The following is a 230,686-nucleotide window of genomic DNA, read 5'->3' as shown; positions in this document are numbered from 1 at the left end:
GCTTGAATAATGCAAAAGCTTGTGATCATTCAGGTCATCTATTTTTTCAGGGCGTCCGTATTTTTCAAAATACGCGGGGGACCCTACCATACGTTTAGAGGTGTCGGTTAATTTGCGTGCCATCAATGTACTATCTTCGAGCTCACCAATACGAACGGCCACATCGAACCCTTCGGATATCAACTCAACATACCGGTTGTTCAGCACCATATTGACGGTAATATCTGGAAATTCTTGTAAAAAATCCCCCAACACCGGACTTAAGTGATTCACTCCGAAATCAGTTGCGACAGAAATGCGAAGCAATCCCGAAGGTGCCGATTGCATAGATGAAACAAGTGCGTCTGCCTCACCCGCATCATTCAACACACGCCGCGCACGATCATAGTAAGCGAGGCCAATTTCCGTTGGGCTCACCCGTCGGGTTGTTCGATTAAGCAAACGCGCGCCCAAACGCGCCTCAAGGGACGAAACATGTTTGGAAACCGCAGATTTTGAGATACCCATTTTCTTTGCAGCATCAGTAAACCCGCCCTGATCCACCACGGTGGCAAATGCTTCCATTTCGGTTAATCGGTCCATGTGTTTAGCCCTACAAGTGTTCCATCAATGCTGAAACATTCGCAGTCAAATCAGGCGACAATGGGTCATCCAACGGACAATTCAGGGGTAATTCAACGGATCGTTCTTAACTCGGAAACAAGCAATTTTATAAATAAGTGTTCTTTTTCAACAAGAAGGCTATTTCTCGATGCCTTTATGCTTACCATTTGGTTAAAGAGAGGCGCCCAAACGCACCCCTTGATCGATGGCTCGCTTCGCATCCAACTCTGCCGCAACATCTGCCCCGCCAATAACATGCGCAGTGATTCCAATTGCAGCCAACTCCTCAGCTAAACTGCGATCAGGAACTTGCCCAGCGCACAGCACGACGGTTTCCGCGGGCAATAGTCGAATATTTTCCCGAGCTTCTCCGGTTGAAACATGCAAACCTTGGGCATCAATGCGCTCATAGTTGACCCCCCCCATCATTTGAACGTTTTTCATCTTCAATGCTGCGCGATGAATCCAACCAGTGGTTTTTCCCAGCCGTTTCCCCACTTTTTCAGCTTTGCGCTGTAACAGGATGACCTCACGCGCAGGAGCCTCCGGCTGACTTCCTTGGTCGGCAAGGCCCCCACGGGTAACTTCCGGATCACCTACGCCCCATTCTTCCTTCCAATGGGCGACATTTTCCGCAGTACTTGGACCCTGCTGAACTAAAAACTCAGAGACGTCAAAACCAATGCCCCCCGCCCCAATCACAACGACGGATTTTCCTACATCTGCTTTGTCCCGCAAAACATCTATATAAGAGAGAACATTTTCTCCGTCTTGTCCGGGAATTTCTGGGTCACGTGGAATCACACCAGTTGCAATAATGACATCGTCGAACCCACGTAGATCGTCCGGTGTGGCAGGTGTGCCAAGCCGCTGTTCAACCCCGGATCGATCAGCCATCGTTTTGAACCACGCCACAAAGCCGTGAAACTCCTCCTTGCCAGGGACCATCTTAGCCATATTCAACTGACCGCCAACTTCGTTGGATCGATCGAACAACACGACAGAATGTCCGCGCTCTGCTGCCGTGATCGCAGCGGACAACCCTGCGGGCCCAGCGCCTACTACTGCAATTCGTTTAGGTGTAGAAACGACATCAACCTGTAATTCTGTTTCGTAACACGCGCGGGGATTCACCAAGCAGGTGGAAATCTTGCCGCTAAATGTATGATCTAAACACGCTTGATTACACGCGATACAAGGAGCGATTTCATCTGCGCGATCTTGTTTTGCCTTGTTTACAAAATTTGGGTCCGCCAAAAATGGGCGCGCCATAGAAACCATGTCTGACGCTCCGTTTTTCAGTAATCCTTCCGCGACGTCTGGAGTATTGATCCGATTGGACGCAATGATGGGGATACCGACTTTACCCATCAGCTTTTTCGTGACCCAAGCAAATCCGGCACGTGGAACCGAAGTGGCAATCGTCGGTATGCGTGCTTCGTGCCATCCTATACCAGTGTTGAACAATGTCGCACCTGCGGCTTCAATCGCTTGCGCCAGCTGCACAACCTCTTCATGCGTTGACCCATTGGGAATGAGATCAATCATCGACAAGCGGTAGATGATTATAAAATCCGGGCCGACAGCCTTGCGGATACGCCGCACCACTTCGATCGGCAGACGCATACGGTTCTCATAACTCCCACCCCAGCGATCTGTGCGTTTATTGGTGTGCACTACGAGGAACTGATTGAGAAAATACCCTTCAGAGCCCATGATTTCGACACCATCATATCCCGCCATCTGGGCGCGCTGTGCCGCCGTCACCATGTCACCGATTTGTTTTTCGATACCCTCTTCATCTAATTCATTAGGAGGAAATGGGGAAATCGGGGATTTTATCGCACTTGGAGCAACACAATCCGGCCCATAAGCATAACGGCCTGCGTGCAGTATTTGCATCGCTATTTTACCGTCTGCTGCATGCACCCGATCTGTAACGATCTTATGATTTTCAATATCTTCGTCACTAAACAAACCCGCAGCACCTGGAAAAACTCCGCCTTCACTGTTAGGCGCCATTCCTCCCGTTACCATAAGCCCCACACCGCCACGTGCACGCGTCGCATAAAACTCTGCAACGCGGTTCCAGTCCTTCGTTTCTTCGAGCCCGGTGTGCATTGATCCCATCAACACACGATTTTTTAGCGTGGTAAATCCGAGATCTAACGGAGAGAGCATATGTGGGTAGCGAGTCATTTGGCGTCCTTTTGCGTTGCCAAAAGGATGCGCCGAACCCCATAATCTGTCACGTCAAACGCGGCGTCAATCAGATCAATTATTTACTGTCATCACGCAACAACAAACCTAGCGCTATGATAGTAAGCCCAACCCCACCGAGAACAAGCACGTGCGGAATGGGCTGCCCCAACACCACCTCCCAAACAATTACCCAACTTGGAACAAGGTAAGTATATGCCATCACTTTTGCGGCCGGTAAGCGCTGCACTGAATACTGCACCAAAACAAAAGATGCCGCTGTCGCGAACACCGTAATATATGCCAACGTTATCCAGACAATTACCGGCAGATTAGCCCAATCGGTACGCGCGATATCGCCCCCACCGTAGATCAATAGCAATCCACCGCCACCGACTAAGGTTCCAAACGCAAATACAATAGCATTTTCCCCCCGGTTCAGCTTTTTCACCAGAGGTGTGTAAACAGCGTGACTCGCACACCCTATAAAATAAACTATTTCACCCCATCCGATCTGGAACCGAAGCAAAGCAGATAAATCTGCTCGAAAGATCACCCAAAGTGCACCAACACCACCGATCAAAAGTGCTACAAACGTACGGCCAGATAAAATTTGACGTAATAAAATCCAACCGAACCCAGCAGCCATAATTGGGGTCATTGTAAACACAGCGGCCGCAGAAACAGGAGGTGCGGTTTTCAAGCCTTCAAACATCAGAACAAAATATATCGCAAAGAAACCGCCCAACACCAAATACCGCCAAGGCGAGCGAAAAGCTGAGCGATCTATTCCTGTTGTCGCAAGTGCCGCCAAACCCAACACGATAGCAGCCAATATAAACCGGACGGCGTTAAACGCACTGGGCTCAATATGGTTCGCTGTCAAGGACCCAAGACTAAAGGATCCTGCAACCAAGGTTGAGAACACTAGCATCGCAAGATGCCCACGTAACTGAGGTGTCATTCATCACCCTCACAGGAGTTACACTGACCACCCCATCCATCGGCAGCCGTTTTGAGAAACTTCAAAAAAGTTTGCACCTTCAACGTTCTGTGTAAATCCACATGTGTCACAAGCCACAGCTTGCCTTTCCATTCTCTACGAGGAGGAAACACCTGAACCATTTCTGGATGACGTTCAGCGGTCCATTCCGACAAAAATCCTAATCCGGCACCTGCAACCACCGCGTTTTCGACGCTGTGGAAATCACCGCCTCGGAAAACAATAGCATCCTGCGGAACCGTATCATCCAACCACCGATAAAAAGGTGCGCGCTTTGCACCTTCTTGTCCCGCAACAAAGCGGTGATTTTTCAAATCTTCTTCTGACTTTGGTTTACCATATTTATCGAAGTATTCTTGGCTGCCATACAAGCCTATGCACTGAGTGTGCAATTCCTGTACCACATTGTCTGGTTGATCAGGGATATTCCCAGCGCGTATGGCGACGTGAGCCTCGCCATACTCAAGACGAAAAACCCTATCGCTGGTAAGAAAGTGCACACGTACATCAGGATAAAGTTTCTGAAAATCAACCAAGATAGGCGACAAAAGGTCAGACAAGGACGCGAGGGAGGTAACGATCAAATCGCCTTGTACTGTTTCGCCCTGTCCACGGATACGGCCAGACAACTGCGTAAACTGGTCATCAGTTGCCTGCGCAACCTGCATCAGATCATCGCCTGCTTCGGTCGGTGTGTAACCCCGCGCATGTCGCTGAAACAATTTGGTTCCGAGTTTCTTTTCCAACGCATCGATGTGACGGATCACAGTCGCATGGTGCACACCTAATATGTCCGCAGCACCACTTACTGTACCAACGCGCGCCACCTGATACGCTGTGCGTATTTCGTCCCAATTGTCCATGTTGCCCCATATGTGCAAATTTTCACATTCGACTAAACCTTAGACCGCTGCTGTTCAAACTTGCAAGGGCCTCCACATTACCCAACTATTCTTGACTCTCCCCTGCGGTCAGCGTATGGGAACAACAATTCCCGGGAGTCTCTATTCGCTTCCGGTCCCATTGCTATTGCAGGGATCGACCTCCGTCAGCGCGTTGCGCCCACGGGGGCCCTTGGGATATTGAGCGTTCGACATTATGTCGGGCATTGGAAATGAGACAGTGTAGGAGCCGTCGCGATGTTTGAAAATCTATCCGAACGCCTCTCTGGTGTCTTTGATCGCCTTACCAAACAAGGCGCTCTGTCCGATGAAGATGTCAAAACAGCCCTACGCGAAGTCCGTATTGCCCTGCTTGAGGCCGATGTTTCGCTCCCAGTTGCGCGTGAATTTGTAAAAGCGGTTCAAGACAAAGCAACCGGCCAAGCCGTTACCAAGTCCATCACGCCCGGCCAGCAAGTTGTCAAAATTGTCCATGACGAATTGATCCATGTCTTGGCAGGTGATTCTGACGAGATTGGCGCACTTAAAATCGACAACGCCCCTGCGCCAATCCTGATGGTTGGTTTGCAAGGTGGCGGTAAAACAACCACGACAGCCAAACTCGCTAAACGCCTCAAAGATAAATCAGGCAAGCGCGTGTTGATGGCCTCGCTCGATATTTATCGCCCAGCTGCGCAAGAACAGCTTGCCGTGCTTGGTACCCAAATCGGTGTTGATACGCTTCCGATTGTCAAAGGTCAGTCTGCCGTCGATATCGCCAAGCGCGCAAAGCAACAGGCGACCTTAGGCGGTTATGACGTCTATATGCTCGACACGGCTGGTCGCTTGCACATCGACGAAACCCTCATGCAAGAGGTCGAAGATGTACGTAATGTTGTCACACCGCGCGAAACTCTTTTGGTGGTGGATGGCTTAACAGGTCAAGACGCGGTGAACGTGGCAGAACAATTTGATGGCCAGATTGGCATATCAGGTGTTGTACTGACCAGAATGGACGGCGACGGACGCGGTGGTGCCGCACTATCCATGCGGGCAGTCACTGGCAAACCGATCAAATTTGTGGGCCTTGGTGAAAAGCTAGACGCGATCGAAGAATTCCATCCGGAACGTGTCGCTGGTCGCATCCTTGGCATGGGCGACATTGTTGCCTTGGTTGAAAAAGCCCAAGAAACCATCGAAGCCGAACAAGCTGAGCGCATGATGAAGCGCTTTCAAAAGGGTCAGTTCAATATGAACGACCTGAAAATGCAGCTTGAGCAAATGATCAAAATGGGCGGCATGGAAGGGCTCATGGGGATGATGCCCGGTATGGGCAAAATGGCCAAGCAAGTGCAAGACGCCGGCATGGACGACAAGGTTCTAAAACGTCAAATTGCGCTTATTCAGTCTATGACAAAGAAAGAGCGCGCCAATCCTGCTTTGCTGCAGGCTTCGCGCAAAAAGCGGATCGCTGCAGGATCGGGAATGGAAGTTTCTGATTTGAACAAATTGCTCAAGATGCACCGTCAAATGTCAGATATGATGAAAAAGATGGGTAAAATGGGCAAAGGCGGAATGCTAAAGCAAGCCATGAAAGGTATGTTTGGCAAAGGTGGCGGAATGCCTGATATGGCAGGCATGGGCGGTATGGATCCCAGCCAAATGGACCCCAAAGCGCTTGAAGCAGCGGCTAAACAAATGGGTATGGGCGGTAAACTTCCTGGCTTGGGCGGCGGCATGGGATTGCCGGGTGGCTTGTCTGGCTTTGGGAAGAAAAAATAATGATCACCTGCACCCTTAGGTACGAAATCGACCCAGATCAAACCGACGCGTTTGAGGCATACGGTCGCGTTTGGATCACACTGGTCAATCGATTGGGCGGCATGCACCACGGCTATTGGTTACCGCATGAAGGCGCAAATGATATTGCACATGCGATGTTTACGTTTCCGTCTTTGGCTGCTTACGAAACCTACCGCGAAGCCGCCGCAGAAGACGCAGATTGTCAGCGCGCATTCGCATTCGCGAAAAACACAGGCTGCATCCGTCGTTACGACCGTAGCTTTACGCGCCCGGTCATCGATGGTGCCGAAATCGATATTTTGGAGGGTTTTGAATGACCGATCCAGTAACTATTGCCGCCGAACTATTGAAAGAACACCGTGAAAGCATTGATCGCCTTGATGCGGTTCTTGTTTATACTCTGGCAGAGCGGTTCAAACACACCCAATCCGTTGGTGAGTTAAAGGCCACACACACGCTACCGCCATCAGATCCGATGCGCGAAGCCAGCCAAATCGAGCGCCTACAACGTATGGCACTTGACGCTAACCTCGACCCTGAATTCGCCAAAAAGTTTTTGAACTTTATCATCAGCGAAGTCATCCAACACCACAAAAAACACCAAGAATAACAGAGGCCCGCCTCTGTCACTTAGCTATCTTTAGGAGAATACACCATGGCTATGAAAATTCGTCTCGCTCGCGGCGGTTCTAAAAAACGCCCTTTTTATCGCATCGTTGCATCTGACTCACGTATGCCACGTGACGGCCGTTTCATCGAGAAACTCGGCACATACAACCCACTCTTGGCTAAAGACAGCGAAGAGCGCGTAAAAATGGACCTTGAGCGCATCCAGTACTGGCTTGATCAAGGTGCGCAACCAACCGACCGCGTATCTCGCTTCCTCGAAGCTGCTGGTGTTGTTGCTAAGAAAGAGCGCAACAACCCTAAGAAAGCTGTTCCAGGCAAAAAAGCAACTGAACGTGCTGAAGAAAAAGCTGCGAAAGCTGCTGACGCGGCCGAAGCTGCTGCTGAATAAGCAAATATAAGGGCTGGTCATGACCTCATTTTCGGAAACCTTCCGGCAAGAGCTTGACCAGCTTATGCGATGGCGCCGCGATGTGCGCCATTTTCGCACTGACCCGATTGAAGATGACCTGATTGATCGTTGCCTTGCAACTTTCAACCTCGCGCCTTCGGTCGGTTTGTCAGAGCCGTGGCGCGTCGTGCGACTAAACAGCGAAACAGCACGCGCCAGCGCTCTGGCAAACTACGAACACGCCAATACCCAAGCCTTGAACGGATATTCAGGCGATAAGGCCAAAATCTACGCCAATTTAAAACTATCAGGCATGCGTGACGCTCCGGTTCAATTCGCCGTTTTTTGCGATGACGAAACGGAAAAGGGCGCAGGGCTTGGTGCGGGTACAATGCCAGAAATGCGACGGTATTCTGTTGTCGCCGCCATTACGCAATTTTGGCTAAGCGCACGTGCCGAAGGATTAGGCGTAGGATGGGTTTCCATTTTGGACCCAGATCGACTTTGTCAGGATTTAAACGTTCCGGATCAATGGTCCCTTGTTGGGTATCTTTGCGTTGGTTGGCCCGAAAGTGATGAACAAACACCAGAACTCGAACGCGCCGGATGGGAAAATCGCAACTTATCCCTTCCTGTCGTTGAACGATAAATTGAATTGAGGGTGCAATGGTTGAACGTATTTGTGTTGGGAGCATAGCGGGCTCTTACGGCGTGCAAGGCGAAGTGCGGCTGAAAAGTTTCTGCGCTGAACCAACGGCAATCGCAGACTATGATCCACTAACGAACGAAGACGGTACGCGCGAGTTTCAGATTACCTTAACCCGCCCGGTGAAAAACGGATTTGGCGCGCGCATAGTAGACGTCAAGACCAAAGAAGACGCCGACGCCCTAAAGGGTGTTCAACTGTTCGTAACGCGCGAACAATTTCCCGAATTGCCCGACGATGAATTTTACTATGCAGATCTGGAAGGTTTGACAGTCGTAGACACTGGCGGGGCCGTTTTAGGCACCGTAAAATCAGTGCAAAACCACGGCGCGGCAGACCTGCTGGAAATTCAACTCCCGAACTCCAGTGAAACGGCTTTGCTCCCCTTCACCAAGGACGCTGTTCCAACCGTTGACCTCACTGCAAAACGCATTGTAGCGGACCCGCCTGTAGGTATTTTCTAATGGCTGCCCCCACTAAATCACACGGTAGGTTATCAATTTCGGCCACTTTACAACCTCGCGAATTGATGACGGATAAGCCAAAATTAAAACACGCTTGGACAGCGAAGATCGTAACTCTTTTCCCAGAGGCATTTCCAGGTGTATTGGGGGCCTCACTAACAGGGAAAGCACTGCAAGAAGGCCAGTGGCAACTCGAAACAATTGATCTTCGCACATTTGGTGAAGGAAAGCACAAGAACGTCGATGACACGCCGTCTGGCGGAGGTGCCGGAATGGTTATGCGCCCCGATGTTGTTGGAAATGCAATTACGCAGGCGTCCCGTGGAACGCCACAAGATCGTAAAAAATGGCCGATTGTCTATATGTCACCGCGCGGCAAACCAATGACACAAGCAATGGCACAGCGGTTCGCTACCGCCGAAGGCGTCACGATCTTATGTGGCCGCTTTGAAGGCGTCGATGAGAGGGTAATTGAGCATTTCGACATCGAAGAAGTATCCTTGGGCGATTTTGTTTTGACTGGCGGTGAAATCCCCGCGCAGGCCCTGATTGATGCAACTGTTCGTTTGCTGCCCAATGTACTTGGGAACTTTGCAAGCACCGAAGAAGAGAGCTTTTCTGATGGATTGCTAGAGCATCCCCAATACACGCGCCCCACGGAATGGCAGGGTTTGCGCATTCCCGAGGTTTTAATGTCTGGCCATCATGGCAAGATCGCTGAATGGCGGCGCGAAAAATCGCAAAACCTTACCAAATCAAGACGCCCCGACCTTTGGGCTGAATTCGAAAGAAACCAGCCCCACAAGCCAACAAAATAACGCCTTAATGCTTGCCTTACTGCCTATTCAGGCCTATACGGCCCCTGCATAGGTTCCCGGCTTGGCTGTAGGGGATTCGTTTCCAATCGCCCAACGTACTTATGCAGCGCCTATAAGCGGATGATTTAACATCGGGGTTCTTTCCCCCGGTAAATGGAAAATCAACGTGGGCACAAAGGAACGTCGTTCTAACCTCTGGCGGGCTTATCATAGATAGGGACCCGGTGAAGACCAAGAGCTCTGAGATCGCGCAAACCTTCGTGGAAAAACCACGAGCAAATTAGGAGAGAAGCGATGGATATTATCGCTCAACTGGAAGCTGAGCAGGTTGCTGCGCTTAGCAAAGACATTCCAGATTTCAAAGCGGGTGACACCATCCGCGTTGGCTACAAAGTGACTGAGGGCACGCGTTCGCGTGTTCAGATGTATGAAGGTGTTTGCATTAGCCGTAAAAACGGTCACGGCATTGCTGGTTCATTCACAGTCCGTAAAATTTCATTCGGTGAAGGCGTAGAACGTGTGTTCCCACTACACTCCACGAATATCGACAGCATCACTGTTGTTCGTCGTGGCCGTGTACGTCGTGCGAAACTGTACTACCTGCGTGAGCGTCGTGGTAAATCCGCACGTATCGCCGAAGTCACCAACTACAAGCCAAAGTCGGCTAAGGCATAAGGACGGACATCATGAAAAAAGACATCCATCCCGATTACCACTTCATCGACGTCAAAATGACCAATGGCGACATCGTGACAATGCGTTCCACTTACGGAAAAGAAGGCGATACGCTTGCCCTGGATATCGATCCATCGGCACACCCAGCTTGGACAGGCGGCGGCACACGTCTACTGGACACTGGCGGCCGCGTTTCCAAATTCAAAAAGAAATACGAAGGCTTGGGTTTCTAATTCACCCCAACTTCGATCAAAAGAAAATGCCGCCTTCCAAGGCGGCATTTTTTATTTTAGACTGGCTAATTTAGAAAAATGAAAATCTAGAGACGCTATTTTGTAGAAGCGTTAATGCCGTTTGGCCGCTTTGCACATTTGCCGACTGCAAGTTCAATTCTGACCGGAACAGAAATTGCCTAACGAGTTCTTCCTGCGCGCCTTCATCTGAGAATTGAGAAATAGAACCGTCGCCTAGAATGCTGTCAGCGCGCTCCTTAAACACCTCCAGCTGCTTATCGATATCAAGTGTTCCAAAGGACTGAGGGAGCCCCAGCGCTGTTTCAAAGACCTGGCGCAAGGGTGGGTTTCCCATAACCGTAAACCATTTCGCATCTTCGGACATCGAATTTGAACTTAGTTCAGCCAGCTCCCGCTTAGATCCGACTGCCAATCGCATATTGTTGTCTTGTTCACCAAGAGCCACTTCAAATTGACGGATATGGTAAGCATCGGTAATCTCTTCTCCGAACGTGCTGAGTTGCGTTCGCGGGATCGCAAAATCGCCGAATCCGAAGGCTTTGGTGAATTCTAGGTACCTTTTATCGGAAAGGCGGTTCGCCAAAGCATCATCAGTTAGCGATCCGTCCTCCAAAATTTTCTGAATAAAGAATTTGTTTCCAATATCCTCATCCAGCCCAAAAGCCCCCAATGCCACAGACAACAAGCGATGGTCTTTCACCAAATCAGCGGCTGTTTGAATATTCGAAATATTTTCTTCGAAATATTCGGTATCTCGCTGGATTTGCGGTGATTCTTGAAAAGCTGTTTCTTGTGTTTCACGCGTACGTTGCAAAAACAGCCATCCTGAATAACCTGACGTTGGCAAAATCGGCTGATAGGTCATGAATTTTGTACGGCCAAAAGCCGTTCCTCACGCGGTAGCAATACGCGTAGCGCCTTTAACGCCTGATAGTATTGCTCTGACAATACAGCCTGAGTCGCTTCGTTTAGTTTTTCACGGCTGTCTATATCCGTCAAAACCTGACTGAGTTGTTCTATACCCGTCAGCAACTGCTTGTGGGCGTCTTGGATATCCGCATCCCCAGACAAAATTAGTTGGGCAACGTAACACACACGACGCACGGGTGTATTGACCTCTTCTGGGTGGATCGCATCCCTCAGGCGCAAAATATTTGCGTTTGGCGTTATGATTAATAGCCGAGAACGACGGTCGCCATTTTCAATGACCGCCCCGTTGATCAGTACACGTTCTTTTGGGCTTAGTTTTAGAACAAGTCCGCTCATGATATGCCCTTTCGTATTGGCGACAAAGGCAATGCAATACGGCACGCTTTGCGCATCTTCTGGAGAAAACCGAGGCCCTGAATGAGCCAAGGTTCAAAATCAGTTACCCAATCGTTGGATCATCTCTGAGGCCGCGCATTATGGCGGTATTGATTTCAATCAACGCATCAAAGCCAGCTTCGTTTTTTAGAACCTTGCGACTGTGTTCGTTGGTAAATTCAGCGAGATAGAAAAGCCTGGCCCGCAATTGCCGAGGCAGTTCGTTGTCGTCGTCTGCCACTTGCGACGCAATCAATGTCCAAAGCTGTCGATTGTCGTAAATTGCCTCGGCGCGTTTCGTGAAATCCGATGCTGGGGCGTCAGCTGCCGCCTTGAGTTTTTGGGTAATTTTGGCGAATGCTTCGAACTCTGTTCTACGTGGGGTCCGAATAGCCTGTGTTGAAGCAGTGTAGGCCGTTTTAGCCATATTAAATGCGTTCACGTCATTTCCTTCCAATGACATCTTCATCGACTCACGCGTTCAGCGTGAGGGAGGATGGAGGCGCGATAAAGCGCCCCCAAAAGCTTTTCCTTAACGGAAGAGAGACATGATGGATTGCGGTGCTTGGTTCGCAATCGACAGCGCCTGAATACCAAGCTGCTGCTGTGTTTGCAGCGCTTGAAGGCGCGCGGATGCTTCTTCCATGTTCGCATCAACCATTGCGCCAATTCCAGACTTCAGTGAATCAGTCAGATTGGAGACAAAGGTAGATTGCGTTTCAATGCGACCTTGAACAGAACCAAAGGATGCCGCAGCATCAATGGACGTTTGGATCATATTTTCAATTGATCCTAGCGCAGTCGCCGCATTCGAGCCATTGGAAACGTCAAGAGATGATAGCCCACCTAATCCTCCAGTGCCTCGTGTAGCAGTAAATGACATTGAAACAGCCGCATTTGTTTCGTTCGTAACGGCCAATTGACCAGCTGTGCTGAGATCCAGAGTGAAATCTGTATCACTTAGGCCATTGCCTTGAAACGCGTTTTTCAACCCAGACACCAAAGATTCTTCGGTGTCACCCTCTTTTACAGTGTATTGGGCTTCCACAGAACCGATGGTAAATGACAGGGTATCGCCTGCCAAAAGGCCAGTTGTCGTAGCAGCAACCGCTGCCGCATCATCCGACGCAAGAGCAGCCCCGCCACCTTGAAACGAGAAGGTGTCGAGCGTTACAGTTTCAGTACCACTACCATTCTCGTCAATAGTGGCAGGTGCTGCCCCCCCTCCGATGGATGCAGCTGCAGTAGTCAGTGCAGCTCCGGCGGTGAGAGAGAGATTCTGTGCATCAACGCCAATTGAGCTCGAGGACACAGAACCATCTGCAGCTCGGTCGAGTGAAGACAAAACATTGATACCCGTTTGGCCGTTTGTATTGGTACCTGAGGCAGAACCATCGACAAGGTTGAGGCCATTAAATTGGGCCGCGCCAACAACAGACCCAATTTGCCCAACCAACGCGTCAATGTCAGATTGGATTTTCGTCCGATCCACATTGTCCTCTTGTGCGGCGACGATTTTACCTTTGATGTCAGTCAAAAGGTCCGTCACAGTTTCAGAAGCTTGACGTGCGACAGAAACCGTTGATTCACCAAGTGCAAGACTGTCGGAAATCCCTTTAAAACCTTTCACGTCAGACTCCATCACTTTCGAGATCGCCCAAACCGCTGAGTTGTCTTTTGCAGACGCCACAGATTTACCGGTTGAGATTTCTTTCTGTGTGTCGAGAAGACCAGAGTTGATCGACTTCAGAGTTTGCAGCGCAACCATCGCGCCATTGTTTGTCAGAATACTAGACATTGTTTTTCCTTACTATGTCAGCGCTTTTGCGCCGCGTTACCTGTCCCGCATCAAGGCGGGGTTGTTGGCATTCTAACCAATACGCGTTGCGATTATCCGGTTCGCGTATAACCCCGTTTTGAGGTCTGACTTCATGTTTGGGGGCAAAAAACTAAGAGATCCCTAAGCTGCAAAATTCCAATAATTAGAATTTGAAATAAAAGCGGCGGACCCTAAGCCCGCCGTTCAAATGTTCTGCCTGTGGCGTTTCCTAAAGAAGAGGATTGGCCGCTTTTATCATAGGTTTTTAGCTGACTCGGACCCTGTCGCAGGATTTCGATTCGCTTTAGGACCTGTTGAATTGCCCCTGATGCGATCTGCAATAATTCAGCATTGCGGGCTGCATTTTCTCTGAGTCGCTCCATCGATTGGCCACTGATCGGGGAATCGCGCAGACGTGCTGCTATCTTTTCTTTTTCTTCGGCCAAATGCACCAGATTCGAAAAATCGCCCATCGTGATGGCCGCTCGTTCTTCGCTCAACAACGACTCGAGCTTCTGCTCGACCGGTTTTTTACTCTCAAACATCATTTGCGCGCTCCTTTAGGGATTGAAAAATACTCTCGGCTAATCCGATGCCCCCGGATGCAACCATTGATCGGGCTTGTTCTAGACGCATGAATGAGCCGAACTGCTCTTCTCCGACGCCGCCACCGAAACTTTCAGATGGCTTGCCGACTCCAGCGGATTTCAACATCTCCGCTAAAAAGTTTGTTTCCAATTCATCGGCAGCCCGTCGCAAAAGTACATCTTGCGACTCACGTGCGGGAATCGGCTGACCGTTGGGAATCAAAGGGGAAACTGACATTTAGATTTCCTTCTAATTGAAGATACTTTCCTCTGTGATGCCGTAGTTTGGTAAATATCCAGTAACCAATTTCCTGCCATAACAAGCTCGAACGGAAGAAATCCGGTGAGACATGGAAAACATATTCGACACAAAAACCGCCTCTCTATCTAGCGTGGTTCCCCTTACAAAGAATGCGCCTGACGCACATGCACACGATCAATCGGGAAAGTTTGCCTTCCTGTTTTTTCAGAATGACTCCCAAAAGAATCATCCCGAAGAAGATTCGGCTGAATTGGGCCCTGACGCTTCAATCGCTTTACAACAGAATGCCGATACCCCTGCCAGACATACTGACAGAGCAGCGCAGTCTGACGACACAAAAAAGTCAAACGAAACAGGGACACAGGTCCCAATGGATGATACGCGCGCCGATCTTGATTTGGCTGAGCCTCGTGTATCGGAAGAGCACGCACCAGACACCGAACAACAGAAAAGCAACGCGATTGCCCCGGCCCAAGCCCGTTTTGAGGCAGCGATATCTCAATCCAATTCAACTGGTGATTCTACCGACAACAGACATCATACCCAGCCTTCGGAACATACGGAGCCGAATCCATCCCAATTGACAGAGCAACGGCCACAACATAAATCGCCCGACCAAGTCAATTTTGAACAATCGACTACCGCAAGCGGAACCGTAAACTCTGTTACGGCAAAGGGATCACATCATGTCACCGCTGAGCCTACTCAAGCGGATCGTTCACTCAACAGTGTCACCTACATACCCCCACAGAACAACAAAGCCTATAATCCCGTTTCGACATCACGTGATGGGCAGCCTATCGACTCCGCATCTACACCAGAAATCGACAACGCGAATCAACCTGGCAACAAAACAGCTACAACAATTTCCGCAGCAGCGGCTGGCACTGCAGATTCCTCACACCAACCGATCCCTCCCCGATATTTTCAATCTGCTCTGTCCAGTTCGGCAAAAATTGCAAACACTACGAATACGGCAGCGCAGGATACTGCACCTAAGTTCAATTTCAAAAACTCAACACCCGAAATCGTACGCGCCACAGTAACAGCTAGCCCGACCGATACGCCGAACCAACTACAGACAATTCCGATGCCTGAACCGCGGGGCGTAGAGCAGACGAAAGCAGCAATAAATGTTAAGTCCACACGCGTAGCCTCAGCATCTCAACCTGAAAACACCACACCAAGCATTCCTGTAGAGCCCCGCCCAACAACGGCCCTAACAGGATCTCCTCAACATGACCGAAAATTCATCGACTCTCCCGATCCTTCGACACCTCAATCGCCAGCAAAAGATATGACTGCAACAACATCAACGGTCGATCATGAGCCAACATTCTCCGCTCTAAACACCAACAGCGTGGCTTCTCCAACGTCCCCGTCACAAAATGGGCAAATGCCTCACGAACAACAATCTGTGAGCAAAACGCCGGGGCTTCTTTCAGTTGGAGACATTGAAAAATCTGACTCTCACTACGTGGAGCGTTCAGAAGGTCTCCTATCTTCAGATCCCGGAAATGTGTCACAAGCACGTAGCGCTACATCAAATGCTTTTACTGCGCCGGAAACACCAAAACACATAGCGCAACAGTTGTCGGGATTGGCACCTCTGGTCCAAGGGCGCCCAGTTGAACTTGCATTATCGCCGGACGAGCTTGGTAAAGTGCAGTTGACTCTCAATATTCACGAAGGAAACGTCAGCGTTAGTATTGTTGCGGAACGTACCGAAACAATCGATCTCATGCGTCGTCATGCAGATTTGCTGGAAAAAGAATTTCGTGAGCTTGGGTATGACAATATTGATTTTCATTTTGGACAACAAACCGATCAGAATGAAGGGTCAGACAAGCACTCCACAAATGACGGCTCCGCTCAGGATATCGAATCGACAAATAATCAAGACAACGAGCCGACACGTATTCTTTTGGATGCGCAAGGTGGCGTTGATCTAAGATTTTAAGAGGAACACACCATGGAAGTAAACTCATCCCAATCTGCGCAACAAACACAATCTGCGTCGACATCGGCATCCGCCGCTATTACCTCTGATTTTGATACTTTCCTAAAAATGATGACAGCCCAGATTCAGAATCAGGACCCTCTCAGCCCAATGAGTTCGGAAGAATTTGCGGTCCAACTCGCGACATTTTCAGGTGTCGAACAACAAGTACGCACAAACGACTTACTTGTCGGTCTTGGCGCACAAATGGGTATTCAAAATATGGCTCAAATGGCAAGTTGGGTTGGCATGGAAGCCCGAGTCGCAGCGCCAGCGCACTTTGATGGGCAACCCATTACAATTTCCCCAAACCCAGCCGCGCAGTCCAATAGCGCTGTTCTGGTGGTGACTGATAGTGATGGTGAGGAAGTGCAGCGTATTGATATTCCTGCGACAGCCGAGCCTGTCGAATGGGCCGGTGTGCATGAAGATGGAACACCCTTTGAAACAGGCACTTACAGCTTTGCAGTCGAAAGTTACCAAGATGGCACGATAATGACGACAACAACCGCAGAAATTTATGCGGAAATAACCGAAGTCAGCGGTGGCGGTGTTGGAGGGGCTACTCTTATCCTCGACAGTGGCGTTCGAATTTCAACTGACAACGTGACTGCACTACGGCAAGGAAACTCTTCCTAAGAGATCACATCTTGCTATCTGCTGTTCCTCAACTTAGCGTGCCTCGCATCAAATGAGGCACGGATAGGCAAATTGGAACAGCTGCAAATGGCGGACAAAATCCCTTCCAAAGTGTTGCGTGACCTCATCGACAACGCCGGCCTCGATTTGGCGAACGCCGTATGGTCACCAATGACCGGCGGTCGTACGAATAGCCTTTGGAAACTGGAAACGCAGCGCAAATGTGTTGTTGCCAAACTGTTTAATGATCAAGCTGTGACACCACTTTTTCCAAACGATGGGTTTGCGGAAATTACTGCTTTAAAAGCATTGAAACAGTTAGGCATCGCACCAGATTTGATCGCTCATTTTCAAACGTCTCATGGTATTTGCATCCTCTACCGTCATATCGAAGGCCCGACATGGTCTGACGATGTGGTTGGTGTTGCAAATCTTCTTGCGCGACTGCACAGCCTAGATATTCACGCACCGATGCGAGTCGTTGAATCCGGCTCGGAAGCATTGAGAAAACAGACGGAGGCAGTCCTAAACGACTGCCAAACAAAAGAGGCAGAAAAGCTTAGGGCTTTGATGCCAACATCCTGTGTTTCCCCTATGTCCCGTCTGCACCTCATACACGGTGATGTCGTTTCAACCAACCTGATCAGCGCTCCATCTGGATTGCGACTTATTGATTGGCAATGTCCCGGAGTTGGTGATCCTTGCGAAGATATTGCCGTCTTTTTGTCACCAGCGATGCAAACGCTGTACGGAAATATCCCTCTTAACCAGACACAGATCACAGAATTTTTAGCGGCCTATGACCAACCTGAGATAACTGACCGCTACGAAAAGCTCCGGCCTTGGTTTCATTGGCGCATGGCGGCCTATTGTCTCTGGAAAGCTGCGCGAGGTGCCACAGATTACGCCAATGCCACCGCACTTGAAGTCGAACAATTAAGCCGCAATTAACCAAAAAGCTACAGCACCCAGAGATGCGCCAATCCCAAGCCATACCGCTGCAAACAAAATGGGTTTGCGAGACTCTACAGTCTCCGACTGAGTTTGGCGGACCAGTGCCGTCTCTGCCAGCTGGGGCAATTGCGGGCCAAAACGCGACAAGACACGTGCGGTCCGCAGCAAATCAAGGGCGAAAGCCTTTGGGCCGATGCTTTTAGCAATATAATCTTCGACAATCGGCCGGGCAACTTCCCAAATATTAATGTCAGAGTTGAGCGACCGCGCCACGCCTTCCACAACGACCATGGTCCGCTGCAATAGAATAAGCTCGGTGCGGGTTTCCATTCCAAAACGCTCGGTCACTTCGAACAGATAGCTTAGCAAATTCCCCATGGAAATATTGCTCGCATTTTGGCCAAAAATGGGTTCGCCAACCGCCCGCAACGCACGCGCAAATTCATCAACATCTTGGTCAGCAGGCACATAGCCCGCCTCAAAATGCACTTCGGCAACGCGGCGATAATCCCGTTTAATGAAGCCAAACAAAATCTCTGCATATACACGCCGCGTGTATTCGTCGATTTGGCCCATAATTCCAAAATCATATGCAATCAAATCGCCATTCGCTGCGACTTTCAGATTCCCTTGATGCATATCAGCGTGAAAAAAGCCGTCACGCAACGCATGGCTTAAAAACAGCTGTAAGACCCGATCGCCCAAAGCGCGGCGATTGTGCCCTGCTTTGTCAATCGCGTCATTGTCACCAAGAGGTACACCTTCGACCCAATCCATCGTCATAACCCGTCGGTCGGACAGGTTCCATAAAATGGCAGGTAAGGAAAACCCAGAATCTCCGCCGGTATTGGCTGCAAACTCTGACGCCGATGCACTTTCTAGTCGCAGATCGAGCTCCCCCAACACGACCCCTTCGAAGTGTTCGATGACCTCGCGTGGACGCAAGCGACGCGCCGAAGGCAGAAATTCAATCATTGATGCCGCAAAGTAGAAAGCATCAATATCTTTCCTAAACGCTTTCTCAATTCCAGGCCGTAAAATCTTTACCGCAACTTCCTGACCGGTTTCAGCGACCCGCGCACGGTGAACTTGTGCAATTGACGCCGCAGCGATGGAATCGCTGAATTCACTAAACAACTCTTCGACGGGAGCGCCTAAAGAATCTTCAACGCTAGCCTTAGCAATACGCAAAGGTGATGCTGGTAGTTTGTCTTGTAACACGGTTAAAGCCCGCGCCATTTCATCCCCAACGACATCCGGCCGCGTTGATAATATCTGCCCAAACTTAATATATGCAGGCCCAAGTGCAGTCAGTGCGCGTGTCGCCGGGGGCATCGCAGGATCGCCCTTTAACCCCAGCCATTTAAACGGCCACCCCAAAACACGTGCCAAAACCCGGAGGGCCGGCGGTGCATCCATTGCTTCAAGAATAATTGGCATGGCGCCCGTGCGTTCAAACGTGGCACCCGTACGAATAAGCCGCCATATATTATGAGGCCCCCGCATTTATACTTTCCACCCAGAATGTAATGCTGCAATTCCCATAGATAAGTTGCGGTATTTAACGTTCGCAAACCCCGCCTCACCGATCATGTTCACAAATGTATCTTGGTCCGGAAACTTCCGAATAGATTCAACGAGGTACTGGTAACTCTCTGCATCGTCAGCGATGAGTTTTCCTAACTTCGGGATGACATTGAAAGAATATAGGTCATACGCTTTTTGCATCATGTCATTGGGAATTTGGCTAAACTCAAGAACCATCAGCCGACCACCCGGGCGCAACACGCGGTGCGCTTCTTTTAGTGCATCAGGAATACGAGTCACATTCCTAATACCAAAAGAAATTGTGTAAACGTCGAATGTGTTATCTTTAAACGGAAGCGCCATCGCATCCCCGACGACCCAATTCAAACTGTCAGCCTGCTGAACCGCCTCAGACCGTTGGCTACCTTCCACCAACATCGATTCAGTCATATCGCAAACTGTCGCGTGTGCCTGCCCTGCCCGTTTCAGAAACCGAAAAGAAATATCCCCGGTACCACCAGCAACATCCAACAGTTTTTGGCCAGCACGCGGTGCAAGCCAATCCATCATTGCGTCTTTCCAAATACGGTGAATGCCCAGCGACATGGCGTCATTCATTACGTCGTATTTTGAGGCCACATTCGTAAAAACCCCGTGGACCATGCCAGCCTTTTCAGCTTCGTTCACGGTTTGAAAGCCAAAATGGGTTGTTTTATCGTTCATGGGTCTTGCCGTCCTTAACTGTGGCCTCTTTTATAAAGCGCTCATATGCCGATACAATGTGCGCTAAGTGAAAGGAAGGGGTCCCGTGCCCGAATTACCAGAAGTAGAGACGGTTCGCCGCGGTTTGTTGCCAGCAATGGACGGCAAGTTCATTAAATCCGCTGATGTTCGCCGGCCTGATCTAAGGTGGCCATTTCCCGAAAACATGGCAAATCGATTGTCTGGGAAAAAAGTTGAGGGACTGCGTCGTCGGTCGAAATACATTCTTGTTGATCTTTCGTCTGGCGAAACACTGATTATTCATTTGGGGATGTCAGGGAGAATGCTAATTTCCGGACAACACTCTACTCATATGTACCATGAGCACCCCGCCCCCCAAAAGCATGACCACGTCATACTCGATATGGAAGACGGAACCCGCGTCACATTCAACGATGCCCGCCGATTTGGCGCAATGGATCTACATGTTACGAATACCTTAGAAAACCATAAACTCATTTCAGTTTTAGGCCCCGAACCTTTGGGAAACGCCTTTCATGCTGAATACCTTTCCGAGCGGCTGAAAAATAAGAAAAGCCCGATAAAAACCGCCTTACTAGATCAGGGAATCGTTTCTGGGTTGGGCAATATTTATGTTTGTGAGGTTCTACATCGTGTCGGAATTTCACCTCTGACCTCTGCAAACGCACTTTCGACGCAACGTATTGCATCCCTCGTACCCGCCATTCGAGATGTGCTTTCTGAAGCGATTGATGCTGGCGGATCTTCGCTAAAAGATTTCCGCCAAGCAGACGGTGATCTAGGTTATTTTCAACACAATTTTCGCGTTTACGGGCGAGAAGGCTTACCCTGCGTCACGCAAGAGTGTGAGGGTAAAATTCAACGAATCGTTCAGTCTGGACGGTCATCATTTTACTGTTTGCAATGTCAAAGATAACTTGATCCTCTTGGCAAGAGTGCTAATGACTCATCCCTGAACCGAAATAACAGATGGCAGACACATGGCCTATGAGACGCTGATTGTCGAAGTTGAAGACCACGTCAAACTAATTAAGCTCAATCGCCCAGACGCATTGAACGCCTTAAACACCCAACTTTTGGGTGAACTGGCAGATGCACTCAAGGCGGCTGAGGAAAACGACAAAGTTCGATGCGTCGTGATCACGGGCTCTGAAAAGGCGTTCGCCGCAGGCGCTGATATCAAAGAGATGTCCGAAAAAACATTTGTAGATGTTTTCACAGGCGATCTGTTTGGTGGGGAAACTGAACAAATTCTCAAGTCACGCAAGCCTATCATTGCCGCCGTTTCGGGCTATGCTCTGGGTGGCGGTTGTGAATTGGCAATGATGTGTGATTTTATCATTGCTGCAGATAATGCCAAATTTGGCCAACCCGAAATCAATCTCGGTGTTGTTGCCGGAATAGGCGGCACTCAACGTTTAACGCGCGCAGTCGGAAAATCCAAAGCAATGGATATGAACCTGACTGGTCGCTTCATGGATGCTGAAGAAGCAGAACGTTCCGGCTTAGTGAGTCGCGTTGTTCCAGCAAAAAAATTGCTCGAAGAAGCGCTTCAAGCAGCAAATAAGATCGCTGAAAAGTCAATGTTAGCGACTATGGTCGTAAAAGAAGCGGTAAATCGCAGTTTTGAGATGACACTGCGCGAAGGTCTGCTATATGAGCGCAGAGCTTTTCATTCGCTTTTTGCGACGGAAGATCAGAAAGAGGGTATGGCCGCGTTCCTTGAGAAGCGTGAAGCCCAATTTCGCGATAAATAAACGGGAATTCTTCGAATATCCGTTGACATGAACCCGAGTCGGTCTTATTAGCCCGACTTCAGATTTACAAGAACCCTAAGCAGCGGGACGTCCGAACATGGCAAATTCGCCTCAGGCAAAAAAACGCGCGCGTCAGAACGAACGCCGCTATGCAGTTAACAAAGCGCGTCGTTCGCGCATTCGTACTTTCCTTCGGAAAGTAGAAGAAGCTATCGAAACTGGCGATCAGTCAGTTGCGTCAGCAGCGCTTCGCGAAGCACAACCAGAGTTGATGCGCGGCGTAACTAAAGGTGTTCTTCACAAGAACACTGTTGCACGCAAAATGTCTCGCCTTTCTGCTCGCGTTAACGCGATCGGCTAAGCGTCGTTTCGACATTACAAAAATTCTTACGGCGTGACCTCTTGGTCACGCCGTTTTTCGTTCTGATGTGTCATATTTTGATTCAATTGGGAAAAATCCAGCTTCTCGGGATTCTTTTTGCGAAAGCCTGAGTCAACAGAGAAGTTCTGTTGCGCGACAGCCAATCCAATTGCTAGCTTGTGGATGCGATTCACGTCTACTTGGGGGAAATAAGATGAGCACGGACAATCATGTCCGGCGCGTTACTGAGGTGTCACCAGATGATACCTGGACCGCGCTGGAAACGGATGTTACAGCCGTTCTTATCGATGTCAGGACCAAAGCCGAATGGAGCTTTGTTGGAATTCCTGACTTGAGCGACCTAGGCCGTTCCACACTCTTTATTGAGTGGGCCGAATTTCCAACGATGACGCCTAACGCACAGTTTGTTGACACAGTTTTGGATGCCGTGGGCGACACGCCCCCAGCGAAGATTTTCTTTTTGTGTCGATCTGGTGTGCGCTCTCTTTATGCGGCTGATGCCGTCTCAGATGCCTTTGCCGCTCGCGGGGAATCTGTTGAATGCATCAATGTTGCTGAGGGATTTGAAGGTGACCTGAATGCAGAAAAACACCGGGGCCAGCAAAACGGCTGGAAATCCCGGGGGTTGGCATGGCGCCAATCTTAATAATGAAAAAATGTGACGGGTCAAAAACATGACAGAAGACACCTGGCAGCGCGTACGGAACGAGTTGCAACAGACAGTTGGAAAACACAACTTTACGAATTGGATTGCGCCGCTTGAATTCGTAGAACTCGCGGATGGTGTGGCATCTTTTCAAGTTCCAACGAGCTTCATCGGGAATTGGGTTTCGCGGAATTTTGGTGAACAAATTCAACAAATGTTGCGCCACTCTGGATCTGATGTGCATCGTGTTGAATTCTCTGTTCAAAAGAAACGCCCGACTGCAAAAAGCACTGAAGCTTCGGTAGACGATACTGCGCAGCCAAATGTAGCCCCGTCGCCATCAACCAAGCCTGTGACGGACCTTCCTGGCGCGCCGCTCGATTCTCGTTTCACATTCGAAAATTTCGTTGTCGGCAAGCCAAACGAACTCGCTCATGCAGCTGCGCGCCGCGTTGCTGAAGGCGGCCCAGTGTCCTTTAACCCGCTTTTTTTGTACGGTGGAGTTGGCTTAGGTAAAACCCACCTCATGCACGCAATCGCACATGAGTTACAAACCAACCGCCCAGACTTAAACGTGGTTTATCTGTCCGCTGAACAATTCATGTACCGTTTTGTTCAAGCATTGCGTGACAAAAAAATGATGGATTTCAAAGAACTGTTCAGATCTGTCGATATCCTGATGGTTGATGATGTCCAGTTCATCGCTGGGAAAGGATCTACTCAAGAAGAGTTTTTCCATACCTTCAATGCCCTTGTTGACCAAAACAAACAGATCATCATCTCTGCAGATCGTGCACCTGGCGAAATTAAAGATCTGGAAGAACGGATCAAATCGCGCCTGCAATGCGGTTTAGTCGTAGATCTCCACCCTACCGATTACGAACTCCGGTTGGGAATTCTGCAACAAAAGGTCGAGCAGTACAAAAAACAGGACAGCAGTCTGTCTTTGGTACCGGGTGTTCTCGAGTTTCTAGCTCATCGCATTTCAACAAACGTTCGCGTGCTAGAAGGCGCACTGACACGGCTGTTTGCTTTTGCTTCACTTGTTGGTCGTGAAATTACGCTTGAGCTGGCACAAGATTGCCTCGCGGATATTCTTCGTTCCTCAGATCGCAAAATCACGATTGAAGAAATTCAGCGTAAGGTCTCTGAGCATTACAACATCCGTCTTTCAGAAATGATTGGCCCGCGCCGGGTTCGCACCATTGCACGCCCGCGGCAGGTTGCCATGTATCTAGCCAAACAACTGACATCGCGCAGCCTACCTGAGATCGGCCGGCGTTTTGGCGGACGCGACCATACAACCGTCATGCACGGCGTAAAAAAAATTGAAGAACTCCGTAGTACAAACAACCAGATGGATGAAGATCTGGAACTGTTGCGCCGCAGCCTAGAAGCCTAAGCAATTACAATATTGGGACGTCAGCCCTTGACGCCCCGACTAAAGCATCAGACATTCTAAAAAAGACTTGTGACGGGTGGTGAATGGGGTACATTTACTGCCCGGAATACCTTCAGGAGCGTGGGAATGAAAATTAGCATCGAGCGCAGCGCGCTTCTCAAAGCAGTGTCGCAGGCACAATCTGTTGTCGAACGCCGCAACACCATTCCGATCCTTGCAAATGTATTGATCGAGGCCGAGGGTGAAACCGTTAGCTTTCGCGCGACAGATCTTGATATTGAGGTCGTAGACAAAGCAGTTGCTCAGGTAGAGCGCGCAGGCGCGACAACCGTGTCAGCCGTTACACTGCACGAAATTGTGCGCAAACTGCCTGATGGCGCGCTGGTCACATTGACTGATGACAGCGCAACTGGCCGTTTGACCGTAGCCGCGGGGCGTTCAAACTTCTCTTTGGCTACGTTGCCACGGGAAGATTTCCCAATCATGGCAAATGCCGAATATACGTCAAACTTCAGCGCGAAAGCTGCCGAATTGCGTCGTTTGTTCGACAAATCAAAATTCGCGATCTCGACGGAAGAGACACGTTATTACCTCAACGGTGTTTATATGCACATCGCTGACAGCGAAGAAGGCCGCGTGTTGCGCTGTGTTGCGACAGACGGTCACCGCTTGGCGCGTATTGATTCTGAAATGCCCGCAGATGCTGCTGATATGCCGGGCGTTATTGTTCCCCGTAAAACGGTAGGCGAATTACGCAAACTGTTGGACGATGACGATATGCAAATTGCCGTTTCCGTCTCTGAAACCAAAGTGCGCTTTGCGACGCCGGCAATCACCCTGACCTCTAAGGTCATTGACGGCACATTCCCAGATTACACACGCGTCATCCCGCAGGGTAACACCCGCAAGCTAGAGGTCGATGCTGCGGAATTTGCGAAAGCAGTCGATCGCGTTGCGACTGTTTCATCGGAGCGTTCGCGCGCGGTTAAATTGGCATTGGATGAGGATCGCCTTATTCTTTCTGTCAATGCCCCGGACAGTGGCGCAGCTGAGGAAGAGTTGGCAGTTGCTTATGGCGATGAGCGTTTAGAAATTGGCTTTAACGCGAAATACTTGCTTGAAATCGCGAACCAAGTTGATCGCGAAAACGCGGTATTTATGTTCAATTCCTCGGGTGATCCGACTTTGATGCGCGAAGGTGACGATACCTCAGCCGTCTATGTTGTCATGCCAATGCGCGTGTGACGCACAGAACGTTGCCAGACGTGGCGTGGTATGCACGGTACAGAAAATCAGTGTAATGCCAGATTTGTCCGTCCAATCCCTGACATTGTCCCATTTTCGGTCGCATAAAGTTTTGCGGCTGAAAGTGGATGCGCGTCCCGTCGCCATTTTTGGTGAAAACGGTGCCGGCAAAACAAATATCCTAGAAGCACTATCTTTACTTTCACCAGGGCGTGGGTTGCGGCGTGCCACAGCCGAGGAGATCATGCGGCGACCTGAACAGCTTGGCTGGAAGGTCCACGCGAACCTCAACAGCCTAGGGCAATCTGAAACCATCGATACATGGGCAGAACCGGGCCACACGCGGCAAGTCCGCATTAACGAAAAAAGCGCAACTCAGGTAACCTTGGGCAGGATTGTACGCGTTCTGTGGCTCGTGCCATCGATGGATCGCCTTTGGATAGAAGGTGCCGAGGGGCGCAGAAGATTCCTAGACCGCATGACACTGTCATTTGAACCCGGTCATGCTGACGCCACCCTGACCTATGAAAAGGCGATGCGCGAGCGTAACCGACTTCTGAAAGACCAAGTACGTGATCCGCATTGGTATCGGGCTTTGGAACAAAAAATGGCCGAGACCGGTGCTATCATCCAGCAAAACAGACAGGCTGCCATTGACGCATTAGGCCAAGCGCAAGAGCAATCTGAAACACTGTTCCCAGCCGCTACCCTTAGCCTGCAGCACGCAAACGATTTGCCAATACTAACCGATTCTGCGGAACTCCTTGCTGCACTCTCGGATAACCGCCCCCGGGATTTAGCAGCAGGCCGAACCCTTGTTGGACCACACCGTGTCGATCTGAATGCAATTTATGCCACCAAAAACATTGCCGCAAAAGAATGCTCAACCGGAGAACAAAAAGCGTTGCTTGTTTCCCTCATTCTCGCCAATGGGCGCGCATTAATCCAAAGTTTTGGCGCTGCCCCGCTTTTGTTACTTGATGAAGTGGCTGCCCATTTAGACGATAATCGCCGTGCCGCACTTTATAATGAAATCTGTGCACTTGGCGGGCAAGCTTGGATGACCGGAACTGAAAAGCGGCTTTTCGAAACGCTGGATGACCGCGCACAGTATATAAAAATTAGCGATCAAGGCGGTGAAAGCACAATGGAGATGCTACAATGACTCTCAGTTTTTATGATCTTCTATTGTATGCTGGGGCTGTTGCAGTACTTTTTTTAACCCCGGGTCCTGTCTGGGTCGCTATCGTAGCACGCGGCTTGTCTGGTGGATTTCAGGCGGCGTGGCCATTGGCACTTGGCGTTGTTGTGGGCGATGCTTTATGGCCGTTGCTGGCCATCTTAGGGGTAACATGGGTCGTTTCAGTTTTCGAAGGCTTTATGCTCGTGATGCGCTTTATCGCTGTCGGTGTATTTTTATGGATGGGGTACGTTCTCATCAAAAACGCAGACAAAGAAATCGCACAAAATTCAGCTCTGACAAAACCCGGAACTTGGGCTGGCTTTATAGCAGGCCTCACCGTTATCCTCGGAAATCCCAAAGCGATACTATTTTACATGGGCATGCTACCGGGCTTCTTTGATCTGACCAGCATTACGGCACCCGACATTGCCGCAATTGTGGCCGTTTCAATTCTTGTTCCGTTTATTGGCAACCTTGGTTTGGCGCTCTCACTCGATAAAATCCGGGATCTACTCCGCTCCCCCAGCGCGCTGCGACGCATGAATATAAGCGCTGGAATCCTCCTCATTTTTGTCGGGCTGATAATCCCATTCGTATAAGCAGAAAAATGCCGCCTATCGCGTGACATTGATACGGGATTCCGATATAAATTTCCGATAAATATCAGGAAGGCGAGCATGTCCGACACAGCGCAGCAACCAGAAGAATACGGTGCCGATTCTATCAAAGTTCTTAAAGGGTTAGAAGCCGTTCGCAAACGCCCTGGAATGTACATTGGCGATACCGATGACGGGTCAGGCCTTCACCATATGGTCTACGAAGTTGTGGACAACGGGATCGACGAAGCGCTGGCCGGTCATGCGGATCACGTTACAGTCACAATTCACGCGGATTCAAGCGTATCAGTGAGTGATAACGGGCGCGGTATCCCTGTTGGTATGCACGAAGAAGAAGGCGTTTCAGCTGCTGAGGTGATTATGACCCAGCTACACGCAGGTGGGAAATTCGACAGCAATTCTTATAAAGTATCTGGCGGTCTACATGGCGTCGGTGTCTCTGTTGTAAATGCGCTGTCTGATTGGCTCGAATTGCGTGTTTGGCGCGATGACAAAGAACACTATGCCAAGTTTAGCCATGGTGACACTGTTGAACATCTGCGCGTAGTTGGGGATGCAAACGGACGAAAAGGCACCGAGGTCAGGTTTCTTGCTTCAACAGATACGTTTTCCAATCTGGAATACTCATTTGAGACACTAGAAAAACGCCTTCGTGAGTTAGCGTTTTTGAACTCAGGTGTGCGCATTATTCTGCGTGACGAACGCCCTGTCGAACATCTGCATGCTGAATTATTTTACGAAGGTGGCGTAAAGGAATTCGTAAAATATCTGGACCGTTCAAAATCCTCAGTGATGCCTGAACCCATCTCTATCGCTGGTGAGCGTGACGATATCGGTGTTGAAATCGCGATGTGGTGGAACGACAGCTATCACGAGAATGTCCTACCCTTTACCAATAACATCCCACAACGCGATGGCGGGGCGCACTTGGCGGGCTTTCGCGGCGCGCTCACACGCACGATCAATAACTATGCTCAGACGTCTGGCATCGCGAAGCGCGAAAAGGTAAACTTCACCGGGGATGATGCACGCGAAGGCCTAACCTGTGTGTTATCTGTGAAAGTCCCCGATCCGAAATTCAGCTCACAAACCAAAGATAAGCTCGTTTCATCCGAAGTCCGCCCTGCCGTCGAAGGCCTCGTGAACGAAAAGCTGGCTGAATGGTTTGAAGAAAACCCAAACGAAGCTAAAATCATCGTTTCCAAAATCGTCGAAGCTGCAGTTGCCCGCGAAGCCGCCCGTAAGGCACGTGAACTCACACGACGGAAAACAGCGATGGATGTAAATTTCCTCGCCGGGAAACTTAAGGATTGTTCTGAAAAAGATCCTTCCAAAACTGAAGTCTTCCTCGTCGAGGGTGACTCTGCTGGTGGTTCCGCGCAGACAGGGCGCGATCGAAAAACACAAGCCGTTCTCCCGCTTAAGGGTAAAATTCTAAACGTTGAACGTGCGCGTTTTGACCGTATGCTTGCCAGTCAAGAAATCGGCAATTTGGTCATGGCTCTTGGCACCGGTATCGGGCGCGACGAATTCAACATCGAAAAACTGCGCTATCATAAGATCGTCATTATGACTGATGCGGACGTCGACGGCGCGCACATTCGTACGCTTCTATTGACATTCTTCTTCCGCCAAATGCCCGAGCTTATTGAAGGTGGCTACCTCTACATCGCGCAACCCCCTCTTTACAAAGTTTCGCGAGGCAAATCAGAGGTTTACCTGAAAGACCAAGCGGCTCTTGATGATTACCTTATCGAACAAGGGTCCGAAGGAACAGTTCTGCGCCTTCCAACCGGCGAGGAAATCGTCGGGCAAGACTTAATGCGTGTGGTTGACGAAGCCCGCCAAGTTCGCCGCATTCTACAAGCGTTCCCAACGCATTATCCGCAACACATCCTTGAGCAATCAGCAATTGCAGCGGCCTTTGTTCCTGGCGCGGTGGATCAAAACCTTCAAGGTGTTGCAGACGCTATTGCGGCGCGACTTGATACCATTTCCGTCGAATATGAAAAGGGATGGCAAGGCCGGCCAACACAAGACAAAGGTATTCGCCTTGCCCGTATGTTGCGCGGCGTCGAAGAAGTTAGAACGCTTGATGGCAATGTCATTCGCTCTGGCGAAGCACGCAAACTGGGCACATATACAGACACACTAAAAGACGTATATGGCCAACCTGCGAAACTGGTACGCAAAGATAAAGAAATCATCATCCACGGGCCCAGCGACCTGCTGCGCGCTATTTTGGCCGAAGGCGAAAAAGGATTGTCACTTCAGCGCTATAAAGGATTGGGGGAAATGAACCCGGATCAGCTATGGGAAACCACGCTAGACCCAGACGCCCGCACATTGCTTCAAGTTAAAGTTGATGATGTAGCTGAAGCCGATGATATTTTCACCAAGCTTATGGGAGATGTCGTCGAACCACGCCGAGACTTTATCCAAAAAAATGCACTCAGCGTTGAAAACTTAGACTTTTAAGGTTTTAGTGGGATTCACCATAATCGTTTGCGAGACACTCAAAACTGTTCGTTTTGATGAATTCAAGCGAATTTCGAGACAAACAAAATGCGCCTTGAAATTCGCTGTATTCTGAAGAGTCTGTGAATGCGACCATCACATCTGCTGAGCGCGCAATTCGGGTTCTGCAGAAGTGCCTCGACACGACGCCGGCGCTCTAATGTAGACTTGCTCAAACCCATTGCTTCCCATATGCGATAACACAACATATAGTGGGCGTACCCGAAAGGGCACGCTTTTTTGTTCAAGGAAGGATCTGGCGTGGCGCATATTATCGTCGTCGGCAATGAAAAGGGTGGATCAGGTAAATCCACGACCTCTATGCATGTTGCTACCGCACTCGTGCGGATGGGGCATAAAGTTGGGGCACTCGACCTTGACCTGAGGCAACGCACATTCGGCCGTTACGTCGAAAATCGCAAAGCATTTTGCGAAGCAAACGATCTGACTCTGCCTATTCCAGACTACCATGGGCTGCCCGAAATCGATCATTCTGACCTACAGCCGGGCGAAAACATCTATGATCATAGGCTGTCTGCTGCGGTAGCCACGCTTGAACCTGATAGCGATTTTATCCTTATTGACTGCCCGGGTTCGCACACGCGCCTTAGCCAAGTCGCGCATTCGCTCGCAGATACATTGATTACGCCTCTCAACGATTCATTTGTTGATTTCGATCTATTGGCGCGGATCAACCCAGAGACCAACGAAATCCTAGGCCCTTCGGTTTATTCCGAAATGGTCTGGCACGCACGCCAATTGCGCGCACAGGCCGGGCTAAAGCCGATAGACTGGATCGTTGTGCGCAACCGTTTGGCAGCACAGCAAATGCACAACAAAAAGAAAATGAGTGAAGCGCTCGACTCTCTATCCAAACGTATCGGCTTTCGAGTTGCACCAGGGTTTGGTGAGCGGGTTATCTTTAGGGAGCTGTTCCCAAAGGGTCTGACCCTGCTAGACCTGCTGGATGTTGGGGTAACGCAGTTGAATATTTCAAATGTCGCCGCACGCCAAGAAGTACGCGAATTGATTAAGTCACTTGAACTGCCGGGCGTGACTGTTGATTTCTAACCAAAAAATAATCGATTACACGATACTTTGGATTATCGGGCCCATTTGCGTGCGCCCGATAAACTGCGGCGCCCCCGTTTCTCTATTCAGTAACCAGAAAATTTTGCACCCTCTCAGGAAACCTGCGAAGCCGCACAGCGCATGTTGGTGCACCCAACTCCTCTCTGTCATAAGGGAGGTGAATAGTTATAGTTTGAACCCCTTGGACGCTTCCGTAACTCGTGCCGCAATAGTTTGGAGGACGGCGATTATCCGAAAAGGGGTCAGAAGCAATAGCTCGTGATAGGGCTCTTCCCCAAAATTGCAGCTCTTCCCTAGCACCCTGCGGCAATGCTTGGTTTAGGCAGTTGAACAGACGCCCATCCGGACCTGCAAAGAGAACCGCTTTTTCGTCAGGGGGGGGGGGCAAATTAACGACCTCTGCGACGCTTGATACCATCCCGCTCCACAGGTTTTCGCAATAATTATTTCCCCCAATCTCTGGTCCAGACAGAGATATCGCTTTGAGTGGAATCAAAAGAAACAAACACAGAAATAGAACACGCATTAGATCATCCAAAAAGACAAGAAATTGCCAAAATTTCCTTCGTTATAGGTGGTTTCAATTCGCCCGATATCAAAAACGCCGCGTCTAATTCAGAAAATGAATATAAATTGAAAACGGCCGCGAAATTCGCGGCCGTTTTTTTTGGGCAAGTTATTGACGGCGAGGAGGGCGAACATAGCGTTGCAATGACATCTGCATCGCTTCACGACCTTCGGTATAAGCACTACGCACAACCGCGACTGCGTAAATACCTGAACCCACACGTTCAACCAAACGAGTCCGGCTGCCGTTAACATCTGGCCAACCTTCGGCAACCATCTGACCACTGCCTTCAAAGTCGAACAATGCGATCCGTTCAACACCGCCAACGGATGTTGTATCCATGACAACAAGGCTTTCCTCGTCGACTTCGAACAAGAACCATTCAGCCCCACTGCCTGCGACGGTTTCGCTACGCAAGCTCCGCTCAAGCAGGCCAAGGTCGTTCATCTCAACACCACTAGAAACCGACGGCAACAATTCACCGCGGTTATACGCCTCGGCAAGAAGGGCCTCTTCTGTCAGCTCTAGAACCGAAAGATCAAATAATCCACCGCCGCTGCCTGAGAAGGAGCCAACAACAGCGCAATACTGCCCAGCCGGCACTACGCCACCTGTTTGCAGCCGGCTGTTTGTACCTTGGCCTTCGGCATCATCATTTCTGGCGATTTCGGTTCCATCCATTGAGTACAATCCAAGAACCGTATCAAAGTTATTGCTGGATGCACTCAATCGCAGTTCCATCTCTTGCGATGTGGAAAAGCTAAAGTGTGAATATGTACCTGTCAAAGCTTGCCCTGCAGACAGAGGCGCGAAACCACTGGCAAGCCCATCACCAAGCGCAACGGTAGTAGCAGGGTCTTGGCATACGTTGAACGGAGCAAAGCCACCCGTTTGCTGTGCCACGACTTGCGGAGACCATTCCTGAAGTGTCACGTCGAATGGACCACCTGAGGCACCGTCATAGCTGTTTACGGTCAAACAGTAATCACCAGGCTGAAGTGCTTGCTCTAGACCCAATAGGCTGTTTACGCCATCGCCACCGTCATCATCGGTTCCATACGGAACACCTGCTACGTCTTCGAGCGAAATGATTGTGTCGAATGTATCGCTGCGCACACCGAGCGCAACGCCCATAGGCTCAGACAATGTAAAGCCGACGCTCGCGCTACCGCCTCCCATCAATTGCCCTGAGAGTTGCTGAACACCACCGCCCAGAGAAAGCGGATCGATTGCGACCAACATATTTGGGTTAGAAGCACATGAACCCGATGCAATCTGGCCACCGTCGGTAGGATAAGTCACCGGAGGTGTCACCCCAGTTGTAACACGCAAAGGAATGGTTGCATCAAAACCTGACGGCAACGGACCGGTTGGCGCGGGAATATCCGTAAGCGTACGCACCTGAAGACAATAAGCCCCTGCAGGAAGGTCAACACCGAGGCGCGAATTCAGCGTACCAGTCCCGTCATCGTCGGTTTGAACAACTGCGCCCGAGCTATCAAACAAGATCAAAACTGGATCGGCATCAAAACTGTTAGTTTCAAGCGTCAATCCCGTTGGGTTTTGCAGCATCAACTCTAGATACCGTGGCTCCCCTCTTGCGATGTTTACAAATGTATCGATCGGGGCAGCTGTTGAACCCGAAATGGTGAAATTACCTTCGGTCAATCCATTTGGTTGACCACATAGTCCGACGTCTTGTGCAAATGCTGCACTGCTTAACGATGTAGCCGTTAACAACGCTCCAAGACCAATGCTGGCCCGCATTGCAGGCATAATATTGATTTTATTCATGAATAAGCTCTCTTTCCAAAGAACGGATATCACACATCTTCCAATGTGCAACTGTCTGTCCCTTAAGAGAAACCATTCACTATAGCTTTGTCAAATACTAGCCCGAACAAAGAGCAGCTACCCGCCAATAGAAGACGTGCCCGATGTTTCTGTTTTGTGGCGCAGCCAGATCAAACGCGTAAAACAAATTACAAAGATGGCTGTGAGGATCAATATAATCGTCGGCGCAGGGGCGCTATCGAGAAATACACTGAGATAGATGCCGGTAAAGGACGAAAAAACAGTAACTGCGACTGAAATCATCATCATATGCTCAAACCGTTTTGTCACAAGAAATGCAATCGCTCCCGGCGCGATCAGTAAGCCAATGGCTAGAATAATGCCCACGGCTTTCAATGTCGCAACAATTGTCAAAGACAAAACAGCCAGCAAGCCATAGTGCAGCAGACCCGTATTCAGCCCAGATGCTTTGGCCTGCGCAGGATCAAATGAAAACAGTAGCAAGTCTTTCCACTTGAACACGATCGCAGCAGTAACCAAAATCCCGATGCCAGCAGTGAGGTAAATATCATTCCAATTCACCCCCAGCATATTACCAAACAAAATATGGTCTAAATGCACATCCGACTGAATTTTCGTATAAAGCACGAGACCAAATCCAAACATGCCAGAGAACACAACGCCCATTACTGTGTCTTGTTTAACCCGGCTATTTTCTTTCAAAAACCCGGTTAACAATGAGCACGTCATTCCCGCCGCAAACGCCCCGATAACCAGCGGAATACCAGCAATATATGCAAGGACAATACCCGGCAGAACAGCGTGGCTAACGGCGTCACCCATCAATGACCAGCCTTTGAGAACCAAAAAGCAGGACAATAGAGAGGTTGGGACAGCAATAATCATCGTAATAATAAAAGCGTTGATCAGAAAGCTGAACTGAAATGGTAGCAAAAGTTCTTCGATCATTTTGAAACCTCTAGCGCTTTGATCGCTTTACGTCGGGATGCCAAATACCCGTGCTTTGGTGCCAAGAAAAACGCTGTAAGGAAAATCAACGTCTGCAGGCAAATAATAACGCCGCCTGTTGCCCCATCTAGGAAATAACTTAGGTACGCCCCAACAAAGCTCGTCGAGGCTCCTATAGCGACACTCAGTATCAGCAACCGAGGGAATCTATCGGTCAGAAGATATGCGGTTGCACCCGGTGTCACCACCATTGCAATAACCAAAAATGCGCCCACAGTTTGCAACGCGGCAACGCAGGATGCCGATAACAAAACGAAAAAGATAAACTTCAACCGATCTGGGTTCAGGCCGATTGACCGAGCATGGCTTTCATCAAAGAAAACCACCATCAAATCTTTCCACTTCAACAGCAACACGCCCAAAGACACAAAACCAATCAACGCCAGTTGCAGCGTATCTTCAGGCGTGATTGCAAGAATATTGCCAAGCGTGATCGTTTGAATATTCACGGAGGTCGGGGATACCGACACCATGAAAAGCCCGAGGCCAAAAAAGCTGGTAAAGATAAGACCGATGATAGCGTCTTCCTTCAACCCGGAACGTTGATTGAGAAACAACATCGCACCAGCAGCCAATCCACCAGCGGCAAAAGCACCCAGCGCAAACGGAAGCCCAAGCATGTAAGCTCCGGCAACACCCGGGACGATCGAATGGCTCAGCGCATCCCCAATCAACGACCAGCCCTTGAGCATAAGATAAGCTGACAAAAACGCGCACACACCACCTACAAGCGCACTCACCCACATGGCGTTGGTCATGTAGCCATACGTAAACGGTTCAAGAAGGGTTTCCATTAGCTGCCCTTCTCTGTCTTCTCATCATAGACAACAAAAGGTCTTTCATCATCGGTAATCACGGTGACTTGGCGCGCATCATCATCGTCATGCAGGTCTTTTCCGCCCAAAACAAAATGACGCAATACACCACCGAAAGCTTGTTCGAGATTTTTCTGGGTAAAGGTATCTTCGGTTAAGCCATACCCAAGCACAGTTCCCTTGACCAAAACAGTTCGATCACAAAATTCAGGGACAGACCCCAGGTTGTGGGTAGAGACAAGCATAACACGACCTTCGCTTCGTAAATCTCGAAGCAATCCGATGATCGCATCCTCGGTTTGAACGTCGACGCCCGTAAAAGGTTCATCAAGCAATATGACTTGGCCGTCCTGCGCCAAAGCACGTGCGAGAAACACACGTTTACGCTGTCCGCCGGACAACTCCCCTATCTGCCGATGGCGAAATTCAACCATGCCAACGCGTGTCAACGCATCTGTAACGGCCAATTTATCCTCTGCTCTCGGAGTGCGCATAAAGTTCATATGCCCATACCGCCCCATCATGACCACGTCTTCGACCAGTACGGGAAAAGACCAATCGACCTCTTCAGCCTGAGGAACATAGGCAACGATATTTTTCTTAAGCGCCTCTTTGACTGGCATTCCCAAAATACGGATTTCACCTTTGGCTGCGGGAACAAACCCCATAATCGCCTTGAATAGGGTCGATTTTCCCGCGCCGTTCACCCCAACCAAGGCTGTAATTGTTCCGGTCGGGATTTCAAAACTCGCGTTGGTTAGTGCGGTGTGACCATTGCGATAAGTCACGGTTACATCCGAGGCAGAAATACCTAACTGTGCAGAAGTCATTTTAATTCCCTTGCGCAGCAGTAAGACCATCCAGAACAGTCTGAGAGGTCACACGCAGAAGATCCAAATACGTTGGAACCGGCCCATCTGCCGCCGATAGTGAATCCACATAGAGATCTCCGCCGTACTGCGCACCTGTTTCACGCGCCACTTGACGAGCCGGATCAGTGTTTACAGTGCTTTCGCAAAAAACAACTGGAATATCGTTTTCTCGTACACCATCAATAACTTTACGAACTTGCTGCGGCGTACCAGTTTGATCGGCATTGATCGGCCACAGGTAAAGTTCACGCATCCCAAAATCGCGGGCCAAATAACTAAAGGCCCCTTCGCAGCTGACCAACCAACGATCATCTGCGGGGATCTCACGGATTGCTTCGCGCAACGGAGCAATCGCCGCTGTAATTTCTGCTTTGTATTCCTCGGCATTCGCACGATAAACTTCTGCGTTGTCCGGATCATGTTCAACAAAAGCATCGCGAATATTATCTACATAGATCAGGGCAGTATCTAACGCCATCCAAGCATGTGGATTAGGTTTGCCATCGTAAGCCCCCTCTGTGATCCCCATAGGCGTGATCCCATCGGTCAGAACTGCACTTGGCACATCACTTAGGTTTGAGAAAAACTGTTCGAACCAAAGTTCAAGGTTCAGACCGTTCCACAAAATCAGATCGGCATCCTGCGCACGCAAAATGTCACGAGGGGTTGGTTGGTAGCCGTGGATCTCAGCGCCTGGGCGCGTGATCGACTGAACCACTGCAGCGTCTCCGGCGACGTTTTGGGCCATGTCAGCAATGACTGTAAAAGTAGTGACTGCTCTAAATGGTTCATCTGCCAGAGATTGCGTTGCTGCGCCCCCAACAATCAAAACAGCAGCCATAACATTGGGAAATCGCATATTATTCTCCTCGAGCCTTCGTTGAGCCCGGAATATGCGAGTAATTCGCAACTGTCAATGCTATTGAGAATTATTTGCAACAAAGGATATTCCATACAAATCAACCGGAGATTCGCCATTACACAGACAACCTCAACGTCATGTTGGTTGCCTGCTGCTAAAACTCCTAACAATTTGAAAGGTTAAACCGCTGTTTATTTTCTCCTGCTAGTTCTGGACTTGGGTGAAATAAGAGGTGGTGAAATGGCTGCGGGAACAAACGCGCCAATCATCATAAAGAAGAAGAAGATCGTTGGTGGCGACGGACATCACGGGGGCGCTTGGAAAGTGGCCTACGCAGATTTCGTTACAGCGATGATGGCATTCTTTATGTTGATGTGGCTATTAAACGCGACGACAGAACAACAACGTCAAGGTCTGGCTGATTACTTCAGTCCATCTATTCCAATCAGTCGTATTTCTGGCGGTGGTGACGGGGCCTTGGGTGGTGATAGTGTTTTCGTCGAAGAAACCTTACCGCAAAGCGGCACTGGAACTGCGGTTCCGACTGATACGGCTTCGAATCGTACCGACGCCGAAGGTGGGGCAGACGGCGATGGAATGTCTGAAGAAGAGGCCATCACTATGGTTGAGGAGGTTCTAAACGGTAGCGGCGGCGAAAGCTATGTTATGGAAAATGCGCTCCGCCACATCATGACTCGACAAACTGATGAGGGATTAATCGTCGAAATCTTCGACCTCCCCGGAGAACCCTTGTTCCATGTCGGATCAAATGAACCAACAAATGTCATGATTGAAGTCACAAGAATCATCGCCGAAGTATTCGATTTGGTCACCAACGAAGTTGCAATTGCAGGCCATACACGTTCGCAACCAATCGTCCTTCAAGATAATCCAGTCTGGAATTTATCGTCGGATCGCGCAGACCGAACACGTCGTCTGCTTGTAACGAGTGGAATGGAAAGCGAGCGAATGCAACGTGTTACAGGGTATGCCGATCGCAAACCAGCAGCGCAGAACCCGTTATCCATTCGCAACAATCGACTCGAGGTGATCTTGTTACGTTCAGACCAATAGCGCCTACGCGAAGAGGAAATAGATCTCATTTTATCTATTAGGGGCATGTTAAGCTGCGACCGCTAAGCCTGTTGTTGATCCTAGGATTGATGCAGCAGAAAGGCGCACAATGACAATTTCCTCTTCGCTTAACGCTGGTGTGGCGGGCCTCAATGCCAACGCAACCAAGCTAGCAACCATTTCAGACAATATCGCAAATTCTGGCACCTATGGTTACAAACGTGCCGTTACCGATTTTGAATCATTCGTAATTACAAAAAGTGCGGGGTCGGGAACTTATTCCGCTGGTGGCGTAAAAGCCAACACAAGCCGCCTTATTGAACAACGCGGTGCTCTTGTATCCACAAGCAACGCAATGGATATTGCGGTTACGGGGCGCGGGTTCCTGCCGGTAACGCCTGTCGTTAGTTTAGGTGGAGCAGCAGCAGGCGATCAACCCTTGCTGATGACCACAACCGGCGCATTCCATACCAACTCAGACGGACTTCTCGTTACTGATTCTGGATTGGCGCTTATGGGCTGGCCGGCAGAAGCTGATGGCTCAATCAGTACTTATCCACGCGACACTGTCGCAGATCTGGAGCCTGTCCGCATCAATGCTAACCAATCTGCTGGCGATCCAACAACACAAATGAGCCTTGGCGTAAACCTTCCTGCGACCCAAGCAGTTGTTGACGGGAATGGTGAAACACTCCCTCTATCAGTCGAATACTTCGGTAACCTTGGCACATCTGAAACGATGGATATCACGTTCACTCCAACTCAACCTGCGTCAGGCAATGATAACGAATGGACTATGGTGATCAGCGATTCTGCGCAGGGCGGCGCAACAATCGGTGAATACACGTTAACCTTTGACGACACACGCGGCAACGGCGGTACGCTGGCCTCAGTCACAACGGTTTCTGGTGGTGCCTATGATCCTGCGACAGGTTCTTTGGCACTAACCGTTGGCGGTGGTTCAATGGATGTAACCATCGGGCGTCTCGGTGATAATAAAGGTTTAACGCAGCTTTCCGATAGCTTTGCCCCGACCTCCATCACCAAAGATGGCTCCCCTGTTGGCAATCTCACCGGCGTTGAAATCAACGATGGCGGCATGATCACCGCGACCTATGATACAGGCTTCACGCGAATTCTCTATCAGGTGCCTCTCGCCGATGTTCCCAGCCCAAATGGATTAATTTCTTTGAACAATCAGACATTCCAGGTGTCTCAAGATAGCGGTTCCTTCTTCCTGTGGGATGCTGGGGATGGTCCAACCGGCGCGGTTTCAGGGTACGCTCGTGAAGGGTCCACCACGGATGTCGCAGGCGAATTAACCGCTCTCATTCAAACCCAACGCGCCTATTCGTCAAATGCTAAGGTTATCCAGACCGTAGACGAGATGTTGCAAGAGACAACGAACATTAAGCGTTAATTTTCAATCGGGTGAAACCGAAAGGATAAATCATGAGTATGGCATCCGCTTTTAGCAATGCGCTGTCTGGGCTATCCGTCACGACACGCCGTGCGGAAATCGCATCATCCAATATCGCAAACGCATTGACTCCGGGCTACGCCCGACGGGAACTCGATGTAAATTCTGTGGTATTGGGAGGCAACGGCGCAGGCGTACAAGCCTCTGGTGTAAATCGTATTGTGGATTTGGGTGTCATTACCGACCGAAGGGCCGCCGATGGCCAGCTTGCTTATATCAATCAGGTCTCTTCCTTTTATTCCACAATGGAAGCTGCGATTGGCGTACCAGGTGAAACAGGCGCACTTGCCGACAGCCTAGCCAACTTTGAATCCACACTGATAGAAGCATCTAGCCGCCCAGATTCGGATCACAGATTGGACAATGTGGTTCAGGCCGCAGCCCAAGTCGCATCAAAATTAAATTCCGTATCTGACACTATCCAAAAACAACGCCAAGGTGCTGATGCCTCTATTGAGTTTGCGGTGGACAGCTTAAACACCTCGTTGGCACAAATTAAAGACCTGAACACCCTGATTGTTAAAAACAATGCTTCGGGTTTTGATACCGCAAGCCTATTAGATCAGAGACAGTCCCTCATTGATCAGGTTTCCGAAATTGTGCCCGTTAAACAAATCGCTCGTGAAAATGGTCGGGTTGAACTCATTTCAACAGGCGGAATGATGTTGCTAGATAGTAAAGCAGCACAATTTGAGTTTTCCAGCACAGCCGTCATTACACCAGACATGACTTTAACTTCGGGAGCGCTATCGGGATTAACAATAGACGGGCAAAGTGTTCAAACGAGCAGTTCAAGTAGTTTACTGTCGGGCGGAAGCCTGATCGGGCATTTTTCCGTACGCGATGAACTATCAGTTGCGGCCCAAGCACAAACTGACGGATTAGCGCGAGATATGATCGAACGTTATCAGTCGACAACAACGGATCCTACCCTTGCCGTAGGTGACGCCGGGCTCTTCACCGACGCAGGTGCTGCTTTTGTTGCAACCGATGAAATGGGCCTATCCGCACGGATCGAAATTAATGTTCGCGTTGATCCAGCCGCTGGAGGAGAGAGCTGGCGAATACGAGATGGGATCGGTGCAAATGTTCAAGGTGATGTTGGCAACTCACAACTGATTAGCAATCTCGTAGGTGCGTTAACTGGCCCTCAGGTTACGTCATCAACCGCCTTTACAACTCAATCCAGAAGCGCCGCTCAAGTCGGTTCTGCGTTGCTATCCACTATCAGCGGAGGGCGGCAATCGAGTGAATCACAGCGGGCCTTCGCTCAGGCGCAGTCTTCGACCTTAAAATCACTCGAACTCGAAAATGGTGTCGACACTGATTACGAACTTCAACAGCTGCTCCTGATTGAACAAGCATACTCAGCTAATGCGCGCGTCATTCAAACAGTAGACGAACTCCTAGATACATTGATGAGGCTCTAATGGTAAACTTTTCTTCCATCGGCGACATGGCTCATTCGTTTATGACGACACGTCAAAACGCAACGCTAAAAACGTCGCTGCAAACATTGTCAAAAGAGCTATCAACAGGCCAAGTATCGGACGTTGGTTCGCATCTAAAGGGTGATTTTTCACCTCTCGCCAGTATTGAACATTCACTCAAATCTCTGACTTCATATAGTTATGCAAACAAAGAAGCATCCACATTCGCAGCCAGCATGCAAAGTGCGCTTGAAGTCGTACAGGGATTTGCCAGTGAGACTGCGTCGACCCTGATAACATCCGGAAATGCAGGCCAAGCTGCTACAATTGAAGTTGCCGCGAACGACGCACGTCAAAAATTTGACTCTATTGTATCCACTTTAAACACAAGTGTTGCTGGCCGCAGTCTGTTCGCAGGAACATCAACAAATACTAAACCCCTCGCATCCGGCGATACGATGATTGCAGAGCTTACGGCCCACGTTGCTGGCGAAACGACAGCTGCAGGTGTCGCATCAGCTGTAAATGATTGGTTTAACTCAGCAGGTGGTGGGTTCGAAACTTCAGGTTATCTTGGATCTACAAACAATCTCGCGCCACTTCAGATTGGCCCGAACGAAAGTGCTGAGTTGCAATTGCGGGCAGATAATCAAACACTACGCGACACACTGGAAGGTTTTGCCCTCGCTGCGCTTATAGATGAGGGCGTACTCGGCGGAAACAATGTGGAACAAGCCGCACTTGCGCAAACCTCGGGTCAGAAAGTTTTGGCTGCCGATGGTAAAATCACAACCCTTAGGGCGGACGTTGGCGCAGTCGAAGCGCGCATAGAAAACGCATCCACTCGGAACGAAGCAGAAAAATCGGGCCTCGAATTAGCAAAATCTGATCTCATCGGCGTCGATCAATACGATACAGCGGTACAGCTTCAAGATGCGGAATCTCAACTAGAAATCCTGTATAATATTACCGCGAGACTGTCGCGCCTAACCCTAGCGGATTATCTGAGATGATTAAAAAAGCCCTGCTGTTCTTCGTTGTGTTTTGTCTATTCCCGCTGACCATTTCGGCTAGTCCAATTCGGATCAAAGATCTGGTCGAATTTGACGGTGTTCGCGGAAATGATTTGGTTGGATATGGATTGGTCGTGGGATTAAACGGCACGGGTGACGGTATCCGGAATGCTCCATTTACCGAAGAAATAATGTCAAACATTCTTGAAAGGCTTGGGGTTAACATTACAGGCGAACAATTTCGCCCAAAAAATGTAGCAGCCGTCTTTGTAACGGCGACACTACCTGCATTCTCCCGCGCGGGTGGACAGGTTGATGTAACTGTTTCTGCCATCGGTGATGCTGATAGTTTACTCGGTGGAACACTTATCATGACTCCTCTCAATGCCGCAGATGGCCAGATCTATGCGGTGGCACAGGGGACAATAATAGCCGGGGGTGCTTCTGTCGCCGGCGACGGAGCTGAGGTCATAAGTGGCGTACCAACCTCAGGTGTTATTCCGTCAGGCGCGCGCGTAGAGCGTGAAGTAGAGTTTGAGTTAAATTCACTCTCAGAATTACGTCTGGCATTACGCAACGCCGATTTCACAACCGCCGCTCGTATTGAAAACGTCATCAATGAATCTTTTGGCCGTCGCGTGGCTGTGATGCTTGATGGGGGTACCGTTGAGGTGGATTTCGCGGCAACACGCTTACAATCCCCCGCACATGCAATTGGTTATATTGAAAATATGCTGGTTGAACCCGAACTTCGTGCACGCGTCGTTGTAGACCAACGGTCTGGAACGATTGTTATGGGCGAAGATGTCAGAATTTCCCGCGTCGCGGTTTCCCAAGGGAATCTTACGCTCCGCATTCAAGAAGTCCCGGTTGTTGTTCAACCAAACCCATTTTCAGAAGGCGAAACCGTTGTGGTACCTCGAACCATTGCAACACTGGAGGAAGAGCCGGGAACTGGATTGGCCGAAATCAATGAAGGCACCTCCCTTTCAGAGGTTGTTGCAGGGTTAAATGCCCTAGGTGTTTCGCCAAGAGATATGATCGACATCCTCAAAAGCATCAAAGCAGCAGGTGCATTACATGCCGAGTTTGTCGTTCGTTAACACAGCAGCGGGCAAAGTAGCCCGCCGCTCTGCGAAAATCGTCGGTTCAGGGACATTCTACAACCTATCAGTCCAGAGCAGTTCTCATTGCTTCCGCTAATACTTCTCTGTCACCGATATGGTTTGCCAATACAAGGATAAGCCGAGCATTGAGCGCCTTGCTTTCATTCTCTGACAGGCCGTCATGCATGTCCAGAAGTTCCGAATAAAACCCATCCGCATCGTGAATATTAGGTGTCGTAATAAGCATCGATTATTCCTGACCTATAGCGCGTAATATAGCATTGCGAATTTCGGTTTCATCATATGATGTCCAACGTGCCGCTATGTGTTGATCTGGCCGAATGAGATATATTGCTGTGTCTTCGTCACCCAAATACCGATCTTCAAAAACCGGGTTTTGTCCCGGTTGCACTTCGATAACATCCAGGTGAATCCCAGCAACAGATGGCGACTCTCCGTTAATCCCGACAAAGAGCAGCTTAAAATCCCCATTGAGTTGATCGAGTAACCAACCTTCGTTTACTGGCGCGTCAACAGCCGGAGCCCCCGGTCGGGTGGATGTTGGGAGTTTCGTGCTGTCAGGCGTGTTAAGGCGCGATTCACTATAAATGCATGGAACCGAAAGGCGACCCGAATTTACCATAGGGCGGGCAAATTCATGCTTCTCAGCCAAATGTAATACAGCATCGCGAAACTGTCGTGAAACAGCCGATTTAGGCGTGATAAAGTCAGTAGATCGCGAAGAATTTAAAATGTTCTCGTCAGCACCATAGATACGTTCATCATCATAAGTGTCGAGCAGAGTTTCTGGTGCAATGCCATCCAGTACTAACTTTAACTTCCAACAAAGGTTATCGGAATCCTGGATACCTGAATTGGCTCCTCGTGCACCGAATGGCGATACCTGATGTGCTGCATCCCCGGCGAACAAAACACGGTTATGGCGGAATTTTTCCATACGACGGCACTGGAATGTATAAATCGACACCCATTCCAAATCGAAAGAAATTTCATCACCAAGCATCTGCTTTAAGCGCCTGATCACATTCTCTGGCTTTTTCTCTTCGGCTTTGTCGATATCCCATCCGAGCTGCAGGTCGATCCGCCATACCCCGTCTGGTTGCTTGTGCAACAACGCTGACTGATCACGATTAAACGGCGGATTAAACCAGAACCAACGTTCTGTCGGAAAATCAGCGTCCATCACAACATCGGCAATAAGGAAATTATCTTCAAAGACACGCCCAACAAAGTCCAAACCAAGCATCTGGCGAACAGGCGATCCGGCACCATCACACGAAATCAACCACTCGGCTTCGACCTGATATACTCCATCTGGTGTATCGATTTGCAAACTTACGTGGTCGTCGTTGTTTTCGATCGAAACCACTTTATTCTTGCCACGAATTTCAATCGGCTTGCCTTCGGCCTCAAGCACGCGGACCCGGTCCATCAAATAGGCCTCAAAATAATATTGCTGCAAATTGATAAATGCCGGACGTTTATGGCCATCTTCCGCCAACAGATTAAATTCGTAGGTTTGGCGGTCATCAAAGAATACCTTTCCGATATTCCATGTGACACCTTTTTCAACCATTGGCTCGCCACAACCCAGACGGTCAAGAATTTCCAAAGGCCGTTTAGCAAAGCAAATCGCGCGTGATCCAAAACTCACCCGATCATTGTCGTCAACAACAACAACCGGGATATCCTGTTGGGCCAAATCTATTGCGGCAGCCAAACCTACGGGCCCTGCACCTACAATGATAACAGGATGCCGGTTGGTTTTCGGCGAATCCTGATCAGGATTTCGGGTATATGGATAAAGCGGGATCTCAAAAATTTTTGCCATCACAGCCCCTTACATATTTCGGCAAAGGGCTTGAAAAGCGTCATTCCCTTGCGCAGGAAAAATTTGCGGCCCACGTTTTTCAGCAGGCCGCACTGATTTAGTTTTGCAAAGCGGCCCACATATCCAGGTCACGCTGTGCTGTCCAAACCCGAGGCGTATCAATTCCACGCGCTTCATCGTAGGCACGTGCAACATTGAACGGCAGGCAGTGTTCATAGATTGCATAATCTTTGAATTTTGGGTCGCACTCTGCGCGCACCGCGTCCCACGCATCTTTCAATGAACCACCTCTCGCGGCAACGCGTGCTGCCGGGCGGTAGGTGCTTTCGACAAAGTCACGAGTATTTTCAATGGCAGCGTGTACCATATCTTTGCCGATCAACGCGTCGCCACGGCCGGGTGCGATCGCATCAACATCAAATGCGGCGATATTATCTAGCGTATTTCCCCAATCCCCGAAATGCCCGTCACCACAATAGCAAGCAGAATGATATTCAACGATGTCTCCGGTGAACATGACGTTCTGATCCGGGACATGGATGACGATATCGCCAGCCGTATGCGCACGCCCCAAATGCATCAGGTCAACTCGGCGATTTCCAAGGTAAACCGTCATATCTTCGGAAAATGTCGTTGTTGGATAGGTCAGCCCAGGAATGCTTTCGTGACCCTCAAACAGACGAGGAAAACGCTGGAACTCACTGTCCCAATCATCCTGCCCACGCTCAACGACCATCGCGCGCGCCGCATCGCCCATGATAATTTGCTCAACACCAAATGCTGACGCGCCCAAAACTCGGACTGCGTGATAATGCGTCAGCACCACGTGGCTGATTGGTTTATCTGTAACTTCACGCACCTTTTCGATGACTTTCTGCGCCAAGCGTGGCGTGGCTTGGGCCTCAACGATCATCACGCTATCATCACCAATGATCACACCAGAATTTGGGTCGCCTTCTGCCGTGAAGGCATAAAGACCATCGCCCACTTCGGTAAAACTGATGTTTTTCTCACTCATGTCGCCCTGAGATGCAAAAGCTTTGGCCATAGTTGATTTCCTTTTCCAAACAGCGCCTGCGCCGTATAAATGTCTATGCAGATTTCTGATCGAACAATCGATCCAGATGATTATTTGGTTTCAAACGGTGTAGAAATCGCCGGCAGAATTGTCCCGACGCAATCGCCAAAACCAATTTGGTATCCGTCACCCTTTGCGGTTCCGCGCAGTGTCAGGGTGTCGCCGTCTTCGATAAACCCACGTTTTTCACCCGTTTCGAGCATAAAGGGTTCGCGTCCGGCCCAGCTGAGCTCCATCAACGACCCGTATTCGCTACGCGACGGCCCCGAAATGGTACCCGATCCCAACAGATCCCCGACATTCATCGCGCAACCGCCAATCGAGTGATGGCATAACTGCTCCGCTGCCGAATAATACATCCGATTATAGTTCGTATTCGCGAGCGAAGTTGCAGTCAGGGCACCTTCAGGCTGCATCAAAACTTCAAGGTCGATATCATACAAGCCATCTTTGCTACCCGCTAAATAGGGCAGCAATTCTTTTTCACGCTCTGGTGTCGGCGCGCGGAAAGGCTCAAGAGCTGCTGCGGTTACGATCCAAGGGCTAATAGTTGTTCCGAACCCTTTACCCTGAAATGGTCCAAGCGGCTGATATTCCCATCCCTGAATGTCACGCGCGGACCAATCATTTAAAAGCACATATCCAAAGATAGCAGCATCTGCCTGATCAACAGAAATTGGCTGGCCCATCGCGGAGTTTGCCCCGACGATTGCCCCCATTTCTAATTCGATATCCAAACGCTTTGTTGGCCCAAAACTTGGCATATCGGCATCTGGTGCTTTTGTTTGCCCCAATGGGCGCCGAATATCAGTGCCTGACACCACGACAGTAGATGCCCGCCCGTTGTACCCGATCGGAATATGTAGCCAATTCGCAGGAAGGTCAGGGGAGCCTCGTAAAATAGCGCCCATATTCTGCGCATGCTGCTTACCCGCGTAAAAATCGGTGTATTCAGACACAACAATTGGAAGATGAAGTTGGGCCTCATCCATAGCAACAAAGGCGCGGCTGCGCATCTCAATGTCATCAAGCAAGACAGGATCCCCATCTTCAGACAGTAGATCAATCAACCGCGCCCTCAGATCAGCCCATGTAGCCTGTCCCAATTCCATCACTTCGTTCCAGAACGGAAGGTCAAGGACCGGTTCATCATCCAGAACGATCACGCCTTCTTCTTCAAGGTAGGCGACATCCAAAATCAAATTCCCGATCGCAACGCCGCATCGCGGATCTTCTTCACCCATTGAAAAAACGCCATAAGGCAAGTTATTCAGAGGAAAAGGCGATTTGTCAGAGTTCGCGCTCTCGACCCACGATTTCATCAGTTTAGACATCTTAGTTTCCTTAATTCGTCGCGTCAGGCTGGGCCTCGGGCCGCGCATCAGCAAATGGTTTTAGCGCCAAACACGCCTGTTCTATTTCGGCTAAACGCCCATAAGCCTGTAGATCCAAGCCCCATCGCCGAGCGTTATAAAACTGCGCAACAAGGCAAATATCTGCAAGTCCTGGAGCTGCGCCCATTGCAAACGCTGTGTCCTGCTTCACCAAAGCGTTCAGTACATCAAATCCGGTAGCCATCCAATGACGCATCCATTCAGCTTTGGCCTCAGCATCTGCATCAAAGGTCGCCCCGAGATGCTGCACCACCCTGAGGTTATTAATCGGATGGATATCCATTGCGATAACGTGCGCCACAGCGAGCGCCTCTGCCCGGGCTTCAGGATGGGTAGGTAAAAGCGGCGGCGCAGGCACCAAAGTGTCTAAGTAATCGATGATCGCTAGCGATTGCGTCAGAACTTTACCACTTTCAAGCTCTAGCGCGGGCACCAAATGGGATGGGTTTTTATGCCCATATGCATTTGTATGTTGCTGACCGCCGCCCGCGACCAAATCCACCCCAACGTGTTCATATGCGATTTTCTTAAGATTTAGCGCAATTCGAACACGGTACGCAGCTGTTGATCGCCAATACCCAAAGAGTTTCATCATTTTTTTCCCGGCTTACCATCAAATTTCTTTTCAATGTCAGTCCAGCAATCAATGTAGTCGTCTTGGATTGGCGCTTCGTTCGCCGCAAATGGAGTCAAATGCTGTGGAAAGCGTGTCTCAAACATGAATGACATGGTGTGATCTAGCTTTTCCGCTCCGAGGTTCGCGTTTGACGCGCCTTCAAATGCGTTTTTATCCGGCCCATGCGGCAACATCATATTGTGCAGCGACATACCGCCCGGAACAAACCCCTGAGGTTTGGCGTCGTATTGCCCATAGATGTTACCCATAAGCTCCGACATGATATTTTTGTGATACCATGGCGGTCTGAACGTATCTTCTGCCACCATCCAACGTTCGCGAAACAGCACAAAATCGATATTCGCTGTGCCGGGCTGGCCCGAAGGTGCCGTTAATACTGTGAAAATCGATGGATCGGGATGATCAAATAAGATTGCGCCAACCGGACAGTAAGTACGCAAATCATACTTCATTGGGGCATAATTTCCATGCCACGCCACAACGTCTAATGGACTGTGACCGATGTGCGTTTTGTGAAACTGCCCGCACCATTTTATTGTAACTGTCGATGGTACTTCGCGGTCTTCAAAAGCCGCGACAGGGGCTTTAAAGTCACGCGGATTGGCCATACAATTTGCACCAATTGGGCCACGTCCCGGTAGTTCAAACTTTTGCCCGTAGTTTTCACAAACGAAACCGCGCGCAGGTCCTTCTGCCACTTCGACTCTGTACAATAGGCCCCGCGGAAGTATCGCAATTTCTTTGGGTTCCAACTCAATGGTGCCAAGTTCAGTATGGAAAATCAGCCGACCTTCTTGGGGTACAACCAATAACTCAGAATCCGCTGAGAAGAAGTAATCATCCTCCATCGTTTCAGTCACCAAATACACATGAGATGCCATGCCAACCTGCGTATTTACGTCCCCAGCAGTTGTCATGGTCCGCATACCCGTCACCCATGTCAAAGGCGCACCCGATGCTTCGATTGGATCCCAACGATATTGACCCAAACTGATAACATCGGGATCAATACACGGGGCAGATTTCCATTGCGGCATGTCAATCTTTTCGTACCGATGGCTGTGCTTAACTGACGGGCGAATGCGGTAGCACCACGTGCGTTCATTTTGATGGCTTGGCGCTGTGAATGCTGTCCCTGATAGCTGCTCGCCATAGAGGCCATAATTGCATTTCTGCGGCGAGTTCATCCCCTGAGGCAAAGCATCTGGCAAGGCCTCGGTTTCAAAGTCATTGCCAAATCCCGGCATATACCTTGTGGCTGTTCCAACGGAGGTTTCCGCGCGAATTATTTCACGTGCTTTTTCAGCTGTCATGATACGTCTCCTGAATACTGCTAGATCAAATCTAACGGTGTATCGGTTTCAGGACTTATATCGTTGCATTTGAAACGAAGTCAACCGCCACCGGAATTCACCGATGCAGCCAACCCCCTAACGTATGTCACATTGGGGCGACTAACCGGGACCTCACGACCACCTTTCAACAGCACAAAACAACGGGAATCACGACGTTCGAATCCTACGATTGCATCAATTGCCACCCAATGAGAACGATGCACTCGAATACCGTTATACGCTGCCAATTCGGCCACTGCATCGGCCATACGCAATAATATTACTTCACTTCCCTTATCAGTAACGACCTCAAGATAGTGATCTTGCTTACTCAATGAGACAAGTGAACGCCCCAACTCTGGAGACACTCGACTAAAGAAGGCGTTGCAATCCAGTGAAGACGTTTGCGACGGGTTATTCTTTGGCAGATTTCGATTGAATTCATATATCTTAAACTCGCTCAACCCTATGACCACGCTAATCGTTGAGACTAGGATCATCATCTTACCAAACGACAACCAGCCAAACTCAAATTCGTTCATCTGAAAGTAGAATAAGGCCAAGATAAGCGCACCAGGAATAGACCCAAGAAACGCACCACTCAGAATGGAAACAACTGCGGGCCGGTCCAACCCCCACCCTGAAACCCCGATCAAATATATGCAACAATTGACAGGGATACCAACGGCTGACACTGCGCCCAACCAGAATAGGAGGCGAGGCAAAAAGGACAAAGTGTTGTAGGTTCCAAATGGTCCTAGAATTGCCAACACCATCGAAGCAACAACAACTGTTGCCGCCTTGTTTTTCCATTCAAAATATCTGTTCATTTCACGAACCGCCAAATACACACCGTGTAATACACGAAACAAACATGTTTGTTAACGCATCAATAATTGCAAAGTACAGCCCTTAGTGAGAACCTGCTTAACGAGGGAGACGCGTCCGTGAGTGGGCGACTTAATTTTATAACCAAGTTTTTTCTGCGCTCCCTCGCCTATACCCTTTGTAAGATGAACGAAGGTTAAAGCTACATACCTTTAAGGCCAATTCAGTACAATTTTCCCAGATTGGCCGCTTTTCATGGCGAAAAACGCTTCTTCATACGCATCCACAGAATATCGATGCGTTATGACATTGCGCACATCTAATCCGTTTTGCAGCATCGCAATCATTTTGTACCAGGTTTCAAATATCTCCCTTCCGTAAACGCCCTTTATCGTAATCGCTTTGAAAACGATACGAGACCAATCAACTGGGGATTTTCCTGGGGGAATTCCAAGCAATGCAATACGCCCGCCCATGACCAACGCTTCAACCATTTGATCAAGCGCGCGCTGATTTCCAGACATCTCCAAGCCAACGTCAAAACCTTCTGTCATGCCCAGTTGAGCCACTACATCTGAAAGCTCTTCTTGCGCGATATTAACAGGCCGTACATCCGTGACGCGTCCAGCCAAATCTAATCGCTCCTGATTGACATCCGTGATCACCACGTGACGCGCGCCCACATGCCGAGCGACCGCAGCAGCCATAATTCCAATCGGCCCGGCCCCGGTTATCAATACATCCTCACCTATGAGATCAAAAGAAAGCGCTGTATGAACCGCGTTTCCTAATGGATCCAGAATTGCGCCTATTTCATCATCAATTTCATCAGGCAATGGCACGACATTAAAAGCGGGCAATCTAAGGTATTGGGCAAAGGCACCTTGCTCATTTACCCCAATACCGCGGGTTTCAGGGTCTAAATGAAATTTTCCAGCTCTAGATTGACGGGAATGCTTCCCAATCAGGTGCCCTTCTCCAGAACATCTTTGACCAATTTGCAGCCCTTCGACGTTACGCCCCATATCAACAATTTCACCAGCGAACTCGTGGCCTGTGATTAACGGTACGGGAACCGTTTTTTGCGCCCATTCATCCCAATTCCATATGTGGATATCTGTCCCACAAATACCTGTTTTTCGCACACGTATTAAAACGTCATCCGGCCCAATTGCAGGCACAGGATGATGTTCCATCCACAAACCTTCTTCTGGCTTTGCTTTGACCAGTGCTTTCATCAAATTTGACATCAAATCGCCCCCACATTGCGCCCGGCTTTACCAAAAGCCTCTAGAGCGAAATCCAAATCATCCCGCGTGAGAGAGGCGTTCATCTGTGTGCGAATACGCGCCCGCCCTTTGGGAACAACGGGGAAGAAAAAGCCGGCGACATAGACACCGCGCGCAAACAAATCAGCGGCCATCAATTGGCTCAGCTTCGCATCGCCTAGCATGACGGGCACGATAGGATGCTCGCCTTCTAGTAAATCGAACCCCAAACTGGCCAATCCAGAGCGCCAATAGGCCGTATTTTCAAAAAGCTGATCACGAAGCGCATCTTCTTTTTCAATGATGTCTAATGCCGTAATGCCTGCCGCAACCACCGCAGGTGGAAGAGAATTCGAAAACAGATAGGGGCGGGCGCGCTGCCGTAACAGATCAACGACACCTTGTGTTCCTGCGATGTAACCACCAATTGCGCCGCCGAGCGCTTTGCCGAGGGTACCTGTTAAGATGTCGACTCCGGCCTCAACGCCAAAATGGGCGTGCATGCCACGACCTTGCGGCCCCATAAACCCAGTTGCATGGCAATCATCGACCATCACCAATGCATTATATTTTTTGGCCAGCTGCGTAATTTCTGGTAATTTCGCTAAATACCCATCCATCGAAAAAACGCCATCGGTCGCGATCATTATAAAACGCGCACCGTCCAGTTTTGCTTGTTTCAACTGTTCTTCAAGTTCCGTCATATCGGAATTTGTGTAGCGATACCGCTTAGCTTTACACAAACGTATCCCATCAATGATCGATGCGTGATTAAGAGCATCCGAAATGATCGCATCTTCGGCACCGAGCAAAGGTTCAAAAACAGCACCATTCGCATCGAAACATGCCGCAAACAAAATGGCATCGTCCTTGCCTAAAAACCTAGCTATTTTTTGCTCTAACGCGCGATGTAAGTCTTGCGTACCACATATGAACCGCACGGAAGCCATACCATACCCTTGAGCATCAAACGAACCCTTGGCCGCTGCAATCAAGTCTGGGTGATTGGCCAAACCAAGGTAATTGTTGGCGCAAAGGTTGACCATCTCGACGCGCTGCCCATCCCCCTTCTGCACCAAGACACGCCCTGCCTGCGCAGACACAATAGTGCGCTCACGCTTAAAAAGCCCCTCATCTTCGATTTCTTGCAGTGTATCTTGGATGTGCGAATAGAATCGATGCGTCATGATATGCTCCCTTTAAGAAACTCTATCATAACAGAATATAAATCCACAATAACGGATTTATCCAATATTACGGATCATTATCCGTTTTTCACAATAAGCAACGCTTGAGCAATACCACCGACTGCCTCAATCTTATGCGGACAATCAGCTGCATATCGGGCGGTATCCCCTTTGTGTAGCACTTCGCTTAGCGCACCGGACGTCACCCGCACCGTGCCCACAACAACCGACAATGTTTCCATCGCACCTTGGCTATGAGGCTGACTGTTCAGCTCACCAGCATCATCGAACTGCAAATCATATAACTCGCTTTTCCCCGCATCTTCGGGAGGCGACAAAATACGAATATGGCACCCCTTGCCATGCTGCGCGATTGTTGGAACATCCCCCGCCCGCAGAACTTCGATGCGTTCGGTGGGACCCGTTTCCAGCAGGCCTGCAAAATCAACTTGAAGTGCGCGCGTCAAATTCCACAATGTTGCAACCGTTGGCGAAGATTCTCCTCGCTCAATTTGGCTCACCATTGAGCGTGACACACCAGATAGTTTTGATACAGCTTCAAGCGACAGACCAAGCGCCTGCCGCGCCTCTTTAAGACGGAGCGCTAATCGGTCGTTTATTTCAGTACGTTCAGACATGTCGCGAAACTGCGCTGTTGAAATTGTCATGTCAACGGCTTGCGAACAGGGTCAAAAAAATGGTTTTATCTGCAACAACAAAAAAGGGGCCTGTTTTGACTGACTTCGTACTTGAGGATTTCTTACCGTACCAACTTGCAGCGGCATCTTCACGAGTCAGCGCTGGATTTGCGGAAATCTACAAACAAAAGTTTGGTATCTCTCTGGCCGAATGGCGTCTTGTTGCCCACCTAAGCCAAACCAGCGCAGTGAGTGTTCGAGAAATCCACAACAGGATTGACATGGATAAGTCCAAGATCAGTCGTGCTGCAACAAGACTCGAAGCATCGGGTCATGTCACCAAACGCGAAAACTCCAAAGATCGGCGCCTCATTGAACTCGCCCTTACCCAAAAAGGCCGCGATATGATGGAGGAACTCACTCCCTTGGCTCGGCAATACGAACAAGAGGTCTTGCAGCAGCTCGGGCAAAATAGTCAGAGCCTTCAACCTCTTCTAAAGCACCTCCTCAACCAACCTACTTAAGCGACATCTAAGAAAAACCGCGATTTTAATTGCAATCACGTGGTTTTGATTAATCGACTGTTTAGTCCAATCAGGCAATCTGGTGCGGAATCACTCGTGCCTTGGGGACCTAGTATGGATTTGTCAGATAAGCTCGCGCAAGAACGCCGTGGGCGACTAGCGGCTGAGCGTCTATTAGAATTGAAGCAAGCTGAATTATTTTCGGCAAACCAAAAACTGGGAAAGCACGCTCGCGCGCTTTCGGATGAGATTGTGGAAAAACGCCAAGAGGTGGAAGAAGTCCGCAATGTAGCCGAAGCCCTAAAAGGGGAAAACACCCAAGTTCGTTCTGATTTAGAAGTGGCTGAACGCCGTTTGTGGGACTCCGTACAAACAATCCAAGACGGCTTTGCCGTATTTGATCCAGACAGTAGGCTGATCACCGCAAACGATTCCTATATTGCGATTTTTGATGGGTTAGAAGAGGTTCAAATTGGAGTCACATATGGGCGTATTCTAGAGCTTCTCACCGAAGAGGGAATCGTTGATATCGACAATCAACCCCCTGCGGAATGGCAGGCTGAGATGCTGGAACGCTGGCAGTGGGAAAATCTTGAACCTCGCACAATAAAACTATGGAATGACGAATATATCCGCCTCATCGACAAGCGCGGAGCAAGCGGAGACACCGTAACACTTGCTTTAAACATCACAGAAACAATTCGTTATGAGGCCGAGCTAAAGGATGCACGCCAGCGCGCCGAATCTGCGAACAGAGCCAAATCAGCGTTTCTTGCAAATATGAGCCATGAAATCCGAACGCCAATGAACGGCGTCGTCGGGATGGCGGACCTACTGCGTGATACAGAATTGGATGAGGAGCAGTCTCTCTACGTTCAAACCATCAAAAATTCGAGCGAGGCCTTACTCGTAATCATTAATGACGTTCTTGATTATTCAAAAATTGAAGCTGAAAAGCTATCTCTTCATCCGGAAGTCTTTGATCTAGAGAGAAGTATTCACGAAATCGCAATTCTTCTTATGCCATCTGCCAAAGATAAAAACATCGATCTATTGGTCGATTTTGACATGTTTATGCGCACCGGATTTATAGGCGATCCTGGTCGTATTCGACAAATCCTGACCAACCTAATTGGCAACGCCGTTAAATTTACGGAACAGGGTCATGTCATCATCCGTGTCGTTGGTATCGAAATGGAAGAAACCAACGAAATGCAAATTCACGTATCGATTGAAGACACCGGCATCGGCATCTCGGAGGACATGATTGACCATGTCTTCGGCAAATTCAGCCAAGTTGAAGATGAAAAGAACCGCAAATTCGAAGGTACAGGTCTTGGACTTGCTATTTCCAAACAACTGGTCGAGTTGATGGGTGGTAATATCTGGGTCGACTCCGTCAAAAACGAAGGGTCATGTTTCGGGTTTAAAATTACGCTTCCCATCGAAGCCGAAAGTGTAGCACCCCCTATAACAATTCCAGAGCAAGTCAAAAAAGCCGCAATAATTGCACCACATCATATGACGGGTGCGATACTGGAACGCCAACTGGCGGCCTTCGGAATTTCCGCCACAGTATATGCAACCGCAAGCGAAGCATTGGATAATGTTGACCACCACTGTGACGTCATTTTGGCCGAAGCAGAAATTAGCGATATGTCACCACTGTCCTTTATGAAAGCGATCAGTATACGCCCAATGGCCCCGCCAGTAATTTTCCTATCTACGGGAACGATGCCCAATCACAGCGACGTAATGGCGCTCGGATGTAAACGTATTATCCAAAAACCTACCCCGCGAAATTCGCTTTATGCCGCTCTAAACGAAATCACATCAAAAGAAACGCCTCGAGTAAAAGAGGTGCCCCATCCAACGGCCATTCCGAGCACACCTGAATCCACTCAAACCCCTTCGGAAACACAGCCACGACGCATGCGCATTCTCGCAGCTGAAGACAACAAAACAAACCGACTTGTTTTTGAAAAAATGGTCAGGACCTTGGATATTGATCTTCGATTTGCTGAAAATGGGCAATTAGCCGTTGAAATGTTTGACGAATTCCAGCCAGACCTTATTTTTACCGATATCTCCATGCCGATCATGGATGGCAAAGAAGCCGCAAAAAACATCAGGCAACTGGAAACGGATCAATCAAAAAACCGCACCCCCATCGTTGCGATGACAGCACATGCCATGGCTGGAGATGATGCAGATATACTGGCATCGGGCATTGACCATTACCTTACCAAACCACTGAGGAAAGCCGAGATTCACGACAAAATCATCGCCTTATGCCCAGTGGAATGTGTTCCGCCAAATACCGAAGACGCCACTCAAAGAGCAACTGGATAGTTATGTGGTGGGGTAATCGCGTAAAAAGACCCAGCGATCGCCTTCTGACATTTTCGGATTGAATTTGTATCCACCTGTATCAAACTCTTTCAGTGCGTTTGGATCAGTCAGCCGTCGTTCAATCATAAAACGCGCCATCGCGCCTCGTGCTTTTTTTGCAAAAAAGCTCACGATCTTTGCTTGGCCTGCTTTTTCTTCCATGAACACTGGCGTGATTACTCGAAGTTTTAGATTCTTCGGGGACACCGCCCCAAAGTATTCAACCGAAGCGCAATTTACCAACGCGTCAGTTCCAAGGGCTTCACCTTGTTTGTTTAGCGCCTCTGAAATCTTGCCTCCCCAGTATTCATAGAGATTCTTACCATTTGGGTTGTGCATTTTACTGCCCATTTCCAGGCGATAAGGTTGGATCAAATCCAAAGGTTTTAATAGCCCGTAAAGCCCCGACAATATCCGCAGATGATCCTGCGCCCATAAAAATTCTTCATCGTCTAGGCTTGCAGCCTCTAGACCCGCGTATGTATCCCCAGCAAACATCAATGCGGCCGGGACTGCTGCATCCGTTTCGGGATTTACATCAAATTTTGCAAAGCGCTCTACATTCAATTTTCCCAAATTTTCACTGATCCCCATCAGCTTTTGCAAATCAGCTGAAGTTAGCTTCTGCGCCGTCTCTGCCAACACCACTGCATCGCTTTGAAATCCCGGTAAGGTGGTTGGCAAAACCGTTTTCGCATTTTCATTTAGTTTTTTTGCTGGTGATACAACGGTCAACATCAGGAAACATCCTCGGCTAGTATTTCTAAAAACGCATGACCAAAGCGGTCTGTTTTTTGTTCAGTCATACCCGGAATATATGCCATCGCCCGCAAATCAGACGGCTGTCGTTCCGCAATATGACGTAAGGTTGCGCTGCTACATGTAAGGTATTTTCCAGAACCATCAACACCACGGCACAGCGCGCCTTGTGCATCCTGAAGCCGGTCAAACAACTGCGCTGCATTTCGACCCGCTAGTTTGCGACGGGCTGGATGCATTTCATCCGGCGTATCTCCGGTAATAATCTCAAGAAATGCCGCGCCATAACTTTCTAATTTTTTGGCACCAACCCCATTGACTTGGGCCATCGCATCCAAAGAAATAGGACGTTTTTCCGCCATTTCGATCAAAGTGCGGTCGTTAAAAATAATGTACGCGGGAACATTAGCTGCTTCGGCCAATGCGCGGCGCTTAGCCTTTAGGGCTGACAATAACGGTGCATCTTCTTCGCTAACTAACGTTTTTACAGCCGGCCGGCGCGGCGCGTGACGAATGGTGTCTCGGCGTAGCTCAATCGTTTCTTCGTCACGTAAAATTGGACGCGCGCGTTCGGTCATGCGCAGTGCCCCATGGCGTTCTGGGTCTGGCCGAACAAGATCATAACCCATCATTTGCCGAAATACAGCTTGCCACTGCCTCTTATCGTATTCCTTGCCGACACCGAATGTTGGCAAACCATCATGCCCACGTTCGCGTACTTTGTCAGTTTCGTTGCCCAATAAAATATCGATCAAATGCCCGGCGCCGAAATATTCACCTGTCCTCAATATCGCTGACAGCGCCTTGCGAACAGCAACCGTTCCGTCAAAGAGGTCCGCAGGCGTATCGCATAGATCACATTTGCCACAAGGCTCCGCACTTTCACCAAAATAGGCCAGAAGAACCTGCCGACGGCAATGGCGCGCTTCTGCCAAGCCCAGCAACGTATTCAGTCGCCCATGATCCGCCATTCGCCGTTCTGGCGGGGCAAGGCCCTCATCAATTTGGGTGCGGCGAAAACGAATGTCATCCGGTCCGAATAATGTCAACGTTTCAGCAGGGGCACCATCGCGCCCTGCCCGACCGATTTCTTGATAATAGCCTTCGATGGATTTCGGTAAATCAGCGTGCGCCACCCAACGAATATCGGGTTTATCAATCCCCATGCCAAAGGCGATTGTCGCAACAACAATCAGGCCATCTTCGCGTTGAAACCGTGCTTCGACACCACGACGATCTTGGGCGTCCATACCGCCATGGTAGTGACAGGCAGAATGATCTGCCTGACGTAACGCCTGTGCGATGCCTTCTGTTTTTGCTCGTGTCCCGCAATAGACAATCCCTGATTGCCCTTTGCGCGCTGCCGCAAATGATAAAATCTGTTGGCGCGGTCCATTCTTCACCTGAAAAGCCAGATGAATATTCGGGCGGTCAAAACCTTGAAGGAAGACTTCGGGCCTCTGCCCGGCAAAGAGGCGCTCTATGATTTCTGTACGGGTTTCTTCGTCGGCGGTGGCGGTGAATGCTGCCAAGGGAACATCCAAATCACTGCGCAGCTCACCAATACGAAGATAATCGGGGCGGAAATCATGCCCCCATTGGCTAACGCAATGCGCTTCATCAACCGCAATCATAGAGACCCCAATGCGGCGCAGTAAATTTACCGTACCACCAGAGGCTAAACGCTCAGGCGCCATATAAAGAAGCTTCATCCGCCCACTATCAAGCGCTTCGAATACTTCAGCAGTTTCTTCTTCGGTGTTGCCCGAGGTCAGTGCTCCCGCTTCAACACCGGCTTGGCGCAGCGCCCGAACCTGATCTCGCATCAGTGCAATCAGTGGGGAAATCACCACTGTCACCCCATCACGACACAGTGCAGGCAACTGAAAGCAAAGAGATTTACCGCCACCTGTAGGCATAATTGCCAGCGTATTTTGACCAGATGTCACAGCTTCTACGATCTCCGCCTGACCGGGGCGAAATTCATCAAATCCAAATACGGACGACAGCAATTCTATCGGCGGGGACATTGAGGCCTTTGTTTTAACACTGCTCAGCTGACGCAACTATCACACAGAGATGTCTTTAGTAGAAGGCCATCGCATTATTTTGCAAAATGATGCGGATTGCAATCAAAGCGATAAACGCAACCAAAGGCGCGAGGTCCAGCCCAGGCGTAGACGGAAGGAATTCGCGAATGCGTCCATAAATTGGCTCCAGCATTCGATTTAGACCATACCAAATCTGCGCAACGATTGGCTGATGCAGGTTCAAAACCTGAAAATTGATCAGCCAGCTCATGATGATATGGGCAATCATAACAAACCATACGATATCGAGGATCAACATAATGATCTGAAAAAGCGATTGCATGACGGACAGTCCTTTCGAATTTGGGTCGCAAAAGACCTAAGCATTGCGCGGCCAAGACGCAAGCCATCTTCCGTTACGTCTGCCTTGACCCTCTTTAAATAGAAGGGCACCTGAAAGACTTATTCAGGAGACACCGATGTATCCAATTTTCCGGATGGCCAAAGAAGTCATTAAGAACCGTAATGCTGAACCCCTCCCGCTTTTGGGAGTGCATGTTTCTCATCACCGGTGTTGGCCGTGGGATCTCGATTTTTGGATGGAACTCAATAATGGGCGGACACTGACAATCTATGATCTTGGCCGCATTCCTCTGTCTATGCGTATGGGGCTGGCCTCTGCATTGCAGAAAAACAAATGGGGCATGACGATCGCGGGATCATCCGTTCGGTATCGTAAACGCGTTCGCATGTTTGATCGCGTTGAAATTCGCAGCCGCGCGGTGGGCTGGGATGACCGGTTTATCTACTTGGTCCAATCCATGTGGCGCGATGGCGATTGCACGAGCCAAGCGCTCTATCGCTCGGCCGTCACCGATAAGAACGGGATTGTTGCACCAACACGCGTATTAGCCGCCCTCAACGCTGAAATGCAAAGCCCCGAACTGCCGGATTGGGTAAAAAACTGGATCGCAGCCGAAGACAGCCGTATTTGGCCCCCGGAAATGTAAGGCCTCTTGCCATATTGACTGGATGCCTGTCATACCAAGGATAATAACGAGGGGCAGGTCATGGCAGAAGTTTCACTGAAAAAGCGTGTTTGGGGCTGGTTCTTTTTTGACTGGGCCAGTCAACCATACAGCACCCTGTTATTGACCTTTATCTTTGGACCCTACATTGGCGCGACCATAGCAGATGCACTTATGGCTGGCGGGCTAAGTGAAGACGCCGCCGAAGCACAGGCCCAAAGCACTTGGGCTCTTGCCCAAACGCTCAGCGGACTTGCAATTGCATTTTGCGCTCCGGTCTTGGGGGCGATTGCTGATTCATCTGGCTACCGTATGAGATGGATAAAATTCTTTTCTGCAATGTATGTGTTTGGTGCAGGAGCCTTGTGGTTCACTTATTCAGATGGCTCGACCACCACTTGGATGCTGTTCGCCTTTGCAATCGGATTTATAGGTTATGAGCTCGCAACCATTTTTACAAATTCGATACTGCCCGACCTCGGGAACCGAGATGAAATAGGCGAAATTTCCGGTTCTGGTTTCGCGTTTGGGTACCTAGGTGGCGTACTCGCGCTTGTACTCATGCTATTGTTGTTTGCAGATGAGGGTGGGAAAACCTTGCTCGGCATAACGCCATTGTTGGGTTTGGATTCTGACCTACGCGAAGGCACACGATTTGTCGGGCCTTTTACGGCGATTTGGTATGCTTTCTTTATGATTTTCTTTTTTCGGTGGGTCAAGGAGCCGCCGCAAGCGCACTCAGATGTGTCTGTTCCTCAGGCATTGGCTCAACTGTGGCAAACCATCAAAACTCTAAAACAATCTGTGGCGGCCTATCTCGTGTCTTCAATGGTATACCGAGATGCATTAAATGGGCTATATGGTTTCGGCGGAATATACGCAAAGCTCGTGCTGGACTGGCCTATTATTTACATTGGCGTTTTCGGCATTGTTGGCGCAATTACAGCGGCCATATTTTCGTGGATCGGAGGAAAGGCAGACAGTAAATATGGGCCTAAGCCCGTAATCGTCATTAGCATCCTAACGCTTATGGTGGTCTGTGCCGTGATCGTGGGTATGACAAGAGAGGGATTGTTTGGCATTGCATTCGCTGCTGAATCCTCGATGCCCGACATTATTTTCTTTATCTGCGGAGCAGTTATCGGAGCCGCCGGCGGCACCATTCAGGCTTCATCAAGATCAATGATGGTGCGCCACACCCATCCGGATCGCCCGACCGAGGCTTTCGGCCTCTACGCCCTATCAGGCAAAGCAACAGCATTTCTAGCACCAGCTCTGATTGGCATTGTAACAACCATAACCCAAAGCCCGCGCCTCGGCGTATCGCCGCTTATCGGGCTTTTCGCTATTGGGCTTGTCCTGTTAATATGGGTCAAACCAGAGGGAGAGAGGCCCCAATTATGATTATCAGATTTTTAAGTGTTTTATTTCTTCTCGCATTTAGCCACGCCTGCATTGCCCAAGAAGCCAGACAGCTGTTCGGCGAACACGATACCGCATCGCAACAGCGTTCACGCCCTTTTGGCAGCTATGCCGGTGGATGCCTTGCCGGAGCAGAACAATTGCCCGAAACCGGCCCCACATGGCAAGCTATGCGGTTGTCACGCAATCGGAATTGGGGGCATCCCAGAACCATTGATTTCATTGAACGTTTGTCTCGGCAGGCGGACCGTATCGGTTGGAATGGGCTTTATATAGGCGACATTTCCCAGCCGCGTGGTGGCCCTATGTTGTCAGGGCACCGTTCACACCAAATCGGGCTTGATATCGACATTTGGATGCGCCCAGCCATGGATCTAAATTTATCACGTCGCGCCCGCGAAAACCTATCATCTATCTCCATGCGTCGCGCAGGGGGCGCATATGTGAACGACAATTGGACGCCAGAACACCACGCTATTTTACGTGCTGCTGCCCAAGACTCTGACGTGGCGCGCATTTTCGTGTTCCCCGGCGCAAAAGTTCAGATGTGTAATGATGAAACTGGTGATCGCAGCTGGTTACGAAAAATTCGACCTTGGTGGGGGCACCACTACCATTTTCACGTTCGGATGGCCTGCCCACGCGGCGCTCGCCACTGCGAAGATCAAGCCCCTCCACCGCCAGGCGATGGGTGTGACGCTGCACGCCAATGGGTCGCAGATATCCTTAACCCGCCTGCACCAGACCCCAATGCCCCAGTAGCACCATCACGTCCACGTCGACAGCTCACTTTGGAAGATTTGCCACGCCAATGCGAACGCGTTTTGTCCTCTCAATAGCTGCGATTGCGGCAATGATGCTAGGTGGTGCTATGGCTGGAAACAGCCCGAGCACTTATACCCCGCCTGAATTTTTAGGCCGGCTACCCTTGAAAGCCGCGCTGGACAGCTTTGGCGGGTTTTCTGGCGTGGAAATAGATGATGGGGGTACGCGGTTTACAGCAATCACCGATCGCGGTCATTTGTTTCGCGGCAATATCGAACGGGAAGACGGCCGCGCGGTTCGGATTACGGTCTCAGGCGATCAAAACCTCCCCTTCCCCGAACACAATGACAGTGATTGGAATTATGTCGACTCAGAAGGCATTGCCAAACTGCCTAATGGCCGCTGGGCGGTTTCTATTGAGCGTCTGCACCGTGTTCTTATACTTTCCCCTTCTGGCGATATCGAATATCTTCCATTGTCTGACATCTTTTCAGAGCTGCCCGAAAATGGATCTCTGGAGGCACTCGCGGCGGACGCAAATGGCCGCCTCTTTGCCATTCCAGAACGACCAGAAATTAGGAACCATAGTTTTCCGGTGTATCAATACCAAACAGGTGGTTGGCAAAGCGTTTTTGACATCCCTGCACAGGGGCATTTCCTGCCAGTAGGGGCCGATTTTGGCCCGGATGGTTGGTTCTATGTCTTAGAGCGTGACATCTCAGGACTTATTGGATTTCGGTCGCGCGTGCGCCGCTTTCAATTTGAAAATCAAATACTTACTCAGGAAACCGTATTGCACACCACCGTAGGGCAATTCGGCAATCTCGAAGGCATAAGTGTTTGGCAGGATGAAACAGGTTCAATCCGACTGTCGATGGTGTCAGACGACGACTTTTCCAATATCAGGCGCGGTGCGTTGGTAGAATACCGTCTACCTTGATTTTGGTTTCATCATTGTGCTAGAGGGGCGCGTCCCAGTGACCACGCTGGGCCAAGTCTCCGCGACCTTGTTAAAACGGATCAAAAAAATGACACGTATTCTTCCTGGCGTAATTGCCATGGCTGCTATTGTGGTGGCCTCAAATATTCTTGTGCAGTTTTTACTGCTTGATGGGCTTCTGACTTGGGGCGCATTCACTTACCCTTTCGCATTCCTTGTAACAGACGTGATGAACCGCGTTTATGGCGTGCAATCTGCGCGCAAAGTTGTCTTTGTTGGCTTTGTCGTTGGTATCATTTGTTCCCTGATTGGTACACAAATCATGGGTGAATTTGGGCCGCTGGTTCCGCTTCGCATTGCCGTTGGGTCAGCCATTGCATTCCTGACAGCGCAACTTCTTGATGTTGCAGTCTTTAACCGTCTTCGCGACGGTGTTTGGTGGCGTGCGCCTTTGGCCTCGACTTTGATCGGTTCGTCCATTGATACAGCGCTATTTTTCACCATCGCGTTTTCCGCATCTGTTACCGTTTTTGGTGCAAATGCAGATGGTGCAATTGGCTGGGCGTGGGACGCTGTACCATTCCTAAATGTTGGCCCTGAAGCACCTCTTTGGGTGACTTTAGCAGTGGCTGATTGGTTGGTAAAACTCACGATTGCGCTTATCGCTCTTATCCCTTTTCGCATGATTGTTACAAAAATTTCGCCACATAGTGCGTAATTTCTTTTGACAAACACAAAATCTATGGCACCATCCTAAGTGTACAAATAACCAGAAAGGAGGTGCCAATGATTATTGGGAAACAGGAGCAGCTGGTAAAGGTTTCGAGTGAGGTATTGAGTTAGGGGGCAGCCCCCTTAGTAAAATATCTGGCTTCGGGTGCCCTAGGGTTCCCTGCTTGCCACCTCCAATTCTCGAGGGGAGCCTCCGCTGATCTGGCGGAGGCTCTTTCCATTTTTCAGCCAGATTTACGATATGGTTTTTATGCATACGATTGTCTGCTTTCACCGAATTCAAATCCCGCGTATCTTAGCCAGATGTTGTATGTAACGGATCAAATCACAATCGCAGACTGGGAGCTTTCCGAAAGCTTTACCAGATCATCTGGCCCCGGTGGTCAGCACGTGAACAAAGTATCCACAGCGGTTGAATTACGATTTGAAGCCGAGCGATCTCCAAATCTGTCCGATCCCGTCAAGCGGCGCTTAAAAAGGCTAGCTGGACGACGCTGGACATTGGATGGTGCATTGCTGCTGCGGGTTGAAGACACACGCAGTCAACAGCGCAACCGTGACATTGCGCGGGAACGTTTGGTTGAATTAATCCAAAAGGCAACTGTCGTCCCAAAACGACGCATAGCAACACGGCCAACTTTGGGTTCCAAAAACCGTCGGATCAAGGCAAAAAAGGTACGCGGCGAAGTCAAAGCTATGCGTGGAAAAATAGACGGAGATGACTAACATCGTTTTTTCATCATACGAGCACGCAAAAACGACATCACGTCGCTATTAAGAGATCAATAAAAGGTCAAACCTGCGAAGTCGGGCGAAGATTTGCGACTGGATGTACCACCTCTCATAGCATCTCTATCGATGTAGGCAGACGTTTACCCCTAAATAACGCGGTTTAGAGTTACATAAGACAACAATTTTCGCTATACCACATTGGGACGCACCCTTTTTTCATATCCTAAATAGGCGGCGTGAATGTTTTTGGTTTGCACCTAAACCGCACTAAACTTATGGCTCAGGCATGATCGAAACCACTCCAGATCAAAAACCCAAGCGTTTCGTATTTGCGCTATTACCTCAATATTCTGCGATTTCCTTCACCAGTGCGCTCGAAACCTTGAGGATCGCGAACCGACTTAGTGGCACGACACTCTTTGAAACGGTTGTTTGCTCAGAAAGCGGAGAATCTGTTTATGATTCTCTTGGTGGTTCATTTCCTGTAGATAGCGCACTAGAAGATTGCCATAGAGACGATACAATTGTTGTTTGCACGGGTGCTGATGTTCAAAAGATTGTCACACCCGCTGTCTTAAATTGGTTGCGCAAATGCGGACGCAGTGGCGTGGCTATGGGTGGATTATGCACGGGCGCTTATGCGCTCGCAAAGGCGGGCCTGATCGCGCCAGATGTACCAGTTGCCATTCATTGGGAAAATCAATCAAGTTTTGCCGAGGAATTTCCCGACCTTCAAATATCCGAATACACCTATACCCTGCAGGGACGACGCTATTCGACCGCCGGGGGCACTGCATCCATTGATCTAATGTTGCATTTTGTGTCTGAAACACAAGGCGATGCTTTGGCCAATTTGGTGGCTGATCAATTAATGTATACCAACATTCGCGTTTTGCAGCATTCCGCAAAGGTACAGGTTGCTGACCGAGTTGGGTTCCGCCATCCAAAGTTGTCAGAAATTCTGGCGCTTATGGAAACCAACCTAGAAGAACCTCTGCGTCCGGGTGATTTGGCGCAGACGGTAAATATTTCGACACGGCAGTTGGAACGGCTCTTTCGCCGGTATCTGCAATCAACGCCAAAGAAGTACTACACGGATTTGCGTCTTCAACGCGCGCAACATTTGTTGCTGCAGACCAATATGTCCGTGATGAATGTCGGGCTGGCCTGTGGGTTTAATTCGGCGTCGCATTTTTCACGACTTTTCCGCCAGCGTTACGGCATGTCCCCGCATAAATTGCGCGGGGAACCTGATAAGCCATAATTAGACGACCACCTCAAAGCTGTCCTGTTTTCCAACGCCAAACACCCGTTTGTAGCGTTCAATTTCTGACGCTGGGCCCATCGCTTTTTCTGGGTTGTCTGACAGTTTAACGGTGGGGCGACCATTTGCTGACACGGCTTTGCACACCACAGAAAACGGCGCGAGGCGATCATCGGGCACAAGGCCGCGGAAATCATTGGTCATCAAAGTACCCCAACCAAAGGACACTTTGACCCGGCCAGTGAACTGAAGACTAAGTTCGCGGATTTTATCAACGTCCAAGCCATCCGAAAAAATGATCAGTTTATCGCGCGGGTCTTCGCCGCGCGCCTTCCACCAGTTGATCGCGTTTTCGGCACCCGTTGCCGGGTCACCAGAGTCGATCCGAATACCCGTCCATCCCGCCAGCCAATCTGGCGCATTTTGCAAAAAGCCTTCGGTTCCATAGGTGTCAGGTAGAATTATGCGCAGATTGCCGTCGTGTTCGTCGTGCCAATCCGACAAAACATCATAAGGGGCTTGTGCAAGCAGCGTATCATTTTCCGCAAGTGCAGCGTAGACCATCGGCAGCTCATGTGCGTTTGTGCCGATCGCTTCGAGTTCTCGGCGCATGGCGATCAGGCAATTTGACGTGCCAACAAAACCGTCACCCAGACCTTCGTTCATGGCCTGAACACACCAATCCTGCCACATGAAAGAATGACGGCGACGTGTCCCAAAATCAGCCAGTTTCAAATCGGGAATTTCGCGCAGTGTTTCGACCTTTTGCCATAGCTTGGTCATGGCGCGCGCATAAAGTACCTGCAATTCAAACCGCCCCATATCTTTGAGAACAGCGCGGGATCGCAGTTCCATTAACACGGAAAGTGCGGGAATTTCCCAGAGCATCACCTCAGGCCAGCTACCCTCGAACGTCAGTTCATATTGACCATCACGTTTTTCGAGGTGGTAAGGTGGCAGGCGCAGGTTTTCGAACCACTCCATGAAATCATGGCGAAACATCTGGCGTTTGCCGTAAAACAAATTACCCCTGAGCCATGTGCTTTCGCCCCGTGACAATGACAGGCCGCGAATGTGGTCTAGTTGTTCGCGCAACTCACCTTCGTCAATCAGGTCAGCCATACGAATGGTTTTGCTGCGATTGATCAGCGAAAACGTCACCTGCGTGTCGGGTTTATTGCGAAACACCGACTGACACATCAAGAGCTTGTAAAAATCCGTATCAATCAACGACCGCACGATGGGGTCGATTTTCCATTTATGATTGTAAACGCGGGTGGCAATGTCGACCATCTTTGGCCTCCGGATAAGAATACAAATTGGTTAAAGCAAAGCCAGAGGTGCGTGGCAAGCTGATCGTTACGCCAACTGCACGCCTGCACCCGTCATGCCTGACAGTGCAGCATCCAACGATCCGTTCAAATCAATCGCGCGACACAGATCAAGGCGTACAGCCACGTTAAACCCCAACACAGCCGCGTTAACAGCCGAGAAGTTGACGCAATAATCCGTAGCAAGGCCCACCATGGTCAATGTATCTATGTCCCGATTTTGCAAATACCCCACCAGACCGGTTGGGGTTTTTTGATCATTTTCAAAGAACGCGGAATAGCTGTCGATCTGCGGATTATACCCTTTGCGGATGATCAGATCAGCGCGAGTGGTGTTCAGCCCGTCATGAAATGCGCCGCCTTCGGTGCCTTGAATGCAATGGTCGGGCCACAACACCTGCGGTCCATAGGGCATTTCGATCATGTCATAAGGCGCTTTGTCTGTGTGGCTGCTGGCGAAAGAAGAATGGCCCGCCGGATGCCAATCCTGCGTTAGAATCACGGCGCCAAATTCATCCATTAGCGCGTTGATGCCGGGTACAATCACGTCGCCTTCGGGTACGGCAAGGGCACCGCCGGGGCAGAAATCATTTTGCACATCAATCACGATCAAGGCTTCGTTTTCGGGGCGCATTTTTTGATCCTTTCGCAGGGTTTTCTATGCGTATGAAATGCCGCAGTCTGCGTCAATGGTTGGGCTTGAACTGCCCGCCCGGCAGGAGTAGTTTTGCGCCCATGATTACCGTAGCCGCATTATATCACTTCACCCGCTTTGACGACACCAAGGCGATCCAAGTTCCCCTTCAGGCGCTTTGTGACGCCGAGGGAATTCGCGGATCGCTTTTGCTGGCCAAAGAAGGGGTCAACGGCACCGTCGCAGGAACCCGCGCCGGTCTTGACCGTTTGCTTGCACATCTTCGCGCTTTGCCGGGATGTGCAGATCTGGAACACAAAGAAAGCACCGCGTCGATGATGCCCTTTAACCGAATGAAAGTTCGGTTGAAGAAAGAGATCGTCACGATGGGTCAGCCTGACGTTGATCCAACCGCTAAGGTTGGCAACTATATCGCGCCTGAAGATTGGAACGATCTGATCACCCAAGACGACGTCGTCCTGATCGACACCCGTAATGATTACGAGGTGGCCATCGGCACGTTTGAAGGCGCGATTGATCCCAAAACCACATCCTTTGGTGAATTTCCGCAGTGGTGGGACGACAACAAAGATCGGTTTCACAACAAACGCGTCGCGATGTTTTGTACCGGTGGCATTCGCTGCGAAAAGTCCACCAACTTCTTGCTTGGTCAAGGGGTTGAGGATGTGTTCCACCTAAAGGGTGGCATTCTGAAGTATCTCGAAGAGGTCCCTCAGGAAGACAGCACATGGGACGGTGAATGTTTCGTCTTTGATCAGCGTGTTTCCGTTGGGCATGGGTTGGTCGAAGGGCCGCATCTGCTGTGCCACGCCTGCCGTCGCCCGATGTTACCCGAAGATAAAAACCATCCGGGTTACGAAGAAGGCGTCAGCTGTCATCAATGCGTGGACGAGACGGACGAAGATCACAAAAACCGTTTCCGTGAACGCCAAAAACAAATCGCGCTATCCAAGGCACGCGGCGAACACCACATCAAACAATAATAGATCAAACAACCGGCATCTTCTGCCGGTTGTTTTTTATGTCGGTTACGGGTTTGAGACCGCCAGGTAATCTTCCTCTGGAATACGCACCAGCCCTTTCAGGCTCAGGGTTTCGCGGTCGGCGTCGCTTAGCGCGTCCAATGCTTTGGCCACAGCGGCGTGTACCGTTTCGCTGTCGTTGTTAAGCGAAGTGATCAATGGCAGGCACGGCGTTGCGGGATCTGTCCATTCCAACACACGCAAATTGGCGGCAAAGCTGTCGTAGCGTTGAACAAATTTCCATGTCAGCCCATCAATCGCGGCAACATCTGCGTCGCCCTCTGCCACCATCTTAGCCGAAATAGCGTGGCCCCCTGATTGCACCAGATTGGAAAACGCAAAACCCTGCGCCTTTGCATGGTTAAATGGCGCGGCAAATCCTGATTGAGAATTTTCCTCATTGTAAGCAAAGCGTTCGTCCTTGAACTCAGCCAAGCTGGTTCTGGGATCATCTTTGCGCACGACAAAGCTGCTGCGGTAGTACCCCGGCGGGCAATTTTCCAGCCCCGGATCGGGGGTCACGACCATGTTCACCTTGCCGTGCAGGAACTTACGGAATGGCATGCCGCAGGTCTGGCTTAGGACCAAATCAGGGTCTGTCCAGACCGTCATATAATCCTCGTCTTGGGCAAGCGTTTCAGGGGCATCTATGCCTGTTGCAATTAGGTTTGCACGGATTAGGGCCCAAAACCGATTGATCGCGTCACTGGTTTCCGGACGGGCGTACATTGAAAGGCTGGCAATCATGTTTGAGTTCCTATGCTGGGGCCATGTCGCTGGCGATTTTGGTGCGGCAACAACAGGATGATGTGATCGGCACATCTGTTTTAGCTTGAGCAGCGATCAGCCGCTGTTGCAGTTCTGGCAGTTCAACCGTTTCACCGCGGTGGCGTAGACATTCGACGATACCGTGAAGCGCCCAAACATTGTCTTTGTGCTGGGCACAGCGCTGCACCTCATCGTTCAATCCCAAATCAGCCCGGTAAACCGCTTCGGCCTCTTCGTAGTGGTCTTGCTCCATCAACAGAGCACCAAGTGCGTGGCGCGGTGGGTGCATCCACCCCCAAGGCTCTGAATATTCCATATCGTCGCAGCGTCGTACGCTTTCGCGCAGGTGATCATAGGCCTCTTCATAGTGGCCTTTGTGATAGGCCACCTCGCCCAGCATCATTTTTTCGCCAACCGCTAAGGTCTGTAATGCGGTGTTGTTAAAGAACTTACGCTTTGGACCGATGCGATTCAGCGATGCGTAGAACGCTTTCACCTCTTGATCTGCCTCTTCAAAATTCTTCAAAGCGGCGTGCGCGACGCCCTTGGCGTAGTGGTGCATGGCGGTGGAAACACAATAAAGCTCCAGGTCTTCGGGCATCGGTGTATCAACGATCATCTGCCATTTGCCGAACCGGATCAGCACGTGCATTTTAACGGAAAAATACCCCTCCATCGTGCCTGCGATATAGGGTTTACCCGGAAGGTCGATCACATCGGGCGTCAAAGTTGCGCACATTTCTTCAGCGGCCGCCCATGCGGGGTCAAACTGCCCCAAGAACATGCAGGCATACATCATCAAGTGCAAATCGTGGCATCGCGCTGTGGTGTAATAATTGTGCGGCCCGGCATACGCGAGATACTTACGGTCGACCTCTATCGCCTTTTCGCTGGCAATTTTTGCTTTTTCATATTCGCCGCACAAAACATAGATATGCCCGGGCATGTGGTGAATATGCCCTGCATCGGGGCACAGACCACCCAAGCGATCCGCAGAGTCCATCGCGCGTTCTGGCGTCAACGACATTTCGAGCAAGTGAATATGCAAATGCAAAATCGCCGGGTGCTGCGCAATGCCCCAATCATCCGCCAAACGGATAGCTCGTTCACAGACTTCGATTGCTTCATAGGTATCTGTGTTTGCAGGGGGTTCATTGGTTTTGACATCCCACATTTTCCATGGGGTGCGCGTCATCATCGCTTCGATAAACAGCGCCATGATGTCGAGGTTATCAGGATAGTCCGTATTGATGGATCGCATCGCATCCGCATAGGCGTCGTCCCATGCTTTGAACTCTTCGGCGGTGACCACATGTGGTTTCTGGATACGCTGGGCAAGGGCTGTGACCAGTCGCGCCTCTAGCGTATTTTCTTCGACCAGTTCCTGTGCTTTGTCGATATGGCCTCGGCAAAATGCAGTACAGCCTTCGGCCTCCGCCTCTGTAAAATCCGGCCACGGCATGTTGTAAAATGGCCCAGCAGCATAAGCCGCCCCCCAATGAGCCATTGCACAGGTCGGGTCGATTTTAATCGCTTGTTCAAAACACGCGAGGCCCTCTTCCTGATTAAAGCCAAAACACCAGTTTAATCCTTGATCAAAGTAAACCTGAGCCTCAGGATTCTGTGTCTTGATGGAAAAACTGTAGTCGCCCAAATCAAAGCGGAGCATGGGGTACCTTTCAAAATTGAGTTTGAATTGGGCACCTAATTAGGCGCCCAATTTTTTAGCCGCGCATACGTGCGCCATCGACATCAAAGAGCGGTGTGTTAATTTGCGTAGCTTTGCGCATATCACCTAGAATTTCGATTTCGACCTCTAGCCCATCCTTGGCCAGTGCCGTCGGAATCAGTGCCATCGCGATGGATTTCTGAGTGTAGTGGCTATAGCCGCCAGATGTGCAGAACCCTTGAACTTCGCCGTTGATCCAAACCGGTTCGTAGGCAACGACATCAGCGTCTGCGGCATCCACCTCGAACGCGACAAGTGTGCGTTCAGACCCGGCTGCGCGTTCTGCCTCGGCTGCGGCGCGACCGATATAATCGGCATTCTTTTTCCACGAAATAAAGCGATCCATGCCTGTTTCGCCCGCCGTGTAATCCGGGGAGAATTCGCTGAGCCAGGAGCCAAAGAATTTATCCAACCGCAAGGACATCATGGCACGCATGCCAAAGGGGCGCATGCCGTGATTTTGACCCTCTGCCCACAGCGTGTGCCAAAGGGCGCGTTGGCTCATGGCGTCGGTGTAGATTTCATAACCAAGATCACCGGTGTAGCTGACCCGCTGCACGATGCAGTCGACCATACCAATCACCATGTGGCGCACGTCGAGGAACTTCATGTCAGACACGTCGGAACGTGTGACCGCGGATAGAACCTCTCGGGCTTTGGGGCCTGCGATTTGGAACCCGGTGCGACGGTCAGAAATGTTTTCAATGTCCACACCAGCAACGGCGTGCTGACGGAACCAACGTTCGTGAAACGCCTGTGATCCATAAGACGCGGTCAGCTGGAATTCATCCTCAGTGAGACAAGAAACGGTAAAGTCACCGATCAAGCGGCCCTTTGGCGACAGCATCGGCGTCAGGCTTAGGCGGCCTTGTTTCGGCATGCGCCCTGCCATAATGGTATCAAGCCAAGCGCGCGCGCCTTCGCCTTTGATAAGGTATTTGCCGAAATTCTGAACCTCATTGATACCGACAGCTTCGCGCACTGCTTTGACTTCACGCGCGGTGGCGTCAAACGCATTTGAACGGCGGAACGACGGGGTTTCATATCGAGGCTCATCGCCCTCAGCGAAATAGTTTGGCACCTCTAGCCCAAATTGCTGACCAAAGACCGCACCCATGCTGTCCCAGATGTCATACATCGGTGTGGTTTGGTGCGGACGCGCGGCTGGCAATTCTTCGTTTGGATAGCTAACAGAGAACCGTTTCTGATAGTTCTCGATCACTTTAGGCAGGGTGTATCCGGGCGAGATCCATTTGCCAAAACGTGCGACATCCATCGCAAATACATCGCGTTCTGGTTCGCCTTCGATCATCCATTGCGCAAGGGTCAGGCCAACACCGCCACCTTGGCTAAAGCCTGCCATAACGCCACAGGCAGACCAGTAATTGCGCAAACCGGGAACCGGACCAACCAACGGGTTACCATCCGGCGCAAAGGTGAAGGGGCCGTGGATCACATTTTTCACGCCAGCCTCAGCCAAAGCAGGGAAGCGTTTATAGGCAAATTCGACGGAATCAGTGATTTTATCCAGATCATCGGGCAGCAGTTCATGGCCAAAGTCCCAAGGCGTGCCATCTACCGCCCACGGCTCACACGGTTGTTCATAGAACCCGATACACAGGCCGCGTCCCTCTTGGCGCAGATAGCTTTCGCCAGCGGGGTCCATCACGTGCGGATGCTCTGAATCGGCCTCGTAAATCATCGGAATATCATCGGTGACGATATATTGGTGCTCCATTGGATGCAGCGGTAGGTAAACCCCCGCCATTGCTGCAACTTCGCGCGCCCACAGGCCACCAGCGTTGACCAGATGTTCGGCAATCACTGTGCCTTTGTTCGTGACGATTTCCCATGTGCCATCAGGCAGCTGATTGGTTTCCTCAACCTTGGTGTGCAATTCAATCGTTGCGCCCGCCATACGTGCCGCTTTGGCGTAGGCGTGGGTTGTGCCGGACGGGTCTAGGTGGCCATCAAGCGGATCGTAAAGGCCACCTAGAATACCTTCGATGTTGGTAACGGGGGCGACTTTTTTGATTTCTTCGGGCGATAGGATTTCGGTGTGCAAACCCATATAGCGATGCTTTGCCCGTTCTGCCTTAAGCATATCCATGCGTTCTGGTGTATCAGCCAGCGTCACGCCACCGACATGGTGCAAACCGCAGGACATGCCTGTGATTTCTTCCAGTTCTTTATATAGCTTAATCGTGTAACCCTGAAGCGCCGCCATATTGGTGTCGCCGTTCAGCGTATGAAACCCACCCGCAGCATGCCAAGTGGAGCCTGATGTCAACTCAGAGCGTTCAAGCAACATCACGTCTGACCAGCCAAGCTTGGTCAGGTGATACAACACAGAACACCCAACAACTCCGCCGCCAATTACACAAACCCGAGTATGCGTTTTCATATTCTACCTCATGGGAACAGGTTTTTGACCCAACAAATCAGGCCATTTTTCTACCGCAATGAAATGCATACATTGCCTACATTGCAACTAGAAAAATTATCAGGAATAATAAGAAAAACTATAGGCAAATTGTATGGCACAGCCCCCTTTAAATGCTTTGCGAACCTTCGAGGTAGCAGCCCGTTGCGGCAGCTTTGTTCAGGCTGGTCAAGAATTGGGTGTGAGTTCGGCTGCGATCAGTTTGCAGATCAAAAACCTAGAAGGATTTTTGGGAAAAGAACTGTTCTTACGCCAAGGTAACCGGATTTTTCTAACAGATGCGGGCGAAGCCATTTATCCAAACGTTGCCCAAGCGCTTCAGCAGCTCACTCAAACGACGCAATCCTTGCAGTTTACCAAAGCACGAGCACAACTGGTAATTAGCGCTCTGCCGTCGCTCGCCGATTTACTCTTATTGCCTAACATCACAGAGCATCCCGAATTGGATGGTGTCACTCTGGACATCCGCGTAGAGGATGATCCGGTCAACTTTGCAAATTCAGACATTGACCTGCGCCTGACCTATGGCACAAAATTTTATCAGGATTTTCATCAGACCAACCTGTTTTATGATACCGTTATTCCTGTTTGCATCCCGCAGTTTTGGGCCCAATTCGGAAACAAAATAGGGGATCTTTCCAAAATTCCGGATCGCTACTTCATTCACAATCGTTGGGGGCGACAGTATGGAACGGAACCAACATGGGCAGAGTGGTTTGACCAGCACGGCAAACCACCCCCTTCATCATCAAAAGCACGACTGATTATCAGCAGCACATCACTGGCCGTACGCGCCGCGCGATTAGGCCAAGGGATTGCGCTCGCGCCTAAACAGTTGGTTCAGGCTGATCTGGATGCAGGCACCTTGATGACACCGGCAGTTGGTCATTTACAAATGAAACGTGCCTACGTCGCCGTAAGCCTGCACGCAAAGAGTACCTATAAACCGCTTGCTGGTATCGTATCGCGCCTAAAGAGGCTTTGAAGCCCCCACCGACAACGGCGGCATTTTTAGAACCAATGCTTGCAACAACAGGCCAACCATCAACCCATTCAACAAATGCCATGCAAAATGCGTACCGATAGGCAAGGCCGCACAAGTATCTAAATCGATTGTACGAAACACGAGAGACACAAAAAACGTCACAAACGCAGCCGCTATGTAATTACGCGCCGGATGGCGTTTTATTTGGGTGAGTATCGTAAAGATAGCCAAGGCGATTACCGCAGGCGCATATTGAAGCGACCCATTGAAACGGCTTGGGGCGGCATCAGCGTCTGTTGCAATGTCATTCCCGGTGAACCAAAGAACACAGACCATAATCACAGCGGCAATCGCGGCAATCAGCAGGGTTTTGGCCTTATTCTCATTAGTCGCCCGGTATATCGTTGCTGAAATATAGACCGCAACGAAGCTCCAGATTGGGATAACATCTGCAAGCTCTGTCCAGCTGTTGGCAAAGGTGTGAAACAAAAACGAACCAATGCCGATCATGCCTGCCAAAAAAATGCACAGTTTTTCAAAAAGATCAGGAAACCCGCGCAATTGAACCGCGCGCCATGCGAGAAATGCCGCGAGGACGAAGGAAAGATTGCTGATCGCGTTTAGGGGTTCGTTCCAAAGCCCTGCCCCGGTGCGTTCACAATACAGATCAATAATCCCCGACATTTCCATGACTCAAACCCTAATTCACATTGCGAACACGTGCATGTAACGCCCCATACCATAAATCAACGTCAAAATTGCCCGCGAACATCGCATTTCCCGCGCATCTTTGGCATAGGATGCTAAAAGGGCGTATAACCAATATGCCACCCCATTCAGCGAGCCGCAGATATGACCGGAAACGAAACAGACCATCAGACCTCAGAGAGTGATCAGGTCCAACTGAATGATCTGGGCTGGCAGGACTTTTTCGAAGACCAAATGTCCAAAAAAGAATTGGAACAAACCCAACCCGTCCGCGTGATGGAAGTTCACCGCAATGGGATGCGTGTTTTGGGCAAATCCCTATCGGGAAGTTATCGCAACCTTCATAGCCAAGACGGTGATTCGCATAAATTGGCCGTGGTCGGTGACTGGGTCTTAATGGGGGGGGACGACATGCTGCCCCTTCGTGTTCTCAAACGCAAAAGCCTGTTCAAACGCCGTGCGCCCGGCAAAGGACATGCACAACAGTTGATTGCGTCAAACGTTGAAACGGCATTTATCGTTTCGTCCTGCAATCAGGATTTCAACGTTGCCCGCCTAGAGCGGTATCTGGCTATGGTGCATGAAGCGGGTTCAACCCCAGTCATCATCCTGACCAAAGCGGATTTAACAGACGACATAGAAACCTTTCAGGCCCAAGCGCAGTCAATGGCACCTAAGCTGTCTGTTTTAGTTTTAAACGCCAAGGGCAGCGATGTGCGCGAATTGCTATCGCCTTGGTGCCAAGCGGGTCAGACGATCGCCTTTCTCGGGTCATCTGGCGTTGGAAAATCAACACTGGTCAATGCTGTATCCGGCACCCAAAAGGCCGAAACCCAAGACATTCGCGAAGACGACGCAAAGGGCCGCCACACCACCACCCGGCGGGAAATATATCAGATCGACAGCGGCTGTTTGGTGTTAGACACCCCCGGCATGCGCGAACTACAACTGACCGAAGCCGCCTTTGGTGTCAGTGAAGTTTTTGCTGATATTTCCATCCTAGCCGCAGATTGCAAATTCAACGATTGCAAGCATGACAAAGAGCCCGGATGTGCGATCCAATCCGCGCTTGAGGCCGGTGAGATTGATCCCGTACGCTTTGAGCGCTGGAAAAAACTGTTAGCAGAAGAGCATCATAACACGGCTCTTTTGACCCTAAGTCCGGGTCAAATCCGTGCGCAAAATAAAGCGATCCGTAAAATTCAAAAGGCAAATCGCAAGTAACTGCCTTTTGAAAATCCGTCTCAATGCCGGTCAAACATCCGCTGCGTGCAACCGTTGATAGTTTTCATCGGTAAACTTCAACGTCTCATTCGCCTGCACGTCAAACAAAGAGCGGTCTATTTCGGTCAGCGCCCCCAAATACACATGGATACCGCAACACGGCGCTTCGCTTACGCAAGCGACAGAATGAATTGCGCTTGGGCCTATGGATAGAACATCACCAGATGCCAAAAATGCTTCGCCACTTTTGCGGATCAACCCATTGGGATCATTTTCAAAAAAGTCGTTTCTTTCCTGACCTGTGTACACCCCAATAACCGCTGACATGCGATGATCGTGTGGGGGAACAGCTGCACCGGGCAAGAACCGGCAATGCCAGATTGAAACGGCGTCATCTTCAAACAAAAGCACCTCATCTTCTTCAAAATGCGGAATTCCGTCTATAACCCCTTGCGCGTTTGCCACCGCCGTTTCGATTAGGTGGCGTATCTTTTTTGCGGGTTCCTCACCACGCGAGGCGTGCTTGAGCTGCACAATTAACGCATCTAAATCAAATGAGGACGTTTGCTGTTCTGACATGTACTGCCTTTCTTTGGCTTTACGTATGTCTGGAACAAATAAAGGCGCGCGGCAATATAATTGTCCGCGCGCCTTTGAATTCTAACCAAGGCCAATCAATGACCCTGTGAAAACAGTATTATTCTTCGTCTAACTGACGAACCGCACCCAAAGACGCGTTAGAAACGTGGGCGGCGTAAGCCTTAAGCGCTGTGGAAACTGCGCGTGGGCGACCTTCGGCTTTCCATGCTTTTTTATCTGCCTGATGGTGGTTGGCGCGGCGCTCAGCGATCACCTCTTCTGACACTTCAAGCTGGATGGAACGGTTCGGGATTGATATCGAAATGCGATCCCCATCTTCGACCAAACCAATCAGGCCCTTTTCCGCGGCTTCGGGTGACACGTGACCAATAGACAGGCCAGCAGATCCACCAGAGAAACGACCATCAGTGACCAAGGCACAAGACGTGTCGAGGCCCTTTGATTTGAGATAGGCGGTTGGGTACAGCATTTCTTGCATACCAGGGCCGCCTTTGGGGCCTTCATAACGCACAATAACCACTGAACCCGGTTTAACGTCGCCGCGCAGGATGCCTGTTACGGCGTCATCTTGGGATTCAAAGACTTTGGCGATGCCTTCGAATTGGTGCATCTGCGCGATCACGCCTGCGGTTTTGACGATACAGCCCTGTTCAGCAAGGTTGCCAAACAGCACGCACAAACCGCCGTCTTTGTTATAGGCGTTTTCAATGTCGCGCACACAGCCATCCACAATATCAAGATCGAGTTCGGTATAGCTGCGGCTCTGGCTAAATGGATGAACAGTGCGCACACCACCCGGCGCAGCGATATACAAATCATGCGCGGCGTTGCGGTCGGTTTGACGGACATCCCAATTGTCGATGAAATCACCGATGGTAGGTTCATGCACGGTTGCCTGATCACGGTGGATCAGACCTGCGCGGTCAAGTTCGCCCAAGATACGGGCGATCCCACCAGCGCGGTGCACATCTTCCATGTGATATTTCGGGGTCGAGGGCGCAACCTTACACAGATGCGGAACAACGCGTGACATGCGGTCAATGTCTGCCATGGTGAAGGGTACGTTACCTTCGTGTGCGATAGCCAGAAGGTGCAGAACGGTGTTGGTAGAACCGCCCATCGCAATGTCGAGCGCCATCGCGTTTTCAAAAGCTTCAAACGTTGCAATACCGCGTGGCAAAGCAGATTCGTCGTCGTGTTTGTACCAACGTGTCGCAAGATCAACGATCCGGTGACCAGCTTCTTCAAACAGCGCCTGACGTTTTGAGTGAGTCGCCAAAAGCGAACCATTCCCCGGAAGCGCAAGACCCAAGGCTTCGGCCAGACAGTTCATAGAGTTCGCAGTGAACATACCAGAACACGATCCACAGGTCGGACAGGCTGAGCGCTCAAGCGATGCAACTTCTTCTTCGGTGCGCTTTTCGTCGGTTGCCCCAACGATCGCAGATACGAGGTCTGTTTTATGCTCGCCATCCTTTAGGATGGTTTTACCGGCTTCCATTGGGCCACCAGACACAAAGATCGCGGGAATGTTCAGGCGCATCGCAGCCATCAACATACCCGGCGTGATTTTATCGCAGTTGGAAATACAAACCAGCGCGTCAACACAATGCGCATTGGCCATATACTCAACCGAATCCGCGATCACTTCGCGTGACGGCAACGAATAAAGCATGCCATCGTGACCCATTGCGATACCATCATCGACAGCAATGGTGTTCATTTCTTTGGCAACGCCGCCCGCTTTTTCAATCTGAGCAGCAACAAGATCACCCATGTCTTTCAGGTGAACATGGCCCGGCACGAATTGTGTGTATGAATTGACCACGGCGATAATCGGCTTACCAAAATCGCCATCTTTCATGCCTGTTGCACGCCATAGCGAACGGGCGGCGGCCATGCGGCGGCCAAAAGTCGAAGTTTTTGAACGAAGATCGGGCATTCCGGTATCCTACGGTTGGTCTACGTGGGCAGTAATAGTCATATAGTGCGTTATTGGAAACCACGCATAAATGCAAAGCGGATTCGAAAAATTGCTTCGTTTCCGAAACAAAATTACGTTTTGATCATAATTTGGGACATCGTTTCACACGAAGAGAGCTGATAAGCTGTTGCCTATCTGACCCGTGTAAGGCGCAAACGCCCCAAAGCGGAGAGATCAATTTGGGCGCCCGGGCCATTTTGACCCAACCGAATGGTGCGTATAAATCGCCCAGTTGTGCTGAATTGTCCCTCTTCGCGACGCAGAGACAGCCCCTCTTCCACCTCATCAAGAACATCCTCTGTTTTTTGACACCTCCGCCCCTTTTCAATAGAGCGCGCAATTGCGTAAGTCGTCAAAGCAACAGCGCCATATCGCAAAGCAAAGCCAGCAATTGGGGCAAGAGGAAGGGGCATTTGATGTCTCCTATATCGGTGTTGCTATCTAACGTAGTATTTCCGCAAGGTATTATCAAATCTCACGAGCTGGATTCCGCCCCCAGCATCAAGGCGGCAAGCAAGCGTGGCTCCTGCCCTATGCCATATGCAGCCGCTTGTTTTGCGGCATTGGGTCGGGCATCACCGGGTTTATTTTGACCTAATTTCCAAGTGCCTTCGATCTGGCCGATCTCAAATCGGAATGGCACAAGCTGCCGCATCATTTTATCCATCACACCCTCGGACATTTTGTCAGACGTCCAAGGTGACTTATGGCTAATGCGCGTTTCAAATTCTTGCGAAAGGTCATCTAATAGTGATTTTAATTCTTCAGGCGGACGCTGATGCAATGTGCCACGCAGATGGACAGCAACATAGTTCCATGTTGGGACCTGATCTTGCACTTCATACCAATCGGGCGAAATGTAGCTGTCAGGTCCACTGATTGCTATGACGGCTTTGACAGGATCTGAACCTAAACGCGCTATCGGATTTGACCGCACGAGATGCAAACGCGCTGATTTAGCGTCGTCAGACATCAAAAACGGAACATGCGACAGCAAAGGCCCGTTATCATCATTTACCGATAGGATTCCAAAAGCCCGTTCCCGTGCAAAGGCGATATTGTCTTCAACAGGGGTCTGGCGAAAGGCTGGATTGGGGTGCATGTCGGTTCTCCTCCTTTAAATGTCTTAAGGGGGACTTGCGCCCATTCCAAGCATGTTTCAAAGTGGTGCTGTTCTCAGGGCGGGGTGAAATTCCCCACCGGTGGTATGCGGGCCAGTCCCGCCAGCCCACGAGCGGCCTCAATCGGGGTGTCAGCAGATCTGGTGAGAGGCCAGAGCCGACGGTTAAAGTCCGGATGCAAGAGGACGTTAGGGTGATGCGTGGCATGGGCTGCGTGCGTCCTTTCGTTACGACGCTCTGGGTGACGTGTTGTTTATGAAAGGACAAAAAATGACACACACCCGCTACGCCTTTATCAAGGCAAACTGGCATTCCGATATTGTTGATCAGGCCTTGGCCGGTTTTTGTGAATTAATCCCAACAGAGTTGGTTGACGTTTTTGACGTCCCCGGTGCGTTTGAAATGCCGCTTGTCGCGCGCGATTTGGCGGCATCTGGCCGTTACGGCGCTGTGGCTGCTGCGGCCTTTGTGGTCGACGGCGGTATTTATCGGCACGATTTCGTGGCCCAGGCCGTGGTTGACGGTTTGATGCGCGCCAGCATGGATACAGGTGTGCCTGTATTGTCAGTATCGCTGACACCCCACCACTACCAAGAGACAGATCACCACAACGAAATCTACCGCGCGCATTTCGTCGAAAAAGGCCGCGAAGCAGCTAAGGCTGCGTTGATGATCAGCAAAACACGTGCGTCACTGGCAGCCTAGCCGCCAAAAAAAGGGGCGGCAACTGTGCCGCCTCACCCCTGCGCCGGGAACATCGTAATATCATCGCCGCTTTCCCATTTTGGATATTTTTGCATCGTTGCCTTAAAACGATCTGACGCCTTAAACGCCTCTAGCCATGCAATGAGATACGGCCATGGTTGCGCGTTAAACCACTCCAGATCAACATGCGCGAACTGGCGAACAAACGTCACCGTCGCCATATCAGCAAAGCTGGGATCGCCCCCAAACAAATATGGTTTCCCGTCCAATTGCGTATTGAGTTTTTGCAAAAACGTACTGGCCTTTGCGCGCTCATCACTCGCGTCGATATCATCGTAGCGACTGGCGTATTTGTAGCGATCCAAGGCAGATTTAAACGGGCCGTCGCATTCCGCAATAAGATCAGGCGCAGTATGCATCAGCCACCCTTCGGGGTCATTCTGTGCCAACGCCCAGTGCATCACGTCAAAGCTTTCTTCGATCACCTGATCGCCGTCGATGATAACCGGAACAGTCCCCTTGGGGGATGCTGACAATAGCTCTGGCGCCTTATCCCGCAAAACGATTTCGCGCAGCTCACATTCTACACCCGCGCTTTGAATCGCAAGTCGCGCCCGCATCGCATAAGGGCAGCGGCGAAAACTATAAAGAATGGGCCGGGGCATATGGCTCCTTTCAGGCAATAAGCTGGGTCGCGGTTGCGCCTATGATGTTGGCGGTGATGATCTGACCTTCAGCTTGTGGTGCCTCAAATTTCACCTCTGTAAATTGCGCGGTGCGCCCCATGTGTGGGTTTTCCATGAGAATATGATGGGTCTTACCAATCTGCGCCTCAAGGTGTGTTTTGACTTGCGCATCGCCGGCCGCGCGCAACCGTGCTGCGCGAGATTTAATGGCGCGCCCATCTACGGCGGGTATTTTTGCGGCTGGCGTGCCTTCGCGTGCAGAATAGGGAAATACATGCAGCCATGTCAGGTCGCAATCCTCAACAAGTTTAAGCGAGTTTTCAAACATCGCTTCTGTTTCAGTCGGGAAACCCGCAATAATATCCGCGCCATAGGTCATATCAGGGCGCAGTTTACGCGCATCTTCGCAGAACTTGATCGCGTCATCGCGCAAATGGCGGCGCTTCATCCGTTTTAGGATCATGTCATCCCCGGCCTGCAACGACAGGTGGAGGTGCGGCATCAGGCGCTGTTCAGTTGCAATCGCCATCATTAGGTTTTCATCAACTTCAATAGAGTCGATCGAACTGATCCGAAGGCGCTGCAAATCCGGTATCAGTTTCAAAATACGCATGACCAAATCGCCAAGCTTAGGCGTTGCTGGCAAATCGGCACCCCAAGAGGTGAGGTCAACACCGGTCAGAACGACTTCGTTATAGCCTTTGTCCACCAAACGTTTGATTTGATCGACAACAACGCCAGCAGGCACAGACCGCGAATTACCGCGGCCATAGGGAATGATGCAAAACGTACAGCGATGATCACAGCCATTTTGCACCTGCACATAGGCGCGCGACCGTGTGCCAAACCCATCGATCAAATGCCCAGCTGTTTCAGTGACCGACATAATGTCATCGACCTGAACACGTTCCGTTTCACCGATAAAGTTCGGCCCCATTGCCTGCCACGTTTGCGGCTGCATTTTTTCGGTATTGCCGACGACAACGTCGACCTCTTCCATATTGGAAAAGGTTTCAGGTTCTGTCTGCGCAGCACAGCCCGTGACAATCAGCTTTGCCTCGGGGTTGTCGCGGCGTAACTTGCGAATTTCCTGACGGGCCTTGCGTACGGCCTCAGCCGTGACAGCACAAGTGTTCACCACAACCGCGCCTTTGATCCCCGCCTGATCAGCGAGTTCTTTCATCGCCTCAGTTTCATAGGCATTCAAACGACAACCAAGGGTCGCAAAGATTGGCGCATTTTCAGACATTATACGCCATCCAAAAATGCAGCGGAAATCACGCCGTCAAACACATGCGCGGTTGGGCCGGTCATCCAAACCCCATCATCGCGCCAATCAAGAACCAGTGGACCACCATCTAAATGCACGGTGACTTTGCGCTCTGTCAGTCCTTTGAGGTGCGCTATAACAGCCACCGCACAGGCACCCGACCCACACGCAAGCGTAATTTCCCCGCCGCGTTCCCAGACACGCATACGAATGGTTTCGCGATCCAGAATTTGAATGAATTCAACATTGGTGCGCTCAGGATATAGCGGATGGCGTTCTAGTCCGGGGCCAATTGCACGCAGATCAACAGATTCAACATCATCAACAACATGGACCAGATGCGGGTTTCCCATTCCAACGGCACCAGGTGCACCATCTAACGGGAGGTTCGTCAGATCTTCGACCGCGTGCGCCAACGGCACTGATTCCCAATCAAGCTGTGGCAAACCCATGTTGACACTGACCAAGCCATCTCCGGCATCTGACGCCGTAAGAATCGCATGGCCCGTGCGGAATGTCACATCAGATTTTCCGGTTTCATCCATGATAATCTGACCGATACAGCGGCTGGCGTTTCCGCAAGCGTTGGCACGTGACCCGTCAGAATTCCAAAATTCCACATCAAGATCAGCGACTTCTGATTCGCGCAAAACCACCAATTGATCAAATCCCACACCAAAATAACGATTCCCAATCGCTTTGGCGGTTTTTTCATTTATCAGGTCCGGCCCATGGCGCGTATCGACCACAACAAAGTCATTGCCAAGGCCGTGCATTTTGCGAAACGGCAGGTCGCCACTGTGTTTGGTCATATTATTCATCAGATTCACTATGTCATTTGTACGTTTCATATAGTTGATGCAGAAAAATCTATCCAGAGGCAGGATTCTTTGATTTTCGCACTTGACCCCCCCGCTCAGTAGCCCTAGTAACCGCGACAAGTGAGGGCCCTTAGCTCAGTTGGTAGAGCGGCTGACTTTTAATCAGTAGGTCGCAGGTTCGAACCCTGCAGGGCTCACCACATTTTCAAATTGTTGTGAGTAATTACGACTAAGTTCCTTTTCAGTCAGGTTACTTGCCTTTTGCGTCAGAACTAAGTTCTTTTTTGCTGGTTTTCTACTCCTGATGCCTTTTATCAGCTCGCAACAAGATACGAAAAAAGAGGCGCATCCTGAACCAGAATCAAAAGCCCGGGGTTTAATCGGGGGGCCTTCACACCCTCACGTAGCCCGCGTTCGATAGAAGAGCTGGGAAAGACTACTGTGGCTTCTTTCGTACTTCTGACTAAGCGAAGCGATTCTAGGCCAAACAGCCGCCGAATACGGTGACAGGAGGCCACGCGGCCTGCCCGCCGTCCGCGCCCACTTGATCGGGATAAGTTGGCAAAGGTAGATCGCGTCCCGCGATCAAGTAGCTCGGCAATAGCCGTATTTAGAAGTTCTACGGTGCGCCAACAGCAGCGGCAGCTGCCTTTGGCACGACAGTAGGTGGCGCTGAACGGATAGCATAATCTGCGACACAGGCAGCAAGGCGCTCAAGCAACGTATCAAACCCACTGAAATCGATACTACTGGCTTTTGGCCGCACAACTTTGTCAGCGAAAGCCACCTTTCCGTAGGCTGTGTGGTCGCCGTGTTCCTTCTTTTTGTTGAAAGGCTTGCCGTCGAACAGTTCACTCAGCACTGCTGAAAGAAACAGATCCTCGATGTCTTTCATTGCTGGAGGTGCACCTTCAGGCACTTTCATCAGATACAGATTATGCCCAAGATGGTAGAACGGGTCGGTCGTCGTCTTATCTACAGGTTTTCCGTTTTTCTTAGCTGCAGTTTTGAACACCTCTTTCGGACCGTCATCGTTGTCGCAAAGGACTATGACCGGGTTATCAAGGGGTAAATTCCGGTAACGTTTCAAACGGTTTTCATATTCGTTGATCAACTTGTTTTGACCAGAAGCACCATTACCAAGATCAAGGATTGAGCGAGATGTCCCGGATGGGTTCAGGAAACCAACGTTTGGTTCATCCTTTCCATCGCGCGGTGTAATAAGCGAAGGAAAATGCGCTGCGCGGGACCGGATCGCACATTTCAGGTAGGTGATATCCGATATACCTTCGGTCACGATCAAAGGCTGCTTGTTTGCAACAAAGTGTTTGTAAAACAGAAAACGCTTGTAAAGCCCGATAGGCGCCGACGGCGGTGCAAAACCTATATTCTTATTCTCTTTGTGGGTGCGATCTCGCCTCGCTTTAACAAAGTAGATATGTGAAAGCATACACCAAACACGAACTGAAGCGGATTTTGAGGGTCAATGACTCGACTGTCGGCCACCTGACCCGAGAAAAGTACATCATTGGAGAGACTTATTTGTGTGCGCGGACAGGAGTGAAAGGGGAAATCATTTCGCAGTTCAACCTTGACCGTTTCTTACGCAAGTATGTCACCCTTGGTATCCTTGCTCATCGTATTGGCACACAAACAAAACATGTCAGTGCCAAACTCGATAAGCTGGGGATCAACCCACTCCAATTTCCACAGCAATACAGTAAAATCTATCTGTGGTCGGACGTGGACGGCCAAATCTAGTTACACACCAGCTCCCTCGACTGAAGGCCGTCCAAGTTGGGCGGCTTTTCTGTTGACCCAGTTAGGAAGCAGAAAGTGAATCTAGAGGAACCTTGAGTGATTCATACGACATGCCATTTGTTATGTTTCAATGTGTTAGAAGTGCTTGTGATCCCTTCATTCCTGACTCCTCACAATTGTGAGATGACACGTAGTTTATCTCTTTAGACAATAGTTTGTCGTTTTTCAAAAAATTCGACTGCCGTTGTCGAAGTGTTGGGTCAATGCCAAAAGAGAGAGTGTTGATGCTTGTTGAAGCATGCACCGTCGTTGTGTTCGCCCGTGAAAATGTACGCTGGTAATTTTAGCCAGTTAGCTGGGTCTGTTTGACGCGAAGCGAGGATGAATTTCCCGAGCGGACAGAGAACCCGCATCTGCCATTATGGACAGAATTTTTCGAATTTGTGCTCGAATAGTGTCTGGTCGACCTTCCAACGTTGCCAATAATCCCGCAGCTTTGTCAGAGAAACCAGCATACATCCAGAAACTGGCATTAGATTTATGTTCTTGTGAATACGCTATAAGCCAGGGAACAAACCACGCTTCTAGCTGAGCGGGCGACATACGTTCGCATATTGCAAGAACTGCGTAAGCAGCAGAGGCATGCTGCTTTGTTGCATCTACCCAACTATCGATCCTGGGCAGCAGCATTTCCAAATGGGGCCAATTCGGCGGCATGGGAGTCATATAGGGACCAACAAACCCTGCCGCCCGCAATGCGTTATCAAGATTTTGCCACTCGTCATTTTGAACTCTAGGAACCAGATTGCTCATCACCCAATCTGCTGCTGGTTGCCAAGCTTTCCAAAATCGATCGTCTGGCGGCCGGTTACTGACAACCAGCTCATGAGTAACCGCATCAAGGTAAGATCCAACCAAGTCACCCTTGTATTGCCGTTGTTCGAGATCGGTCAAAGTTTTCCAAGCTTGACCATCAGTCGAAATAGCGGCAAGCCTCCCGGTTTCTTTTGCAAGCGTGTTTACTAGTTCGTAAGGAAAGTCACTCCCGTAGCTACCCGGCCGTTCGTCTTCATTTCGAATAGAACGGGCCCGTAACTTTACAGGTACGACAGGAGGATAGAGTTTTTTTGATCTAACCCAACGTGTACGGTAGGGCTTTGGGGGCAGAATGGGTCCACGACTTCGGCCGCGTCCTGTGGCAAATCTCACTGCATTCCTAAGTCGCTTGATATTAGTCTTTTCTGGGTGTCTTTTTTTGCGATCCGCTTCCCAGTCATACCCTGTGTCAAACACGTAAGTATCTAAGGCGGCGACCAAACACCTCCAAGCAAGTTCAGGCCTTTGCGCCCAGTCGAAACCTTTCAGTGTAGCTGAACCGACTGCGTGCAGTTGATGAGTCACGAGCTCTGCAACGGTCTCATCTAAATCTGTAAGGAAACCACGTGTTACAATGGCAGCAATTCCACCCGCCGCTATCGTTTGTGGATCAAAAGACATCAGGGATTCTGGGACGAGAAACTGTGACTCTTCGGGAGTGCGCTCGCGGGAAATAGCACCAAGTAAACGCACTTGAGCCCAATTCAGATGAGTCTCAACCAGTTCTGGTGGGCCAAATCTAGCTAAAACCGCAGCAACGCCAGCGGACGCAGCTTGTATCATCCGCCCGGAAAAATCTGCTGCGACCAAGTCTTGATCCGTCGCTTTTTCGTTCAATAGTTTGATAGCATCTGAGAGTTCAACTACGACTTCGCCAGCCTCCAAAGAGCGCTTAGCCCAAGTCGCAAGCTCACTCAACGAATTGGTCCGAGCTTGTTCCAGACTTTGCGCTTCAAGTTCGGCAGCATTCTCTTCGGGTGGGTCTAAACTGACTAATATTTTGTTTTCGTCATCACTTTCTTCAAAGTTAACCGATTGTGGGTCAGCGTCACTGAGATACCGATTTAGTTTGTCTTGGGTTTCATCGCGCCACACCTCGCGCTTGAGTTCGTGGTCAAAGTCGGCAATGCTTGTTTACCGGCAACTTTTTGGCTCGACGCTCAACATCTTCAAACCGCACCGGTTTGAAATCCCAAACGTCGACACCGACGTTGACGCTATTGCGGGAGCCTTTCCAGTTTTCGTGTACGTGTCCAAACATCTGAATCGCATTCCTGCGGGCATGATTCCAAGTGATCATGGGGTAGTGGCATAGCGTATGTAGTTGGTTTTGAGGGCCATCTCGAAGTTCATTGAGGTGCTGCACGGAATCCCACGGAAGTGCCTGAGTGGCCTCCAAATCATGGTTGCCAATGACGAGATGCCTACGCTGACCAGGCAGTTGACCAAAGATGTTCTGCAGCCATTCGGTATCGTCAGACCTTTTACCCCACGCAAAATCACCAAGAATCCAAAGATGGCCTTCTGGCCCAATGCACTCCCAAAGATTGGCAATGATCTTTGCATCCATCTCCGCTGCAGTTGAGAAAGGTCGCTTGCAAAACGAATGATGTTATCGTGGCCGAAATGTAGATCGGCCGTTTAACAATGTGTCATTTTACTCTCCAACAATCTAATTAATGCAAACGACGTTTGGCGAATGTTGGAAGAGGACCGAAGGTTTCTTGCAAACAGCTGCGACGCCGCTCGCAATAGCGAGCATTATGCCTTGGGTTGTATTGAATAATTAGCTCGCACCAACCCATTGTACGGTTCGGGCACTGCATTTGGCAGATTGCGATGAATAGTGGGTTCTATGAGACTTTAGGTTATTGGCGTGCGTCGTTGGCGGATGGTGCATTGGGGCGGGGTCGCTTCAGGCAGCGGGATCGGAAGGATTTCATCGAACTGTCCAAAGACACGCTGCGCGATGGAACGCTGCCCAAGAACCAGGTCCGCAAAGTTTTTGAAGGACAGAAGCCGGATACCAAGGTGGTAGCCGTACAAATCTGGCCGATGGTCATGGCTCGGAGAACTTCCCACGGTGCGACTATATCCAATGGTTTTCCAGAAATCGTCGCACCAGTAGTTACAGAGGCGGCCGTCGATGAAGACGGCAGTATAGACCTTCCCGAAACGTCATTGTGAGAGACGTTCTGAAGCCACTCCCCAACGATGTTTTTTCGCTCGGCAAGGTTGAAGATTTCGACACCTTTCTTTCAGCATCGCCCTTCTCGCCTGACGAAAAATCCCCAGTTTGGGACCAATATCTAAAACACTGTCGCGCGATGCTCGATGCCGTTTCGCCCGGGTGGCCATCTGACGATGATAATTATGTCCCCGCCGGTGTTGGGTTTATGGAGGTTTCTGGCGAGGCTACCGCAGCTGTAGCGCAGGTTATCAGCCTTTATGACACGCTACTTTGCAAAAAACACAAAGCTCCGCTCTTAGAAAATCTAGCCGGATTGCCTTCACCCAAAAAGGAACTGTCCCCTCAAACGGAAGCAACCTTCATAAATCGACTGGGACATGCCAGCGATAAATTTCCGCTCGCGGATCAACAACGTCAGGTTCTTTCGTGTCTCGTAACCGGAAAGCCCGGCGATGTTTTTGCTGTCAACGGGCCTCCTGGAACAGGCAAGACGACTATGCTCTTGTCGGTCATTGCAGATGCCTAGGTTCGCGCAGCTCTTGAGAAAAATACGCCACCCGTTATCGTCGCGGCGTCTACCAACAATCAGGCTGTAACAAACATCATCGACGCGTTCGGCAAGGGCTCCTCCGAAGGCGACGCCAACCGACTTTGCATCGGTTCCTACAATTGGCTAAGCGCTGATCGAAAAGGCCGATATGCACGCCATGAAACATCGATCGTGTACAATGGCTCGCACCTTCAAAGCGAGATTGATGTCATCAAGCAAAGCCTAGGTGCCCGCGAAAAATGCTAACAGTACGACGGAATCAGTCTTTTCACCCAGCCTGCCGAGCGCTGACAAGATGGTTTCATGTGTCTACGGTTTTGTTGCCCGATCAGAAAGCGCGACAAAATTTCTACCGAAAAACTCCATTCTTCTGTCGGCACGATGAATCTAAGACAGTATGAAAACGCTTTTTGGGCGTGACCCTTGAATATCCCCCATTTCCGAAACAGCACTGGTTCAGAAACAGGGGAAATTCTAAAACATTGTTTAACTCGGCACCTTTTGCGTTACTTCGCCGCCCCGCCAAAGACCACCGATTTGCTTATCTGCAATTTTGGTCGCAACAAGCAAAGAAACGAGCCATCCTGTTATCACAGCGCATGCAACACCAAACCACACCCCAATCTCGGTGAAATTCAGCAATCCAACAAAGATCCAGACAAAGAACATGACGCCGAACCCTTGCCTATAGATACCAATCCAAAGGGTCCAAATCGGTTTTTTCATTGCCTGCAAGAAAGAATTGATCGCAAACAACATCATATAAACTGGCAAGATCACACTATCGACCCGAAGGTAAATTGCACCGACGCGAATAACTTCGGGATCGTCCGTAAACAGAGCCATCGCATAACGTCCACCGAACCATAGAATAGGCAAAGAGAGCCCGGTCAGAATGAAACCAATTTTCCAACAGTAAAACAAAGACTCTCGGACGCGATCAAAGTTTTGTGCCCCATAATTTTGCGATGCAATTGGCAACAGCGCCCCCGTGATACCAAGCACAGGCAAAAGAAGGATTTGTTCAATCCGAATCCCAATTCCAAACCCCGCAATCGCATGTTCCCCAAACCCCTTGAGGGCGAACTGCACCACAAAGCCAGACATGAACATAACCAACATCGCAAAACTGGTCGGTAAGGATTGCACGGTAATTTCCCGCACACTGAACCATCGCGGGATAAAGTTTCTGGCCCGCAGACCAACCAACACATCAGACCCGAGCACACGCAGCAATAGATACAACATCACGCCAGTTTGACTGATTACCGTCGATGCCGCGATCCCGTTAAACCCCATACCGCTCCACACGCCGGGGACGCCATAAATCAACAATGGGTTCAAACCAATGTTAGCAACGAATGCCACCATCAACGCACGCTGCATCGAAAGGCTATCACCCTGAGCCTGTAAAATCCCATTGCAAGCATAACCCAGTAAAAACCCCGGTAATGCCAGCAAAAGCCACATGTAATATTGCTGGCCCGCTTCGCGATATGCACCCGGCTCGGATACCCATGCGATCACAATTGGACCGAACCAAGCCCCAAACCCCATCAACACAACAGAAGCAATTGCACCGTAACTGATACCCTGCACAGCCAACCGCCGCGTTGCGCGCGCATCTTTTTGCCCTAAGGCATTCCCAATCAAGGCACCCATCGCGGCCCCCAAACCGAACCCAACAGCCATCACAATGTAAAAGGCTTGAAACCCCAGTGCGAGACCCGCTTGGGCATCCGTGGATAGCAAACCAGCAAAGAAGATATCGACGACATTATAAAGCGTATTAAACAGCATCCCAATCGCCGCAGGGATCGCTAACGTTTTAAAATGGCTAGAGATTGGACCTGTGGTCAGATCCGTTGTGCGTTTTTTCGCCATAAGCTTCTTTCATCGAGTTTCAGCCTGTACTGTTAAAAAGACAAACTCGGGGGTTAGGACTTCGACGAAGCCATGGTTTAGTTCTGAATCGACACTAATGCTGTCACCAGATCGCATCGTGAAGGTTTGTTGCCCATAACGGTACACGGCTTCACCTTCCAAAGCTTGGATAAACACGACACCATTTCCGACATATGTCGGAGGATGCCCGCCTTCGCGTTGGAGTGTAACGCGACGCGCTTGGAACTGCATATCGCCGCGCATATGGATGGCCAAATTCACATATTCATGAACATGGTCATCCGATATGCGTGTTGATTTCAGACCCTCGCCTGCACGCACAAAGGTAAAATCTGTATGCAAAGTGCGCGCATCCCGAAATAGGTTTGCGAGCGGGACTGCAAGCGCCTTTGCCAAAGCACACAGCGTACTTATAGAAGGAGAAACCAGTCCGTTTTCAATCCGACTGATCATTGCAGCTGAAATATCGGATTGCGCTGAAAGATGCCGCGCCGAAAGACCTCGCTCAATGCGCAGTTCTTTTAATGCTGCTCCAATCGCTTGGTCTATTCCTTCGCCTGCGGCATCATCTGACATTGTGTTTAAGCGTCCTCTTCCGACTTAGCATAATAGCCAACAACATCACCGTCTGTGGTGACACCCAACCCATTTAGCAAGCGATTTGCGTAGTTGAAGTAACCGATGATTTGGTTTGCTTCCAAAATTTCACCATCGGGCACGCCTGCATCCTTCAGTGCCTGAATATCGGACTGTACAATCGCACCGGGTTTAATCGTTAGCTTTTCAGTATATTGAAGGAGCGCAAGTTCGCCGCCTTCAAAAACATCCTCAGGCTTACGCGCTTTAAGAGCTGCTTCAACCTTGTCTGCCTTTTCATCATCTCCGATCAAATGGCGCGCATTTGACCAGTGATTTGCATAAGAATACGGGCAAGCATTCAATGTCGAGACATACGAACTGATCACCTCCTGAAACCACATTGGGATCGTGTTACCCTCGTCGTGAAGACACGCCCGATATAGTGTGACGTGGCCATTCATTGTGCTGGGACGCAAAGAATGCACCCGCATTACGTTATCGACCGTTCCGTGTGGTGTGCGTGCAAAATCCAGCGCCATTTTCAGCGTTTCGTCTGCATCCTCATCGGAAATCATTTTAATCCATGCTGACATAATAGGTCCCCTTAGCGTTCGTCTGTTTTCAATTTGCGTTCCAGCCAGCGCACCGCTGCCGAAACAATTAGGATAATCACGAGATATTCCAAAATCAGGATCGTGTAGATTTCGAGTGTTCTGTATTCCGTTACGACCAACTCTTTGGCATTGCGCGTCAGTTCCTGGAGCCCAATCACAGAAACCAGCGAAGACATTTTGATCATGTAGACCAACTGGTTCCCAAGTGCCGGAAGAATGCGACGGATGGCTTGTGGCAGGATCACAAACCGCATCGTGTCGCGGTAATTCAGCGAAATGGATTGCGACGCTTCGTACTGACCTTTGTTGATTGATTGAATCCCGGCACGGAAAATTTCCGCTTGGAATGCGCTATCAGACAATGCAAGCGCAACAACGCCAGCCCAGAACACATTCAGACGGATGCCTGTTAATTCTGGCAGGCCATAGAACACCCACAATATCAAAACGAGGATCGGTACAGAACGCACCACTTCGACGTAGAAAACATTCATTCGGCGCAATGTTGGATTCGAGGATAACCCCGGCAGTGCAACAATCAATCCGATGATAACGGAAAAGAAAATTGCGACGAAAGAAACCAACAGGGTATTTTTGGCACCTGAAATCATAAAGGATAGATTGGTCCAACCTGAATTGGTTGTAGGATCGACCACATACCAACCCCAGTTTCCAGAACAACCCGACAAGGTCAGAAGCAAGGCGGTAAACAGAAATAGACGTTTCATAGCGTGCTCCTAATGGTTCAAAATTTGTTCGAGGAAGGTTTGGCAGCGTTCACTTTTTGGTTTGGTAAAGAACGATTCCGGTTCAGAAATTTCGACGATTTCGCCTTGATCCATGAACACCATTTTATCTGCCACACGACGGGCAAACCCCATTTCGTGCGTGACGCAAATCATCGTCATACCCGAACCCGCAAGCTCGACCATCACGTCCAACACTTCGTTGATCATTTCAGGATCAAGCGCTGACGTCGGTTCATCAAACAATAGAATACGCGGCTCCATACAAAGCGACCGCGCAATCGCGACCCGCTGCTGCTGCCCACCTGAGAGTTGACGTGGATACTTCCCTGCTTGATCGGGAATGCGTACACGCTCAAGGTATCCCATGGCGCGCTCAGCAGCTTCCTTGTCTGACAACCCAAACACTCGTTTAGGACCCAACGTCAGATTTTCAAGCACTGTCAAATGCGGAAACAAATTGAACTGTTGAAACACCATTCCAACGTTGGCTCTTATCTTATTCAGGCTATCCCGATGATCCGTGAGTGTCGTTCCATCAACAATTATGTCACCTGATTCGTGCTTTTCCAGCCGGTTTATGCAACGAATCAGTGTCGACTTCCCAGAACCAGAAGGACCACACACAACAACGCGTTCTCCCAAAGCGACGTCGAGTGATACATCTTTTAGTGCCTGAAATTCCCCAAAAAATTTCGATACATTGTCAATTTGAATTATCGGTTTTGAGCCATCCGGGTTCATTATTTCCTCCCCATTTCTTGTGGAGAGATAAGCAGGATATTTACTGGTGCGCAATTTAATTTATTTTCTTGCAATAAAACTCATACCGCGCAAAGATAAACAATCAAGCGATCAGGGAGGATCAAATGAAGCTACTGAAATCACTGGCGACAGTGGCCGCTATCGCGGTCTGCTCAGTCCAAGCACACGCACAGTCAACACTCCAAACCATTTTATCCGACGGCGTGTTAAAGGTTGGAACAACCGGCGACTGGAACCCAATGTCCATGCGCAACCCTGCGACCAACTCCTACGAAGGTTATGACATCGACGTTATGACGCAACTCGCGGCCGATATGGGCGTTGAGGTGGAATTTGTTGCGACCGATTGGGGCACATTGGTCAGCGGTGTAACTGCAGGACAATATAATATTACAGGATCTGCTTCTGTTTCACCCTCACGTGCACGTGCCGCAGGATACTCCAACAGCTATTTCTCGCTAGCGACAGTTCCACTGGTTTTGGGCGAAAATGCAGAGCGCTTTCAGACTTGGGATGATTTGAACGCAAGTGACGTCATAGTTGCCGCAACACTTGGAACCACGCAAGAAACCCAAGTAAAGGAATTCTTCCCAGATGCCGAGCACCGCATCGTGGAATCTCCGGCACGTGACTACCAAGAGGTCCTATCAGGCCGCGCGGATGCTCACATCACTTCAAATGTAGAGGCAAACACTTTGGTTGCCCAATTTGATCAATTGATGATCGTACCGGTTGAACGCCCCCGCGCACCAACACCGATTGCAATGTTGCTACCGCAGGCTGATCAGGTGTGGATCAATTATGTGAACACCTGGATCACACTCAAGCAAGAGCAAGGTTTCTTTGAAGAGCTTGGTCGCAAATGGGGCCTACTTCCCCCGGCATAAATTACAACAATAAAGGGGGGATTTCCCCCTTTATTTCAACTCCGGCAAATCTCTTCAATATGTGAAAGCCCCAAACATGCGCCTTGAGCATATGACATGGCATGAAGTTGACGCAAAGTTGGGTGAAAACCCTTCGATATTTTTGCCTACTGGATCTACCGAACAACATGGACCCATTGGCTTGATCGGTACCGACACAATATGTGCCGATACCATTGCTCAGCGGGCTGCAGATATTGCGGATGCCATTGTTGCCCCTGCAATTGGGTATACGCCAGCACCTTTCAATATGGGTTTTCCTGGCACAATGTCGCTTTCCCCTACCCTTTTTCAGGCCGTTGTTTCCGAGCTTTTGTCAGGGTTAGCGACACAAGGCTTTCGCAACGTGTATATACTGAATGGCCACGGGGGAAACCTAGCGCCATTACGCAAATCAATCGAAGAGAATCCGCAAATTAACGTGCGTATTCGCAGTTGGTGGGATTTCGATCCGGTTAATCAATTACGCAAAAAATGGTATGGAGATTGGGAAGGCATGCATGCGACCCCTTCTGAAGTCGCAATTACCCAAGCGCTTGTACGCATTGTTACACATCATGAAGCAGATACCCCGCCAGAAAAGCTTTCTATGGAATACATCAAGGCCCACGCTGGCGACCGCCACGGTCCCCCAGATGAACATAGAAGAGATTTTCCAGATGGCCGCGTCGGTTCTCACTCTGCACTGGCCTGTCCGGACCATGGTGCTGAACTCATATCAGTCGCTGCAAAAGCCATCGCGGAAGATTACAAAGAATTCTGCTCCTAAAGTGCTTTTCGCTCCGACTTAAGAGAATATAAATCCCCCGGGTGCATGAGCCGCGCACACGACACCGATTGATTATTCCATGTAGACCGGCGAGTTACTTCAAGAATAGGCGATCCCTTTTCCACCTTCATAACGTTCGCTATTTGGGTTTTTGCAGAGATCGCGGATATTTCGTGCTCTAAATCCGACAAAGGCACATTATCCAACAACCACAGACTTGGACTCATTTTTTCAAAGGACAAGCTTTGCGCTTTTGGCACTGTGATCAGATTAACCCAACGATCCTCAAATTGAAAAACACGGTTATTCGCCCAATGTAAACATTTGATATGTAAGTGCTCTTGTTCCGGGTCTCCGCCCAATAATCGATGAATATGAAGAGGAGGCGTTTTGACAACCGACTTGATCAATTCATAACGATAGGCAAATCCCCTTCGGCTGATTTCTTCGGTCACCCGAGACAAGCGGATGCGTAAACCTGTATTTCCCCGCATGGCGACGCGCGTTCCCGCACGTCGCCGTCTTTCCACGACACCTTCGTCTGCCAATTCACGAAGTGACCGATGCACCGTCAATCGAGAACAGCTATATCGCTCCGCTAACTCCGTTTCACTCGGAAGCAATGCACCTTGTGACAATTCACCAGAAACAACCTGCGCTTTTAGCCGCGCTTTGATCTGTTTATAGAGCGGTTGTGCCGCTTTCTTTCCCACTGGGAACTCTCCTATCAAGGCGTAAAAGGAACAGTCACGTTAGTATCTGAACCATTCCTTCGTGTACGCGTGTTTCAAATGTTTTCATTTGGCGGGTTGTCGGTGCGCAAATTGGTTTCCCACTTCGCACATCGAACGCCCCTTGGTGAAGTGGGCACTCGATGACATGGCCATCAAAATACCCGTCGCATAGATCCGCGCCGCCGTGATTACACAAGGCGAGCGACGTATAAAGACCGGACGGGGTGTCATAAACAGCCAGTTTTCGCACCCCGAAATCAACCCGTGTGACCCACTTTTTCTCGAGCGCATCAGCCCGAATAACATCTTTCCAAACTTTTTCGCGGGCCATTTTACTTACCCTCGCTCTTGGAAAATAGCTGAGTCAAAATATCCTTATGCGCGCCAATGTATCCGCCTTTTTCAACGTAAATATGGCCCTTAAGTTTCTCGTGAAGGCGTGGCAACGCATGGAACGGTACCGATGACGCATAGTGATGTTCGGCGTGATAATTCATATTCCAACACAGAAACCGCCATGGCAGCGACACAATATTCGTGCGCGTATTCTCATGCATTTGCGCGACTGTAGGCCGGCCAACATGTTCCGTCATCCGAACGAATCGCATGACCGGTTCGCCTAACAAAAGCGGAATAAACCAGTACCAAATCAGGTCATACCAACCTGTCGCAAACATATATCCAAAGACCAAAACGTAAAATGCAGCCATCAAACGTGCTTCTAAGTATATAGTTTTTTGTTCCACTTCGGGCACAAAGCGTTTTTCTTCATCTGTAAGGCGCCCAAAGACATGCCGAACCAGTTCGGTCAGCTTCGTACGCCAGTAAGGAACAGCCGAGATATAGTACAGATATTGCCCTAGGTTTTGGGGCATCGGAACTAGCTCCGGATCCTCACCTTCTAGTTGAGTGTATGTATGGTGATCGCAATGTTCGTACCGGAAATGTTTAAACGGAAGAACAAGGATCAAACCACAAATGTAACCCGCGATATCGTTAAGACGTCTGGTCCTAAAAACGGTGTAATGAACACATTCATGTTCCAGAGAAAAATGATGAACAATTACAATACCATGTATGAACATTGCAGGCCAAATAAGCCAACTGTCCCAAGACATATATATAAGACTAGAGGTCATGCATAAAACAACAATCCAGACCACTAATAGACGCAGCGCCGGCCAATCAGAGCGGCGCATAAACGATTTCAATTCTTCGCGTGTAAGTTTACCTTCTGACAAGGCTTGTGTCAGTGGAGTTACGATTTCTTTAGCCATAGTATTTCTCACATTTTCAGGCGCGTATTTAGTCCTCATATTGCGCGCCTGCGCCGGAGACGGGAGTGCTCCGCACCTTGAATTCCAGAAAACAACAAAAAAGCTAATTTAACTGTTGTCAGAATCCAATAAGCATATACATAATGCTCAAAAGTCTCCGCTGTCCAGCACTTTAGGTAAGATCGCCATGACCACTGAAACACCGATTATTTCCGTAGAGCACCTAGATAAGTTCTATGGAACATTTCACGCCCTCAAAGACATCAACATTTCGGTGAACCAAGGGGAGCGCGTTGTCATTTGCGGTCCATCTGGTTCTGGGAAATCTACGCTCATTCGTTGCTTCAACGGACTAGAGAACCATAACTCTGGAAAATTGGTGATTGATGGTATCGAAGTATTCGAAGGTTCAAAAGAAATGAGAAACCTTCGCCAAGAGCTTGGCATGGTTTTTCAACAATTCAATCTTTTTCCGCACCTGACTGTTCTGGAAAATCTAACCATCGGCCCTATGAAGGTTCGTAAGATTTCCAAAAGCGCGGCTGAAGAAACTGCGCGCATGTACCTAGAGCGTGTCCATATTCCAGAACAAGCTGACAAATACCCGGCTCAGCTTTCCGGGGGGCAACAACAGCGCGTGGCTATTGCACGGTCTCTGTGCATGGAAAGCAAGATCATGTTGTTTGACGAACCCACCTCAGCGCTTGACCCCGAAATGATTAACGAAGTTTTGGACGTGATGGTCGAACTGGCTGACACTGGCATGACCATGGTTTGCGTGACACACGAAATGGGGTTTGCACGCAAAGTTGCTGATACGATGGTGTTTATGGAAGCGGGCAGCATTGTCGAAGTTTCGCCACCTGAAACCTTCTTCACTAACCCCAAAAGCGAACGCTGCCGTATGTTCCTTGATCAAATTTTGGAGCACTAAAGATGAGCTCTGCGCAAACCAACGAAATTAAGGGGGCGCCACTACGCAAGCCGCCCGCGATCACACAGATATTCGCGTCCAAGCTGGTCTCGATCGTATTATATTTTGTTATAGTTTCGGGGATCGCCTATGGCTCATTCGTCGGTGCCCAATCCATGGGGTATAACTGGCAATGGTATCGCGTTCCGCAATTCCTTTACACCTACACCGAAGAAGGTTTTGAGCTGGGTGTAATTTTCTATGGGCTTCAACAAACACTACTGTTGTCACTAACCGCATTTATTCTTGCGACTGTGCTTGGACTTATCGTTGCTTTGTTACGGCTCTCAGGTCTGGTTGTTGGGACAGCAGTTGCGATTGGGTTTTTGGAACTTATTCGCAACATCCCTCTCTTGGTACTGCTTTATCTTTTCTACTACGTGCTCGGGCCAATATTCGGATTTGACCGCTACACAGCCAGTGTATTGTGTCTCGCGGTATTTCACTCGGCTCTTATTTCCGAGATTTTGCGCGCTGGCATCAATGCCGTTCCGCAGGGCCAATGGGAAGGCGCAACCTCGATTGGCATGACCAAAGCGCAAACCTATCGCTATATCATTCTACCACAGTCCATCAAATTTATGCTGCCACCGATGACTGGTGAGGTTGTCCATCTGGTGAAATCTTCGGCTATTGTCAGCGTCATCGCCGTTGCGGAACTGACAACAATCGGACGAAACATCATCTCTGACACATACATGAGCTTCGAGATCTGGTTCACAATCGCAATCGTTTACATGGTTGTAACGCTGATCCTGTCCGTAGGCGTTTCGTATCTCGAAAAGAAATACGAAGTCGATAACTAAACAATAATAATACCAACCAACAAGGAGAGAAAAATGAATATATCTCGTAGATTTTTGGGAGCCGCACTGGCCGCAGTTGCAGCAACCAGTTTAGCTCTGCCAGCGGCAGCGCAAACATCAACACAGGCGCTTTCAAGCGAAAGTGTTATTGAATCCATCAAAGAAGAAGGCGTTATCCGTATTGGCCTTTCTCTGTTCACACCATGGTCCATGCGCGACCTGAATGGTGATCTCGTTGGATTTGAACTTGATGTAGGTCGCAAACTGGCCGAAGACATGGGTGTCGAAGTAGAATTCGTTCCAACGTCTTGGGATGGTATTATTCCTGCGCTCGTTTCTGGCAACTTTGATGTGATCATTTCTGGTATGTCCATCACTCCGCAGCGCAACCTGACGATCAACTTCTCTAATCCATATGCGTACTCAGGTATGACAATTCTTTCAAACCAGAGCTTAACAGATGGGATGTCTTTAGAAGAATATAACAGCCCTGATGTTACGTTTGCTGCACGTCGTGGCGCAACTCCGGCAGCTGTAATTGCAACGATTTTCCCAGAAGCAAACATTCTCTTGTTTGATGAGGATGGCGCGGCAACCCAAGAAGTTCTGAACGGTAATGCTCACGCAACAATGGCGTCAGAACCAACTCCATCGACAGAGGCACGCCGCTACCCTGACACCTTGCATGTTCCGTTCACCGAAACATTCCAAGCAAACGGCGAAGCTTTTGCGATGCGTAAGGGTGACCCAGATGCGTTGAACTATTTCAACAACTGGATTGCACGTCAGTGGCGCACAGGTTGGTTGCAAGAACGTAACGACTTCTGGTTCCGTGGAAATGATTGGGAAGATCAAGTCGCTCAATAACGGCTAAGGATCTCTGTCGGAGGGCGAAAAGCGCCCTCCGCACGCGAATAGAAAGGTACGAGCAGTGCTCAGCTTCTACAAAAAACTTCGTTGGTTAGACTATGTAATCCTTGTAGTTTTGGCTACATTTGTTGGCTACATCTGGTTCACAATCGAAGGAACGCTCAACTATGCTTGGCGTTGGGAACTTATCCCAAACTACATTTTGCGCTGGCACACTGGTCGTGAAGAGTGGTTTGCAAATCTTCTCCTTCAAGGGTTAGCTGCAACCGTCCGCATCAGCATTTACGCAAGTATACTTGCGCTGATTTTAGGGACTATACTGGGCGTTGCCCGATGTTCCGCCAATCTGACAATCAGAATGCTCGCGAGAACTTATCTTGAATTTTTACGCAACATCCCACCGGTTGTTATCGTATTCATCTTCTTTTTCTTCCTATCTCAACAGTTGATCGAGGCCCTAAACCTAGAGGCTTGGTCACGCAGCATCGCCAGACAAGAAAATCGCGGCATATGGGAATTCTTCTTTGGCAACATGCGCCAGTTCCCATCGTTGGTGTCAGGTGTTATTGTTTTGGCCCTGTTCGAAAGCGCATTTGTGGGCGAAATTGTTCGTGCAGGCATTCAATCCGTAGGCAAAGGCCAAAGAGAAGCCGCGCGTTCCATCGGCATGTCTCATATGCAAGAGTTGCGGTATATTGTTTTACCTCAAGCGCTGAAAAAAGTGGTTCCACCTATGGCAAACCAGTTCATTACTTTGATCAAAGATAGCTCTATCATCTCTTTGATTTCGGTACAGGAGCTGACCTACAAAACGGTTGAACTAGTTGCCTCCACACGCTTGATCTTCGAAGCCTGGATAACCACCGCCGCATTCTATTTTATATTATGCTTTGGATTATCTATGCTGTTCCGAAAACTGGAAACAAAAAGTTAAACAAAAAAAGCTGAGGCAATCGCCTCAGCTTTTTTCATTCTTCCATTCATTCAATAATTAACTAGCTTTACGGAAACCGATATCTTTGTCCGGGTCTGCAAATAGATCCGCAGCGCACGAGTAATCCGCAAGCACAGCTGATCCACCCACAACACGATCCGCATAGAAAACGCCATTTTCCCACAGGGTAATGCCATCTACAACGATTGTGGGGTCAACGACATTCCATGAAATTTCACCGGGGGCATACGCACCGCAGGTGTGAAAATGCAAAATCCGTGGATTTCCAAACGCGGCCCCACCCCAACGTTCATAATTCTCTCTCATATCCCACGGATAACCGCACCCAGGATGAATCCCGGCATGCCAAGAATGCACAAAGTTCCGATCAATATTAAACAGGTTCGACACATAATCGTAGTGCTGTTCCGCCTTCTCAACATCAGATGGAGAACCATCAAATCCAGTCAAACGCCCTTTTGACAAAAGCGCAAACACCGGACCATCGAATTCAACATTATAGTTGTCGTAATATCTGGAGCCCGTCCCAGTTAAAAACGACATCGCGACTTTGCCCGAAAAACTGTGTGCAGGAACGGGCGTAAAGACCGACATTGGGAACCGTAAAATCGATGTATCGCCAGATGCGGTCATGTTCATTTCCGGCACGCCGAAAAAATCAGTTCCCAGCGGACAGGTTACTCGCACTTCTTTCGCTGTGGCCAAAGTTTGGTTCACGAGCTCCTTTAACTTCATAAATGCGTCGTGGTGCCCGTTACTGAAACCAGATCCAAACAGTTCCTGCGTTACGGCAAAACTTACAATAATCTTTTTCCCAACGGGCATGTCGGAAAACCGCAATTGGTCACCAAGACGCGCAAGGAAAAGAATGATGTCTGCTTTTTCAAAGCTTTTCAAAAGCTCCGGAGTCAACTGAGGGTCTTCAGGGTTAAAACCAACATCAATGGCATCAACTTTTAAACCCAACGTATGGGCTGCACGTGTAACACAAGCAACAGAACCAGCATCGAAGTATCCAAAATCAGGCGATTCATAAGCAATAAGCAAACGATCACCTTCCTGCGCCTTCGCACAGTTCAATAATAGATTTTCCGCGCCTTTTTCAGGGGTAATTTCAGACATTAGGGGACTCTCCTCAGAATGCCTCATTCTCGCCTTCACAGAGTTGTGAAACCATTTGAAAGATATTATGAAAATCATTAGCCTTACTAATATGATCCTGAACCTGCCATACACAACGTTACGCGCCTTCGAAGCCGTTGTTCGCAAATCTAATTTCAGTGCTGCCGCCGACGAGTTGGGGGTAAGTCAAAGTGCCGTCAGTCAGCATGTCCGCTCGCTCGAGCAATGGCTAGGTATTGAGCTGCTTGTTCGAGGTGCCCGTCTTTCGACACCGACCCGCGAAGGCGAAAAATTGGCGCGTGCCATTTCAGAGGGATTGGGACGTATTTCCGAAGTTTGCAATGAACTTCGTGATCAGAAACGAACCGACAACACCATTGTTATTAGCTGCTTACCTGGCTTTGCTTTTACTTGGTTGTTTCCACGCTTGCTCAGATTTGACGTAGCACACCCGGACTTATCGATTTCCATCACGACGGATACTGGACAAGCTCCGTTTTCAGCGAATAATGCCGATATTGCAATTCGTTATGGATATGGTGACAATCCCGGATTTGAGGTGGAGCGCCTGATGGGAGAGCGAATTTTTCCCGTGTGCGCGCCATCCCTGCTCGAAGGTGCCTCCCCCATAACTGATTTAGAAAGCCTGAGCACACAAACATTGTTGCACGACGAGATCGATAGATTTCATGGCGCAAAACCAGATTGGGAATATTGGGCCAAGCAAAACGATCTGAGCCTCCCTTCGGGCGCCAAAGCGCGCAGGTTTGGGCAATCAAATATGGTTATTCAGGCCGCTATCGAAGGGCTTGGTGTTGCCTTAGGGCGAGAACCTTTGGTGATTGATGCGCTTTATGACGGGCGTCTCGTGCGCCCTTTTTCCCAAGTCGCAGATTCACCACTGGCTTATTGGCTAGTTTATCCACATCGGGCCAAGGAATCTCGGAAGATAAAAGAATTCATAAGGTGGATTAAACTCGAGGCAGATAATCAGCGCCCAATTCCTGACGTTATCTAGGAGAGTGATTAGGTTTGCTAATACCATACATAAACGATTCACTGTAGGAATCTGATCCAAGGCATTGCAATAATTACCCAGCCACGAAATTGAAGCGGAGAGAACAATGTTTTTAAGAAATTGCTGGTATGTTGCAGGCTGGAGCAAAGACTATGGCCGTGAGTTAAAGGCTGAAACATACCTTGGTGAAAACATTGTCATCTATCGTCAAGAAGATGGTCAACCCGTCGCTCTGGAGGATGCATGCCCTCACCGTAAGCTCCCCCTTTCTGAAGGGCGTCTTATTGGTGACAACGTCGAATGCGGCTATCATGGCCTCACTTTCAATTGTTCCGGTAAATGTGTCGCTGCACCAACACAACAGGGCCAAATCCCCCGCCGTGCTGTTGTTCGCTCTTACCCTATTGTTGACCGGTATCGTTTGCTATGGATTTGGATGGGCGATCCAGAACTTGCAGACCCTGATAAGATTTTCCCAGTCGAAAACTTCGATAATGACACCTGGGGATACACCGATGGTGGCGTTTTGGACATCGACTGCAACTACCTATGGGTTTGTGACAATCTACTCGATCCCAGCCACGTCGCTTGGGTGCATGTCACGTCCTTTGCTGGTGCCGGTACCGATGACGAACCACTTTCCGTAGAAAAAACTGATCGCGGTGTTGTGGTGTCACGCTGGATCCATGGCAACCCACCTTCGCCATATTACGCGGATTTGGTTCAGTTCGAAGGGAGCTGCGACCGCCTGCAGCATTACGAAATGTGTTATCCCGCCATTGGCCTAAACAAGTCCATCTACACCCCGGAGGGTACAGGCGGACCGGGCAAAGATCCGGTGGATAAGACATACATCAATATTTCTTATAACTTCATGACCCCGATCAACGAAGATCAAACACGTTACTTCTGGTTCCAGCATCGCAACACGGACCCAAACAACAAAGAAGTCTCAGAGAAAATGAATGCCGGCGCATACATGGCCTTTGAAGAAGATCGCCAAGTGTTGGAGAAAGTGCACACAGGTATGAAAACACCTGCGACACCGTATATCGACCTAGGACTTGATGCCGGTGCTAAACAATTCCGACTTCTATTAAACCGCGCAATTGAAGCTGAAGCAAAATAATGACAAAAGAGGCTCTAAAATGCAGTTTAGAGCCTCTTTCTATCTCTATATGGATAGACCTCAAATCTTAGAGATTGGCCATAACCGACGCTGTATCCAACATCCGGCTCGAGAAACCCCATTCGTTATCATACCACGACAATACGCGGATCATGCCGCCATCGGTAAGACGTGTTTGATCGGTGGCAAATATTGATGAATGCGGATCATGATTAAAATCCGAAGACACCAACGGCGCATCGGTCACGTCCAACACCCCTTTTAAAGGACCCCGAGCAGCAGCACGCATCGCATCATTCACCGCATCAACTGTTGTTGCAGTCTTTGGCATAAAACACAGATCAACCGCCGAAACATTCGGCGTTGGTACGCGAATTGCTGAACCATCCAAACGTCCAACCAACTGCGGTAGAACCAGCCCCACGGCGCGCGCTGCACCTGTTGAAGTCGGTATCATGGACATCGCCGCTGCGCGCGCACGATACAGGTCTTTATGTGCTGTATCTAATGTTGGTTGATCCCCTGTATAGCTATGGATCGTGGTCATGTATCCGGTTTCGATACCAAATGTATCATCCAACACTTGCGCAACCGGAGACAGGCAATTGGTCGTGCACGACGCATTTGAAACAATCAAATCTTTGGCCGTCAACGTGTTATGATTCACACCATAAACGATCGTTTTGTCCGCATCTTTTCCCGGCGCGGAAATCAACACCCTCTTTGATCCGTTTTGTAGATGTTTTGCAGCAGTGTCCCGGCTGGTGAATAACCCCGTACATTCGAGCGCAATATCCACATCCGACCAAGGTAAATTGCTCGGGTCCCGCTCTGCCGTAACGCGGATCATGCTATCGCCAAGCTTCAATGCCCCATCCACCACAGCCACTGGGCAGTTCAAACGGCCATGCACGGTATCATATTGCAGGAGGTGTGCATTGGTTTCCACCGGCGCGAGATCGTTGATTGCAACCACTTCAATATCAGAGCGTCCAGATTCAATAAGAGAACGCAGCACACAACGCCCGATGCGGCCAAATCCGTTGATTGCGACTTTTGTGGTCATGATGCCCTCAGCATGAAGTTAAGTTAGCGCTAACATATAAGGGAATTAGCTAAAGTCAATTGAGATGCCGTTTCCGGGCATTCCAATCCGACAAGCGCTGTACTAAGTTCTGTCCAACATGAAGAAAAATGATACATCTCCAACGCACGCCCAAACAGGTGACGACAATCTCGACACTATAAAAGTTGAGATATTTGTGCAGAAATCCTTTGCACCCCTGGAGCTGTCCTCAATCGTAACAGTGTTACAAGCAGCCAACAAAATAAGAGGTGAAACTGTATTTTCTTGGCGCTTCGTTTCTGATCACCCCGGCTTGCTACAAGGTAACGGCGGTATGATCATTCGTGCAGAGCCTTCTATCGTAGATTATGGGTTAGCCGATTGGATGATAATAATTGGCTCTGAACATTGCGATCCCAAAGCGTGGCTAAGCCGTTTACGGGCCATGCAGCGCGTCAATCGACCCGTGGCACTTTTGTCAGATGCAGCAACCGCCTACATTCGTGGCACCCAAAGTTCTGAACACGCTGCAACCACCCACTGGCGCGATATAATCGTTTTAAAAGAGGCCGGGTATTTCCCAAAGCTTTCCACGCGACTTTCGGAAACAAGCAAGTGCATAACAACGTCTGCAGGTTCCGGCGCAACAATTGAATTTGTTCTCAGCAGTATTGCAGAACACATGACCCATTATGAATTGGCCGAGTTGGGAAGTCAGTTTCTGTTGGAAACCATTCGCAACGGGATGAGCGAACAACCAAAAGGCGTCAGCTACAATTCAGCGATGTTTGATCGCAACATTGGCCAAGCCATTCACATAATGGAACAAAACCTGACCGAAGCTTTGCCGACACATGAAATTGCCGATGAAGTTGGAATTTCTTTGCGGCATTTGGAACGTATGTTCAAATTAACCTTGGGCGTATCTCCAGCGCGCTTTTACAAAAAACTACGCCTGAATAAAGCCCGTGAAATGATTGATGGATCTAAAATGGGTCTTATCCACATTGCGATGGCGACCGGTTTTGCATCCACGTCATCTTTGTCTAGCGCGTATCGGAAGGAATTTGGCTGTTCCCCTACTGAAGTCCGCTCAGCAAAGCGAAACCCAAACCAATAGACTTACCCTCAATCGCCAAGTTTTACCTCGAAATCCACTGATTGGAAGATGCCGCAGATAAACCTACCTACGGCATCTTCCTAAGGTTAGTTCTTTAGGTTGGTCCAAATCGTATCGTAAACGGCTTGCGTCTCTTGATCGCACACTTCAATGAACACCGCGGCACCCGCCTCAGCTGGTGGATTCGCCTCAGGAAGTGTTCGTAATGCTTCGTCCAGCAAAGGTGTCACACCCTCTACACCAGACGCATAAGCGGTCCAGTTGGTTAGCATTGCGGCATTTTCAGGTTCTAACAAAAAGTCCATGAACCGAATGCCGTTTTCGCGGTTCGGTGCATCTTCTAAAAGAACAACGTTATCCATCCACGCAACATAGCCTTGGGTTGGGAACGCATATTCCGTATTTGCACCCTCTTCGCGTGCTTTAGCGTTAAAGCCATCATAAATCATACCTGCGGCCGCATCACCTGAGACCAGCACTTCTTTTGCTGTGTCTGAATTGAAAGATATCCAGTGCTGCTTAGCCTCTTGCAACAGGTCATTTAGCGCGCTCAATTCTGCACGATCTGTCGAACATTGAGGTATCCCAAGATGCAGGGAGGCCAATGCCATCACTTCGCCCTGACTATCGAACATATTGATCCGGCCTTGCAGTTCGGTTGGCGGATTAAAGAGAATATCAGTGGTATTGATGTCACCAGAGTATGCATCGCGATTCACCGCGAAGCTGGTTGAGCCCCACTGGTAGGGAATAGAATGCTGGCGACCTGGGTCAAAGCTTGGGTTTGCCCACTCTTCGGAAATATTGGCCCGATTGGTCAATTCGCCCTCTTCGAGAGTATCCAGCATGCCTTCGCTGTTCATGATGGCAACCATGTAGTCGCCCGGCACAGCAACGTCATATGTCCCAAGCGCGCCAGCCTTCAAGGATGCCAGCAATGATTCATTGGAATCAAACGTATCGATGACAACTTCGATACCTGTTTCTTCCGTGAATTTATCCACCAGCTCTTGCGGCATATATTCGAACCAATGGTACACAACCACTTGCTCATCAGCGACAGCAGCGTTTGCCCCTAAAGTCAGGGCCAACGCTGCGGTTCCGGATTTAAGAATCGAGTTTAACGTTGGTTTCATTTCTTCTTCTCCCTATTTTGTATTGTCTGATTTGCTGATCAAAAACGAAATGGTGACCAAAACGATCGAAAAGCCTAAAAGCATAGTGGAAATCGCCATGATATTTGGCTTTATCCCTTGCTTTACCGAACCAAAGATTGCGGTCGGTAACGTTTCAACTCCGGCCCCTTTGACAAAGTTGGTAATGATGAAATCATCCAGCGAAACGATGAAGGCCAGTAGAAGACCCGAGACAATTCCCGGCGCCATAAGTGGCAGCAAAATTTTGGTAAAGGCTTGGCGTTTTGATGCATATAGATCCATCGCAGCCTGTTCAAAATTATCGTCTATTCCCTGCATTCGTGCCGAAATCGGCAAGTAGGCAAAGGGAATACAGAATGCTGTGTGCGCAACGAGGATGGTCAAATAACCCCGAGTAAAGTCGATCATGCTAAAGAAGATCAAGGTCGCAACCGCAGTCACAATCTCAGGCACCATCAACGGCAGACTGATCAAGCCCAATGACAGCCCACGCCCCCTGAATGATCCACCACGCACCATCGCCGTAGCGGCTAGCGTGGCAATTGTCGTCGCCATGACCGATGCCATAAGCGCAATGGTAAAAGAATTCCAAGCCGCTGTTTTGAACTTATCGGATTCCGGTCCCGTAAAAACATCCACATACCACCGGAAACTGATGCCTTCCCAATTTGTAATCGAATTTGAGTCGTTCAATGAATAGATCGTCACGACCAACAATGGTGCATATAGGATGACCAAACACAGGACAGTAATCGGGAAGAACCCCGTATAGTGTCGTACATCGTTTTTGGAACTGGCCATTTTACGCATCTCCCTTGTTTGCCTTGGCCTGTTGGCGGGCAAAGATCATCAAGATCACCAAAACCATTGACAGCAGGATCATCGACGCAGCGGCACCAAAGGGCCAATTTCCGGCATTTCCCTTGAATTGCTCTTCGATCAGTGACCCGATCATAAAGTTCCGGGCACCGCCCAACAAATCAGGCGCAAGGAACGATCCGAGAGAGGGCACGAATACAAGTATACAGCCGGCAATAACGCCCGGTTTCACGGCTGGCAGCAGTACACGGCGCAGAGTTACCCACTTTGTGGCGTAGAGATCGGCAGCTGCTTCGCTCAGGGCGAAATTATACCGCTCAACCGACGCATAGATCGGCAAAACCATGAATGGTAAGTAAGAATAAAATAGGCCCAATTGCACGGCGAAGTTGGTGTTTACGATATGAATTGGATCGCTGATTACGCCTATAGAAAGCAGAAAATCATTCAGTGGCCCCTGATCGCGCAACAAGAATTTCATAGAAACTGTACGGATCAGAAGGTTTACCCAATAGGGTATCGTGATCAAAAACACCCATGCCGGGCGGATTTTCTCAGGCCGTGTAGCAATGAAGTAAGCAGTGGGAAATCCGATTGCCAAGCTCAGTAACGTGGCAAGCCCAGCCTGCCAGATCGAACGCCAAAAAATGTTAATATAGGTCCATTCAATAACGGGGGGAGAATCCCCAAACAGTCCGCGATCGAAAAAGAACTGATCGTAGGCCGCGAGCGAAAATTCCCAAATAACGCCGCCCCTAAATTCTTTGGTCAGGAAAGAATAGATCAGCATCAATATAACGGGAATTAGAACAAAGATCCCGATCACAATCCAAGATGGCAACAGCAGCCAGTTGCGTGCCTCTGCATATGTATCTGATTTGGCGCTTCCGCCTGATGATGCCCCGGCCGCCATCAGTCAACCAATAGGCGGCCTGCGCCCATCTCCATGTTCACATACACAGGCGTACCTGGTTCAAATATGCGTTTGTTACCACGATCAGAGTTCGAAGTTCTGATTGTCATCTGCGGGCCGTTTTCTAAAGTGACAAGCGTTTGAATATCAGTGCCAACAAATATGTTTTCACGGATAGTTCCAGCGAGGCTTTCGCTTTCGGTAGGATCGTCTGACAAAAATAACCGCTCTGGCCTTAGCGACATATGCACCTTGCTACCAATGCCAATATTATCCACAGCATCGCAGGTCAGCTCATGCCCGCCCCCAAGGTGGCAGATCGCGCGCTTATCTTGAATCGCATCAACGGACACTTCCAGAAGATTGGTTTCACCAATAAAATCCGCAACAAACATATTATGGGGACGTTCGTAGATATCTTGCGCGTTGCCCAACTGTTGCAATCGTCCCGCAGACATAACCGCAATCCGGTCAGACATGGTCAGGGCTTCTTCCTGATCATGGGTCACGAAAATAAAGGTAATCCCCGTTTCGCGTTGAATTTCCTTCAATTCAAACCGCATCGCCTGACGCAGTTTCAGATCAAGCGCAGACAGCGGTTCATCCAGCAATAGTACCTTGGGCTGTGGTGCCAAAGCGCGCGCCAAAGCGACCCGTTGTTGTTGCCCACCTGAGAGCTGGGAAGGTTTACGATGGGCAAACTGCGATAGCTGAACCAGCTCCAACATTTCGCCTGCGCGCGCTTTCGCCTCGGATTTAGGTTTACCCTGCATCTCAACGCCAAACATGACGTTCTGCAAAATCGTAAGATGCGGAAAAAGCGCATAGTTCTGGAACACGGTGTTCACAGGGCGCTTATGTGGGGGCAGTGTTTTGATTTCATCGCCAAATAGGAAAATTTCCCCTTCGGTCACATCCTCAAAACCCGCAATCATACGGAGCAAAGTTGTCTTCCCGCACCCGGACGGCCCAAGCAGCGTGAAAAATTCGTTGTCGTGGATCGATAACGAAATCGGTTGAAGCGCGGTGAAATCACCATACCGTTTAACGGCTTTTCGCACGTCAATTGCTATTGTATCGGTCACAGACAAGATCCCTCCCTGGCATCGACTGGGTTTTTAGAAGTATAGTTTTAAGAACGAGGATCACTAAGAACGGAGTTCCTCATGGCAGATTAGCCATTTCCTAACCAACGATAGTTTATTATTTTTATCAGTGAGTTAAGTCCACCAAAAGGCGATCCATCATTTGATCACACTTTGAAATCTGACCTTCGCTCACATATTCATCCGGTTGATGGCCCTGCCCATCCATTGATCCGGGCCCACACACGATTGTGGGAATGCCCAGATTATGAAAATATCCAGCCTCGGTACCGAACGGCACCTTAGTGCAGGTATTGGATTTGACCAAATTCTGAGCATAGTTCACCACATGCGCATCTGGACTAACATCAAGACCGGGATAAGCATTGTATTGATCCACTGAAATCCCAATTTGACCGGATTGGGCATCAAACTTTGCGCTCACCCGGTCAGCACGATCTTTTATTTGCGCAAACAGCATTTCCGGTGAATCGCCTGGCAAATGGCGGTATTCAAAGTCCAACACAGCCTGATCAGGTACAATGTTTAACGCAACTCCACCCGTTAATTTCCCGACGTGAACAGTTGAATGCGGGAAATCATATGCAGCATCATAAGCACCATCCTGTATTAGCTTATCCTGCATATGGCGCAGCTCAGAAACAAATTCTGTCGCGAGATGAAGCGCATTCACAAACTTCGGTGCCAAAGCAGAGTGGCCGCTGGTCCCGTGACAAGTCACTCTCAGAGCTGCTTTGCCTTTGTGACCAATGGCGACATTCATCTCAGTAGGTTCGCCGACAAAACACATACGTGGTAGACCAATGGTATCCTCCAACGCGCCGATCATGTGTTTTATACCGACGCATCCAACCTCTTCGTCATAAGAAAACGCGAGCTTAAGAGGTTCCTTCAATTCAGCACGCGACGCGCGATCAGCAAGCGCAAGCGCGCTTGCAACATAGCCCTTCATGTCAGTTGTGCCGCGCCCATAGAGGCGCCCGTTTTCTTTGGTCAGCTTAAACGGATCTTTTGTCCACACTTGCCCAGTCACAGGCACAACATCCGTATGCCCCGACAACAAAACACCAGCACCAGCCGGGCCAATTGACGCAAAAATCCCAGCCTTTTCGCCTGTAGCATCAGGAAGGCGGTGAACTGAAAAACCGCGCTCCTTCAAGAAACCTTCGATATAAGCGATGATATCCAGGTTACTGTTGGCGCTGACCGAATTAAATCCGATCAGACGCTCCAGTATGTCAACGGTTGTTGTCATTTAGTCGATCGCTAACTCGGTGATTTCACGGCGGAATGGTAAATCATCCCCAATGTCGTCACCATCCAGTTCCCGCGCATATCTGTGACCCGCATAGGTCGCCCATGCAATTGGCCCCGGTGCATTGGCGTCACCGATGATTTTCACCGATTTGATCCCAGCGTCTGCCCATTCGCTTTCGCGTGCTTTCAATCCGTCAAAGAGCTCATTGTTTTCCTGACGTGACGCCACCATAACAACAGCATCTGCCGTGAAATCTTGTGTACGTCCGGTATAGACACAGTCGCTCACCACATGATCGGCAGCGATCTCAGCAACACCGCGATTTAGTACGATATCCACGCCCATGTCAGCCAAACGGGCGTGGATTGTCGCCTGTTCCAACGTGTTGTTGGTCCAATCAGAGACATAAGCAGCGGGTGTTATCAACGTCACCTTGGCACCGTTTTTCACCAATAGCTCAGCCAAAACGCCGCCCATATAGTAATGATCGTCATCATAGACGACGACATTTCCAGTCGGAACGGTCCCATCCATCAAATCATCAGGTGTATAAAGCGGCATGCCTGCATCGATCTTCATCGGCACAACATGCTGTCGCGACACCCCGTCGCGCCGCCAAGTGGCCCCGGTGGCGATAACAACGTTTTCGAACCCGAATTCCATGATGTCGTCAGCGCTCAGTTCGCTTTCAAGGTAGATATCAACATCTGGACGCTGGGACAGATGATACTGCCGATAATCCGCAACACGACCCCACGCGCTGAGGCCAGGCAGTTTGCTTTCACGTGCGACGCGTCCACCAATTTCTGACCGCGCCTCTGCAACGGCAACCTGATATCCACGGCGACACAAGGCCCAAGCAGCCTCAAGCCCAGCAGGGCCTGACCCAACGACCAGTACATTTTCACTGGTCCCTTTGGCATTCATGTTTTCCGGATGCCAACCCTTGCGCCATTCTTCCATAAAGGTCGGATTTTGCGTGCAGCGGCTGATCGACATGGTCATGTCACCGGTCACACAGATATTGCAGCCGATGCATTCGCGAATATCTTCGATACGGCCCTCATCCACTTTGTTTGGCAAAAACGGGTCCGCGATCGAAGGGCGCGCGCATCCGATGAAATCAAGCGTCCCGGTTTTGACCATTTTTGCCATCACGTCGGGGGACGTAAACCGCCCGACACCAACAATGGGTTTGTCAGTGAGTTCGTGAATACCGCGCACCAGTTGTTCCTGCGCCGCCTCTTCCTTGAAGCGGCTCGGACCTGAACAATCTTCCCACGTCCCTTGGGCCAAATCCCAAAGGTCCGGCAGACCTTTGTTCATCTCGATAAAGTCACGCACCTCGGCGTTTGAAAATCCAAGCTCACCGATGGTTTCATCCAGTGACACTCGCAGCGTGATACCCATCGTATCCCCCACGGCGTCCCGCATGTCTGCGATCACTTCATTCGCAAAACGCGACCGGTTTTCAAGCGACCCGCCATATTCATCAGACCGCTGATTGGTTGCGCGGGAAAGAAAGTGCTGGAAGATGCCAAAACCATGCGCGCCATAAAGACAGATCAGATCAAACCCTGCATCTTTTGACCGTTTAGCAGCATTCACAAACCAGCGGCGCAAATCTTTGATGTCAGTTTTATCCAAAGCGCGGGCCTGCACCGGATCGTTGGTAAACGTACGGATTGGCAAGGCCGACGGCGCCAAGGGCACCTCTTTGGTATACAGGTTCGGACCATTGATCCCTGAATACGCCAACTGAATTCCAGCAAGCGCGCCACGGCTTTTCATTTTTTCCGACATTTTGCGAAGCTGTGGAATATCTTTGTCTTCCCACAGCCGAAGTTCGATAAACGGCGTAATCTCCGAGGTATGGTGCATTTCGCACTGCTCTGTGAAAATGACACCCCAACCACCTTCGGCTTTGATCCCGCGCATTGCGGCCGCAGCAGAAGGGTCACGATACCCGCCACCGTTGCAATGCGGCACTTGATAAAACCGGTTTTTCGCCGTGACCGGACCAATGGCCATGGGTTCAAATAGGATGTCATATCGTGGATCGCGCAATTTTCGGCTCCTTCAGGCAGAGGGTTCCGGCCAGTGTCTTGCAAAAGGGCGTCAGGTTAAAGTCGCGCTTAGGTAACCGTGACTTAGAAACAAACTAATCCGATTTTTTCACATTCAAACCCGGAACGCTGCTTTGGGTAATCGTTTCTTTGCAATGTTCAGCAAAAGCCTGAACCGTAAGGATACTTTTCGCCCCTTGGGTCATAACCAACCCCATTTTCATAGGTCGAACATCACCCAAAAGCGGGATAAACCTCAGTTTTCGCCCATCAGGAGAAAGGTCATTCAAAGGTCGCACATTCGCAATCGAATACCCATATCCATTCGCCACAAGACTACGCATAACAGCCATATCTTTGGTGCGTTCCGCGATTTGCGGCTTGACCCCAATTTCGGAAAAGAACGACATGAAATACGTGCTGCTGTGCGGTAAATCCAACAAAACCATCGGATAATCTTTTAGCTCATCCACCGATACTGCAGGTAAATTCACCAGAGGGTGCTCTTCCCCGACCAGTGCGTAGGGCGGTAATTCGGCCAAAGGTACAAAGACGAGATCAGATGGGATATCGAGATCATACGTCAGCGCGATATCAATTTCGGCCTGACGCAAACGATCAAAAATATCGGATTGGAAAAGCTCCGATTGGCTCACTTGAACCTCGGGATATTTCTCTTCGAATTTTCGCCGTAAATTAGGCACGATCAACTGCGCAAAGGTCAACAAGCACCCAATTGAAAGCGGGCCCCGAATTTTACCGGAAATATCCCCAGCAACGCTGTTCAGTTGATCCGCGTCGTCTAGCAATGCTTTGGCGCGCAGCATTAATTCTTTCCCGGCGGGCGTTAGCGAAAGCCCGTGCGCGTGTTTACGCACAAACAACGACAAGCCGAATTCGCTTTCTAATTGGGAAATAGCCGCAGAAATCGATGGTGACGAAACATTCACCTTGGCAGAGGCCAACACAATTGAACCCGCCTCACCGACGGCGACAAAATATTCAAGTTGGCGAAGAGTAAACCGCAGCGTCATACACACAATATTCCCCTACGGTTCACATTCGTTCAAGCGTTATATTTGATCCAAGTGGTTTTAAGCGCAGTGTATTTATCAAAGGAGTGCAGCGACAAGTCGCGACCAAAACCGGATTGCTTCATCCCACCAAACGGTGTTTTGGCCGATAACGCATCAACAGTATTGACCGAAACAGTCCCCACCTGAAGCTCATCTGAAACCCGCAAAGCGCGGCTCAGGTCATCCGTCCAGACAGATGCTGCCAGCCCATAAACTGAATCATTCGCCATACGAACTGCGTCTTCTTCTTTATCAAATGGAATGATCGACAGAACCGGGCCAAAAATTTCGTCGCGGGCCAATGGGTCATTGTGATCGACATCGTCGAAAATGGTTGGCTGCACAAAACACCCTTTGCCATTCACAGATACGCGTTCGCCGCCCGCCACCAAATTTGATGTCGCCTTACCAGCCTCAATACTTTGCATAATCCCGTCGGTTTGCCGCTGATCTACAATCGCACCCATCTTTGATGCAGGGTCCAACGGATCGCCCGGCTGCAACGCTGCCGCACGTTCAATCAACTTTTCAACCAGTTCATCTTTGACAGAGCGTTCAACATACAACCTTGAATTGGCGGAACAAACTTCGCCTTGGTTAAAGAAAATACCAAAGGCAGCCATATTCGCAGCAGCATCCAAGTTTTTGCAATCCCCAAACACAAGGTTCGGGCTTTTGCCGCCGGTTTCAGGCCAGACGGATTTCAGGTTTGATTGCCCGGAATACTGCATAAATATCTTGCCGACTTGGGTTGATCCAGTGAAGGCCAGAGTATCCACATCCATATGCAGACCCAGCGCTTTGCCGGCGGTCACTCCGAACCCCGGGACCACGTTAAACACACCATCAGGAACGCCTGCTTCTGCCGCCAGCTCCGCCAATCGCAATGCCGATAGCGGCGATTGTTCAGCCGGTTTTAAGACCACAGAATTGCCCGCCGCAAGCGCCGCAGCACCTTTCCACGTTGCCATATCCAGCGGGAAGTTCCAAGGCGTCACCGCCCCAACAACACCCAACGGAACGCGCTTTACAATAGCTAAATCACCGGGGGCGTTGGGGGCAACCTCATCATATATCTTGTCGATCGCCTCAGCATGCCATTGAAAGAAATGCGCCGACCCAGGTGCGTCAACCGTTACGGCATCCGTCACCAACTTCCCCATATCCAAACTATCAAGAAGCGCCATTTCTTCGAGATTTGCACGGATCAATTCAGCCAGCTTCAGCAAAACCGCCTTGCGATCTTCGGGGGCTGCGCGCGACCACACACCGCTGTCAAAGGCTTTGCGCGCCGCGCCAACAGCACGATTCACGTCCTCTTCGTCACATGATGCAACCTGCGTTAAAATTTCACCCGTCGCGGGGTTTATGCAGTCAAATGTTGCACCTGACGCAGCATCAACAAACTGCCCATCGATAAAGGCCTTGTTGCGCAAGCTCAGGGCTGCGGCGCGGGATTTCCAATCATCATGGGTGTAGTCAAGCATTGTACTCTCCTGAATTTATTCGTCGCCCGGAACGCCATATGACGGCGCTTCTCTCGGGTCCAACGCGCGTTGGATGTAGGCATCCAGCTGGGGCTTGTAGACATCCCAAGCGGTCGCAATTACCTCAATCGGGCAGTCTTCGCTCCAGTCGCATCGTAGATCCGCAACGGGCCAACTGACACCGTCACATATCTGCATGCCTGCCGAATGGATCGGCCCCGCTTCGCCACCTGCCGCCAGCCCAGCGCGCATTGCGGCAATCAAACGATCCCCGATATGCCCTTTGGCTGTGGTAAACCCGTCTACTATCGCTTGGGGCACGTCCGCGTTCGCCAAAAGATTCCCGCCAGAGGCGACATTGTCCCCCATGGCTTGCGTCCAGATGCCCAGTGAATTGGGGCCAGAATGGATGGCGGTTCCGCCCGCACGATCCACCGCCAGCACCTGACGATATTCAACAAATTTCCCGGTGGCCTGAATTTCGCTGATCGCTTCTGCGGCTGTCAGCCCATTTTGCATAAGATCAAGCGTCTTTGGCCCCAATAACGGATCCGTCACATTCTGCGAAGCCACCGCGCCAACACCAGCGCGCGTATAAGAACACCGCGCTGCCACAGCTGGGGAAGACGACGCAATTGCGACACCAAACATACCCGTTTCCGCGCAACGCGCGACCAATGAAAATGTCATACCACTTATTCCGGAATTACGGCTGTGCCGTCGATTTCAACCAACCAATCAGGCCGCGCCAAAGCCTGAACAACAAGCCCGGTTGAACAGGGATACACCCCTTTGATGTATTCCCCCATGGTGCGATAAACATCTTCACGATGACGCACATCAGTAATGTAGACAACAACCTTTACCAGATGCTCCATTGATCCGCCGGCCTCTTCGATCAACTGCTTGATGTTTTGCATAACCTTATGGGTTTGCTCGACAGGATCGTGACTGTCGATATTTACGGCATCATCTAGGTTTTGCGGGCACTGGCCACGTAGATAAACGGTTTTACCGCCTTGCGTGACCACGGCCTGACACAAATCATTATCAAGGTTCTGTTCTGGATAGGTTTCTTTGGTATTGAATTTACGAATGCGGGTATGGGCCATTTTATACTCCGTAGTGTGTGCTTTGTTGTGACGCGGTTAGACGCGAATTCCGATAGATGGGGAAAGGCGCTGCCTAGCCTTGTTCATCAGCCGGGTTGGAATAAGACACATATTTGCGCTGCGTCGCGATATGATCTGACACATGCTTTGCGTCATGCCATACACCCCAAATAAAGGTAGACCCCCGACGCGATTGCCACGGCAAGCCGAGAAAATAGATTCCCGGCTCTGAGGACACACCGCGTTGGTGTTTTGGGCGCCCTGCATCATCCAATGCATCAACCTCAAGCCAGCTAAAGTCTTGCGAAAATCCTGTTGCCCAGATGATTGATGTGACGCCTGCAGCAGCAAGATCCAGTTCCTGCAAGGGATCTGTCATGCAAAGAGGATCCGCACCAATGACACGCGCCTCCGGTTCCTCAGGTAAGTTGAGCCCATTGCGCTCAATATACTCGTCCGCCGCGTCAAGCATCGAGAGATAGTTCGCGTCACCGTTGTTCACATTGTCGACGAGATCAGACGCAAAACGCATGACACCATCGTTGTACGTCTGCGTCATCCCCACGAGCGTCATGCCCTCATTCGCGAGTTCACGGAAATCTACGGTAACACCACCATGTGCGCCACTAACGGAAATGGTCACATGTTCCCGGCCCGGTGTAATGGCGGCAACATCCCACAGACCCAACACACCCAACCACCAAACAAAATCACGATTGCGATAAGCGCGCGGCGGGCGGTCATGCGGGCCAACAGACAAATAGACTTTTTTGCCTGAGCGCATCAATTCATCGGCAATTTGCGCGCCAGATGACCCCGCGCCAACCACCAAAACGGCCCCATCCGGCAGTTGCCCAGGGTTGCGGTAGTCAAACGAATGCATCTGCATGACACTCGCATCTTTCGGCACAACGGGCGGGATAACCGGGTTTTGAAACGCACCAGTGGCTGCAACAACGTTATTCGCTTCAATGACACCTTCCGATGTCTCCACCGTAAATCCCGCACGTCCGGCATTGCGGGTCACCTTGGTCACATCAACACCGCACCGGATTGGAGCTTTGAATTTTTTAGCATATTCTTCGAAGTAATCCGCGACCTTTTCTTTTGATACGAAGGCTTCTGGGTCGGCATCAGAAAATTCCATCCCCGGAAACCGATCATGCCATGCCGGACCATTGGCAACCAAAGAATCCCAACGACCCGTGCGCCAACGCTCTGCAATGCGGCTGCGCTCCAACACCAAATGCGGCACATCATTGTTGCTTAGGTGTTCGCTCATCGCCACACCAGCCTGGCCAGCACCAACAACAAGTGTGTCTATTTTTTCAATTGTGATGCCAACCATTTTCGCCTCTTTGAAATTTGACAATGCCGCCAACACGCGTGGCGTTCATTCAAGGGCTAAGGTCTGTTATCTGATAGGAAAGAGAAAGAAAGCTCTCGCTTATTGTGGCTTCGGAATAGTCTAATCAAACAATTGACTAAAAATCACACTCCATAAGATACTGTAAAGTTTAACAATCATCCCAAAAATCGCTTGGCAACTTGTGCAGTAGCTCAGCGGCGGTGTCGTCTATCCAATCGCTCTGCTCATCTTTTGACCAGCTTCCGAAATCAGGCTCTTCTCTGGAAAGGTAATGCGCTTTGCGCATCGCTTGGCGAAATTTAAGTTGCTCAATTTGATCGTTTGGGATGATAGCATAAACAAATGTCCCCCCCATTGCGGCAGCTAGGTTTTCCATCTGCTTTAATGAAACCGCACCTTCTTTTTCGCTGCGTTCAGCCTGATACACCGCATTGCGGCTCACCCCTTTGCGTAAAGCGACCTGTTCGGCAGACATGCCTAAGGCCAACCTCATGGTTGCGATCCAGCCCTTTTCAGGGACGTCTACCCCTGACAGGCGCTCTGCGTTGCGGTCTAGCATCCGCGCCCAACGTCTACGCTGCATAAAGTCTGGCATGGCTCTCCTTTCGCATTCGTTGCGAAATCTATGTAACAAAATAGCCGAAACATATATATTTTTCAATATTACACTACGTTTTTTTATTTTTTTGCATATATATACCTAACATTATTAAAAGTAATCCCTATGTAATAATTGAAAGGGAATCTATGTTAGAAACATTTACTGCCCCAGAGTCCCTGCCATTCTCTATCGCACTTGCTGTAACAGCGGGTCTTTTCATTCTTGAAATCTTAAGCTCATTGCTTGGCGCGACGATTCTAGGGTTGGGCGGCGAAGGGCCAGATATCGACATAGATACGGATTTTGATCTATCCGCGGGCATCGATATTGATGCACCTGACGTTTCCGCCGAAACCATGGAAATCCCCAGTGGTCCATCAGGATTATTGGGATGGTTGGGCATACAAGACGTTCCTTTCCTCATTTGGATGGTCTTATTTCTCACGATGTTTGGGCTGTTTGGGCTCACCATTCAATCTGTCGCGACGGGCCTCATAGGGGCACCTCTATACACGTCAATCGCGGTTGTTCTGGCGATGATACCCGCCCTAGGCGTAACACGCGTTATTGCTAATTGGGTCGGACTCATCATGCCTAAAACCGAAACCAGTGCGATGCGCACCCGTTCTCTAAACGGGCATCGCGGCATCATAACCCAAGGCACGGCCACACGCGGCAAACCCGCTGAGGCGAAAATCAAAGATCGGCATGGAAACATGCATTACCTACGGGTTGAACCATTGGACGACGATGGCGTTTTCCCGCAAGGCAGCGATGTCACCCTTATCCGCAAACGCGGCGACAAGTTCTTTGTCATCTAGGCACTGCGCGACGCAATCCCTCAAAATATTAGTACATTATCGGAGTATCAAATGATCATTACACCTATCATTGTCTATGCCTTCATTATTGTTGGTCTGCTTCTTTTTATTAGCCTCATCATGGCGCGCCTTTACAAACGCGCGACCCGTGAAACCAGCCTCGTTAAAACCGGCTCTGGCGGCCGCAAAGTCATCATGGATGGGGGTACAATTGTTGTCCCGTTCCTTCATGAAATTTCTATGGTCAACATGAAGACCCTGCGGTTGGAAGTGGCCCGCGTAAACGAACAGTCGTTGATCACCAAAGACCGGATGCGAGTCGATGTTGGCGTTGAATTTTATGTCTCCGTGAATGCAACCGATGACGGCATTTCACGTGCTGCGCAAACACTGGGTGACCGGACCTTCCACGTCGATCAACTACGCGAAATGATCGAGGGCAAGCTGGTCGATGGCCTACGTGCGGTTGCCGCACAAATGTCGATGGATGAATTGCATGAAAACCGCGCAAGCTTTGTCCAAGAGGTCCAGAATGCCATTTCAGAAGACCTATTGAAAAATGGTCTAGAACTCGAAGCCGTATCGCTTACCGCGCTTGATCAGACGCCTTTTGAAACTCTGGATGAAAACAACGCCTTTAACGCGGTGGGTATGCAGAAATTGGCAGCTGTTATCGCAACATCACGTAAAGAACGTGCAGAAATCACCGCCGAGGCTGATGTATCCGTTGCCCGTTCAGAAATGGAAGCTGAAAAGCTGAAGTATCAGATCGAGCGCGAAAAACAAGCAGCGTCGATCGAACAAATCCGTGAAATTCAAACACTTCAAGCCAGCCAAGAGGCCGAGATTGCCCGCAATCAAGAGGCGTCAGATCAGGCCAAAGAACAGGCCCGCATTGAACGCGAACGGGCGGTTCGTGCAGCGGAAATTGAACGCGAACGCACAATTCGCGAGGCCGAAATCGCCAAAGAACGCGAACTCGAAGTGGCTGATCAAGAACGTCAAATCATCGTGGCCCGTAAATCCGAAGAAGAAAGCCAAGCGCGCGCTTCAGCGGATAACGCCCGCGCCGAAGCGAAGAAGGCCTCAGAGGCTATTGAAACAGCCCGTGCCGTGGCCGAAGCAGAACGCCAAAAGCAGATTGCCCTTATTGAGGCTCAAAAAGAAGCGGAGCGCCAAGCGACGGCCATTCGCCTCGCTGCTGCAGCCGAGAAAGAGGCCGCAAGTGACCGCGCAGCTGCAAAACTGGAAGAAGCCCAAGCAGATGCAAATGCAATCACTGTGCGCGCCGCTGCGAAAAAGGCTGACATGCTCGCGACGGCCGAAGGCCAAACTGCGATTGCCAACTCAGAAAACGAACTGAGCGAAGAAATCATCGCGATGAAGATACGTTTGGCAAGCCTAGAAGCCATGCCTTCTATCATCTCAGAAATGGTTAAACCCGCTGAGAAGATCGACTCAATCAAGATCCACCAAGTTACCGGTATGGGTCGCGACGGTGGGGGTACGGCTGGGACTTCAGGTGGCACACCGGTTAATCAGGCGCTTGATTCCGTCTTGGGCATGGCTCTGCAAATGCCCGCAATGCAGGCGCTCGGCAAAGAACTCGGTATAAGCCTTGAAAACGGCGTCGCCTCTGTTGCGAATGATGTTTTGGATGTTCCGACAACCCCGGCTGTCGAACAGGCATCAACCGACGATAAAAGTAATTCGGACGACGCACAGACCAACGCCTAAAAACATTGCGGGGCGCTCAGAAACCTCAGAGCGCCCCGCAATTTAATTTCTGTGACACGGGCCTAGAATAACAACATGCCCAAGATCGCCGCGCCAACAATGACCCAAACTTCGTCCTTCTTAAGCTGAATAAGCGTAAACAGCGACGCCAAGAAGATCGCGACTGGGATCATGTTACGCCACATGTCATCACCAAAATTGATCGCCAACAACAGACCAACCGCAGCAGAAACAATCATTCCACATATCGCCGGACGAATACCCGCTTGGGCCGCCTTAAAATATGCCATATGACTAATGCGTTCCAATTGGTTGGAAAACACGATGATCAACACCGCAGGCGGTAAAAAGATGGCAACAGTCGCCAGCACCGCTCCAGCAATTCCTGCGACCTTATACCCGATAAACGTCGCACTGATCAGGATAGGACCCGGCGTCACCTGCCCCAATGCGATACTCGCCGCAAATTCATCGGTTGTGAGCCACGCCTGCGCATGAACAACCGCCTCTTGGATCATCGGAATGAAAATGTAACCGCCACCAAACAGCAGAAGGCTCATCCCAGAAAATACTGAAAACAATTGTAACAGAACCGACGAGATATCTAACTGCGGCAGCACAAGGAAAAGCCCAAGACAGAGCGCAAGAAAAGCAATCGAAATTGCAGTTCCAGTCCCAAACTTCGGCGTCGCGTGACTTACACTTTCATTCGACTGAGTGCCTTCAGCTTCAGGTGATCCCCGCATCATTCCAATGGTAGCCGCGCCAACGATGATAAGAACCACCATCAAAATGCCACCAACTGTCAAAAGCAACGTCGCCGCCGCAATAGCAACAGCCCAATCCAGTGGGCCGCGCAATGCCTTGCCACGCATTTTCAAAGCTGCATTCAGAATAATCGCCGCTACCGCTGGCAGAACCCCGGCTAACGCTTTGTCCGCGATAACCAATTCGCCCCAGGTAAAATAAAGAACGGCGAACCCCAGCATAAAGAAAAACGAGGGCAAAATAACTGCAAACGCGCAAATGGCGGCCCCAATGGTACCGCGCATTTTGTTCCCCACATAGGCCACGACATTCACCGCAACCGGGCCTGGCAACAACATCGCCAGCGCGACACCGTCCATAAGTTCGGTGTCGTCTAGAAACTTATGGCGGTCGACAATTTCCGATCTTACAACCGAAATTAACGCCATATACCCGCCCCACGATATGCATCCGATCTTAAAAAAGACCAGAAACAATCGCCAGAGCGACAGGCCTTCTGCCTGCGCTAGGGTATCTTCATGCGACATTGCTTTGCCTGCTCATTAATCGAGTTTTGATCTCATTCATCGCGCCAGCTTGAGCTTTACGTTTTTCCAGATCAGCGGGGTCAGCCTGTTCAAGCGCATATTTTTTCAAACGTGCGTTTTCTTCGTCAAATCCGCTGACCAAAGGATAACCTAATTTGGTCAATGTTTCACCGGCGACTGCCTCGAAGATCGCGATGTCTTTGCGGTTCATTTCTCCCATGAACTTTTTGACGTTTTCAGACATGATGGGTTTTTGAACATTTGACCACATCTTGCCAGCTTTGGAGGTATCTGTCGCTTCCCTCGATTTTTGGAATTCCAGCATTTCTTCTTGGAACGGAACATCCATGAAATCGCAAAGCTTTGTTAATTCATTTCGTGGGTCGGTGACGAGGTTAGAATAGGACACCGAAATAACGCGGTTTGCAGGCAGTTTCGCCGCCAAGGCAAGCGCCTTTTCTTGTTCATCTCTCCATTGTTTTGCAATGTGGAACGCCGTTTTTTCACCTACAATCGCTTTGCGGAAAGACAGCGCGACATCGCGTCCATCCCTATGCAAATGGATGAATTTTGCCTGTTCTCCACCAAATCGGTCAATTTCATCAGCGTAATGCACATTCGCCAGTGATTTACAGACCCAGCTGCGTGCGCCATTTTGCGCGGCAAGCAAATTATGGATTTCAAAGTTAATCGCTACAAGCGATCTCTCTGAGCATTTTGCGGCCAGTTTTTCCCGATCAATGGTGCCCAGATGCCAACTTACTGGGTTGGTATCAACAAGCGTACAAACATCATCAACCAATTGAGCAAAGGCATGCGGATTTTCCAAATTGCCATATTCGGGCAAAAGTGGCCCTAACCTTTCTAAAATATGGGGAGGATGCGGCGCAACCAATTCAGGGGATTGATTGATCATGATCCGCAATAAATTCGAACCAGACCTCTGAGTTCCGATCATAAAATAGGGCATCAACAGGGCTTCCTTTGAGAAAATTAACCTTACCGCAAATGTGGTTTAAGGTTGTGCGTTGAAACTCCAACTCAACTTCATAAAAATTTACGCTTCGTTAACGATGGTGAAAAAAGCCTTAAATATTTGTTTTTTCTGGCTCAGCTTTACGTCACGAAAACCCTCTCACCTTTTCCTGCTATCAAAAAATTAACGGCTTGCCGCCAAGTTAAGGGGAAGATTCTATTCGCACCCGTTTAACCATGAGGGAAAGTCAAATGATCAAGAGTTGCCTCCAGTTTTTTGTCAGCCGAGTTTTAGCTGTGGCCGCCACGTTGGGGTTTGCCACCACATTTGCGCATGCCGAAACCTATACCTTCGGTATTGTCCCACAGTTTGAGGCGCGGAAACTCGCGCGTATTTGGGAACCAATCATTCGAGAAATCGAAACTCGAACCGGGTATGATTTCGAAATTGTTGGCGCGCCACGCATTCCTGAGTTTGAAACCGCGTTCCTTGATGGTGAATATGATTTTGCCTACATGAACCCTTATCATGCCATTCGCGCGGCTGAGGCGCAGGGATACCAGCCTATCATACGAGACGGCGGGCGACAGTTGTACGGTATCGTCGTGGTCCGTGATGACAGCCCATATAGAACCGTAGAGGAACTAGAAGATCAAACAATCGCGTTTCCTGCTCCGAATGCCCTCGGTGCGTCTTTGATGATCCGCGCGGATCTCACAAACCAGCATGGTGTAGAATTTGATCCCATTTACGTGTCAACACATGGGTCGGCCTATCTAAATGTTATTCTTGGGCAAGCGGCCGCAGCTGGCGGCGTCATGGGAACATTCAGATCGCAACCTATTGATATTTCTGAGCAACTTCGGGTGCTGTATGAAACTTCACGCGTTCCCCCACATCCAGTTACCGCACATCCTCGTGTCTCAGACGAAGCACGCGAAAAGGTAGCACAAGCCTTTCTAGATTTGTGGAGAACAGGTTACGGGCGTGAGATGCTGGAACAGATTCCTATTCGTGAAGCAACAACAGCAACGCTTGCGGACTACGACGTTCTTAGAAATATGTCCCTTGATGAATTCTCCGTCGAATAACAGGGAATAGTATTTTGCAGAACGCAAAAACAGCGCCATTATACGCGACTGGACATCACTTGAAAATACGCACGCGCTTTATCTCATTGATGGCCAGCATGATGGTCATATGCGTTCTGGGGCTATCTTTAATTTGGGAACCGCGCGTTACAGATGTAATGTCGGACGCCCAAATCCGGAGCCTAGAAACCGAAGTCAGCATTCTGTCTGATGCACTGGTGCCGTTTTTACTTCAAAATCAGTTTGGAGCCATATTCGAAACCCTTGGCAGTATGCAGCAAGAGCATGAAACCTGGGTCGTTTTGACATTAACAGATGTTGACGGTCGGCAACTGTATCCCTTGTCCGCCCCCCAGGTTGCGGAAGGCCCCGATACAATTAGTGCCCAAAAAGCAATCATGTTTGATGGGACCGAGTTGGCAGTATTGTCAGCAAGCGTTGATATTTCCAGTGACCTCGATCAGATTCGACGTCAAGTTCGTGATCTGACATTCTTGATCGCGATCTTTTTCCTTGGTGCTTTGGTGGTTATGGGCTTAGCGCTAGAACGGTGGGTCGTCAGAAAGGTAGCCCTGCTGGCAACCGCCGCAGAACAAATGGCTCAAGGTAACTATCAGGGCCTTCTTCCTTCAGGTGGCCGGGATGAAATTGGCATTTTAACCAATAGCTTTAGTACCATGCGGTCGACGATCAAAGAAAACGAACAGGCCCTGATCGTTTCCCGAGACGAGGCACATCGAGCTGCGGAAGCCAAATCACGGTTCTTGGCCACTATGAGTCATGAGATAAGAACGCCTCTCAATGGGGTTATCCCCATCGCCGAACTATTGCTTGAGGATGATCTCACCGCTGAGCAAGCCGATTTGGCTGGTACAATCAGAGAATCCGGCAAGGCGCTGAAATCCATCATCGATGATATTCTCGATATCACCAAATTGGACGAGGGAAAGTTTGTAATCAGAAGCGAAGAATTTTCTGTAGCGAGCTTGGTTAACAACGTAGCGAATATGTTCCAGATTTCCGCGCAAAATGCCGATCTATTTCTCAACGCGAATGTATCAACCGACTGTCGGGATTATTTAATTGGGGATAGTGACCGACTCCGTCAGGTCTTGATCAACCTCGTCGGCAATGCAATTAAATTCACCGAAACCGGTGGGATAACAATAAACGTATCGTGCCGAAACACTGACACAGATAAGCAAACTTTGCTTTTTGAGGTTACCGATACCGGCATTGGCATTGCTGAACAGGATCAAAGCCAAGTATTTGACCGCTTTACGCAAGTCGACAATAGAAGCAATCGAAAATATCAAGGGAGTGGGCTTGGCCTCTCAATTTGCAACCTCTTGGTTGGCGCAATGGGCGGTACTCTGCAAATTGAAAGCCAAGAAGGGAAAGGCAGCAAATTTTACTTTTCGCTCACGTTCAAAGCACCTGAAAGAAGAAAGAATACTCAACCGATTGCAGCCGGAGAGGATCGCCGCAAACAGCCTCAAGACACTAAATCTGCAAGTATACTCGTCGTAGATGACAGCAAAACTAACCTTAAAATTGCACAGGTTATTCTATCATCGATGAAACACAAAGCCACTGCAGTCGAAAGCGGAACCGATGCGCTGACAACACTTCAGGACCAGCAATTTGACCTCATTCTCATGGATGTGAACATGCCAGGAATCGACGGGCTCGAAACGACCAGGCGCATCCGAAGTGGTCCAGAATCGACTGCTAACACGCCTATCTTGGGTCTTAGCGCCAGCGCATTCAAAGAAGATATTGAAAGTTGCCTAAACGCAGGTATGGATGGCTTTTTAGCCAAACCCGTTTCGAAGGTGGAGCTCTCCAAAGCTCTTGCAAAACACCTGAGCTGACCGCACCCAAATCAAAGCTTCTCATGAACTCGAAATGGGCTCGGTTGCCCACGCAAGAAATACGCCTAACTTCGGCTTTCTCAGACATTAAATGCCACACTTATGCGCCTTTATAGGGCGCATAAGTAACAGCTATCAATCATCATAATTATCGACCGACTAGGTCTGTTCCTTAGTCAGTTTCGCGTCTTCCAATGTCGCTGCTTCCTCTATCACAGCAACATCTGAACTCTTGTCTTCGATTGCACCGACAATCAGTGGCAACATTTCCGTAGAGGCTGGCATTGAAACTTCGCCGGCGGGGCTGTCGCGCCAAGAGAGCGTATCAAAACTCGTACAACGATTACAAACAGGAGCCCACTCCGAATGAACCGTGTTGCAATTGTCGCAAACCCACTGTTTGCCACGCGATGCCGTCAGAGCCTTGGTCAACCAACCGCGCACAATTGCATCATCGGCACCTGTACCACGCTCAATTGCCGCCATGATGGTCAACGAACGGGCCGTAGGTTCGCTTTCATACAAATCGCCCAGCGCAGTACGCGCAGCTGGGAAGTCTTCAGCTGCGATATTGAGTTCGGCCATCAACATTTTGGTTTCTGCGTGGTCTGGTTGTAGTTTAACCAATGCGCCAAACCGTTTGATCCGGGCTTCTGCTGTTTCGTCAGGCACAATTTCCGCAAAAACTGCTGCCAAATCAGGATGTGGCGTTACACCCCAAGTCTTTTTGACCAGACGCATTGCGTATTTCGGTTTGCCTTGGGCTATATATCCGCGCGCTGCCATGACCGCAGCTGGGATCAAATCAGGCGAAAGTCTATTTGCTTCAATTGCGACTTCGCGGGCCTCAATGTCCTTGCCGTCGGCCACCACATCCGACGCCTGAGAGAGCGCCAAAACAGCATCCCGGCGTTTATGTACATCGCGGGGTAATGATCCGTGGCGCAACTTTGCTGCCAGCGTTTCGCGTGCGCCTGTCCAGTCTTCGTCTTCGGCCTGCAACCGCAATAGCGTATCTTGGGTTTCTTCGTGTTTCGGTTTTAGCGCAAAGGCCTTTTTCGCCAATTGCAACGCCATATCTGTATCGCCAGCTTCAAGCTTTTGCTTCATCAAACCGCGCACACCAACAAAACGGGTCCGTTCATCCGTTAGCAATGCTTTGTAAACTTGTTCAGCCTTTCGCTTGTCGCCAACAATTTCAGCCGCTTGGGCATTCAAAAGGTTGGTCAACTCAGGACGTTGTAAATACCGCTCTGCACGGGCCGCTTTGGCCATGGCCTGTTTGCCCTCGCCAGAGGCCAACGCCAACAGACCATCTGCAATGGCCTCATATCCTTTGCGTTCCCGGTTGCGATCAAAATACCGCGACAGCGCCGTTTCATCCCCTTTCAGGAACCGCAACACTGCCACCAGCAACCCCGCCAGTTTGATCACCAACCAAACCGCAGCAAATAGTACAAAAATCAGGATCATTCCCTGAAGCGGACCGAGGGTAAGTTCGAACCAGCCCGGCACAGAAATCAACATACCAGACCCGGCGTCCATCAGCAGACTCGCACCAAAGGCCAAGGCACCGACAATCGCAACAAAGATCAGAATTTTAAGAAGAGACCAAAGCATATTTGTAATTCCTTAGTTGCCGGAAAGCGTCTGCGACAGGATTTCTACCCCCTGAAGCGCGGCAGTGCGTGTATGTAATTCAGTGAGCCAATCCGCAAAAGCGTTCTGCGCTGTTTCAGGTAACAGCGCGATTTCCTGAACGGTATTCGCATAATCGCCCTCAACCAGAGCGGCCTCAGCACGTGAAAGAACGGCATCTGGATCATTTCCTTCAGATGGCGTCAAAGATCTAAGCCCAGTCTGCCGCCGCAAAAACACAGTGACGCGTGACGCTGTCCCATCGTCAGCCGATTGCTGAAGCGCCATGTCCAGCGCGGCGCGCGCAGGTGCAGAAAACCCTTCGGCCAAGCCTGCTTGGGTTGCGACGCCATCAACGGAGGCGCGTAAACTGTCGGGAACAGTGATGTTCAGTCGATCCAATTCATCAACAGAACTGGCAAAGTTACCACCCCCAGCCAACGCCGCACGAATTTGCGACAAAGCCGCTTGCGCAGCCAAAGCATCCGCAGTTTGTGTGGCTTCGGCAGAATTTGCAGCGATAATCGCCTCGATCTGGCCAGCCTGCCCTGACAAAGCGGTATTCACCGCGGCAATATCATCGCGCAATGCGCCCAGTGTTGCCTCAGAAATTCCGTCGCCTTCCAGCGCGCTTGCCTCAATCGCATCTAATCGCGCAACCAATCCGGTCAAAGCATCATTCACATCTGACAACGCACCATCTTGGCGGTTCTGGTCCGTGGTCGATTGCTCAATCGCGGACGACAGTGTTGTCCCATACGTTGAAACGGAGTCCTCAAGCGCGGCAATCCGATCCGCTTGCGCCGCAATCAATTCCGCGTTTTGCGCACCCGGGCCGAAACCGACATAGCTCGCCACGCCGAACCCAACACCGGCGGCCAATAATCCACCCATCAACGCAGGGAAAAACACCGATTGTTTTTCCTCAGCCTCGGTAACTGGCTCTGGCGTTTCTGCGGCAGGATCTTGTGCAGGTTTTTCTAACTCTTCTGACCTTTCCTCATCCGTGTCCGCAGCGATGTCTTCTTCGACAGGTTCAGCAACTTCCTCAACCACCTCTTCGGCATCTTCAACAGGCTGGTCAGCCTCATCCTTAAGGGGTTCATCTTCGGTTGAAAGTTTAGAGCTTGCCACTGAAACTTAATCCTTTGCTACTGGGTTTGGCGCGGATGTTCACCTCAGCCTATATAGGCCGCGCCTTGTGCTCAAGCGATCAAACTGCGTCCAACAGTCCTGCCATTGCTTCTACTATACTGTCCGCGTCTGGACGCTTTGCCACCACGATTTGCGCCTTTATAGAGCCTGAAACGACCGTTTCGACCGCTTCGCTCATCGCTACGATCGACAAAGGTGCGCGGATTTCCACCGCTTCTTTTAAAAATAGCTCGGCACTACGAGGGGAGAAAAGGGGAAGAATCACAAGGTTTTCACCCATCAATGCGTCTTTCGCTGCTTCATTCATCGCGACGGGGATCTGACGGTATGCGATCACTTCGCGGGCCCGCACACCGACGCGCTCCAACCCTTGCGTTACATCCCCGCGGGTGTGTTCTCCACGCACATGCAGCAATAATCCACGCGGATCAGACGCCTGAATAAAACCAATCAAATCTTCGGCATTACCGCGACCTGTTCGAGTATCAAACCCGGCCTCCGCTGCAGTTTTGGCAGTTTGCGCACCAACGCAGTAGGCAGGAAGCCCACGCAGGTGCTCTTGGGCTGCTGCTGCATTCACTGCATTTTCCGAGGTAAAGATCAGAGCCTCAAACATGCCCCGGCGCAATTCAAAGATGTTATCTTCAATCCGCATCACCGGGCTTTGAATGATCGGCAGCTCAACACCAAACCTATTGCGCAATATCTTCGCAAATCGCTCAGCTTGAAGTTGCGGGCGTGTTAATAAAATGTTGTAGCGATCAGAGTGCAAAATAGCCCCGGGATTGTCTGTATATGCTAACGGTGTTACCTGCGTAGGAACGATGATGCAACTGGCGTGACCATGACAAATACACTTACTTTTCTCGGTATCGAAAGCAGCTGCGATGATACGGCCGCCGCCATCGTACGTCACACACCCGGCGCGGCCCCCGAAATTCTCAGTTCAGTCGTCATGGGCCAGACCGCGCTTCATGCAGATTTTGGTGGCGTCGTACCCGAAATCGCAGCTCGCGCCCATGCGGAACGACTGGATATTTGTGTTGAACAGGTGCTGGCCGAAACCGGCATCGCGCTGAAGTCATTAGATGGGATCGCCGTGACCGCAGGCCCGGGCCTAATCGGTGGTGTGTTGTCAGGCGTTATGTGCGCAAAGGGGCTGTCAGCCGGATCAGGCGTGCCAATGGTTGGCGTCAATCATTTGGCGGGCCATGCATTGACACCGCGTCTGACTGATCAACTCAGCTTTCCCTACCTCATGCTGTTGGTTTCTGGTGGTCACTGCCAATTTTTGATCGTCCATGGGTCTGATCACTTCACTCGTCTTGGCGGCACCATCGACGATGCCCCCGGTGAGGCCTTTGACAAAACCGCCAAAATTCTCGGACTCGGGCAACCCGGCGGACCGATTGTTGAACGACACGCCCAAAACGGTGATGAAAAACGGTTCCGTCTGCCGCGCCCGCTGCTGGATCGGCCCGGATGTGATATGTCATTTTCAGGTTTAAAAACCGCAGTCTTGCGCGCACGCGATAGCGTGATTGCCGAAAAAGGTGGGCTGACAGAACAAGATCGCGACGATCTATGCGCCGGGTTCCAACGCGCTGTCAGCGATGTACTGGCCGAAAAGACACGTCGTGCATTGGTCGATTATCTCGCGCTCAACCCGGTTGAACCCACGCTTGCTGTGGCAGGTGGCGTTGCGGCAAACACCCAAATTCGCGCTGTGTTAGAAACGGTTTCACTGGAAAACGGCACAGCCTTCACTGCGCCCCCACTCGCCCTTTGCACCGACAACGCAGCCATGATCGCTTGGGCCGGAATGGAACGGTTTCGTGCTGGGGATCGCTCCGATATGACGCTTGCCGCTCGGCCGCGTTGGCCACTTGATCAATCCAGCCCATCTATGTTGGGATCCGGCAAAAAAGGGGCCAAGGCATGAGCATTTCAATCATCGGCGCAGGCGCATTCGGCACAGCATTGGCGATTTCCCTTTCTCGCGACGGACAACCTGTCACGCTATGGGCCCGCAAAGGCGCAGAGGCGATGCAGACCTCGCGTAAAAACGGCGCACGCCTACCCGGTGTACCCCTTCCAGATAGCCTTACTGTGACCAGTGACTTTGCCACAGCAACGCGCGCTGACACGCTGCTGCTCGCGGTGCCAATGCAGTCTCTAAATAGCGTTTTAGAGACGAATTCAGACTGTTTTTCACACAAAACACTTGTCGCTTGCTGTAAGGGGATTGATCTAAAAAACCTACGCGGACCTACGGCGCTGATCTCTCAGACCGTCCCCAATGCAACTGCTGCAATTTTAACCGGGCCAAGCTTTGCTGCGGATATCGCACGCGGACTACCCACCGCGCTGACTTTGGCTTGCGCAACGGATACCGACGAATTGCAACAGCAACTTTCGACCTCAAACCTACGGCTGTATCGCACCACCGACACCACCGGCGCGGAACTTGGAGGCGCATTGAAAAACGTCGTCGCTATCGCCTGCGGTATCGCAATCGGCGCGGGCCTTGGCGAAAGCGCGCGCGCTGCGGTTATGACCCGCGGATATGCCGAAATGCAGCGCCTTGCTGCTGCGCTTGGGGCGCGCTCCGAAACACTATCGGGCCTATCAGGGTTCGGGGATCTCGCTTTGACTTGCACATCTGAACAGTCACGCAACTACCGCTTTGGTGTGTCTCTGGGACAGGGTAAAACCTTTGACGCCGCCGTTACCGTCGAAGGTGCTGCAACCTCAAAAGCGGTCTCAAACTTGGCGAAAACTCAAAACATCGACCTGCCCATCGCGACAACGATCGCCGCACTACTTGATCAAAACCTCACAGTAGAAGCCGCAATAACCGCGCTTCTTTCACGCCCATTGAAAAAGGAATAACAATGCGCATTGCTCTTATTGCCAAAGATAAATCCGGCGCCCTTGAAATCCGCAAAGCCAACCGCGACGCCCATCTTGCTTATATCGCAGACACAGGTGTTGTTGAAATGGCGGGTCCGTTTTTGGATGAAAACGGCGGCATGTGCGGGTCACTTTTAGTCCTGGACGTTGCAGATATGGCTGCCGCGAACGCTTGGGCTGAAAATGACCCCTATGCAAAAGCCGGACTTTTTGACACCGTAACCTTGCAGGAGTGGAAAAAGGTTATCGGCTAATGGCCTATTGGTTATTTAAATCCGAACCCAACACCTGGGGCTGGGATCAGCAGGTCGCCAAAGGCGATGTAGGTGAAGAATGGGACGGTGTACGCAACTATCAGGCGCGCAATAACATGCGCGCCATGAAACTGGGAGACAAAGGTTTTTTCTACCATTCGCTAAAGGAAAAGGCGATTGTAGGCGTTGTTGAGGTCTGCGCAGAAGCGCACCAAGACAGCAAAACCAACGATCACAGATGGGAATGCGTTGATATTCGCGCCCTTGGATCCTTTGCCACCCCCATCACACTAGAGATGTGCAAAACAGACCCGCGCCTAACAGACATGGTGTTGGTCAATAACTCTCGCCTATCCGTACAGCCGGTTTCAGACGCCGAATGGAAAATCCTGTGCGAAATGGGCGGCTACACAGAGGGGAAATAACATGCAACTTATCGCAGTTTTCGTGTCGGCCATTGCGGCTTATGCCTTTGGGTCTATCTGGTACATGCGGCTTGCCAAACCTTGGATGGCCGCCGCGGGTGTGTCTGAAGAAGACATGAAAAACAAATCCCCCGCGCCCTTTATCATTTCCTTTGTCGCCACGGTGGTGGTTGCAGGCATGATGCGCCACATCTTTAATCTGGCGGGGATTGATGAAGTCGCCAAAGGCCTGACATCCGGCTTGGGCCTTGGTTTGTTTATTGCGACCCCGTGGATCGTGACGAATTACGGCTTTGCCGGGCGGCCGTTAAAACTGATGCTGATCGACGGCGGTTATGCCACCATTGGCTGCGCCATCATGGGTCTCGTGCTAACGCTGTTTTGATAAAAAAGGAGGGCTCCGACCCCACGGAACCCTCCCCCACCCCACGTGCTCTTTGCACCACACGTGTTCGAAGTAATCTGAGGGGCCGTCCTGGCCGTATATTTAGATTAGCTCACAGAATGCTTTTCAGCAAATCTATTAACCATCAAATTCAATATGTTACCGAAACCATTTCTTAACAAAAAACGCCCACCAAAATGATGGGCGCCTCAGATAACATAGATACGTTACCGCAAAGTTTAGCCGTACACAGCTTCTTTGCCGAAACGTTTGGTCAGCATATAATAAACCACCGCGCGGTATTTGTTGCGCTCAGATTGACCATAGGTTGCGATCGCTTTTTCGATCGCTGAATCCAACTCTGCGCCATCGGACAGGCCCAGTTTTTTGATCAAGAAGTTGTTTTTCACTGTTTCCAGCTCAGATGGGTCAGACCCTGCCACAGTGGACGCATCAGCATTATAAATCGCGGGGCCACATCCGATAGTAACCTTGGTCAGCAGGTCCATATCAGCATCCATGCCGCATTTGTTTTTTAGATCGTCCGCATATTTTGCGATCAGGTCGTCTCTCTTGCCCATCTTTAAAAATCTCCCATTCAAAGGTTCGGGTTTCCCCATTGCGCGAAGCCTAAGCGCAAATTTAGATTTCACAAAGGAAAACATATCACAGAATTTCCCCCTAACTTTTTACGCTACGTTTTTTCATAGTTAATGCAGGAAACACACAGTAGGAAAATTCTATGGGCCTTTGGAGCTTTATGAAAGACACAGGGAAATCTTTGTTCGGCGGTGATGACACCCCAAACGAAGAGGCCCTGAAACAAGAAATTACCGATCTCGGACTCGAGGCAGAAGGTGTAGACATCTCTGTTGAAGGCGATCAGGTAAAAATTTCTGGCAAAGGCCTTAGTGCTGAAGCACAGGAAAAGGTAATCTTGGCGGTTGGGAACGTTGCAGGTGTTGCTTCGGTTGAATCCGACATCAAAGACGAACCAAATTTCCACACTGTGGAAAAAGGCGACACATTGTCAGCCGTAGCTAAGAAAACCCTCGGGAATGCAAACCGCTACCACGAGATTTTTGAAGCCAACAAACCAATGTTGTCTCATCCGGATAAAATCTATCCGGGCCAAGTATTAAGAATTCCAACCAAGTAATTTTAAGGTTTAAGCGGCGTGTTTTGAGTGTGTTTGCCGCATTAATGTAGATGTAGCGTGTTAGTATGTTGCTACTAAAAACGGGCCGCGAGTGTGAGTGAACAGTGGGGCGGCCCGTTATTTTCTTTTTAGATCAAATTAGTAACGGTAGTGCTCAGGCTTGAACGGGCCTTCGGGTGTCACACCGATATAGCTCGCTTGTTCTGTGCTGAGCGTAGACAATTTCACACCGATACGATCCAAATGCAGACGCGCAACTTTTTCATCCAAATGCTTAGGTAGGATGTAAACGTCGTTGTTGTACTCGTCGCCTTTGGTCCACAGTTCGATCTGCGCCAAAACTTGGTTGGTAAAGGAGGCAGACATCACAAATGATGGGTGACCTGTTGCGTTACCGAGGTTCAACAAACGTCCTTCAGACAACAGAATGATACGGCTGCCGGATGGCATTTCGATCATATCAACCTGGTCTTTGATGTTGGTCCATTTGTGGTTTTTCAGGCTTGCGACCTGAATTTCATTGTCAAAGTGACCAATGTTACCAACAATCGCCATGTCCTTCATTTCGCGCATATGCTCGATACGAATAACATCTTTGTTGCCGGTGGTGGTGACAAACAGGTCAGCCGTTGAAACAGCATCTTCCAAGGTCACAACCTCAAAACCGTCCATAGCTGCCTGAAGCGCACAGATTGGGTCGATTTCGGTGACTTTCACGCGGGCACCTGCACCGGCCAAAGATGCAGCAGAACCTTTGCCAACGTCGCCATACCCACACACAACCGCAACTTTACCGGCCATCATGGTGTCAGTCGCACGACGGATGCCATCAACAAGCGATTCTTTACAGCCGTATTTGTTGTCGAATTTCGACTTGGTGACAGAATCATTCACGTTGATCGCAGGGAACGGCAGCTGGCCGTTTTTCACCAATTCATACAGACGGTGCACGCCTGTTGTGGTTTCTTCTGAAACACCTTGGATCTGTGCGCGCATTTTGGTGAACCAACCCGGGCTGGCTTCCATACGCTTTTTGATCTGCGCAAACACTGCAACTTCTTCTTCAGATGTCGGTGTTTCGATCAGGCCAGTTTCGCCGTTCTCAACACGCGCACCCAAAAGGATATAAAGCGTCGCATCGCCGCCATCGTCCAAAATCAAGTTCGGGCCTTCAGGGAACATAAAGGATTTATCCAAGTAATCCCAATGCTCTTCGAGCGATTGACCTTTGATTGCGAAAACCGGTGTACCACCTGCTGCAATCGCTGCGGCTGCGTGGTCTTGGGTTGAAAAGATGTTGCAAGATGCCCAACGCACGTCTGCACCCAGCGCAACCAGCGTTTCAATCAGAACAGCCGTCTGAATGGTCATATGCAAAGAGCCAACAATGCGTGACCCTTTTAGCGGTTTGCTATCGCCATATTCCGTGCGCAAAGCCATAAGGCCCGGCATTTCGGTTTCAGCAATATCCAGTTCTTTGCGGCCATATTCGGCCAAAGAGATGTCTTTAACGATGTAATCCGTTGCCATTGATCTGGCTCCTTACCCATATATTCTTGGGCGCAGATACCATTCACAGGCGTCCGGGGCAACGTAGGATGTGGATAAATCATCCCGACACTTCACCGGCAGGGCGTTGTGTTTCAAAATGCCAATGTTCACCAGAGGCCATAACGCAACTGATCCCATTGGGCCGGGTCATTAAAATCGTGAAACTCCCACTTTCAGGAGAGCTCCAGACCTCTAGTAAATTGCTCTGACTTTGCAATCCACCCGCATACAGCGTTTCCGCATACCGACCCATAAGGGTCTGCACAATTGTATCACGCGGCGCACAGTAGGTCCGCGCGTTTTGCGCCGTTGCAGGTGGGGCGAGTGCAGCCGCGCCAAAGATCAGCGCAGCACCGATAACACGTTTAAACATGACGTTTCCTTTCTCATTCGTGTTTCCTAATAAATATGGGGTCTGACCCGGCATTGACCTATCAACTCCGCCACACATTCCCGTGTAATTCGCGCTTTACAGGGTCGGATGGTGCGCGCTAAACATGCGAACGAATAGGAAACAAAAGGCAAAAACATGCCCCCAAAGGCCCCCCGCACGCAACCCCGTGCATGGCAAAGAATGCTCTCTGGCCGGCGGCTTGATCTGCTGGACCCAACCCCCATGGACATCGAAATCGAAGACATCGCGCACGGCCTCGCTTTTGTTGCGCGTTGGAACGGGCAGACCTTTGGTGATTTTCCCTATTCAGTTGCCGAACATTCCTTACTGGTCGAACGCATTTTCACCCGTATGAACCCCGGCGCCGCCGTGCGCTGGCGGCTGGCCGCGCTTTTGCACGACGCCCCTGAATACGTGATCGGAGACATGATTTCCCCGGTAAAGGCCGCCGTTGGCCCCGGCTACGGTGAACTTGACGATCGCCTTACCGCTGCTATCCACATTCGCTTTGGCCTGCCCGCCGTGACACCCGCGATGATCAAAAAGCAAATCAAAAAGGCTGATATCGTTTCTGCTTGGCTTGAGGCCACTCAGATCGCAGGCTTTACCGAAACAGAAGCAGACAAGCTTTTCCCCCGTCCAAAACCTGACGTGATCAAAGGCCTGTCCATTGACCTACGTCCCCCTGTCGCAGTGCGAACCGAATTCACCGCGCGCCATCATGAATTGCTGAAAGAAATGTCCACCTAAGCCGCAAAGATAAACGGAAAACGCCCTTCGAGCGACACGTAGAGAATACCTCTTTTGAGGTCATTGCGTCTGGAGCTAGCAAAAGTAAGCTATCATTTCTGCTAAACCTATTTTGCCTCAGGCGTGTCGGTAGCGTACGTACGTCGTCAGATATTCGTCGTAGTGTGTCTCTATTCCTCGGTACGTCATACCAAGCCGCTGCATGACTTTGTGTGATGCGATATTTCTCTGATCGGCCACAGCGATCACATATTCTGCATCTAGACTCTCAAACGCGAAATCCATTGCAGCTTGTCCTGCCTCTGTTGCATAGCCTTTGCCCTGAGCGGCAGTTGCCAACCGCCAGCCAATTTCAAGCGGTGCGCCGGGTACGTTAGCCGTATTCTGGACACATGCAGCGCCAATAATAGCGTCGCTTTTCCTCTCAACGAGAGCCCACCACGCATATCCGAGCTGTTTCCAGCGTTCGGAGACCCGCGTGATCGACGCTTCTGTTTCTTGCAAAGTTTTTAAGGGGCCGAGAAATCGCATGACATCTGGGTCACGATCCAAAGCATGCAGACCTTTTAGATGTTTCGGTGCAAATGGCTCTAGCACAAGGCGTTGGGTCACAACCTTCATTTCCGCTCCTTAAAATTAAACTGTCATACCAATACATGAGCATATGGCAGCTTTCCTTAACCGGGGCAAAGCCGACGTTGGCGAGACCCCAACGGAACGGTGTTTTGTCTACAGTGCTGAAACTCGAATATGTTGTGACCAATGACAATACCCAGCCAAAGCAGCCGTTCGACACATCGTGCAACATTTTTGTTGGCCAGAGGGCAGCAGTGCGGACAAAACAGCCCTTCGCCTTGTGCAGACGAACGACTGCTTTGTTATTAGAGGTCAAATCAGGCTCATCCAGCAAGCGCCTTGTCCGACAGACCCTGTAGGTTTTTATCAATGATCTTGCCCATCATCATCTTCATCATTGATTGCCCCATCAGCCATCCCAAAGGGCCATACTTGACGCGATAATCGAAGGTCCACGTCACCTTTGACTGCCCGCCAATTGGAGAGATGCGAATTTCGGAACTGGCCTCTTTCAGAGGCATCGCCGCCATTTCAGAAAGCTTGACTGTATACCCCTTGCCCGGCTGCCAATGGGTCACTTCTTCGACCAAAGATGTGTTGTTCGCAAAATTGTTCCGCCGCTTGGACCCCACCCCAATTTCACCGTCTGTCAGTGCGTCGACAGACGTGATCTGTGGCGCGAATTCGTCAATATGCATGTAACGGCTAAGCACCGCCCATACCGTGTCAGGGGCTGCGTCAATCGTAAGACTACGTTCATGATGGATCATTGTCAGGCTCCGTAAGGTTTGCGCAGCTATGGCGCATTTCAATTTCTGATCCTGTCCTAGAACTGTGCTGCTCTCACCGTTATGACAGTAGTGTGAGGGGAGTGCAGAAAAATGCGTCGCACAGAACGGTTGTTTCAGATTATCCAGATATTGCGGTCTACCCGGTCGCCGATCACAGGACGGGAACTTGCCGATGAATTGGAAATATCTCTTAGCACTCTTTACCGCGATATGGCCGAGCTTCATGCACAGCGCATCCCCATTACGGGCGAGGCGGGGATCGGATACGTGCTTGACGATGGTTATGACATGCCGCCCCTGATGCTCACAGCAGATGAGTTAGAGGCGGCGGCCCTTGGTGCCGCATGGGTAGCATCTGAGGCCGATCCTTCGCTGGCCCGGGCCGCACGGGATTTGGTGTCAAAGCTCTCTTTGGCCATCCCGAAGGAACTGCGCCCGGTAGTACTGGACGGCAGCACAAAGCCTATTCAGACGCGCGCTAGGGTGTCCGAACGTTTCGATAGCGCCCTGCTGCGCCATGCCATTCGGGAAAGGTACAAATTGCAACTCATTTATACGGACCGCGATGGCAGCACGACTGACAGGATTGTCTGGCCGCTATTGATCGCATTCTTGGATCGAACGCGATACTTAGTGGGATGGTGCGAGGCCAGAGACGACTATCGGCACTTCAAGACAGAAAGGGTCGAAGAGCTGAAAGTACTGGGCCAGAAGTACCCGGGACGGCGGGCGGCGCTGCTCAAAGGATGGGAAGAAGCGACAGCGAAACGGATGCAAAGCTGACGTTGGTGGGTTGTGCAGCATCTGGTAAAATGGGCTCTAAGCCGACTTGCGGCGTTGCAGCGTCACCTTGTGTCTCGACAGAGGAGAAATGGAGCTGCTTTCACCTCCATGATTGACCGCAGTCAGCCCAATGCGGTCCTTGCATTTGGGCGCGTCGGCTGGAAACCAATTATTGGCAGCACCTGCGCTCACATTGCTCAGGTTTAGGATAAAACGTCATTTCGCTGCGGGCACACCCATAGTTGCTTTTGATGCTTAGCAACGAATGCAAATGCGCCAAACTAAGTCTGGGCCCGTTGTAGATTGACCCGCTCTATCAAAGCTTCACCCGTTTCTTTACGCTCGCTATAACGATCCACCAGATAATCGGACCGTCCCCGTGTTAGCATCGTGAACTTCATCAGCTCTTCCATTACGTCCACCATCCGATCATAATATGGCGACGGTTTCATCCGGTCGTAGTCGTCAAACTCAAGAAACGCCTTGGCGGTAGAAGATTGGTTCGGGATCGTCAACAGCCGCATCCACCGACCTAATATACGTAGTTGATTAACAGCGTTGAAGCTCTGCGATCCACCGTTGACCTGCATTACGGCCAGCGTCTTGCCTTGCGTTGGGCGCACGGCCCCCATCGACAGTGGTATCCAGTCGATTTGGGATTTCATAATACCGGTCATCGACCCGTGACGCTCTGGTGAACACCAAACCATACCTTCGCTCCAACTGACCAGATCGCGCAATTCCTGCACTTTGGCATGTGAAGCATCCTCATCATCGGGTAATGGCAGCCCGCTTGGGTTGAAGGTTTTTGTTTCAGCACCCATTCGGGTCAACACGCGCGCTGCTTCTTCGGTCATCAGACGGCTGAAGGACCGCTTGCGCAATGAACCATACAGCAACAAGATGCGTGGGGGATGGGTCGGTTGCTCGGCAGCGAACAGACGGTTTTCGTCAATAGTGCGAAGATGGGCATCTTTGAGGTGCGGTGTATCGGTCATGTTCGTATCTTTCGATGTTCAGAAATTGCATTGATTAGGGCATTCAGTGCTGCGTCGAGCCGCGCACGCGTGCAGGCAATGTTCAATCGCCCAAACCCTGCGCCGCCTTCGTCAAAGGCAGCACCACGGGTGATCGCCCACCCAGCTTTCCGGCGCAGAAACTGGGTCAAATCTTTGGGTGCAAACCCCAGTTCTCGAAAGTCCAGCCACAGCAGAAACGTGCCCTCGGGCTCGATCAAGGTTACTTCGGGAACAGTGTCCAACCGCACGCGCACCAGTGCAAGGTTACCTTCGATGTAGTCAGTCGCGGCATCAAGCCAAGGCGCGCCTCTGTCATATGCTGCCTCCATTGCCGCGCTGGCAAAGGCGTTGTTCTTGTTCACGGTCAGGCGGCTGTTTTCAGCCTTGAATGCGTCACGGCGTTTGGGGTCTGCTATTACGGTAAACGACGAACAACACGCCGCGATGTTGAATGCTTTGGCGGGCGACAGGCAGCTGATACAATTGAGCGCGTCAGCTTCGGAAATTGAGGCAAAGGGTGTGTATCGGTGGCCGGTAAAAGTGATGTCTCCATGGATTTCATCGGACACCACCAGAACGTTATGGGCGCGGCAAATTTCTCCGATCTGCGCTAGAGTCGACTTGGCCCAGACCCGCCCTACAGGATTATGCGGATTACACAGGAACATCATTTTAACCGATGGATCAGCGGCGATGATCTCCAGCCCGTCAAAATCCATCTCATAACGTCCTTCACGCAGGATCAGCGGATTACGCACCATACGACGGCCATTCTCGGCAATAATGTCTGCAAAATCAAAAAACACCGGGGGTTGCACGATGATGCCATCACCGACATCTGTGAACAGGTTCAGCGCCATCGACAGGCTGTTCAACACATTGGGTGCACGCAAAATGTGATCAGGATCAACCGTCCAACCATGCCGGTTTTTTTGCCAAGCGACCAAGGTGGATATCAGGCCATCCGGCACTGCTTCATAGCCGAAAATGCCGTGGGCGACGCGGTTTGCCAAAGCCTCCGTCACGGCGGGAGGCGCTGGAAAATCCATATCCGCAACACCGGCGGGGAACAACTCAGTCCCATCGTGACCCAACACCATCGGATGGACCTTTAGCGCAGGCACCGCACGCCGATCTATTTCCTTATCGAAATCGAAGCTGTCCAATTTAGCTGGCTTCCCCTTATCGTCCAGGACCATCTCGCCGTCTTCTTTGTACAAAGGACCAGATGGCCACTGATTCAACAATTCTAGAACGGTCTCAGAAGGACGGCAAAGCCGTACGCCCTTGGGCGAAACAACGATAGGTCTGTTCACCAAAACTGGATGTTCCAGCATCGTATTGAGGATTGTCTCGTCGTTGACCCCGTCTTCCAGAAGCCCCATTTCCAACGCCGGAGACTTGGTCTTGCGAAGCGCCATTCGCGGCGTCAGGTTCGCCGCCGCAAACAATGTGTTTAGCTGATGTCTAGTCCAGCCCTCGGTCAAGTATTCCACTACGTCAAAACTGTCACCGGATTTGCGAACAGTATCCACAACATTGCGCGAAGTACCGCATTCGGGGTTATGGTAGATAATGATCATAACGCAGTCTCTGGAAAACGATTGCGGGTGCGGTTGGCAAAGGCAACCAACGATAGCATTACAGGCACCTCAACCAGCACCCCAACAACCGTCGCCAGTGCCGCGCCAGAATGAAGTCCGAACAGGCTGATGGCCACCGCGACGGCGAGCTCAAAGAAGTTTGACGAACCAATCATTGCACATGGGGCCGCAACACGATGCGGAACTTTCAGAGCATAGGCCGCACCATAAGCGATGGCGAAAATTCCATAGCTTTGAATTATTATCGGCACCGCAATTAGGGCGATCACGAGGGGTCGATTAAGGATCACTTCGCCTTGCAAACCAAACAGGATCACGACTGTCGCGATCAGACCGATGATGGACCATGGCTTCACCTTAGCCGTGAATGCTTCGATAGCTTGTTCCGACCCCAGAACGCGGCGGGTGATCAACCCTGCGACCAAAGGCAATACCACATAAAGAATGGTCGCCAAAACAAGTGTTTCCCACGGCACCACAATGTCAGTTACACCTAACAAGAACGCAACGATCGGCGCAAATGCCACGATCATGATCAAGTCGTTCACAGAGACCTGCACCAGCGTATAGGTAGCATCCCCTCGTGTCAGTTGTGACCATACGAACACCATCGCTGTGCAGGGCGCTGCGCCGAGCAGGATAAGCCCAGCGATGTATTGCGAAGCGTCTTCCGGTTCGATGAACGGGGCAAACACGTAATCAAAGAACAACACAGCTAGAAACGCCATCGTGAACGGCTTGATCAACCAGTTTACCGTTAAGGTTACCAACAGCCCTTTGGGTTGACGGGCCACACCCGCAACCGCTCCGAGGTCCACGCCAACCATCATCGGATAGACCATCGCCCAAATCAGGACCGCGACCACCAAATTGATCGACGCTATTTCCGCCGATGCCACTGCATTGACCACATCCGGCGCGAACGCACCGATTGCAATCCCGCCAATCATCGCAAGGGCGACCCAGACGGTCAGGAGGCGTTCAAAAGTGCCGAGTTTTTCATCAGAGGGTGTATTAGCGTCCGTCATAAGTTTGCCTTTTGCAGTTTTCTTACAGAAATTATTCAGTGTCATGTTTTGTCGCCCAACAAATTAGCAAAGCGACTTCTGTCGACGTTGCAGCCCTTTGGTTTCGATCTTACGATTCAGAATCGCAGCAAGCCCTGCAACTGACCCCGGCTCGCAGACGAACTTAAAGCGCTTGTATACAAGTCTCATTGAAGGACGGGTTTCGTTGTCAGTGGACATGAGACCGCCTGCCAGAATGTAGATCAGTCGAATAGTCAGCCAGCGGCATCAAGATGGCCTCGATAAAATGGCAATCATTTCGCTAGGGCTACCCATTGCATTGCCGGGAAACAGCCGGTTGAGGTTGCCATCATCAACTGACGAAGTGCGTAAACCGGTTTGCGCTGCTAGTGCATTTACAGTTGGTAAAAAGATCAACCGCCCGCGAATATCTCGGGCCTCCAATTCACGCGCAAGGTTAGACTCTGCAATCTGCCCCTCATATTCATCGCCGTGATTTCCCGCCATGATCACCAGCATCGGACCGCTGGCATTTCTGATCGATACGACCGGCACAGGTATCCAACCATAGGCCGAGCAATGCACAGAATGCGGGACGCACAAGTAGCCTGCGTGTTTGCCAATGGCGTCGAAATCCACTTCGGATGAGATAAGTTTTGTTTTCAACAGGAGCACCAGATTTGATATTTCGCGAATCATCGAATTGATTCAATTAGTACTCCCCGCATCACCGGATCGTCAATATTTGATAGTTCGGAGATTAACGAATTATTAATTAGGATGCTACAATCGAAGCCTTCTCTGCCCGTGCACAAACCTCGCGCTTGGCAATCTACCGGATGCTGGTCAACGTCGGGCAAGACGGGCTGACTGCGACCACTATTTCCAAACGCAGTGGGATCGTTCCGTCAACATTGTCAGGACATTTGGCTGCGCTAAAGCGCGCAGGGCCGCTATCGACAACCTGTGCGCGGTGATCGCGTTACTCAGCTTTATGGTCTATGATACGCTTGGCAACCCTATTTTTGGGATTTCCTCCTATAGATTAGCTAGTGACCAAATTGACTGAATGATTGGTTACGGTGGATAGCCCCAGTTTATTCTTGGCGCAGCATCAGTAAATTCGGGTTCAAAATTGCTTGATGCTGCAGAGCCGATGAATGACAGCGATATGAGAAGTCAGGACAATGTGGCAACTTTACCCTTTGAGAGATCGGCTTATGTCGTTAGGGACTGCTTTGGATTGATCGGAAGCTGAAAAGCGTGCGCTTAACTCTTGTTCTTTTGGAAGGTATTGTTGCTGGGCAACCGTCGTATGCGGATGTTATTCGGGTACCCTTGCTCACGGATGGTACAGTGAATACCGAAGAAGTACTTTCAGCTTTCAAGTTAACTTTCCCAATCTTTGAAAACGGGGTGCAATCTACAGATTTTACCGGAGAGCTTCTCGGTGAACCTTTTACCAGTGAGGTAACTGGAGTTAATGCGATACTTGAATTTACCCTTTCTATTGAAGCTCCAAAGCTCTCTGAACACGGAAATTTCTTGATCACAACCTTAGTTACCGATGTGTTCTGCCTCGAAATGGGCTCCGCCCAGGATTGGTGCTTTGGAGGGGTACGAGCCACCACAATAGCCCCAATTGGGAAGTTTTGAGCTCGTGCGCAGCAGAGGCTGGGTAAAACCAAGCTGTGAATGGCAGGAACGAGCCCATAATGCTGCAGTCGAACGAGCGACAGCAATTAGGGGCCACGATCCAAGCTTGAGACCATCGTCAGAGGCAAACGCTTCCTGAAAGCGGGCGTTTACCACGTCATACAGCTCGTTCATCATGACCACTTTAATCTTTAGCGCGTCAAGGCTATTGCCATCACCACGAATGTTGATGGCATAAAGTGGATCCAATGCGACCATTTCGTTCAGGATTTCGCGAACGCCGACAAAATTGGTGTCTTCCTTGAACTGCGGAATGGTGAACTCATTACGCTCATACATATCAGCAGAATAGACGACACGTTGGGATGGAACCCAAGGCTGGTAAACCACGTCGAATAACCGAAAAATACGCAATATATGCAACGCGAGAGGCTATCTTTCTTGCGGCCAAAGGGCTTGTTGCACGAAACGGCCCCAGCGGCCTGAAGATGAGCGACATCGCAACCGAGATCTGAGTTGAACCGGCTTCTATCTACAATCACTACAAAGGATTGGGAGGCACTGAACAGCCTGATTGCGCGATCACTTGCTGAACAGATCGAACTCAAGGACATGCCCGCCGGTCTTGATCCAGAATCTACAATCCGTGAATATTGTCTGCGCTGCACACGATACTTTGCCACCAGAAGTGGCATCGCGCGACTGTCAATCAATGACTTCGCTGAAGTGCATGGCAGCAATCATAACGCATTTGACGAAAACGAAAAAACAATCGTCAAACTCATTGATGGAGAGGCGGAAATATTACAGCGGCATCCTGGCTTTGCGAATCTGGAAAGACCCAGATTGGGGGAAATATCGCTCGCTCGCCAAGGAATGACACTTATGCTTCTTGGAATCACTTGGATTAACGGAAGGGAAACTGATGAAACGCGTATCGCGCAGGTCGCCGAATTGGTTGCAGACATGATCCTAGCTTATGCAGACAGGGACTTAAGTCCACTGGGTACAGGAGCTTAATTGGTAGCACTGAAACCGAGTTGTTGGTCATCTGACACGATAGTGCTTGAAGCTCGGGTCGAATTTACCCGCGACACGCTGCACCTGCGAAGCGGCGTGCGCAAGGCTGATTTGTCCCACGATACTGAAATCCGAGCATATTGTGAGCGAGGACGCAGCCAACTCAAGTCGGCACCCATCAATGAATGTCAGCTAGGGTCTGAGCGACCCGGGCGGAATACTGGTAAATTGAGAAGGTTTAGCTAAAGCTGTATAAAGCAACGGCATACTGATATCCAAAATAGAAGAGCAAGATGTTGAAGACAGCGCTTTACGGTAGTGAGAGTTTTGTTCGCGAGGCTAGAAAACGGCTCATCTCCGTCGATCTAATAACCTTCTATGCTAAAGGCCTGCACGCTAACGCTGAGGTCATCGCGGATTTGAAGCTTGGACATGAAGTCAACTCAGACGATTATGCTGATGATGAGTATTCAGCGCTTGGTGGCAAAATATCGCAATATATGGATGCAGTCATAAAGAGCACAGGCCAGAGACCTTATCAGGCTAGACTGTCTGGAGACTTTGGTGCTTTTAGCGATTTCAACGGATGGTATTTAGAACAAGTTATTTATGGTAAGATCCCATTCAATTTCGCCCTGCAGGAGTATATTCGAATTTCCCCATTCATTGCCCAACGAGATTGTTCGGAACAGAGATGAAATATCGCGGTTCTGATTTCGCATTAGGGCAACTTGACTTAGGTCGTATCGTTGGCTGGCGGATAGCCTCATCTGAAGCCAGACTTTGGAACATACGTTTAGATCAATACTGAGTGGCGTTCGGCAATTATTGATCTAAGCGACGCGCACGCAAATCGTATGCGTAATAACCATACATCGGTTTAACGGTAAAAGCAGGTTACTCCGGACCACACATAAGCCAGTTCATTTTGCGCATTCAGCAACCCGAAAACACCCTCTGATCCGAACTCAACACCAATTGACGTGTTTTCAAAATCAGTAATGCCTGCCGCTTCTAATTCGCTGCGTGTTTGCCCAACACGCAGCCCATTTTCACTGCGCAACACATCGCTTTGCATCACCCACCCGCGCAATGCACCGTCGATGAAATTCAATTTCAGATCATCCCCCCACGACACGGCTGTAATTGGCCCAGCGCCGCATTCTTCGGTGAAAAATTCACCCGTGGGACCGCGGCCCAGCAGCCGCGAAATAGCATCAACAACACCGATTTTCGCACGCCCAAAATCAATACGCTGCTGTGATCCGACAGGATGCAATCCCTCAGAATCTCCAATAACACCAATGATTTCAGGTGGTTCTTCCGCAGTCATACAGGCCGACAGCGCAAGACATATGAATAACGCTGCCGCCCGTATCATTAGCGTGGGCTCCGCTTTGCCAAAATACGCTGCAATGTTCTGCGGTGCATATTCAGGCGCCGTGCGGTTTCCGAAACATTGCGATCACACAGCTCATAAACGCGCTGAATATGTTCCCAACGTACCCGATCCGCAGACATCGGGTTCTCTGGTGGCGGGGGGAGTTCATCAGGCTTTGCCAACAGCGCTGCAGTAATGTCATTGGCATCCGCAGGCTTTGACAAATAGTCCGTCGCACCCATTTTCACCGCCGCAACCGCCGTCGCAATCGCGCCGTATCCGGTTAGGACAATGATCCGCGCATCCGGGCGTTTTTCACGCAGCGTTTCCACTACGTCCAACCCATTTCCATCCTCAAGCCGCAAATCCACCACAGCATACGCCGGCGGCCGCGCGGTTGCGATCGCTTTGCCCGCTGCAACGGATCCCGCCATTTCCGGTTCGAACCCACGCTTTTCCATCGCGCGCGTGAGGCGACGTAAAAAAGGTTCATCGTCATCAACCAACAGTAGTGATCGATCTTCGCCGAGCTGGTCCATATCTTGTTCAGCCATGTGCATCCCCTGTATAACCTGCGTCCTTATTCCTTTTTAGGCGTAAGGGCACAGACGGTCAAATTCTTGATGAAACAGCGGATTAGCTGGCCGCATCGACGAAGCAAGAAACACTTTCCGCCATTTCTTGCGGGGGTGTACTCCGGTTATACACCTCGACCACGCCGTGTTCCGGCAAAGCAAGGTAGCTCTGGGTAGAATGGCTCACCAAATAGAACTCTGGATCACCGTTTTCTTCCTTTTGGAAGTAACCGCGGTAAGCCCGCGAAGCTGCAGCGACTTGTTCTTCGGTACCGGTCAGGCCAATCATCCGATCATGCAAGTTAAAGGCAAAATCTTTCATCACTTCAGGTGTGTCACGTGCCGGGTCAATCGTAATCATGACCGGCGTAACCAAAGTGCCTTCGCCTTCGAGTATAACCACAGCTTCGGCATTGCGTGCGGTATCCGCAGGGCAAATGTCTGGGCAAAACGTATAGCCAAAATACAGAATTGTCGGTTCCGTGATCACATCTGCGTCAGTTACAGCCTGACCGTCCTGATTTACTAATTCGAATGGGCCGCCGATGCTGCTCATCCCGCCAGCAACACGCACAGAGCGGCATGCGGCAAATATGTCATCAGATGTTTCTCTGGAACTGTACCAAAGCCCTGCAAGTAAAGATAAAATTGCCGCTGAAGCAACAATTGCATATGTCCTGATCATCCTGTTTTCCTTTTCAGAAATGCGCCCGCCATTGATTGCAGAGACAGTGCTGTCTAACAATTGCACATGGTGACGCAATAGGCCCTTTTATGACTGACCAAAAATCCGCACTGTTTGACCGCGATACTCACAGCAATTGGCTCCGGCTTAGAACGCTTATCGTTCTAAGGTGGGTTGCGATTATCGGCCAAATCGTCGCGATCACCATCGCGCAGCGCATTTTCAACCTGACGCTTGATCTTGGACTTGTTTATCTGGTCGTCAGCATATCCGTTGTAGCCAATCTGATTTTTATCTTCGTGTTTCCCGAAAACAAGCGTCTGTCAGAGCTTCAATCGGTGTTGATGCTGTTGTTTGATATTACGCAGCTTGCTTTGTTGTTGTTCCTCACCGGAGGTTTGCACAACCCATTTGCATTGCTGATTGTCGCGCCTGTGACGATTTCGGCCACTGTGCTTCATATTCGCTCAACAGTTCTTCTCGGCGCGATATCGTTGGTATTGATAACCTTACTCATGTTTTATCACATACAGTTGCGCACCGAAGAGGGCTTTATCCTGCGCATGCCGACCATATTTTTGCGGGGCTTTTGGGTTGCAATCGTTATTGGCACAGTATTTCTAGGAATCTACGCAAGGCGCGTGACATCTGAAATTCATTCGATGTCAGAGGCCCTTCTCGCAACGCAAATGGCGCTTTCTCGGGAACAAAAACTAACGGACCTCGGGGGTGTGATTGCCGCTGCCGCGCATGAATTAGGTACCCCCCTTGCTACGATTAAATTGGTCAGCGCTGAATTGATTGAAGAGGTCAAAGAGCAACCTGAGCTGTTGGAAGATGTCGAACTGATCCGCGATCAGGCGAACCGATGTCGCGAAATTCTGCATTCTATGGGGCGCGCGGGCAAAGACGACCTGCATCTTCGCTCGGCTCCCTTCGAAGCTGTTATCCAAGAAGCTGCCGAACCACACATAAATCGCGGCATTCACATTCACTTTGATTTTTACGCCGATGATTTGGATGATCCACAACCGATTTTACAACGACAACCCGAGCTGATTCATGGTGTCCGCAATCTCATACAAAATGCTGTCGATTTCGCCGAGAGCAACGTTTGGGTCGAAGGATGGTGGGACCACGACCGCATACAATTGCAGATCATTGATGACGGTAAAGGCTATGCGCCCCATGTTATTGGTCGTATTGGAGACCCATTTATGCGGCGGCGGCGATCAGCATCTCATAAGTCTGAAAGACCTGGATACGAAGGAATGGGGTTGGGCTTATTCATTGCAAAAACGCTTTTAGAGCGTTCCGGCGCTGAACTAACCTTCGCCAATGGATCCGATCCATTTCTAAATGAAGACGATCGTCCGGAAAAATGCGGCGCTATCGTCGAAGTTGTCTGGAACCGGGAAAACACAGGACCTGAACACCATAACCCCGGCGTTCCATTGGGAAATAATCAACCTATACGAGCATAAAATTCAGAAAATTAACGATCTGTTAACCATTGAGTAAGCAAACTTTCGCCCAGTGCTTTCTTTAAAGGCGATTCCAGTGGAACAAATTGATCTTACCGTACTTCTCACAGTTTTAATCAGTTCAATTGTTGGTGCGAGCATTGGCATTTGGTTCACTTTATACCGCAACCCAGCAGCCGAAGATCGTGCTCCCGATGATATTTTGGCCGCTCCTCCAGCAGATGAAACAAAAGTATTTTTGTTCGAAGGAAACACATTGCTTGATGCCAGTGCATCAGCGATGACCCTTTTCCAAAAGGGATCCCCGGAGAAAGCAGGGCTGGTTCGCCTATGTCACGCACTCAATAGGCGCTTTCCATCGCTGACCGAAGAATGCGCGCAAACTCAGGAAAACCGTTCGATTACACTGTTTGCCGAGGACTCCGCGGATGCAGGTTCTTTAGAAATTTTACGAAAAAACGGTGTCACACGCATAGAATTAAAAGAGCAAAAAGCACATCGGACAAATGCCCTTGAGGACGCCAGATCGATTGAAGTCGACACACTGAGACGCGTTGTGGAACACGCCCCCATCATGACCTGGAAACAGGATGAAGCGGGTAATCTGCTGTGGGCGAACAAAGCCTATCTTGACGCGTCAGAAGGTCAGACAGAACCGTCACGGCGAAATGGATGGCCCCCTAGACCCCTATTTGATGCTGCGTCCCTTAGATTCAACAACACGACGCAACGCGTTAAATCTATTCAAGGTGTAGAGACTTGGTTTGACTGCTCATATGCCCAGACCTCTGCAGGTAAGCTGTTTTTCGCGAAAGAAGTTGATGATGTCATCAAAGCCGAAAGCAATCTTCGCGACTTTGTTCAAACTGTTTCAAAATCCTTTGCCAGCCTCCACATCGGCATCGCGATCTTTGACGAGAAACAGAAGCTAACATTGTTCAATCCAGCAATGGCAAATTTGACCAATCTTTCGGCAGATTTTCTTGCGTCAAAACCGAGCCTCAGAATACTTCTAGATCGCCTGCGCAATGATCGTATGATCCCGGAACCCAAAAATTACAAATATTGGCGCAACCAGATTCTGGCGTTGGGCGAAGATCAATCAGACGAAGGCTACGAGGAAACGTGGTCATTGCCCAGCGGGCGCACCTACCGGATTATTGTACGGCCGCATAGCAATCGCTCAATCGCAATGCATATCGAAGATATCTCAACTGAGATTTCTTTGACACGGCATTTTCGGGCCGAACTTTCTCTATCTCAGGCCATCATAGACGAAATTCCCGAGGCGATCGCTGTGTTTTCTTCCGCGGGCCCGTTAACGCTATCCAACGCAGGTTATGCAGACATTTGGGGTATCGATCCCAGCACAACATTAGGCGAATTCAACATAACCGAAGCAACAAACCTTTGGCGTAAGGCGTGTAAACCATCGGATGTGTGGGCGCGACTTACGGTTTTTGCCTCTCAAACCGAAGCGCGCGAAGGGTGGAGCGACCACATCCAAACGCATGACGGTATCCGTCTGTTGTGTAGTGTTTCCGCAATTCAAGGTGGGTCAACATCGGTCAGATTTCGCCGTCTGGCCAATATTTTGCCTGACGCTGAACCACAGTTGATGCAAAGCAATATATCATAGTACTTGCGGCTGTAGCATGAGCCAGTAAAACTGGCGTATGCGCACAAAAACACTGATCCTTCAATCCGACACAGCCACCACCGAATTGGCGCAGCAACTTGCGCCAACTCTTGGGACAGGCGATGCGGTTTTGCTAGAAGGACCAATTGGCGCCGGGAAAACACATTTTGCTCGCGCCCTTATTCAAAGCCTGCTGGACTATGCAGAAGACGTCCCATCCCCCACATTCACATTGGTTCAGACTTACGAAACTTCGAACTTTGATATTTGGCACTGTGATTTATACCGCCTAACTCATCCCGACGAGGTTTTTGAACTGGGGCTGGACGAAGCTTTTGAGACCTCATTGTGTTTGATCGAATGGGCAGATCGGCTGGGCAGTGAAACCCCCGAAAACGCATTGCAACTTTCCTTTGAAATGCTGGAAAATGACCAAGATCGGAAAATCACCTTTTCTGGGTCGTCACCACAATGGGATAAAATATTTGATGTCGTTTGACCGAAAGGCAAAGTCATGAGTCAGCCCAATTCATTGATGTTGTTCGCAGCGGGTTTTGGAACCCGTATGGGTGAATTGACCAAAGATAGGCCAAAACCGTTAATTCCGGTCTCTGGCATAACGTTACTTGATCGTGCGCTGAATTGGGTCGTGGATGCGGACATCGCAAATACCGTTGTAAACATTCACTACAAAGGCAATTTGATAAAAGAAACTGTCAAAGACCGTGCGCAAATATCGGACGAAACAAACGCGGTTCTCGAAACAGGTGGCGGGTTAAAAAAGGCGCTGCCGCTGCTGGGGTCTGATCCCATTTATACCTTTAATCCCGATGTTGTATGGTCTGGTCCGAACCCTCTGACTGAATTGGCAAACGCATGGAATCCCGAAAAAATGGACGCATTGTTACTGCTTATTCCCCCATCACATGCACATTCCTATACCGGAGATGGTGACTTTTCCCTTGATGCCGCACAGCGCATTTCCCGGGGGGCTGGATATGTATATTCTGGCGCGCAAATTATCAAAACGGATGGCCTAGCACACATCGAACAAACTGCATTTTCGCTAAATGTATTGTGGGATGAAATGATAAAAACACAGCGCGTTTATGGTCTGCCTTACACCGGAAAATGGTGTGATGTTGGCACCCCCGAAGGCATTACAACCGCCGAAAAAATGTTAGAAGAAACCCATGTTTAAAGACGACAGCACGCAGCGCATTTTTGCGTTACCACCCGGTGTTGATTTTCCCTCAGCACTTGTGGATGGCTTAATCGCGCGCAGTGCGGATCAACCACCAGAAGAACTCGCTCGTGTTGAAGTCTATGTAAACACACGTAGAATGCAGCGACGCTTAAAAGAACTCTTTGCGCAGCGTGGTGCGTTTTTACTGCCACGGTTACGGCTCATTACAGACCTTGCCACCGATGTCGCCCTTAGTGATATTCCTCCAGCCGTTCCCCCATTGCGCCGCCGTCTTGAATTAACACAGCTTATTTCGCATTTGCTTGAACAAGAGCCAGACCTTGCGCCACGTGCGGCGTTGTTCGATTTGGCTGACAGTCTGGCCGGGCTGATGGATGAAATGCAGGGAGAAAATGTACCGCCAGAAAAAATCGCGGGATTGGACATCAGCGATCAATCCGGCCACTGGGAACGCGCCCTGAAATTTGTGACCCTCGTTCAGCAGTTTTTCGAAGCCGACATGCAACACGCCCCCGACAAAGAGGCACGCCAAAGGCTCGTGGTTGGGCGGCTTATTGCATCGTGGGAAAAAAATCCGCCACAACACCCGATCATCATCGCAGGTTCAACCGGATCACGTGGAACCACCCACCAATTGATGCTCGCAGCGGCGCAATTGCCCCAAGGCGCGCTTATTCTTCCGGGGTTCGACTTCGATCTACCTGATCACATTTGGTCCCGCATGGAAGATGCCTTAACTTCCGAAGATCACCCGCAATACCGATTTGCAAAGCTTTTGCGCGGCGCAGGGGTTGAACCCAGAAAAGTCGAACGGTGGGATAATCAACCCGCCCCAAGCCCAGAGCGTAATCAATTGTTGTCGCTAGCGCTACGCCCGGCACCCGTTACCGATCAATGGATGCGCGACGGAAAACACCTAACGGATCTGCCCCGCGCCGTTGAAAACGTAACGCTGTTGGAGGCCCCATCAGCGCGTGCCGAAGCCGTAGCGATCGCGCTTCGTTTGCGTCAAGCCGCCAAAACCGGTGAAACAGCTGCCTTGATTTCACCCGACCGCCAACTGACACGACAAGTCACTGCCGCCTTAGATCAATGGGGCATTGAACCCGACGACAGCGCCGGTCGCCCGCTTCAGTTATCTGCACCGGGACGTTTTTTGCGTCATATCTCTGCTTTGTTTGGGCAAAAGCTCACCTCAGAAGCATTGCTTACCCTGCTTAAACATCCGCTTACCAATACCGGTGGCAGCGAACGGGGGCTTCACCTGCTATGGACGCGGGAATTAGAGTTAAAACTTCGGCGTCATGGCCCGCCGTTTCCTGATCACGAAAGCCTGCTTGCTTGGGCCAACGCGCGAAAATCTGGCGATGATGGGCGCGTTGCGTGGGTCACATGGATATGCGATCTGCTGGGGGATCTTGAGTTCATCGCAAAACGGCATCTCAAAGAACACCTGAGCGACCACATCCAAATCGCTGAAACCCTATCCGCAGGCCCTACACCCGACAACGGCGGCGAATTGTGGGAAAAACAGGCCGGGCGCACCGCGAAAAATAGCATTGATGGCCTAATGCAAGAAGCGGACGCAGGTGGGGTTATGGGGCCTGCTGATTACAATTCTCTGTTTCTTGCGGTTTTGGGCCGGGCAGAGGTCCGTGACCCAACCCGCCCCCATCCAAACATCATGATATGGGGCACGCTAGAGGCACGCGTTCAAGGTGCTGATCTCATGATTTTGGGCGGCTTGAATGACGGGACTTGGCCAGAACAACCCACCCCTGACCCTTGGCTAAACCGTCAAATGCGCAAAGACGCAGGGCTTTTGTTACCTGAACGTCGCATTGGGCTTTCGGCGCACGACTTTCAACAAGCCGCCGCATCGCCAGAGGTCTGGATCACACGATCTATCCGCGATGCAGAGGCCGAAACTGTACCATCACGTTGGGTGAACAGGCTGCTCAATTTAATGAACGGGCTAAAGGAACAAAACGGCGCTGCATTGGTCAAAGAAATGCAAACCCGCGGCAACTATTGGCTTTCTTTAGCCGAGGCTTTGGAAACACCAGAAGCCGCCGTTGCACCAGAACGGCGCCCTTCCCCCCGTCCACCTTCGGATCAGCGCCCAAGGCAGCTTTCGGTAACGCGCATAAAAACCCTGATCCGCGATCCATATGCGATCTACGCCCAATATGTTCTGGGCCTCAAACCACTCGACCCTATTCGGCAGGAACCGGATGCGCCCTTGCGTGGGACCATTTTGCATTCTGTACTGGAGGATTTCATCAAAGAAGGCGGACAAACAACCGATGAACTGATGGAAATTGCAGATACAGTGTTAAACGATCAGGCCCCGTGGCCCGCAACACGACGTATTTGGCGATCAAAGCTCGCGCGCGCCGCAGAGTGGTTCATCGCAAAAGAACACGAACGCCAGACCAAGGGCACGCCCGAAGCGCCTGAACAAATGGGGCATACGCCGCTGGATGATATGGATTTCACCCTAACCGCCAAAGCAGACCGTTTTGATCGCCTAAAAGACGGAACCGTTCATATCTACGATTACAAAACCGGTACGCCGCCCAGCGTTAAAGAACAAAAGTATTTTGACAAGCAACTACTGTTAGAGGCCGCAATAGTCGAACGTGGCGGATTTAAACACCTCGGCCATCCCCAAGTAACGGGTGCGACATATATCGGACTTGGTGCGCAAAAAGAAATCGACGCACCCATGGGCGACCCCGGCATTGAAAAGACTTGGGAAGAGCTAAACAGCCTTATTAGAGCCTATTTTGAGCCTGACAAAGGATATACATCCCGTCGCGCAGTGGCCACCGTTCGGTTTGGCGGTGATTACGATCACCTCGCGCGATTTGGCGAATGGGATGAAACGATGGACGCTGTTTCAGAGGATGTATCATGAACGCACCAAATGACGCATCCCGCGCCCAAATGCGCGCAGCAGACCCTAGTGGGTCTGTCTGGCTCTCTGCGAATGCTGGTTCAGGTAAAACCCGAGTATTAACCGACCGCGTTGCGCGCCTGTTGCTTGGGGATGTCTCGCCCCAGCATATTCTCTGCCTCACCTACACCAAAGCCGCCGCAACAGAGATGCAGAACCGTTTGTTTAAACGCTTGGGTGGCTGGGCCATGCTCGATGATGGCGCGCTGAGACAGGATTTGATCCAGCTCGGTGTTGAACAGAATATCGACGAAGAATTGCTCGCGAATGCGCGGCGTCTGTTCGCGCGTGCTATTGAAACGCCGGGCGGGTTGAAAATTCAAACAATCCACTCTTTTTGTGCCTCTCTTTTGCGTCGTTTCCCGCTTGAGGCCGGCGTGTCACCCCAGTTTTCTGAAATGGACGACCGCTCAGCGCTTCTTTTGCGCGAAGAAATCATCGAAACGCTGGCAGACAACCCTGATACGGTAGGGATTATCGACGCCATCGCGCAGGTCTATTCTGGCGAAGACTTCAGCCGTCTCACGGCAGAGTTGGTTAAACACAAAGATGCCTTAGGAAACGCAGTAACAGCCGAAGAGCTTTGGTCCCAATTCGGGCTAACGCCGGGATTTGGCAAAAGCGATCTGCATGCATCGGTGTTTTTAGGTTCCGAAGGCCATTTACTGCGCGACATCATTCCAATTTTACAGTCAGGCAGCAAAACGGATGCCACCGCAGCCGCAAAGCTAAACGCCCTAGATATCGAAAACCTAGGGGTGAGCGATCTAAAAGCGCTTGAAGGATTATTCTTATACGGTGCCACGGCCAAAGCGGGGCCATATGCAGCAAAAATAGGCAACTTTCCCACCAAAGCAACGCGCGCAGCATTGGGTCCATTAGAGCCAAAACTAAACGATTTAATGGGGCGCGTTGAAACGGCACGTGAGAAACGAATTAGTCTCTATTCTGCGGAAAAGTGTCTAATTTTGTATCAATTCGCCGCGCATTTTCTACCTGCCTACGCGACGCGTAAACAGGCAAATGGTTGGCTTGATTTTGACGATCTCATTCTAAAAGCGCGCGACCTTTTGAACGATCCACTGGTGGCGCAATGGGTATTGTTCCGGCTGGATGGCGGTATTGATCACATATTGGTTGACGAAGCCCAAGACACCAGTCCCGCACAATGGAACGTGATTGAACGCCTCGCACAAGAATTCACATCCGGTGAAGGCGCGCGTTCGGGTGCCCAGAGGTCAATCTTTGTGGTCGGGGACAAAAAGCAATCGATCTATTCCTTTCAGGGTGCTGATCCTGATGGTTTTGACCGCATGAAATCCCACTTTCAGGGGAAATTGGAACAGGTCAATCTGCCGTTCCAGCCTATGGAGCTTCAGTATTCATTTCGATCTGCCAGCCCCATTTTGGGATTGGTTGATACCACCTTTGAAACTCAGCCCGAGAATGGATTGGGCGGCGAAACCAAACACATTGCATTTAAAAACGACATGCCCGGACGCGTTGATCTGTGGCCAGCCGTGCCCAAAACCGAGACAGACGAAGACCGCGATTGGTTTGATCCGATAGATTTGGTCGCTGAAAACCACCACACGGTGATTCTGGCGCAACGCATTGCGCGGCAAATTCGCGACATGATCACCAACGCCGCCCTCCCCGAAGAGATAGGTCATAGCGGCTCTTATAAAATGCGCCGGGTACGCGCGGGCGATATTCTGATACTCGTTCAGCGTCGGTCAGAATTGTTTCACGAAATTATTCGAGCCTGCAAAGCAGAAGGCGTCCCAATCGCCGGCGCGGACAGATTGAAAATCGGCGGCGAACTTGCGGTTAAAGACATCGCAGCCCTACTATCGTTTCTCGCAACACCCGAAGACGATCTTTCACTGGCAGCTGCGTTGCGTTCGCCTTTGTTTGGCTGGTCACAGCAAATGCTGCATGCCTCGGCCCAACCGCGTAAAAAGGGTGTTTATCTGTGGGAAGCCCTGCGCAGTGATCCCCGATATGATGCGACGATTGCTGTCCTTCAATCGCTCCGCAAAGATGCAGATTTTCTACGTCCCTTTGATCTGATTGAACGCATTTTAACCCGCCATGATGGGCGGCGCAATTTGCTTGCCCGTTTGGGGACCGAAGCCCAAGATGGGATCGACGCGCTTTTGAACCAGGCATTGGTTTACGAACGCAACGATGTTCCCAGCTTAACCGGTTTTTTAACCTGGCTGCAAAGTGGCGACGTTGAAATCAAACGTCAAATGGACAGCGCGAGCGACCGGGTGCGCGTGATGACGGTGCATGGATCAAAAGGGTTAGAAGCCCCAATCGTGATTATGCCCGACACAGCGCGGCGCCTTGTGACCATCAAAGATGAATTATACCCAACTGAGAACGGCGTCATTTGGAAAGCCCCCTCAGACGAACGTCCGCAAACCGTCGCCTTAGCCCACGCGAAACTGCAAGATCAGCAAGAGAAAGAGCGCGATCGCCTGCTTTATGTGGCTATGACACGCGCTGAGAAGTGGCTCATTGTGGCTGCGGCTGGTGAGTTAGGCAGCGATGGCGCAAGTTGGTACGACACAGTCGCACGGGGTTTAGAGCGCGCAGGCGCGCAGGAACACCCGCTTGCGGGAGGTGTTGGAACCCGGTTCGAAACCGGAGATTGGGCCGCAACCATCGAAGGCGATACCGCACCTGAAAAAGTAGAAAAAATTGCAACGCCAGATTGGTTGCGAACCAAAGCCCCTGCCCCTGTTGAGATCGAAAAACCGCGTACGCCTTCGGGATTAGGCGGCGCGAAAGCACTCTCTGGCGATTCAGGATTAGACGAAGAGGCCGCAATGATGCGCGGAACCCGACTGCACAGGCTTCTGGAACATCTTCCGTCCTACCCACCCGCGTCTTGGCCTGTCTTTGCCCAAGATTTATTGACCGAAGACGATGACGTTATCGCACAAACTGAAGTTGATGCACTTCTGCACGAAGCGCAAAACGTCCTACAGGCTGCACATCTGAAATTTCTGTTTGCAGAAACAACATTGGCCGAAGTTGATATTACAGCCGCACTGCCAGAGCTAAATGGATCACAAATCGTGGGGGCAATCGACAGATTAATAATAGAACCTAGTCGCATTTTAGCTGTCGATTTTAAATCAAATGCTATCGTTCCTAAGGTAGCTGACCAAGTTCCCGAAGGTGTTTTGCGGCAAATGGGCGCCTATTCTTCTGCGCTTTCAAGGATTTACCCTGATCGCCCAATTGAAACCGCCATTTTGTGGACCAAAACAGCTTCGCTTATGCCTCTACCTCACGCCGCTGTGATAAGCGCGTTACGACGTGCCGAGCAACCTTGACGCTGCACCGGAGCGCACTTAGGTTCCCTTCCGAAACAACGCAAATTCTGGAGAGCCCACATGGCCACTGTTCCTGTAACCGACGCTACATTCGACGCCGAAGTCCGCAACTCTGATATCCCTGTTGTGGTTGATTTTTGGGCGGAATGGTGTGGCCCATGTAAACAAATCGGCCCGGCACTAGAAGAATTGTCCGAAGTGTACGAAGGCAAAGTCAAAATCGTCAAAGTAAACGTTGATGAAAACCCAAATTCACCTTCGCAAATGGGCGTTCGTGGCATCCCTGCCCTGTTCATGTTCAAAGATGGTCAAGTGGTATCAAACAAAGTTGGCGCTGCTCCAAAGGCGGCCCTAACGTCATGGATCGAAGAATCCATCTGAGAGTACCCATATTGGTAAGAGTTTTGGGGCACCGTTGGTGCCCCTTTTCTTTTGTCTAGTTTTACCGCAAGACTATCCAAAACAAGGAGAAACACATGGCCAAAACACGGGTTGTGGTGGAATTTGGGATGGGCACATCCCTACGCCGCGAAGACTACACAGAAGCCGCAAGGCGCGCATTAAAAGACGCGCTTTGGCACAACTCCATTTCCATGGCTGAATTGTTCGACTTCCCCAAGGAAGCTATGATTATTGATGCTGAAATAGGCGTTCAAAAACCAGACGCGGTCGATGTCGAAGCTTTGAAAACCATTTTCCCATATGGCCAACCAAACATCACCGTAGTCGAGGGTGGATTGACCATCGATAAACCGCACAGCGACGGTTGCACCGTGATCGCCAACGCCGCGATTGTTGTGTCTTTTGATATGGAGCGCGCGCAATGACCGAAAAACGCATCATTTTAGAAATGGGCACGGGTAATGATCTCTATGGTCAGGATTATACCAAAGCGGCCTGCCGCGCTGTTCAGGACGCGCTGCATCATTCTTCTATCACGTTGTTCAGCAAACTCGATGTTGATCACACTGCTATGCGGGTACAGGTTACAATCGGTGTGCAGAACCCGGATGAAGTAGACCTAGCCATCGTGACGGCCGAATTACCGCGGGGGCGCGCCGAAGTTCGCGCCGTTATGGGTGGATTGGATGTAGCTGACCCAGAGGCCGGAACACGCCATGTTATTGCCACCGCCGCGATTGAGGCATTCGTGCCTGATATGGCGGGAAAATGGGTGCTAAGCGCATAAACAAAAAGCCGCCTCTATGGGCGGCTTTTCGGAAACTCATAAAGTTCGCAGTTTAGAAAGAATATTCGCGAGTCAGACCGATATCTTCCAATTGTGCGTCTGAAAGGTTGGCCAGAGCTTTGCGTGTTACGCGGGCTTGGTTCCAAGCAATCAGAGATGCTTTTGCAGTTTCAAATACGTTGCCAACCTGGAGAGTTGCAGCTGCTCCGAAGGGAACATTCACAGTGACGGTTCTGGTAGTCATATCGCGCTTCCTTGTTTCATCAGCCGACCCAGCGTCGGTTGTGAGCCTTATCTAGGGTTGGCAAAGGATTCCCACAATTGTTGAAACAACATCCCCGCGATGCAAAGGCTGCATAGCTGCTTAACAAAGAATTAAACGGTTTTTCGGGCGATCGGGGTAAACGCATTGCACCCACCGAAAGCGCCCATATATTAGGTTCAGAAAACGGAGGCACACATGGCAGAAGATCAATTCCCCGGCTGGCACGGCACAACCATCATCGGCGTTCGCAAAGGCGGCGAAGTGGTCATCGCAGGGGACGGTCAGGTTAGCCTCGGCCAAACCGTGATCAAAGGCACAGCCCGCAAAGTCCGCCGCCTATCCCCCGGTGGATATGACGTCGTAGCAGGATTTGCCGGATCAACCGCAGACGCCTTTACATTGCTAGAACGCCTAGAGGCCAAACTCGAAGCAACACCAGGGCAACTGGCTCGCGCCTCCGTTGAGCTGGCCAAAGATTGGCGCACCGATAAATACCTTCAGAAACTAGAGGCGATGCTCATTGTGACAGATGGCACCGAATTGCTGGTCATCACGGGTGCTGGCGATGTGTTAGAACCCGAACACGATGTCACCGCGATTGGCTCTGGCGGTAACTTTGCCCTCGCCGCAGGGCGTGCGTTGATGGACACCGAAATGCCCGCCGAAGACATCGCGCGCAAAGCGATGGCAATCGCGTCCGACATTTGCGTTTATACAAACGGCCGGCTGACCGTAGAAAAAATAGCCGCAAGATAGGGAATTTTTAGACGACTCGTGGGAGTAACTTACGTGTTTTCTTAACACGTAAGTTGTTCTTGCATGTTGTTTCGATCACCCGAAAAATGGTTTTTTCAATTTTTTAGCGTGTTAAATTTCAATTTTACCCCCCACAAAAAATTCTAACGATGTCACAATAACATGCAAAAGAGACCTTAAAGCGGTACGGATGTTCGGCTTCTTTCAGCATCTCTTTTTCAAAATTATTCGGCTCATATTACCCTGTCTTCGCTGCCGAAGTAGTGCATGTTTTTCCACACGTTAACGAATACAATCGCAGCCTAACTCGGAAATTTTGCGCATTTGGGCTGCTTCCTTTGCATTGATATTTACGGTCTCTTTGAGTGAATACAAAGTCACTGCATCACATCTGATTTTCCTGAGCCCTCATTTTCATAGATGAAATCCATTCACCTAAACTGGAATATTTTGTGATTGCTTTGAATGCTGTCGAAGAGGAGCTTGAGCGAAATTTGACGATACCCCGTTGATGGTGAGGAGCATCAATTGGGGTCCCAGTTCGACTGGGTACAATTGTCTGAATTTTCGGGAGGATAGAGAGTGACGCTTCAAACTACGCAAACACCACCATCTGAATTGCAATATACGACGCATCAGCTTTTTGATACGACACAATACCCGATTGATCAGCCAGAGAGCAAAGGCTTTCAAGATTTGCTAAAGCTGGCACGCCACGGATTAGATGGCGTAAACTGCGCAAAGCTTGATGATTTCATCCGGCCAGAAATCGTCGCAAAGATGCAAGAAGAGGCCACGGGCCTAAGCGATCAGGCTGTATTTCATTCAGCCAACCTGAACCCGTATTTTTCCGAAGCACCGGCAGAAACGCCAGAAGATCACCCGCTTAAACGTTTCTCCCCCCGGCGCCACGGTATGGTACGTGCAGATTTGTTTCCGCGCGACGGAGTCATCTGGGCCATTTTTCAAAATCAGGATCTTTGTCGGTTTGTCGCTCATGCATTGGGCTATGAACATCTCTATACCTACCGCGACCCATACGGCAGCGTGAACGTGAATGTTCAACCAGATGGCTGCGAATTTGCATGGCACTTTGATAACAACGAATTCACGGTTTCGCTTGGGCTAAAGCAATCTGCACAGGGTGGCGAATTCGAATATGTTCCCAACCTACGAAGCGTCGACGATGAGAATTATGATCAGGTACGTGCAGTGCTTGACGGTAAACGCGACGATCTGCGTTCGCTGGTCCTACGGCCCGGTGACTTGCAGCTATTCAAAGGTGGCTACACTCTGCACCGCGTAACTGCCCCGAAAGGCAAAGAGCGACAAAGCCTGTTGCTTAGCTACGTATCCGATCCGCACGACATCACAACATCTGACAAAGCTATTCGCATTTGGGGCGAAGCAGCACCAGAACACTATGCGCGCGACAAACGAACGGCCTAAGCCGTCTCGCATCCAACAACGGAGACTATTTCCATGACACTGAAACTTCTAAACGGATCAATCGGCCGTCGGGGCTTTTTGGCGGGCTCTGCAGCGGCAGTGGGTTTGGCACATATGCCACTACCACTTCGAGCGCAGGCGCAAAAAGGCGGTACTTTCCGTCTGTCTGTAAACCAAGGCGGCACCACCGACACCCTAAACCCCGCAGAGGCCAATGGCTCTCAGCAAATTATGGTTGGTTGGGCTCTGCGCAACAATCTGACGGAAATTGGCTCTGACAATGCATTACACCCAGAACTGGCGACGAGCTGGTCATCTGACGATGCGGCCACGTGGATTTTTCAACTTCGCCAAGGCGTAACATTCCACAACGGAAAATCCCTGTCTCCTGAAGATGTTATTGCCTCGCTGAATCTCCACCGTGGCGAAGATAGTACATCTGGCGCCAAGTCATTGCTTGCTGGTGTAACAGACATCTCAGCTGAAGGTGACAGCGCAGTACGCATCACACTCGATGCACCAAATGCCGATTTCCCATTCATCCTGTCAGACTACCATTTCCAAATTATGCCAGTCGGCGCAGATGGTCTACTTGATATGTCTGGTGTTGGGACCGGTGGGTATACTTTGGCAGACTGGAATCCAGGTATCAAAACTGTACTGCAGCGTAACCCGGATTACTGGAAAGAAAATGCTGCTCACTTTGATACCGTCGAAGTGCTTCTTATCTCAGATTCAGCCGCTGCAACAACTGCACTTGTGACCGGCGAAATTGATGCAGTTCAATCTGCAGAATATCGTACATTGTCGCAATTGGGCCGTGATGAAAACATCGCAATTGAATCTATCTCAGGCGGCTTCCATCCAACATTCGCAATGCAATCAGGTGTTGAACCGTTCAACAATCGGGACGTACGCCTTGCGTTGAAATACGGTGTCGATCGCGAAGCATTGGTTGATCGCGTCTTGCGCGGCCATGGTACCGTTGCAAACGACCACCCGATTGCGCCAACCATGCCCTATTTTGATCCAAGCATCGAACAGCGGGCTTATGACCCTGACAGAGCCAAATATCACCTTACCCAAGCGGGCTTGGATAACCTGAGCGTAAGCTTGAGCGTATCAGATTCCCTGTTTGCAGGTGCTGTTGATGCTGTCACGCTGTACCGCGAACATGCGGCGCCTGCGGGTATTGATGTTCAAGTTGCCCGTGAACCGGGTGATGGGTATTGGTCTGATGTCTGGATGAAGAAACCCTTCTTCACCGGGTCATGGGGTGCACGCCCAGTTCCGGATATGATCTTCGCAACAGCATACGCTCAGAATGCAGATTGGAATGAATCCCAATTCAACCATGATCAATTCCAACAACTCATGATCGCAGCAAGATCTGAATTGGACGAAGCGAAGCGCGGGCAAATGTATAGCGATATGCAAGTGATCTTGCGCGATGAAGGTGGGTCCGTGATCCCGTTCTTCCGCAACTTTGTTTATGCGCGCCGTACAGGTGTTGCCCACAGCGAGAACGTTGCATCGAACTGGTCGCTTGATGGGTACAAAGCCATCGAACGCTGGTGGGCCGTCTAATTTACCAATCATCCCGGTGGCGATCAGTCGCCACCGGACTGCCTTTCGCTTTCAGGTCTGGGAACCTAATGCACCCCCTTATCAAACTCGTAATCCAGCGCCTTGCTCTCGGCTTGCTGACGCTCTTTGTCGTTTCTCTGGTGATATTCATCTCAATTGAATTGCTGCCTGGGGACGTCGCACAACAGGTCCTTGGCCAATCAGCAACCCCTGAAACGCTGGCAGCATTCCGACAAAAGCTCGGTCTGGATCTGCCAATGCACACCAGATACCTAAATTGGCTAGGCGCAATTCTGCAGGGTGATCTGGGCACTTCTCTGATCTCAGGTGCTTCTATTACAGAACTATTGTCAGAACGCCTGTATAACACATTCTTTCTTGCTGGATTTGCTGCTCTGATCTCGGTGCCACTTGCGGTATGCCTTGGTGTGATCACCGCCCTTTATCGCGGCACCCCCCTCGACAGAGCAATCAATATTGTCTCTTTGACAGCGATTTCGGTACCTGAATTTTTCGTGGCCTATATTCTGGTGTTTATCTTCTCGGTCGAACTGGCATGGTTTCCATCAATAACCAACCTATCGCATGATGCTGGCCTAGGCGAACGCCTGCATAGAACATTCTTACCAGCGCTGACACTTACCTTGATTGTCACCGCGCATATGATGCGTATGACACGGGCGTCACTGATAAATCTATTGGCTTTACCATATATTGAAATGGCCCGCCTTAAAGGCGCGAGCCCAGCCAGAACCATTGTCCGCCATGCCCTACCTAATGCCATCGCCCCCATTGTGACCGTGATCGCAATCAATCTTGCGTATCTGATCGTGGGTGTTGTGATTGTCGAAGTGGTATTTGTTTACCCTGGGCTTGGGCAGCTTTTGGTCGATAGCGTTTCAAAGCGGGATTTCACCGTCGTGCAGGCCGCCTGCCTGATCTTTTCCGCCACATATATTCTCTTTAATCTTGCGTCTGACCTGATTTCGATCGCGTCAAACCCTCGCCTGATGCACCGGAAGTAAGACCATGCACGCAGCTTTACATGAAATCCGAAAAATCCCGCCAACTGCGCTGTTTGGTATGTTGGTGATCACCCTATATATCATCGTCGCCGTTTTTGCGCCTATCCTGGCCCCATATGGCGAAAGCGAAATCGTCGCTTATGAGTTTGAACCTTGGTCTTCCGAATATTGGCTTGGGACAGATTCACTCGGCCGTGACATGGCAACGCGCATGATCTATGGCGCTCGCAATACAATCGGGATTGCATTGATCACCACCCTTTTGGCCTTTTTCATAGGATGTGTTGCAGCCTTTTTATCCGCAACACTTCAGGGTTGGGTAGATCAGGTAATTTCACGCGCAGTGGATGTGGTTATTTCCATTCCAACATTGATCTTTGCGCTCCTACTTCTGACTATTCTTGGTACATCCGTTTACAGCCTTATTGGCGTAATTGCGCTGATTTACTCGACCTTTGTCTTTCGGATTGCCCGAGCCGTGGCCATGGGCATCGTCGTTATGGATTATGTCGAAGCCGCCCGTATTCGTGGCGAAGGTCTGTGGTGGGTCATGAGCCGGGAAATCCTGCCAAATGCTGCCCCGCCATTGGTTGCTGAATTTGGCCTTCGGTTTTGCTTTGTGTTTCTTACAATTTCTGGCCTTAGCTTTCTGGGTCTTGGCATTCAACCACCCGCAGCTGATTGGGGGTCAATGGTACGCGAAAATGCGTCACTGATTACATTCGGGGATTTAACGCCACTTATCCCGGCTTCTGCTATCGGCTTATTGACTGTTGCCGTGAATTTTATTGTCGACTGGATGCTTCACAAAGCCAGCGGACTGAAGGACTAAGGGGAACCAACCATGACAGATACAACCCCACTTCTGCAAATCCGCGATCTGGTGATCGAAGGACGCGCACAAGACGAATGGAACCCGATTGTTAAGGGTCTCAATTTGAACTTAGGTCGCGGTCAGGTTCTTGGCCTCATCGGAGAAAGCGGCGCAGGTAAATCAACACTTGGACTTGCGGCGATGGGTTTTGCCCGAGATGGGTGCCGGTTTTCGGGCGGCACGGTGCATTTCGATGGGATCGAACTGTTGGGCGCTGATCGTGCAACACGGCGCAATTTGCGTTCAACACGTATTGCCTATGTCGCGCAATCCGCCGCAGCAAGCTTTAACCCCGCTTACAAATTGATGAGCCAACACACTGAGTTTCCGGTTCTTAAACAAGTAAGCAGCCGCTCAGAAGCAGAAGAAGACGCCATAACATTATACCGTAAATTGCGCCTTCCCGACCCGGAGACCATCGGGTTTCGATATCCGCATCAGGTGTCAGGCGGTCAGTTGCAACGCGCAATGACGGCCATGGCAATGGCGTGTCGGCCAGATCTGATCATCTTTGATGAACCAACAACAGCGCTTGATGTAACGACTCAGATCGAAGTTCTCAGCGCTATACGGGACATTGTTGACGAATTTGGAACATCAGCCATTTATATCACGCATGATTTGGCTGTTGTGGCGCAAATGGCGGACCAAATCATGGTCTTGCGCCATGGCGAGTTGGTCGAAGAGGCCCCTACGCGTACAATGCTATCCGATCCGCAAGAAGACTACACCAAAAGCCTATGGGCCGTTCGTTCATTCACGGCCCCCGCAAAACCCGCCGTAAAAAAGGGAACTGAACCCGTATTGTCATTGCGCAACATCACGGCGCAATACCCGGGCATGCCACGACCTGTGCTTGAAGATATTTCAATCGATTTTCATGCTGGGCGTACTGTCGCTGTTGTCGGCGAAAGTGGATCTGGGAAATCAACAGTGGCCCGTACAATTACAGGGTTGTTGCCACCTATCAGCGGTGAAATCATATTGGACGGCGCACCATTACCCGACAAATACGCGAATAGAACAAAAGATCAGTTGCGCGCCTCGCAGATGATTTATCAAATGGCTGATACCGCACTGAACCCAAAACAACGCATTCGCGACATCATCGGCAGACCCATGCAATTTTATCGCGGTTTACGTGGGCATGCGCTCACCGAAGAAGTCAGGGCGTTGTTATCAGCGATTGAGCTGGAACCCGACATTTACATGGATCGATTGCCGTCAGAATTATCAGGCGGGCAAAAACAGCGGATCGGCATTGCGCGCGCATTGGCGGCAAATCCCAAGTTTATCATTTGTGACGAAGTCACTTCAGCGTTGGATCAGCTGGTCGCTGAGGAAATCCTGAAATTGCTCGATAAACTGCAAAACGAATACAATCTCGCCTACATGTTCATCACTCACGATATTTCGACTGTGCGCGCCATCGCAGACGATGTGGTTGTCATGCAGATGGGCAAGATTGTTGAGCAAGGCAGCAAAGACGAAATATTCACACCGCCTCATGCTCCATATACGGATTTATTGCTGTCTTCTGTGCCCGAGATGGACCCGGATTGGCTTAACAACACGCTAGAGGCGCGAAAGTCAGCTTCTATCTGATCAAAACCGCTTAAGCGGGCCACTTAACTATAGAACTTTATGTGTCTAAGTGGCCCGCTAGAGCCTGAATTCTTCGTACACCTCATCGACGTCAGCACCATTTGTTTTATCGGTCTAGAAAGCGATCCAGTACATTTCGGGTTACTTGTTCAACTGCGACATCCCGACGTACGAGCCCTGCAACCCATTCAGTTGTACCAGCATGAAAAACTTCGCCGGCACCCCGAGAGAAACAGACAATCATTCCTGATCCACGATTTACCCGCGCCAACGTAGCTTCATCTGTTTTTTCATAGAACATCTCTGCAATAAACTTTGCGTCCTCATCTCCAACAAACAGCGTATCACCTTCGCTCAAAGCATCTTCGCGCAGCCGCGCAAGGCCAAGCCCGAGAATTTCCAGACCCTCCGGTAAATAATCCGTTGGTACCGGATACGGAAGGCCGTCTTCGATGCGGTATTGTAGACCATCGACCTCATACCCGAAAATCTTTGACTGTCCGCCCAAGATATCCCCATATCCAAGCTGCGCACCAACAAAGGCCCAATGATCTTCTCGATAAATGGTAAAGCCTCCTGCGCCCCGAGGGGCCAGCCCCCCAAATCCCGCGTAAAGCCCCGATGTCGCATCAAGCCCAAAGGTTGCCCGCCCCGGGTATTTGATTTCCGGCGCTTCCCACGAGTTGGTCGTCAGATGAATTTGATCAGTCCCATAATATGGGTCTTCGGCGCGGGCTTTGTATTTGTGGCAAATTTGACGATCTCCTGTTTCACTCAACCGAATTTGCCACATGAAATTTCCTGCAAACCTAGCGACATGGCCTCCGCCATCGACATATTCATCAATGGCCTGTCTCATAGGTCTACTCCAGTATTCATCATGCCCAACGCAGATGACACATGGTACACCCTCTAACAACGATGGGTCGCGATGCAGATCACGTTGACTCAAAAATTCTAACGCATACCTGTGTTGTTCCGCCCAGTGCACAAAGGGGCGTCCATACATCGCCCAACCTGCAGAGGCGTATTTCTTTGAATATCCGTGTTTCCAGGCCCATTCCATATGTGGGTAAAGAGGAACATCATCACTTGGAGGTCGTGTCGGCAATGTTCTCGGGGCTTCATCCGGCAAAGAAACCATTCCGCACGCGTAGGGTCGTTGCACGCTCAGTTCTGGCGAAAACCTATTACTATTGGATTCTATAACACCTTCGTAGTGGTTGGAGCCGCCCCAATCATTATATGCGTTCCAAGTTCCGTCAGCGACCAATAAAACAGCACGACGCGTTTGATTTCGATCAGCGCGGATCAGGACCAGATGTTCAGTTGACGCCCCATCGCTCGCTGTCATTACCAATCGACACACACAAGAAGGCCAATCAGGATTCACCGGAACCTGCAAAACTTCAGGCCATCCGCAACCGACGACAGATGCATTTTCCGGCGTTTCAACCCATCGAGAATGAGCGACACCAGACCATAAAAGGCGACAGGCCAAACCATCACTCCAAAGTTCAAATTGAACATCTTCTGCGGTGCTGGTTGCGTGAATGCGAATGATATCACCCGCGCCATAAGACAGCTGGTCAGTGTAGCACCATGCTTCGGGTGTTCCATCGCCACGCGGCGTTTCATACCACTGCCGTAAATGAACCGGCGCAGCAACATCCCCCCGAGAAACAAAGTTCGGGTTCTGTAAAAGGCGTTTTGTGGTGAACGTCATAACCCGGTGCTCGCAGGTCCATCAGACAAAAAGCTCAGATATTGATCGACGTAATCCATTCCCACCAGTTTTGCAAAACCATCCATAATCTGCTTTGTGACTGGCCCCGGCGCGCCACTGGGGTAAGGTTTTCCGTTTAACGTTGCAACAGGGCACACACATAAGCTGGTCGAGGTAAAAAATGCCTCTTGCGCATCAAATGCCTCATCGAATGACAGATCTTGTTCATGTATAGGAATATTCAACCCATCACACAGATCAATCGCCACCTGTCGACTGACGCCTGCCAAAACGCATTCAGTCGTTGGGGTGAACACAGCGCCGTTCCGCACTACGAAGAAATTGCAGCCAGCACCCTCAGCAATGTTTCCCTTGTGATCAGGCATCAGCGCCCATGCGCCGGGGAAATCCGCGGATATTTCCTTCTGCGCTAATATCATATTGAGATAGTTGTTCGTCTTAGCGTTCGGGCTTATGGCTCCGGGGGCTATGCGACATCGATCCGTTAATCGTGCATCGATTCCGTGCTTAAAAAATGGCGCTCTAGCGCGCAACGGTATTGGAATACAATCAATGATAACCGTCGGCCCTAGATTCCTAGCGGGTTCCCCGTCGAAATTCTGCAATCCGCCTGTCACCCGAAATGTGACCCAGTAATCCTCATTTGAGCGTAGCATCGGTAAATTGCGCGCCACAAGATCAACGGTTGCGTCGATCATTTCAGCCCGTGACATACCGATCACAATTTTTGCGTAGGTAAGACTTTCGATGAGCCGATCCATATGCTCTTCGAGCTTAAAGAGCTTACCGCCAAAGGTTCTCCATGTGTCGAAAACGCTGTCACCATAGACAAAACCCAGATCTCTTATAGAAATGGATGCTTCGGACTCAGGGATAAACGCCCCGTTCACATAGGCAATCCGGCTAGACACATCAAAACCCTCCCATGGTTTATCTATACTTAGCGGCCTCGACGTGGCACATCCTTCCTGTTTGCGACATGGAATATGTGACTGCGCTTCAGACGGTCGAGGCTAAGTATCCGGCGACGCCTCTGCAGTCAGCCAAGCCAATATATCATCTAGTGTTGCCCGCCATGATTGCCGATAATTGGCTACTGTATAATAGCCCAGATTGGTAATAACCTCCTCTGAGACAGGACGAATGAGCCAGCCGCGTCTCAGGTAATCATCTACGATCTGATCCCACCCAATAGCGATACCTCGACCAGCCAGCGCAGCCTGAATAGCGAGCGTATAATTGTTGAATGTGGCTCCGCGCAATTCTTCAAACTTCTTACCATGCGCTTGGAAAAACCCATTCCAGTCTAGCCAAGGTTGATTTTCAGATTGCACCTTAAGCAACCTACGCTTCGGCAAATCATCAATGGAATGTATTGGATCACTATTTTCTGCAAAACCGGGGCTGCACACAGGGAAACCACATTCATTGAAAAGCAGCCCAACCTCCCCATCGTCCCAATTTCCGTCGCCAAATCGTATGGCAATTTCAGGGTCGGTGTTTGAAAGACGCTGTTCTTGCTCTACCGTGCGCACCACAATTTCAACATCGGGATTAGCATCTTGATATAACGTCAACCGGGGCATCAACCAATATGTCGCCAAACCATAATTGGCGTATATCGTTACACGGTTTGGTGGAGCACTTCGGTCAATTGCCCTGCCCGCCTCAACAATTTCAAGAAGTCCTGAAATCACTGCTTTGTAATATAATTCACCGGCATCAGTCAGTATGACGCTCCGATGTTCCCGCGCAAAAAGCGTCGCACCAAGCGCATCTTCCAAAGACTTCACCTGACGGCTGATGGCCGGTTGGCTAACATTCAGCTCACGCGCAGCAGCAGTAAAACTGCCGAGCCTGACCGACGCCTCAAAAGCAAGCAATGACCGCAACGGCGGAAGTGCGCGATTTAAATTTTCCATAATTTCAGCGTATGCCATTCATGATTTTTTTCAACCTGCACAATCCATAATATCCGCCCGATAAGCCTAGTATTGTAACTCAATGCATGAGGCACACGCATGGATGGCAATTTCTGGAATACCGAACTCGAAACACTATCAGCAGATGAATTGCGCCGGTACGAAGCGCCGCTTCTCACCCAGCAGATAGAATATCTATATACACATTCAGAGTATTACCGGGCTCAATTTGATAATGCTGGCCTAAAGCCCAGCGATGTTACATGTCATGAGGCCCTGGAACAGGTCCCTTTCACTGAGAAAAAAGATCTCGCTCAGACACAACGTGAAGGCGCGCTAATAGGACCGCATCAATGTGCGCCATCGTCTGATATCGTGCGAATGGTTGGGACGGGCGGAACATCAGGTAAACCAATGCGCATCGGTTGGACGCGTAATGACATCCATGCTTACAACGAAATGGGTACGCGCGCGTTATGGATTTTGGGGTGCCGTCCCGGTGATCTGGTATTGAACTGTTTTAATTATTCGATCTACGCCGGCGGTGTGATGGATCACATGTCCTTTGAACATCTTGGCGCAACGGTCATGGCTTATGGCGTAGGAAAATCGCGTGCTCTGTTGGATATGTTTGCTGACATTCCGGGCGATAAATGTCTTTATTCCACGCCGTCCTACGCGGTTAGACTTGCCGAAGTTGCAGCTGAAGCAGGAATTGATCCTTTAAGTTTGAACATCAAAAAGGGCTTCTTTTCTGGTGAAGCAGGGCTGCAGGTGCCAGGATATCGTCAGAAGATAGAAAAAACCTGGGGGATGAGCACCCACGACCTGTATGGCATTGCAGAGCTTGGGTGCCAAAGTGCCGAGTGCGAACATCACGACGGCATGCATTTCTGCGGACAAGGTTACGTAATTGCCGAACTGATCGACCCAGATACGGGCGCAGTAAAACCTATGCGTGACGGAGAAAAAGGTGAACTGGTTTATACGTCGATCAGGCGCCAAGCTTCCCCTTTGCTACGCTTACGCAGCCACGATTACGTTCAGGTAAAAACCAGCCCTTGCGCCTGTGGACGCACAGGTTTTCGGTTCCTCACAGAGGGACGCAGCGATGATATGTTTGTGGTAAAAGGTGTAAATATCTTCCCGACAACTGTGCAGGATGTCCTGCACGATCTTGAGCCACGCCTAACCGGTGAATTTCAGATCGCACTGAATTCCCCGCCCCCTTTTGACTACGCTCCTCGCTTGATCGTCGAAGTTTCCAACAATGTCCCGCGTTCACAATATGAAGCGCTCATAAACGAAACCGAAGCACTTGTTAGTCGCAGAGCTGCATTCGCCGTTCGCGTCGAACTTGTTCAGCAAGGGACCATCGCCTCAGAACACAAAACAAAGCGCGTGTTGCGCAATTACGAAGCTTGAAGGACAAAACACAATGGCAATTCAGAGTGAAATCAACAACGGTGTACTCTGGGCGGTAATTGATCGCCCCAAGGCCCTAAACGCCTTTGATATTCCAGATCTAGAAGAACTGCTTCAGCTTTTCCGCGACGCCAAAGCAAACCCAGACATTAAGGTGATCACCCTAACTGGCACAGGTCGCGCCTTCAGTGTGGGTGCTGATATCAAAGCAATGGATAAAATGACCGAAGAAGAATTCGGCAAAGCGGCATCCCTCTATCAAGTGTTAGCGCGCGAAGCATTGGCATTGGACAAGCCTATCATCGGCGCAATCAATGGCTTTGCCCTTGGGGGTGGTTTAGAAGTGGCGCTGATGTGTGACATGCGCATCGCAGGAAAATCCGCCAAATTAGGCCTGCCAGATGCGTACATGGGATTTAGTCCAACTGGTGGATTGACCTGGCTTCTGACAAAAATGGTAGGCCTGAGCGTTGCAATGGACATGGCTCTGAGCACAGACATGCTGGATGCAGATGAATCATTACGTGTTGGTTTGGTCAGCCGAGTGGTAGAAGATGATCAGCTAGAGACCGTCACTCGCGCATTGGCCGAACGCATCGCAAGCTTCCCCGAACGCGGCCTACGAAACATCAAACGGTCATTCTATATGGCAGCAGATGCTGATTTTGCTTCTGTCCTTACCCTTGAAGAAGCCTACGATTCCGATTGCTTCCGCTCAGAAGGGACACAAGCCGCCTTGAAGGACTTTATAGAATCTCGACGCAAATGATGACCAAAAACCAAAAACAAGCGCTGGCCGGGGCCGCGCTCCTTTCCTTTGTATTAGGATCGCTCCATGCCTTTTCGGTATTGCTTTTGGCGATGGAAATAGATTTTGGCGTTTCGCGCAGTGCCGCGAGTGTTACCTATTCCATCGCACTCGCGTCTTTGGCTGCTGCAGTTCTTATGGGGCATACCCTATATGCACGTTTCACTCCGGCTGTTTATGTAACTATGGTCGGGATGTTAGCTGCTGCGGGCTGCGCACTGGCTGCTTTTAGTTCATCTATGGTCTTCATTTGGTTGGGCTTTGGTTTGATTTTCGGCACTGCCAATGGTTTAGGTTATGGATATGCGCTTCAGTTTTCAGGCCGTATTCTTCCAGAAAACCGAGGTTTTGCAATGGGATTGATTACCGCCATTTATGCGCTTGGTGCGGTGATGTTTCCAATCCCGTTGCGCATTGCCGCGAATTTCGGTGGATGGGTGGCTGCGCTTTTGTTTCTGGCAATCTGCCTATTACTGATCTCCGCGTTAAGCGCGATATCGCTAAAACACTCGCGCATGCATTATGTCGCAGACGCGCAAGTTGAAACAACCACAACAAAAGGTCTAAGGCCGGAAATCACATGGCTTTGGTTCAGCTATTGTGGTGCAGTAACAGCTGGCCTGATGATAATTGGCCATGCGACAGGCATAATCGAAGCCAGAGGAAGCAACCCACTCTGGATCACTGCGGCCCCAATCATAATCGCACTCGCAAATATGGTGGGCAGTTTACTTGGTGGTGTTTTGACCGACAAACGGGGCGGGCGATCCGTTCTGTTATGTCTTTCGATATTATCAACAGCAGCCCTACTGTTCATGGCGTTTTCATCCAACTGGATCACAACGTTAATCGGATTGGCGATCGTCGGCTTTGCTTATGGGGGAACCATCGCCGCATATCCGGCATATATATCGCATCGTTTTGGTACGATGACAGGAACCGTTATCTATGGCCGCGTTTTTACAGCTTGGGCAGCTGCCGGATTACTAGGTCCATCGGCAGCAGGGGTGTTTTTTGATCAATTTAACAATTATCAGGCAGCGTTGATATTAGCGGCGTTGGCCGCAGCTGTTTCGTTGATTTTACTTGTCACCAAAATCAAATCGGTCTCGGAAGCTCAATAAAATAGGCCCAACCGTTTTCGCGGTCGGGCCTAAAGGTCTGGTGGGCAAAGTTAGTTCAATGCCGCGACACCAAGCGGCACAGACGCCACTTCGCACCAGATCCAGACTTCGTTGAAATCAGATACATCTAGGTTTGCTGGGATTTCATAACGTGAAGATCCAGTCAGGTTTTCCAATTCGCCCAAAACAGCATTTGCATCATAACCGTCGTTGCCCAATGCAACGCGTGGGTCAGGGCCGCCGTCCAAAGAGAAATCTTCGCCGAGCTCGACGTAATATGTGCCGCCCTCTTCAACGATGCTCACGCTGCCGGATGTCAGGTGGTTTGACATGCCGTCAAATGTACCTGTTGGGCCAGCCATGCCAGCCAATGCTGGAATTGCAGAAAGGCTAAGTGTAGCTGTGGTCAGGCCTGCGCCGATAACAGATAGGATATTGCGACGTGAAATCATTTGTGTGTCCTCCTCGGTGACGTTGTGAGAGGAAACTAACCTTTGCTTCTGAGAAAAAAAGGGGGGGACACGCGTGTGTTATTCAGCGTGAAATCGCGTGTGCGCTTGTTGAACCTTCCGAGGATGATTAAGTTCGCTTTATGTACGAAAATTACGTTTGAAAAATAACATTGGATAACCCGTGACCGAATTAAAAAACGATGACATCCGCGCTGCAGTGGCCGCAGATATCTTGGATGAAAAACAAGCATCGCTGCTGATTGCTTTGATCGAAAAACGCCAAGGCGCGCGCAGTGCATTACCGGACGAAGATGAACCATTTGAATTCTTCAAAGGCTTCAGCGAGATTTTCGTGACCGTTGGGTTGGGGCTTTTGTTAGCTGGGGCACTAATGCTCGCGGCAATAACGGGCAGCGGCGTTGCAATCTTTTTTACCGGAGCAGTATTTACGTGGATTTCGGCAGCCTACTTCACACTTAAACGTAGGATGAGCCTCCCAAGCATCGCCTTAGCCGCTGGGTTTGGCATGTTTCTAGCAGGGTTTTGCTTTGCCATGCTGGACGGACAAACCAGCGTTATGAGTCTTTCCATTACTGGCGTGGTCGGAATGGTTGCCATGCTGGCGTATTTTCGCGTTTTCAAACTGCCCTTTGCAATGTTGGTTTTTGGCGTATTCGGCGGAATGACAATTCTAGCTCTCGCCGGGATAACAGACGACAACATCTTTTACGGAAATGCTGGAACGCAATTGTTTGATCTACGCCAAGGCTCAACGCTCGCGTATGGATCACTGTTGTTTGGGATATTGACCTTCTGCGGCGGTATGTATTTCGACCTAAAAGACCCCAACCGCCTAAGCCGCTATAGCGCGACAGGGTTCTGGCTGCATATATTGGCAGCCCCTGCTTTGGTGAATACTATTGCTTTGTCATTGTTCAATATCGACGGCACAACTGGGTATGTTCTAACCGCCATCGCGATGCTTATTGTTGCTTTGCTCGCACTCATCATCGACCGACGTTCGTTTTTAACCGCTGGTATTGGATATATTGGCGCGATCCTTGTCTGGGCGTTCCAGACCGACGGCGAAACAGCATATGGGATTGTTTCGACGCTTCTTATCCTTGGGTTATTTATCACTGTTCTTGGCGCGCAATGGGTTCAAATCCGTGCGAAAATCATGAATAAACTTCCTAACTTTCCCTATAAACATCGTCTTCCCCCCTATTCGGAGTCCGCATGACCGATCTTACCCCCCGCGAAATCGTATCAGAACTTGATCGCTTTATAATCGGTCAAAACGACGCCAAACGCGCGGTCGCGGTCGCACTGCGCAACCGGTGGCGCCGCAAACAGTTATCTGATGATTTACGCGAAGAAGTGTATCCTAAAAACATCCTGATGATTGGGCCAACTGGCGTTGGCAAAACAGAAATCAGCCGTCGGTTGGCCAAACTTGCCCGCGCGCCGTTTATCAAGGTTGAGGCAACGAAATTCACCGAAGTCGGTTATGTTGGCCGTGACGTTGAACAAATCGTGCGCGATCTGGTGGATAGCGCAATTGCCCTAACCCGCGATCATATGCGCGAAGAAGTCAAAGCATCCGCCCACGCCGCCGCGGAAGAACGCGTTCTAGAAGCCATCGCCGGCAAAGACGCCCGCGAAGCCACACGCGAGATGTTCTTGGGTAAACTTAAGCGTGGTGAACTCGACGACACTGTTATTGAACTGGATCTCGCCGACACTTCAAATCCGATGCCAACATTTGAAATCCCCGGCCAGCCCGGCAGCAACATGGGTATGATGAACCTAGGTGATCTGTTTGGCAAAGCTATGGGTGGTCGCACAACACGACGCAAAGTTACCGTTGCCGAGAGCTATGAATTACTGATCGGTGAAGAGGCTGACAAACTGCTGGATGACGAAACAGTCACTCGCGCTGCCCTAGATGCAGTTGAACAAAACGGCATTGTTTTCCTTGATGAAATTGACAAAGTTTGCACACGCTCCGACGCGCGTGGTGGTGATGTCAGCCGCGAAGGTGTTCAGCGCGATTTGTTGCCGTTGATCGAAGGCACCACAGTTTCAACCAAACATGGCCCCGTAAAGACCGATCATATTCTGTTCATTGCTTCGGGCGCTTTTCACATCGCCAAACCATCTGATTTGCTACCAGAACTTCAGGGGCGTTTGCCCATTCGTGTTGAACTGCGCGCCCTGACAGAAAATGATTTCGTGCGTATTCTGACCGAAACCGACAATGCGCTTACGCTGCAATACACCGCCCTTATGGGCACAGAAAAGGTATCTGTGACCTTTACCGAAGACGGCATCAAAGCATTGGCCAAGATCGCTGCTGATGTGAATCAAAGTGTGGAAAACATCGGAGCACGTCGACTTTATACGGTGATGGAACGCGTGTTCGAAGAACTCAGCTTTAACGCGCCCGATCAAGCAGGGTCAGAAATTACTGTAAACGCAGAGTTTGTCGAAACCAATCTGGGTGAATTGACAAAGTCCACCGATCTTAGCCGCTACGTTTTGTAATAACGACTCAGCTCACAGCGCACACCGTCTTCAGGTGTGTGCTGTGAACATCTTTAACACATCAGAATTCAGGATTGCCCCTCGCTAAACTTGTTTGATATTCAGAGGGTAGGTAGGGGATTTCAGTGTTTCGAATTACGGTATTATTTACATTATTTCTGCTGTCGGCCTGTTCGCCGCGGCTTGCGATTACCTTTGACGAAGATCGTGCCAACCTGACCCCCCAACATCCTATTTTCGTGGCAACAAGCCGGGCAGAAGACCCCGAAATTCTGTTTGGTCCCCAGCGTTCGGAACAATTAAGCTTTGCCCGCTATGATATTTCAATCCCCGACGCACATGACCAAGGCAACATAGAATGGTCATCAGACGCGGATGACGGCTTTATCGCGGTTGGGTCTTCGCGCTATGAAACAGGCCGGGCTTTTCAGAGTGAATTGCGCAAATCATTGCAGGCACTGCCAAGACAAAACCGCAGCGTTACTCTGTATGTCCATGGCTTCAATAATACCTTCGCTGACGGTGTTTACCGGCTGGCACAAATGACCCATGACTATGAACTTTCGGGCGTTTCAGTTCACTATTCTTGGCCTAGCGGCGGCCATCCTTTGGGGTATGGATATGACCGCGACAGCATGCTTTTCGCCCGTGACGGGTTAGAGCAAACTTTGGCGCTAATTCACGAGGCTGGCGCGCAAGAAATTGTACTTATTGGGCATTCTATGGGCGCACTACTTAGCATGGAAACGCTGCGCCAAATGTCAATTTCCAGACAATATGATCTCGACCATATGCTGGGTGGTGTTGTCCTTATTTCACCAGATATCGACGTTGAGGTGTTTCAACAGCAGGCCCATCGCATCGGTCAACTACCGCAACCGTTTGTCATCTTTTCTTCGTCCGAAGACCACGCCCTAAGACTGTCCGCGCGTTTGACCGGACTGGACGAAAGATTAGGAAACATCACCGAGGCACAATCGCTATCTGATTTGCATGTTACGATTATTGATGTAACCGATTTTTCAAACGCTCAGAACAACCATTTTGCAACTGCAACATCCCCAGCATTGATACAAATTCTCAATGCTTTGACGCAATCAGATGAAGTATTCGAAGATGACCGAACTTCGCGTTTGGGATTGCTGCCCGGTACTGTGCTAACGGTTCAAAACGCCACGCAGATCATCCTAAGCCAATAGCTTTTCACTAAATTAACACTGTCATTTTTGGCAAATATATTCAGGATGCAAGAAACGAGGTTTTTTATGCTTCAATTCTTCTCCAATAACGCAAGATGGCTATCGGCAGGCGTCCTTCTGTCATTGATTTCCAGCTTTGGTCAGACATTTTTTATTTCGGTCTTTGCCGGAGAAATTCGTAGCGAATTTAACCTGAGCCATGGGGCATGGGGTGGATATTATTCCATAGGAACAACGGTATCAGCCATCGTCATGGTATGGGCGGGCGTTTTAACCGATGTGATGCGCGTCAGAACACTGGGTGCGCTGACGATGGTTTGTCTTGCCGTTGCATGTGTCATGATGGCGACCGTCACATCAGCTTGGATGTTACCTTTTGTGATATTTGCACTGCGGTTCACTGGACAGGGAATGACATCCCATATTGCGGCTGTAGCGATGGCGCGCTGGTTCGTAGCTGCACGCGGACGAGCATTGGCAATTTCGGGGCTTGGATTTGCGTTTGGCGAAGCGTTACTGCCGCTTACGTTTGTAACATTGATGGTTTTTTTCGACTGGCGCATGTTGTGGTTATTGTGCGCTGTCGTCATCGTCGCCTTCATCCCCGTATTGCTTACCCTTCTCAAAGAAGAAAGATCCCCAAAGTCGAGCGCAACTGCAGAAGTCAGCACTGGCATGAACGCCCAGCAATGGACCCGTAAACAAGCACTCAGTCATTGGTTATTCTGGGCAATATTGCCTGCGCTTATCGCGCCTTCGACCTTTATCACAGCACTGTTCTTTCATCAGGTTCATCTGGCCGGAATCAAAGGCTGGGGTCATGCGCTTTTTGTATCGTTTTTCCCGCTGTACACCGCCGTTGGCGTTATCTCCGCACTTCTTTCGGGGGCGATGATTGATCGTGTTGGAACAGCGCGATTGATGCCATTTTACCAAATTCCATTGGCGCTTGGTTTTTTGGTGCTTTGGTACGCGCAAAGCCCAGTCAGCGCAGGATTAGCTCTCGCTATTCTTGGGGTGACAGCCGGAACAAATTCGACCCTAACAAGCGCTTTCTGGGCCGAATTTTATGGCACACGCCATCTAGGCGCCATCAAAGCTGCCGTCGCAGGCGCATTGGTGTTTGGGTCTGCCATTGGCCCTGCGATAACAGGCGTATTGATCGATTACGGGTACAGCTTCCCGCAGCAAATGATCGGAATTTCGGTATATATTTTGCTGGTATCTTCTATCGTCGCAATCGCAATGCACAAAGCAAAGCGTCTGCTACCGGTGGCGCCTTAGATAGATATAGTAGGCCCCTGTTCCACCATGTTTCACGTGGGATTCCGTCACTTGCAAAACCACCTGCCGCATTGGTTCAGAATGAAGCCACTGCGGAACCTGATGTTTCAACACACCACGTCGTGTTGGGATCGGGCCGTAATCTTCTTTGGTTTTGCCTTTACCAGTAATCACCAGAACCAACCGTTTCCCACTGGCATAACTGCCCATAATAAACCGCAACAGCGCTGGATGAGCCTGTGCAATGGTCATTCCGTGCAAATCGATACGGGCTTCGGGTGATAATTTCCCGCGCTTCATCTTACCGTGGGTTTTACCATCCATCTGAACAGGAAGCTTATAAAGCTGATCCCCAATAGATGGCGCAATATCCGCGGAATGTGTGCCTTTCGACGGCTTTTGCCCCAACGAAAACGGCGCAATTCGCAGGCTGGGTTGTTTTACTTCAGGCAGAAGAATAGGTGCAGGTTCGGATTTGGGTGCTGGCGTATTGGGATGCATAGGTGTCGCTGTCTGCGCGACCCTGTTCCACAGCTCTTTTTCTTCGGGCTGCAGGGTTCTACGTTTGCGGCTCATTCTTCAGTCTCCGGCGCCAAACGATACGCGAGCTGAATGGGCATAAGCACCACCATACGCCCTGTGTCGCTTATGCGACCTGCCGCACGGCCTGCATCATCACCAGGGCCATAGAAAATATCAGCCCGCTGCGCCCCTTTGATGGCGGAACCTGTATCTTGGGCCACCATCAATCGGTTTAGAGGGTCCGCGCCGGCTTTCTCTATCCAAATAGGCGCACCAAGCTGCGTATATTCAGGGTCAACCGCAACTGTGCGCATCGGCGTGATCGAACGCGCCATAGCACCAATCGGACCCAAATGTGCTGGTATATCCAGTTCTCTGAAAAAGACGAACGAGTCGTTATGGCGTAGCAATTCCGCACCATCAATTGGGTTACGACGCACCCAGTTCTGTATCACTTGCGCTGACACCTGGTGCCGGGAATAAACCCCGCGCCGCACCAACTCGGACCCGATTGAACTATACGGGTGCCCATTTGCCCCGCCGTAACCAACACGAATGACCTCTCCGTTGGTCAGCCGAATACGTCCCGATCCCTGAATTTGTAGAAAAAAGACCTCAACCGGGTCATCAACATAAACAATTTCAAGATTTCGCCCGTCTAAAACACCTGTTTCTTCGATTTGACGACGGGTCAGCCAACGACCGCGTGCTTCGCGGGGGCGTTGATAAAGCGGATAGCGGTATTGGCCCGTACGCACCCGCGACCCTGACAATTCAGGTTCGAAATACCCGGTAAAAAGCATTTCATCACCATCTTCGACCAAGACGGGGCGAAAAAATAGCTCAAAAAACTGGCGGCCGCTTAAACCAGAACCAGCAACACCGCAAACGGTAGACCATTCAGGATCGTTGAAAATACTGCATGTATTCAAAAATGTAGAAAGCGCTGCATCATGGTCATCGCTTTCCCAACCATCAAGTTCATCGAATGACAGAAGTGTATATTCGGGCTCTTCCGCTTTGAGAGAACCCGTCATGGCGAGGCACGCCATAACACATCCAGCCCAAAGCGCACGCATCATCCCCCAGTGGCCACCAGTTGCCAGTTGGGATTGTCGCTGCCCATAACGCGGGCAAAAGTCCAAACATCTTTTTGGCGTTTCACTTCTTTTGGGTCGCCTTCGACAATGTCACCGGCGGCATCGCGTACAAAGGATGTCAGTTCACCAACAAAGCGCACTTCGAGTTCACCTTCTCGCGAAGCTGAATCAAACGTTGCATTTTCCAAAGTGGTTTCACGCACCCCAATGAATTCTGCTTCGACGGTCAAGTTTTGATCTGCGCGCGCCTGAACAACACCTTCAAACGCTTCAGCGATGTCATCGGACAAAAATGGGCGGATCGCATCCATATCGCCACGTTCAAATCCCATTAGGATCATTTCATAAGCACCACGGGCGCCTTGTAGGAATTCGCCAACGTTGAAACTTGGCTCTGCGCCTTTCATTTCAGCCAGCGCATTTGCAACGGCACTGTTTTCACCGGCATGATCCGTAATGTCACGGTCAGGGCCACCTTCGATCACTTCAAAACCAGCACGGCGGTTAGAAGCATCGTCTTCGGGCGCTTGCAAAGGCGGTTTTTCAAATCCTTCACGGGTGCCAAGGACGTTCTTGAGTTTTAAAATCAAAAAGACAGCAACACCGGCAAGAACCAGCAATTGAATCGCAGCAGGAGACATAGGAACCTCTTCAGGGGATAGAAACGAACGTCATTCCTTCTTATGTAGGGTAGGGGTGGCGCTAAGTCCACCATAGCCAATGACAGAAAAAGGAATGAAATGCCCCTTCTGCTGATCTTTATTGCCGTTCCGTTGATCGAAATCGGATTATTTATCCAAGTGGGTGGGCTGATCGGCCTTTGGCCAACGCTTTTGATCGTGCTTATCACTGCTATTCTTGGCACATCGTTGGTACGCACTCAGGGTGCTTTGGCGATGTCACAACTTCGCGGCTCCTTTAGCGAACTTCGCGATCCGTCAGAACCTTTGGCGCACGGTGCAATGATTTTGTTCGCTGGTGCGCTTTTATTGACCCCTGGCTTTTTCACAGATGCCTTTGGGTTTTTATTGTTGTTTCCGCCGTTTCGTTCTGCTGCGTTCAAATACATTCGCGCACGTGTTTCTGTGCAAAGCTTTGAAATGGGTGGACAATCTGGTTCCTTCCACACACGTTCACACCCACATGCCCAAGCAAGTGATGATATTATTGACGGCGACTATGACGACGTTTCAGAACCCAAAAAGCCCACACATCAACCTCCGGGTGTGACGAAGCATTGAGCCTTCGGCAGCAACCTGATAAACCGCATTTAACTTAGAAATTTAGGAGAATTTCGGATGGCCGAAAACGAAAACGGCGCGGCAGCAGCACAGCCGCAACCGGTAAAAATGCAAATCCTCGCGCAGTTCATTCGCGATATGTCTTTTGAGAATATCGTGGCTCAAAAAGGCGTTCAGGGCGACGTAAAGCCGGACATCCAAGTCAAAGTAAACCTGGATGCGAAAAAACGCTCTGCGGATAATCAATATGACGTGATCACCAAGCTTGAGATCACTTCAAAGAACAAAGAAAACGGTGACCCGCTGTTTCTTTTGTCTTTGGATTACGGCGGTGTTTTCCACGTGGAAAACGTTCCTCAGGAACAAATTCATGCCTATTTGATGATCGAATGCCCGCGCATGTTGTTCCCATATCTGCGTCGGATCGTGTCTGACATCACCCGCGACGGCGGTTTCCCGCCGCTGAACTTGGACAATATCGATTTTGTTGCGCTGTATCGTTCAGAAGTTGAACGTCGTCTTGAAGCAGAACGCGCAAATCAGCCTGTTTCCTAATATCTAGAACTCACGATCAGTGTTTCGTGAGTTTTTTCCAAAGCGCACCGTCGCCCATAGCCTCAACAAAGGCGTCATGGGCGGCGGTTTCTTCTTCGGTCAACCGACTGGGAAGCGGATTAGGTCGACGTGACGGCCGCCATGCGTCCCCCGTTCCCCCATCTGCATTACCAGACTGGTTTGTCGAAAGCCCAAAATCCGGCTGACGACCACCGATAAGTTCCAAATACACTTCGGCCAGAATTTCAGAGTCGAGCAACGCGCCGTGCAACGTCCGAGACGCATTATCAATTCCGAACCGACGACATAGCGCATCTAATGAGGCAGGCGAGCCGGGAAATCGTTTGCGCGCAATCGCCAACGTATCCAATGCCTGTGTCATAGGCAGGGTAGGGCGACCGACCCATTTTAGCTCTGCGTTCAGGAATTTCATATCAAAGCTGGCATTGTGAATAACCATTTGGTCATTTTTCACAAAATCCACGAAATCTTGCGCGATATCCTTAAAAACGGGTTTGTCGCGTAAAAAATCATCGCCCAATCCGTGCACTTCAAACGCGGCTTGGGGCATTGAACGCTCTGGATTGATGTATTGGTGATATGTGCGCCCTGTCGGCAGCTGGTTCCACAGCTCAACAGCGCCAATTTCGACGATCCTGTCGCCTTCTTCCGGGGCAAAACCTGTGGTTTCCGTATCCAGCACCAATTCACGCATTTTTCAGACCCTTCTGAATGTCTGCTAGTATTCTAACAACGGACGCCTTCGCCGCTTCAAGCGATATCGTTTCTATCACGTCATCGGCTCGTTTACGCTTTTCACCATCAGGAAGCTGTTTCGCCAAGATCATTTCAAATTGGTCTTCGGTCATTGAACCACGTTCCAGAACGCGTGCGCGCTGCACATCAGCCGGGGCAGACACAACAACAATATGGTTCACCAGAGAATCTAAATTCATCTCAAACAACAGTGGCATATCTAGCACAACAATATCTGACGCCGAATTGTTTAAAAACTCAGATCGATCTGCCACCAACAAAGGATGAACCACAGATTCAATTTGCTTCAGTGCAGTTTTATCCGCTGAAATCCAGCTTTTTAATGCATAGCGACTAACCGCGTCGTCAATCACAGCATCTGGATAAATCGCTGCTATCCCTGCAACCGCGCTGCCACCAACGCTATACATACGATGAACAGCAGCGTCGGCGTCCCAAACAGGAACACCACATTCGCGAAACATAGCCGCGGTGGTCGATTTACCCATACCGATAGAACCGGTCAGGCCAATCACAAACGGTTGTGTCACGATAATACGGCCTGTCTGGTTTCTGCATCCACTTCGGGGCGTTGACCAAACCAGCGTTCAAAGGCTGGCGTTGCCTGGTGTAACAACATGCCAAGCCCATCGACGGTGCGACAGCCTGCTTCTTTTGCTTCTTTCAACAGGTTGGTTTCAAGCGGCGCATACACAAGATCCGTTACAACTGCGTCACTTTCCAACCCATCAAGAGGAATACGAAGCTCTGGATTACCCACCATCCCAAGAGACGAGGTATTCACCACAGTTTTTGCATCATCCAGCATATTTCCGGCCTGAACCCAATCAAACACCTTAATCCGCGCGCCAAATTCCTGACGAAGCGCATCAGCACGGGCGCGCGTGCGATTGGACAGGAAAATTTCCTCAACGCCGACCTCAATCAGAGACGCCAGAACCGCGCGACATGCACCACCAGCACCGATCACCGCTGCGGGGCCTGCTTTTGGGTCCCATCCGGGCGCGCCTTGTCGTAGATTTTCGATAAATCCATACCCATCGGTGTTATCCGCATGGATTTTTCCATCTTTTCGAAACACCAATGTATTCGCCGCACCGATCAAAGCAGCGCGATCGGTTACCAAATCGGCAAATTCCAGAACCGCTTCTTTATGTGGAATGGTTACATTTATTCCCACGAACCCAAGCGCCGGCAGCGCCTTCAGCGTCGCACCTAATTCTTCGCGCGCGATGTTCATTGGGATATAATGACCCTGAATTCCGTATTTTCTTAACCAATGCCCGTGCAGCGCTGGTGATTTACTATGCTCAATCGGGGATCCAATAACCCCCGCCAATGGAATACGTTGTTCGCTCATCCTGCTATGTCCCCTCTCAGGCGAAGATACGATAAGAGTTCAAGCAGTGGCAAACCCAATACATTGAAATAATCGCCATCTATGCGCGAAAATAGGCGCACGCCCTCTTCTTCTAATTTGTAACTGCCAACGGAATGGCGAATGCTATCCCAGTTTCGTTCGACGTAATCTTTCAGATAATCATCTGAAAATGCATGCATATATAGGCGAACCTGCCCAACGTGCCGCCATTTTGGTTCGCCATTTTCATAGACAACAGCCGCTGATAAAAGACTATGACGGCCGCCACGTAGGTTTTTCAATTGCGAAATTGCGTCTTCTGGTGTGTTCGGTTTCGAAAAAATTTCATTTTTGAAATCAAGAACTTGATCGCAACCGATGACAATAGCGCTTGGGTGTTTTAAACTGATTTTACGCGCTTTTTGTTCAGCCAATGCATCCGCAATATCCCGCGGGGACGCCTGTTCGGCCTCTAATGCTGAACGGATCATATCCTCATCCACACGCGCAACAACGACGTCAAAAGCAACATTTGCGTTTCTAAGCAGTGTCTGACGAATTTCCGAACCGGACGCGAGAATAATTTGCTGAACCATGTTGATAGCCTTGTGGATAACTGACGTGGAGCGTGGGCATCAAATAGGACAGTTTTCAACGCACATCTGGATTTCGGTAAAACTAGCCCAGTTGTCAAGAACAGCGCAAAGATTTTCCCTTGGGGGTAAGGAAAACTTTAATCTGGGGAAGAAAGTAAATATCCCATTAATTAGGACAATTATCCACAGGTTTATCAAATCTTAGTAATGGTTAAAATTTAGTTTATCTCAATAAAAACGGATATTTTTATAGTTACTAACAGATTTTATTAATATTTGTTAAACCGTGATTTCACCTATGGATAAATCTGTTACTAAATCATTAATCCACGGAAATTCGCGACACTACAAAAACATCATCTTTTCTATTCTCTTATTTTATTATTATAGGGATATGAAACCAATCTTCGGGGAAAAGGCTTAGATCATGGATTTCCTATTAGATTTTCACCCATGGGTTAAATCACTGCATATCATTTCAGTGATCGCATGGATGGCAGGATTATTTTATCTACCGCGTCTCTTTGTTTATCACGTCGAAGAGGTCGAAAAGGGATCAGATACGGATCGTCTGTTTCAAAAGATGGAGCTTAAACTTCTTCGATTGATTATGAATCCCGCTATGATGGCAACTTGGGTGTTTGGGCTGCTGCTTGTTTTCACTCCAGGGGTTGTTTCATGGGCTGAAATTTGGCCTTGGACCAAAGCGGGTGCTGTTTTAACAATGACTTGGTTTCATCATTGGCTCGGATATCGCCGCAAAGAGTTCCTTCGCGGAGAAAACACCAGAACTGGGCGTACCTATCGTATGATGAACGAGGTTCCGACGGTATTATTGGTTATAATTGTAATTTCCGTTGTTACCCGGTTTTACTAAGGAAACTTGACTCAACTGCTGCATCTGACTATTTGCATGGAAACGCTGGTCGTCCTGATCAGTTGAGTCTTCCCAATTTACATGATCTGCGCGCCTGTTTTGGCGGTAGAAGTGAGTATTCTCATGACTTTAGAACGCCTGACGCTTTCTGATCTAAAAGCAAAATCACCCAAAGTCCTCGTTTCGATGGCTGAGGAACTGGAAATCGAAAACGCCTCTACCATGCGTAAAGGCGAAATGATGTTCCAAATTCTTCGCGAACGCGCAGATGAAGGATGGGAAGTTTGCGGCGACGGCGTTCTCGAAGTAATGCAAGACGGATTCGGGTTTTTGCGGTCGCCTGAGGCTAACTATTTGCCGGGCCCTGATGACATTTACGTTTCACCAGATATGATCCGCAAATATTCCTTGCGCACGGGTGACACCATCGAAGGCGTGATGAAAGCGCCCTTGGAAACAGAAAACTACTTTGCGCTTACGAACGTTACAAAAATCAACTTTGAAGAGCCTGAAAAGGCCCGCCATAAGATTGCTTTTGATAACTTGACGCCGCTTTACCCGGATGAGCGTCTTAAGATGGAAGTCGAAGATCCAACCATCAAAGATCGCACAGCGCGGATTATTGATCTGGTTTCACCGATTGGGAAAGGTCAGCGTTCTTTGATCGTTGCGCCGCCGCGGACTGGTAAAACCGTGATCTTGCAAAATATCGCAAATTCAATCGAGAAAAATCACCCTGAGTGCTATTTGATTGTTCTTTTGATCGATGAACGCCCCGAAGAAGTTACAGACATGCAGCGTTCTGTAAAAGGTGAGGTTGTTTCATCCACCTTTGACGAACCAGCAACCCGTCACGTTGCCGTAGCTGAAATGGTGATCGAAAAAGCAAAGCGTCTGGTTGAACATAAACGCGATGTTGTGATCTTGCTCGACTCTATCACGCGTTTGGGGCGCGCTTTTAACACTGTTGTACCGTCTTCAGGTAAGGTTCTGACCGGTGGTGTCGATGCGAACGCCCTACAGCGCCCAAAACGCTTCTTTGGTGCTGCTCGTAACATCGAAGAGGGTGGATCTCTGACCATCATCGCAACTGCGTTGATTGATACGGGTTCTCGGATGGATGAAGTTATCTTTGAGGAATTCAAAGGTACGGGTAACTCTGAAATTGTTCTGGATCGTAAGATTGCAGATAAACGCGTCTTCCCAGCGATGGATATTCTTAAATCCGGTACGCGTAAGGAAGATTTGCTTGTCGATGCAAAAGATTTACAGAAAACATTCGTATTGCGTCGTATTCTCAACCCAATGGGTACAACGGATGCGATCGAATTCCTAATTGGTAAGCTGAAGCAAACCAAGAGCAACGAAGAGTTCTTTGATTCAATGAATGCCTAGACTTTTTGTTTTAAAACAATGAGTTAAATATGGAAACGATTTATGCACTTGCGTCGGCCCGTGGTAAAGCAGGGGTCGCAGTTGTTCGGATTTCCGGGCCTAAAGCGTTTTCAGCGGCAAAAACGTTTTGTCAAAGTTTGTCTGAGACGCGGCTACCCGTATTGCGGAAGCTATACGGGTTTGATGGATCACTGTTGGATGAGGCACTGGTGCTGTCCTTCAATGTAGGTCAAAGCTTTACTGGCGAAGAAACTGTTGAATTTCAAACACATGGAAGCATTGCGACTGTTAATGCCTTGCTTGAAAATCTATCAGAACACCCTGACCTTAGGCTTGCGGAGCCAGGGGAATTTACGCGGCGTGCGTTAGAGAATGATAAACTTGATCTAGCGCAGGTCGAGGGGCTGTCTGATCTTCTAGAGGCCGAAACCGAAGCACAAAGAAAACAGGCTTTGCGTGTGTTTTCCGGCGAATTGGGGAATCGTGCAGATTTTTGGCGGACAACACTGATTCGAGCTGTATCACTTTTAGAAGTGACAATAGATTTTGCTGATGAAGATGTACCTGTCGATGTGACACCCGAGGTGTTGGAATTGGCCAATCTTGTTTTAGTAGATCTAAGGTCCGAAGCCGAAGGTGTGAAAATTGCGGAACGCATTCGGGAAGGTTTCGAGGTCGCAATCGTTGGCCCGCCAAATGCTGGTAAGTCAACTCTTCTAAACGCACTAGCGGGGCGCGATGCCGCGATCACGTCAGAATTTGCTGGCACAACTCGCGATGTTATCGAAGTCCGCATGGATTTAAATGGCCTGCCAGTTACCGTTCTAGATACCGCAGGTATCCGAGAAACAACTGATGATATTGAAAAAATAGGTGTCCAGCGCGCGCAAGATCGGGCAAATGCCGCTGATATTCGCGTATTTCTTACAGAGAAAATGGCTGCGTTTGGAGATGTAAGAGCCCAAGTTGGCGATATATTCCGAACCCCGAAAGCAGACCAGTCTCAGTCTTCCGATATGGGGATCTCGGGAAAAACGGGTTTAGGTGTGAGGGCGTTAATTGATGAGGTTTCCTCTATCCTTGAGCAACGTTCTGCTTCTGCAGGAATTGCAATTCGTGAACGTCATAGAATTTCTATTTTGAATGCGATAAACTCGCTTGAGTACGCAGTTTCCGAAGTTGAGTATGGAATGGAAAGAGCTGAGATTGCCTCTGAAGAATTTCGTACAGCAATTCGTGCTCTGGATTCCTTAATTGGCCGGGTAGATGTAGAAAATGTCCTGGACGAAATATTTTCGTCGTTTTGTTTAGGTAAGTAGGAGTGTTTCACGTGAAACATTTTGATGTCATAGTTGTTGGCGGCGGTCATGCCGGCGTCGAAGCTGCGCTCACGTCTGCACGGGCAGGGGCGTCAACCGCGCTGGTTACTCTTAAGTTTTCAGACTTAGGCGTGATGTCGTGTAACCCAGCTATCGGTGGTCTCGGTAAGGGACATTTGGTAAGGGAAATTGACGCCTTAGGTGGGGTCATGGGTTTAGCTGCTGATGCGGCCGGGATTCAATTCCGGCTTTTGAATCGGAAAAAAGGCCCTGCGGTTCAAGGGCCTCGTGCCCAATCTGATCGATTGCTATATATGGGCTTTATTCAAACATTTGTGCAAAATGTTGAAAATCTATCTGTCATTGAGGCAGAAGTTAGCGACCTAATTGTTCATGGCACAAGTGTAAAAGGTGTTGTTTTAGCTGACGGAAGTGAAATCTATTCAAGCTCTGTCGTTCTGACGACGGGCACATTTCTGCGTGGTGTGGTTCATATTGGCGATGTTTCCTATTCTGGCGGTCGGATGGGGGATAACGCCTCTGTTCGTTTGGCTGAAAGAATGAATGATCTTGGGTATGCTTTGGGCCGGTTAAAAACTGGTACGCCTCCGCGATTGGATGGTCGTACCATTCAATGGGATAATTTGGAAATGCAGCCTGGTGATGACACACCAGAGCTGTTTTCATTTTTGTCCAAATCACCCGCAGCAAAGCAAATCAGTTGCGGAATTACGCATACCAATGAAAAAACTCATGACATCATTCGGGAAAACCTAGAAAAATCCGCAATGTACGGTGGGCATATCGATGGTGTCGGTCCTCGCTATTGCCCGTCTATCGAAGATAAGGTTGTACGTTTTTCTGATAAGTCTTCTCATCAGGTTTTTTTGGAACCTGAAGGGTTGAATACTCACACGGTTTATCCAAATGGAATTTCCACCTCACTGCCAGAGGGTGTACAGGAAGATTACGTACGTTCGATCTATGGGCTTGAAGATGTTGTTATTGAACAACCGGGTTATGCGATTGAATACGATTATGTTGACCCCAGAACACTGAATGCCAACTTAGAGACGCATAATATCTCGGGGTTGTTCTTTGCTGGTCAAATTAACGGGACAACCGGATATGAAGAGGCTGCTGCGCAGGGGCTAGTGTCCGGTTTAAATGCAGCGCATCACGCTCAGGAAAAGGACAGGGTATCGTTTGACCGGTCAAAGAGCTATGTTGGTGTGATGATCGATGACCTCACGCTAAAGGGGGTTTCTGAACCCTATAGAATGTTCACCTCACGAGCTGAATTTCGTTTGGCACTACGAGCAGATAACGCAGATCAACGCCTTACACCGCTTGGAATTGAGTTAGGGATTGTTTCTGAGGAGCGTAAAGCCAGCTATTTTTCAAAAGACCATCGCCTAAGTCAAGCTCGCGACGCGTTGGAGGAAATTACTCTTACTCCCAACGTTCTTAAGGAAGCGGGAATTAGAGTTAAGCAAGATGGGGTGAAGCGATCGGGATATGACCTACTGTCTTTTCCAGATATCACCTTTGAAACTTTGGAGGTATTCGACCCTAACCTTGCGAAAATCGATGACGAGATCAAAGCTCAAATTGGAAAAGACGCTCTTTATGCTCACTATTTAGAGCGCCAAGAGCGTGATGTTGACGCGCTAAGGAGAGATGAAAATTTAAGTCTTCCCGACGACTTCGATTATAGATCTGTTTCTGGATTGTCCAACGAAGTGGTTTCTAAGCTAGAAAGATCAAAGCCGAGCTCCTTGGGTCAAGCAGGACGTATTGAGGGAATGACGCCTGCGGCATTGGCATTGGTTCTTGCAAAGTTGCGAAAGGAAAAACGTTCCGCATGAATGACATCGAAAATGTTTCACGTGAAACACTGGACGCGTTACAGAAATATGTAAGTTTGGTAGAAAAGTGGAATCCTGCGATCAATCTTGTCTCGAAAAAGAGCGTTGAAGATTTATGGGAAAGACACATTTTGGATTCTGTTCAAATCTACAGATGTGCTGAACCCGGCAAAATTTGGGTGGATATTGGTTCTGGCGGCGGATTTCCAGGAATTGTAGCCGCTATCATGGCAAAAACAGAAAACCCAAATACCAAATTCGTGCTTATCGAAAGCGATTTGCGTAAAGGTGTTTTTCTTAAAACAGTTATTCGTGAACTGAATTTAAAGGCTGAAGTGATTACAAATAGAATTGAAAAAGTTCAAGCCATGAACGCTGACATCGTTTCTGCGCGGGCATTGGCGAATCTTAATGCACTTTTATCATATGTAGATATTCACCTCGCAAAAGGCGGAACGGCGTTGCTACCTAAGGGAATATCCGTGGATCAGGAAATTGCGGATGCCAAGGGAAATTGGCAGTTCCAATATGATAAAATCCAAAGTAAGACTGATAGTCAGGCGTTCATCTTGAAAGTGAAGGATATCGTAAGTGCTTGATATCAATCAAACCGGAAAATCCAAAGTTATTGCGGTGGCTAACCAAAAAGGTGGGGTTGGGAAAACCACAACAACTATCAATTTGGGTGCGGCGTTAGCTGAACTTGGGCATAAAATACTTGTTGTTGACCTTGATCCACAAGGTAATGCGTCTACCGGAATTGGGATTGAACCTAACGAACGAGAACTTACGACATATGATCTCATCTTGGGGGAAGTTGATTTAAATGATGTGATTCAATCCACTGAATTTGAAAACCTTTCAATTGTTCCTGCAAATACTGATTTAAGCTCGGCTGATATCGAACTTTACTCAAATGAGAAACGCAGTTTTCTTTTGCATGACTCACTTCGTCAGGCTGCCATGAGCGAATTTGGCTTTGATTACATCTTAATCGACTGCCCGCCTTCTCTTAATTTGCTAACTGTTAACGCGATGGTTGCTTCTGATTCAGTTTTAATACCGTTGCAAAGTGAATTTTTTGCGCTCGAGGGATTGTCGCAGTTGATGCTAACCATTCGAGAAATTCGGCAGACAGCGAATTCTAGTTTGCGAATTGAGGGGGTTCTATTGACGATGTACGATGGGCGTAACAACCTTTCCCAACAGGTCGAAAATGATGCACGCGAGAATTTGCAAGATCTCGTCTTTAAAACCGTCATTCCCCGAAATGTTAGAGTGAGCGAAGCCCCTTCTTTTGCTCAGCCTGTTCTAAATTATGATTCAGCTTCCAAAGGAAGCCAAGCTTATCGCGATTTAGCGGTAGAATTACATGAACGCAATCAGCACGCTAATGCATAGGAATAAAGATGTCCGGTAAAAATCAAGAACGCAGAGGTTTGGGTCGCGGTCTGTCCGCTTTGATGGCTGATGTAAATGTGAATGAAGCTGATACAAATTCCAGTGGTACTGCGTCCGCAGATAGTTTGGTTCCTATAGAAAGAATTGAACCGAACCCAGATCAGCCGCGAAAGCTATTTTCTGATGATAATTTGGCTGAATTGGCAGAGAGTATCCGTGAGAAAGGGATAATCCAACCTCTTGTTGTACGGGTAAGCCCCCGTGACAGTTCCAAGTTTGAAATTATCGCGGGTGAGCGTAGGTGGCGCGCGTCTCAAATTGCGCAGCTACACGAGCTTCCAGTAGTAATTCGGGAATTCTCGGACACCGAAGTTCTTGAAATTGCGATTATTGAAAACGTCCAACGAGCGGATCTGAACCCAGTTGAAGAGGCGATGGGCTACCGTCAATTGATGGATCGCTTTGGGCATACACAAGATAAGGTAGCAAAGGCGCTGTCTAAGAGCCGAAGCTATATCGCCAATCTATTAAGATTACTTCAGTTGCCTGAAGATGTACTCGACCTATTGAAAGATGGCGCATTGAGCGCAGGTCATGCGCGCGCGTTAATTACTACCAATAATGCCTCCGAATTGGCTAAGGTTGTTGTCGCGAAAGATCTTTCGGTTCGTGAAACAGAACGTTTGGTGAAAAAACAAAACCTGCCACCTAAAGAACCATCGCTCTCAAAAGCTGAAAAAGACGCTGATACCAAGGCGCTAGAGGGTGATCTGTCGGCCAATTTGGGAATGAAAGTAAGCGTTGATCATAAGTCAGGTGACCAAAAAGGGCGAGTAACGATCAGTTACAAGACATTGGAAGAGTTAGATAACCTCTGCAGGTTACTATCGACTACGCACTAGGGCGTGACCAAATAAAGGTCAACACAGCTGAGAGAACAACAGCCTGGATGATCAAAACCGTATTTGGGACACCTACAATTGCTGAGATGACAAAGGCGACTGCAACGGATGCAGTCGCCATTTTCTTTGCCTTAGGGCGAATTGCGCCGCTTTGGTTCCAATCCTCGATAGATGGGCCAAATGTTGGGTGATTAATTAACCAGCTGTGTAACGTTTCCGATGATTTTGCGAAGAAAAATGTAGCAAGTAGGAGGAGTGGAACTGTGGGAAGGAGTGGTAACACAGCCCCGATTAATCCCAAGCCCAGTGAAATTAGTCCACATATCAACCATATATATTTCATTTAGACCAATAACTCTCTGAGCACTGCATTGAGGAGAACGCGCCCGGATTGTGTGGGTAATAGGTTTTGCCCTTGCCGGATTAGGAAACCATCATCGCACATTTGCGTCAGTTTTAGGCTCGGAATAGGGGCACCGTTCAATTTTTCGTAGCGATCTAAATTGATGCCAGAACTTAATCTAAGGCCCATCATCAAATATTCAGTTGCCTGATCAACCATCGGGACGAAGTTTCTGAGGCTTTCGCCTGTTTGATTTTCTTCAACTTCGGTTAACCATTTGTTCGGCATCAAATAGGTTTCAGTGGCTTGTTTTGTTCCGTTGACGGTTATCCGTCCATGCGCACCGGGCCCGACACCAACGTAGTCGCCATATTGCCAATAGATCAGGTTGTGTCTGCTTTCGGCACCGGGCCTTGCGTGGTTGGAAATTTCATAAGCAGGTAATCCGGCGGCTTCGCAAATTTCCTGAGTGATATCATACATATCCGCGGCGGTATCATCAGGCGGGAGGCCCGCAAGTTTCCCATGATCATAGCGGTCGCCAAAGGCGGTGCCGGCTTCGATGGTAAGTTGATAGAGCGAAAGGTGATCAAGCGCGAGATCAAGCGCTGTGCTAAGTTCTTTGCGCCAGTCATCTGCGGTTTGATGTTGGCGCGCATAAATCAGGTCAAAGCTCACGCGATCAAAGTTTTTCTTTGCAATGTCAAACGCTTGCGTTGCTTCCTTCGCTGTATGTAGCCGGCCAAGACGCTTCAAATCAGCATCATTTAGGGCCTGCGCCCCCATAGAAACGCGATTAACGCCGGCATCTCTATATCCTTTGAAGCGCCCAGCCTCAATTGACGTTGGATTTGCCTCTAGGGAGATTTCAATATTATTGGAAATGTTCCATGTTTCGCGGGCCTTGGTTAGGATCGCATCAACAGTCTCTGGCGCCATTAAGCTGGGCGTTCCACCGCCAAAGAAAATAGAGTCTAACGTGCGGCCTTGGGTCTGTTTTCCGTATCTCTCGATTTCGGATAAATAGGCTCTAACCCAGCGAGATTCATCTACTTCAGCCGCGACATGAGAATTAAAATCGCAATAGGGGCATTTGGATTGGCAGAAGGGCCAATGGACATAAAGCCCAAAGCCCCCATTTTGCCAATCCTCAGTCAAAACAACCAGCCACGAGTTTTGCAAAAGCATCAGCGCGATGGCTCATGCCTGCTTTCTTCGCGGGGTCCATTTCGGCAAATGTGTCTGTTTCGCCGTTGGGTAAGAAACATGGATCAAACCCAAACCCACGATCACCGCGCATTGGCCAAACGTATCTGCCGCTAACTTTGCCTTCAAAGATTTCGTCGTGACCATCAGGCCAAGCGATGCAAAGGGTGCAGTTAAAGGCACATCCGCGCGGTTCAGGCGTGTTAAGTGCTTCGAGCTTATCCCAGACTTTTTTCATCGCCATGGGAAAATCACGACCAGTTGGCGTTTCGGCCCAATCGGCAGTGTATACGCCGGGGGCGCCATCTAACCCGTCAACGGTTATGCCGCTGTCGTCGGACAGTGCAGGAAACCCGGATTTTTTGGCGGCATAGTGCGCTTTGATCCGGGCATTGCCAGCGAATGTGCTTTCGGTTTCGTCGGGTTCATCAAAGCCAAGCTCACCAGCGGAAATGACTTCGATCCCATAAGGGGCGAGCAAAGCACCGATTTCGCGGATTTTACCTGCGTTATGGGATGCAACGACCAATTTCTGTTCAGTGAGCTTGCGCATATCAGGCCACCGCTGCCAACTGCGCTGCTGTAAGTTCAGCCACGCCTTTTTCTGCGAGATCCATCAATTCATTCATCTGCGCACGGCTATAGGTTGCGCCTTCAGCAGATGTTTGAACTTCGATCAGTTTACCAGAACCTGTCATCACAAAGTTTCCATCAACGCCAGCCTCAGAGTCTTCGGGATAATCGAGGTCAAGAACCGCTTGGCCTGCATAGATACCGCAGCTGATTGCTGAAACTGGATCAAGCAAAGGATCAGAAATAACTTCGCCGGTCTTCATCAGCTTATTGACGGCCAGGCGTAGGGCAACCCAAGCACCGGTAATTGATGCGCAACGTGTACCGCCGTCGGCCTGGATAACATCACAGTCGATTGTGATTTGGCGTTCGCCCAGGGCAACACGATCAACGCCAGCGCGCAAAGAACGACCGATCAAGCGTTGGATTTCTTGTGTGCGGCCGCTTTGTTTGCCTGACGCGGCTTCACGGCGCATGCGTGTGTGGGTCGCGCGGGGCAGCATTCCGTATTCTGCCGTGACCCAACCAAGACCAGAGTTTTTCAAAAAGGGCGGAACGCGCTGTTCTAAGGATGCTGTGCATAGAACGTGTGTTTCACCGATCTTAATCAGGCAGGACCCTTCGGCGTGTTTGGTGACGCCAGTTTCGATTGTGATCTGGCGCATTTCGTTGGTTTGACGGCCTGAGGGACGCATGAGATATTCCTTTGAGATAAAGTTGGGTTCCAAATACATGTGCATTGCCTAAATTAGCAAGCATGATTGACCTTTGGGCGCAGTGCATTTTAATGGGTAGCGACCGATTTCAAGGAAGAAGATGTCAGAGCAACCAAAAATATTCGAAGACATGAACGATCGTTCGCGTGAGGTGTTTCGGTGCGTTGTCGAAAGTTACCTTGAAAATGGTGATCCTGTTGGGTCGCGGACGTTGACGAGAACTTTGAATGAAAAGGTTTCAGCGGCGACCGTGCGCAACGTGATGCAAGACCTCGAATTCATGGGATTGCTGGACAGCCCGCATGTTTCTGCTGGACGCATTCCAACCCAAATGGGTTTGCGAATGTTTGTCGATGGATTGCTGGAGGTCGGCGATGTGGCCCGTGATGACCGTGCAAAGATTGATGCAACGGTGACAGAAACCAATCCTGATGTTGGGTCTTTGCTGGATAAGGTGGGATCAGCGCTTTCGGGCTTAACCCACGGGGCCAGTTTGGTTTTAACACCGAAACGCGAAGCGCCGATCAAACATATCGAATTTGTACCGTTAGCGCAGGATCGGGCCTTAGTTGTATTGGTTTTTGCGGATGGGAATGTCGAGAACCGCGTGTTTTCACCACCGCCGGGTCAAACCCCCAGCTCTCTGCGCGAAGCGGCGAATTTTTTAAATGCTCTGGCCGAGGGTCGTACGCTTAGTGAATTGCGCGGTGTTGTTGAGCGTGAAATCAAAAATCGTCGTCAGGAGATCGACGTTCTGGCGCGTACACTTGTCGAAAGCGGAATGGCGCTTTGGGAAGATGAAGGTAAATCAACAGAGCGATTGATCGTGCGGGGGCGTGCGAATCTTTTGGATGGAGAGGTGGAGCCAGCGGATCTTGATCGTATTCGTAGCCTTTTTGATGACCTCGAACGCAAGCGTGATATCGCCAATTTCCTCGAATTGACCGAAGATGGCGAAGGTGTGCGCATTTTTATTGGTTCTGAGAACAAACTCTTTTCACTTTCGGGTAGCTCTTTGGTGGTTTCTCCCTATATGAACGCTGATCGAAAGATTATCGGTGCGGTTGGGGTCATCGGGCCCACACGTCTGAACTATGGACGGATTGTGCCGATTGTGGATTATACAGCGCAACTGGTTGGGCGGCTGATCTCTGATCGAAGCTGACCGGTACAAGGGACGAAGAAGATGTCTGACGCAAAGAACAATGATTTTCTGGACGATATCGCCTCAGCTGAGGCCGATGAGTATGATCAAATCGACATCATGGCTGAGGTCGAAGATGAAGAAACCGCAGGGATTGATGAAATCCGCGGTCTTCAGGCTGAACGTGATGATTACAAAGACCGCTTTATGCGTGCTTTGGCTGATGCTGAAAATGCGCGTAAGCGCAGCGACCGTGATCGTCGCGAAGCAGAAAACTACGGTGGGTCAAAATTCGCACGCGATATGCTGCCAGTACATGACAACATGAAGCGGGCGCTTGAGGCGATTTCTGAAGAGCAACGCGAAGCGAACGCAGCGTTGATCGAAGGTATTGAGCTGACAATGCGCGAACTGCTGAGCGTGTTTTCAAAGCACGGCATCAAACGTATCACGCCCGAAGTAGGTGATCGTTTTGATCCGCAGCAACACCAAGCAATGTTCGAAGCACCGCTTCCGGGCACCAAAGCGGGCGATATCATTCAAGTATCTGCCGAAGGCTTTATGCTGCACGATCGTTTGCTGCGCCCGGCGCAGGTTGGTGTGTCTTCAACACCGGCATAAATTGCTAAGTATTTTGCGGAAAAGCGCGTCAGTTAATGGCGCGCTTTTTCTTTGAGATCATACAAGATTTGCAATGCCTCACGGGGGCTGAGTTCATCTGGGTGAATTTCAGATAACGCATCCTCAACAACAGAGGGTTGTGATGGTGTTGGGGCAGGGGCTGCAGCCATAGAAAATAGCGGCAGATCGTCAATCAATGCCTTTTGACGATTGCCACCTTCGCGTTCGCCTTTTTCCAGCGCTTCCAGAACAACACGCGCGCGATCAACAACCGCTGTCGGAAGACCAGCAAGCCGCGCAACCTGCACACCGTATGACCGATCTGCGGCGCCTTTTTTCACTTCGTGAAGGAAAATGACTTCGCCTTCCCATTCTTTGACCGACACGGTGGCGTTTTCGACGCCTTTCAGTTTGTCGGCCAATTGGGTCAGTTCGTGGTAGTGCGTGGCGAACAACGCGCGGCAGGCGTTGGTATCATGAAGATGTTCCAACGTTGCCCAAGCAATCGAAAGCCCATCATATGTTGCGGTGCCGCGGCCGATTTCATCGAGGATCACAAAGGCGCGGTCGTCTGCTTGGTTCAAAATTGCGGCGGTTTCCACCATTTCGACCATAAATGTGGATCGTCCACGCGCCAGATCATCGGACGCGCCAACCCGGCTGAACAACTGTGACACGAGACCAATATGGGCGTCGTGCGCTGGAACGTAGCTGCCGGCCTGCGCTAATAGCGCAATCAGGGCGTTTTGACGAAGGAAGGTTGATTTACCCGCCATGTTCGGCCCAGTTAGCAACCAAACGCTTGCGCCGTCTTCGGTTTCAAAGGCGCAGTCATTGGCGATAAAGGGCTGCGCCCCCTGTTTACGAAGGGCTTGTTCAACAACCGGATGACGCCCGCCAGAGATCGCGAAATGCCGACTATTGTCGACCTTGGGTCTGACCCAGTTTTCACCGAGTACGATGTCGGCGAAACTAGTGGATAAATCTATTTCAGACAGGGATCTTGCGGCTTCGTGTATAGGGCCTGCTTGGGCCAAAATAGAGTCTTTTAGGCCGGAATAGAGCCCTTTTTCGATCTCTTGTGCTTGGTTTCCAGCGTTTAAAATCCGGGTTTCCATTTCTGAGAGTTCAACGGTGGTAAACCGAACAGCATTGGCTGTGGTTTGACGATGAATGAACGTATCAGACAAAGGTGCCGATAGCATTTTTTCAGCGTGGGTCGCTGTGGTTTCGATAAAGTAACCCAAGACATTATTGTGCTTGATCTTGATCGACGGAATGCCCGTAATTTCGGAAAACTGGGTTTGCATCGCTGCGATGACGCTGCGGCCTTCATCGCGCAATTTGCGTGCTTCGTCCAAACCGGCATCGTATCCCGGTGCAATAAAGCCGCCATCGCGCACCAACATCGGTGGTTCAGCGACCAGCGCATTTTCCAACAGATCAAGTAATGTGTCATGGCCAAGTAACTTATCCGCGCTGGATTGCAGCAAAGGTGGCAGCGTTACTTTGGTCAATGCCTCAGAAATTTGCAAAGCTTGGGTTAAACCGTTGCGGATTGCTGTTAGATCACGTGGCCCGGCACGATCCAACGCCAATCGAGACATCGCGCGGTCCATGTCGGGCGATTTTTTCAGGGATTCACGCACGTCTTGTGTCAATGCGCGGTTCTCGATGAAGGTCTCAATCGCGTCATGGCGGGACATGATTAAAGGAAGATCCATCGAAGGCGAAGAAAGCCGTCGTTCCAATGTCCGCGCACCACCTGCGGTTACAGTGCGATCAATCGCGGCAATGAGCGAGCCTTCCCGACCACCAGAAAGTGCGTGCGTGATTTCAAGGTTGCGTCGTGTGGCGGCATCAATCTGCATGACACCACCCGCATTTTCCCGCTGCGGAGGGCGCAAAAGCGGTAGCTTCCCTTTTTGTGTGATGTCTAGGTATTCAACCACTGCGCCTAAGGCCGAAAGCTCTGCACGGCTAAATTGGCCAAAGGCATCAAGGGTGCTGACATTAAAGATATCAGTTAGGCGTTTTTCAGCTGATGTACTGTCAAAGCTCGCGCGCGACAGTGGCGTGCTGGAAATGCCTAAATCAGAGACTAAATCGAAGAATTCAGTCTCTTTTTCTGCCATGAGGAGCAGTTCACGTGGGGCGAGGCGGGCCAGTTCCGGGCCTAATCGCACGCGATTACATGGCATCACATGAAACGCGCCAGTTGATATATCAACCCACGCCAACGCCCCCTGATCACGCACTTCAGTAAACGCCGCGAGAAAATTATGACGCCGCGCTTCGAGCAAAGAATCTTCGGTCAAAGTGCCCGGCGTCACTAGTCGCACGACGCCGCGTTTTACGACAGATTTGCCGCCACGCTTTTTCGCTTCTGCTGGGCTTTCGAGTTGTTCACAAACGGCGACCCGAAACCCTTTGCGAATGAGGGTTAGAAAATACCCCTCGGCGGAATGCACGGGCACGCCGCACATCGGAATGTCTTCGCCCAGATGTTTGCCGCGCTTTGTCAGCGCAATATCTAATGCCTGGGCGGCGTTTACTGCATCTTCAAAAAACATCTCATAGAAATCGCCCATACGGTAAAACAGCAGGTCGTCTTTGTGATCTTCCTTGATCTCAAGAAACTGCGCCATCATCGGGGTGATGCCGGTGCCTGCTGTTTTCACCATTGGGGTATTCCTATTCGTAATTTGTCCCTTTCTATCCCATTGCCGGGGGGAAAGTGAAAGGCTTTGGATAGCGCCAAAGCAAAAACTTCACCCTGCCAGCGGCAATCTGCGTGTTGCATGCGACAAAAACTAATATAGGTTTGTCTGACGTCCGCACTCATACACTCAAGGCCACCGACAGCATGTCTAGCAATAATAAAGTTACCTCAGAAGAAGCTCTCGCATATCATCTGGAGCCAAAACCCGGCAAATACGAAATCACGGCCAGCAAGCCGATGACAACCCAACGCGATCTGTCGTTGGCATATAGCCCGGGCGTCGCGGTTCCATGCGAAGCGATCGCAGCAAACCCTGAGTGTGCGTATGACTACACAACCAAGGGCAACATGGTCGCGGTGATTTCAAACGGCACAGCCGTTTTGGGACTGGGCAATCTGGGCGCTTTGGCGTCAAAGCCGGTGATGGAAGGTAAATCCGTTCTGTTCAAACGGTTTGCAGATGTGAATTCCATCGACCTTGAGTTGGATACCGAGGATGCGGATGAATTCATCAATGCGGTAAAACTGATGGGGCCGAGCTTTGGCGGGATAAACCTTGAGGATATCAAAGCGCCTGAATGTTTCATCATTGAACAGCGCCTAAAGGAAATCATGGACATTCCCGTGTTCCACGATGACCAGCACGGTACAGCGGTGATTTGCGCGGCGGGATTGATCAATGCGCTGCATATTTCGGGCAAAAAGATCGAAGATTGCCGGATTGTTCTTAATGGTGCGGGCGCTGCGGGTATCGCATGTATCGAACTGCTGAAATCTATGGGTGCGCGGCACGAAAACTGTATCGTGTGTGATACCAAAGGTGTGATTTATCAGGGCCGTACCGAAGGTATGAACCAATGGAAATCTGCCCACGCGGTAACAACCGAACTGCGCAGCCTCGAAGAAGCGATGGAAGGCGCGGATGTTTTCCTTGGCGTGTCTGCCAAAGGTGCAGTTACCCCTGAAATGGTTGCCGGAATGGCAAAAGATCCGGTTATTTTTGCAATGGCAAACCCGGATCCTGAAATCACACCGGAAGAGGCGCACGCCGTTCGCGAAGATGCGATTGTGGCGACGGGTCGGTCTGATTATCCTAATCAGGTGAATAACGTTCTGGGCTTTCCTTATTTGTTCCGGGGTGCGTTGGATATTCATGCGCGCGCGATCAACGATGAAATGAAAATTGCATGTGCCAACGCATTGGCAGAGCTGGCCCGAGAAGATGTTCCTGACGAAGTTGATATGGCTTATGGGCGCAAGTTGGCGTTTGGCCGGGATTACATTATCCCCACGCCGTTTGATCCACGATTGATTTACACAATTCCAACGGCTGTAGCACAGGCGGGTATGGATACTGGTGTTGCACGGCGTCCGATTATCGATATGGCAGGGTATGAAGCCAGTCTAAAAGAAAGAATGGATCCGACCGCGTCGATCCTTCGCGGTATTCATGCGCGCGCAAAAGCGGCGCAAGCGCGTATGGTCTTTGCAGAAGGTGACGATCCGCGTGTATTGCGGGCAGCTGTCAATTATCAGCGTTCGGGTTTGGGGCAGGCTGTTGTCATTGGCCGCGATGAGGATGTCGCAGAAAAACTTACCCGCGCTGGGCTGTCAGATGCGATTGCAGAAATCGAAGTCACCAATGCGGCGAAAACCGAATATCTGTCTGACTACAAATCGTTTCTTTATAAGCGGTTGCAGCGTAACGGATTCGACCGTGGCGATATCCACCGTCTGGCAGCACGGGATCGCCATGTTTTTGCGTCACTCATGCTGGCGCATGGTCACGCGGATGGGATGGTTACCGGGGCGACACGTAAATCTGCGAACGTGCTGAAACTGATCAATCACGTATTCGATGCAACTGCTGAAACCGGGTCTGTCGGGATCACAGCCGTTTTGCACAATGGCCGTATTGTTCTGATTGGTGATACGCTGGTGCACGAATGGCCAGAGCCCGAAGATTTGGCAAATATCGCTGAAAGCGGCGCTGCCGTTGCGCGTGCCTTGGGGCTTGAGCCGCGCGTTGCATTCGTGAGCTTTTCGACCTTTGGGTACCCTGACACAGAGCGTTCCCACAAAATGCACCTTGCGCCGGGTGTGCTAGAACAACGCGGTGTAGATTTCGAATTCGAAGGCGAAATGACAGTTGATGTTGCCATGAACATGCAAGCTATGGCGCAATACCCATTTTCACGTTTGACGGCACCTGCCAATGTTTTGGTCATGCCGGCACGTCACTCGGCCTCTATTTCCGTAAAACTGATGCAGGAAATGGCGGATGCGACTGTGATCGGGCCAATTTTGACGGGTATCGATAAACCCATTCAGTTGTGTTCAACCGTGGCAACGGCCAACGACATTTTGAACATGGCAATCTTGGCTGCAAACCAGGTTGGCAAATGACGATATTCTGTCTGGGGTCTATTAACGCTGATCATGTCTACCGGGTGCCGCATTTGCCGCATCCGGGGGAAACGCTTGCGGCGCATGAATTGCAAACCGGTTTAGGCGGAAAGGGCGCAAATCAATCTGTAGCGGCGGCAAAAGCCGGTGCGTTGGTTATACATATCGGTGCTGTCGGCGCCGATGGACAGTGGGCCAAAGATCGTATTGAAGGTTATGGCGTTGATGTTGATCATGTTTCTGAGGTTTCAGCACCCACGGGGCATGCGATCATCAATGTCGATCCCGGTGCAGAAAATGCCATCGTTTTGTTTCAGGGTGCAAATATTGTTCAATCCGAAGAAAACATTCGATCTGCGCTGTCTCAAGGGCAAAGCGGCGATGTTTTGATCCTGCAAAATGAAACATCTCATCAGGTTTTTGCGGCAAAGATTGCCCAAGAATTGGGGATGCGCGTTATGTATTCTGCTGCGCCATTTGACGTGGATGCAGCGACCGAGATGCTGCCATTTACAACGGTATTGGCTTTAAATGAGGTTGAGGCCGAACAGCTTTGTGCAGCGTTAAACACGGACCTTGCGTCGGTTCCTGTTCCTGAAATTGTTTTGACCAAAGGCAGCGCTGGGGCTGAATGGTTTGATCTGAAAAACGGTAAATCTGCCGAAGTTTCAGCGTTCTCTGTCACGCCTGTTGATACAACTGGGGCAGGCGATACATTTGCGGGTTATGTCGCAGCGGGTTTGGATCAAGGGCGAAGCACGCCCGATGCTATGCAAATTGCATCCGCAGCAAGCGCGATTAAGGTAACGCGTCACGGGACCGCAGATGCGATCCCGTCTATGGCTGAAGTTGAAGCGTTTCTAGACGATCAGTGATCAGCAAATGGCGCAGCATTGCCCCACAATTGGGAAACACGCGTATCGCGACCACAGGCATCACGGTATAGCGCGTAAGCTTCGGATTGACGTTTTATCCCAAAACGAGTGATGACGCGACTACGGCCCTGGTAGTAATCTTGGTGCGCGTTATCGGCGGCATAAAATGCTGTAAACGGCAGAATAGGCGTAACAATACGTTGGCCTAAATCACGCTCGGCCTGGGCTTTGGCGGCTTCAGCGGCGGTGCGCTGTGCTTCATTCGTGTAAAAGATTGCAGTGCGGTAGCTGTCACCACGATCGCAGAACTGACCACCCGCATCTGTCGGATCAACAGAGCGGAAGAACAAGTGCAGTAATTGTTCGTAGCTGACCTGATTGGGGTTATAGGTGATTTCGACAGCTTCGAAATGCCCTGTACCGCCTCTGGTGACATCCCGGTAGGTCGGGTTTTCTGTGTTACCGCCGGTAAAGCCTGAAACACCCTCGATAACGCCTGTCACGCTTTCGAAATCTGATTCAACACACCAGAAACAACCGCCTGCAAACACGGCTGTGTCGCGGTTTTGGGCTGACGCTGCTGTGCAGGTAAGTGCAAGCCCCACAAAAATCGCAGCGGCGAGCAATAGTGATTTGGCGTCTTCGTACGCTTTGACCATCGTGAATCTCCTTTTCTTTAGGGAGGTTGCACGGACAAGTGAGCGGCGGCAAGTTCGTTGCGCATCCTTCACGCATTGGTGAAGGCAATTTACTGCTTGGCCTCTTTAAATTCGCCGCCTATCGTCCCGGAAACGGAGGATAAGATGACCGAACATGTGACCACTCACGCCGCTGAAGAAGACGTTAGAAACGAAAGCATATTGATCTATGTGAATGGTAAAATTGTGCCGCGATCAGAAGCAACAGTAAGCGTTTATGACAGCGGGTTTATGTTGGGCGATGGCGTTTGGGAAGGTTTGCGCCTATATGACGGTGTTTGGGCGTTTCTTGATGAACATATGGATCGTTTGTTTGAGGCCGCTAAGGCGATTGATCTGGATATCGGTCTAGACCGCGCAGGTGTCATAGCAGCGATTGAGGCAACCCGCGCAGCGAATGAAATGCATTCAGATTGCCACGCGCGTCTGATGATCACGCGCGGCGTTAAGGTAAAACCGTTTCAGCATCCGTCATTGTCACAATCCGGCCCGACCATGGTGATCATCATGGAACATTCGACGCCCAAAATTCCCCGCCCGATCAATTTGGCCACTGTTCCACATTTGCGTGGATTGCCGATGACCCAGGACCCAAAGTTAAATTCGCATTCCAAGCTGAACTGCATTTTGGCCTGCATCGCCGCAGAAAAATCAGGTGCAGATGAGGGGCTGATGCTGGATATCAATGGGTTTGTGAACACAACAAATGCGTGCAACTTTTTCATCGTGCGCAAAGGTGCGGTTTGGACCTCGACCGGTGATTACTGCATGAATGGTATTACACGTCAGAAGGTGATCGACGTTTGCCGTGCAGATGGTATCCCAGTGTTTGAGCGTAACTATTCTTTGGTGGATACTTACGGCGCTGACGAAGCCTTTTTGACCGGGACATTTGGGGCGCAAACCCCCGTTGGGGAAATCGATGGCCGTGTTATCGGGGCGGGAAAAATGGGCCCGGTGACCGAACGCATTCGCGCGCTCTATAAAGCGTTGGTTGCAGATGAGGTGGCAAAATGAAAATTGCTATGTGGTCTGGACCGCGTAATTTATCGACGGCGATGATGTATTCCTTTGGGGCGCGGCAGGATTGCGCTGTTTGGGATGAACCATTTTATGCAGCCTATTTGAAAAAAACAGGCTTAATCCATCCGATGAATGACGAAATTTTGGCCGATGGTGAAACGGATGCGCGTAAGGTTATTGATCAACTAACAGGCTCTAATCTACATGATAGAGCTTATTTTTACCAAAAACACATGACCCACCACATGATTAAAGACATTGATCGCAGTTGGATGTCTAATGTGACCAATGTGTTTCTCATCCGTCATCCTGCGCGAGTCATCTCGAGTTATGCGGCTAAACGTGAAAACCCGACGCTTGATGATATTGGGTTTCCTCAGCAGGCTGAAATTTTCGACCAAGTGAGGGCGTCGGGTCAGGTGCCGATTGTTGTGGATTCTCATGATATCCGGGACAATCCCGAAGGGACACTTAGGGCGCTATGTGCAGCCATTGGAATGCCGTGGGATGCTGGGATGTTACGCTGGCCTGCCGGAGGGCATGTTGATGATGGGGTGTGGGCGTCGCATTGGTATGGTGCCGTTCATCGAAGCACTGGTTTTGCTGGGGCAGAAGGGCCGTTGCCAAAACTGTCTGAAGATTACAAAAACATCTCTGACCAAGCGATGCGGCATTACGAGCATCTCGCGGCGTATAAATTGTCAACTTAGCTCTTTTTTGGCCAGAAGGCGTGGTATTCATCGATGACATAGGCGTGGGAATGGGCGTTTCCATCGCTTCCTTTGAGGTGGGGGTGGTCCGCCGGTAGGTCGTCATGCGTATGCAAAAATTCACGTTGCTGACCCGTCGGCCAAAGCCGCATGGCCGCGATTGAGGAAACCGCGCCGATCGCCGCGAGAATGATCATGGTTTGTGTGCTGCCAAGTGTAGTTTGTGCCCATCCCGACAAAGGATAAGCAATTAACCAACAGGCGTGCGATAATGCGAATTGCGCGGCATAAACGGCGGGGCGATCTTCGGGATGGGCAGAACGTTGTAATAAGCGCCCCGATGGCGTGAGTGTTATCGAATATCCTAGCCCGATAAAAAACCAGGTTGCTAAAAGTGCAGTCCATGTCACTCCATTTAGCGCAAGCCCAATCAAGGCAAAGACCATCAACACGGATCCAGAAATCATCACAAGGCGGTCTGTTGTATGATCTAGGACTTTGGGCAATGCAAAGGCTGCGATCATTGATCCGCCGCCAAACGCGCCTAATGCATAAGCCACATGGCTGTTATTTAACCCCAACTCAGACCGGACCAATACAACTGTATTGACCAACACCACCGCTGCAACGGCTGCAACTGTCATGCAAAGAGCTAACAACCCCTGCAGTCGCGGTGTGGCCAAATAAATGCGGATTCCGCGCGTTGTCCGGTCGTATATGCCGCGTGGGGCGCTTGGCTTGGGGTTTGGCAATGCGATGGAAATGATGAGCAACGCGGATCCTAAAAAACCCACGAGGGTTCCTAGGAAAAGGGCGTTGTAGGCAAAGACGGTTAATAGAATTGCCGCAAGCGTTGGGGTGATCAAGCTTTCTAAATCATAGGCGAGACGGGATAGGGACAAGGCGCGTGTATAGTCCTGTTCTTCAGGAAGGACATCCGGGATTGTGGCCTGAAACGTAGGCGTAAACCCAGCGGAGGCCGCCTGTAGCAAAAAGATTAATCCAAAAATTTGCCAAACATCCGTTGTGAACGGCAGTGCCAGCGCCACGAATGCGCGAATAAGGTCGAGACCAACCAAGAGTTTCCGGCGATCTACGCGATCAGCAAACGCACCTGCAATGGGGGCAATGCCCACATAGGCGATCATTTTAATGGTGAAAACGCCACCCAAAACCAAACTGGCCTGCCCACCGGCGATGTCATAGGCCAACAGACCTAGGGCAACTGTTGCCAATCCCGTACCCAGTAGCGCAACGATCTGAGCAAGAAACAGATGGCGAAAGCGTTTGTTTTTCAGAACGTTCAACATGGCGTGCCCCTAAAGGTATTTGGCTATGGCTTTGAAAGTTTCGATCGAAGCGCTGTTTGTCGCGCTTTCCTCCAGGCAATGGTCGATGTGCTCCTGGATCAACGTGCGCTTTGCATTGGTGAGCGCGCGTTCAACAGCATATAATTGTTGTGCAATATCGTGACAGGCTGCGCCTTCATCAATCATTGTGATGACGCGGTTTAAATGCCCGTTAGCTCGCTTGAGACGCTTGGATATTGCAGGATGGCTGGCGTGTTTATGCGGGTGTTCCATTGCTTTATCCTATCCCCCTAGGGGGGATACTTCAAGTAGGCAAAACAAAAGGCCCGCAGCAGGTGCTACGGGCCTAAAGGTAATCAGAATATGGTTGGTATTACTTTACCCGACGGTTGCGCATAGCAACCAGTTTCAAACGCAACGCTTGTAATTGAATGAAGCCTGCAGCGTCTTTTTGATCGTACGCGCCTGCATCTTCTTCAAAGGTTACGTGCTCTTCTGAATAAAGCGAATGATCCGACCAACGGCCAACGCAAGATACAGACCCTTTGTAAAGTTTCAGACGAACGGTGCCTGTCACGTGGGTTTGTGATGCGTCGATCGCAGCCTGAAGCATTTCGCGTTCAGGGCTGTACCAGAAACCGTTGTAAACGAGTTCTGCATATTTTGGCATCAGTTCGTCTTTGAGGTGCATGGCGCCGCGATCCATGGTGATGGATTCAATGCCGCGGTGTGCCTCTAGCAACAATGTGCCGCCCGGAGTTTCGTAGATGCCGCGGGATTTCATGCCAACAAAGCGGCCTTCGACAAGGTCAAGACGACCGCAGCCGTGTTTGCCGCCATATTCGTTCAGTTTGGTCAGAATTGTTGCGGGTGACATTGCTTCGCCGTTGATGGAAACAGCATCGCCTTTTTCAAATCCAACTTCGATGAATTCAGGTGTGTCTGGCGCGTCTTCTGGATGTACGGTGCGCTGATATACATAATCAGGTGCTTCGACAGCCGGATCCTCAAGAACTTTGCCTTCAGAAGAAGTGTGCAGCAGGTTCGCGTCCACAGAAAACGGGGCTTCGCCGCGCTTGTCTTTTGCAACTGGAATTTGGTTTTGTTCAGCAAATTCCAACAGGCGTGTTCGCGACGTCAGATCCCATTCACGCCAAGGTGCGATCACCTTGATTTCTGGGTTCAACGCGTAAGCGGCAAGTTCAAAGCGAACCTGATCGTTGCCTTTGCCTGTTGCGCCGTGCGCTACGGCATCAGCACCGGTTTCTTCGGCAATTTCGACCAACCGTTTAGAAATCAGCGGGCGCGCAATGGATGTGCCCAGCAGGTAAAGACCTTCGTAAACAGCATTCGCGCGGAACATTGGGAATACGAAATCACGAACAAATTCTTCGCGCACGTCTTCTATGTAGATGTTTTCTGGCTTAATGCCGAGCAACTCTGCCTTTTGGCGCGCTGGCTCCAACTCTTCGCCCTGACCAAGGTCAGCGGTAAAGGTCACAACTTCGCAACCATATTCGGTTTGCAGCCACTTCAGGATGATCGAGGTATCAAGACCACCAGAGTAGGCCAGGACGACTTTCTTGGGTGCGGACATAGGAGCCTCCGGGAAAATAAGTGTAATCGCTGCGCGACTATCGTGTTTTTACGGTCAGAGCAAGCGTAGCGAAGGCCAATTGGGATATGACAGCGCGTTCATCGGGTTTTTCGCAGGAAATGTCGGGTTTTACAGCAAGAACTGCCGTTTCTTCACTTGCAGGGCCCCCATGTGTGCGCCACACCTAGCGCATGACAGATTTTCCGAAAAAAGCCCGCGTTGCTGCAGCAGCCATGCGCGAAGTGTTCCCTGCAACGCCATTGTTGCGTAACGACCATCTATCAAAATGTTTTGGCGCAGATATTTGGCTTAAGCGCGAAGATATGTCACCGGTGCGGTCTTATAAAATTCGCGGTGCTTTTAATGCGATGCGCAAAGTTTTGGCCAACACTCCGGATCAGGATGTATTCGTTTGTGCGAGTGCGGGAAATCATGCACAAGGCGTTGCTTATATCTGTCGTCATTTTGGCGTACGTGGGGTCATTTTCATGCCCGTCACGACGCCGCAGCAGAAAGTTATGAAAACCCAAGTCTTTGGTGGGGATAATGTAGAAATTCGCCTGATAGGGGATTATTTTGATGATACCCTTGCGTCAGCGCAGGCATACTGCGGCGAAGTGGGCGCGCATTTTCTATCGCCGTTTGATGATTTTGACGTGATAGAAGGGCAAGCTTCCGTCGCTGTTGAGTTGTTTTCACAACTTGGCCGCGCGCCGGATCGTGTTATTTTGCCGGTTGGCGGCGGCGGGCTGTCTGCGGGTGTTGTATCTTATCTAAAAACCGAGGCTCCAGACACTAAGTTTAGTTTTGTTGAGCCTGCCGGAGGGGGCAGTTTACGCGAAGCTGTTTTGAATGGCGCACCAAAGACCTTGGAGCAGATTGATAGTTTTGTTGACGGGGCTGCAGTTGCCCGCATTGGCGAAAAAACGTTTGCTGCACTTAAGGGTATTTCGCCTGATGATGTCATTTTGGCAGAAGAAAACCGTATCTGCACAACGATGCTGGAAATGCTCAACGTTGAGGGGATTGTGCTAGAACCTGCTGGGGCGCTGTCCGTTGATGCACTTGTGGATTTACAAGATGAAATCAAAGGAAAAACAGTTGTTTGTGTGACATCGGGTGGGAACTTTGATTTTGAACGCCTGCCCGAGGTCAAAGAACGCGCGTTGCGCTACACGGGCGTGAAAAAATACTTTATTCTTCGGATGCCACAACGTCCCGGTGCACTGAAGGAATTTTTGAATATTTTGGGGCCGGATGATGACGTTGCGCGGTTCGAGTACCTTAAAAAGTCAGCTCGAAACTTTGGTTCAGTGCTTATTGGGATCGAAACGAAAGAAGCAGACAGTTTTACAAAACTATTGGGCCGACTGGATGAGGCGGGTTTTGGTTATCGCGATATTACGGATGACGATACGTTGTCCGAGTTTTTGATTTAAGCCGCAAATTCTATTTGTTCAACTCTCAAAAATTCAGCTTTGGACGCATCGTAGATTTCGAACAGTTGACTAAGATCGATAGTTGCCGCGTCGTCATTGGATGCGGCTTTTTCGCCAGCTTGGCAATACACACTTAACGCGTCGAAACCTAAATTTAACGCACTGCCTTTTAGAAAGTGCATATCGGCTTCCATTGTCTCTAGATTGGGGTTTTCTCTTAAGCGATCTACCACTTCGTCAACCTCTTCTAGAAAAATAGCTGCGACTTCGACAAAGTCTTCAGCGCCGACTTCATCCTTGAGTTCCTCTATTCTTTTCCAGTCAATCATCTTTTGTCCCCAACTTAGATGTGCAGCTTTGAGCTTATAAATTTGAGGTAAACAAATGCTTAGAAAAAAGGGGTAAATAGCTACAATTTGACACTTCATGGCCTGTTAATCTGTTCGTTCTAATTCTGATTCAACAGAGAGAAACGGAACAGAAAATGGCGCAAACCGCACCGAAATTATTGGATCAAAAGCCTCCTCAGTTAGACACGCAGGATGTGGCGATTAAATCTATTTTGTTGGTTGATGACAGCCGACTGCAAAGACGAATATTGCTCGCTTCGCTTAAAAGGTGGGGGTATCATGTTATTGAGGCTGCGTCGGGCGCTGAAGCGTTGGCAATTTGCAAAAAGGAGCCGATCGATCTTGTGATCAGCGACTGGATGATGCCAGAAATGGATGGCATTGAGTTCTGTCAACTTTTTAGACAACTTGATCGTGCATCCTACGGCTATTTTATCCTATTGACGTCGAAAAGTGAAAAAGACGAAGTTGCGCTAGGCCTTGATAATGGTGCCGATGACTTTTTGACGAAACCGGTGAATGCCAGCGAACTGCGCGCCCGTATTGCTGCGGGTGAGCGAATTTTGCAGATGGAACATCGTTTGCAAGAAACCAATCGGCTTGTTTCTGAAACTCTAAAAGAACTTCAGCTGCTTTACGATACGCTGGACCGCGATTTGGTTGAGGCGAAAAAGCTACAGCAATCGCTTCTTCCTGACCGTCATCAAAAATTTGGACCTGCAACACTGTCTATGATCTTACGATCAAGCGGGCATGTTGGCGGCGATTTGGTTGGGTCATTCCCGATCAATGACACTCAGATTGGGTTTTACGGGATTGATGTGTCCGGTCACGGTATTTCGTCTGCTCTTATGACAGCGCGTTTGGCTGGTTATTTGTCCGCTGCCGCGCCCAAGCAGAATGTCGCAATAAAAGAGGTGTCGCCAGGGGCCTATATTCCCCGCCCGCCCGCTCAGTCGATATCGCTTCTGAATGATCTTGTTCTCGAGGAAATGGATACAGAACACTATTTTACTTTGTTGCTTGGATATTTAGACCTTGAAACCGGGGAAATGGTAATGGCGCAGGCTGGGCATCCTTATCCATTGGTTCAACGCAAAAATGGCGATTGTGAATTTGTGGGGAATGGCGGACTTCCGGTTGGTTTAATCGAGGGTGCAGAATACGAAGAATTCCGGACTGTGTTGGCCTCAGGGGATCGCATCATTATTCCATCAGATGGTGTAACGGAATGCCCCAACGCGGACAACGATATGCTCGAAGAAGAAGGCTTCGAAGAGTTAATGCGTCGGAACGAATCCCTGCACGGTCAAAAACTGCTGGAAGCGCTCGTTTGGGATCTGAGTGCGTTCTCCGGGGAAACTGATTTCCCCGATGATGTGTCCGCAATCTTGCTGGAATTTGGAGATTAAGCCAACAGCCGTTGTACGAAATGGCGATCGCCCGCGTTGGTTAATGTCTCTGCTGCATCTGTAATAGGCACCCAAACCGCCGAATGTTCAGATTCAGTTGGGGCGCATATTCTGCGGGTGGGTTGTGCCGTATAGATATGGCAAATCTTTTCAGCCCAGAGGTCATATTCGGGCATGAAACAAAATCGACGGAAGGTGCCAAAGAAACGTGGGCGGGCAATATGCCAACCGGTTTCTTCCATAACTTCGCGATGAAGCGCCTGAGTAGCTGATTCGCCAGGATCGATTCCACCTCCGGGGAGCTGCAATTCATCGTAGTCGGCTTGGTACTTTGTGAGCAAAAGATCGTGGCCATCGCGCAAAATTGCATAGGCTCCCGGGCGTCTTGTGTAGTTTACACCACTTTGATGTGCTTCTCCGAACCGTCTAATCACGTTTCACCTCTTTTACCTGCCGTTGTTGTCCCTATATAGTTGCTGTATGCCGCCGCAAAGCGCGTAAGGAAACCCCATGTCATTAACTACACAAATCGCTTGGGACGATACTGTCCTCCCTTTCCAACTGGATCGCTCCGACATTCGTGGTCGGGTTGTGCGCTTAGATGGCGTGCTTGATGCAGTATTGGCACAACATAATTACCCTGCCCAAATCGAAGCTTTGGTTGCGGAAACCGCGTTGCTGACTGCCCTGATTGGTGAGTCAATTAAATTACGTTGGAAGCTGTCTATCCAAGTGCGTGGCGATGGGCCGGCTCGGTTGATCGCAACGGACTATTATGGACCGTCAGCAGATGGCGAACCAGGCCAAGTGCGCGCTTATGCGAGCTTTGACGAAGAGCGGCTTGATCCCGAAAAATCCCCGTTTGAACAGATTGGCAAAGGGTATTTTGCCATTTTGATTGATCAAGGGAATGGGATGAAACCTTATCAGGGGATTACTCCTATTGCGGGTGGATCGTTGTCGGCATGTGCTGAGACGTATTTTGCGCAATCTGAACAGTTGCCGACGCGGTTTCAGCTGACGTTTGGAAAATCCACAATCGCGGGTGGCCCTGAGAAATGGCGTGCGGGCGGCGTTATGTTGCAGCATATGCCAAAAGCATCCCCATCTGTAACCGGTGAAGGTGGCAGCGGCGAAGAAGGTGTTTTGGACGCCAGTGATTTGTTGTCAGATGATGCAGAAGAAAACTGGAACCGCGCGAATATTCTGCTGGATTCCGTAGAAGAAATGGAGCTCATCGGGCCATCTGTTCAGCCAACGGAATTGTTGGTTCGTTTATTCCACGAAGAGGAACCCCGTGTTTTTGATCCGCAATCTGTAAAATTTGGCTGTACGTGTTCTGAGGATCGTGTTCGTCAAAGTTTGTCGATTTATTCGGCGAAAGACATTGCTTACATGACTAAGGAAGACGGCAATGTAACAGCAGATTGTCAGTTTTGCGGTTCTTCTTATACGCTTGATCCAAAGACGGTCGGATTTCAGGCGGAAAGCAAACCGGATGACGAAAGTTGATCTAGAACAAAAGTTGCGAACCGCGCTTGAGAAATCAGGCGCGGCTTCTTCTGATTTTGATCTGAATCCAGAACTGGTTTTACCGGATGATCGTATTCTAAGGCCCGCTGCGGTTCTGGTTGCAGTTCAGGTGGTTGATGATAAAGCCGAAGTCATATTGACCAAGCGCGCGTCGCACCTAAAGCACCATCCAGGTCAAATCGCGTTCCCAGGTGGGAAGCAGGATAAGGCTGATAGCGGACCAATAGACACTGCTCTGCGTGAAGCTGAAGAAGAAATCGGATTAAGACGGGAAAATGTGCAGGTTCTTGGCACACTTCCTATGCACGAAACTGTCACGGGGTTTAATGTAACGCCCGTCCTAGCATTAGTTTCGGATACCGAAGGATTACGCCCCGAACCGGGGGAGGTTGCGGAAATTTTTAGTGTGCCGATTGGTCATTTATTCTGCGCCGAACAGTACAAAGTGCAATCTCGCTATTGGCGACGTTCGCGTCGATACTATTATACGGTTCCTTATGGTCCTTATTACATATGGGGGGCGACGGCACGGATACTCAGATCGTTGGCGGAGCAATATAGATGACAGTGATTGGGGGGGATTGGATCTCTGAACCGGCGACACAGCAGGTTATGAAGATGCTGACCGATGCGGGATATCAGGCCTATTTTGTAGGTGGATGTGTACGCAATGAATTACTGAATGCTCCTGTCGCAGACATTGATATTTCAACCGATGCTACGCCTGATATGGTTTCTAATCTAGCGATTGACGCGGGTTTGAAATCTATTCCCACGGGAATTGAACACGGAACAATAACCGTGGTTTCCGATAGCATCCCACATGAAATCACAACGTTTAGAAAAGACGTGGAAACAGATGGGCGGCGTGCTGTTGTTTCGTTTTCTACGGATATTCAAGATGATGCGCTGCGCCGTGATTTTACGATGAATGCGCTCTATGCGGATGCAAATGGTCAAGTGCTTGATCCGTTAGGTGGTTTACCTGATCTGAGGGCGCGGCAGTTTCGGTTTATCGAAGATGCCGACCGCCGGATTAAGGAAGACTACCTGCGCATTTTGCGGTTCTTTCGGTTTCACGCTTGGTATGGCGACCCCTCTGCCGGGTTGGATGAAGAGGCATTAGCAGCCAGCGCGCAGAATCTGGATGGCATTGGCCAGCTTTCCAAAGAGCGCGTCGGAGCGGAAATGAAAAAACTATTGTTGGCATCCGATCCGGCGCCAGCAGTTGCTGTGATGGAACAAACAGGCGTATTGGCGCAGGTCATTGAAGGGGCATCTGCCAAGGCTTTGCCAGTTTTGGTGCATTTCGAAAATATACTGTGTTTAGATCCTGATCCAATCCGCCGCCTTGCTGTATTAGGTGGGTGTAACCATCTGGAAATGTTGCGGTTGTCTCGGGACGAAGCGAAGCGTCTTGATTTGTTTCGGATTTGGATTGAAAATATGGGCTCAATATCAGAGGCCGCTTATCGTCATGGGACGGAGTTCGCGCTGGGCCTAACCGGACTGCGGGCTGCCTTGTTTGAAACCCCTCCGGGAGAGGGTGTTGCAATGGAAATTCAAAGAGCAAGCAAGGCCAAGTTTCCTATCCGTGCAGACGATTTGATGCCTAATTTTAGGGGGCCTGCGCTGGGCGCAGAATTGAGAAGGCTTGAAAAGGCTTGGATTTTGTCTGACTTTTCTTTGACGCAAGCGGACCTTTTGTCATTTCCGTCTGCAGAGTGACTTTACCGACATAGATGAAGCATGGGTGCGATACAATTTGTACGGTATCGCATGTTTTTGTGAATGAAGTAATTCCAGCCCTTGCAGTTCCGTCGGGCATGGTGTTCCTATGGCGCTGACCGAACGCTTCTTTATTTGAAAGGCACCTCTCGTGCTGAAGTTTTTTGAAGGTCTTGTTGATCCTTATCAACCATACGATGAACTCGATACGCCACCGACCAAGCTCTGGCCATTTTTAAAAGAATACGTTCGCCCGTTTAAGCGCGTGTTCTGGGTTACTGGTATTATGTCGCTGATTGTGGCTGCCGTTGAGATTGGGCTCATTTATTATATGGGCCGTGTCGTGGACATATTGACGGAAACCAATCCGGCGGAATTTATTGCTGAATACGGATTGGAATTGTCTTTGGTGGCGGTTTTCCTGTTGGTTTTCCGGCCCCTGTTACAGGTGATTGATGTTGCGCTGCTGAACAATGCCATTTTGCCCAACATCGGCACAATGATCCGGTGGCGCGCGCATAAACATGTTCTGCGTCAATCTGTTGGGTGGTTTGAAAACGATTTTGCCGGGCGAATTGCCAACCGGATCATGCAAACCCCACCGGCCGTTGGCGAAGCGGTGTTTCAGGTCTTTGATGCGATGACGTTTTCGCTTGCGTATTTGATTGGTGCGGCAATTGTATTGGCGGATTCCGACCCGAGGCTCGCTGTACCCTTGGTCATTTGGTTTGTACTTTATGCGCTGTTGGTGCGTTGGACGATGCGCCGGGTTGGAGTAGCTTCAAAAGCAGCATCAGATGCGCGGTCAAAGGTGACGGGGCGTGTTGTTGACAGCTATGCCAACATTCATTCGGTTAAACTGTTTTCACAGAACGACAGCGAAATCGAATATGCGCGCGACGCAATTGAAGAATCACGTCGTACCTTTCAGGCTGAAATGCGTATTTTCACCAAAATGGATGTGGCCTTGGTCACGATCAATGGATTTTTGATCGTTGGCGTCGTCGGATGGGGTGTATTGCTTTGGGCGAATGATCTGGCGTCTGTTGGCGTTGTTGCAGCTGCATCTGCTTTGACATTGCGATTGAATGCAATGACCGGCTGGATCATGTGGGCCTTGTCCAGCTTTTTCCGAAACCTTGGGGTTATTGCGGAAGGCATGGAAACCATCGCACAGCCGATAAGATTGGTTGACGAAAAAGACGCCGGAAATTTGGCGTTGAAACGTGGTGCGATTGAATTACGCGATTTATCGCACCATTACGGACGCGAAAGCGGTGGCCTATCGGATGTCAACCTGTCCATTGCCGCGGGCCAAAAGATAGGTTTGATTGGGCGATCAGGCGCGGGAAAAACCACATTGGTCAAATTGCTGTTGCGGTTTTATGACCCCGATCGTGGTCAGGTTTTGCTGGATAATACGGATGTTCGCAGCGTGACCCAAGATAGCCTGCGTGCCCATATTGGCATGGTGCAACAGGACAGTTCGCTTTTGCATCGATCTGTGCGTGACAACATATTGTATGGTCGACCCGAAGCGACCGAAGATATGATGATTGAGGCGGCCAAACGTGCAGAGGCTCACGAATTTATCCTTACACTTGAAGATCCTGAAGGTCGTACTGGATACGATGCCCAAGTGGGTGAACGTGGCGTGAAGCTTTCTGGTGGGCAACGCCAGCGGGTAGCGCTTGCGCGGGTGATCCTAAAGGACGCGCCAATTTTGCTGTTGGACGAAGCAACAAGCGCTTTGGACAGCGAGGTTGAGGCGGCTATTCAGGAAACGCTTTATGGCATGATGGAAGGTAAAACCGTGATTGCAATTGCACACCGTTTGTCGACCATTGCGCAGATGGATCGCATTTTAGTGCTGGATGGCGGGCAAATTATCGAAGACGGAAATCACGAGACATTGCTCGCAAATGGTGGCCTCTATGCCAGTTTCTGGTCGCGGCAATCTGGTGGCTTTATCGGAACCGAAGAAGGTGAAGAATGAAAATATCATCACTGATTAACGCCTTTGAACCTGCAACTGGGGCCCCGCCGCGCACTCTGGCTGCATTTATGGGATGGTGCCTAAAGGGGGCAATGCCGATGCTGGTTCTGGCTGGGGTTATTTCAGCTGGGGCGGGTGTGACCGAAGTTATGACCGCGCTTTTAATTGGATTGGTGATTGATGGAGTTGTTGATCAAGGCACGGATTTTGTAAGCACCCATATTCCTATGCTGCTGGGTATCGCTGGGTTTTTCCTTATTTTGCGGCCGACAATGTTTGGCGTTTCGGCAGCAATGCAATCTTTGGCTGTTGGGCCAAACATTCGCCCGTTGGTTCTATCGAGGTTGAATAGATATACACTGGGCCATGATGTTAGTTTTTTTGACAATGACTTTGCTGGGCGGATTGCACAAAAGCAGATGCAAACGGCGCGTGCAGTGACGGATGTTGTGACAGAATGTATCAACGTTGTGGCCTTCGCGCTGGCGACACTTGTTGGGTCCGCGCTTTTGTTAACGGCCATTGATTGGCGTATTGCATTGGTTTTGGCGATTTGGATGGTGGGCTACCTTAGTTTGATCCGTTGGTTCATGCCGCGCATTCGTGTGCGCTCAGCGCAACGCGCAGGGGCGCAAGCCAACCTGACCGGGCAAATTGTTGATACGGTTACAAACATCAAAACTGTAAAATTGTTCGCCCATCACAAACACGAAGATCGTGCTGCTTTGGATGCAATGGACCGTTGGCGTGACACTGCGGTTGCCTTTGGAGGGTTGGCGACAGCATTTCGGTTTTCGCTGATGGCGACGGCTGGTGCATTACCTGTCATACTTGTTGGCGGGGCGTTATGGCTCTGGAGTTATGGTATGGCGTCGGCAGGTGACATTGCTGCGACAAGCGCGGTGGCTATTCGTATTGCGCAAATGACGGGCTGGGTCAGTTTTGTATTGATGGCAGTTTATGCCAACATTGGCGAAGTCGAAAATGGAATGGAAACCCTAACACCTGCCCATGATTTGGTTGATGCGCAAAATGCCAGCGCTCTTAATGTGACAAAGGGCGTCGTGCAGTTCGATGCAGCGAGTTTTGCCTATGGGCGCGCTACCGGTGGTGTAACCGAGTTAAATTTAACCATTCAGGGTGGCGAAAAAATCGGGATTGTTGGCGCATCAGGGGCGGGTAAATCGACGCTCGTTTCGTTGCTATTGCGGTTGTATGACACGGAGCAAGGTGGCGTTTTGATTGACGGACAAAATGTACGGGACGTGACCCAAGAAAGCCTGCGTCAACAAATCGGAATGGTCACGCAGGAAACCGCGATGTTTAACCGCTCTGCCATGGATAATATTCTCTATGGGCGGCCTGATGCGACGAAAGATGAGGTGATCGAGGCTGCCAAACGCGCGGAGGCGCATGGGTTCATCGAGGGGTTGGAGGACCACAAAGGCAACTGCGGATATGATGCGTTTCTGGGCGAACGCGGCGTGAAATTGTCCGGGGGGCAACGTCAGCGTATTGCCTTGGCCCGCGCGATCTTAAAAGACGCACCTATTCTTGTTCTGGACGAAGCCACCAGCGCACTGGATAGCGAAGTTGAGGCGGCCATTCAGACGGCGCTTGAACGTGTTATGGATGGAAAAACGGTCTTGGCGATTGCGCATAGACTTTCGACAATTGCCCGAATGGACCGAATTGTGGTGTTAGAAGACGGGAAAATCGCAGAAATCGGTACACATTCGGCGCTTTTGGCAAATGGGGGGCTTTACGCTCGGTACTGGAGCAGGCAATCAGGCGGCTTTATCGGGATCGAAGAGACGGTTGAAGCATGAAAACGACAATTGAACGCCTAGGCCACCAAGGGGACGCTATTGCAGCGGGCCCAATTTTTGTGACTGGCGCTTTGCCCGGTGAAGAGGTCGAAGGTGATGTCGTTGGGGATCGTATGATCGCACCCAAGATCATCACGCCCTCTGCTGACCGGGTAAAACCACCCTGTTCGCACGCAAAAAGTTGCGGTGGATGTTCTCTTCAGCATGCGTCGGATGCTTTTGTCGAAGACTGGAAGCAGGGTGTCGTTGATACTGCACTCATAGCGCAGGGTGTAGAGGCTAAGGCCGCATGTATTAAAACATCCCCGCCACGATCGCGCCGCCGTGCCTCTTTGTCAGGGAAGCGGACCAAAAAAGGTGCGATTGTTGGGTTTCATGGTCGCGCCTCTGGAACCGTGATCGAAGTCCCTAACTGTACTTTGCTGCATCCCGATTTGATGGACATTATACCTGTTCTTCAGGAAATGACCGTTCTGGGTGCTTCACGCAAAGGCGAAGCCAGCTTTACGATTGCTCAAACATTGAATGGTGTCGATGTCTTGGTACGTGATGTAAAGCCAGCGGATACGCCATTACGGATGGAATTGGCCCAATTGGCAGGCAAAGCCGGGTTATCGCGTCTAACGTGGGAAGATGAACTCATCGCAGGTCGTGCACCGGCCTACCAGATGTTTGGTAAGGCTTCTGTCGCCCCACCGCCGGGGGCATTTTTGCAGGCAACCCGCGAAGGTGAACAGGCGTTGCTAGCCCCAGTGTTGGACGCTTTGGATGGTGCAAAAAAGGTTGTTGATCTGTTTGCTGGAAGTGGCACATTCAGCCTGCCAGCCGCCGAAACAGCAGAGGTTCACGCCGTTGAAAGTGAAGGCAATATGTTGTCCGCGCTTGACACGGGTTGGCGGCAGGCCAAGGGCCTAAAACGGGTCACAACAGAAACTCGCGATTTGTTTCGCCGCCCTTTGATGCCGGATGAATTTAAGTTTGTAGACGCCGTGATTATTGACCCGCCACGCGCCGGGGCGGAAGCCCAGATAAAAGAGCTGGCAAAATCGGATGTTCCGGTGATCGCGATGGTATCGTGTAACCCTGTGACGTTTGCCCGTGATGCACGGTTGTTGGTTGGGGCCGGGTATAGTTTGGGGTCAATCACTGTTGTTGATCAATTCCGTTGGTCACCGCACGTTGAATTGGTTGCATCGTTTACGAAACCTCGGCCGAAACGCGCGGCTTAAGCATCTGAACTGGCGGGAGTTAGCCATGTTCACGAGTCATTGATAATTGGAGCTACGTACGGTCTGTATTTATTTTTCGTTTTCGGGTATGTGTAAAAGAAAAAACGATACAACAAAGACGTATGAGGCGAAAATGGACAGAGCATCGTTTCTAAAAGGAACGGGCGCGTTGTTACTTTTGGGGGCCTGTGGTTCAGGCAGACGACAGTATGGCGGCCCAGAAGTTACGCGTATTTCAATAGATAAAAGTGCCCGCAGGTTGGTACTGTTTAATAATCGGCGTGTTTTGCGTCGTTACAATGTTGCACTTGGCTTTGCCCCAGCTGGTGACAAACAGGTGCAAGGTGATGGGCGCACACCTGAAGGTGAGTATCACATCGACCGTCGCAACCCCGAAAGCATGTTCCATTTGTCGTTGGGGATTTCATATCCGAACGAACAGGATCGCGCCGAAGCAGCGGCGCTTGGCCAACCTCCTGGTGGGGACATTTTCATCCATGGTGCAAGTCGGCCATTTGGGCGACGCAGTGGCGATTGGACCGCAGGGTGCATTGCGGTCACAAATGAAGAAATGGAAGAAATTTATACGATGGTCGAAACCGGTACACCGATTTCAATCAAAGCTTAGATCAGTTCGCCAGCGCAAATTGTTGTGCTGGCGCCGCCAAGATTAAGGTCCACCAGATTTTTCCGTTGGATTCCTGATGCCAAGAAAAGCCCATATCCACGGCTTCGGCGTCTAAAATTACGCCGCGCGTGTCTTGCAATTCCATCCAAGCGGCGAGTGTTTCAAGCTCTGTTTCGTATGTTTCAGAGATGTTTTCACCCAACAGGCGGCCCTGATATCCGGTGCGCACAACGCGATCAATTGGGGATGACCCATCAGAACCAAAGTGCCAAGGACGGTTTTGAACAGACATATCTAACGAATGGGTGGCGGCCGCCGCGTTCAGTTGGCTGTTTAGGCTTACACCTTGAAGGCCAGCTGCAAACCGCAGCGAATTAATAGAATCAAGCATGCGAATCTGAACACGGTCCGCATTGGTGATGCGATACGCACGTTGCAAAGGTTGGCCATCTGGCCCCAAAACAGTCGAAGTAGTTGTGCAAGCAGCTAATCCAGCCACCAAGATAAGCATCAAACCAATAAAACGCGCCATTTGACACCCAATTCCTAAATTTCTTTAACCTTCCTCTAACGACTCAAGCGTTGCGATTCAAACCCACAGTGCGCGGAAACGGCGATTCTATGCTTGTTTGATTTGCGACTGCGTCATTCTCGCAATAATATCGCCCGATAGTTCGAACCAATGATCTAAGGAGTTGGTGACATGAAAAATGATAAAACCAAATTTATCTCACGACGCGGGTTTTTAGGTAGCTCAGTTGCAGCAGCAAGTCTGATTGCGTCTCCTGCCTTGGCGCAGTCTACGGGCAGCACCACTGAATTCGAAACAAGTGCGTCAGATACGGTTCGCCGCAATATATCGAGTTTTCGGACGCTGCGCTGGCAGCCGTATTTTGACAACTTAAATAGCGGTGCGATTTTGGTCGATATAACTTCGCGTGCGTTACATTACTGGAATGCAGGCGGAACAGTTTATAAATTGTACCCGACGTCGGTCCCCCTGTCTGAGGATCTGACACGCCGCGGGCGTACCTCTGTTATCCGCAAAGTCGAAGGGCCAAGCTGGAGCCCGACGCCATCTATGCGCATTCGCAATCCGGAGTGGCCTGAGTTCGTCCCTCCTGGACCAAACAATCCTTTAGGGACGCATGCCCTCTATTTGGGGTGGACTTACTACCGTATTCACGGCACACACGATACGCGTAAAATTGGTCGTCGCTCCTCTAACGGTTGCATCGGCCTATATAACGAAGACATTTCAGAATTGTTCTCATTGGTGGGCGTGGGGGCGCAAGTGTTGCTAATTTGACGACATTTGCAGCTTCTACACGGTTTCTGAGGTAAGATATGTTTGCAATTTACTTATTCTGCTGATTATACGAAGATACAAATTACAGTCTTGGGTGTCATATGTCGCCTATGGTGTGACGTTGACAAATTCTGGAGAATACTATGAAAAAAATCGCTCTCGCTGCCGCAGTTTCAGTAGCCGCAACTTCAGCTTTCGCTGGTTCTTATGAAGCACCAGTAATGGAAGCACCTGTCATCATCGAAGAAGTACAAACTTCTTCTTCTTCTGGTGGCATCGTTGTTCCACTTCTACTGCTCGTAATGTTGGCTGCTGCTGCTTCCTAATAGCGCGCACAACTTATTTAAAAAGGCATCGGATTTTCCGGTGCCTTTTTTATTTGCAATGGATTTATTTAATCCATCCGGACAGGTTATCCTGAACAATGGATGCCAAAGCCTGAATATGTACAGCGTCATCATTGAGGCACGGGATATAAGTAAAGGTTTCGCCGCCCGCTTCTTCAAAGCTTTCCTTAATTTCCTCATTAATTTCTTCGAGGGTTTCAATGCAATCCGCTGAGAAAGCGGGTGCAATAACGGCGATGTTCTTTTTGCCGCTTTTTGCCAGTCGCGCTACTTCTTCAACTGTGTAGGGTTGAAGCCATTCTTCAGGACCAAACTTGGATTGGAAGGTGGTGACGATGTGCCCATCTTCCCAACCTAGGCGTTCTTTCAGCAGGCGCGAAGTTTTTTGGCATTGGCAATGATAGGGATCGCCCTGCATCAAATAGCGTTTTGGCATGCCGTGATATGAGGCAATGAGGTGATCAGGGCGCACGTCCATATTTGCATAGGCACGTTCAACGGATTGCGCGAGCGCATCAACATAGTTTGAATTATCAAAATACGCGGGAACAGTGCGTACGGCTGGTTGCCAAGGCGCAGATTTCAGCGCTGCAAAAAAGCTGTCGTTTGCTGTTGCCGTCGTCGCACCAGCGTATTGAGGATACAGCGGGAAAAAGAGTATTTTATCGCAACCGTCTTTGATCATCTGATCGACTTTGGACTGGGTGGACGGGTTGCCGTACCGCATACAAAAATCGACGACGACGTGATCGCCCAGCGTGGCCCGCAATTGTTCACGCAAGGCTTCAGTTTGGCTTTTTGTAATGGTCATAAGGGGGCTTTCGCCGGCTTCTTCGTTCCAAATACTTTTGTAAGCCGCGCCAGAGCTAAAGGGCCGTTTGGATAAAATAACGAGTTGTAGCAGTGGTTGCCATTTCCAAGCGGGATAATCAATGACACGCTGATCCGATAAAAATTCGCCCAGATACCGACGCATGGACCAATAGTCGTATCCGTCCGGTGTGCCTAGATTTGCGATTAGAACACCAATTTTCCGAGTTGGAAGCTTTGGATGATCCGAGGGTAAAATATTGGTCATGATTTGTCCTTTCTCGGGATCGTGAAATCCGAAAGCTTTGTTTCGTCTGTTCCAAGTGCATCGGCTAAGCGTTGGGCGGCCGATCCAGGCCGCATTGGCTTTTGTTGACTTTCGTCTGGGGCCCAACCGGTAAGATATACGACTTCAAAAGTCGCTGGAATGCGACCATCTGTTTGGCCAAAGGCGCTGTGGTAGATTTCGTTGGTTTTGGCAAAAACCTTACGGTTTGTTGGTTTGCGTAGCCTGTCGGACAATGTGTTCGTTTCGCCCATCGCGCGCAGATCTCGCATAAGATGAAGCGCACTTTGATAGGTAACTGTTTTCACGGCTGAGTCCGCGACTGGCAATGCCAAACCACCGCGTTGCAACAATGCGCCAAGATCACGCAATTCCCCCATAGGGGCGATACGCGGTGAAAGGCCACCCATCACAGCGATTTCCGCTTCGGACAGGGCGGCCCTTAATTCTGAAAGCGTTTGCCCGCCAAAAAGCGCCGCAATAAATAGACCATCGGACTTTAATGCTCTGTGGCATTGAATAATCTGGCCTACTGGATCGTTTGCCCAATGAAGAGCCATGGCGTGGATCACCAAATCAAACTGACCCAAAGGTAAGGCGAGTAAATCATCGTCTGCAATGATTGTTGCGTATGGAAAACGATCCGCCCAGATTTCTGGGAAAGGGGTCACAATCGCTACGTCTGTAAACGTTCTGTTAACCTCAGTTAGTCTTTCCTGAATTTCATCAGCGGTATCATCCTGCAAAAACAGATCGGCCCGGTTTTTCACACGGGATCGTTTTTGCAGAACAGCGGCGCGATCGAACAGCTGGGTGGGGTGTTGCATCTAGCTTCCTTTGAATCGCGGGCACTTTAGAAGGATGGAACGACAATGCAAAGCGCCCTCAAAGTGATTTTTCCACCACGCTGTATTTCTTGCGGTGGATTGGTTGATCAAGATTTTGGTCTGTGTGGAAAATGTTGGCGTGATACACCATTTATCGCAGGAACAGTCTGCGACACCTGCGGTGCCCCGCTGCCGGGGGAGGATGAAGCATTGGTTGCTCATTGTGATGAATGCATCCAAACACAGCGGCCTTGGTCGAACGGCCGCGCGGCGCTCGTTTACAAAGACAATGCCCGAAAAATTGTTTTGGGATTGAAACACGGTGACCATACGGAATTGGCGCGCCCGGCCAGCGAATGGATGGCGCGCGTCGCAACGCCAGTATTGGTGCCAAATATGTTGATTGCACCTGTTCCGTTACATTGGACGCGATTGTTAAAGCGACGCTATAATCAGGCTGCTTTGCTAGGGCGGGGCGTTGCAGGGCATTTGGGGATTTCGTATTGCCCCGATTTATTAACGAGGCGCATAGGCACGAAATCACTGGAAGGCGAGGGTCGCGATGCGCGGTTTGCCTTACTTCAGGGCGCGATAACTCATACCCCGAAACGACGTCACAGAATAGCCGGTCGTCCCGTGCTGTTGGTGGATGATGTTATGACATCTGGTGCGACGCTGGCCGCTTGCGCCGAGGCATGTTTTGTTGCGGGGGCTGCTCACGTTTCTGTGCTTACACTGGCACGCGTTGCTAAGGACGCTTAAATGCCTATAGTTCAAAAAAACTCGTGATAAGGCACCACTATGAAAACCGTTGAAATTTATACATCTCCATTGTGTGGCTACTGCCATGCTGCAAAACGTTTGTTGAAAGCCAAAGGCGTAAAATTCAACGAAGTTGACGTGTTGCGTAACCCAAACAAAAAGCAAGAAATGGTTAAGCGTTCGCAAGGTGTGACGTCTGTTCCGCAAATTTTCATTGGGAAAGAACACATTGGCGGTTGCGATGAACTGCACGCGCTTGAGCGTCAAGGCGCGCTTGATCTGATGTTGGCATAATAGAAATGCGTGTAGGACTATTGCAGTTGACCTCCGGTGACACGCCGGAGGCAAATATCCCGCAAATACTGACATATATGCGAGATGTAGCGGCACGTGGTGCAGAGTTTATTCTCACACCCGAGGTGACAAATTGTGTCTCTCTATCGCGTAAACACCAGCAAGAAGTCCTTCATTTTGAAGAAGACGATCCGACGCTCACTGCTATTTGCGCTGAAGCCAAAGCATTGGGCGTTTGGGTTTTGATTGGTTCACTCGGTTTGAAAACCAACGATGTCGATGGGCGTTTTGCAAATCGATCGTTCATGATTTCCCCAGAAGGGGAGATCAAAGCACGCTATGATAAAATCCATATGTTTGATGTGGATATCGATGAAACTGAATCCTTTCGCGAATCATCGGGATATCGCCCTGGGGATCAGGCCGTTGTTGTGGAAACTGATTTTGCACCCGTCGGAATGAGCATCTGCTATGATTTGCGATTTGCGCATTTGCATCGGGCACTGGCCCATGCAGGGGCAAAAATCTTGACAATTCCGGCAGCATTTTCCCCGGTTTCGGGGGCAGCACATTGGCATGTCTTGTTGCGTGCGCGGGCCATAGAAACAGGGTGTTTCGTGATCGCGCCTGCGCAATGTGGTACCCATTCGGCGCAATCGGGGCCTTTGCGCAAAACATACGGGCATTCGCTTGTTGTGTCGCCTTGGGGGGAAATTTTAGCCGATGGTGGGGTGGAGCCAGGCGTTACACTCGTTGATTTTGATCTGAAAGAGGTGGATAAGTGCCGGCGAATGATACCGTCGATCGCCCATGATCGCCCCTTTGCAGGTCCCGTATGCCCGAGTCAGAAGACACTTTAGCAGTTGCGTTATTCTCAGAAATTCTGATGGCGGATCAGCTTGCCCGGTCTCGTCTGTCGAAAGTACTGCCAAAGGGGATGGAGTTAAGCCATTTCTCGGTGCTCAATCATTTGGCCCATAGCAATGATGAAAAATCACCAGCACAATTGGCGGCTGCGTTTCACGTGACCCGTGGGGCAATGACCAACACGTTGTCAAAGCTTGAATGGGCTGGGCATATTCATATCCGCCCTGATTGGGATGATGCACGCCGCAAATTCGTGGCAATCAGCCCGGCGGGGCGCAAGGCGTGCGACGCTGCCATTCAATCCATTTCGCCAGTGATCAGCGACGTTGTAAAGAAAATTGGCAGCGACAAAGTACGCGCAGCCCTACCGGTTTTACGCGAACTTCGGCACCGATTGGATGACGTTTAAGGCTTTGTGCTTGCGGTAACGTAGTTCACGGACAAATCTCGGTCTGAAATAGACCACGCCCAAGAGATAGGATTAAATACAAAACCCTTGCGATCAACTGGGGTCAGTGAGGCGGTTTTGATCAGGTTGAACAATTCGTCAGGGGTGATGAATTTATGCCATTCGTGGGTGCCTTTGGGTAACCAGCGCATCACGTATTCCGCCCCAACAATCGCCATCATAAAGCTTTTTGGATTGCGGTTGATCGTTGAACACAGCATCAGTCCGCCTGATTTCAGTAATTGATTGCAGGCGTTCAAAAAGGCCTGCGGATCAGCAACATGTTCGATGACTTCCATATTCAGGATCACGTCAAATTGCTCGCCGTCGTCAATCAAAGATTCAGCCGCACAATTGCGATAATCGATGGTAAGGCCGGATTGCTCAGCGTGAAGGCGCGCGACAGGGATATTGGCAGGGGCAGCATCCGCCCCGACAACGTCTGCGCCCAGCCGTGCCATCGGTTCAGAAAGTAGCCCGCCGCCACACCCGATATCGAGAACACGCAAACCGGCAAATGGGGCTGCGTCATCCAGATCACGGTCAAACTCAGCAGCGATTTGCCGGGTAATGTAATCCAACCGACAAGGGTTCATTAGATGTAGCGGTTTAAACTTGCCGTTTGTGTCCCACCATTCTGCTGCCATCGCTTCAAATTTTGCAACTTCAGCGGGATCAATTGTGTTTTCGGCTCTGGCATCTGCGCTAGGCATTCTATACTCCATATATGTAATGGCGGCGCTTAGGGGGCCCGTCACATAGTATATAGGGTATTCATGGACAGGTCCGCACGGCAAAAAGGCGCATCATTTCATCTTTTCCCACCGATTGAACCATTTGATCGGCGGATGATGGATGTTGGCGATGGGCATCAGATCTACGTGGAACAATGCGGTGCGCGCGATGGCATTCCGGTTATTGTTTTGCACGGCGGACCCGGTGGCGGCACCAGCCCCTTTATGCGTCGGTTTTTTGATCCAAAAATTTACCGGATCGTTTTGTTCGATCAACGTGGTTGTGGGCGTTCAAAACCGAGTGGAAGCGTCGAGAGCAATACAACTTGGGATTTGGTCGCGGATATTGAGCGTATTCGCGAGGCTTTTGAAATTGAACGCTGGATTGTCTTTGGCGGCAGTTGGGGTGCAACGCTTTCGTTGATATATGCCATTTCGCACCCAGACCGCGCTGCTGCATTGGCTTTGCGCGGAGTGTTCTTGGCTACGAAAGCTGAACTGGATTGGTTTTACGAGGGCGGCGTATCGGCGTTCTGGCCAGATTTATGGGATGAGTTCGTAGGGCTTTTGCCGATGGAAGAGCGCGGTGAGGTGATCAAAAACTATCATGGCCATATTCACTCAGGCAGTTATGGCGAAGAGGTTAAATATGCCCGTGCGTGGACCGTTTGGGAAAATGCGCTCGCGGCGATTAGCAGCAATGGCCGGGTTGGGCCGACGCCATCTGATTATGCACTGTCCTTTGCGAAGCTGGAGAGCCACTATTTTATCAACGGTGCGTTTTTAGAGTGCGACGATTGGATCATAAAAAACGCGGATCGGATTGCGCATATTCCAGGTGTCATCGTGCAGG

General features: G+C 50.1%; 232 protein-coding genes, 1 tRNA gene and 1 riboswitch (2 of these 234 only partly in view). Of the genes, 120 read left to right on the top strand and 113 right to left on the bottom strand.

The genetic code is table 11. From position 1 onward, the window contains the following. From G9C99_RS12940 to G9C99_RS12925, 4 genes are all read right to left on the bottom strand, one after another. Positions 1-582, bottom strand: the 5' portion of a protein-coding gene (locus G9C99_RS12940) for a LysR family transcriptional regulator (RefSeq protein ID WP_166417930.1). Its footprint begins 324 nt before the window's first position; only the first 582 of its 906 coding nucleotides appear in the window; the start codon lies at positions 580-582; its stop codon lies off the left edge, out of view. A gap of 192 nt (positions 583-774) precedes the next feature. Beyond that, positions 775-2,802: an NADPH-dependent 2,4-dienoyl-CoA reductase gene (locus tag G9C99_RS12935; protein WP_166417929.1), complete on the bottom strand. Its 2,028-nt coding sequence runs from the start codon at positions 2,800-2,802 to the stop codon at positions 775-777. Between the two features lie 79 nt (positions 2,803-2,881). Further along, entirely contained in the window at positions 2,882-3,766 is an 885-nt protein-coding gene (locus G9C99_RS12930; protein WP_166417928.1) for a DMT family transporter, read from the bottom strand. Then, positions 3,763-4,668, bottom strand: a complete 906-nt coding sequence (locus G9C99_RS12925) for a LysR family transcriptional regulator (RefSeq protein WP_166417927.1) — start codon at positions 4,666-4,668, stop codon at positions 3,763-3,765. The genes G9C99_RS12930 and G9C99_RS12925 overlap by 4 nt, the downstream gene beginning before the upstream one ends. Before the next feature lie 276 nt (positions 4,669-4,944). Between G9C99_RS12925 and ffh the strand changes: the two genes are divergently transcribed. The 9 genes from ffh (at position 4,945) to rpmE (ending at position 10,403) form a co-directional block, all read left to right on the top strand. Further along, entirely contained in the window at positions 4,945-6,468 is a 1,524-nt protein-coding gene (ffh, locus tag G9C99_RS12920; protein ID WP_166417926.1) for a signal recognition particle protein, read from the top strand. Then, entirely contained in the window at positions 6,468-6,806 is a 339-nt protein-coding gene (locus G9C99_RS12915; protein ID WP_166417925.1) for an NIPSNAP family protein, read from the top strand. The genes ffh and G9C99_RS12915 overlap by 1 nt, the downstream gene beginning before the upstream one ends. Beyond that, positions 6,803-7,099: a chorismate mutase gene (locus G9C99_RS12910; protein ID WP_166417924.1), complete on the top strand. Its 297-nt coding sequence runs from the start codon at positions 6,803-6,805 to the stop codon at positions 7,097-7,099. Before G9C99_RS12915 ends, G9C99_RS12910 begins: the two co-directional genes overlap by 4 nt. Positions 7,100-7,144: 45 nt before the next feature. Next, on the top strand, positions 7,145-7,507 hold the full coding sequence (gene rpsP, locus G9C99_RS12905) for a 30S ribosomal protein S16 (RefSeq protein ID WP_166417923.1): 363 nt from the start codon (positions 7,145-7,147) through the stop codon (positions 7,505-7,507). Positions 7,508-7,526: 19 nt separating this feature from the next. Then, complete coding sequence (gene bluB, locus G9C99_RS12900) at positions 7,527-8,156, top strand: 5,6-dimethylbenzimidazole synthase (protein WP_166417922.1); 630 nt, start codon at positions 7,527-7,529, stop codon at positions 8,154-8,156. A gap of 17 nt (positions 8,157-8,173) precedes the next feature. Beyond that, a complete protein-coding gene (gene rimM / locus G9C99_RS12895) occupies positions 8,174-8,677 on the top strand; it encodes a ribosome maturation factor RimM (RefSeq protein ID WP_166417921.1) in 504 nt (167 codons plus the stop codon). After that, positions 8,677-9,495, top strand: coding sequence for a tRNA (guanosine(37)-N1)-methyltransferase TrmD (trmD, locus tag G9C99_RS12890; RefSeq protein WP_166417920.1), 819 nt, complete (start codon positions 8,677-8,679; stop codon positions 9,493-9,495). Before rimM ends, trmD begins: the two co-directional genes overlap by 1 nt. A 294-nt stretch (positions 9,496-9,789) precedes the next feature. Next, the gene (rplS, locus tag G9C99_RS12885) at positions 9,790-10,170 is read left to right on the top strand and encodes a 50S ribosomal protein L19 (protein ID WP_166417919.1); all 381 of its coding nucleotides are present in this window, start codon (positions 9,790-9,792) and stop codon (positions 10,168-10,170) included. An 11-nt stretch (positions 10,171-10,181) separates the two neighbouring features. Continuing rightward, positions 10,182-10,403 (top strand): 50S ribosomal protein L31, encoded by a 222-nt coding sequence (rpmE, locus tag G9C99_RS12880; protein ID WP_166417918.1) that lies wholly within the window; start codon positions 10,182-10,184, stop codon positions 10,401-10,403. A 70-nt stretch (positions 10,404-10,473) separates the two neighbouring features. Here rpmE and G9C99_RS12875 read toward each other — a convergent pair whose 3' ends face one another. From G9C99_RS12875 to G9C99_RS12850, 6 genes are all read right to left on the bottom strand, one after another. Further along, positions 10,474-11,238: a DUF1217 domain-containing protein gene (locus G9C99_RS12875; RefSeq protein ID WP_331460001.1), complete on the bottom strand. Its 765-nt coding sequence runs from the start codon at positions 11,236-11,238 to the stop codon at positions 10,474-10,476. 47 nt (positions 11,239-11,285) lie between these two features. Continuing rightward, positions 11,286-11,690, bottom strand: coding sequence for a flagellar biosynthesis repressor FlbT (flbT, locus tag G9C99_RS12870; RefSeq protein WP_166417916.1), 405 nt, complete (start codon positions 11,688-11,690; stop codon positions 11,286-11,288). Between the two features lie 103 nt (positions 11,691-11,793). Then, entirely contained in the window at positions 11,794-12,171 is a 378-nt protein-coding gene (gene flaF / locus G9C99_RS12865; protein WP_331460000.1) for a flagellar biosynthesis regulator FlaF, read from the bottom strand. Between the two features lie 90 nt (positions 12,172-12,261). Next, positions 12,262-13,527, bottom strand: coding sequence for a flagellin N-terminal helical domain-containing protein (locus tag G9C99_RS12860; protein ID WP_166417915.1), 1,266 nt, complete (start codon positions 13,525-13,527; stop codon positions 12,262-12,264). A 212-nt stretch (positions 13,528-13,739) separates the two neighbouring features. Beyond that, positions 13,740-14,096, bottom strand: coding sequence for a hypothetical protein (locus tag G9C99_RS12855; RefSeq protein WP_166417914.1), 357 nt, complete (start codon positions 14,094-14,096; stop codon positions 13,740-13,742). Next, positions 14,086-14,373 (bottom strand): rod-binding protein, encoded by a 288-nt coding sequence (locus tag G9C99_RS12850; RefSeq protein WP_166417913.1) that lies wholly within the window; start codon positions 14,371-14,373, stop codon positions 14,086-14,088. The genes G9C99_RS12855 and G9C99_RS12850 overlap by 11 nt, the downstream gene beginning before the upstream one ends. Before the next feature lie 394 nt (positions 14,374-14,767). Here G9C99_RS12850 and G9C99_RS12845 point away from each other — a divergent pair, with 394 nt between their 5' ends. The 3 genes from G9C99_RS12845 (at position 14,768) to G9C99_RS12835 (ending at position 17,986) form a co-directional block, all read left to right on the top strand. Then, positions 14,768-16,357 (top strand): flagellar hook-length control protein FliK, encoded by a 1,590-nt coding sequence (locus G9C99_RS12845; RefSeq protein WP_166417912.1) that lies wholly within the window; start codon positions 14,768-14,770, stop codon positions 16,355-16,357. 12 nt (positions 16,358-16,369) lie between these two features. After that, on the top strand, positions 16,370-17,035 hold the full coding sequence (locus G9C99_RS12840; protein WP_166417911.1) for a flagellar hook capping FlgD N-terminal domain-containing protein: 666 nt from the start codon (positions 16,370-16,372) through the stop codon (positions 17,033-17,035). Between the two features lie 87 nt (positions 17,036-17,122). Next, positions 17,123-17,986 carry a phosphotransferase gene (locus G9C99_RS12835; RefSeq protein WP_166417910.1) on the top strand — a complete coding sequence of 288 codons (864 nt, stop codon included), beginning with the start codon at positions 17,123-17,125 and terminating at the stop codon, positions 17,984-17,986. On the opposite strand, the gene ubiB is transcribed toward G9C99_RS12835, so the two are convergent. Beyond that, on the bottom strand, positions 17,972-19,495 hold the full coding sequence (gene ubiB, locus G9C99_RS12830) for a 2-polyprenylphenol 6-hydroxylase (protein ID WP_166417909.1): 1,524 nt from the start codon (positions 19,493-19,495) through the stop codon (positions 17,972-17,974). The genes G9C99_RS12835 and ubiB overlap by 15 nt on opposite strands. Continuing rightward, on the bottom strand, positions 19,496-20,239 hold the full coding sequence (gene ubiE, locus G9C99_RS12825; RefSeq protein ID WP_166417908.1) for a bifunctional demethylmenaquinone methyltransferase/2-methoxy-6-polyprenyl-1,4-benzoquinol methylase UbiE: 744 nt from the start codon (positions 20,237-20,239) through the stop codon (positions 19,496-19,498). Positions 20,240-20,324: 85 nt separating this feature from the next. Between ubiE and mutM the strand changes: the two genes are divergently transcribed. The 10 genes from mutM (at position 20,325) to G9C99_RS12775 (ending at position 31,080) form a co-directional block, all read left to right on the top strand. After that, positions 20,325-21,176 (top strand): bifunctional DNA-formamidopyrimidine glycosylase/DNA-(apurinic or apyrimidinic site) lyase, encoded by an 852-nt coding sequence (gene mutM, locus G9C99_RS12820; protein WP_166417907.1) that lies wholly within the window; start codon positions 20,325-20,327, stop codon positions 21,174-21,176. Positions 21,177-21,240: 64 nt separating this feature from the next. After that, positions 21,241-22,017, top strand: a complete 777-nt coding sequence (locus G9C99_RS12815; RefSeq protein WP_166417906.1) for an enoyl-CoA hydratase — start codon at positions 21,241-21,243, stop codon at positions 22,015-22,017. 97 nt (positions 22,018-22,114) lie between these two features. Further along, a complete protein-coding gene (gene rpsT / locus G9C99_RS12810) occupies positions 22,115-22,378 on the top strand; it encodes a 30S ribosomal protein S20 (protein ID WP_166417905.1) in 264 nt (87 codons plus the stop codon). A 214-nt stretch (positions 22,379-22,592) separates the two neighbouring features. After that, positions 22,593-23,045: a rhodanese-like domain-containing protein gene (locus G9C99_RS12805; RefSeq protein WP_166417904.1), complete on the top strand. Its 453-nt coding sequence runs from the start codon at positions 22,593-22,595 to the stop codon at positions 23,043-23,045. Between the two features lie 28 nt (positions 23,046-23,073). After that, positions 23,074-24,447 carry a chromosomal replication initiator protein DnaA gene (gene dnaA, locus G9C99_RS12800; protein ID WP_166417903.1) on the top strand — a complete coding sequence of 458 codons (1,374 nt, stop codon included), beginning with the start codon at positions 23,074-23,076 and terminating at the stop codon, positions 24,445-24,447. 126 nt (positions 24,448-24,573) lie between these two features. Continuing rightward, positions 24,574-25,692: a DNA polymerase III subunit beta gene (gene dnaN / locus G9C99_RS12795; protein ID WP_166417902.1), complete on the top strand. Its 1,119-nt coding sequence runs from the start codon at positions 24,574-24,576 to the stop codon at positions 25,690-25,692. 55 nt (positions 25,693-25,747) lie between these two features. Then, positions 25,748-26,857 carry a DNA replication/repair protein RecF gene (gene recF, locus G9C99_RS12790; RefSeq protein WP_166417901.1) on the top strand — a complete coding sequence of 370 codons (1,110 nt, stop codon included), beginning with the start codon at positions 25,748-25,750 and terminating at the stop codon, positions 26,855-26,857. Next, the gene (locus tag G9C99_RS12785) at positions 26,854-27,474 is read left to right on the top strand and encodes a LysE family translocator (RefSeq protein WP_166417900.1); all 621 of its coding nucleotides are present in this window, start codon (positions 26,854-26,856) and stop codon (positions 27,472-27,474) included. The genes recF and G9C99_RS12785 overlap by 4 nt, the downstream gene beginning before the upstream one ends. 78 nt (positions 27,475-27,552) lie before the next feature. Further along, on the top strand, positions 27,553-29,970 hold the full coding sequence (gene gyrB / locus G9C99_RS12780; RefSeq protein ID WP_166417899.1) for a DNA topoisomerase (ATP-hydrolyzing) subunit B: 2,418 nt from the start codon (positions 27,553-27,555) through the stop codon (positions 29,968-29,970). A 300-nt stretch (positions 29,971-30,270) separates the two neighbouring features. Further along, complete coding sequence (locus G9C99_RS12775) at positions 30,271-31,080, top strand: division plane positioning ATPase MipZ (protein WP_166417898.1); 810 nt, start codon at positions 30,271-30,273, stop codon at positions 31,078-31,080. A 697-nt stretch (positions 31,081-31,777) separates the two neighbouring features. Here the strand turns inward: G9C99_RS12775 and G9C99_RS12770 are convergent. From G9C99_RS12770 to G9C99_RS12750, 5 genes are all read right to left on the bottom strand, one after another. Further along, on the bottom strand, positions 31,778-33,463 hold the full coding sequence (locus G9C99_RS12770; protein ID WP_166417897.1) for a hypothetical protein: 1,686 nt from the start codon (positions 33,461-33,463) through the stop codon (positions 31,778-31,780). A gap of 117 nt (positions 33,464-33,580) precedes the next feature. Further along, complete coding sequence (locus G9C99_RS12765) at positions 33,581-34,432, bottom strand: metal ABC transporter permease (RefSeq protein ID WP_166417896.1); 852 nt, start codon at positions 34,430-34,432, stop codon at positions 33,581-33,583. Then, positions 34,429-35,286: a metal ABC transporter permease gene (locus tag G9C99_RS12760; protein ID WP_166417895.1), complete on the bottom strand. Its 858-nt coding sequence runs from the start codon at positions 35,284-35,286 to the stop codon at positions 34,429-34,431. Before G9C99_RS12760 ends, G9C99_RS12765 begins: the two co-directional genes overlap by 4 nt. Then, a complete protein-coding gene (locus tag G9C99_RS12755; RefSeq protein ID WP_166417894.1) occupies positions 35,286-36,137 on the bottom strand; it encodes a manganese/iron ABC transporter ATP-binding protein in 852 nt (283 codons plus the stop codon). Before G9C99_RS12755 ends, G9C99_RS12760 begins: the two co-directional genes overlap by 1 nt. 1 nt (position 36,138) lies before the next feature. Further along, positions 36,139-37,020 (bottom strand): metal ABC transporter substrate-binding protein, encoded by an 882-nt coding sequence (locus G9C99_RS12750; RefSeq protein WP_231704074.1) that lies wholly within the window; start codon positions 37,018-37,020, stop codon positions 36,139-36,141. Positions 37,021-37,281: 261 nt separating this feature from the next. On the opposite strand from G9C99_RS12750, the gene G9C99_RS12745 reads away from it, so the two are divergent. From G9C99_RS12745 to G9C99_RS12725, 5 genes are all read left to right on the top strand, one after another. Then, positions 37,282-38,115 (top strand): flagellar motor protein MotB, encoded by an 834-nt coding sequence (locus tag G9C99_RS12745; protein ID WP_166417892.1) that lies wholly within the window; start codon positions 37,282-37,284, stop codon positions 38,113-38,115. 109 nt (positions 38,116-38,224) lie between these two features. Then, complete coding sequence (locus tag G9C99_RS12740) at positions 38,225-39,535, top strand: flagellar hook protein FlgE (protein ID WP_166417891.1); 1,311 nt, start codon at positions 38,225-38,227, stop codon at positions 39,533-39,535. A gap of 32 nt (positions 39,536-39,567) precedes the next feature. Then, positions 39,568-41,025, top strand: a complete 1,458-nt coding sequence (flgK, locus tag G9C99_RS12735; protein ID WP_166417890.1) for a flagellar hook-associated protein FlgK — start codon at positions 39,568-39,570, stop codon at positions 41,023-41,025. Beyond that, positions 41,025-42,038, top strand: coding sequence for a flagellin (locus G9C99_RS12730; protein ID WP_166417889.1), 1,014 nt, complete (start codon positions 41,025-41,027; stop codon positions 42,036-42,038). Before flgK ends, G9C99_RS12730 begins: the two co-directional genes overlap by 1 nt. Then, on the top strand, positions 42,035-43,141 hold the full coding sequence (locus G9C99_RS12725) for a flagellar basal body P-ring protein FlgI (protein WP_166417888.1): 1,107 nt from the start codon (positions 42,035-42,037) through the stop codon (positions 43,139-43,141). The genes G9C99_RS12730 and G9C99_RS12725 overlap by 4 nt, the downstream gene beginning before the upstream one ends. Before the next feature lie 67 nt (positions 43,142-43,208). Here G9C99_RS12725 and G9C99_RS12720 read toward each other — a convergent pair whose 3' ends face one another. The 10 genes from G9C99_RS12720 to G9C99_RS12675 form a co-directional block, all read right to left on the bottom strand. Next, a complete protein-coding gene (locus tag G9C99_RS12720) occupies positions 43,209-43,391 on the bottom strand; it encodes a DUF2783 domain-containing protein (protein ID WP_166417887.1) in 183 nt (60 codons plus the stop codon). Between the two features lie 3 nt (positions 43,392-43,394). Then, the gene (locus tag G9C99_RS12715) at positions 43,395-44,996 is read right to left on the bottom strand and encodes an FAD-dependent oxidoreductase (protein ID WP_166417886.1); all 1,602 of its coding nucleotides are present in this window, start codon (positions 44,994-44,996) and stop codon (positions 43,395-43,397) included. A 97-nt stretch (positions 44,997-45,093) separates the two neighbouring features. Beyond that, a complete protein-coding gene (locus G9C99_RS12710; RefSeq protein ID WP_166417885.1) occupies positions 45,094-46,044 on the bottom strand; it encodes an MBL fold metallo-hydrolase in 951 nt (316 codons plus the stop codon). A gap of 80 nt (positions 46,045-46,124) precedes the next feature. After that, positions 46,125-47,408 (bottom strand): fumarylacetoacetase, encoded by a 1,284-nt coding sequence (gene fahA / locus G9C99_RS12705; protein WP_231704062.1) that lies wholly within the window; start codon positions 47,406-47,408, stop codon positions 46,125-46,127. A 10-nt stretch (positions 47,409-47,418) separates the two neighbouring features. Then, complete coding sequence (gene maiA, locus G9C99_RS12700; RefSeq protein WP_166417884.1) at positions 47,419-48,063, bottom strand: maleylacetoacetate isomerase; 645 nt, start codon at positions 48,061-48,063, stop codon at positions 47,419-47,421. Further along, positions 48,060-49,418 carry a homogentisate 1,2-dioxygenase gene (gene hmgA / locus G9C99_RS12695; protein ID WP_166417883.1) on the bottom strand — a complete coding sequence of 453 codons (1,359 nt, stop codon included), beginning with the start codon at positions 49,416-49,418 and terminating at the stop codon, positions 48,060-48,062. The genes maiA and hmgA overlap by 4 nt, the downstream gene beginning before the upstream one ends. Positions 49,419-49,498: 80 nt before the next feature. Beyond that, on the bottom strand, positions 49,499-50,269 hold the full coding sequence (locus G9C99_RS12690) for a LytTR family DNA-binding domain-containing protein (RefSeq protein ID WP_166417882.1): 771 nt from the start codon (positions 50,267-50,269) through the stop codon (positions 49,499-49,501). Between the two features lie 210 nt (positions 50,270-50,479). Beyond that, a complete protein-coding gene (gene tdh, locus G9C99_RS12685) occupies positions 50,480-51,517 on the bottom strand; it encodes an L-threonine 3-dehydrogenase (protein WP_166417881.1) in 1,038 nt (345 codons plus the stop codon). After that, positions 51,517-52,722, bottom strand: a complete 1,206-nt coding sequence (locus tag G9C99_RS12680; RefSeq protein ID WP_166417880.1) for a glycine C-acetyltransferase — start codon at positions 52,720-52,722, stop codon at positions 51,517-51,519. The genes tdh and G9C99_RS12680 overlap by 1 nt, the downstream gene beginning before the upstream one ends. A 77-nt stretch (positions 52,723-52,799) precedes the next feature. After that, on the bottom strand, positions 52,800-53,360 hold the full coding sequence (locus G9C99_RS12675; RefSeq protein WP_166418007.1) for a helix-turn-helix domain-containing protein: 561 nt from the start codon (positions 53,358-53,360) through the stop codon (positions 52,800-52,802). 95 nt (positions 53,361-53,455) lie between these two features. On the opposite strand from G9C99_RS12675, the gene G9C99_RS12670 reads away from it, so the two are divergent. Both G9C99_RS12670 and G9C99_RS12665 read left to right on the top strand, forming a co-directional pair. Beyond that, a complete protein-coding gene (locus G9C99_RS12670; protein ID WP_231704061.1) occupies positions 53,456-53,884 on the top strand; it encodes a MarR family winged helix-turn-helix transcriptional regulator in 429 nt (142 codons plus the stop codon). A 114-nt stretch (positions 53,885-53,998) separates the two neighbouring features. After that, complete coding sequence (locus G9C99_RS12665; RefSeq protein ID WP_166417878.1) at positions 53,999-56,236, top strand: response regulator; 2,238 nt, start codon at positions 53,999-54,001, stop codon at positions 56,234-56,236. On the opposite strand, the gene yaaA is transcribed toward G9C99_RS12665, so the two are convergent. From yaaA to G9C99_RS12650, 3 genes are read right to left on the bottom strand one after another with little or no spacing between them, the layout of a single operon-like run. Then, positions 56,237-57,013 carry a peroxide stress protein YaaA gene (gene yaaA / locus G9C99_RS12660; RefSeq protein WP_166417877.1) on the bottom strand — a complete coding sequence of 259 codons (777 nt, stop codon included), beginning with the start codon at positions 57,011-57,013 and terminating at the stop codon, positions 56,237-56,239. Next, positions 57,013-59,064 (bottom strand): DNA helicase RecQ, encoded by a 2,052-nt coding sequence (recQ, locus tag G9C99_RS12655; RefSeq protein ID WP_166417876.1) that lies wholly within the window; start codon positions 59,062-59,064, stop codon positions 57,013-57,015. Before recQ ends, yaaA begins: the two co-directional genes overlap by 1 nt. A gap of 55 nt (positions 59,065-59,119) precedes the next feature. Then, positions 59,120-59,407, bottom strand: coding sequence for a YggT family protein (locus G9C99_RS12650; protein WP_166417875.1), 288 nt, complete (start codon positions 59,405-59,407; stop codon positions 59,120-59,122). Positions 59,408-59,543: 136 nt separating this feature from the next. On the opposite strand from G9C99_RS12650, the gene G9C99_RS12645 reads away from it, so the two are divergent. The 7 genes from G9C99_RS12645 (at position 59,544) to G9C99_RS12615 (ending at position 65,947) form a co-directional block, all read left to right on the top strand. Next, on the top strand, positions 59,544-60,074 hold the full coding sequence (locus G9C99_RS12645; protein ID WP_166417874.1) for an acyl-CoA thioesterase: 531 nt from the start codon (positions 59,544-59,546) through the stop codon (positions 60,072-60,074). Between the two features lie 60 nt (positions 60,075-60,134). Beyond that, positions 60,135-61,496 (top strand): MFS transporter, encoded by a 1,362-nt coding sequence (locus G9C99_RS12640; RefSeq protein ID WP_166417873.1) that lies wholly within the window; start codon positions 60,135-60,137, stop codon positions 61,494-61,496. Continuing rightward, positions 61,493-62,353 carry a penicillin-insensitive murein endopeptidase gene (mepA, locus tag G9C99_RS12635; RefSeq protein ID WP_166417872.1) on the top strand — a complete coding sequence of 287 codons (861 nt, stop codon included), beginning with the start codon at positions 61,493-61,495 and terminating at the stop codon, positions 62,351-62,353. The genes G9C99_RS12640 and mepA overlap by 4 nt, the downstream gene beginning before the upstream one ends. A gap of 32 nt (positions 62,354-62,385) precedes the next feature. Beyond that, complete coding sequence (locus G9C99_RS12630) at positions 62,386-63,219, top strand: esterase-like activity of phytase family protein (RefSeq protein ID WP_166417871.1); 834 nt, start codon at positions 62,386-62,388, stop codon at positions 63,217-63,219. 88 nt (positions 63,220-63,307) lie between these two features. Further along, positions 63,308-63,937 carry a queuosine precursor transporter gene (locus G9C99_RS12625; RefSeq protein ID WP_166417870.1) on the top strand — a complete coding sequence of 210 codons (630 nt, stop codon included), beginning with the start codon at positions 63,308-63,310 and terminating at the stop codon, positions 63,935-63,937. A gap of 317 nt (positions 63,938-64,254) precedes the next feature. Then, entirely contained in the window at positions 64,255-64,677 is a 423-nt protein-coding gene (gene arfB, locus G9C99_RS12620; protein WP_166417869.1) for an alternative ribosome rescue aminoacyl-tRNA hydrolase ArfB, read from the top strand. A gap of 292 nt (positions 64,678-64,969) precedes the next feature. Beyond that, positions 64,970-65,947 (top strand): GlxA family transcriptional regulator, encoded by a 978-nt coding sequence (locus tag G9C99_RS12615; protein ID WP_166417868.1) that lies wholly within the window; start codon positions 64,970-64,972, stop codon positions 65,945-65,947. Here the strand turns inward: G9C99_RS12615 and pncB are convergent, their stop codons facing one another. Continuing rightward, positions 65,948-67,240: a nicotinate phosphoribosyltransferase gene (gene pncB, locus G9C99_RS12610; protein WP_166417867.1), complete on the bottom strand. Its 1,293-nt coding sequence runs from the start codon at positions 67,238-67,240 to the stop codon at positions 65,948-65,950. A gap of 66 nt (positions 67,241-67,306) precedes the next feature. Further along, a complete protein-coding gene (pncA, locus tag G9C99_RS12605) occupies positions 67,307-67,912 on the bottom strand; it encodes a bifunctional nicotinamidase/pyrazinamidase (protein ID WP_166417866.1) in 606 nt (201 codons plus the stop codon). 101 nt (positions 67,913-68,013) lie between these two features. Between pncA and trhO the strand changes: the two genes are divergently transcribed. Continuing rightward, the gene (gene trhO / locus G9C99_RS12600; RefSeq protein ID WP_166417865.1) at positions 68,014-68,916 is read left to right on the top strand and encodes an oxygen-dependent tRNA uridine(34) hydroxylase TrhO; all 903 of its coding nucleotides are present in this window, start codon (positions 68,014-68,016) and stop codon (positions 68,914-68,916) included. Between the two features lie 45 nt (positions 68,917-68,961). On the opposite strand, the gene G9C99_RS12595 is transcribed toward trhO, so the two are convergent. The 3 genes from G9C99_RS12595 to G9C99_RS12585 are packed head-to-tail and all read right to left on the bottom strand — an operon-like array spanning position 68,962 to position 73,856. Next, a complete protein-coding gene (locus tag G9C99_RS12595; protein ID WP_166417864.1) occupies positions 68,962-69,702 on the bottom strand; it encodes a phosphate/phosphite/phosphonate ABC transporter substrate-binding protein in 741 nt (246 codons plus the stop codon). Between the two features lie 10 nt (positions 69,703-69,712). Beyond that, complete coding sequence (locus G9C99_RS12590; RefSeq protein WP_166417863.1) at positions 69,713-71,392, bottom strand: tetratricopeptide repeat protein; 1,680 nt, start codon at positions 71,390-71,392, stop codon at positions 69,713-69,715. Between the two features lie 55 nt (positions 71,393-71,447). After that, entirely contained in the window at positions 71,448-73,856 is a 2,409-nt protein-coding gene (locus G9C99_RS12585; RefSeq protein WP_166417862.1) for a GcvT family protein, read from the bottom strand. 133 nt (positions 73,857-73,989) lie between these two features. Between G9C99_RS12585 and G9C99_RS12580 the strand changes: the two genes are divergently transcribed. Further along, positions 73,990-74,880: a LysR family transcriptional regulator gene (locus G9C99_RS12580; protein ID WP_166417861.1), complete on the top strand. Its 891-nt coding sequence runs from the start codon at positions 73,990-73,992 to the stop codon at positions 74,878-74,880. Here the strand turns inward: G9C99_RS12580 and G9C99_RS12575 are convergent. Next, a complete protein-coding gene (locus tag G9C99_RS12575; RefSeq protein ID WP_166417860.1) occupies positions 74,866-75,564 on the bottom strand; it encodes a ceramidase domain-containing protein in 699 nt (232 codons plus the stop codon). The genes G9C99_RS12580 and G9C99_RS12575 overlap by 15 nt on opposite strands. Positions 75,565-75,732: 168 nt before the next feature. Here G9C99_RS12575 and rsgA point away from each other — a divergent pair, with 168 nt between their 5' ends. After that, positions 75,733-76,812, top strand: coding sequence for a ribosome small subunit-dependent GTPase A (gene rsgA / locus G9C99_RS12570; protein ID WP_166417859.1), 1,080 nt, complete (start codon positions 75,733-75,735; stop codon positions 76,810-76,812). 30 nt (positions 76,813-76,842) lie between these two features. Here rsgA and G9C99_RS12565 read toward each other — a convergent pair whose 3' ends face one another. From G9C99_RS12565 to G9C99_RS12550, 4 genes are all read right to left on the bottom strand, one after another. After that, positions 76,843-77,391, bottom strand: coding sequence for a hypothetical protein (locus G9C99_RS12565; RefSeq protein WP_166417858.1), 549 nt, complete (start codon positions 77,389-77,391; stop codon positions 76,843-76,845). Positions 77,392-77,509: 118 nt separating this feature from the next. Further along, positions 77,510-79,354, bottom strand: coding sequence for a dihydroxy-acid dehydratase (gene ilvD, locus G9C99_RS12560; RefSeq protein ID WP_166417857.1), 1,845 nt, complete (start codon positions 79,352-79,354; stop codon positions 77,510-77,512). 173 nt (positions 79,355-79,527) lie between these two features. Further along, positions 79,528-79,809, bottom strand: coding sequence for a hypothetical protein (locus G9C99_RS12555; protein WP_166417856.1), 282 nt, complete (start codon positions 79,807-79,809; stop codon positions 79,528-79,530). A gap of 62 nt (positions 79,810-79,871) precedes the next feature. Next, positions 79,872-80,498, bottom strand: a complete 627-nt coding sequence (locus tag G9C99_RS12550; RefSeq protein ID WP_166417855.1) for an FMN-binding negative transcriptional regulator — start codon at positions 80,496-80,498, stop codon at positions 79,872-79,874. A 66-nt stretch (positions 80,499-80,564) separates the two neighbouring features. Continuing rightward, positions 80,565-80,708: riboswitch (FMN riboswitch) on the top strand. A 79-nt stretch (positions 80,709-80,787) separates the two neighbouring features. Between G9C99_RS12550 and G9C99_RS12545 the strand changes: the two genes are divergently transcribed. Continuing rightward, positions 80,788-81,222, top strand: coding sequence for a 6,7-dimethyl-8-ribityllumazine synthase (locus G9C99_RS12545; RefSeq protein WP_166417854.1), 435 nt, complete (start codon positions 80,788-80,790; stop codon positions 81,220-81,222). A 32-nt stretch (positions 81,223-81,254) separates the two neighbouring features. Here G9C99_RS12545 and G9C99_RS12540 read toward each other — a convergent pair whose 3' ends face one another. The 3 genes from G9C99_RS12540 to dapF are packed head-to-tail and all read right to left on the bottom strand — an operon-like array spanning position 81,255 to position 83,999. Then, positions 81,255-81,887, bottom strand: a complete 633-nt coding sequence (locus tag G9C99_RS12540; RefSeq protein ID WP_166417853.1) for a glutathione S-transferase — start codon at positions 81,885-81,887, stop codon at positions 81,255-81,257. A 10-nt stretch (positions 81,888-81,897) separates the two neighbouring features. Then, complete coding sequence (mtaB, locus tag G9C99_RS12535; protein ID WP_166417852.1) at positions 81,898-83,157, bottom strand: tRNA (N(6)-L-threonylcarbamoyladenosine(37)-C(2))-methylthiotransferase MtaB; 1,260 nt, start codon at positions 83,155-83,157, stop codon at positions 81,898-81,900. Beyond that, positions 83,157-83,999: a diaminopimelate epimerase gene (gene dapF / locus G9C99_RS12530; protein ID WP_166417851.1), complete on the bottom strand. Its 843-nt coding sequence runs from the start codon at positions 83,997-83,999 to the stop codon at positions 83,157-83,159. The genes mtaB and dapF overlap by 1 nt, the downstream gene beginning before the upstream one ends. 124 nt (positions 84,000-84,123) lie before the next feature. On the opposite strand from dapF, the gene G9C99_RS12525 reads away from it, so the two are divergent. After that, positions 84,124-84,199, top strand: a tRNA-Lys gene (locus G9C99_RS12525). A gap of 419 nt (positions 84,200-84,618) precedes the next feature. Here the strand turns inward: G9C99_RS12525 and G9C99_RS12520 are convergent. The 3 genes from G9C99_RS12520 to G9C99_RS12510 all read right to left on the bottom strand — a co-directional run bounded on the left by G9C99_RS12520 (position 84,619) and on the right by G9C99_RS12510 (position 88,206). Further along, positions 84,619-85,296 (bottom strand): hypothetical protein, encoded by a 678-nt coding sequence (locus G9C99_RS12520; protein WP_166417850.1) that lies wholly within the window; start codon positions 85,294-85,296, stop codon positions 84,619-84,621. Between the two features lie 815 nt (positions 85,297-86,111). Next, positions 86,112-87,731, bottom strand: coding sequence for a hypothetical protein (locus tag G9C99_RS12515; RefSeq protein ID WP_166417849.1), 1,620 nt, complete (start codon positions 87,729-87,731; stop codon positions 86,112-86,114). 19 nt (positions 87,732-87,750) lie between these two features. Beyond that, positions 87,751-88,206: a metallophosphoesterase gene (locus G9C99_RS12510; protein WP_231704060.1), complete on the bottom strand. Its 456-nt coding sequence runs from the start codon at positions 88,204-88,206 to the stop codon at positions 87,751-87,753. A gap of 269 nt (positions 88,207-88,475) precedes the next feature. Between G9C99_RS12510 and G9C99_RS12505 the strand changes: the two genes are divergently transcribed. Together G9C99_RS12505 and G9C99_RS12500 are read left to right on the top strand one after the other, a co-directional pair. Next, a complete protein-coding gene (locus tag G9C99_RS12505) occupies positions 88,476-88,823 on the top strand; it encodes a hypothetical protein (protein ID WP_166417848.1) in 348 nt (115 codons plus the stop codon). Next, positions 88,820-89,353, top strand: a complete 534-nt coding sequence (locus G9C99_RS12500) for a hypothetical protein (protein ID WP_166417847.1) — start codon at positions 88,820-88,822, stop codon at positions 89,351-89,353. Before G9C99_RS12505 ends, G9C99_RS12500 begins: the two co-directional genes overlap by 4 nt. Positions 89,354-89,863: 510 nt before the next feature. On the opposite strand, the gene G9C99_RS12495 is transcribed toward G9C99_RS12500, so the two are convergent. From G9C99_RS12495 to G9C99_RS12475, 5 genes are read right to left on the bottom strand one after another with little or no spacing between them, the layout of a single operon-like run. Further along, a complete protein-coding gene (locus tag G9C99_RS12495; RefSeq protein ID WP_166417846.1) occupies positions 89,864-91,261 on the bottom strand; it encodes an MATE family efflux transporter in 1,398 nt (465 codons plus the stop codon). Between the two features lie 9 nt (positions 91,262-91,270). Further along, entirely contained in the window at positions 91,271-91,858 is a 588-nt protein-coding gene (locus tag G9C99_RS12490) for a helix-turn-helix domain-containing protein (RefSeq protein ID WP_166417845.1), read from the bottom strand. A gap of 5 nt (positions 91,859-91,863) precedes the next feature. Next, positions 91,864-92,454 carry a carboxymuconolactone decarboxylase family protein gene (locus tag G9C99_RS12485; protein WP_166417844.1) on the bottom strand — a complete coding sequence of 197 codons (591 nt, stop codon included), beginning with the start codon at positions 92,452-92,454 and terminating at the stop codon, positions 91,864-91,866. 11 nt (positions 92,455-92,465) lie between these two features. Then, a complete protein-coding gene (locus G9C99_RS12480; protein WP_166417843.1) occupies positions 92,466-93,203 on the bottom strand; it encodes an amino acid ABC transporter permease in 738 nt (245 codons plus the stop codon). A gap of 9 nt (positions 93,204-93,212) precedes the next feature. After that, positions 93,213-93,965, bottom strand: coding sequence for an amino acid ABC transporter ATP-binding protein (locus tag G9C99_RS12475; protein WP_166417842.1), 753 nt, complete (start codon positions 93,963-93,965; stop codon positions 93,213-93,215). 125 nt (positions 93,966-94,090) lie between these two features. Between G9C99_RS12475 and G9C99_RS12470 the strand changes: the two genes are divergently transcribed. Together G9C99_RS12470 and G9C99_RS12465 are read left to right on the top strand one after the other, a co-directional pair. Further along, positions 94,091-94,873, top strand: a complete 783-nt coding sequence (locus G9C99_RS12470; protein ID WP_166417841.1) for a transporter substrate-binding domain-containing protein — start codon at positions 94,091-94,093, stop codon at positions 94,871-94,873. Between the two features lie 76 nt (positions 94,874-94,949). Next, on the top strand, positions 94,950-95,681 hold the full coding sequence (locus G9C99_RS12465) for a creatininase family protein (protein ID WP_166417840.1): 732 nt from the start codon (positions 94,950-94,952) through the stop codon (positions 95,679-95,681). Here the strand turns inward: G9C99_RS12465 and G9C99_RS12460 are convergent. From G9C99_RS12460 to G9C99_RS12450, 3 genes are read right to left on the bottom strand one after another with little or no spacing between them, the layout of a single operon-like run. Next, positions 95,678-96,394 (bottom strand): GntR family transcriptional regulator, encoded by a 717-nt coding sequence (locus tag G9C99_RS12460; RefSeq protein WP_166417839.1) that lies wholly within the window; start codon positions 96,392-96,394, stop codon positions 95,678-95,680. The two genes, G9C99_RS12465 and G9C99_RS12460, sit on opposite strands and share 4 nt — an antisense overlap. A 34-nt stretch (positions 96,395-96,428) precedes the next feature. After that, positions 96,429-96,746, bottom strand: coding sequence for a non-heme iron oxygenase ferredoxin subunit (locus G9C99_RS12455; protein ID WP_166417838.1), 318 nt, complete (start codon positions 96,744-96,746; stop codon positions 96,429-96,431). Position 96,747: 1 nt separating this feature from the next. Further along, complete coding sequence (locus G9C99_RS12450) at positions 96,748-97,692, bottom strand: fatty acid desaturase family protein (RefSeq protein ID WP_166417837.1); 945 nt, start codon at positions 97,690-97,692, stop codon at positions 96,748-96,750. 187 nt (positions 97,693-97,879) lie between these two features. Here G9C99_RS12450 and G9C99_RS12445 point away from each other — a divergent pair, with 187 nt between their 5' ends. The 4 genes from G9C99_RS12445 to G9C99_RS12430 all read left to right on the top strand — a co-directional run bounded on the left by G9C99_RS12445 (position 97,880) and on the right by G9C99_RS12430 (position 101,275). Then, positions 97,880-98,626, top strand: coding sequence for an amino acid ABC transporter ATP-binding protein (locus tag G9C99_RS12445; RefSeq protein ID WP_166417836.1), 747 nt, complete (start codon positions 97,880-97,882; stop codon positions 98,624-98,626). A gap of 2 nt (positions 98,627-98,628) precedes the next feature. Further along, on the top strand, positions 98,629-99,471 hold the full coding sequence (locus G9C99_RS12440) for an amino acid ABC transporter permease (protein ID WP_166417835.1): 843 nt from the start codon (positions 98,629-98,631) through the stop codon (positions 99,469-99,471). 33 nt (positions 99,472-99,504) lie between these two features. Further along, complete coding sequence (locus G9C99_RS12435; protein ID WP_166417834.1) at positions 99,505-100,338, top strand: transporter substrate-binding domain-containing protein; 834 nt, start codon at positions 99,505-99,507, stop codon at positions 100,336-100,338. Positions 100,339-100,402: 64 nt separating this feature from the next. Continuing rightward, positions 100,403-101,275 carry an amino acid ABC transporter permease gene (locus G9C99_RS12430; RefSeq protein ID WP_166417833.1) on the top strand — a complete coding sequence of 291 codons (873 nt, stop codon included), beginning with the start codon at positions 100,403-100,405 and terminating at the stop codon, positions 101,273-101,275. Positions 101,276-101,332: 57 nt separating this feature from the next. Here the strand turns inward: G9C99_RS12430 and G9C99_RS12425 are convergent, their stop codons facing one another. Further along, positions 101,333-102,418 carry a hypothetical protein gene (locus tag G9C99_RS12425; protein WP_166417832.1) on the bottom strand — a complete coding sequence of 362 codons (1,086 nt, stop codon included), beginning with the start codon at positions 102,416-102,418 and terminating at the stop codon, positions 101,333-101,335. 67 nt (positions 102,419-102,485) lie between these two features. Between G9C99_RS12425 and G9C99_RS12420 the strand changes: the two genes are divergently transcribed. Continuing rightward, entirely contained in the window at positions 102,486-103,436 is a 951-nt protein-coding gene (locus G9C99_RS12420; RefSeq protein WP_231704059.1) for a LysR substrate-binding domain-containing protein, read from the top strand. Between the two features lie 106 nt (positions 103,437-103,542). After that, positions 103,543-104,565, top strand: a complete 1,023-nt coding sequence (locus G9C99_RS12415; RefSeq protein ID WP_166417831.1) for an aromatic ring-hydroxylating dioxygenase subunit alpha — start codon at positions 103,543-103,545, stop codon at positions 104,563-104,565. A gap of 67 nt (positions 104,566-104,632) precedes the next feature. On the opposite strand, the gene gap is transcribed toward G9C99_RS12415, so the two are convergent. After that, positions 104,633-105,631, bottom strand: a complete 999-nt coding sequence (gene gap, locus G9C99_RS12410; protein ID WP_166417830.1) for a type I glyceraldehyde-3-phosphate dehydrogenase — start codon at positions 105,629-105,631, stop codon at positions 104,633-104,635. Positions 105,632-105,749: 118 nt separating this feature from the next. On the opposite strand from gap, the gene G9C99_RS12405 reads away from it, so the two are divergent. Further along, on the top strand, positions 105,750-106,751 hold the full coding sequence (locus G9C99_RS12405; RefSeq protein WP_166417829.1) for a GlxA family transcriptional regulator: 1,002 nt from the start codon (positions 105,750-105,752) through the stop codon (positions 106,749-106,751). 86 nt (positions 106,752-106,837) lie between these two features. Here the strand turns inward: G9C99_RS12405 and G9C99_RS12400 are convergent, their stop codons facing one another. From G9C99_RS12400 to G9C99_RS12345, 12 genes are all read right to left on the bottom strand, one after another. Next, on the bottom strand, positions 106,838-107,887 hold the full coding sequence (locus G9C99_RS12400) for an extracellular solute-binding protein (protein ID WP_166417828.1): 1,050 nt from the start codon (positions 107,885-107,887) through the stop codon (positions 106,838-106,840). 12 nt (positions 107,888-107,899) lie between these two features. After that, positions 107,900-108,709, bottom strand: a complete 810-nt coding sequence (locus G9C99_RS12395) for an ABC transporter permease (RefSeq protein WP_166417827.1) — start codon at positions 108,707-108,709, stop codon at positions 107,900-107,902. Between the two features lies 1 nt (position 108,710). Continuing rightward, positions 108,711-109,640, bottom strand: coding sequence for an ABC transporter permease (locus tag G9C99_RS12390; protein WP_166417826.1), 930 nt, complete (start codon positions 109,638-109,640; stop codon positions 108,711-108,713). Continuing rightward, positions 109,640-110,725 carry an ABC transporter ATP-binding protein gene (locus tag G9C99_RS12385; RefSeq protein WP_407926022.1) on the bottom strand — a complete coding sequence of 362 codons (1,086 nt, stop codon included), beginning with the start codon at positions 110,723-110,725 and terminating at the stop codon, positions 109,640-109,642. Before G9C99_RS12385 ends, G9C99_RS12390 begins: the two co-directional genes overlap by 1 nt. Positions 110,726-110,852: 127 nt before the next feature. After that, positions 110,853-112,001, bottom strand: coding sequence for an acetylornithine deacetylase (argE, locus tag G9C99_RS12380; RefSeq protein WP_166417824.1), 1,149 nt, complete (start codon positions 111,999-112,001; stop codon positions 110,853-110,855). Continuing rightward, on the bottom strand, positions 112,002-114,071 hold the full coding sequence (locus G9C99_RS12375; protein WP_166417823.1) for an oxidoreductase: 2,070 nt from the start codon (positions 114,069-114,071) through the stop codon (positions 112,002-112,004). 94 nt (positions 114,072-114,165) lie between these two features. After that, positions 114,166-115,104 carry a LysR family transcriptional regulator gene (locus G9C99_RS12370; protein ID WP_166417822.1) on the bottom strand — a complete coding sequence of 313 codons (939 nt, stop codon included), beginning with the start codon at positions 115,102-115,104 and terminating at the stop codon, positions 114,166-114,168. 32 nt (positions 115,105-115,136) lie between these two features. Next, positions 115,137-116,633, bottom strand: a complete 1,497-nt coding sequence (locus G9C99_RS12365; protein ID WP_166417821.1) for an aldehyde dehydrogenase — start codon at positions 116,631-116,633, stop codon at positions 115,137-115,139. 15 nt (positions 116,634-116,648) lie between these two features. Beyond that, complete coding sequence (locus tag G9C99_RS12360; RefSeq protein ID WP_166417820.1) at positions 116,649-117,323, bottom strand: DUF1028 domain-containing protein; 675 nt, start codon at positions 117,321-117,323, stop codon at positions 116,649-116,651. A 5-nt stretch (positions 117,324-117,328) separates the two neighbouring features. Next, positions 117,329-117,745 (bottom strand): RidA family protein, encoded by a 417-nt coding sequence (locus G9C99_RS12355; RefSeq protein WP_166417819.1) that lies wholly within the window; start codon positions 117,743-117,745, stop codon positions 117,329-117,331. Positions 117,746-117,818: 73 nt separating this feature from the next. After that, positions 117,819-119,084, bottom strand: coding sequence for a flavin-containing monooxygenase (locus tag G9C99_RS12350; RefSeq protein ID WP_331460002.1), 1,266 nt, complete (start codon positions 119,082-119,084; stop codon positions 117,819-117,821). Positions 119,085-119,262: 178 nt separating this feature from the next. Beyond that, entirely contained in the window at positions 119,263-119,709 is a 447-nt protein-coding gene (locus tag G9C99_RS12345) for a helix-turn-helix domain-containing protein (protein ID WP_166417817.1), read from the bottom strand. A gap of 152 nt (positions 119,710-119,861) precedes the next feature. Between G9C99_RS12345 and G9C99_RS12340 the strand changes: the two genes are divergently transcribed. Both G9C99_RS12340 and G9C99_RS12335 read left to right on the top strand, forming a co-directional pair. Then, positions 119,862-120,536, top strand: coding sequence for a YqiJ family protein (locus G9C99_RS12340; RefSeq protein WP_166417816.1), 675 nt, complete (start codon positions 119,862-119,864; stop codon positions 120,534-120,536). 51 nt (positions 120,537-120,587) lie between these two features. Further along, complete coding sequence (locus G9C99_RS12335; RefSeq protein WP_166417815.1) at positions 120,588-122,273, top strand: flotillin family protein; 1,686 nt, start codon at positions 120,588-120,590, stop codon at positions 122,271-122,273. Between the two features lie 62 nt (positions 122,274-122,335). On the opposite strand, the gene chrA is transcribed toward G9C99_RS12335, so the two are convergent. Together chrA and G9C99_RS12325 are read right to left on the bottom strand one after the other, a co-directional pair. Further along, positions 122,336-123,568 (bottom strand): chromate efflux transporter, encoded by a 1,233-nt coding sequence (gene chrA, locus G9C99_RS12330; protein ID WP_166417814.1) that lies wholly within the window; start codon positions 123,566-123,568, stop codon positions 122,336-122,338. Next, the gene (locus G9C99_RS12325; RefSeq protein WP_166417813.1) at positions 123,558-124,538 is read right to left on the bottom strand and encodes a sulfotransferase family protein; all 981 of its coding nucleotides are present in this window, start codon (positions 124,536-124,538) and stop codon (positions 123,558-123,560) included. The genes chrA and G9C99_RS12325 overlap by 11 nt, the downstream gene beginning before the upstream one ends. A 257-nt stretch (positions 124,539-124,795) precedes the next feature. Here G9C99_RS12325 and G9C99_RS12320 point away from each other — a divergent pair, with 257 nt between their 5' ends. Continuing rightward, positions 124,796-125,635: a phosphate/phosphite/phosphonate ABC transporter substrate-binding protein gene (locus tag G9C99_RS12320; RefSeq protein ID WP_166417812.1), complete on the top strand. Its 840-nt coding sequence runs from the start codon at positions 124,796-124,798 to the stop codon at positions 125,633-125,635. 59 nt (positions 125,636-125,694) lie between these two features. Continuing rightward, a complete protein-coding gene (locus G9C99_RS12315; RefSeq protein WP_166417811.1) occupies positions 125,695-127,509 on the top strand; it encodes an ATP-binding protein in 1,815 nt (604 codons plus the stop codon). Between the two features lie 159 nt (positions 127,510-127,668). Here the strand turns inward: G9C99_RS12315 and G9C99_RS12310 are convergent, their stop codons facing one another. The 3 genes from G9C99_RS12310 to G9C99_RS12300 form a co-directional block, all read right to left on the bottom strand. Next, positions 127,669-129,129 carry a heme biosynthesis protein HemY gene (locus tag G9C99_RS12310; protein WP_166417810.1) on the bottom strand — a complete coding sequence of 487 codons (1,461 nt, stop codon included), beginning with the start codon at positions 129,127-129,129 and terminating at the stop codon, positions 127,669-127,671. Between the two features lie 12 nt (positions 129,130-129,141). Next, positions 129,142-130,281: a COG4223 family protein gene (locus G9C99_RS12305; RefSeq protein ID WP_166417809.1), complete on the bottom strand. Its 1,140-nt coding sequence runs from the start codon at positions 130,279-130,281 to the stop codon at positions 129,142-129,144. A 79-nt stretch (positions 130,282-130,360) separates the two neighbouring features. Continuing rightward, complete coding sequence (locus tag G9C99_RS12300) at positions 130,361-131,005, bottom strand: uroporphyrinogen-III synthase (protein ID WP_205859855.1); 645 nt, start codon at positions 131,003-131,005, stop codon at positions 130,361-130,363. A 141-nt stretch (positions 131,006-131,146) separates the two neighbouring features. On the opposite strand from G9C99_RS12300, the gene tsaD reads away from it, so the two are divergent. Genes tsaD through G9C99_RS12275 form a run of 5 tightly spaced genes read left to right on the top strand, consistent with a single transcriptional unit; the run spans position 131,147 to position 134,279 of the window. Next, a complete protein-coding gene (gene tsaD / locus G9C99_RS12295; protein WP_166417807.1) occupies positions 131,147-132,244 on the top strand; it encodes a tRNA (adenosine(37)-N6)-threonylcarbamoyltransferase complex transferase subunit TsaD in 1,098 nt (365 codons plus the stop codon). Beyond that, positions 132,241-133,194, top strand: coding sequence for an NAD(P)H-dependent glycerol-3-phosphate dehydrogenase (locus G9C99_RS12290; protein WP_166417806.1), 954 nt, complete (start codon positions 132,241-132,243; stop codon positions 133,192-133,194). Before tsaD ends, G9C99_RS12290 begins: the two co-directional genes overlap by 4 nt. A gap of 2 nt (positions 133,195-133,196) precedes the next feature. Continuing rightward, positions 133,197-133,469, top strand: a complete 273-nt coding sequence (locus tag G9C99_RS12285) for a YciI family protein (protein WP_166417805.1) — start codon at positions 133,197-133,199, stop codon at positions 133,467-133,469. After that, a complete protein-coding gene (locus G9C99_RS12280) occupies positions 133,469-133,894 on the top strand; it encodes an EVE domain-containing protein (protein ID WP_166417804.1) in 426 nt (141 codons plus the stop codon). The genes G9C99_RS12285 and G9C99_RS12280 overlap by 1 nt, the downstream gene beginning before the upstream one ends. A 1-nt stretch (position 133,895) precedes the next feature. Further along, complete coding sequence (locus G9C99_RS12275) at positions 133,896-134,279, top strand: DUF1761 domain-containing protein (protein WP_166417803.1); 384 nt, start codon at positions 133,896-133,898, stop codon at positions 134,277-134,279. A 239-nt stretch (positions 134,280-134,518) separates the two neighbouring features. Here the strand turns inward: G9C99_RS12275 and G9C99_RS12270 are convergent, their stop codons facing one another. Continuing rightward, positions 134,519-134,860, bottom strand: coding sequence for a DUF2853 family protein (locus G9C99_RS12270; RefSeq protein ID WP_166417802.1), 342 nt, complete (start codon positions 134,858-134,860; stop codon positions 134,519-134,521). Positions 134,861-135,021: 161 nt separating this feature from the next. Here G9C99_RS12270 and lysM point away from each other — a divergent pair, with 161 nt between their 5' ends. Then, positions 135,022-135,438: a peptidoglycan-binding protein LysM gene (gene lysM, locus G9C99_RS12265; protein ID WP_166417801.1), complete on the top strand. Its 417-nt coding sequence runs from the start codon at positions 135,022-135,024 to the stop codon at positions 135,436-135,438. 138 nt (positions 135,439-135,576) lie between these two features. On the opposite strand, the gene ahcY is transcribed toward lysM, so the two are convergent. Then, on the bottom strand, positions 135,577-136,968 hold the full coding sequence (ahcY, locus tag G9C99_RS12260) for an adenosylhomocysteinase (RefSeq protein ID WP_166417800.1): 1,392 nt from the start codon (positions 136,966-136,968) through the stop codon (positions 135,577-135,579). Between the two features lie 79 nt (positions 136,969-137,047). Next, a complete protein-coding gene (locus G9C99_RS12255; RefSeq protein WP_166417799.1) occupies positions 137,048-137,362 on the bottom strand; it encodes a hypothetical protein in 315 nt (104 codons plus the stop codon). Positions 137,363-137,518: 156 nt separating this feature from the next. Here G9C99_RS12255 and G9C99_RS12250 point away from each other — a divergent pair, with 156 nt between their 5' ends. After that, positions 137,519-138,133, top strand: coding sequence for an HD domain-containing protein (locus tag G9C99_RS12250; RefSeq protein WP_166417798.1), 615 nt, complete (start codon positions 137,519-137,521; stop codon positions 138,131-138,133). Positions 138,134-138,250: 117 nt separating this feature from the next. On the opposite strand, the gene G9C99_RS12245 is transcribed toward G9C99_RS12250, so the two are convergent. Together G9C99_RS12245 and G9C99_RS12240 are read right to left on the bottom strand one after the other, a co-directional pair. Next, entirely contained in the window at positions 138,251-138,754 is a 504-nt protein-coding gene (locus G9C99_RS12245) for a GNAT family N-acetyltransferase (protein ID WP_166417797.1), read from the bottom strand. A gap of 278 nt (positions 138,755-139,032) precedes the next feature. Further along, on the bottom strand, positions 139,033-139,479 hold the full coding sequence (locus G9C99_RS12240) for an SRPBCC family protein (RefSeq protein WP_166417796.1): 447 nt from the start codon (positions 139,477-139,479) through the stop codon (positions 139,033-139,035). A 111-nt stretch (positions 139,480-139,590) separates the two neighbouring features. On the opposite strand from G9C99_RS12240, the gene G9C99_RS12235 reads away from it, so the two are divergent. Next, positions 139,591-140,283 (top strand): helix-turn-helix transcriptional regulator, encoded by a 693-nt coding sequence (locus G9C99_RS12235; RefSeq protein WP_166417795.1) that lies wholly within the window; start codon positions 139,591-139,593, stop codon positions 140,281-140,283. Between the two features lie 281 nt (positions 140,284-140,564). Here the strand turns inward: G9C99_RS12235 and arsH are convergent, their stop codons facing one another. From arsH to G9C99_RS12215, 4 genes are all read right to left on the bottom strand, one after another. After that, positions 140,565-141,281, bottom strand: a complete 717-nt coding sequence (gene arsH, locus G9C99_RS12230) for an arsenical resistance protein ArsH (protein ID WP_166417794.1) — start codon at positions 141,279-141,281, stop codon at positions 140,565-140,567. Next, complete coding sequence (locus G9C99_RS12225; protein ID WP_205859854.1) at positions 141,278-142,885, bottom strand: PatB family C-S lyase; 1,608 nt, start codon at positions 142,883-142,885, stop codon at positions 141,278-141,280. The genes arsH and G9C99_RS12225 overlap by 4 nt, the downstream gene beginning before the upstream one ends. After that, positions 142,882-143,934 carry an ACR3 family arsenite efflux transporter gene (gene arsB, locus G9C99_RS12220; RefSeq protein ID WP_166418004.1) on the bottom strand — a complete coding sequence of 351 codons (1,053 nt, stop codon included), beginning with the start codon at positions 143,932-143,934 and terminating at the stop codon, positions 142,882-142,884. Before arsB ends, G9C99_RS12225 begins: the two co-directional genes overlap by 4 nt. A 267-nt stretch (positions 143,935-144,201) precedes the next feature. Next, entirely contained in the window at positions 144,202-144,600 is a 399-nt protein-coding gene (locus G9C99_RS12215) for a M14 family metallopeptidase (protein ID WP_231704058.1), read from the bottom strand. Between the two features lie 158 nt (positions 144,601-144,758). On the opposite strand from G9C99_RS12215, the gene G9C99_RS12210 reads away from it, so the two are divergent. Further along, positions 144,759-144,911: a helix-turn-helix domain-containing protein gene (locus G9C99_RS12210; protein WP_166417793.1), complete on the top strand. Its 153-nt coding sequence runs from the start codon at positions 144,759-144,761 to the stop codon at positions 144,909-144,911. 580 nt (positions 144,912-145,491) lie between these two features. On the opposite strand, the gene G9C99_RS12205 is transcribed toward G9C99_RS12210, so the two are convergent. Continuing rightward, on the bottom strand, positions 145,492-145,980 hold the full coding sequence (locus G9C99_RS12205; protein ID WP_166417792.1) for a hypothetical protein: 489 nt from the start codon (positions 145,978-145,980) through the stop codon (positions 145,492-145,494). Between the two features lie 126 nt (positions 145,981-146,106). Between G9C99_RS12205 and G9C99_RS12200 the strand changes: the two genes are divergently transcribed. Next, positions 146,107-146,610: a hypothetical protein gene (locus G9C99_RS12200; RefSeq protein WP_166417791.1), complete on the top strand. Its 504-nt coding sequence runs from the start codon at positions 146,107-146,109 to the stop codon at positions 146,608-146,610. Between the two features lie 293 nt (positions 146,611-146,903). Next, the gene (locus tag G9C99_RS12195) at positions 146,904-147,308 is read left to right on the top strand and encodes a hypothetical protein (protein ID WP_166417790.1); all 405 of its coding nucleotides are present in this window, start codon (positions 146,904-146,906) and stop codon (positions 147,306-147,308) included. A gap of 182 nt (positions 147,309-147,490) precedes the next feature. On the opposite strand, the gene G9C99_RS12190 is transcribed toward G9C99_RS12195, so the two are convergent. From G9C99_RS12190 to G9C99_RS12180, 3 genes are all read right to left on the bottom strand, one after another. Continuing rightward, positions 147,491-147,991 carry a hypothetical protein gene (locus G9C99_RS12190; RefSeq protein ID WP_166417789.1) on the bottom strand — a complete coding sequence of 167 codons (501 nt, stop codon included), beginning with the start codon at positions 147,989-147,991 and terminating at the stop codon, positions 147,491-147,493. Continuing rightward, positions 147,991-148,545 (bottom strand): ActR/PrrA/RegA family redox response regulator transcription factor, encoded by a 555-nt coding sequence (locus G9C99_RS12185; RefSeq protein ID WP_166417788.1) that lies wholly within the window; start codon positions 148,543-148,545, stop codon positions 147,991-147,993. The genes G9C99_RS12190 and G9C99_RS12185 overlap by 1 nt, the downstream gene beginning before the upstream one ends. Before the next feature lie 82 nt (positions 148,546-148,627). Next, positions 148,628-149,251, bottom strand: coding sequence for an SCO family protein (locus G9C99_RS12180; RefSeq protein WP_166417787.1), 624 nt, complete (start codon positions 149,249-149,251; stop codon positions 148,628-148,630). Positions 149,252-149,340: 89 nt separating this feature from the next. Here G9C99_RS12180 and regB point away from each other — a divergent pair, with 89 nt between their 5' ends. The 9 genes from regB to G9C99_RS12135 all read left to right on the top strand — a co-directional run bounded on the left by regB (position 149,341) and on the right by G9C99_RS12135 (position 161,079). Next, entirely contained in the window at positions 149,341-150,735 is a 1,395-nt protein-coding gene (gene regB / locus G9C99_RS12175) for a sensor histidine kinase RegB (RefSeq protein ID WP_166417786.1), read from the top strand. Between the two features lie 76 nt (positions 150,736-150,811). Next, positions 150,812-152,374, top strand: a complete 1,563-nt coding sequence (locus G9C99_RS12170) for a PAS-domain containing protein (RefSeq protein ID WP_166417785.1) — start codon at positions 150,812-150,814, stop codon at positions 152,372-152,374. A 37-nt stretch (positions 152,375-152,411) separates the two neighbouring features. Further along, positions 152,412-152,873 (top strand): tRNA (adenosine(37)-N6)-threonylcarbamoyltransferase complex ATPase subunit type 1 TsaE, encoded by a 462-nt coding sequence (gene tsaE, locus G9C99_RS12165; protein WP_166417784.1) that lies wholly within the window; start codon positions 152,412-152,414, stop codon positions 152,871-152,873. A 15-nt stretch (positions 152,874-152,888) separates the two neighbouring features. Next, entirely contained in the window at positions 152,889-153,575 is a 687-nt protein-coding gene (locus tag G9C99_RS12160; RefSeq protein ID WP_166417783.1) for a nucleotidyltransferase family protein, read from the top strand. Next, on the top strand, positions 153,568-156,501 hold the full coding sequence (gene addB / locus G9C99_RS12155) for a double-strand break repair protein AddB (RefSeq protein ID WP_166417782.1): 2,934 nt from the start codon (positions 153,568-153,570) through the stop codon (positions 156,499-156,501). Before G9C99_RS12160 ends, addB begins: the two co-directional genes overlap by 8 nt. Next, positions 156,498-159,890, top strand: a complete 3,393-nt coding sequence (gene addA, locus G9C99_RS12150; RefSeq protein WP_166417781.1) for a double-strand break repair helicase AddA — start codon at positions 156,498-156,500, stop codon at positions 159,888-159,890. Before addB ends, addA begins: the two co-directional genes overlap by 4 nt. 60 nt (positions 159,891-159,950) lie before the next feature. After that, entirely contained in the window at positions 159,951-160,271 is a 321-nt protein-coding gene (gene trxA, locus G9C99_RS12145; protein ID WP_166417780.1) for a thioredoxin, read from the top strand. Positions 160,272-160,366: 95 nt separating this feature from the next. After that, positions 160,367-160,717 carry a Lin0512 family protein gene (locus G9C99_RS12140; protein WP_166417779.1) on the top strand — a complete coding sequence of 117 codons (351 nt, stop codon included), beginning with the start codon at positions 160,367-160,369 and terminating at the stop codon, positions 160,715-160,717. Further along, positions 160,714-161,079: a Lin0512 family protein gene (locus tag G9C99_RS12135; RefSeq protein WP_166417778.1), complete on the top strand. Its 366-nt coding sequence runs from the start codon at positions 160,714-160,716 to the stop codon at positions 161,077-161,079. Before G9C99_RS12140 ends, G9C99_RS12135 begins: the two co-directional genes overlap by 4 nt. Positions 161,080-161,131: 52 nt before the next feature. Here G9C99_RS12135 and G9C99_RS12130 read toward each other — a convergent pair whose 3' ends face one another. Further along, positions 161,132-161,323, bottom strand: coding sequence for a DUF1127 domain-containing protein (locus G9C99_RS12130; protein WP_166417777.1), 192 nt, complete (start codon positions 161,321-161,323; stop codon positions 161,132-161,134). Between the two features lie 216 nt (positions 161,324-161,539). On the opposite strand from G9C99_RS12130, the gene hslV reads away from it, so the two are divergent. From hslV to G9C99_RS12100, 6 genes are all read left to right on the top strand, one after another. Continuing rightward, a complete protein-coding gene (gene hslV, locus G9C99_RS12125; protein ID WP_166417776.1) occupies positions 161,540-162,100 on the top strand; it encodes an ATP-dependent protease subunit HslV in 561 nt (186 codons plus the stop codon). 582 nt (positions 162,101-162,682) lie between these two features. Next, a complete protein-coding gene (locus G9C99_RS12120; RefSeq protein WP_166417775.1) occupies positions 162,683-163,549 on the top strand; it encodes a HalD/BesD family halogenase in 867 nt (288 codons plus the stop codon). A 33-nt stretch (positions 163,550-163,582) separates the two neighbouring features. Next, positions 163,583-165,136, top strand: a complete 1,554-nt coding sequence (locus G9C99_RS12115; RefSeq protein WP_166417774.1) for an ABC transporter substrate-binding protein — start codon at positions 163,583-163,585, stop codon at positions 165,134-165,136. A gap of 68 nt (positions 165,137-165,204) precedes the next feature. Next, positions 165,205-166,161: an ABC transporter permease gene (locus tag G9C99_RS12110; protein ID WP_166417773.1), complete on the top strand. Its 957-nt coding sequence runs from the start codon at positions 165,205-165,207 to the stop codon at positions 166,159-166,161. A 4-nt stretch (positions 166,162-166,165) separates the two neighbouring features. Next, entirely contained in the window at positions 166,166-166,993 is an 828-nt protein-coding gene (locus tag G9C99_RS12105; RefSeq protein ID WP_205859853.1) for an ABC transporter permease, read from the top strand. A 12-nt stretch (positions 166,994-167,005) separates the two neighbouring features. Further along, entirely contained in the window at positions 167,006-168,640 is a 1,635-nt protein-coding gene (locus tag G9C99_RS12100; RefSeq protein ID WP_166417772.1) for an ABC transporter ATP-binding protein, read from the top strand. A gap of 106 nt (positions 168,641-168,746) precedes the next feature. Here the strand turns inward: G9C99_RS12100 and G9C99_RS12095 are convergent, their stop codons facing one another. From G9C99_RS12095 to G9C99_RS12085, 3 genes are all read right to left on the bottom strand, one after another. Then, complete coding sequence (locus tag G9C99_RS12095) at positions 168,747-170,366, bottom strand: N,N-dimethylformamidase beta subunit family domain-containing protein (RefSeq protein WP_205859852.1); 1,620 nt, start codon at positions 170,364-170,366, stop codon at positions 168,747-168,749. Continuing rightward, positions 170,363-171,298: an aminotransferase class IV gene (locus tag G9C99_RS12090; RefSeq protein WP_166417771.1), complete on the bottom strand. Its 936-nt coding sequence runs from the start codon at positions 171,296-171,298 to the stop codon at positions 170,363-170,365. Before G9C99_RS12090 ends, G9C99_RS12095 begins: the two co-directional genes overlap by 4 nt. Positions 171,299-171,400: 102 nt before the next feature. Further along, on the bottom strand, positions 171,401-172,327 hold the full coding sequence (locus tag G9C99_RS12085) for a LysR substrate-binding domain-containing protein (protein ID WP_166417770.1): 927 nt from the start codon (positions 172,325-172,327) through the stop codon (positions 171,401-171,403). Between the two features lie 81 nt (positions 172,328-172,408). Here G9C99_RS12085 and G9C99_RS12080 point away from each other — a divergent pair, with 81 nt between their 5' ends. The 3 genes from G9C99_RS12080 to G9C99_RS12070 are packed head-to-tail and all read left to right on the top strand — an operon-like array spanning position 172,409 to position 175,666. Then, positions 172,409-173,734 carry a phenylacetate--CoA ligase family protein gene (locus G9C99_RS12080; protein ID WP_166417769.1) on the top strand — a complete coding sequence of 442 codons (1,326 nt, stop codon included), beginning with the start codon at positions 172,409-172,411 and terminating at the stop codon, positions 173,732-173,734. 13 nt (positions 173,735-173,747) lie between these two features. Next, positions 173,748-174,503, top strand: a complete 756-nt coding sequence (locus tag G9C99_RS12075; protein WP_166417768.1) for an enoyl-CoA hydratase/isomerase family protein — start codon at positions 173,748-173,750, stop codon at positions 174,501-174,503. Next, positions 174,500-175,666: an MFS transporter gene (locus G9C99_RS12070; RefSeq protein WP_166417767.1), complete on the top strand. Its 1,167-nt coding sequence runs from the start codon at positions 174,500-174,502 to the stop codon at positions 175,664-175,666. Before G9C99_RS12075 ends, G9C99_RS12070 begins: the two co-directional genes overlap by 4 nt. Positions 175,667-175,716: 50 nt before the next feature. Here G9C99_RS12070 and G9C99_RS12065 read toward each other — a convergent pair whose 3' ends face one another. Next, positions 175,717-176,118, bottom strand: a complete 402-nt coding sequence (locus tag G9C99_RS12065; protein WP_166417766.1) for a DM13 domain-containing protein — start codon at positions 176,116-176,118, stop codon at positions 175,717-175,719. A gap of 181 nt (positions 176,119-176,299) precedes the next feature. On the opposite strand from G9C99_RS12065, the gene G9C99_RS12060 reads away from it, so the two are divergent. From G9C99_RS12060 to G9C99_RS12045, 4 genes are all read left to right on the top strand, one after another. Next, positions 176,300-177,361, top strand: a complete 1,062-nt coding sequence (locus G9C99_RS12060; RefSeq protein ID WP_166417765.1) for a hypothetical protein — start codon at positions 176,300-176,302, stop codon at positions 177,359-177,361. Further along, complete coding sequence (gene hslU / locus G9C99_RS12055; RefSeq protein ID WP_166417764.1) at positions 177,358-178,665, top strand: ATP-dependent protease ATPase subunit HslU; 1,308 nt, start codon at positions 177,358-177,360, stop codon at positions 178,663-178,665. The genes G9C99_RS12060 and hslU overlap by 4 nt, the downstream gene beginning before the upstream one ends. A 125-nt stretch (positions 178,666-178,790) precedes the next feature. Continuing rightward, a complete protein-coding gene (locus tag G9C99_RS12050; RefSeq protein ID WP_166417763.1) occupies positions 178,791-179,864 on the top strand; it encodes an alpha/beta hydrolase in 1,074 nt (357 codons plus the stop codon). A gap of 66 nt (positions 179,865-179,930) precedes the next feature. After that, positions 179,931-181,148 (top strand): MFS transporter, encoded by a 1,218-nt coding sequence (locus G9C99_RS12045; RefSeq protein ID WP_166417762.1) that lies wholly within the window; start codon positions 179,931-179,933, stop codon positions 181,146-181,148. On the opposite strand, the gene G9C99_RS12040 is transcribed toward G9C99_RS12045, so the two are convergent. The 3 genes from G9C99_RS12040 to G9C99_RS12030 are packed head-to-tail and all read right to left on the bottom strand — an operon-like array spanning position 181,131 to position 183,411. Beyond that, a complete protein-coding gene (locus G9C99_RS12040; protein ID WP_166417761.1) occupies positions 181,131-181,724 on the bottom strand; it encodes a Smr/MutS family protein in 594 nt (197 codons plus the stop codon). The genes G9C99_RS12045 and G9C99_RS12040 overlap by 18 nt on opposite strands. Continuing rightward, positions 181,721-182,752 (bottom strand): murein transglycosylase A, encoded by a 1,032-nt coding sequence (mltA, locus tag G9C99_RS12035; protein ID WP_166417760.1) that lies wholly within the window; start codon positions 182,750-182,752, stop codon positions 181,721-181,723. The genes G9C99_RS12040 and mltA overlap by 4 nt, the downstream gene beginning before the upstream one ends. Continuing rightward, entirely contained in the window at positions 182,749-183,411 is a 663-nt protein-coding gene (locus G9C99_RS12030; protein WP_166417759.1) for a Tim44/TimA family putative adaptor protein, read from the bottom strand. The genes mltA and G9C99_RS12030 overlap by 4 nt, the downstream gene beginning before the upstream one ends. Before the next feature lie 99 nt (positions 183,412-183,510). Here G9C99_RS12030 and G9C99_RS12025 point away from each other — a divergent pair, with 99 nt between their 5' ends. Both G9C99_RS12025 and secB read left to right on the top strand, forming a co-directional pair. Further along, positions 183,511-184,011 (top strand): FxsA family protein, encoded by a 501-nt coding sequence (locus tag G9C99_RS12025; protein ID WP_166417758.1) that lies wholly within the window; start codon positions 183,511-183,513, stop codon positions 184,009-184,011. A 57-nt stretch (positions 184,012-184,068) separates the two neighbouring features. Then, a complete protein-coding gene (secB, locus tag G9C99_RS12020; RefSeq protein WP_166417757.1) occupies positions 184,069-184,566 on the top strand; it encodes a protein-export chaperone SecB in 498 nt (165 codons plus the stop codon). Positions 184,567-184,582: 16 nt separating this feature from the next. Here the strand turns inward: secB and dnaQ are convergent, their stop codons facing one another. The 4 genes from dnaQ to G9C99_RS12000 are packed head-to-tail and all read right to left on the bottom strand — an operon-like array spanning position 184,583 to position 187,299. Continuing rightward, on the bottom strand, positions 184,583-185,281 hold the full coding sequence (gene dnaQ / locus G9C99_RS12015) for a DNA polymerase III subunit epsilon (RefSeq protein ID WP_166417756.1): 699 nt from the start codon (positions 185,279-185,281) through the stop codon (positions 184,583-184,585). Next, positions 185,274-185,873: a dephospho-CoA kinase gene (gene coaE, locus G9C99_RS12010; protein ID WP_166417755.1), complete on the bottom strand. Its 600-nt coding sequence runs from the start codon at positions 185,871-185,873 to the stop codon at positions 185,274-185,276. The genes dnaQ and coaE overlap by 8 nt, the downstream gene beginning before the upstream one ends. Next, positions 185,870-186,703: a shikimate dehydrogenase gene (locus tag G9C99_RS12005; RefSeq protein WP_166417754.1), complete on the bottom strand. Its 834-nt coding sequence runs from the start codon at positions 186,701-186,703 to the stop codon at positions 185,870-185,872. The genes coaE and G9C99_RS12005 overlap by 4 nt, the downstream gene beginning before the upstream one ends. Next, positions 186,700-187,299 (bottom strand): Maf family protein, encoded by a 600-nt coding sequence (locus G9C99_RS12000; protein ID WP_166417753.1) that lies wholly within the window; start codon positions 187,297-187,299, stop codon positions 186,700-186,702. The genes G9C99_RS12005 and G9C99_RS12000 overlap by 4 nt, the downstream gene beginning before the upstream one ends. A 427-nt stretch (positions 187,300-187,726) precedes the next feature. Here G9C99_RS12000 and hemJ point away from each other — a divergent pair, with 427 nt between their 5' ends. The 7 genes from hemJ (at position 187,727) to G9C99_RS11965 (ending at position 195,061) form a co-directional block, all read left to right on the top strand. Beyond that, on the top strand, positions 187,727-188,176 hold the full coding sequence (gene hemJ / locus G9C99_RS11995; RefSeq protein ID WP_166417752.1) for a protoporphyrinogen oxidase HemJ: 450 nt from the start codon (positions 187,727-187,729) through the stop codon (positions 188,174-188,176). Positions 188,177-188,299: 123 nt separating this feature from the next. Then, positions 188,300-189,571, top strand: a complete 1,272-nt coding sequence (rho, locus tag G9C99_RS11990; protein ID WP_166417751.1) for a transcription termination factor Rho — start codon at positions 188,300-188,302, stop codon at positions 189,569-189,571. A gap of 29 nt (positions 189,572-189,600) precedes the next feature. Then, the gene (gene mnmE, locus G9C99_RS11985) at positions 189,601-190,890 is read left to right on the top strand and encodes a tRNA uridine-5-carboxymethylaminomethyl(34) synthesis GTPase MnmE (protein ID WP_166417750.1); all 1,290 of its coding nucleotides are present in this window, start codon (positions 189,601-189,603) and stop codon (positions 190,888-190,890) included. Positions 190,891-190,892: 2 nt separating this feature from the next. After that, positions 190,893-192,758, top strand: coding sequence for a tRNA uridine-5-carboxymethylaminomethyl(34) synthesis enzyme MnmG (mnmG, locus tag G9C99_RS11980; RefSeq protein WP_166417749.1), 1,866 nt, complete (start codon positions 190,893-190,895; stop codon positions 192,756-192,758). Continuing rightward, positions 192,755-193,357, top strand: a complete 603-nt coding sequence (rsmG, locus tag G9C99_RS11975) for a 16S rRNA (guanine(527)-N(7))-methyltransferase RsmG (protein WP_166417748.1) — start codon at positions 192,755-192,757, stop codon at positions 193,355-193,357. The genes mnmG and rsmG overlap by 4 nt, the downstream gene beginning before the upstream one ends. Continuing rightward, the gene (locus G9C99_RS11970) at positions 193,350-194,159 is read left to right on the top strand and encodes a ParA family protein (protein ID WP_166417747.1); all 810 of its coding nucleotides are present in this window, start codon (positions 193,350-193,352) and stop codon (positions 194,157-194,159) included. Before rsmG ends, G9C99_RS11970 begins: the two co-directional genes overlap by 8 nt. 8 nt (positions 194,160-194,167) lie before the next feature. Beyond that, a complete protein-coding gene (locus G9C99_RS11965; protein ID WP_166417746.1) occupies positions 194,168-195,061 on the top strand; it encodes a ParB/RepB/Spo0J family partition protein in 894 nt (297 codons plus the stop codon). Here the strand turns inward: G9C99_RS11965 and G9C99_RS11960 are convergent. Genes G9C99_RS11960 through rph form a run of 4 tightly spaced genes read right to left on the bottom strand, consistent with a single transcriptional unit; the run spans position 195,051 to position 197,878 of the window. Further along, entirely contained in the window at positions 195,051-195,404 is a 354-nt protein-coding gene (locus tag G9C99_RS11960; RefSeq protein ID WP_166417745.1) for a YbaN family protein, read from the bottom strand. The two genes, G9C99_RS11965 and G9C99_RS11960, sit on opposite strands and share 11 nt — an antisense overlap. Next, complete coding sequence (gene hemW / locus G9C99_RS11955) at positions 195,405-196,592, bottom strand: radical SAM family heme chaperone HemW (RefSeq protein WP_166417744.1); 1,188 nt, start codon at positions 196,590-196,592, stop codon at positions 195,405-195,407. Then, positions 196,555-197,163 carry a non-canonical purine NTP pyrophosphatase gene (locus G9C99_RS11950; protein ID WP_166417743.1) on the bottom strand — a complete coding sequence of 203 codons (609 nt, stop codon included), beginning with the start codon at positions 197,161-197,163 and terminating at the stop codon, positions 196,555-196,557. The genes hemW and G9C99_RS11950 overlap by 38 nt, the downstream gene beginning before the upstream one ends. A 1-nt stretch (position 197,164) precedes the next feature. After that, complete coding sequence (gene rph, locus G9C99_RS11945) at positions 197,165-197,878, bottom strand: ribonuclease PH (protein ID WP_166417742.1); 714 nt, start codon at positions 197,876-197,878, stop codon at positions 197,165-197,167. Positions 197,879-197,999: 121 nt separating this feature from the next. Here rph and hrcA point away from each other — a divergent pair, with 121 nt between their 5' ends. Both hrcA and G9C99_RS11935 read left to right on the top strand, forming a co-directional pair. Then, on the top strand, positions 198,000-199,064 hold the full coding sequence (hrcA, locus tag G9C99_RS11940) for a heat-inducible transcriptional repressor HrcA (RefSeq protein WP_166417741.1): 1,065 nt from the start codon (positions 198,000-198,002) through the stop codon (positions 199,062-199,064). Positions 199,065-199,085: 21 nt separating this feature from the next. Next, entirely contained in the window at positions 199,086-199,664 is a 579-nt protein-coding gene (locus G9C99_RS11935) for a nucleotide exchange factor GrpE (protein ID WP_166417740.1), read from the top strand. Positions 199,665-199,696: 32 nt separating this feature from the next. Here G9C99_RS11935 and mutS read toward each other — a convergent pair whose 3' ends face one another. Further along, positions 199,697-202,348 (bottom strand): DNA mismatch repair protein MutS, encoded by a 2,652-nt coding sequence (gene mutS, locus G9C99_RS11930; RefSeq protein ID WP_407926020.1) that lies wholly within the window; start codon positions 202,346-202,348, stop codon positions 199,697-199,699. Between the two features lie 182 nt (positions 202,349-202,530). Here mutS and G9C99_RS11925 point away from each other — a divergent pair, with 182 nt between their 5' ends. Beyond that, positions 202,531-204,792 (top strand): NADP-dependent malic enzyme, encoded by a 2,262-nt coding sequence (locus tag G9C99_RS11925; protein WP_166417739.1) that lies wholly within the window; start codon positions 202,531-202,533, stop codon positions 204,790-204,792. Beyond that, a complete protein-coding gene (locus tag G9C99_RS11920; protein ID WP_166417738.1) occupies positions 204,789-205,667 on the top strand; it encodes a ribokinase in 879 nt (292 codons plus the stop codon). The genes G9C99_RS11925 and G9C99_RS11920 overlap by 4 nt, the downstream gene beginning before the upstream one ends. Here the strand turns inward: G9C99_RS11920 and msrA are convergent. Next, positions 205,661-206,326 (bottom strand): peptide-methionine (S)-S-oxide reductase MsrA, encoded by a 666-nt coding sequence (gene msrA / locus G9C99_RS11915; protein ID WP_166417737.1) that lies wholly within the window; start codon positions 206,324-206,326, stop codon positions 205,661-205,663. The two genes, G9C99_RS11920 and msrA, sit on opposite strands and share 7 nt — an antisense overlap. 144 nt (positions 206,327-206,470) lie before the next feature. On the opposite strand from msrA, the gene G9C99_RS11910 reads away from it, so the two are divergent. After that, complete coding sequence (locus G9C99_RS11910) at positions 206,471-207,382, top strand: D-amino acid aminotransferase (RefSeq protein ID WP_166417736.1); 912 nt, start codon at positions 206,471-206,473, stop codon at positions 207,380-207,382. Then, on the top strand, positions 207,379-208,098 hold the full coding sequence (locus G9C99_RS11905) for a sulfotransferase-like domain-containing protein (RefSeq protein WP_205859851.1): 720 nt from the start codon (positions 207,379-207,381) through the stop codon (positions 208,096-208,098). Before G9C99_RS11910 ends, G9C99_RS11905 begins: the two co-directional genes overlap by 4 nt. Here the strand turns inward: G9C99_RS11905 and G9C99_RS11900 are convergent. The 3 genes from G9C99_RS11900 to G9C99_RS11890 all read right to left on the bottom strand — a co-directional run bounded on the left by G9C99_RS11900 (position 208,095) and on the right by G9C99_RS11890 (position 211,005). After that, complete coding sequence (locus G9C99_RS11900; RefSeq protein WP_166417735.1) at positions 208,095-209,408, bottom strand: MFS transporter; 1,314 nt, start codon at positions 209,406-209,408, stop codon at positions 208,095-208,097. The genes G9C99_RS11905 and G9C99_RS11900 overlap by 4 nt on opposite strands. 9 nt (positions 209,409-209,417) lie before the next feature. Further along, the gene (locus tag G9C99_RS11895) at positions 209,418-209,681 is read right to left on the bottom strand and encodes a metal-sensing transcriptional repressor (protein WP_166417734.1); all 264 of its coding nucleotides are present in this window, start codon (positions 209,679-209,681) and stop codon (positions 209,418-209,420) included. Positions 209,682-209,781: 100 nt separating this feature from the next. Further along, complete coding sequence (locus G9C99_RS11890; protein ID WP_166417733.1) at positions 209,782-211,005, bottom strand: argininosuccinate synthase; 1,224 nt, start codon at positions 211,003-211,005, stop codon at positions 209,782-209,784. Between the two features lie 191 nt (positions 211,006-211,196). Between G9C99_RS11890 and ilvA the strand changes: the two genes are divergently transcribed. Continuing rightward, the gene (gene ilvA, locus G9C99_RS11885; protein WP_166417732.1) at positions 211,197-212,444 is read left to right on the top strand and encodes a threonine ammonia-lyase IlvA; all 1,248 of its coding nucleotides are present in this window, start codon (positions 211,197-211,199) and stop codon (positions 212,442-212,444) included. Here ilvA and G9C99_RS11880 read toward each other — a convergent pair. Then, a complete protein-coding gene (locus G9C99_RS11880; protein ID WP_166417731.1) occupies positions 212,441-212,773 on the bottom strand; it encodes an Hpt domain-containing protein in 333 nt (110 codons plus the stop codon). The two genes, ilvA and G9C99_RS11880, sit on opposite strands and share 4 nt — an antisense overlap. Before the next feature lie 155 nt (positions 212,774-212,928). Between G9C99_RS11880 and G9C99_RS11875 the strand changes: the two genes are divergently transcribed. Continuing rightward, the gene (locus G9C99_RS11875) at positions 212,929-214,206 is read left to right on the top strand and encodes a PP2C family protein-serine/threonine phosphatase (protein WP_166417730.1); all 1,278 of its coding nucleotides are present in this window, start codon (positions 212,929-212,931) and stop codon (positions 214,204-214,206) included. On the opposite strand, the gene G9C99_RS11870 is transcribed toward G9C99_RS11875, so the two are convergent. Next, positions 214,203-214,640, bottom strand: coding sequence for an NUDIX domain-containing protein (locus G9C99_RS11870; protein ID WP_166417729.1), 438 nt, complete (start codon positions 214,638-214,640; stop codon positions 214,203-214,205). The two genes, G9C99_RS11875 and G9C99_RS11870, sit on opposite strands and share 4 nt — an antisense overlap. Before the next feature lie 76 nt (positions 214,641-214,716). Here G9C99_RS11870 and hslO point away from each other — a divergent pair, with 76 nt between their 5' ends. The 7 genes from hslO to G9C99_RS11835 all read left to right on the top strand — a co-directional run bounded on the left by hslO (position 214,717) and on the right by G9C99_RS11835 (position 223,149). Then, positions 214,717-215,718 (top strand): Hsp33 family molecular chaperone HslO, encoded by a 1,002-nt coding sequence (gene hslO, locus G9C99_RS11865; protein ID WP_166417728.1) that lies wholly within the window; start codon positions 214,717-214,719, stop codon positions 215,716-215,718. Next, a complete protein-coding gene (locus G9C99_RS11860) occupies positions 215,705-216,304 on the top strand; it encodes a CoA pyrophosphatase (protein WP_166417727.1) in 600 nt (199 codons plus the stop codon). Before hslO ends, G9C99_RS11860 begins: the two co-directional genes overlap by 14 nt. Beyond that, positions 216,301-217,467, top strand: a complete 1,167-nt coding sequence (locus tag G9C99_RS11855) for a CCA tRNA nucleotidyltransferase (protein WP_166417726.1) — start codon at positions 216,301-216,303, stop codon at positions 217,465-217,467. Before G9C99_RS11860 ends, G9C99_RS11855 begins: the two co-directional genes overlap by 4 nt. 151 nt (positions 217,468-217,618) lie before the next feature. Next, on the top strand, positions 217,619-219,463 hold the full coding sequence (locus G9C99_RS11850; RefSeq protein ID WP_166417725.1) for an ABC transporter ATP-binding protein: 1,845 nt from the start codon (positions 217,619-217,621) through the stop codon (positions 219,461-219,463). Beyond that, the gene (locus G9C99_RS11845; protein ID WP_166417724.1) at positions 219,460-221,292 is read left to right on the top strand and encodes an ABC transporter ATP-binding protein; all 1,833 of its coding nucleotides are present in this window, start codon (positions 219,460-219,462) and stop codon (positions 221,290-221,292) included. The genes G9C99_RS11850 and G9C99_RS11845 overlap by 4 nt, the downstream gene beginning before the upstream one ends. Then, on the top strand, positions 221,289-222,521 hold the full coding sequence (locus G9C99_RS11840) for a class I SAM-dependent RNA methyltransferase (protein WP_166417723.1): 1,233 nt from the start codon (positions 221,289-221,291) through the stop codon (positions 222,519-222,521). Before G9C99_RS11845 ends, G9C99_RS11840 begins: the two co-directional genes overlap by 4 nt. 133 nt (positions 222,522-222,654) lie before the next feature. Beyond that, positions 222,655-223,149 (top strand): L,D-transpeptidase family protein, encoded by a 495-nt coding sequence (locus G9C99_RS11835; RefSeq protein ID WP_166417722.1) that lies wholly within the window; start codon positions 222,655-222,657, stop codon positions 223,147-223,149. 1 nt (position 223,150) lies between these two features. Here G9C99_RS11835 and dalA read toward each other — a convergent pair whose 3' ends face one another. Next, the gene (dalA, locus tag G9C99_RS11830) at positions 223,151-223,681 is read right to left on the bottom strand and encodes a divisome-associated lipoprotein DalA (protein ID WP_166417721.1); all 531 of its coding nucleotides are present in this window, start codon (positions 223,679-223,681) and stop codon (positions 223,151-223,153) included. 171 nt (positions 223,682-223,852) lie between these two features. Between dalA and G9C99_RS11825 the strand changes: the two genes are divergently transcribed. After that, positions 223,853-224,458, top strand: coding sequence for a L,D-transpeptidase (locus G9C99_RS11825; protein WP_166417720.1), 606 nt, complete (start codon positions 223,853-223,855; stop codon positions 224,456-224,458). A gap of 143 nt (positions 224,459-224,601) precedes the next feature. Continuing rightward, positions 224,602-224,784: a hypothetical protein gene (locus G9C99_RS11820; RefSeq protein ID WP_166417719.1), complete on the top strand. Its 183-nt coding sequence runs from the start codon at positions 224,602-224,604 to the stop codon at positions 224,782-224,784. Positions 224,785-224,848: 64 nt separating this feature from the next. Here the strand turns inward: G9C99_RS11820 and hemH are convergent, their stop codons facing one another. After that, positions 224,849-225,883 carry a ferrochelatase gene (gene hemH / locus G9C99_RS11815; RefSeq protein ID WP_166417718.1) on the bottom strand — a complete coding sequence of 345 codons (1,035 nt, stop codon included), beginning with the start codon at positions 225,881-225,883 and terminating at the stop codon, positions 224,849-224,851. Then, complete coding sequence (locus tag G9C99_RS11810) at positions 225,880-226,728, bottom strand: methyltransferase domain-containing protein (RefSeq protein ID WP_166417717.1); 849 nt, start codon at positions 226,726-226,728, stop codon at positions 225,880-225,882. The genes hemH and G9C99_RS11810 overlap by 4 nt, the downstream gene beginning before the upstream one ends. 45 nt (positions 226,729-226,773) lie before the next feature. On the opposite strand from G9C99_RS11810, the gene G9C99_RS11805 reads away from it, so the two are divergent. The 4 genes from G9C99_RS11805 to G9C99_RS11790 are packed head-to-tail and all read left to right on the top strand — an operon-like array spanning position 226,774 to position 229,060. Beyond that, the gene (locus G9C99_RS11805; protein WP_166417716.1) at positions 226,774-227,490 is read left to right on the top strand and encodes a ComF family protein; all 717 of its coding nucleotides are present in this window, start codon (positions 226,774-226,776) and stop codon (positions 227,488-227,490) included. Positions 227,491-227,529: 39 nt separating this feature from the next. Further along, positions 227,530-227,784, top strand: coding sequence for a glutaredoxin 3 (gene grxC, locus G9C99_RS11800; protein ID WP_166417715.1), 255 nt, complete (start codon positions 227,530-227,532; stop codon positions 227,782-227,784). 5 nt (positions 227,785-227,789) lie between these two features. Continuing rightward, positions 227,790-228,644 carry a carbon-nitrogen hydrolase family protein gene (locus G9C99_RS11795; protein WP_166417714.1) on the top strand — a complete coding sequence of 285 codons (855 nt, stop codon included), beginning with the start codon at positions 227,790-227,792 and terminating at the stop codon, positions 228,642-228,644. Beyond that, on the top strand, positions 228,620-229,060 hold the full coding sequence (locus G9C99_RS11790) for a MarR family winged helix-turn-helix transcriptional regulator (protein ID WP_166417713.1): 441 nt from the start codon (positions 228,620-228,622) through the stop codon (positions 229,058-229,060). Before G9C99_RS11795 ends, G9C99_RS11790 begins: the two co-directional genes overlap by 25 nt. Here the strand turns inward: G9C99_RS11790 and ubiG are convergent. Then, positions 229,057-229,812 (bottom strand): bifunctional 2-polyprenyl-6-hydroxyphenol methylase/3-demethylubiquinol 3-O-methyltransferase UbiG, encoded by a 756-nt coding sequence (ubiG, locus tag G9C99_RS11785; protein ID WP_231704056.1) that lies wholly within the window; start codon positions 229,810-229,812, stop codon positions 229,057-229,059. The genes G9C99_RS11790 and ubiG overlap by 4 nt on opposite strands. Before the next feature lie 63 nt (positions 229,813-229,875). Between ubiG and pip the strand changes: the two genes are divergently transcribed. Beyond that, on the top strand, positions 229,876-230,686 hold the 5' portion of the coding sequence (pip, locus tag G9C99_RS11780) for a prolyl aminopeptidase (protein WP_166417711.1). It continues 179 nt past the right edge of the window; only the first 811 of its 990 coding nucleotides appear in the window; its start codon is at positions 229,876-229,878; its stop codon lies off the right edge, out of view.

This window comes from Cochlodiniinecator piscidefendens (assembly GCF_011326755.1).
Classification (GTDB): domain Bacteria; phylum Pseudomonadota; class Alphaproteobacteria; order Rhodobacterales; family Rhodobacteraceae; genus Cochlodiniinecator; species Cochlodiniinecator piscidefendens.
The sequence above is the reverse complement of the archived record's forward strand: the minus strand, read 5'-3'. Positions and strand labels throughout refer to the sequence as shown.

Bases quoted from the DNA above. Each gene is read 5' to 3' on its own strand.
- G9C99_RS12245 (WP_166417797.1), bottom strand. From the start codon at position 138,754: ATGAAGGTTGTGACCCAACGCCTTGTGCTAGAGCCATTTGCACCGAAA.
- dnaA (WP_166417903.1), top strand. From the start codon at position 23,074: ATGACAGAAGACACCTGGCAGCGCGTACGGAACGAGTTGCAACAGACA.
- regB (WP_166417786.1), top strand. From the start codon at position 149,341: ATGACTGACCAAAAATCCGCACTGTTTGACCGCGATACTCACAGCAAT.
- rph (WP_166417742.1), bottom strand. From the start codon at position 197,878: ATGCGTCCCTCAGGCCGTCAAACCAACGAAATGCGCCAGATCACAATC.
- G9C99_RS12615 (WP_166417868.1), top strand. From the start codon at position 64,970: ATGATCGAAACCACTCCAGATCAAAAACCCAAGCGTTTCGTATTTGCG.
- G9C99_RS12085 (WP_166417770.1), bottom strand. From the start codon at position 172,327: ATGGCATACGCTGAAATTATGGAAAATTTAAATCGCGCACTTCCGCCG.
- G9C99_RS12585 (WP_166417862.1), bottom strand. From the start codon at position 73,856: ATGAAAACGCATACTCGGGTTTGTGTAATTGGCGGCGGAGTTGTTGGG.
- G9C99_RS12595 (WP_166417864.1), bottom strand. From the start codon at position 69,702: ATGATTGCCAGCCTTTCAATGTACGCCCGTCCGGAAACCAGTGACGCG.
- pncB (WP_166417867.1), bottom strand. From the start codon at position 67,240: ATGGTCGACATTGCCACCCGCGTTTACAATCATAAATGGAAAATCGAC.
- G9C99_RS12765 (WP_166417896.1), bottom strand. From the start codon at position 34,432: ATGATCGAAGAACTTTTGCTACCATTTCAGTTCAGCTTTCTGATCAAC.
- secB (WP_166417757.1), top strand. From the start codon at position 184,069: ATGGCCGAAAACGAAAACGGCGCGGCAGCAGCACAGCCGCAACCGGTA.
- mtaB (WP_166417852.1), bottom strand. From the start codon at position 83,157: ATGTCTGAAAATGCGCCAATCTTTGCGACCCTTGGTTGTCGTTTGAAT.
- G9C99_RS12630 (WP_166417871.1), top strand. From the start codon at position 62,386: ATGGCTGGAAACAGCCCGAGCACTTATACCCCGCCTGAATTTTTAGGC.
- G9C99_RS11960 (WP_166417745.1), bottom strand. From the start codon at position 195,404: ATGAAATATATATGGTTGATATGTGGACTAATTTCACTGGGCTTGGGA.
- G9C99_RS12755 (WP_166417894.1), bottom strand. From the start codon at position 36,137: ATGACTTCTGCACAGTTAGGTATTTCTGCCTCGGATGTAACCGTGACT.
- G9C99_RS11900 (WP_166417735.1), bottom strand. From the start codon at position 209,408: ATGTTGAACGTTCTGAAAAACAAACGCTTTCGCCATCTGTTTCTTGCT.
- G9C99_RS12445 (WP_166417836.1), top strand. From the start codon at position 97,880: ATGACCACTGAAACACCGATTATTTCCGTAGAGCACCTAGATAAGTTC.
- ubiG (WP_231704056.1), bottom strand. From the start codon at position 229,812: ATGCCTAGCGCAGATGCCAGAGCCGAAAACACAATTGATCCCGCTGAA.
- G9C99_RS11845 (WP_166417724.1), top strand. From the start codon at position 219,460: ATGAAAATATCATCACTGATTAACGCCTTTGAACCTGCAACTGGGGCC.
- hmgA (WP_166417883.1), bottom strand. From the start codon at position 49,418: ATGACAGCTGAAAAAGCACGTGAAATAATTCGCGCGGAAACCTCCGTT.
- G9C99_RS12075 (WP_166417768.1), top strand. From the start codon at position 173,748: ATGGCAATTCAGAGTGAAATCAACAACGGTGTACTCTGGGCGGTAATT.
- G9C99_RS12545 (WP_166417854.1), top strand. From the start codon at position 80,788: ATGACACACACCCGCTACGCCTTTATCAAGGCAAACTGGCATTCCGAT.
- G9C99_RS12720 (WP_166417887.1), bottom strand. From the start codon at position 43,391: ATGCTTATTACGACACCTAATATTCACGATGCGGATGGGTTTTATTCG.
- arfB (WP_166417869.1), top strand. From the start codon at position 64,255: ATGTTGTATGTAACGGATCAAATCACAATCGCAGACTGGGAGCTTTCC.
- G9C99_RS11950 (WP_166417743.1), bottom strand. From the start codon at position 197,163: ATGCGCAAGCTCACTGAACAGAAATTGGTCGTTGCATCCCATAACGCA.
- G9C99_RS12485 (WP_166417844.1), bottom strand. From the start codon at position 92,454: ATGTCAGCATGGATTAAAATGATTTCCGATGAGGATGCAGACGAAACG.
- G9C99_RS12815 (WP_166417906.1), top strand. From the start codon at position 21,241: ATGGCCTATGAGACGCTGATTGTCGAAGTTGAAGACCACGTCAAACTA.
- G9C99_RS12325 (WP_166417813.1), bottom strand. From the start codon at position 124,538: ATGCCCTATTTTATGATCGGAACTCAGAGGTCTGGTTCGAATTTATTG.
- gyrB (WP_166417899.1), top strand. From the start codon at position 27,553: ATGTCCGACACAGCGCAGCAACCAGAAGAATACGGTGCCGATTCTATC.
- recQ (WP_166417876.1), bottom strand. From the start codon at position 59,064: ATGTCCCCGCCGATAGAATTGCTGTCGTCCGTATTTGGATTTGATGAA.
- G9C99_RS11935 (WP_166417740.1), top strand. From the start codon at position 199,086: ATGTCTGACGCAAAGAACAATGATTTTCTGGACGATATCGCCTCAGCT.
- G9C99_RS12465 (WP_166417840.1), top strand. From the start codon at position 94,950: ATGCGCCTTGAGCATATGACATGGCATGAAGTTGACGCAAAGTTGGGT.
- fahA (WP_231704062.1), bottom strand. From the start codon at position 47,408: ATGTCTAAACTGATGAAATCGTGGGTCGAGAGCGCGAACTCTGACAAA.
- G9C99_RS12505 (WP_166417848.1), top strand. From the start codon at position 88,476: ATGAATAGTGGGTTCTATGAGACTTTAGGTTATTGGCGTGCGTCGTTG.
- G9C99_RS12250 (WP_166417798.1), top strand. From the start codon at position 137,519: ATGCCCCCAAAGGCCCCCCGCACGCAACCCCGTGCATGGCAAAGAATG.
- G9C99_RS12180 (WP_166417787.1), bottom strand. From the start codon at position 149,251: ATGATCAGGACATATGCAATTGTTGCTTCAGCGGCAATTTTATCTTTA.
- G9C99_RS11825 (WP_166417720.1), top strand. From the start codon at position 223,853: ATGAAAAATGATAAAACCAAATTTATCTCACGACGCGGGTTTTTAGGT.
- G9C99_RS12910 (WP_166417924.1), top strand. From the start codon at position 6,803: ATGACCGATCCAGTAACTATTGCCGCCGAACTATTGAAAGAACACCGT.
- gap (WP_166417830.1), bottom strand. From the start codon at position 105,631: ATGACCACAAAAGTCGCAATCAACGGATTTGGCCGCATCGGGCGTTGT.
- mutS (WP_407926020.1), bottom strand. From the start codon at position 202,348: ATGGTGAAAACAGCAGGCACCGGCATCACCCCGATGATGGCGCAGTTT.
- G9C99_RS12590 (WP_166417863.1), bottom strand. From the start codon at position 71,392: ATGCTCCGCTTTGATTTGGGCGACTACAGTTTTTCCATCAAGACACAG.
- G9C99_RS12405 (WP_166417829.1), top strand. From the start codon at position 105,750: ATGAAGAAAAATGATACATCTCCAACGCACGCCCAAACAGGTGACGAC.
- mnmE (WP_166417750.1), top strand. From the start codon at position 189,601: ATGGAAACGATTTATGCACTTGCGTCGGCCCGTGGTAAAGCAGGGGTC.
- dapF (WP_166417851.1), bottom strand. From the start codon at position 83,999: ATGAATAATATGACCAAACACAGTGGCGACCTGCCGTTTCGCAAAATG.
- G9C99_RS12190 (WP_166417789.1), bottom strand. From the start codon at position 147,991: ATGATACGGGCGGCAGCGTTATTCATATGTCTTGCGCTGTCGGCCTGT.
- G9C99_RS12915 (WP_166417925.1), top strand. From the start codon at position 6,468: ATGATCACCTGCACCCTTAGGTACGAAATCGACCCAGATCAAACCGAC.
- G9C99_RS12335 (WP_166417815.1), top strand. From the start codon at position 120,588: ATGATCATTACACCTATCATTGTCTATGCCTTCATTATTGTTGGTCTG.
- hslU (WP_166417764.1), top strand. From the start codon at position 177,358: ATGACCGATCTTACCCCCCGCGAAATCGTATCAGAACTTGATCGCTTT.
- G9C99_RS12030 (WP_166417759.1), bottom strand. From the start codon at position 183,411: ATGTCTCCTGCTGCGATTCAATTGCTGGTTCTTGCCGGTGTTGCTGTC.
- G9C99_RS12580 (WP_166417861.1), top strand. From the start codon at position 73,990: ATGGCACAGCCCCCTTTAAATGCTTTGCGAACCTTCGAGGTAGCAGCC.
- G9C99_RS12850 (WP_166417913.1), bottom strand. From the start codon at position 14,373: ATGTCAGTTTCCCCTTTGATTCCCAACGGTCAGCCGATTCCCGCACGT.
- G9C99_RS12495 (WP_166417846.1), bottom strand. From the start codon at position 91,261: ATGGCGAAAAAACGCACAACGGATCTGACCACAGGTCCAATCTCTAGC.
- lysM (WP_166417801.1), top strand. From the start codon at position 135,022: ATGGGCCTTTGGAGCTTTATGAAAGACACAGGGAAATCTTTGTTCGGC.
- hrcA (WP_166417741.1), top strand. From the start codon at position 198,000: ATGTCAGAGCAACCAAAAATATTCGAAGACATGAACGATCGTTCGCGT.
- G9C99_RS12785 (WP_166417900.1), top strand. From the start codon at position 26,854: ATGACTCTCAGTTTTTATGATCTTCTATTGTATGCTGGGGCTGTTGCA.
- hemH (WP_166417718.1), bottom strand. From the start codon at position 225,883: ATGACCAATATTTTACCCTCGGATCATCCAAAGCTTCCAACTCGGAAA.
- G9C99_RS12130 (WP_166417777.1), bottom strand. From the start codon at position 161,323: ATGACTACCAGAACCGTCACTGTGAATGTTCCCTTCGGAGCAGCTGCA.
- recF (WP_166417901.1), top strand. From the start codon at position 25,748: ATGCCAGATTTGTCCGTCCAATCCCTGACATTGTCCCATTTTCGGTCG.
- G9C99_RS11895 (WP_166417734.1), bottom strand. From the start codon at position 209,681: ATGGAACACCCGCATAAACACGCCAGCCATCCTGCAATATCCAAGCGT.
- rplS (WP_166417919.1), top strand. From the start codon at position 9,790: ATGGATATTATCGCTCAACTGGAAGCTGAGCAGGTTGCTGCGCTTAGC.
- ilvA (WP_166417732.1), top strand. From the start codon at position 211,197: ATGACAGATTTTCCGAAAAAAGCCCGCGTTGCTGCAGCAGCCATGCGC.
- G9C99_RS12270 (WP_166417802.1), bottom strand. From the start codon at position 134,860: ATGGGCAAGAGAGACGACCTGATCGCAAAATATGCGGACGATCTAAAA.
- G9C99_RS12040 (WP_166417761.1), bottom strand. From the start codon at position 181,724: ATGAGCCGCAAACGTAGAACCCTGCAGCCCGAAGAAAAAGAGCTGTGG.
- G9C99_RS12105 (WP_205859853.1), top strand. From the start codon at position 166,166: ATGCACGCAGCTTTACATGAAATCCGAAAAATCCCGCCAACTGCGCTG.
- G9C99_RS12100 (WP_166417772.1), top strand. From the start codon at position 167,006: ATGACAGATACAACCCCACTTCTGCAAATCCGCGATCTGGTGATCGAA.
- grxC (WP_166417715.1), top strand. From the start codon at position 227,530: ATGAAAACCGTTGAAATTTATACATCTCCATTGTGTGGCTACTGCCAT.
- G9C99_RS12320 (WP_166417812.1), top strand. From the start codon at position 124,796: ATGATCAAGAGTTGCCTCCAGTTTTTTGTCAGCCGAGTTTTAGCTGTG.
- G9C99_RS12740 (WP_166417891.1), top strand. From the start codon at position 38,225: ATGACAATTTCCTCTTCGCTTAACGCTGGTGTGGCGGGCCTCAATGCC.
- G9C99_RS12730 (WP_166417889.1), top strand. From the start codon at position 41,025: ATGGTAAACTTTTCTTCCATCGGCGACATGGCTCATTCGTTTATGACG.
- G9C99_RS12925 (WP_166417927.1), bottom strand. From the start codon at position 4,668: ATGGACAATTGGGACGAAATACGCACAGCGTATCAGGTGGCGCGCGTT.
- mltA (WP_166417760.1), bottom strand. From the start codon at position 182,752: ATGATGCGTGCGCTTTGGGCTGGATGTGTTATGGCGTGCCTCGCCATG.
- G9C99_RS11835 (WP_166417722.1), top strand. From the start codon at position 222,655: ATGGACAGAGCATCGTTTCTAAAAGGAACGGGCGCGTTGTTACTTTTG.
- G9C99_RS12440 (WP_166417835.1), top strand. From the start codon at position 98,629: ATGAGCTCTGCGCAAACCAACGAAATTAAGGGGGCGCCACTACGCAAG.
- G9C99_RS12000 (WP_166417753.1), bottom strand. From the start codon at position 187,299: ATGGTTCAGCAAATTATTCTCGCGTCCGGTTCGGAAATTCGTCAGACA.
- chrA (WP_166417814.1), bottom strand. From the start codon at position 123,568: ATGTCGCATGAAGATACCCTAGCGCAGGCAGAAGGCCTGTCGCTCTGG.
- tdh (WP_166417881.1), bottom strand. From the start codon at position 51,517: ATGTCAAATTTGATGAAAGCACTGGTCAAAGCAAAGCCAGAAGAAGGT.
- pncA (WP_166417866.1), bottom strand. From the start codon at position 67,912: ATGCGCCCCGAAAACGAAGCCTTGATCGTGATTGATGTGCAAAATGAT.
- argE (WP_166417824.1), bottom strand. From the start codon at position 112,001: ATGACAACAACCGTTGACATACTGGAGCGTCTGATCGGATTTAATTCG.
- G9C99_RS11810 (WP_166417717.1), bottom strand. From the start codon at position 226,728: ATGCAACACCCCACCCAGCTGTTCGATCGCGCCGCTGTTCTGCAAAAA.
- G9C99_RS12045 (WP_166417762.1), top strand. From the start codon at position 179,931: ATGCTTCAATTCTTCTCCAATAACGCAAGATGGCTATCGGCAGGCGTC.
- G9C99_RS12845 (WP_166417912.1), top strand. From the start codon at position 14,768: ATGGATGATACGCGCGCCGATCTTGATTTGGCTGAGCCTCGTGTATCG.
- G9C99_RS12195 (WP_166417790.1), top strand. From the start codon at position 146,904: ATGTTGAAGACAGCGCTTTACGGTAGTGAGAGTTTTGTTCGCGAGGCT.
- G9C99_RS12540 (WP_166417853.1), bottom strand. From the start codon at position 81,887: ATGCCCCGGCCCATTCTTTATAGTTTTCGCCGCTGCCCTTATGCGATG.
- G9C99_RS12510 (WP_231704060.1), bottom strand. From the start codon at position 88,206: ATGGATGCAAAGATCATTGCCAATCTTTGGGAGTGCATTGGGCCAGAA.
- G9C99_RS12550 (WP_166417855.1), bottom strand. From the start codon at position 80,498: ATGCACCCCAATCCAGCCTTTCGCCAGACCCCTGTTGAAGACAATATC.
- G9C99_RS12400 (WP_166417828.1), bottom strand. From the start codon at position 107,887: ATGAAACCAACGTTAAACTCGATTCTTAAATCCGGAACCGCAGCGTTG.
- G9C99_RS12450 (WP_166417837.1), bottom strand. From the start codon at position 97,692: ATGGCTAAAGAAATCGTAACTCCACTGACACAAGCCTTGTCAGAAGGT.
- G9C99_RS12805 (WP_166417904.1), top strand. From the start codon at position 22,593: ATGAGCACGGACAATCATGTCCGGCGCGTTACTGAGGTGTCACCAGAT.
- G9C99_RS12005 (WP_166417754.1), bottom strand. From the start codon at position 186,703: ATGAGCGAACAACGTATTCCATTGGCGGGGGTTATTGGATCCCCGATT.
- dnaQ (WP_166417756.1), bottom strand. From the start codon at position 185,281: ATGCGTGAATTGGTGCTGGATACGGAAACCACAGGTTTTGCCCCGGAA.
- G9C99_RS12290 (WP_166417806.1), top strand. From the start codon at position 132,241: ATGAGCATTTCAATCATCGGCGCAGGCGCATTCGGCACAGCATTGGCG.
- G9C99_RS11840 (WP_166417723.1), top strand. From the start codon at position 221,289: ATGAAAACGACAATTGAACGCCTAGGCCACCAAGGGGACGCTATTGCA.
- G9C99_RS12475 (WP_166417842.1), bottom strand. From the start codon at position 93,965: ATGAACCCGGATGGCTCAAAACCGATAATTCAAATTGACAATGTATCG.
- G9C99_RS12395 (WP_166417827.1), bottom strand. From the start codon at position 108,709: ATGGCCAGTTCCAAAAACGATGTACGACACTATACGGGGTTCTTCCCG.
- yaaA (WP_166417877.1), bottom strand. From the start codon at position 57,013: ATGTTGACCGTTGTATCACCAGCAAAAAAACTAAATGAAAATGCGAAA.
- rsgA (WP_166417859.1), top strand. From the start codon at position 75,733: ATGACCGGAAACGAAACAGACCATCAGACCTCAGAGAGTGATCAGGTC.
- addA (WP_166417781.1), top strand. From the start codon at position 156,498: ATGAACGCACCAAATGACGCATCCCGCGCCCAAATGCGCGCAGCAGAC.
- maiA (WP_166417884.1), bottom strand. From the start codon at position 48,063: ATGATGAAACTCTTTGGGTATTGGCGATCAACAGCTGCGTACCGTGTT.
- G9C99_RS12840 (WP_166417911.1), top strand. From the start codon at position 16,370: ATGGAAGTAAACTCATCCCAATCTGCGCAACAAACACAATCTGCGTCG.
- G9C99_RS12275 (WP_166417803.1), top strand. From the start codon at position 133,896: ATGCAACTTATCGCAGTTTTCGTGTCGGCCATTGCGGCTTATGCCTTT.
- bluB (WP_166417922.1), top strand. From the start codon at position 7,527: ATGACCTCATTTTCGGAAACCTTCCGGCAAGAGCTTGACCAGCTTATG.
- G9C99_RS12285 (WP_166417805.1), top strand. From the start codon at position 133,197: ATGCGCATTGCTCTTATTGCCAAAGATAAATCCGGCGCCCTTGAAATC.
- G9C99_RS11910 (WP_166417736.1), top strand. From the start codon at position 206,471: ATGACCGAACATGTGACCACTCACGCCGCTGAAGAAGACGTTAGAAAC.
- G9C99_RS12725 (WP_166417888.1), top strand. From the start codon at position 42,035: ATGATTAAAAAAGCCCTGCTGTTCTTCGTTGTGTTTTGTCTATTCCCG.
- rimM (WP_166417921.1), top strand. From the start codon at position 8,174: ATGGTTGAACGTATTTGTGTTGGGAGCATAGCGGGCTCTTACGGCGTG.
- trmD (WP_166417920.1), top strand. From the start codon at position 8,677: ATGGCTGCCCCCACTAAATCACACGGTAGGTTATCAATTTCGGCCACT.
- trxA (WP_166417780.1), top strand. From the start codon at position 159,951: ATGGCCACTGTTCCTGTAACCGACGCTACATTCGACGCCGAAGTCCGC.
- G9C99_RS12115 (WP_166417774.1), top strand. From the start codon at position 163,583: ATGACACTGAAACTTCTAAACGGATCAATCGGCCGTCGGGGCTTTTTG.
- G9C99_RS12425 (WP_166417832.1), bottom strand. From the start codon at position 102,418: ATGTCTGAAATTACCCCTGAAAAAGGCGCGGAAAATCTATTATTGAAC.
- G9C99_RS12415 (WP_166417831.1), top strand. From the start codon at position 103,543: ATGTTTTTAAGAAATTGCTGGTATGTTGCAGGCTGGAGCAAAGACTAT.
- G9C99_RS12070 (WP_166417767.1), top strand. From the start codon at position 174,500: ATGATGACCAAAAACCAAAAACAAGCGCTGGCCGGGGCCGCGCTCCTT.
- G9C99_RS12935 (WP_166417929.1), bottom strand. From the start codon at position 2,802: ATGACTCGCTACCCACATATGCTCTCTCCGTTAGATCTCGGATTTACC.
- G9C99_RS11795 (WP_166417714.1), top strand. From the start codon at position 227,790: ATGCGTGTAGGACTATTGCAGTTGACCTCCGGTGACACGCCGGAGGCA.
- G9C99_RS12080 (WP_166417769.1), top strand. From the start codon at position 172,409: ATGGATGGCAATTTCTGGAATACCGAACTCGAAACACTATCAGCAGAT.
- ahcY (WP_166417800.1), bottom strand. From the start codon at position 136,968: ATGGCAACGGATTACATCGTTAAAGACATCTCTTTGGCCGAATATGGC.
- G9C99_RS12240 (WP_166417796.1), bottom strand. From the start codon at position 139,479: ATGATCCATCATGAACGTAGTCTTACGATTGACGCAGCCCCTGACACG.
- G9C99_RS12310 (WP_166417810.1), bottom strand. From the start codon at position 129,129: ATGCTTTGGTCTCTTCTTAAAATTCTGATCTTTGTTGCGATTGTCGGT.
- rpsP (WP_166417923.1), top strand. From the start codon at position 7,145: ATGGCTATGAAAATTCGTCTCGCTCGCGGCGGTTCTAAAAAACGCCCT.
- G9C99_RS12255 (WP_166417799.1), bottom strand. From the start codon at position 137,362: ATGTTTAAACGTGTTATCGGTGCTGCGCTGATCTTTGGCGCGGCTGCA.
- G9C99_RS12565 (WP_166417858.1), bottom strand. From the start codon at position 77,391: ATGTCAGAACAGCAAACGTCCTCATTTGATTTAGATGCGTTAATTGTG.
- G9C99_RS12340 (WP_166417816.1), top strand. From the start codon at position 119,862: ATGTTAGAAACATTTACTGCCCCAGAGTCCCTGCCATTCTCTATCGCA.
- tsaE (WP_166417784.1), top strand. From the start codon at position 152,412: ATGCGCACAAAAACACTGATCCTTCAATCCGACACAGCCACCACCGAA.
- G9C99_RS12110 (WP_166417773.1), top strand. From the start codon at position 165,205: ATGCACCCCCTTATCAAACTCGTAATCCAGCGCCTTGCTCTCGGCTTG.
- G9C99_RS12770 (WP_166417897.1), bottom strand. From the start codon at position 33,463: ATGAATAAAATCAATATTATGCCTGCAATGCGGGCCAGCATTGGTCTT.
- G9C99_RS12575 (WP_166417860.1), bottom strand. From the start codon at position 75,564: ATGTCGGGGATTATTGATCTGTATTGTGAACGCACCGGGGCAGGGCTT.
- ilvD (WP_166417857.1), bottom strand. From the start codon at position 79,354: ATGCCCGATCTTCGTTCAAAAACTTCGACTTTTGGCCGCCGCATGGCC.
- G9C99_RS12160 (WP_166417783.1), top strand. From the start codon at position 152,889: ATGAGTCAGCCCAATTCATTGATGTTGTTCGCAGCGGGTTTTGGAACC.
- G9C99_RS12420 (WP_231704059.1), top strand. From the start codon at position 102,486: ATGAAAATCATTAGCCTTACTAATATGATCCTGAACCTGCCATACACA.
- rpmE (WP_166417918.1), top strand. From the start codon at position 10,182: ATGAAAAAAGACATCCATCCCGATTACCACTTCATCGACGTCAAAATG.
- G9C99_RS12835 (WP_166417910.1), top strand. From the start codon at position 17,123: ATGGCGGACAAAATCCCTTCCAAAGTGTTGCGTGACCTCATCGACAAC.
- G9C99_RS12355 (WP_166417819.1), bottom strand. From the start codon at position 117,745: ATGGCCCATACCCGCATTCGTAAATTCAATACCAAAGAAACCTATCCA.
- G9C99_RS12860 (WP_166417915.1), bottom strand. From the start codon at position 13,527: ATGTCTAGTATTCTGACAAACAATGGCGCGATGGTTGCGCTGCAAACT.
- G9C99_RS11905 (WP_205859851.1), top strand. From the start codon at position 207,379: ATGAAAATTGCTATGTGGTCTGGACCGCGTAATTTATCGACGGCGATG.
- rho (WP_166417751.1), top strand. From the start codon at position 188,300: ATGACTTTAGAACGCCTGACGCTTTCTGATCTAAAAGCAAAATCACCC.
- G9C99_RS12640 (WP_166417873.1), top strand. From the start codon at position 60,135: ATGGCAGAAGTTTCACTGAAAAAGCGTGTTTGGGGCTGGTTCTTTTTT.
- G9C99_RS11790 (WP_166417713.1), top strand. From the start codon at position 228,620: ATGCCCGAGTCAGAAGACACTTTAGCAGTTGCGTTATTCTCAGAAATT.
- G9C99_RS12645 (WP_166417874.1), top strand. From the start codon at position 59,544: ATGTATCCAATTTTCCGGATGGCCAAAGAAGTCATTAAGAACCGTAAT.
- G9C99_RS12455 (WP_166417838.1), bottom strand. From the start codon at position 96,746: ATGGCCCGCGAAAAAGTTTGGAAAGATGTTATTCGGGCTGATGCGCTC.
- G9C99_RS12235 (WP_166417795.1), top strand. From the start codon at position 139,591: ATGCGTCGCACAGAACGGTTGTTTCAGATTATCCAGATATTGCGGTCT.
- arsH (WP_166417794.1), bottom strand. From the start codon at position 141,281: ATGACCGATACACCGCACCTCAAAGATGCCCATCTTCGCACTATTGAC.
- G9C99_RS12065 (WP_166417766.1), bottom strand. From the start codon at position 176,118: ATGATTTCACGTCGCAATATCCTATCTGTTATCGGCGCAGGCCTGACC.
- G9C99_RS11920 (WP_166417738.1), top strand. From the start codon at position 204,789: ATGACGATATTCTGTCTGGGGTCTATTAACGCTGATCATGTCTACCGG.
- ubiE (WP_166417908.1), bottom strand. From the start codon at position 20,239: ATGAACGATAAAACAACCCATTTTGGCTTTCAAACCGTGAACGAAGCT.
- G9C99_RS12140 (WP_166417779.1), top strand. From the start codon at position 160,367: ATGGCCAAAACACGGGTTGTGGTGGAATTTGGGATGGGCACATCCCTA.
- dnaN (WP_166417902.1), top strand. From the start codon at position 24,574: ATGAAAATTAGCATCGAGCGCAGCGCGCTTCTCAAAGCAGTGTCGCAG.
- G9C99_RS12710 (WP_166417885.1), bottom strand. From the start codon at position 46,044: ATGGCCAAAGCTTTTGCATCTCAGGGCGACATGAGTGAGAAAAACATC.
- G9C99_RS11925 (WP_166417739.1), top strand. From the start codon at position 202,531: ATGTCTAGCAATAATAAAGTTACCTCAGAAGAAGCTCTCGCATATCAT.
- G9C99_RS11880 (WP_166417731.1), bottom strand. From the start codon at position 212,773: ATGATTGACTGGAAAAGAATAGAGGAACTCAAGGATGAAGTCGGCGCT.
- G9C99_RS12690 (WP_166417882.1), bottom strand. From the start codon at position 50,269: ATGAACAGATATTTTGAATGGAAAAACAAGGCGGCAACAGTTGTTGTT.
- G9C99_RS12360 (WP_166417820.1), bottom strand. From the start codon at position 117,323: ATGACATTTTCATTGGTCGCGCGTTGCGCGGAAACGGGTATGTTTGGT.
- dalA (WP_166417721.1), bottom strand. From the start codon at position 223,681: ATGGCGCGTTTTATTGGTTTGATGCTTATCTTGGTGGCTGGATTAGCT.
- G9C99_RS12650 (WP_166417875.1), bottom strand. From the start codon at position 59,407: ATGCAATCGCTTTTTCAGATCATTATGTTGATCCTCGATATCGTATGG.
- G9C99_RS12470 (WP_166417841.1), top strand. From the start codon at position 94,091: ATGAAGCTACTGAAATCACTGGCGACAGTGGCCGCTATCGCGGTCTGC.
- hemJ (WP_166417752.1), top strand. From the start codon at position 187,727: ATGGATTTCCTATTAGATTTTCACCCATGGGTTAAATCACTGCATATC.
- G9C99_RS12490 (WP_166417845.1), bottom strand. From the start codon at position 91,858: ATGTCAGATGATGCCGCAGGCGAAGGAATAGACCAAGCGATTGGAGCA.
- G9C99_RS12715 (WP_166417886.1), bottom strand. From the start codon at position 44,996: ATGGCAAAAATTTTTGAGATCCCGCTTTATCCATATACCCGAAATCCT.
- G9C99_RS12930 (WP_166417928.1), bottom strand. From the start codon at position 3,766: ATGACACCTCAGTTACGTGGGCATCTTGCGATGCTAGTGTTCTCAACC.
- G9C99_RS12365 (WP_166417821.1), bottom strand. From the start codon at position 116,633: ATGCTTGACTACACCCATGATGATTGGAAATCCCGCGCCGCAGCCCTG.
- G9C99_RS11965 (WP_166417746.1), top strand. From the start codon at position 194,168: ATGTCCGGTAAAAATCAAGAACGCAGAGGTTTGGGTCGCGGTCTGTCC.
- rpsT (WP_166417905.1), top strand. From the start codon at position 22,115: ATGGCAAATTCGCCTCAGGCAAAAAAACGCGCGCGTCAGAACGAACGC.
- rsmG (WP_166417748.1), top strand. From the start codon at position 192,755: ATGAATGACATCGAAAATGTTTCACGTGAAACACTGGACGCGTTACAG.
- G9C99_RS12225 (WP_205859854.1), bottom strand. From the start codon at position 142,885: ATGATCATTATCTACCATAACCCCGAATGCGGTACTTCGCGCAATGTT.
- G9C99_RS11805 (WP_166417716.1), top strand. From the start codon at position 226,774: ATGCAAAGCGCCCTCAAAGTGATTTTTCCACCACGCTGTATTTCTTGC.
- ffh (WP_166417926.1), top strand. From the start codon at position 4,945: ATGTTTGAAAATCTATCCGAACGCCTCTCTGGTGTCTTTGATCGCCTT.
- ubiB (WP_166417909.1), bottom strand. From the start codon at position 19,495: ATGCGGGGGCCTCATAATATATGGCGGCTTATTCGTACGGGTGCCACG.
- G9C99_RS12370 (WP_166417822.1), bottom strand. From the start codon at position 115,104: ATGACGCTGCGGTTTACTCTTCGCCAACTTGAATATTTTGTCGCCGTC.
- G9C99_RS12750 (WP_231704074.1), bottom strand. From the start codon at position 37,020: ATGGCTGCTGTTTTGATTGTTGGGGGCGCAGCAACGCAATCTCTGGCA.
- msrA (WP_166417737.1), bottom strand. From the start codon at position 206,326: ATGGTCAAAGCGTACGAAGACGCCAAATCACTATTGCTCGCCGCTGCG.
- addB (WP_166417782.1), top strand. From the start codon at position 153,568: ATGTTTAAAGACGACAGCACGCAGCGCATTTTTGCGTTACCACCCGGT.
- hemW (WP_166417744.1), bottom strand. From the start codon at position 196,592: ATGCTTTTGCAAAACTCGTGGCTGGTTGTTTTGACTGAGGATTGGCAA.
- G9C99_RS12280 (WP_166417804.1), top strand. From the start codon at position 133,469: ATGGCCTATTGGTTATTTAAATCCGAACCCAACACCTGGGGCTGGGAT.
- G9C99_RS12185 (WP_166417788.1), bottom strand. From the start codon at position 148,545: ATGGCTGAACAAGATATGGACCAGCTCGGCGAAGATCGATCACTACTG.
- G9C99_RS12855 (WP_166417914.1), bottom strand. From the start codon at position 14,096: ATGATGTTTGAGAGTAAAAAACCGGTCGAGCAGAAGCTCGAGTCGTTG.
- G9C99_RS12135 (WP_166417778.1), top strand. From the start codon at position 160,714: ATGACCGAAAAACGCATCATTTTAGAAATGGGCACGGGTAATGATCTC.
- arsB (WP_166418004.1), bottom strand. From the start codon at position 143,934: ATGACGGACGCTAATACACCCTCTGATGAAAAACTCGGCACTTTTGAA.
- tsaD (WP_166417807.1), top strand. From the start codon at position 131,147: ATGACAAATACACTTACTTTTCTCGGTATCGAAAGCAGCTGCGATGAT.
- G9C99_RS11860 (WP_166417727.1), top strand. From the start codon at position 215,705: ATGACGAAAGTTGATCTAGAACAAAAGTTGCGAACCGCGCTTGAGAAA.
- G9C99_RS12345 (WP_166417817.1), bottom strand. From the start codon at position 119,709: ATGCCAGACTTTATGCAGCGTAGACGTTGGGCGCGGATGCTAGACCGC.
- G9C99_RS12745 (WP_166417892.1), top strand. From the start codon at position 37,282: ATGGCTGCGGGAACAAACGCGCCAATCATCATAAAGAAGAAGAAGATC.
- G9C99_RS12555 (WP_166417856.1), bottom strand. From the start codon at position 79,809: ATGCCCCTTCCTCTTGCCCCAATTGCTGGCTTTGCTTTGCGATATGGC.
- G9C99_RS12095 (WP_205859852.1), bottom strand. From the start codon at position 170,366: ATGACGTTCACCACAAAACGCCTTTTACAGAACCCGAACTTTGTTTCT.
- G9C99_RS12625 (WP_166417870.1), top strand. From the start codon at position 63,308: ATGACACGTATTCTTCCTGGCGTAATTGCCATGGCTGCTATTGTGGTG.
- G9C99_RS12760 (WP_166417895.1), bottom strand. From the start codon at position 35,286: ATGGAAACCCTTCTTGAACCGTTTACGTATGGCTACATGACCAACGCC.
- flgK (WP_166417890.1), top strand. From the start codon at position 39,568: ATGAGTATGGCATCCGCTTTTAGCAATGCGCTGTCTGGGCTATCCGTC.
- G9C99_RS11890 (WP_166417733.1), bottom strand. From the start codon at position 211,005: ATGTCCGCACCCAAGAAAGTCGTCCTGGCCTACTCTGGTGGTCTTGAT.
- trhO (WP_166417865.1), top strand. From the start codon at position 68,014: ATGATTACCGTAGCCGCATTATATCACTTCACCCGCTTTGACGACACC.
- G9C99_RS11875 (WP_166417730.1), top strand. From the start codon at position 212,929: ATGGCGCAAACCGCACCGAAATTATTGGATCAAAAGCCTCCTCAGTTA.
- G9C99_RS11855 (WP_166417726.1), top strand. From the start codon at position 216,301: ATGACAGTGATTGGGGGGGATTGGATCTCTGAACCGGCGACACAGCAG.
- hslO (WP_166417728.1), top strand. From the start codon at position 214,717: ATGTCATTAACTACACAAATCGCTTGGGACGATACTGTCCTCCCTTTC.
- hslV (WP_166417776.1), top strand. From the start codon at position 161,540: ATGGCAGAAGATCAATTCCCCGGCTGGCACGGCACAACCATCATCGGC.
- G9C99_RS12675 (WP_166418007.1), bottom strand. From the start codon at position 53,360: ATGTCTGAACGTACTGAAATAAACGACCGATTAGCGCTCCGTCTTAAA.
- G9C99_RS12480 (WP_166417843.1), bottom strand. From the start codon at position 93,203: ATGAAACGTCTATTTCTGTTTACCGCCTTGCTTCTGACCTTGTCGGGT.
- G9C99_RS12435 (WP_166417834.1), top strand. From the start codon at position 99,505: ATGAATATATCTCGTAGATTTTTGGGAGCCGCACTGGCCGCAGTTGCA.
- G9C99_RS12390 (WP_166417826.1), bottom strand. From the start codon at position 109,640: ATGGCGGCCGGGGCATCATCAGGCGGAAGCGCCAAATCAGATACATAT.
- G9C99_RS12025 (WP_166417758.1), top strand. From the start codon at position 183,511: ATGCCCCTTCTGCTGATCTTTATTGCCGTTCCGTTGATCGAAATCGGA.
- G9C99_RS12680 (WP_166417880.1), bottom strand. From the start codon at position 52,722: ATGACGCATCGATTCTATTCGCACATCCAAGATACACTGCAAGAAATC.
- G9C99_RS12665 (WP_166417878.1), top strand. From the start codon at position 53,999: ATGGATTTGTCAGATAAGCTCGCGCAAGAACGCCGTGGGCGACTAGCG.
- G9C99_RS11820 (WP_166417719.1), top strand. From the start codon at position 224,602: ATGAAAAAAATCGCTCTCGCTGCCGCAGTTTCAGTAGCCGCAACTTCA.
- flbT (WP_166417916.1), bottom strand. From the start codon at position 11,690: ATGAGCGGACTTGTTCTAAAACTAAGCCCAAAAGAACGTGTACTGATC.
- mepA (WP_166417872.1), top strand. From the start codon at position 61,493: ATGATTATCAGATTTTTAAGTGTTTTATTTCTTCTCGCATTTAGCCAC.